At 72.0% G+C, this 226,886-nt stretch carries 197 protein-coding genes, 1 tRNA gene and 3 pseudogenes; 97 read left to right on the plus strand and 104 right to left on the minus strand.

The window, feature by feature from the left end; all coding sequences use genetic code 11:
• Positions 1-170 precede the first annotated feature (170 nt).
• On the minus strand, positions 171-488 hold the full coding sequence (locus tag AB0K28_RS13585; RefSeq protein ID WP_345399452.1) for a YtxH domain-containing protein: 318 nt from the start codon (positions 486-488) through the stop codon (positions 171-173).
• A 127-nt stretch (positions 489-615) separates the two neighbouring features.
• On the opposite strand from AB0K28_RS13585, the gene AB0K28_RS13590 reads away from it, so the two are divergent.
• The 4 genes from AB0K28_RS13590 (at position 616) to AB0K28_RS13605 (ending at position 3,475) form a co-directional block, all read left to right on the plus strand.
• Positions 616-690, plus strand: a tRNA-Asn gene (locus AB0K28_RS13590).
• Between the two features lie 163 nt (positions 691-853).
• Positions 854-1,267, plus strand: a complete 414-nt coding sequence (locus AB0K28_RS13595; protein ID WP_364368962.1) for a hypothetical protein — start codon at positions 854-856, stop codon at positions 1,265-1,267.
• A 236-nt stretch (positions 1,268-1,503) separates the two neighbouring features.
• Entirely contained in the window at positions 1,504-2,658 is a 1,155-nt protein-coding gene (locus AB0K28_RS13600; RefSeq protein ID WP_364368965.1) for a nitric oxide synthase oxygenase, read from the plus strand.
• A gap of 40 nt (positions 2,659-2,698) precedes the next feature.
• Positions 2,699-3,475: an enoyl-CoA hydratase-related protein gene (locus AB0K28_RS13605; protein WP_364368968.1), complete on the plus strand. Its 777-nt coding sequence runs from the start codon at positions 2,699-2,701 to the stop codon at positions 3,473-3,475.
• A 112-nt stretch (positions 3,476-3,587) separates the two neighbouring features.
• On the opposite strand, the gene galK is transcribed toward AB0K28_RS13605, so the two are convergent.
• Positions 3,588-4,703 (minus strand): galactokinase, encoded by a 1,116-nt coding sequence (galK, locus tag AB0K28_RS13610; RefSeq protein WP_345399465.1) that lies wholly within the window; start codon positions 4,701-4,703, stop codon positions 3,588-3,590.
• A gap of 43 nt (positions 4,704-4,746) precedes the next feature.
• Here galK and AB0K28_RS13615 point away from each other — a divergent pair, with 43 nt between their 5' ends.
• A complete protein-coding gene (locus AB0K28_RS13615) occupies positions 4,747-5,595 on the plus strand; it encodes a pyridoxal-phosphate dependent enzyme (RefSeq protein ID WP_364368971.1) in 849 nt (282 codons plus the stop codon).
• Here AB0K28_RS13615 and AB0K28_RS13620 read toward each other — a convergent pair.
• The 3 genes from AB0K28_RS13620 to AB0K28_RS13630 all read right to left on the minus strand — a co-directional run bounded on the left by AB0K28_RS13620 (position 5,520) and on the right by AB0K28_RS13630 (position 7,234).
• Positions 5,520-6,203 carry a DUF6766 family protein gene (locus AB0K28_RS13620; RefSeq protein WP_345399471.1) on the minus strand — a complete coding sequence of 228 codons (684 nt, stop codon included), beginning with the start codon at positions 6,201-6,203 and terminating at the stop codon, positions 5,520-5,522. The two genes, AB0K28_RS13615 and AB0K28_RS13620, sit on opposite strands and share 76 nt — an antisense overlap.
• 67 nt (positions 6,204-6,270) lie before the next feature.
• Entirely contained in the window at positions 6,271-6,648 is a 378-nt protein-coding gene (locus tag AB0K28_RS13625) for a hypothetical protein (RefSeq protein WP_364368974.1), read from the minus strand.
• 40 nt (positions 6,649-6,688) lie between these two features.
• A complete protein-coding gene (locus AB0K28_RS13630; protein WP_345409628.1) occupies positions 6,689-7,234 on the minus strand; it encodes a hypothetical protein in 546 nt (181 codons plus the stop codon).
• A 148-nt stretch (positions 7,235-7,382) separates the two neighbouring features.
• Between AB0K28_RS13630 and AB0K28_RS13635 the strand changes: the two genes are divergently transcribed.
• The 3 genes from AB0K28_RS13635 (at position 7,383) to AB0K28_RS13645 (ending at position 15,594) form a co-directional block, all read left to right on the plus strand.
• Positions 7,383-12,353 carry a tetratricopeptide repeat protein gene (locus AB0K28_RS13635; protein WP_364368977.1) on the plus strand — a complete coding sequence of 1,657 codons (4,971 nt, stop codon included), beginning with the start codon at positions 7,383-7,385 and terminating at the stop codon, positions 12,351-12,353.
• 63 nt (positions 12,354-12,416) lie between these two features.
• Positions 12,417-13,109 (plus strand): helix-turn-helix domain-containing protein, encoded by a 693-nt coding sequence (locus tag AB0K28_RS13640; RefSeq protein ID WP_345399483.1) that lies wholly within the window; start codon positions 12,417-12,419, stop codon positions 13,107-13,109.
• A 1-nt stretch (position 13,110) separates the two neighbouring features.
• Positions 13,111-15,594: a PEP/pyruvate-binding domain-containing protein gene (locus tag AB0K28_RS13645; RefSeq protein ID WP_364368980.1), complete on the plus strand. Its 2,484-nt coding sequence runs from the start codon at positions 13,111-13,113 to the stop codon at positions 15,592-15,594.
• A gap of 53 nt (positions 15,595-15,647) precedes the next feature.
• Here the strand turns inward: AB0K28_RS13645 and AB0K28_RS13650 are convergent, their stop codons facing one another.
• The gene (locus tag AB0K28_RS13650) at positions 15,648-16,463 is read right to left on the minus strand and encodes a hypothetical protein (protein WP_364368983.1); all 816 of its coding nucleotides are present in this window, start codon (positions 16,461-16,463) and stop codon (positions 15,648-15,650) included.
• 275 nt (positions 16,464-16,738) lie between these two features.
• Here AB0K28_RS13650 and AB0K28_RS13655 point away from each other — a divergent pair, with 275 nt between their 5' ends.
• Positions 16,739-19,051 (plus strand): hypothetical protein, encoded by a 2,313-nt coding sequence (locus AB0K28_RS13655; protein WP_364368986.1) that lies wholly within the window; start codon positions 16,739-16,741, stop codon positions 19,049-19,051.
• A gap of 9 nt (positions 19,052-19,060) precedes the next feature.
• Here the strand turns inward: AB0K28_RS13655 and AB0K28_RS13660 are convergent, their stop codons facing one another.
• The 6 genes from AB0K28_RS13660 to AB0K28_RS13685 form a co-directional block, all read right to left on the minus strand.
• Positions 19,061-19,783, minus strand: coding sequence for an SDR family oxidoreductase (locus AB0K28_RS13660; RefSeq protein WP_345399504.1), 723 nt, complete (start codon positions 19,781-19,783; stop codon positions 19,061-19,063).
• Positions 19,780-20,655 (minus strand): oxidoreductase, encoded by an 876-nt coding sequence (locus AB0K28_RS13665; RefSeq protein WP_345399507.1) that lies wholly within the window; start codon positions 20,653-20,655, stop codon positions 19,780-19,782. Before AB0K28_RS13665 ends, AB0K28_RS13660 begins: the two co-directional genes overlap by 4 nt.
• A 114-nt stretch (positions 20,656-20,769) precedes the next feature.
• Entirely contained in the window at positions 20,770-21,588 is an 819-nt protein-coding gene (locus AB0K28_RS13670) for a helix-turn-helix transcriptional regulator (protein ID WP_345399510.1), read from the minus strand.
• A gap of 213 nt (positions 21,589-21,801) precedes the next feature.
• Complete coding sequence (locus AB0K28_RS13675) at positions 21,802-26,241, minus strand: hypothetical protein (RefSeq protein ID WP_364368990.1); 4,440 nt, start codon at positions 26,239-26,241, stop codon at positions 21,802-21,804.
• A gap of 148 nt (positions 26,242-26,389) precedes the next feature.
• On the minus strand, positions 26,390-27,646 hold the full coding sequence (locus AB0K28_RS13680) for a C39 family peptidase (RefSeq protein WP_345399525.1): 1,257 nt from the start codon (positions 27,644-27,646) through the stop codon (positions 26,390-26,392).
• A gap of 81 nt (positions 27,647-27,727) precedes the next feature.
• Positions 27,728-28,288, minus strand: coding sequence for a hypothetical protein (locus AB0K28_RS13685; RefSeq protein ID WP_364369668.1), 561 nt, complete (start codon positions 28,286-28,288; stop codon positions 27,728-27,730).
• 222 nt (positions 28,289-28,510) lie between these two features.
• On the opposite strand from AB0K28_RS13685, the gene tnpA reads away from it, so the two are divergent.
• The 4 genes from tnpA (at position 28,511) to AB0K28_RS13705 (ending at position 32,443) form a co-directional block, all read left to right on the plus strand.
• Entirely contained in the window at positions 28,511-28,933 is a 423-nt protein-coding gene (tnpA, locus tag AB0K28_RS13690; protein WP_345399531.1) for an IS200/IS605 family transposase, read from the plus strand.
• On the plus strand, positions 28,926-30,110 hold the full coding sequence (locus tag AB0K28_RS13695; protein WP_364368995.1) for a transposase: 1,185 nt from the start codon (positions 28,926-28,928) through the stop codon (positions 30,108-30,110). The genes tnpA and AB0K28_RS13695 overlap by 8 nt, the downstream gene beginning before the upstream one ends.
• Before the next feature lie 261 nt (positions 30,111-30,371).
• A complete protein-coding gene (locus AB0K28_RS13700; RefSeq protein WP_364368997.1) occupies positions 30,372-31,019 on the plus strand; it encodes a nucleoside monophosphate kinase in 648 nt (215 codons plus the stop codon).
• Between the two features lie 122 nt (positions 31,020-31,141).
• Positions 31,142-32,443: a CARDB domain-containing protein gene (locus AB0K28_RS13705; RefSeq protein WP_364368999.1), complete on the plus strand. Its 1,302-nt coding sequence runs from the start codon at positions 31,142-31,144 to the stop codon at positions 32,441-32,443.
• A 17-nt stretch (positions 32,444-32,460) separates the two neighbouring features.
• Here the strand turns inward: AB0K28_RS13705 and AB0K28_RS13710 are convergent, their stop codons facing one another.
• Positions 32,461-32,925, minus strand: coding sequence for an Lrp/AsnC family transcriptional regulator (locus AB0K28_RS13710; protein WP_364369002.1), 465 nt, complete (start codon positions 32,923-32,925; stop codon positions 32,461-32,463).
• 155 nt (positions 32,926-33,080) lie between these two features.
• Between AB0K28_RS13710 and AB0K28_RS13715 the strand changes: the two genes are divergently transcribed.
• Both AB0K28_RS13715 and AB0K28_RS13720 read left to right on the plus strand, forming a co-directional pair.
• Positions 33,081-36,428, plus strand: a complete 3,348-nt coding sequence (locus AB0K28_RS13715; RefSeq protein ID WP_364369005.1) for an indolepyruvate ferredoxin oxidoreductase family protein — start codon at positions 33,081-33,083, stop codon at positions 36,426-36,428.
• 16 nt (positions 36,429-36,444) lie between these two features.
• Positions 36,445-37,584, plus strand: a complete 1,140-nt coding sequence (locus AB0K28_RS13720) for an acyl-CoA dehydrogenase family protein (protein ID WP_364369008.1) — start codon at positions 36,445-36,447, stop codon at positions 37,582-37,584.
• 660 nt (positions 37,585-38,244) lie between these two features.
• On the opposite strand, the gene AB0K28_RS13725 is transcribed toward AB0K28_RS13720, so the two are convergent.
• From AB0K28_RS13725 to AB0K28_RS13735, 3 genes are all read right to left on the minus strand, one after another.
• Positions 38,245-38,742: an HAD domain-containing protein gene (locus tag AB0K28_RS13725; RefSeq protein ID WP_364369011.1), complete on the minus strand. Its 498-nt coding sequence runs from the start codon at positions 38,740-38,742 to the stop codon at positions 38,245-38,247.
• Between the two features lie 205 nt (positions 38,743-38,947).
• The gene (locus AB0K28_RS13730; protein ID WP_364369014.1) at positions 38,948-39,571 is read right to left on the minus strand and encodes a hypothetical protein; all 624 of its coding nucleotides are present in this window, start codon (positions 39,569-39,571) and stop codon (positions 38,948-38,950) included.
• Positions 39,568-39,792 carry a hypothetical protein gene (locus AB0K28_RS13735; RefSeq protein WP_364369016.1) on the minus strand — a complete coding sequence of 75 codons (225 nt, stop codon included), beginning with the start codon at positions 39,790-39,792 and terminating at the stop codon, positions 39,568-39,570. The genes AB0K28_RS13730 and AB0K28_RS13735 overlap by 4 nt, the downstream gene beginning before the upstream one ends.
• Positions 39,793-40,256: 464 nt before the next feature.
• Here AB0K28_RS13735 and AB0K28_RS13740 point away from each other — a divergent pair, with 464 nt between their 5' ends.
• Entirely contained in the window at positions 40,257-41,393 is a 1,137-nt protein-coding gene (locus tag AB0K28_RS13740; protein WP_364369019.1) for an HIRAN domain-containing protein, read from the plus strand.
• A 121-nt stretch (positions 41,394-41,514) separates the two neighbouring features.
• Here the strand turns inward: AB0K28_RS13740 and AB0K28_RS13745 are convergent, their stop codons facing one another.
• Positions 41,515-42,852, minus strand: coding sequence for a hypothetical protein (locus tag AB0K28_RS13745; RefSeq protein ID WP_364369022.1), 1,338 nt, complete (start codon positions 42,850-42,852; stop codon positions 41,515-41,517).
• A 153-nt stretch (positions 42,853-43,005) separates the two neighbouring features.
• Here AB0K28_RS13745 and AB0K28_RS13750 point away from each other — a divergent pair, with 153 nt between their 5' ends.
• Positions 43,006-43,557, plus strand: a complete 552-nt coding sequence (locus AB0K28_RS13750) for an NADAR family protein (protein WP_364369025.1) — start codon at positions 43,006-43,008, stop codon at positions 43,555-43,557.
• Between the two features lie 178 nt (positions 43,558-43,735).
• Entirely contained in the window at positions 43,736-46,468 is a 2,733-nt protein-coding gene (locus AB0K28_RS13755; protein ID WP_364369028.1) for a CARDB domain-containing protein, read from the plus strand.
• Between the two features lie 50 nt (positions 46,469-46,518).
• Here the strand turns inward: AB0K28_RS13755 and AB0K28_RS13760 are convergent, their stop codons facing one another.
• The 7 genes from AB0K28_RS13760 to AB0K28_RS13790 form a co-directional block, all read right to left on the minus strand.
• Positions 46,519-47,427, minus strand: a complete 909-nt coding sequence (locus tag AB0K28_RS13760) for an alpha/beta hydrolase (protein WP_364369031.1) — start codon at positions 47,425-47,427, stop codon at positions 46,519-46,521.
• 91 nt (positions 47,428-47,518) lie between these two features.
• Positions 47,519-50,257 carry a LuxR C-terminal-related transcriptional regulator gene (locus AB0K28_RS13765; protein WP_364369034.1) on the minus strand — a complete coding sequence of 913 codons (2,739 nt, stop codon included), beginning with the start codon at positions 50,255-50,257 and terminating at the stop codon, positions 47,519-47,521.
• Positions 50,258-50,307: 50 nt separating this feature from the next.
• The gene (locus AB0K28_RS13770; RefSeq protein ID WP_364369037.1) at positions 50,308-51,282 is read right to left on the minus strand and encodes a branched-chain amino acid ABC transporter permease; all 975 of its coding nucleotides are present in this window, start codon (positions 51,280-51,282) and stop codon (positions 50,308-50,310) included.
• Positions 51,279-52,139 (minus strand): branched-chain amino acid ABC transporter permease, encoded by an 861-nt coding sequence (locus AB0K28_RS13775; protein WP_345399569.1) that lies wholly within the window; start codon positions 52,137-52,139, stop codon positions 51,279-51,281. Before AB0K28_RS13775 ends, AB0K28_RS13770 begins: the two co-directional genes overlap by 4 nt.
• The gene (locus AB0K28_RS13780; RefSeq protein WP_345399572.1) at positions 52,136-52,795 is read right to left on the minus strand and encodes an ABC transporter ATP-binding protein; all 660 of its coding nucleotides are present in this window, start codon (positions 52,793-52,795) and stop codon (positions 52,136-52,138) included. The genes AB0K28_RS13775 and AB0K28_RS13780 overlap by 4 nt, the downstream gene beginning before the upstream one ends.
• Complete coding sequence (locus AB0K28_RS13785; RefSeq protein ID WP_355420268.1) at positions 52,792-53,547, minus strand: ABC transporter ATP-binding protein; 756 nt, start codon at positions 53,545-53,547, stop codon at positions 52,792-52,794. Before AB0K28_RS13785 ends, AB0K28_RS13780 begins: the two co-directional genes overlap by 4 nt.
• Positions 53,548-53,549: 2 nt before the next feature.
• The gene (locus tag AB0K28_RS13790) at positions 53,550-54,749 is read right to left on the minus strand and encodes an ABC transporter substrate-binding protein (protein ID WP_364369041.1); all 1,200 of its coding nucleotides are present in this window, start codon (positions 54,747-54,749) and stop codon (positions 53,550-53,552) included.
• Between the two features lie 106 nt (positions 54,750-54,855).
• Here AB0K28_RS13790 and AB0K28_RS13795 point away from each other — a divergent pair, with 106 nt between their 5' ends.
• From AB0K28_RS13795 to AB0K28_RS13805, 3 genes are read left to right on the plus strand one after another with little or no spacing between them, the layout of a single operon-like run.
• The gene (locus AB0K28_RS13795) at positions 54,856-55,647 is read left to right on the plus strand and encodes a PaaX family transcriptional regulator C-terminal domain-containing protein (RefSeq protein ID WP_364369044.1); all 792 of its coding nucleotides are present in this window, start codon (positions 54,856-54,858) and stop codon (positions 55,645-55,647) included.
• Between the two features lie 51 nt (positions 55,648-55,698).
• On the plus strand, positions 55,699-57,171 hold the full coding sequence (locus AB0K28_RS13800; protein WP_364369047.1) for a long-chain fatty acid--CoA ligase: 1,473 nt from the start codon (positions 55,699-55,701) through the stop codon (positions 57,169-57,171).
• Positions 57,172-57,176: 5 nt separating this feature from the next.
• Positions 57,177-58,280, plus strand: a complete 1,104-nt coding sequence (locus AB0K28_RS13805; RefSeq protein ID WP_345399593.1) for a 5-methyltetrahydropteroyltriglutamate--homocysteine S-methyltransferase — start codon at positions 57,177-57,179, stop codon at positions 58,278-58,280.
• A gap of 37 nt (positions 58,281-58,317) precedes the next feature.
• Here AB0K28_RS13805 and AB0K28_RS13810 read toward each other — a convergent pair whose 3' ends face one another.
• A complete protein-coding gene (locus AB0K28_RS13810) occupies positions 58,318-59,565 on the minus strand; it encodes a Gfo/Idh/MocA family oxidoreductase (RefSeq protein WP_364369050.1) in 1,248 nt (415 codons plus the stop codon).
• A gap of 73 nt (positions 59,566-59,638) precedes the next feature.
• On the opposite strand from AB0K28_RS13810, the gene AB0K28_RS13815 reads away from it, so the two are divergent.
• The 4 genes from AB0K28_RS13815 (at position 59,639) to AB0K28_RS13830 (ending at position 63,867) form a co-directional block, all read left to right on the plus strand.
• Positions 59,639-60,778 carry an ROK family protein gene (locus tag AB0K28_RS13815; RefSeq protein ID WP_364369053.1) on the plus strand — a complete coding sequence of 380 codons (1,140 nt, stop codon included), beginning with the start codon at positions 59,639-59,641 and terminating at the stop codon, positions 60,776-60,778.
• Between the two features lie 72 nt (positions 60,779-60,850).
• Positions 60,851-62,104 carry a sugar ABC transporter substrate-binding protein gene (locus AB0K28_RS13820; protein WP_364369056.1) on the plus strand — a complete coding sequence of 418 codons (1,254 nt, stop codon included), beginning with the start codon at positions 60,851-60,853 and terminating at the stop codon, positions 62,102-62,104.
• Position 62,105: 1 nt separating this feature from the next.
• Positions 62,106-63,056: a sugar ABC transporter permease gene (locus tag AB0K28_RS13825; protein ID WP_364369059.1), complete on the plus strand. Its 951-nt coding sequence runs from the start codon at positions 62,106-62,108 to the stop codon at positions 63,054-63,056.
• Positions 63,049-63,867, plus strand: a complete 819-nt coding sequence (locus tag AB0K28_RS13830) for a carbohydrate ABC transporter permease (protein WP_345399611.1) — start codon at positions 63,049-63,051, stop codon at positions 63,865-63,867. The genes AB0K28_RS13825 and AB0K28_RS13830 overlap by 8 nt, the downstream gene beginning before the upstream one ends.
• A gap of 45 nt (positions 63,868-63,912) precedes the next feature.
• Here the strand turns inward: AB0K28_RS13830 and AB0K28_RS13835 are convergent, their stop codons facing one another.
• From AB0K28_RS13835 to AB0K28_RS13855, 5 genes are all read right to left on the minus strand, one after another.
• Positions 63,913-65,244 carry a glycoside hydrolase gene (locus AB0K28_RS13835; RefSeq protein WP_364369062.1) on the minus strand — a complete coding sequence of 444 codons (1,332 nt, stop codon included), beginning with the start codon at positions 65,242-65,244 and terminating at the stop codon, positions 63,913-63,915.
• Between the two features lie 206 nt (positions 65,245-65,450).
• On the minus strand, positions 65,451-66,329 hold the full coding sequence (locus AB0K28_RS13840; protein ID WP_364369065.1) for a hypothetical protein: 879 nt from the start codon (positions 66,327-66,329) through the stop codon (positions 65,451-65,453).
• 439 nt (positions 66,330-66,768) lie between these two features.
• Positions 66,769-67,326 (minus strand): GPP34 family phosphoprotein, encoded by a 558-nt coding sequence (locus AB0K28_RS13845; RefSeq protein WP_345399621.1) that lies wholly within the window; start codon positions 67,324-67,326, stop codon positions 66,769-66,771.
• 10 nt (positions 67,327-67,336) lie between these two features.
• Positions 67,337-68,722: an APC family permease gene (locus AB0K28_RS13850; RefSeq protein WP_364369068.1), complete on the minus strand. Its 1,386-nt coding sequence runs from the start codon at positions 68,720-68,722 to the stop codon at positions 67,337-67,339.
• 159 nt (positions 68,723-68,881) lie between these two features.
• Complete coding sequence (locus tag AB0K28_RS13855) at positions 68,882-70,336, minus strand: multicopper oxidase family protein (protein WP_364369071.1); 1,455 nt, start codon at positions 70,334-70,336, stop codon at positions 68,882-68,884.
• Between the two features lie 248 nt (positions 70,337-70,584).
• Here AB0K28_RS13855 and AB0K28_RS13860 point away from each other — a divergent pair, with 248 nt between their 5' ends.
• Genes AB0K28_RS13860 through AB0K28_RS13880 form a run of 5 tightly spaced genes read left to right on the plus strand, consistent with a single transcriptional unit; the run spans position 70,585 to position 75,928 of the window.
• Positions 70,585-71,586, plus strand: coding sequence for a LacI family DNA-binding transcriptional regulator (locus AB0K28_RS13860; RefSeq protein WP_345399636.1), 1,002 nt, complete (start codon positions 70,585-70,587; stop codon positions 71,584-71,586).
• 13 nt (positions 71,587-71,599) lie between these two features.
• Positions 71,600-72,877 carry a sugar ABC transporter substrate-binding protein gene (locus tag AB0K28_RS13865; RefSeq protein WP_364369074.1) on the plus strand — a complete coding sequence of 426 codons (1,278 nt, stop codon included), beginning with the start codon at positions 71,600-71,602 and terminating at the stop codon, positions 72,875-72,877.
• The gene (locus AB0K28_RS13870) at positions 72,874-73,746 is read left to right on the plus strand and encodes a sugar ABC transporter permease (protein WP_364369077.1); all 873 of its coding nucleotides are present in this window, start codon (positions 72,874-72,876) and stop codon (positions 73,744-73,746) included. Before AB0K28_RS13865 ends, AB0K28_RS13870 begins: the two co-directional genes overlap by 4 nt.
• Positions 73,746-74,555, plus strand: coding sequence for a carbohydrate ABC transporter permease (locus tag AB0K28_RS13875; protein WP_364369080.1), 810 nt, complete (start codon positions 73,746-73,748; stop codon positions 74,553-74,555). The genes AB0K28_RS13870 and AB0K28_RS13875 overlap by 1 nt, the downstream gene beginning before the upstream one ends.
• 11 nt (positions 74,556-74,566) lie before the next feature.
• Complete coding sequence (locus AB0K28_RS13880) at positions 74,567-75,928, plus strand: sulfatase-like hydrolase/transferase (protein WP_364369083.1); 1,362 nt, start codon at positions 74,567-74,569, stop codon at positions 75,926-75,928.
• Between the two features lie 238 nt (positions 75,929-76,166).
• Here the strand turns inward: AB0K28_RS13880 and AB0K28_RS13885 are convergent, their stop codons facing one another.
• A complete protein-coding gene (locus AB0K28_RS13885) occupies positions 76,167-77,747 on the minus strand; it encodes a M28 family metallopeptidase (RefSeq protein WP_345399648.1) in 1,581 nt (526 codons plus the stop codon).
• 146 nt (positions 77,748-77,893) lie between these two features.
• On the opposite strand from AB0K28_RS13885, the gene AB0K28_RS13890 reads away from it, so the two are divergent.
• Positions 77,894-78,739 carry an aldo/keto reductase gene (locus AB0K28_RS13890; protein WP_364369087.1) on the plus strand — a complete coding sequence of 282 codons (846 nt, stop codon included), beginning with the start codon at positions 77,894-77,896 and terminating at the stop codon, positions 78,737-78,739.
• Between the two features lie 53 nt (positions 78,740-78,792).
• On the opposite strand, the gene AB0K28_RS13895 is transcribed toward AB0K28_RS13890, so the two are convergent.
• The 3 genes from AB0K28_RS13895 to AB0K28_RS13905 all read right to left on the minus strand — a co-directional run bounded on the left by AB0K28_RS13895 (position 78,793) and on the right by AB0K28_RS13905 (position 83,074).
• Positions 78,793-80,766: a glycosyl hydrolase family 18 protein gene (locus tag AB0K28_RS13895; RefSeq protein ID WP_364369090.1), complete on the minus strand. Its 1,974-nt coding sequence runs from the start codon at positions 80,764-80,766 to the stop codon at positions 78,793-78,795.
• Between the two features lie 122 nt (positions 80,767-80,888).
• Positions 80,889-81,617, minus strand: coding sequence for an aspartate/glutamate racemase family protein (locus AB0K28_RS13900; protein WP_364369093.1), 729 nt, complete (start codon positions 81,615-81,617; stop codon positions 80,889-80,891).
• Complete coding sequence (locus AB0K28_RS13905) at positions 81,614-83,074, minus strand: NCS1 family nucleobase:cation symporter-1 (RefSeq protein WP_364369096.1); 1,461 nt, start codon at positions 83,072-83,074, stop codon at positions 81,614-81,616. The genes AB0K28_RS13900 and AB0K28_RS13905 overlap by 4 nt, the downstream gene beginning before the upstream one ends.
• A gap of 97 nt (positions 83,075-83,171) precedes the next feature.
• On the opposite strand from AB0K28_RS13905, the gene AB0K28_RS13910 reads away from it, so the two are divergent.
• The 4 genes from AB0K28_RS13910 (at position 83,172) to AB0K28_RS13925 (ending at position 86,325) form a co-directional block, all read left to right on the plus strand.
• Entirely contained in the window at positions 83,172-83,771 is a 600-nt protein-coding gene (locus AB0K28_RS13910; RefSeq protein WP_364369099.1) for an XRE family transcriptional regulator, read from the plus strand.
• A gap of 79 nt (positions 83,772-83,850) precedes the next feature.
• A complete protein-coding gene (locus tag AB0K28_RS13915) occupies positions 83,851-85,080 on the plus strand; it encodes a Tm-1-like ATP-binding domain-containing protein (RefSeq protein ID WP_345399666.1) in 1,230 nt (409 codons plus the stop codon).
• A complete protein-coding gene (locus tag AB0K28_RS13920; RefSeq protein WP_345399669.1) occupies positions 85,077-85,892 on the plus strand; it encodes a phosphoenolpyruvate hydrolase family protein in 816 nt (271 codons plus the stop codon). The genes AB0K28_RS13915 and AB0K28_RS13920 overlap by 4 nt, the downstream gene beginning before the upstream one ends.
• Before the next feature lie 19 nt (positions 85,893-85,911).
• Complete coding sequence (locus AB0K28_RS13925) at positions 85,912-86,325, plus strand: cupin domain-containing protein (RefSeq protein ID WP_345399672.1); 414 nt, start codon at positions 85,912-85,914, stop codon at positions 86,323-86,325.
• A 31-nt stretch (positions 86,326-86,356) separates the two neighbouring features.
• On the opposite strand, the gene AB0K28_RS13930 is transcribed toward AB0K28_RS13925, so the two are convergent.
• Both AB0K28_RS13930 and AB0K28_RS13935 read right to left on the minus strand, forming a co-directional pair.
• Positions 86,357-87,058, minus strand: a complete 702-nt coding sequence (locus AB0K28_RS13930; protein ID WP_364369103.1) for a 4-carboxy-4-hydroxy-2-oxoadipate aldolase/oxaloacetate decarboxylase — start codon at positions 87,056-87,058, stop codon at positions 86,357-86,359.
• Positions 87,055-87,786 carry a PIG-L deacetylase family protein gene (locus tag AB0K28_RS13935; protein WP_364369106.1) on the minus strand — a complete coding sequence of 244 codons (732 nt, stop codon included), beginning with the start codon at positions 87,784-87,786 and terminating at the stop codon, positions 87,055-87,057. The genes AB0K28_RS13930 and AB0K28_RS13935 overlap by 4 nt, the downstream gene beginning before the upstream one ends.
• 122 nt (positions 87,787-87,908) lie before the next feature.
• On the opposite strand from AB0K28_RS13935, the gene AB0K28_RS13940 reads away from it, so the two are divergent.
• A complete protein-coding gene (locus AB0K28_RS13940) occupies positions 87,909-88,721 on the plus strand; it encodes a DUF1932 domain-containing protein (RefSeq protein ID WP_364369109.1) in 813 nt (270 codons plus the stop codon).
• Here AB0K28_RS13940 and AB0K28_RS13945 read toward each other — a convergent pair.
• Positions 88,718-89,359, minus strand: a complete 642-nt coding sequence (locus tag AB0K28_RS13945) for a GntR family transcriptional regulator (protein ID WP_345399690.1) — start codon at positions 89,357-89,359, stop codon at positions 88,718-88,720. The two genes, AB0K28_RS13940 and AB0K28_RS13945, sit on opposite strands and share 4 nt — an antisense overlap.
• A 229-nt stretch (positions 89,360-89,588) precedes the next feature.
• Here AB0K28_RS13945 and AB0K28_RS13950 point away from each other — a divergent pair, with 229 nt between their 5' ends.
• Genes AB0K28_RS13950 through AB0K28_RS13970 form a run of 5 tightly spaced genes read left to right on the plus strand, consistent with a single transcriptional unit; the run spans position 89,589 to position 96,745 of the window.
• Positions 89,589-90,080, plus strand: a complete 492-nt coding sequence (locus tag AB0K28_RS13950) for a hypothetical protein (RefSeq protein ID WP_364369112.1) — start codon at positions 89,589-89,591, stop codon at positions 90,078-90,080.
• A 34-nt stretch (positions 90,081-90,114) separates the two neighbouring features.
• A complete protein-coding gene (locus AB0K28_RS13955; RefSeq protein WP_364369115.1) occupies positions 90,115-91,509 on the plus strand; it encodes a hypothetical protein in 1,395 nt (464 codons plus the stop codon).
• Entirely contained in the window at positions 91,506-92,846 is a 1,341-nt protein-coding gene (locus AB0K28_RS13960) for a VWA domain-containing protein (protein ID WP_345399699.1), read from the plus strand. Before AB0K28_RS13955 ends, AB0K28_RS13960 begins: the two co-directional genes overlap by 4 nt.
• Before the next feature lie 15 nt (positions 92,847-92,861).
• Positions 92,862-93,974 (plus strand): AAA family ATPase, encoded by a 1,113-nt coding sequence (locus AB0K28_RS13965; protein ID WP_345399702.1) that lies wholly within the window; start codon positions 92,862-92,864, stop codon positions 93,972-93,974.
• Positions 93,971-96,745: a DUF5682 family protein gene (locus AB0K28_RS13970; RefSeq protein WP_364369120.1), complete on the plus strand. Its 2,775-nt coding sequence runs from the start codon at positions 93,971-93,973 to the stop codon at positions 96,743-96,745. Before AB0K28_RS13965 ends, AB0K28_RS13970 begins: the two co-directional genes overlap by 4 nt.
• A 3-nt stretch (positions 96,746-96,748) precedes the next feature.
• On the opposite strand, the pseudogene AB0K28_RS13975 reads toward AB0K28_RS13970, so the two are convergent.
• From AB0K28_RS13975 to AB0K28_RS14000, 6 genes and pseudogenes are all read right to left on the minus strand, one after another.
• Positions 96,749-96,925 (minus strand): annotated as a pseudogene (locus tag AB0K28_RS13975) (alpha/beta hydrolase); the annotation flags it as partial.
• A 231-nt stretch (positions 96,926-97,156) separates the two neighbouring features.
• Positions 97,157-98,599 (minus strand): PepSY domain-containing protein, encoded by a 1,443-nt coding sequence (locus AB0K28_RS13980; RefSeq protein WP_364369123.1) that lies wholly within the window; start codon positions 98,597-98,599, stop codon positions 97,157-97,159.
• 453 nt (positions 98,600-99,052) lie between these two features.
• Positions 99,053-99,739, minus strand: coding sequence for a hypothetical protein (locus tag AB0K28_RS13985; RefSeq protein ID WP_364369126.1), 687 nt, complete (start codon positions 99,737-99,739; stop codon positions 99,053-99,055).
• A gap of 78 nt (positions 99,740-99,817) precedes the next feature.
• A complete protein-coding gene (locus AB0K28_RS13990; RefSeq protein WP_364369129.1) occupies positions 99,818-100,690 on the minus strand; it encodes a polysaccharide deacetylase family protein in 873 nt (290 codons plus the stop codon).
• A gap of 209 nt (positions 100,691-100,899) precedes the next feature.
• Complete coding sequence (locus AB0K28_RS13995; protein ID WP_345399721.1) at positions 100,900-102,417, minus strand: cytochrome b N-terminal domain-containing protein; 1,518 nt, start codon at positions 102,415-102,417, stop codon at positions 100,900-100,902.
• A gap of 93 nt (positions 102,418-102,510) precedes the next feature.
• Complete coding sequence (locus AB0K28_RS14000) at positions 102,511-103,158, minus strand: hypothetical protein (RefSeq protein ID WP_364369132.1); 648 nt, start codon at positions 103,156-103,158, stop codon at positions 102,511-102,513.
• A gap of 164 nt (positions 103,159-103,322) precedes the next feature.
• Here AB0K28_RS14000 and AB0K28_RS14005 point away from each other — a divergent pair, with 164 nt between their 5' ends.
• On the plus strand, positions 103,323-104,531 hold the full coding sequence (locus tag AB0K28_RS14005; RefSeq protein ID WP_364369135.1) for an Ig-like domain-containing protein: 1,209 nt from the start codon (positions 103,323-103,325) through the stop codon (positions 104,529-104,531).
• 232 nt (positions 104,532-104,763) lie between these two features.
• On the opposite strand, the gene AB0K28_RS14010 is transcribed toward AB0K28_RS14005, so the two are convergent.
• Together AB0K28_RS14010 and AB0K28_RS14015 are read right to left on the minus strand one after the other, a co-directional pair.
• Positions 104,764-105,447, minus strand: a complete 684-nt coding sequence (locus AB0K28_RS14010) for a response regulator transcription factor (RefSeq protein WP_345409635.1) — start codon at positions 105,445-105,447, stop codon at positions 104,764-104,766.
• Complete coding sequence (locus tag AB0K28_RS14015) at positions 105,444-106,616, minus strand: sensor histidine kinase (protein WP_364369138.1); 1,173 nt, start codon at positions 106,614-106,616, stop codon at positions 105,444-105,446. Before AB0K28_RS14015 ends, AB0K28_RS14010 begins: the two co-directional genes overlap by 4 nt.
• 152 nt (positions 106,617-106,768) lie before the next feature.
• Here AB0K28_RS14015 and AB0K28_RS14020 point away from each other — a divergent pair, with 152 nt between their 5' ends.
• From AB0K28_RS14020 to AB0K28_RS14030, 3 genes are all read left to right on the plus strand, one after another.
• On the plus strand, positions 106,769-107,215 hold the full coding sequence (locus tag AB0K28_RS14020) for a hypothetical protein (protein WP_345399733.1): 447 nt from the start codon (positions 106,769-106,771) through the stop codon (positions 107,213-107,215).
• The gene (locus AB0K28_RS14025) at positions 107,212-108,702 is read left to right on the plus strand and encodes a multicopper oxidase family protein (RefSeq protein ID WP_364369141.1); all 1,491 of its coding nucleotides are present in this window, start codon (positions 107,212-107,214) and stop codon (positions 108,700-108,702) included. Before AB0K28_RS14020 ends, AB0K28_RS14025 begins: the two co-directional genes overlap by 4 nt.
• A gap of 96 nt (positions 108,703-108,798) precedes the next feature.
• On the plus strand, positions 108,799-109,665 hold the full coding sequence (locus AB0K28_RS14030) for a fumarylacetoacetate hydrolase family protein (RefSeq protein WP_364369144.1): 867 nt from the start codon (positions 108,799-108,801) through the stop codon (positions 109,663-109,665).
• 9 nt (positions 109,666-109,674) lie between these two features.
• On the opposite strand, the gene AB0K28_RS14035 is transcribed toward AB0K28_RS14030, so the two are convergent.
• From AB0K28_RS14035 to AB0K28_RS14060, 6 genes are all read right to left on the minus strand, one after another.
• Entirely contained in the window at positions 109,675-109,968 is a 294-nt protein-coding gene (locus AB0K28_RS14035; protein WP_364369147.1) for a hypothetical protein, read from the minus strand.
• A gap of 6 nt (positions 109,969-109,974) precedes the next feature.
• Entirely contained in the window at positions 109,975-110,889 is a 915-nt protein-coding gene (locus AB0K28_RS14040) for a hypothetical protein (protein ID WP_364369150.1), read from the minus strand.
• A gap of 105 nt (positions 110,890-110,994) precedes the next feature.
• The gene (locus AB0K28_RS14045) at positions 110,995-112,488 is read right to left on the minus strand and encodes a sulfatase-like hydrolase/transferase (protein ID WP_364369153.1); all 1,494 of its coding nucleotides are present in this window, start codon (positions 112,486-112,488) and stop codon (positions 110,995-110,997) included.
• A complete protein-coding gene (locus tag AB0K28_RS14050; protein WP_364369156.1) occupies positions 112,485-113,453 on the minus strand; it encodes an aliphatic sulfonate ABC transporter substrate-binding protein in 969 nt (322 codons plus the stop codon). Before AB0K28_RS14050 ends, AB0K28_RS14045 begins: the two co-directional genes overlap by 4 nt.
• A gap of 32 nt (positions 113,454-113,485) precedes the next feature.
• Positions 113,486-114,256: an ABC transporter ATP-binding protein gene (locus AB0K28_RS14055; RefSeq protein WP_345399754.1), complete on the minus strand. Its 771-nt coding sequence runs from the start codon at positions 114,254-114,256 to the stop codon at positions 113,486-113,488.
• Entirely contained in the window at positions 114,253-115,062 is an 810-nt protein-coding gene (locus AB0K28_RS14060) for an ABC transporter permease (protein WP_364369159.1), read from the minus strand. Before AB0K28_RS14060 ends, AB0K28_RS14055 begins: the two co-directional genes overlap by 4 nt.
• A gap of 88 nt (positions 115,063-115,150) precedes the next feature.
• Here AB0K28_RS14060 and AB0K28_RS14065 point away from each other — a divergent pair.
• Positions 115,151-115,635 (plus strand): annotated as a pseudogene (locus AB0K28_RS14065) (RNA-guided endonuclease TnpB family protein); the annotation flags it as partial.
• On the opposite strand, the gene AB0K28_RS14070 reads toward AB0K28_RS14065, so the two are convergent.
• Together AB0K28_RS14070 and AB0K28_RS14075 are read right to left on the minus strand one after the other, a co-directional pair.
• Positions 115,627-116,889, minus strand: a complete 1,263-nt coding sequence (locus tag AB0K28_RS14070; protein WP_364369162.1) for an ROK family protein — start codon at positions 116,887-116,889, stop codon at positions 115,627-115,629. The pseudogene AB0K28_RS14065 and the gene AB0K28_RS14070 overlap by 9 nt on opposite strands.
• 237 nt (positions 116,890-117,126) lie before the next feature.
• Positions 117,127-117,456, minus strand: coding sequence for a putative quinol monooxygenase (locus AB0K28_RS14075; protein ID WP_345399760.1), 330 nt, complete (start codon positions 117,454-117,456; stop codon positions 117,127-117,129).
• Positions 117,457-117,576: 120 nt separating this feature from the next.
• Here AB0K28_RS14075 and AB0K28_RS14080 point away from each other — a divergent pair, with 120 nt between their 5' ends.
• The 4 genes from AB0K28_RS14080 (at position 117,577) to AB0K28_RS14095 (ending at position 122,153) form a co-directional block, all read left to right on the plus strand.
• Entirely contained in the window at positions 117,577-118,371 is a 795-nt protein-coding gene (locus AB0K28_RS14080; RefSeq protein WP_364369165.1) for an ABC transporter ATP-binding protein, read from the plus strand.
• Positions 118,364-118,519, plus strand: a complete 156-nt coding sequence (locus tag AB0K28_RS14085) for a hypothetical protein (protein WP_345399766.1) — start codon at positions 118,364-118,366, stop codon at positions 118,517-118,519. Before AB0K28_RS14080 ends, AB0K28_RS14085 begins: the two co-directional genes overlap by 8 nt.
• A complete protein-coding gene (locus AB0K28_RS14090; RefSeq protein WP_364369168.1) occupies positions 118,516-119,028 on the plus strand; it encodes an NAD(P)H-dependent oxidoreductase in 513 nt (170 codons plus the stop codon). Before AB0K28_RS14085 ends, AB0K28_RS14090 begins: the two co-directional genes overlap by 4 nt.
• 221 nt (positions 119,029-119,249) lie before the next feature.
• Complete coding sequence (locus AB0K28_RS14095; RefSeq protein ID WP_364369171.1) at positions 119,250-122,153, plus strand: M36 family metallopeptidase; 2,904 nt, start codon at positions 119,250-119,252, stop codon at positions 122,151-122,153.
• A 48-nt stretch (positions 122,154-122,201) separates the two neighbouring features.
• On the opposite strand, the gene AB0K28_RS14100 is transcribed toward AB0K28_RS14095, so the two are convergent.
• Together AB0K28_RS14100 and AB0K28_RS14105 are read right to left on the minus strand one after the other, a co-directional pair.
• Positions 122,202-122,600 (minus strand): hypothetical protein, encoded by a 399-nt coding sequence (locus tag AB0K28_RS14100; RefSeq protein ID WP_345399778.1) that lies wholly within the window; start codon positions 122,598-122,600, stop codon positions 122,202-122,204.
• 121 nt (positions 122,601-122,721) lie between these two features.
• On the minus strand, positions 122,722-123,981 hold the full coding sequence (locus AB0K28_RS14105) for a serine hydrolase domain-containing protein (RefSeq protein ID WP_364369174.1): 1,260 nt from the start codon (positions 123,979-123,981) through the stop codon (positions 122,722-122,724).
• 112 nt (positions 123,982-124,093) lie between these two features.
• Here AB0K28_RS14105 and AB0K28_RS14110 point away from each other — a divergent pair, with 112 nt between their 5' ends.
• From AB0K28_RS14110 to AB0K28_RS14155, 10 genes are all read left to right on the plus strand, one after another.
• A complete protein-coding gene (locus AB0K28_RS14110; RefSeq protein ID WP_364369177.1) occupies positions 124,094-125,113 on the plus strand; it encodes a LacI family DNA-binding transcriptional regulator in 1,020 nt (339 codons plus the stop codon).
• A 111-nt stretch (positions 125,114-125,224) separates the two neighbouring features.
• Positions 125,225-126,316, plus strand: a complete 1,092-nt coding sequence (locus AB0K28_RS14115) for a Gfo/Idh/MocA family oxidoreductase (RefSeq protein WP_364369180.1) — start codon at positions 125,225-125,227, stop codon at positions 126,314-126,316.
• Positions 126,313-127,215, plus strand: a complete 903-nt coding sequence (locus AB0K28_RS14120; RefSeq protein WP_364369183.1) for a PmoA family protein — start codon at positions 126,313-126,315, stop codon at positions 127,213-127,215. The genes AB0K28_RS14115 and AB0K28_RS14120 overlap by 4 nt, the downstream gene beginning before the upstream one ends.
• The gene (locus AB0K28_RS14125) at positions 127,212-127,931 is read left to right on the plus strand and encodes a cupin domain-containing protein (protein WP_364369186.1); all 720 of its coding nucleotides are present in this window, start codon (positions 127,212-127,214) and stop codon (positions 127,929-127,931) included. Before AB0K28_RS14120 ends, AB0K28_RS14125 begins: the two co-directional genes overlap by 4 nt.
• A 9-nt stretch (positions 127,932-127,940) precedes the next feature.
• Complete coding sequence (locus tag AB0K28_RS14130; protein WP_345399787.1) at positions 127,941-129,023, plus strand: LacI family DNA-binding transcriptional regulator; 1,083 nt, start codon at positions 127,941-127,943, stop codon at positions 129,021-129,023.
• Complete coding sequence (locus tag AB0K28_RS14135) at positions 129,005-129,733, plus strand: class I SAM-dependent methyltransferase (RefSeq protein WP_364369190.1); 729 nt, start codon at positions 129,005-129,007, stop codon at positions 129,731-129,733. Before AB0K28_RS14130 ends, AB0K28_RS14135 begins: the two co-directional genes overlap by 19 nt.
• 321 nt (positions 129,734-130,054) lie before the next feature.
• Positions 130,055-130,207 carry a hypothetical protein gene (locus AB0K28_RS14140; RefSeq protein ID WP_364369193.1) on the plus strand — a complete coding sequence of 51 codons (153 nt, stop codon included), beginning with the start codon at positions 130,055-130,057 and terminating at the stop codon, positions 130,205-130,207.
• 103 nt (positions 130,208-130,310) lie between these two features.
• The gene (locus tag AB0K28_RS14145) at positions 130,311-132,461 is read left to right on the plus strand and encodes a hypothetical protein (RefSeq protein WP_364369196.1); all 2,151 of its coding nucleotides are present in this window, start codon (positions 130,311-130,313) and stop codon (positions 132,459-132,461) included.
• Positions 132,458-133,579 carry a DUF58 domain-containing protein gene (locus AB0K28_RS14150; protein WP_364369199.1) on the plus strand — a complete coding sequence of 374 codons (1,122 nt, stop codon included), beginning with the start codon at positions 132,458-132,460 and terminating at the stop codon, positions 133,577-133,579. The genes AB0K28_RS14145 and AB0K28_RS14150 overlap by 4 nt, the downstream gene beginning before the upstream one ends.
• Positions 133,580-134,016: 437 nt before the next feature.
• Complete coding sequence (locus tag AB0K28_RS14155; protein WP_364369202.1) at positions 134,017-136,173, plus strand: transglutaminaseTgpA domain-containing protein; 2,157 nt, start codon at positions 134,017-134,019, stop codon at positions 136,171-136,173.
• Between the two features lie 100 nt (positions 136,174-136,273).
• Here AB0K28_RS14155 and AB0K28_RS14160 read toward each other — a convergent pair whose 3' ends face one another.
• The 3 genes from AB0K28_RS14160 to AB0K28_RS14170 are packed head-to-tail and all read right to left on the minus strand — an operon-like array spanning position 136,274 to position 140,122.
• Complete coding sequence (locus AB0K28_RS14160) at positions 136,274-138,259, minus strand: protein kinase (RefSeq protein ID WP_364369205.1); 1,986 nt, start codon at positions 138,257-138,259, stop codon at positions 136,274-136,276.
• Complete coding sequence (locus tag AB0K28_RS14165; RefSeq protein ID WP_364369208.1) at positions 138,256-139,488, minus strand: hypothetical protein; 1,233 nt, start codon at positions 139,486-139,488, stop codon at positions 138,256-138,258. The genes AB0K28_RS14160 and AB0K28_RS14165 overlap by 4 nt, the downstream gene beginning before the upstream one ends.
• Positions 139,489-139,498: 10 nt before the next feature.
• Entirely contained in the window at positions 139,499-140,122 is a 624-nt protein-coding gene (locus AB0K28_RS14170; protein ID WP_345399817.1) for a hypothetical protein, read from the minus strand.
• 133 nt (positions 140,123-140,255) lie between these two features.
• Between AB0K28_RS14170 and mycP the strand changes: the two genes are divergently transcribed.
• From mycP to AB0K28_RS14210, 8 genes are read left to right on the plus strand one after another with little or no spacing between them, the layout of a single operon-like run.
• Positions 140,256-141,578, plus strand: a complete 1,323-nt coding sequence (gene mycP, locus AB0K28_RS14175; protein WP_364369211.1) for a type VII secretion-associated serine protease mycosin — start codon at positions 140,256-140,258, stop codon at positions 141,576-141,578.
• Positions 141,535-141,876 (plus strand): WXG100 family type VII secretion target, encoded by a 342-nt coding sequence (locus tag AB0K28_RS14180; RefSeq protein ID WP_345399823.1) that lies wholly within the window; start codon positions 141,535-141,537, stop codon positions 141,874-141,876. The genes mycP and AB0K28_RS14180 overlap by 44 nt, the downstream gene beginning before the upstream one ends.
• An 11-nt stretch (positions 141,877-141,887) precedes the next feature.
• The gene (locus AB0K28_RS14185) at positions 141,888-142,178 is read left to right on the plus strand and encodes a WXG100 family type VII secretion target (protein WP_345399826.1); all 291 of its coding nucleotides are present in this window, start codon (positions 141,888-141,890) and stop codon (positions 142,176-142,178) included.
• 6 nt (positions 142,179-142,184) lie between these two features.
• A complete protein-coding gene (locus tag AB0K28_RS14190) occupies positions 142,185-142,526 on the plus strand; it encodes a hypothetical protein (protein WP_345399829.1) in 342 nt (113 codons plus the stop codon).
• 8 nt (positions 142,527-142,534) lie between these two features.
• Positions 142,535-143,920 (plus strand): hypothetical protein, encoded by a 1,386-nt coding sequence (locus AB0K28_RS14195; protein ID WP_364369215.1) that lies wholly within the window; start codon positions 142,535-142,537, stop codon positions 143,918-143,920.
• Between the two features lie 23 nt (positions 143,921-143,943).
• Positions 143,944-144,273, plus strand: a complete 330-nt coding sequence (locus AB0K28_RS14200; RefSeq protein WP_345399835.1) for a hypothetical protein — start codon at positions 143,944-143,946, stop codon at positions 144,271-144,273.
• Positions 144,270-145,082: a hypothetical protein gene (locus AB0K28_RS14205; RefSeq protein ID WP_364369218.1), complete on the plus strand. Its 813-nt coding sequence runs from the start codon at positions 144,270-144,272 to the stop codon at positions 145,080-145,082. The genes AB0K28_RS14200 and AB0K28_RS14205 overlap by 4 nt, the downstream gene beginning before the upstream one ends.
• The gene (locus AB0K28_RS14210; RefSeq protein ID WP_364369221.1) at positions 145,079-145,516 is read left to right on the plus strand and encodes a YbaB/EbfC family nucleoid-associated protein; all 438 of its coding nucleotides are present in this window, start codon (positions 145,079-145,081) and stop codon (positions 145,514-145,516) included. The genes AB0K28_RS14205 and AB0K28_RS14210 overlap by 4 nt, the downstream gene beginning before the upstream one ends.
• A gap of 86 nt (positions 145,517-145,602) precedes the next feature.
• Here AB0K28_RS14210 and eccCa read toward each other — a convergent pair whose 3' ends face one another.
• The gene (gene eccCa, locus AB0K28_RS14215) at positions 145,603-149,577 is read right to left on the minus strand and encodes a type VII secretion protein EccCa (protein ID WP_364369223.1); all 3,975 of its coding nucleotides are present in this window, start codon (positions 149,575-149,577) and stop codon (positions 145,603-145,605) included.
• Between the two features lie 103 nt (positions 149,578-149,680).
• On the opposite strand from eccCa, the gene eccD reads away from it, so the two are divergent.
• Positions 149,681-151,066: a type VII secretion integral membrane protein EccD gene (eccD, locus tag AB0K28_RS14220; protein ID WP_364369226.1), complete on the plus strand. Its 1,386-nt coding sequence runs from the start codon at positions 149,681-149,683 to the stop codon at positions 151,064-151,066.
• A 54-nt stretch (positions 151,067-151,120) separates the two neighbouring features.
• Here the strand turns inward: eccD and AB0K28_RS14225 are convergent, their stop codons facing one another.
• Positions 151,121-151,315: a hypothetical protein gene (locus tag AB0K28_RS14225; protein WP_364369229.1), complete on the minus strand. Its 195-nt coding sequence runs from the start codon at positions 151,313-151,315 to the stop codon at positions 151,121-151,123.
• A 138-nt stretch (positions 151,316-151,453) separates the two neighbouring features.
• On the opposite strand from AB0K28_RS14225, the gene eccB reads away from it, so the two are divergent.
• Positions 151,454-152,854, plus strand: coding sequence for a type VII secretion protein EccB (gene eccB / locus AB0K28_RS14230; RefSeq protein ID WP_364369232.1), 1,401 nt, complete (start codon positions 151,454-151,456; stop codon positions 152,852-152,854).
• A gap of 35 nt (positions 152,855-152,889) precedes the next feature.
• Here eccB and AB0K28_RS14235 read toward each other — a convergent pair whose 3' ends face one another.
• The 3 genes from AB0K28_RS14235 to AB0K28_RS14245 are packed head-to-tail and all read right to left on the minus strand — an operon-like array spanning position 152,890 to position 155,258.
• The gene (locus tag AB0K28_RS14235; protein WP_364369234.1) at positions 152,890-153,990 is read right to left on the minus strand and encodes a transglycosylase SLT domain-containing protein; all 1,101 of its coding nucleotides are present in this window, start codon (positions 153,988-153,990) and stop codon (positions 152,890-152,892) included.
• Positions 153,987-154,268: a hypothetical protein gene (locus tag AB0K28_RS14240; protein ID WP_364369237.1), complete on the minus strand. Its 282-nt coding sequence runs from the start codon at positions 154,266-154,268 to the stop codon at positions 153,987-153,989. Before AB0K28_RS14240 ends, AB0K28_RS14235 begins: the two co-directional genes overlap by 4 nt.
• 15 nt (positions 154,269-154,283) lie before the next feature.
• A complete protein-coding gene (locus AB0K28_RS14245; RefSeq protein ID WP_364369240.1) occupies positions 154,284-155,258 on the minus strand; it encodes a winged helix-turn-helix domain-containing protein in 975 nt (324 codons plus the stop codon).
• Between the two features lie 493 nt (positions 155,259-155,751).
• Between AB0K28_RS14245 and AB0K28_RS14250 the strand changes: the two genes are divergently transcribed.
• A complete protein-coding gene (locus AB0K28_RS14250; protein ID WP_355418876.1) occupies positions 155,752-155,940 on the plus strand; it encodes a hypothetical protein in 189 nt (62 codons plus the stop codon).
• An 89-nt stretch (positions 155,941-156,029) separates the two neighbouring features.
• Here the strand turns inward: AB0K28_RS14250 and AB0K28_RS14255 are convergent, their stop codons facing one another.
• From AB0K28_RS14255 to AB0K28_RS14270, 4 genes are all read right to left on the minus strand, one after another.
• On the minus strand, positions 156,030-156,338 hold the full coding sequence (locus AB0K28_RS14255) for a hypothetical protein (RefSeq protein WP_345399867.1): 309 nt from the start codon (positions 156,336-156,338) through the stop codon (positions 156,030-156,032).
• 184 nt (positions 156,339-156,522) lie between these two features.
• Positions 156,523-157,506: an endonuclease/exonuclease/phosphatase family protein gene (locus tag AB0K28_RS14260; protein ID WP_364369244.1), complete on the minus strand. Its 984-nt coding sequence runs from the start codon at positions 157,504-157,506 to the stop codon at positions 156,523-156,525.
• 7 nt (positions 157,507-157,513) lie between these two features.
• Positions 157,514-158,305, minus strand: a complete 792-nt coding sequence (locus AB0K28_RS14265; RefSeq protein ID WP_364369247.1) for an SAM-dependent methyltransferase — start codon at positions 158,303-158,305, stop codon at positions 157,514-157,516.
• 38 nt (positions 158,306-158,343) lie between these two features.
• Positions 158,344-159,069: a SpoIIE family protein phosphatase gene (locus AB0K28_RS14270; RefSeq protein WP_364369250.1), complete on the minus strand. Its 726-nt coding sequence runs from the start codon at positions 159,067-159,069 to the stop codon at positions 158,344-158,346.
• Positions 159,070-159,423: 354 nt separating this feature from the next.
• On the opposite strand from AB0K28_RS14270, the gene AB0K28_RS14275 reads away from it, so the two are divergent.
• The 3 genes from AB0K28_RS14275 to AB0K28_RS14285 are packed head-to-tail and all read left to right on the plus strand — an operon-like array spanning position 159,424 to position 162,361.
• On the plus strand, positions 159,424-160,578 hold the full coding sequence (locus tag AB0K28_RS14275) for an ATP-binding protein (RefSeq protein WP_345399875.1): 1,155 nt from the start codon (positions 159,424-159,426) through the stop codon (positions 160,576-160,578).
• Positions 160,575-161,693 (plus strand): hypothetical protein, encoded by a 1,119-nt coding sequence (locus AB0K28_RS14280; protein WP_345399878.1) that lies wholly within the window; start codon positions 160,575-160,577, stop codon positions 161,691-161,693. The genes AB0K28_RS14275 and AB0K28_RS14280 overlap by 4 nt, the downstream gene beginning before the upstream one ends.
• Positions 161,690-162,361 carry a response regulator gene (locus AB0K28_RS14285; RefSeq protein WP_345399881.1) on the plus strand — a complete coding sequence of 224 codons (672 nt, stop codon included), beginning with the start codon at positions 161,690-161,692 and terminating at the stop codon, positions 162,359-162,361. The genes AB0K28_RS14280 and AB0K28_RS14285 overlap by 4 nt, the downstream gene beginning before the upstream one ends.
• A 79-nt stretch (positions 162,362-162,440) precedes the next feature.
• On the opposite strand, the gene AB0K28_RS14290 is transcribed toward AB0K28_RS14285, so the two are convergent.
• On the minus strand, positions 162,441-163,028 hold the full coding sequence (locus AB0K28_RS14290; RefSeq protein WP_364369254.1) for a Uma2 family endonuclease: 588 nt from the start codon (positions 163,026-163,028) through the stop codon (positions 162,441-162,443).
• A 288-nt stretch (positions 163,029-163,316) separates the two neighbouring features.
• On the opposite strand from AB0K28_RS14290, the gene AB0K28_RS14295 reads away from it, so the two are divergent.
• The 3 genes from AB0K28_RS14295 (at position 163,317) to AB0K28_RS14305 (ending at position 165,522) form a co-directional block, all read left to right on the plus strand.
• Positions 163,317-163,982 (plus strand): lytic polysaccharide monooxygenase, encoded by a 666-nt coding sequence (locus AB0K28_RS14295; RefSeq protein WP_345399887.1) that lies wholly within the window; start codon positions 163,317-163,319, stop codon positions 163,980-163,982.
• Between the two features lie 206 nt (positions 163,983-164,188).
• Positions 164,189-164,461: a hypothetical protein gene (locus tag AB0K28_RS14300; RefSeq protein WP_345399890.1), complete on the plus strand. Its 273-nt coding sequence runs from the start codon at positions 164,189-164,191 to the stop codon at positions 164,459-164,461.
• Positions 164,458-165,522, plus strand: a complete 1,065-nt coding sequence (locus AB0K28_RS14305) for a C45 family peptidase (protein WP_364369258.1) — start codon at positions 164,458-164,460, stop codon at positions 165,520-165,522. Before AB0K28_RS14300 ends, AB0K28_RS14305 begins: the two co-directional genes overlap by 4 nt.
• 4 nt (positions 165,523-165,526) lie before the next feature.
• Here the strand turns inward: AB0K28_RS14305 and AB0K28_RS14310 are convergent, their stop codons facing one another.
• Positions 165,527-166,690: an acyl-CoA dehydrogenase family protein gene (locus AB0K28_RS14310; RefSeq protein ID WP_364369261.1), complete on the minus strand. Its 1,164-nt coding sequence runs from the start codon at positions 166,688-166,690 to the stop codon at positions 165,527-165,529.
• Between the two features lie 64 nt (positions 166,691-166,754).
• Between AB0K28_RS14310 and AB0K28_RS14315 the strand changes: the two genes are divergently transcribed.
• From AB0K28_RS14315 to AB0K28_RS14325, 3 genes are read left to right on the plus strand one after another with little or no spacing between them, the layout of a single operon-like run.
• Positions 166,755-167,018, plus strand: coding sequence for a hypothetical protein (locus tag AB0K28_RS14315; protein WP_364369264.1), 264 nt, complete (start codon positions 166,755-166,757; stop codon positions 167,016-167,018).
• Positions 167,015-168,136, plus strand: coding sequence for a CoA transferase (locus tag AB0K28_RS14320; protein ID WP_364369267.1), 1,122 nt, complete (start codon positions 167,015-167,017; stop codon positions 168,134-168,136). Before AB0K28_RS14315 ends, AB0K28_RS14320 begins: the two co-directional genes overlap by 4 nt.
• The gene (locus AB0K28_RS14325) at positions 168,133-168,795 is read left to right on the plus strand and encodes a GntR family transcriptional regulator (protein WP_364369270.1); all 663 of its coding nucleotides are present in this window, start codon (positions 168,133-168,135) and stop codon (positions 168,793-168,795) included. The genes AB0K28_RS14320 and AB0K28_RS14325 overlap by 4 nt, the downstream gene beginning before the upstream one ends.
• 41 nt (positions 168,796-168,836) lie before the next feature.
• Here the strand turns inward: AB0K28_RS14325 and AB0K28_RS14330 are convergent, their stop codons facing one another.
• The 5 genes from AB0K28_RS14330 to AB0K28_RS14350 form a co-directional block, all read right to left on the minus strand.
• Positions 168,837-169,442 (minus strand): hypothetical protein, encoded by a 606-nt coding sequence (locus tag AB0K28_RS14330; RefSeq protein ID WP_364369273.1) that lies wholly within the window; start codon positions 169,440-169,442, stop codon positions 168,837-168,839.
• 57 nt (positions 169,443-169,499) lie between these two features.
• Complete coding sequence (locus tag AB0K28_RS14335; protein ID WP_364369276.1) at positions 169,500-170,288, minus strand: alpha/beta fold hydrolase; 789 nt, start codon at positions 170,286-170,288, stop codon at positions 169,500-169,502.
• A gap of 86 nt (positions 170,289-170,374) precedes the next feature.
• A complete protein-coding gene (locus AB0K28_RS14340) occupies positions 170,375-171,580 on the minus strand; it encodes an amidohydrolase family protein (protein WP_364369279.1) in 1,206 nt (401 codons plus the stop codon).
• Positions 171,577-171,999, minus strand: a complete 423-nt coding sequence (locus tag AB0K28_RS14345) for a GAF domain-containing protein (protein WP_355418923.1) — start codon at positions 171,997-171,999, stop codon at positions 171,577-171,579. The genes AB0K28_RS14340 and AB0K28_RS14345 overlap by 4 nt, the downstream gene beginning before the upstream one ends.
• Positions 171,996-173,432, minus strand: a complete 1,437-nt coding sequence (locus AB0K28_RS14350) for an MFS transporter (RefSeq protein ID WP_364369282.1) — start codon at positions 173,430-173,432, stop codon at positions 171,996-171,998. Before AB0K28_RS14350 ends, AB0K28_RS14345 begins: the two co-directional genes overlap by 4 nt.
• Positions 173,433-173,601: 169 nt before the next feature.
• Between AB0K28_RS14350 and AB0K28_RS14355 the strand changes: the two genes are divergently transcribed.
• A complete protein-coding gene (locus AB0K28_RS14355; RefSeq protein ID WP_364369285.1) occupies positions 173,602-174,483 on the plus strand; it encodes a MurR/RpiR family transcriptional regulator in 882 nt (293 codons plus the stop codon).
• 12 nt (positions 174,484-174,495) lie between these two features.
• Here AB0K28_RS14355 and AB0K28_RS14360 read toward each other — a convergent pair whose 3' ends face one another.
• On the minus strand, positions 174,496-175,029 hold the full coding sequence (locus AB0K28_RS14360; protein ID WP_345399917.1) for a hypothetical protein: 534 nt from the start codon (positions 175,027-175,029) through the stop codon (positions 174,496-174,498).
• Between the two features lie 137 nt (positions 175,030-175,166).
• On the minus strand, positions 175,167-175,511 hold the full coding sequence (locus tag AB0K28_RS14365; RefSeq protein ID WP_364369288.1) for a helix-turn-helix domain-containing protein: 345 nt from the start codon (positions 175,509-175,511) through the stop codon (positions 175,167-175,169).
• A gap of 92 nt (positions 175,512-175,603) precedes the next feature.
• Between AB0K28_RS14365 and AB0K28_RS14370 the strand changes: the two genes are divergently transcribed.
• Positions 175,604-176,716 carry an FAD-dependent oxidoreductase gene (locus tag AB0K28_RS14370; protein WP_364369291.1) on the plus strand — a complete coding sequence of 371 codons (1,113 nt, stop codon included), beginning with the start codon at positions 175,604-175,606 and terminating at the stop codon, positions 176,714-176,716.
• A gap of 98 nt (positions 176,717-176,814) precedes the next feature.
• Here AB0K28_RS14370 and AB0K28_RS14375 read toward each other — a convergent pair whose 3' ends face one another.
• Entirely contained in the window at positions 176,815-177,465 is a 651-nt protein-coding gene (locus tag AB0K28_RS14375) for a response regulator transcription factor (RefSeq protein WP_364369294.1), read from the minus strand.
• Complete coding sequence (locus tag AB0K28_RS14380; RefSeq protein WP_345399929.1) at positions 177,462-178,484, minus strand: histidine kinase; 1,023 nt, start codon at positions 178,482-178,484, stop codon at positions 177,462-177,464. The genes AB0K28_RS14375 and AB0K28_RS14380 overlap by 4 nt, the downstream gene beginning before the upstream one ends.
• Positions 178,485-178,655: 171 nt before the next feature.
• On the opposite strand from AB0K28_RS14380, the gene AB0K28_RS14385 reads away from it, so the two are divergent.
• The 3 genes from AB0K28_RS14385 to AB0K28_RS14395 all read left to right on the plus strand — a co-directional run bounded on the left by AB0K28_RS14385 (position 178,656) and on the right by AB0K28_RS14395 (position 181,339).
• Complete coding sequence (locus AB0K28_RS14385; protein ID WP_364369298.1) at positions 178,656-179,111, plus strand: CBS domain-containing protein; 456 nt, start codon at positions 178,656-178,658, stop codon at positions 179,109-179,111.
• A 222-nt stretch (positions 179,112-179,333) separates the two neighbouring features.
• Positions 179,334-180,620, plus strand: coding sequence for an ArsB/NhaD family transporter (locus AB0K28_RS14390; protein ID WP_364369301.1), 1,287 nt, complete (start codon positions 179,334-179,336; stop codon positions 180,618-180,620).
• Between the two features lie 83 nt (positions 180,621-180,703).
• On the plus strand, positions 180,704-181,339 hold the full coding sequence (locus AB0K28_RS14395; protein ID WP_364369304.1) for a hypothetical protein: 636 nt from the start codon (positions 180,704-180,706) through the stop codon (positions 181,337-181,339).
• Positions 181,340-181,384: 45 nt separating this feature from the next.
• Here AB0K28_RS14395 and AB0K28_RS14400 read toward each other — a convergent pair whose 3' ends face one another.
• A complete protein-coding gene (locus AB0K28_RS14400; protein WP_364369307.1) occupies positions 181,385-185,185 on the minus strand; it encodes a serine/threonine-protein kinase in 3,801 nt (1,266 codons plus the stop codon).
• 42 nt (positions 185,186-185,227) lie between these two features.
• Complete coding sequence (locus tag AB0K28_RS14405) at positions 185,228-185,356, minus strand: hypothetical protein (RefSeq protein WP_364369310.1); 129 nt, start codon at positions 185,354-185,356, stop codon at positions 185,228-185,230.
• A gap of 198 nt (positions 185,357-185,554) precedes the next feature.
• Here AB0K28_RS14405 and AB0K28_RS14410 point away from each other — a divergent pair, with 198 nt between their 5' ends.
• Positions 185,555-187,450: a beta-L-arabinofuranosidase domain-containing protein gene (locus AB0K28_RS14410; protein WP_364369313.1), complete on the plus strand. Its 1,896-nt coding sequence runs from the start codon at positions 185,555-185,557 to the stop codon at positions 187,448-187,450.
• Between the two features lie 17 nt (positions 187,451-187,467).
• Here the strand turns inward: AB0K28_RS14410 and AB0K28_RS14415 are convergent, their stop codons facing one another.
• The 3 genes from AB0K28_RS14415 to AB0K28_RS14425 all read right to left on the minus strand — a co-directional run bounded on the left by AB0K28_RS14415 (position 187,468) and on the right by AB0K28_RS14425 (position 189,448).
• Entirely contained in the window at positions 187,468-187,749 is a 282-nt protein-coding gene (locus AB0K28_RS14415) for a hypothetical protein (protein WP_345399982.1), read from the minus strand.
• 225 nt (positions 187,750-187,974) lie between these two features.
• The gene (locus AB0K28_RS14420; protein WP_345399985.1) at positions 187,975-188,355 is read right to left on the minus strand and encodes a hypothetical protein; all 381 of its coding nucleotides are present in this window, start codon (positions 188,353-188,355) and stop codon (positions 187,975-187,977) included.
• A 73-nt stretch (positions 188,356-188,428) separates the two neighbouring features.
• Positions 188,429-189,448, minus strand: coding sequence for a sugar-binding transcriptional regulator (locus tag AB0K28_RS14425; protein WP_364369317.1), 1,020 nt, complete (start codon positions 189,446-189,448; stop codon positions 188,429-188,431).
• Positions 189,449-189,801: 353 nt separating this feature from the next.
• Between AB0K28_RS14425 and AB0K28_RS14430 the strand changes: the two genes are divergently transcribed.
• The 4 genes from AB0K28_RS14430 to AB0K28_RS14445 are packed head-to-tail and all read left to right on the plus strand — an operon-like array spanning position 189,802 to position 193,719.
• Complete coding sequence (locus tag AB0K28_RS14430) at positions 189,802-191,073, plus strand: sugar ABC transporter substrate-binding protein (RefSeq protein WP_364369320.1); 1,272 nt, start codon at positions 189,802-189,804, stop codon at positions 191,071-191,073.
• Complete coding sequence (locus AB0K28_RS14435; RefSeq protein WP_364369323.1) at positions 191,070-191,993, plus strand: sugar ABC transporter permease; 924 nt, start codon at positions 191,070-191,072, stop codon at positions 191,991-191,993. Before AB0K28_RS14430 ends, AB0K28_RS14435 begins: the two co-directional genes overlap by 4 nt.
• Before the next feature lie 7 nt (positions 191,994-192,000).
• On the plus strand, positions 192,001-192,828 hold the full coding sequence (locus AB0K28_RS14440) for a carbohydrate ABC transporter permease (RefSeq protein ID WP_364369326.1): 828 nt from the start codon (positions 192,001-192,003) through the stop codon (positions 192,826-192,828).
• Positions 192,829-192,846: 18 nt separating this feature from the next.
• Positions 192,847-193,719 carry a nucleoside hydrolase gene (locus AB0K28_RS14445; RefSeq protein WP_364369329.1) on the plus strand — a complete coding sequence of 291 codons (873 nt, stop codon included), beginning with the start codon at positions 192,847-192,849 and terminating at the stop codon, positions 193,717-193,719.
• A gap of 16 nt (positions 193,720-193,735) precedes the next feature.
• Here AB0K28_RS14445 and AB0K28_RS14450 read toward each other — a convergent pair whose 3' ends face one another.
• The 11 genes and pseudogenes from AB0K28_RS14450 to AB0K28_RS14500 all read right to left on the minus strand — a co-directional run bounded on the left by AB0K28_RS14450 (position 193,736) and on the right by AB0K28_RS14500 (position 207,334).
• Entirely contained in the window at positions 193,736-194,761 is a 1,026-nt protein-coding gene (locus AB0K28_RS14450) for a LacI family DNA-binding transcriptional regulator (RefSeq protein ID WP_364369332.1), read from the minus strand.
• Between the two features lie 80 nt (positions 194,762-194,841).
• Positions 194,842-196,299, minus strand: coding sequence for an ATP-binding protein (locus AB0K28_RS14455; RefSeq protein ID WP_364369335.1), 1,458 nt, complete (start codon positions 196,297-196,299; stop codon positions 194,842-194,844).
• Positions 196,300-196,338: 39 nt separating this feature from the next.
• A complete protein-coding gene (locus AB0K28_RS14460) occupies positions 196,339-198,708 on the minus strand; it encodes a glycosyl hydrolase (protein WP_364369338.1) in 2,370 nt (789 codons plus the stop codon).
• Positions 198,709-198,715: 7 nt separating this feature from the next.
• Positions 198,716-199,102, minus strand: a complete 387-nt coding sequence (locus AB0K28_RS14465; protein ID WP_364369675.1) for a hypothetical protein — start codon at positions 199,100-199,102, stop codon at positions 198,716-198,718.
• Positions 199,103-199,168: 66 nt separating this feature from the next.
• Positions 199,169-199,936, minus strand: a pseudogene (locus tag AB0K28_RS14470) (twin-arginine translocation signal domain-containing protein); the annotation flags it as partial.
• Positions 199,828-201,645 (minus strand): right-handed parallel beta-helix repeat-containing protein, encoded by a 1,818-nt coding sequence (locus AB0K28_RS14475; RefSeq protein WP_364369341.1) that lies wholly within the window; start codon positions 201,643-201,645, stop codon positions 199,828-199,830. The gene AB0K28_RS14475 and the pseudogene AB0K28_RS14470, both read right to left, overlap by 109 nt.
• Entirely contained in the window at positions 201,642-202,409 is a 768-nt protein-coding gene (locus AB0K28_RS14480; RefSeq protein WP_364369344.1) for a hypothetical protein, read from the minus strand. The genes AB0K28_RS14475 and AB0K28_RS14480 overlap by 4 nt, the downstream gene beginning before the upstream one ends.
• Before the next feature lie 8 nt (positions 202,410-202,417).
• Complete coding sequence (locus AB0K28_RS14485) at positions 202,418-204,325, minus strand: hypothetical protein (RefSeq protein WP_364369347.1); 1,908 nt, start codon at positions 204,323-204,325, stop codon at positions 202,418-202,420.
• Between the two features lie 2 nt (positions 204,326-204,327).
• The gene (locus AB0K28_RS14490) at positions 204,328-205,134 is read right to left on the minus strand and encodes a carbohydrate ABC transporter permease (RefSeq protein ID WP_364369349.1); all 807 of its coding nucleotides are present in this window, start codon (positions 205,132-205,134) and stop codon (positions 204,328-204,330) included.
• On the minus strand, positions 205,131-206,036 hold the full coding sequence (locus AB0K28_RS14495; protein ID WP_364369352.1) for a sugar ABC transporter permease: 906 nt from the start codon (positions 206,034-206,036) through the stop codon (positions 205,131-205,133). The genes AB0K28_RS14490 and AB0K28_RS14495 overlap by 4 nt, the downstream gene beginning before the upstream one ends.
• Before the next feature lie 26 nt (positions 206,037-206,062).
• Positions 206,063-207,334 carry an extracellular solute-binding protein gene (locus tag AB0K28_RS14500; protein WP_364369355.1) on the minus strand — a complete coding sequence of 424 codons (1,272 nt, stop codon included), beginning with the start codon at positions 207,332-207,334 and terminating at the stop codon, positions 206,063-206,065.
• Positions 207,335-207,495: 161 nt separating this feature from the next.
• Here AB0K28_RS14500 and AB0K28_RS14505 point away from each other — a divergent pair, with 161 nt between their 5' ends.
• Entirely contained in the window at positions 207,496-208,605 is a 1,110-nt protein-coding gene (locus AB0K28_RS14505) for an FCD domain-containing protein (RefSeq protein WP_364369358.1), read from the plus strand.
• Here the strand turns inward: AB0K28_RS14505 and AB0K28_RS14510 are convergent.
• Positions 208,581-210,995 (minus strand): glycoside hydrolase family 95 protein, encoded by a 2,415-nt coding sequence (locus AB0K28_RS14510; protein ID WP_364369361.1) that lies wholly within the window; start codon positions 210,993-210,995, stop codon positions 208,581-208,583. The genes AB0K28_RS14505 and AB0K28_RS14510 overlap by 25 nt on opposite strands.
• Positions 210,996-211,198: 203 nt before the next feature.
• On the opposite strand from AB0K28_RS14510, the gene AB0K28_RS14515 reads away from it, so the two are divergent.
• Positions 211,199-212,026 (plus strand): amidohydrolase family protein, encoded by an 828-nt coding sequence (locus AB0K28_RS14515; RefSeq protein ID WP_364369364.1) that lies wholly within the window; start codon positions 211,199-211,201, stop codon positions 212,024-212,026.
• On the opposite strand, the gene AB0K28_RS14520 is transcribed toward AB0K28_RS14515, so the two are convergent.
• The 6 genes from AB0K28_RS14520 to AB0K28_RS14545 are packed head-to-tail and all read right to left on the minus strand — an operon-like array spanning position 212,023 to position 217,476.
• Entirely contained in the window at positions 212,023-213,069 is a 1,047-nt protein-coding gene (locus AB0K28_RS14520) for an aldose 1-epimerase family protein (RefSeq protein WP_364369367.1), read from the minus strand. The two genes, AB0K28_RS14515 and AB0K28_RS14520, sit on opposite strands and share 4 nt — an antisense overlap.
• Positions 213,066-213,782: an SDR family oxidoreductase gene (locus AB0K28_RS14525; protein WP_364369370.1), complete on the minus strand. Its 717-nt coding sequence runs from the start codon at positions 213,780-213,782 to the stop codon at positions 213,066-213,068. The genes AB0K28_RS14520 and AB0K28_RS14525 overlap by 4 nt, the downstream gene beginning before the upstream one ends.
• Positions 213,767-214,801 (minus strand): hypothetical protein, encoded by a 1,035-nt coding sequence (locus AB0K28_RS14530; protein ID WP_345400027.1) that lies wholly within the window; start codon positions 214,799-214,801, stop codon positions 213,767-213,769. The genes AB0K28_RS14525 and AB0K28_RS14530 overlap by 16 nt, the downstream gene beginning before the upstream one ends.
• On the minus strand, positions 214,789-215,979 hold the full coding sequence (locus AB0K28_RS14535; RefSeq protein ID WP_364369374.1) for a CoA transferase: 1,191 nt from the start codon (positions 215,977-215,979) through the stop codon (positions 214,789-214,791). Before AB0K28_RS14535 ends, AB0K28_RS14530 begins: the two co-directional genes overlap by 13 nt.
• 1 nt (position 215,980) lies before the next feature.
• On the minus strand, positions 215,981-216,757 hold the full coding sequence (locus tag AB0K28_RS14540) for an enoyl-CoA hydratase/isomerase family protein (protein WP_364369376.1): 777 nt from the start codon (positions 216,755-216,757) through the stop codon (positions 215,981-215,983).
• Positions 216,758-216,759: 2 nt separating this feature from the next.
• Complete coding sequence (locus AB0K28_RS14545) at positions 216,760-217,476, minus strand: FadR/GntR family transcriptional regulator (protein ID WP_345400036.1); 717 nt, start codon at positions 217,474-217,476, stop codon at positions 216,760-216,762.
• A gap of 283 nt (positions 217,477-217,759) precedes the next feature.
• Between AB0K28_RS14545 and AB0K28_RS14550 the strand changes: the two genes are divergently transcribed.
• The 5 genes from AB0K28_RS14550 (at position 217,760) to AB0K28_RS14570 (ending at position 224,684) form a co-directional block, all read left to right on the plus strand.
• Positions 217,760-218,740: an aminoglycoside phosphotransferase family protein gene (locus AB0K28_RS14550; RefSeq protein WP_364369379.1), complete on the plus strand. Its 981-nt coding sequence runs from the start codon at positions 217,760-217,762 to the stop codon at positions 218,738-218,740.
• A gap of 354 nt (positions 218,741-219,094) precedes the next feature.
• Positions 219,095-220,072, plus strand: coding sequence for an ABC transporter permease (locus AB0K28_RS14555; RefSeq protein ID WP_345400045.1), 978 nt, complete (start codon positions 219,095-219,097; stop codon positions 220,070-220,072).
• A 3-nt stretch (positions 220,073-220,075) separates the two neighbouring features.
• Positions 220,076-220,918 (plus strand): ABC transporter permease, encoded by an 843-nt coding sequence (locus AB0K28_RS14560; protein ID WP_364369382.1) that lies wholly within the window; start codon positions 220,076-220,078, stop codon positions 220,916-220,918.
• Positions 220,915-222,981 carry an ABC transporter ATP-binding protein gene (locus tag AB0K28_RS14565; protein ID WP_345400051.1) on the plus strand — a complete coding sequence of 689 codons (2,067 nt, stop codon included), beginning with the start codon at positions 220,915-220,917 and terminating at the stop codon, positions 222,979-222,981. Before AB0K28_RS14560 ends, AB0K28_RS14565 begins: the two co-directional genes overlap by 4 nt.
• Positions 222,978-224,684: an ABC transporter family substrate-binding protein gene (locus tag AB0K28_RS14570; RefSeq protein WP_345400055.1), complete on the plus strand. Its 1,707-nt coding sequence runs from the start codon at positions 222,978-222,980 to the stop codon at positions 224,682-224,684. The genes AB0K28_RS14565 and AB0K28_RS14570 overlap by 4 nt, the downstream gene beginning before the upstream one ends.
• Positions 224,685-224,751: 67 nt before the next feature.
• Here AB0K28_RS14570 and AB0K28_RS14575 read toward each other — a convergent pair whose 3' ends face one another.
• The 3 genes from AB0K28_RS14575 to AB0K28_RS14585 all read right to left on the minus strand — a co-directional run bounded on the left by AB0K28_RS14575 (position 224,752) and on the right by AB0K28_RS14585 (position 226,728).
• The gene (locus tag AB0K28_RS14575; protein WP_355419055.1) at positions 224,752-225,147 is read right to left on the minus strand and encodes a peptidase inhibitor family I36 protein; all 396 of its coding nucleotides are present in this window, start codon (positions 225,145-225,147) and stop codon (positions 224,752-224,754) included.
• An 85-nt stretch (positions 225,148-225,232) separates the two neighbouring features.
• A complete protein-coding gene (locus AB0K28_RS14580) occupies positions 225,233-226,570 on the minus strand; it encodes a glycosyltransferase family 2 protein (protein ID WP_364369387.1) in 1,338 nt (445 codons plus the stop codon).
• A complete protein-coding gene (locus AB0K28_RS14585) occupies positions 226,567-226,728 on the minus strand; it encodes a hypothetical protein (RefSeq protein ID WP_345400064.1) in 162 nt (53 codons plus the stop codon). Before AB0K28_RS14585 ends, AB0K28_RS14580 begins: the two co-directional genes overlap by 4 nt.
• Positions 226,729-226,886: the final 158 nt, after the last annotated feature.

Raw genomic sequence — 226,886 nt, forward strand, 5'->3', positions numbered from 1 at the left:
TGGTCGTTGACTCATCTACCGGAGACCTCTTCTTTTGTCGATCTACGACACCTCAACGCGACCGTCACTCAGATCACTTCCGAAACGCGCCCTAGGGGTTCTCAGGGGTCCGCCGGTACAGGCATGGGCGAGCGGGGGTGTACGGCCTCACGCCCATGCCGTCCGTCTGGCTAGTACGGAATGCCGCTCTCCCGGGCCTTCTGCTCGACGCCCTCCTCGTCGGGCCAGCCGGTGCCCGAGTCGGGCTGATTGTCGTGCGAGCCGAGGAACGGGATCCGCTGCTGCAGCGTGTCACCCACCCTCGTCCTGGCCTTCCCGGCGACCTTCGACGCCTGCGCACCGACGATCCCGGCCACTTCCTGCACCCGGGGGTTGTCGGCGACGCGCTGCGCCGTCTGCTTGATCTGCTCGTAGCGCTCGCGGCCGGCCCGGCTGCCCAACACATAGCCGACCGCCAGACCAACAGCGAATGTCATCCGATAACGCATATTGCACCTCCGCTGTCACGGGCCTACCCCGCTCACGATGCGACACGCACTCCAGGAGTGCGCTAATCTATTCATGCGCACCGCGACGGGGCCCGAAAAGCCCCGACGAAGTGGGCAAACGGTTCGATCCCGCGTAGCTCAACGGCAGAGCAGCCGGCTGTTAACCGGCAGGTTATTGGTTCGAGTCCAATCGCGGGAGCCACAGTGCGGGCCCTCTCACCAGTAGGTGAGGGGGCCTTCGTCGTGTCTGGTGTCCGCTTGTGGTGGGCGGGTGCGCCTGAAGATCGGTTCTGGTGTCTTCAGCGGGGCTTCAGGTGTGGTGGGCGAGCCTCGGAGCGTCACAACGCCTCGGGGAGGGAGACCCCATGTTGACGCGACGTCTCGCGATCGTCGTCACCGCCGCCGCGCTCGGGCTCGGGGGGATGGCCACGTCGGCGCTGGCCGATGACGGGCCGGTCCGGGTGATCGGTGAGCGGGTCATGGACGGTGACCGCATCCTGCGCGGCGGGAAGCTGACGTGCTGGACGCGTGACGGCAGGAAGGTGCGGTTCTCTGACCGTGCCGTGGACGAGCTGGTCGAGGTCGGTGACGTCGGTCCCGTCCGGGTCGTCGAGCCGGTGCAGGCGGGTGGCGACGGCGAGGTGGTGGTCGTGCCGGAGGAGCGGCTGTCCATCGCCGTTCCGGCGCGAAAGCTGCCGAGGAAGGTCGTGGGGAAGCGGTGGCGGCAAACGGGGCTGATCCATCTCACCTGCGTGTGGGAGGGAATGCCGCGCCGGTGACGGCCCCTGGTCTGCGGAAGCTGCGTCTTATTTCACCTTATGTAGTGAGATGGTGACGGGATTTCGGGAAACGCGGGACAAGGTGTCCGGTGGGGCGGCAGGATGGCGGGGCCGGTCGGTACGGCCGGAGCCGCGGGCAGGAGTCGCGGAGGCGGGGAGAGGGCGCCTCCAGCAGGACGTGCCGCCGACCCGGAATCGGTGGGGCGATCCGATGACCGAGAAGTGCTGGTTGCCGCGTGTCTACCTGGATCAGGTCCCTTCGTCCCTTCGACGCGCCCGCCGTACGGACGGTGAACGGGTGCACCATCGACCTCCGCGAGGCGGAGCGCTTCATCAGGCTCTACCACGCCGAGCATCCCTCGGCCGGCGGTCTGCAGGCCAGGCTCCGTGACGTGGCCAGAGACGTGGCCCGTTACGGGACCTACACACACACGTACGAGGAGCTCGAGTTCGGCGCCCGGGTGGCCTGGCGCAACAGCAACCGCTGCATCGGCCGGCTGTACTGGCGCTCGCTCAAGGTGCGCGACCGCCGGGAGGTGAGCACGGCCGAGGGGTTGGCGCTGGAGTGCGTGGCGCACCTGCGCGCGGCCACCGGCTCCGGCGCGGGTGCGCAGGCCCCTGCGGGGAAGATCAGGCCGACCATCACCGTGTTGCCGCCTGACACGCCCGCGCTGCGCGGGCCGCGGATACTCAACGACCAGCTCATCCGGTACGCCGGTTACCGGACCAGGGACGGCGTCGTCGGTGACCCGGCGAACGTGGCGCTCACCGAGGCCGCGCAGGCGCTGGGCTGGCAGGGCAGGGGCGGCAAGTTCGACGTGCTGCCGCTGATCATCCATCCGGGCCGGGGCAGGCCGCTGCTGTGCAACCTGCCGGGTGACGCCGTGCTGGAGGTGCCGCTGACGCATCCCGAGTATCCGTGGTTCGAGGAGCTGGGGCTGCGCTGGCACGCCGTACCGGCCATCTCGAACATGTGCCTGGAGATCGGCGGCCTGTGCTACCCGTGTGCGCCGTTCAACGGCTGGTACATGGGCACCGAGATCGGCGCCCGCAACCTGGCCGACGCGGACAGGTACGACCTGCTCCCCGTGGTGGCCGGGCGGCTCGGCCTGGACACCTCCTCCGAGCGCTCGCTGTGGCGCGACCACGCCATGGTGGAGCTGAACGTGGCGGTGCTGCACTCGTTCGAGCGGGCGGGGGTGACCATGACCGATCATCACACCGAGTCGCGCCGCTTCCTCACCCACCTGGAACGGGAGGAGAAGGCGGGCCGGGTCTGCCCGGCGGACTGGTCGTGGATCGTGCCGCCGATGTCCGGCAGCGCCACCCCGGTCTTCCACCGCTATTACGACACCCGTGTCCTCACCCCCGCCTTCGTCCACCACGACTGAACCTTGCCTTCCGCGCCTAGAACATGGTTCTGTTGGGGGCATGGCGGAACTCGTGCTCTCCACGCTCGACGACCAGGGCGTGCTGACCCTCACCTTCAACCGGCCCGAGACGCTCAACGCGTGGACCGGCGCGCTGGGCCGGCGCTACTTCGACCTGCTGGCGGAGGCGGAGGCGAATCCCGGCGTGCGGGTGGTGGTGGTCACCGGCGCGGGCAAGGGGTTCTGCTCCGGCGCCGACTTCAAGACGCTGAGCGCCATCCAGAGCGGCGCGTACGACGAGGTGCCCGACCCGCGCCCGAACACGTACCCGACGACGGTCCGCAAGCCGATCATCGCGGCCGTCAACGGGGCCTGCGCGGGGCTCGGGATGGTACACGCGCTGGTGTGCGACCTGGTGTTCACCGCCGAGGAGGCGAAGTGGACGACGGCGTTCGCGCGCCGGGGGCTGGTCGCCGAGTACGGGCTGTCGTGGGTGCTGCCCCGGGTGATCGGGCAGCAGCGGGCGATGGACATCCTGCTGTCGGGGCGGGTGTTCACCGGCAAGGAGGCGTACGAGCTGGGGCTGGTCAACCGGGCGGTGCCGGGGGAGTCGCTGATGGAGGAGGTGCTGGCGTACGCGAGGGAGCTGGCGGTGCACAGCTCCCCGGCGTCGCTGGCGGTGATCAAGCGGCAGGTCTGGCACGACTGGGAGGCCACCCTCGACGACGCGGCCAAGACGGCCACGCACGAGATGATGGCCTCGTTCGGGCGGCCCGACTTCGCGGAGGGCGTCGCCAGTTTCCTGGAGCGCCGCCCCCCGAACTTCCCGCCGCTCTGAAAGCCGCCCTGAAAGCCGCCCTGAAAGCCGCCCTGAAAGCCGCTCCGAAAGCCGCCCCGAAAGCCGCCCTGAAAGCCGCTCCGAAAGCCGCCCCGAAAGCCGAGCTGAGCGGTCAGGCGATGCGGTGGGCGCCCTGGGCCGGGGTGGCCGGCAGGAAGCGCGGGGCCTGGTAGCCGCGCTCGGCGTAGGCGGCCGACACCGACTCCTGCACGCTCTCCAGCCGCTCGACCGGCACCAGCGCGATGGCCGAGCCGCCGAAGCCGCCGCCGGTCATCCGCGCCCCGCGCGCCCCGCCCTTGAGCGCGGCCTCGACGGCGACGTCTAGCTCGGGCGACGACACCTCGTACAGGTCCCTGAGCGACAGGTGCGAGGCGTTGAGCAGGGCGCCGATCTCCGTGACGGCGCCCGCCCGCAGCAGGCCGACGAGGGCCTCGACGCGGTGGTTCTCGGTGACGACGTGCTCGGTGCGCTTGCGCTCGTCGCCCTGCAGCTGAGCCAGCGCGCCGGCCAGGTCGGTGACGTCGCGCAGGGCGGGCACGCCGAGCTTGCGCGCCGCCGACTCGCACTCGGCGCGGCGCTTGGCGTATTCGCCGCCGGCGTGCTCGTGGTGCACCTGCGTGTCGATGATGAGCAGGCTCAGGCCGTGGGCGGCCAGGTCGAACGGGATGGAACGGGAGCCGAGCGAGCGGCAGTCGAGGAACAGGGCGTGCCCCTCCTCGCACAGGGCGGAGGCGGCCTGGTCCATGATGCCGCAGGGCATGCCGACGAAGTCGTTCTCGGCCTTCTGGCTGAGCAGGGCCAGCTCCATGGGCGTCATGCCGAGGCCGTGCACGTCGTTGAGCGCGGAGGCGACGGCCACCTCCAGGGCGGCGCTGGAGCTCAGCCCGGCGCCCTGCGGCACGTCGCCGTCGATGGCGATGTCGGCGCCGGCGACGCGGTCGCCGAGCATGGCGAGGACGCCGACGACGTAGCGGGTCCAGCCGCGCGACTCCTCGCGGGTCTCCATGACGACGGGCTCGCCGTCGGCGGACTGGAGGGACAGCAGGCGGACGACGCCGTCGGCGCGCGGGGTGAGCGCCGCCGTGAGGCCCCACGGCACGGCGAAGGGGAGCACGAAGCCGTCGTTGTAGTCGGTGTGCTCGCCGATCAGGTTGACGCGCCCCGGCGCACGCCAGACGGTCTGCGGGGACGCGCCGAAGGCGGCACGAAAAGCTTCAACAACGCGCATGATCCAACACTCCTCAACAAGGACCCGTCCGTAGACTAGCGCCATGGAGGAGTTCCTGGATCCAGCGCTCGGCCAGGTCCGGGTCTTCCTGCGGCACGACGACAACAAGCCGCGCAAGCTGAAGTACAACCTGGGGCACGCGCGGGTGCTGACGTTCGGGGGCGCGTACTCCAACCACATCAGGGCGGTGGCCGAGGCAGGGGCGCGCCACGGCATCGAGACGATCGGCGTCATCAGGGGCGAGGAGCACCTGCCGCTCAACCCCGTGCTGGCCCGCGCCGCCGCCTGCGGCATGACGCTGACGTACCTCGACCGCGCGGCCTACCGGCGCAAGGACACCGAGGAGGTGCTGGCGGGGCTGCGCGCGCGGTGGGGCGAGGACGTCGCGATCCTGCCCGAGGGCGGCAGCAACGCGGCGGCCGTACGCGGGTGCGCGGAGCTGCCGGGCGAGATCGAGGACGACTACGACGTCATCTGCTGCCCGGTCGGCACCGGCGGCACCCTGGCGGGCATCGCGGCCGGGCTGCCCGAGGGGCGGCGGGCGCTGGGCTTCGCGGTGCTCAAGGGCGCGGGGTTCCTGGAGGGCGAGGTGGCCAGGCTGCAGCGGGAGGCGTACGGGCGTGTCTCGGGCAACTGGTCGATCGACCTCGGCCACCACTTCGGCGGCTACGCCCGCACCACGCCCGAGCTGGAGGCGTTCGCCGCCCGCCACGGCTTCGAGCGGATCTACGTGGCCAAGATGATGTACGGCATCCTCGCCCTCGCCCGCCAGGGCGCCTTCGCCCCCGGCACCCGCGTCGTCGCGGTGATCACCGGTCAGCCCTCCACGCCGGTCGAGGTGTGCGGCGCGCCCACCGGCTTCGACTCGGGCGAGCCGCGCTGGCGCAGATAGATCGACAGCACCACCATCGACAGCACGGCCAGCAGCTCCGACTGCCAGTTCTGCAGGCTGCGGTCCCAGAACTCGCCCGAGGTGACGTACGAGCCGTACGAGACCGGGTCACGCAGGTCGCCCAGCCGCTCGGCGTTGTAGGCCGCCTGCCCGGCCACCGACTGCGCCAGCCACGACAGCAGGAAGATCAGCCCCATCACCAGCCCGAGCGAGTTGCTGAACAGCCACAGGCGCAGCCCTTTCGCCCTGGCCCAGCGCGGGGAGTCCGGATCCGCGTGACGGCCGACGCGCTGGTCCTCGTCGGATTCGGCGCCCGCCCTGTCCAGCTCCTTCGACTCGGGCGAGCCCTTCTGTACCAGCCACACGGTGAGCATGATGAACAGGAAGAACTGCAGGTACTCCGACTGCCAGTTCTCGGCCACGTCCACGGCGTAGGACGAGGAGGCCACGTACGACAGCAGCGACACCGGCTCGCCGCCCTGGGCCACCTGCTCGTCGTTGTAGTGGAACATGCCCGCCACCGCCTGCCCCGCCACCGCCAGCAGGAACAGCACGAGGAACGTCAGGGCCAGCGAGTTCTCCTTGATCCACTTCACAGTCTCGACCACCCCAGGACGAAGAACCAGGCCAGGCCGGCCACGATCAGCAGCAGGGTCAGCGTGAACATCGTGCGCATCAGCCGTCCACCTCACAGTCGTACGGCAGGTCGCCGGCCGGTTCGCAGCCCGCGGCCTTGACCCGCCAGCCGTCCGCGTAGCGGTGCAGGAAGAGCGTGTCGCCGCGCAGCCGTACCTGGGCCTCCTCGCCCCACACGCTCACCCCGGTGACGGCGCCGCCGGGGCCGAGCCGCAGCTCGCGCAGGGCGGTGGCGCAGCTCTGGCCGGGGTCGGGCAGCCTGTCCGCGGTCTGTCCGGCGAGCAGGGCGCACGCGGCCTCCTCCTGGTGGGCGGAGAGCGCGGCGTGGAACCGTTCGGCGGTACGCGCCGGGGCCGCCGTGTCCACGGCGCAGCCGGTCAGCCCGATGGCCAACGCCAGCACGATCACCATTCTCATGGCGTGCCGCTACCCACAGGAGGATCACGCATGCGGAGGGTCAGCTCAGCTGGTCGAGCACCGGGGCGACGAGGGCGTTGAGCTCGCGGGCCAGCACGGTCACCGCGCGGTGGGCGCGCCGCTCGACGTCGTCGTGCGGGCCCTCCGGCTCGGGCGGCAGGTCGTCGAGCGGCAGCGGCGCCTCGACCAGCAGGGACGCGCGCAGGAAGGGCACCCGGGCGAGGTCCTGCTGGCTGGGCTCGACGTACTGGCCGAAGGTCTCCTGCCAGTCCGTCCAGCCGCGGTCGCGCCACCAGGCGCGGGAGCGGCGCAGCTCGTCGGGCAGCGGGGAGACGATGCGGACGCGGGCGTAGAGTGTGCCGTCCCAGGTGTTGCGGTGGCAGGTGGCCTCGAGGACACGGCGGTCCCAGCGGACGTAGCCGGGCGTCAGGGACGGCGGCGTGGCCAGTTCCCACGCCGTGCAGGCGAACCGTACGGGCGCGATGTCCCCCCACTCGAAGCCGTCGAGGTTCTTCCGCACGTGTACGGCATAGCGCCCATCACGGTCTCTGTCGAACTCCTGATCGATCCAGAACGCTCTGCCCATGAGCACTACGCTACGGCGCTCCCCGCCCTCCTCGCGGGCGGACCTGAGATCTCGAATCGCCGTGTGACGCCGGTGACACATGTGTAGCTTTTTCACATTGTCCGATGACCTTGGAGTGAGTATGGCGTCAGAGCAGCTGGATGCGGCCATGAGCCACTGGAGAGCCGGAGATCTCGACCAGGCCGCCGTGCTGTTCAGGCAGATCGCGGCGACGGGGGATCCGGAGGCGTCCCATCTGCTGGCCGGTTTGCTGCAGGAGCAGGGGGATTTGGACGGCGCCGAGGCTGCGCACCGCTCGGTGATCCAGTCAGGGGACCCGGTGTTCGGGCAGCGTTCCGCGATGGCGATGGGGATGATGCTCGTCAACGCCAAGGAGTGGGCGGCGGCGCACCGCGTGCTGATGATCGCCTCCGACGGCGCCGACTTCGAGGTGGCGGCGCTCGCCGACACGGCCCTGGTGCTGGTGTGCACGCAGCTCGGCGACGCGCCGGGCGCGCAGGAGGCGCTGGAGCGGGCCCGCAGGTGTGACAGCCCCGCCGTGGCCGAGCTGGCCGCCCGGCTGGAACTGCCCGAGATCCCGGTCGCGCAGGCGCCGCCGCACGAGCTGTACGCCGCCGCCGAGGACGAGGACGACTATCGTGCCCTGCTGACCTGCGGCGACCCCGGGGTGGTGTCGCTGGCCGCGTTCCAGCTCTATCGGATCTACGCCGACGCGGGCGACTTCGACCAGGCCCGCGCCGTGTGCGAGCACGCCATCGCCGTCGGCCACCCCGACCACCTCGCCATGGCGCACAACCTGCTCGGCGCGGTGCTGGTCGACCTCGGCGAGTACGCCGAATCGGCCGCCGCCTACCGCGTCGCCGCCGAGCACCCCGACCCCGACGTCCGGCTGCCCTCGCTCATCGAGCTGGCCAAGGTCACCGCGCAGCTCGGCGACGACAAGGAGACCAGGGCGATCTTCCAGCGGGTGATCGCCAGCGGCCACCGCGAGCACGCCATGCAGGCCCAGGCGTGCCTGGCCCAGCTGCACACCGAGGCGGGGGAGAGCGACGCCGCGCTGGCCGCGATCAGGACCGTGCTGGAGGCGGGCGACGGCGAGTGGTCCTCGGTCTGCGTCACGCTGCTCGGCATGCTGCTCGAACAGCAGCCCGAGGTGCACGACGAGGCCATGGAGCTGGCCCTGCTGGCGGCCGGGCACGCCGACCCCGACACCGCGTTCAAGGCCACGCTGCTGCTGGAGCACGACGCCAGGCGGCAGCCGCCCGCCGACCCGGTGACCGAGCAGGCGCTCAACGACGTCGACGACGGCCTCGCGCGGCTGCGCGACGGCGACCTCGCCGGGGCCCGGCTGCTGCTGCGCAGGGCCGCCGACTCCGGCGTGCCCGTCCAGGCGCCGCGCGCCATGCTCGCGCTGGCCTGCGTCGAGCTGCGCGACGGCGACCCCGAGCAGGCCGACGAGCTGCTGACGTACGTGGCCGAGGGCGACGACGTGCCGCAGGGCTTCCAGGCGGCGGTGCTGCTCGAACTGCTGCGCGCGCCGGGTGACGAGCCGCATCCCGTGCTGGGCGCCCTGCTCGACCATCACTGGCTGGGCAGGGAGGAGGGCCTGCGCGCCTACCGGGCCGCCACCGAGCACCTCGACCCGGCCGTCGCGGCGCTCGGCACCGCCGTGTTCGCGCACGTGCTGGTCTCCAGCGGGTACGACGCCTCCGACGCGGCCGAGCTGTTCCTGTCGGCGGCCGGCGGCGGCGACCCGCTGGCGCTGTCGTACGCGGCCGTGCTCGGCAAGGAGGTGCTGAGCGACCGGCGGCAGGCCACCGAGCTGCTGGAACGTGCACTCGCCGAGGGGCATCCCGCGCTGGCCCCCTGGGTGGGCGCCACGCTCGGCGCGGTCGTGGCCGACGACGATCCCGGATCGGCGCGGGCGGCGTACGAGAAGGTGCTCGCGGGGCCGCACCGCGGGCTGCGCGTCGAGGCGGCGCTCGCGCTGACCGAGATCTACGAGCGGCAGGGCGACCTGCTCGCCGCCTGCCGGCTGCACGAGCGGATGGTCGCCGAGGGCACGCCAGAGCACGCAGTGCTGCCGCTGGCCGTCACCCGGCTCGGGCTGGACGACCTGGCGGGCGCGCGGGCCGCGCTGGAGCACGGGACCGACCCGCTCAGCGCGTTCGGGCGGCTGGTGCTCGACCGGGACTTCGACGCCGCGGCCCGCGCGATGCCCGAGGGCGAGGCGTGGTCCGTGGTGACCCGGCTGGCCATCAGGTGCGCGAACGCCTGGCAGCACGCCAGGGAGATCGATGCGGCCGACGGCGTCCTGGCGATGGTGGTCGAGTCGGGGCATCCGAAGCTGCGCCGCTACGCCGCCTGCCTGCTCGGCGCGCTGCGCGTCGACGCGCGTGACCCGCGCGGAGCGGTCATGGCGTACCTCGCGGCGCTGGGGGAGGACGACGAGCTCGACCGGCTGGGGCTGCGCGAGGCCGGGGAGCTGCTGCACGGCCTCGGGGAGCACGCCGACGCCGTGGAGGTGCTCTCCCGCCTGCCCGCCGACGACCGCGACGCGGCCCTCCTGCTCGGCCGGTCCCTCGTGGACCTCGGGCGGGTGCCCGAGGCCGTGGAACGGCTGACGGCGGCGTTCGGCGCGGACGGCCGCGTGCTGGTGGCCCAGCACCTGCACGAACGCGGCGACACCCGAGCCGCCCTCGCGACTCTGATCGGGGCGGGGGAGGAGCCCTCCCTGGTCACGGGAGCCTCCCAGGCTCTCGGCCAGGACGGAGAGCCCGGCACCTTCCCGGCCGCCGCTTCCGTAGCGGAGGGGCCGCGGGTGCCGGAGACGGCTGAGGCGGAGCGGTTGCTCGGGGTGCTGCTGGCCGGGACCGGGGAGCTGGAGGCGGCCAAGGCGGCCTTCGAGCGCGCGGCGGCGCTCGACCCGGACTCCGAGCCGGAGACCATGCTGGCCGCCGGGCGCAGCCTGCGGGCGGCGGGGGACGACGACGCGGCGCGGTTCGCGCTGGAGCGGGCCGCCGCCGACGAGGACGGCCTGGACGGCGCGACGGCCCGCCACCTGCTCGGCAGGGCCGCCCCCGACGAGCTGCCGTGGGTGCTGGACGCCGAGGGCGACCGGCCCGGAGCGGAGGCGGCGCTGGCCGAGCTGACCGGTTCGCGGCCGCTCGCGGCGCTGCTGCTCGCGCTGCGGGACGGCGACGTGGCGCGGGTGCCCGACCTGCTGGCCGCGTTCCCCGAGGGCGCCGAGCGCGACGAGGCCGTGACCCATGCCCTGGACGCGGCGGCGGAGCTGGACGACGACAAGGCGGAGGCGCTGCTGCGCGTGCTGGCCGCCGAGGGCGACCCCACGGCCGCGTTCGAGCTCGGCGCGCTGCTCGCCAGGAACGGCGACCACAGCCTGTCCGAGGTGTACCTGCTGCGGGCCACCGAGCACCCGGATACGGCGCCCGTCGCCTGGCACGACATCGCGGTCGTCCGTCACCACCGCGGCGACCTGGACGGCGCGGTCGAGGCCGCCATGGCCGGCCTGCCCGGCACCGGTCAGCTGGCCGCCGAGCTGCTCAGGGAGCGCGGCGAGCCGCGGCGGGCCCGCGAGGTGCTGGCCGAGGCGGCGGCGGGCGGCGACCTGGAGTCCCGCCGCAGGCTGCTCTCCACGCTGGTCCGGGACGAGGACTACGACGCCGTGGAGGCCGAGGCGAGCCTGGCGATGGCGAGCGGCGACCCGGAGACCGTGGGCATGGGCCACTGGGCGTTGGGCGCCTCGCTGGCGCTCAGGGGCCGCAGGGAGGAGGCCGCCGCCGTGTTGGTCCGGGGCGTCGAGGCCGCGCCGGACGGGCAGGCCGCCTCGATGCGGGTGAACCTGGCCGGCGTCCTTGAAGAGCTGGGCGACCGCGAAGGGGCCGAGCGCGAGCTGCGGATCGCCGCCGGCTCAGGTCACGAGGCGGCGGCAGGTAGGGCGGGGATGCGGCTGGGCGTGCTGGCGTACGAGGATGGCGACATCGACGCCGCCGCCCGCGCGTTCGCTCCGGTGCTCGGCACCCCCGTGGACGAGTTCGCCGAGGAGGCGCTGACCGGGCTCGCCCAGGAGGCGAGTGAGCGCGGCGAGCACGCCCTGGCCCTGCGGGTGCTCGCGCTGATGGGCGAGCGCGCCGCCGAGCCGGCCCGCGCGCTGGGCGGCCGGTGCGGCGACCCGGACGCGGTGCCCGGCTACTTCGCGCTGGCGGGGACGGGCCCGTACGCGGAGCTGGAGGCGGCCCAGCGGCTGGCCGAGCTGGGGGAGACGGGCCGGGCGCGGGAGACGTACGAGCGGCTGAGCAGGGACGAGGACCCCGACGTGCGGTTCCTCGCGGACGGCCGGCTGCTGGAGCTGCTGGACGCCGATGGCGACGCCGAGGCCGTCTACTCCCTGGCCGCGCGGCAGGCGGGCGACGCGGACAGCCCGGCGCGCGGCGTGTTCGGCGGGCTGCTCGGCATCCTGCAGGAGCAGCAGGGCGACATCGAGGCGTCGCTGCGCACGCTGGAGGACGCGGCGCGGGACGGCGATCTGACCGCGCTGACCCTGTACGCGCAGACGCTCGTGGAGTCGGGCCAGGTGGACGCGGGCCGGCAGGTCTACCTCCAGGTCATGGAGGCCGGTGACGCCGACCTGGCGGTCCGGGCGATGCTCGCGCTCGGGCAGACGTACCACGACGAGGACGCGCTGCGGGCACGCGCCTGGTACCGCAGGGCGGTCGAGGAGGGCCAGGGGCACAACAGCGCGCTGGGCGCCATGTTCCTGGGCGCGCTGGCCAAGCGCGAGCGCGACTATCCCGAGGCGCTGAACTGGTACCAGCGGGTGATCGACTCGGGCGATCCCGAGTCGGGGCTGGCCGCTGCGCACCTGGGCGAGCTGTGCTACTGGCTGGGCGACCGCGACGGCGCGCTCCGCTTCTACGAGCTGACGCTGGGGCTGAGCGAGCAGGACGAGCTGGTCGCCGAGGCCGCCTGCCGCATGGGCGAGATCCGGTTCGAGCGCGGCGACCTGGAGCTGGCCCGCCGCCTGCTGGTCAGGGTGGTCGAGACCGGCGACCCGTCGTTCGCTCCTGAGGCGGAGGCGCTGCTGAGCAAGCTCGCTTGAGAGTTGCCGACAATCAAATGACCGGATAGCCTCATTTGGTCAAACAAATGAGGTGATTTCGGCATGGCCAGGACAGGACGGCCACCGCAGGATCCCGCGCGCCGGCTCGAACGGGCGCACCGGATCCTCGACGCCGCCACGGAGCTGATCCTGCGGTGGGGCTACGACAAGACCACGATCGACGACGTCGCCCAGCGCGCCGGCGTCGCCAAAGGCACCATCTACCTGCACTGGAAGACCCGCGACGAGTTGTTCACCGCCCTGCTGCGGCGCGAGCGGGTGCGCCTGGTCGCCGAGGTGCGCGAGCGGGAGCCGGCCGCGCCGGGCGAGCTGTTCGGCCTGTTCGCGCTGGCGCTGCTGGGCCGGCCGCTGATGCGGGCCGTGCTCAGCGGCGACTCCGAGGTGCTCGGCAAGCTCACCCGCCGCAAGCACGACAGCGGGCCGCGGCTGCCGCCCGGCGGACCGCTCGACGCGTACGCGGAGGAGCTGGCCGAGATCGGCGCCATCGACGGCGACCCGCGTGAGCAGGTGGTCGTCATCACCTCGATCGTCTACGGTTTCCTGTTCCTGCCGGGCGTCAAGCCGCCGGACGAGCGGATCGCCGAACTGGTCACCACCGCCATCGAGCGGACGCTGAGCCCCGGCGGGCCACTGCCGCCCGGCGGCGAGCAGGCCGTCGCGCGCGCCACCCGCCGCTTTCTCGACGCCATGACCGAGGCCGCCCAGCAGAAGCTGGCGCTCTCCCTGGAGGTATGACGTGCGTGCCGTGCTCCCCCTCGACGACCCCGCCGCCGACCTCGCCACCGCCGGGGGCAAGGGCGCGTCCCTGGCCCGGCTGAGCAGGGCCGGGCTGCCCGTGCCGCGCGGGTTCCACATCACCACCGACGCCTACCGGGCCTTCGTCGCCGGGTTCCGCGACGAGATCCTCTCGGCCGGCGACCCGGACGCGATCCCCGCGCTGTTCGCCGCCCACGACGTGCCGGACGAGCTGGCCGGACAGATCCTGCGCGCCTACGCCGGCCTCGGCGACGACGTGCCCGTCGCCGTGCGCTCGTCCGCCACCGCCGAGGACCTGCCCGGCATGTCGTTCGCCGGCCAGCAGGACAGCTACCTCAACGTCAGGGGCCAGGACCTGCTCGACGCCGTACGGCGGTGCTGGGCCTCGTTATGGAACCCCCGCGCCATCGCCTACCGCGACCGGTACGGCGTGCCGCACGACGACGTGGCGCTGGCCGTGGTCGTCCAGGAGCTGGTGGACGCCGACGCGGCCGGCGTGCTGTTCACCGCCGACCCGGTCACCGGCGACCGCGAGGCGACCGTGATCAACGCCTCGTGGGGGCTGGGCGAGGCCGTCGTCGGCGGGCAGGTCACGCCCGACGTGATCACGGTGCGCGGCGGCCGGGTGGCGGAGTCGCGTACCGGTGACAAGAAGGTCATGACCGTGCGGACCGCCACCGGCACCGAGGAGCGCCCGGTGCCCGAGCCGCGGCGCGAGGCGCCCGTGCTCGACGACGCCGAGGCCGTGACGCTGGCCGGGCTCGGCGCCCGCATCCAGGCCCTGTACGGCGTCCCCATGGACGTCGAGTGGGCCAGGCGCGACGGCGCGTTCGCGATCGTCCAGGCCCGGCCCATCACCGGCCTCACCACGCCCCTGGAGGAGTGGAACGACAGCCTCAAGGGCGATCATCTGTGGACCGGCGGCAACCTGGGCGAGGCCATCCCCGACGTGATGACCCCCATCACCTGGTCGTACGTCCGGCTGTTCATCGCCGAGGCCATGTCGGCCAGCACCCTGCCCGGCTTCGACCTCGTCGGCAACATCGGCGGCCGGTTCTACATGAACCTCAGCGTCGTCCACGCCGTCGCCGCGGCCATCGGCGTGAAGAGCCTGCTCGGCGCGGTCGAGCAGGTCTTCGGCAAGCTGCCGCCCGGCCTGGAGGTGCCGCTGGTCGGCCTGTCACGGTGGCAGATCGTCAAGCGGGTGCTGCCGGTGGCCGTGGGTATCAGGCTCAGGGTCCGCCGCAACCTGCGGGGCATGCCCGCGTTCCTCGCCGCCTCGCCCGCGCGGTGCGAGGAACTGCGCGGCCGCGTCGCCGCCGCCGCGACCGCCGCCGAGCTGGCCGAGCTGTGGGAACGCGAGCTGCGCCCGCACGCGGTCACCGCCTTCCAGATGCTGGAGGCCGCCGGGCGGCAGGGCGGCGCCACCCTCGTCATGACCCGGCACCGCCTCTACAAGCTCGTGGGCGAGATCGACGCCGAGGCCATGCTGACCGGCGTCAACGCCGACGGCGAGCTGGCCAGCATGGGCCTGCTCACCGGCCTGTCCAGGCTGGCCGCGGGCGAGATCGGCAGGGACGAGTTCGCCCGCGCGTACGGGCATCGCGGCCCCCACGAGTTCGAGGTGTCCATCCCGCGGCCCGGCGAGGACCCCGCGTGGATCGACGCCCAGCTCGCCGGCGTGGGCGACCTGCGGGCCGGCACCGAGCAGCTCCTCGAACGCCAGCGCGCCGCCAGGGACGAGGCGTGGGCCCGCTTCGCCCGGCGCCACCCCCGCAAGGAGGCCGCGATGCGGGCGCGGGTGCGGCGGTGGAACGCCGTCGTCCGCGACCGGGAGGCCGCCCGGTCGGAGTCGGTCCGCGCGTTCTGGGTGCTGCGCGCCTTCGCCGTACGGGCGGGGGAGCTGACCGGCGCCGGCGACGACGCCTTCTTCCTCCACCTCGACGAGCTGCTGCGCCTCCTGCGCGGCGACCGGTCCGTCCTGGAGAAGGTGCCGGCCCGGCGGGCCACTTATGAGCGGTACGCCGCCCTGCCGCCCTACCCGGTGCTGATCGTCGGCGCCTTCGACCCCGTACGCTGGGCCGCCGACCCCGCCCGCCGCGCCGACCTCTACGACGCGCGCGGCCCCGCCGCCCCCGTGAGCGACACCGTCACCGGCTTCCCCGGCGCGCCCGGCGTGGTCGAGGGCGTCGCCCGCGTGCTCGCCGGCCCCGAGGACGGCGACCGGCTCAAGCCCGGCGAGATCCTCGTCACCACGCTCACCAACGTCGGCTGGACCCCGATGTTCCCCCGCGCCGCCGCCGTGGTCACCGACATGGGCGCGCCCCTGTCGCACGCCTCCATCGTGGCCCGCGAGCTCGGCATCCCCGCCGTCGTCGGCACCGGCAACGCGACCATGCGCCTGCGCGACGGCGACCGCATCAGGGTGGACGGCGAACGCGGCACCGTCGAGCTGCTGGAGTGAAAGTCCCCGTCAAGTCGCTCGCACCGGCGCCCGGAATCTGGTCCCTTGCCTGCTCATGTTCGTTCGTCGTGGTCCGTGGCGAGGACGGTGGCGGCGAGGTAGCCGGGGCCGTCCTTGACGACGTGGGCGAGCATGTCGTTCCTGAAGATCGGGTCGTTGGTGTTGAAGGTGTCCCTGGGCTGCTGGTGGCCGAGATAGGCGGGCGTGGCGAGCACCTGGCTGTTCAGTTTCTCGTCGAACATGATCTCCGTGCACAGGGCTCGCTGGTCCTCGACCATGACCATCACGTGGACGTGCACCGTGCGGCCCGGGTACCAGCCTGGCCAGATGGTGGTGAAGCGGACGATGCCGTCGCGGTCGGTGAGCTGGACGCCGCGCAGGTAGCGGCGCCGGTCGGACGGGGTGAGGTCGGTGAAGACCGTTCCCGGCCTGACCCGGACCTTGTCGCCGCCGGTCAGCACGTCTCGTGACTGCGTCTCCGCGCCGGAGTAGAGGCCGCCCGCGTCGCAGTGCCAGACCTCCACGGCGGCGCCGGGCAGGGGCCGGCAGGTGCCGCCGTCCTGGACCTTGAGCGCCAGCCGCAGCCGTACGCCCTGGCGGTCCTCGCGCAGGTCACTGCGGACGGAGCCGGTCTCGAAGTAGTACGGGCCCTGCTTGGTGCTGGGCGTCAGCCTGCACGTCTGCGCACTGGAGAGCAGCGCCTGAGCCTTGGCGTGCGTGTCGGAGTCGAACGCGGAGGCCGGGACGTCGGCCAGAGTGCCGGCGGCGCGGGGGTCGCCCGCGGTCAGGAGGCCGCCGAGGCCGAGCGAGCCGATGCCGGTGATGAGTCGTCGCCGGCTGACCCGCCGGTCCTGGTGATCGTGTGCCACGGGAAGTTCCTCAAGGTCAGGAGCTACTGTTCGGAATCTCTCACGACGCGGGGCGACTCGCCGGGCACGCCACGCGACCCGTTCCACCGCCTTTGACCTGCGCAAACGCACCGAACACCATCTCCGAGCAGCCACACGCAACCGAAACCCTCTTCGGCGTCGTGGAAGCCGCGGTACTGGACCGGCAGCGCGTGCGCGCCCTTGACGTCACCCCTGGCACGGGCGCACCATCTCCAGCATCGGAGTAGTTGCTTCCTTACTTTTGGTGACGGAGCGTGCCGTCATGGGGCAAGCTGCTGTCACACTCCCCGGCCGGATGGGTGGCGATCACGATGGCAGGCAAGTGGCAGGCGGGCAATCTCCCACCCGAGCTGACCAGCCTGGTCGGCCGCCGCGCCGAGCTCGGCCAGGTGCGTACGGCCTGCCGGCGATCCCGCCTGGTGACGCTGACCGGCGTCGGAGGCGTCGGGAAGTCACGCGTGGCGCTGCGCGCGGCGGCCGAGCTGCGGGCCGAGTTCGGCGGCGGCGCCTGGCTGGTCGACCTGTGCACGCTGCGCGACGGCGGCCTCGTGCCGCACGCGGTCGCCGGAGCGCTGCGGCTGTCCGACCAGACGGCGCGCCCCATGCCCGAGGTGCTGACCGAGCACCTGTCGGGGCGTGAGCTGCTGATCGTCCTCGACGGCTGCGAACATCTCGCGGGCCCCTGCGGCGAGGTCGTGGCCGCGCTGCTCGACGCCGTGCCGGGGCTGCACGTCCTCGCCACCAGCCGCCGCCCGCTGGAGGTCGCGGGCGAGACGCTGGTCGTGATCGAGCCGCTGGTCGTCCCGCCCGCCGGCACGACGGCGCCGGCGGGCGACGCGGTGACGCTGCTCGCCGAGCGGGCCGCCGAGACCGTTCCCGGCTTCGACCTGGGCAAGGAGAGCCAGGAGGCCGTCGTCCGGCTGTGCCGCAGGCTCGAAGGCATCCCGCTCGCGATCGAGCTGGCCGCCGCCCGGCTGCGCACCCTGCCCCTCGGCTACCTCGCCGACCGGCTCGACGATCGCTTCGCCGCGCTCGGCGCCGACCCCGCGGCCCCCGATGACCCGTCGTGGCACCAGGCGCTGCGCACCGCCGTCGGTTGGAGCCACGAGCTGTGCGAGCCCGCGGAGCGGCTGCTGTGGGCGCGGCTGTCGGTGTTCGCGGGTGACTTCGACGCCGAGGCCGCCCGCCAGGTCTGCGCCGACGAGCGGCTGCCGGAGAGCGACGTCGGGCTGCTGCTCGACGCCCTGGCCGAGGACTCCGTGCTGACCTGGCTGCCGACCGGCGCGGGCGAGCGTTACCGCATGCTCGACACGCTGCGCGAGTACGGCGCCCGCCGGCTGCGCGACCTCGGCGAGGAAGAGCGCTTCAAGCAGCGCCACCGCGAGCATTACCTGGCGCTGTCCATCAAGGGCGCCGCCGGCTGGCTCGGGGCCGGCCAGCTCTCCTGGTACGACCGCATGGTGGGCGAGCACGACAACCTCCGCGCCGCCCTTGACGTCGCGCTGTCCGCCGACGACGGCCGTCCCGCTCTTGAGCTGGCCGGCGTCCTGGCCTTCTTCTGGTACGGCTGCGGCCACGCCAAGGAGGGCCGCCACCACCTCCGCCAGGCCCTCGCGCGGGCCCGCCGCCCCGAACCCGCCCTCATCCAGGCGTTGTGGGCCGACGGCCTCCTGGCCGCCTCGCAGGGCGACGCGCAGAGCGCGGAAGAACGAGCCACGCAGATCGCCATGGTCGCCGGCGACCTCCACGCGACCATCCCTCCGGCCCCCGGCGACGTGCCCGCGGCTCCCGCTGAGGAGCCCGCGGCCCATGGCGATCTCTCCGCGGCGCACAGGCGTGCCGCTCCGGCCTCCGCAGGCGGGTTCACCGCCTATGAGCAGGTCGGGCACGTCGAGATCTACGCCGCCGTCTGCGCCAGGGCGCTGCGATCGGCGGTCGGGGTCATCCGAGGTGACCTCGCTCAGGTCCTGGCCGAGTCGGAGCCCGCCTACCAGGACCGGTGGAACGACGAGCCGCCCACCATCGCCGGCCTGCTGGCGCTGCTCTGCCGGGCTCACGCGCTGACCGTGGCCGGGCGGCTCGATGAGGCCGTCACCGTCCTCGACGACCTGCGTGCGCTGTGCGACGGGCGCGGCGAGCAGCTCATGCGCTCCCACGGTGACTTCCTGCGCGGGCAGGCCGAGCTGGGCGGCGGACGGTTGGCCGCCGCCGTCCGCTACGGGCAGGCCGCGTTACGGACCAAGCGGCGGCTGCACGACACGTTCGGCATCGGGCTGACCGTCGACCTGCTGGCGCTGGCGGCCGGCGCGGCCGGTCACTCCCTGCGCGCGGCCCGGCTGCTCGGGCTGGCCCAGCGGGTGTGGAGCAACCACGGGCAGGCGCAGGCCAGCGTGCCCGAGTGGGTGGCGGCGCGGAGGGCGTGCGAGGCGCAGGCCAGGGCCGTCCTCGGCGACAACGCCTACGCGGCGGCGTACCGGACCGGCTATGACAGCGACGTCGACGCGGGCATCGCCTACGCACTCGAACCGGAGGGCGAGGGCCTGCCCAACAGCGGCCCTCACCCCTGACCACAGGTCTCAGCGCTGGTGGGTCGGGCGGATGATCAGCTCGTTGACGTCCACGCCGGGCGGCTGGCCGATGGCGTACGCGATGGCGCCGGCGACCGAGTCCGGGGAGATGGTGTGGGCCCGGTAGGTGCGCATCTTCTCCCGCGCGCCCGGGTCGGTGATGGAGTCGGCCAGCTCGGACTCCACGACGCCGGGCGAGATCGTGGTGACGCGGATGGCGGGGTCCAGCTCCAGGCGCAGGCCCTCGGTGATGGCGCGGGCGGCGTACTTGGTCGCGCAGTAGACCGCGCCCGTCGGCACCACCTCGTACGCGCCGGTCGAGGCGATGGTGACGAAGTGGCCGGCGCCCTGCCGCTGGAAGTGGGGCAGCGCGGCGGCGATCCCGTGCAGCAGGCCGCGCACGTTCACGTCGATCATCCGGTCCCACTCGTCCACCAGCAGCGCATCCAGCCGGGACAGCGGCATCACGCCGGCGTTGTTGACGATCACGTCGAAGCGGCCGTACCGCTGGGCGACCTCGTCGGCGAAGGCGGTGACGTCCTGGCGGTCGGTGACGTCCAGCCGCCGCACGTCGGCAGTGCCGCCGTCCGCCTCGATGGCCTTCGCGACCTCGGCGAGCCGGTCCTCGCGGCGCGCGCCGAGCACCACGATGTGGCCGTCGGCGGCCAGGCGGCGCGCGGTGGCCTCGCCGATGCCGCTGCTCGCGCCGGTGATGAGAACGATCTTGCTCATGCTTCCTCCTTGGTGCCGGCCGGGTGGTCGGCCGGGTAGTCGGCGCTGAGCGTCAGCTCGCGCCAGGCGTCGAAACCGGCCTTGAGCGTGGTGAGCCGGGCGGTGGCGACGTCATAGGCGGCCTTGCCGAGCAGCAGCCGCAGCGGCGGCTCAGGCGACTCGACCGCCGTGATGATCGCCGCGGCGGCCCTGTCGGGGTCGCCCGGCTGGTGGCCGTAGGTGGCCAGGGTGGACGCGCGCCGGGCGCCGGCCGTGTCGTCGTAGTCGGCGATGCGGGTCTCGGACTGCCGCATCGAGGGCCCCGACCAGTTCGTACGGAACCCGCCCGGCTCCACGATCGTGACCTTGATGCCCAGCGGCCCCACCTCGGCCGCGAGCGACTCCGAGAGCCCCTCCACGGCGAACTTGGTGGCGTGGTAGTAGCCGGTCGCCCCGAACGCGGCCAGCCCGCCCAGCGACGAGATGTTCACGACGTGGCCGGTGCGCCGGGCGCGCATGCCGGGCAGGACGGCCTTGGTGACGTCGACCAGGCCGTGCACGTTCGTCTCGAACAATGCTCTGACCTGGTCGTCCTCGCCTTCCTCCAGGGCGGCGAGATAGCCGTACCCGGCGTTGTTGACCAGCACGTCGATGCCGCCGAACTCGGCCTCCGCCGCCTTCACCGCCCGCTCGACCTGGTGCCGGTCGGTGACGTCGAGGGGCAGGGCGAGGGCGCGGCCCGGGTGCGCGGCCACCAGGCCGGCCACCTGCTCGGGCGAGCGGGCGGTGACCACGGCGCGGTGACCGCGGTCGAGCACGGCGGCGGCGAGCGCCCGGCCGAGGCCGGTCGAACAGCCGGTGATGAACCAGACAGGGGTGTGATCGTTGCTCATGACAGGTGATGACTCCGATGATGTGTGATGTCCCGGTGGGCGTGCGTCATCGCATCGCGGGCATGCCGGGATGGCGCGACGGCGGTCGCGCCGATGCGTACGTGGATCAGACGGTCAGGCGGTGAGGCTGCCCAGCAGCGAGAGGCGTTCCTCCGACGGGCTGCCAGGATCGGCCTGGTAGACGACGAGCTGCTGGCCGGGCGCGCTGTTCACGGTCAGCGACTCGTAGTGCAGGATCAGCTCGCCGACCAGCGGATGGTGGAAGCGTTTGGTCTCGTGGGTCTTCTGGCGGATGTCGTGGCGGGCCCACAGCTCGCGGAACGCGGCGCTCTTCAGCGACAGCTCACCGACCAGCTCGACCAGCTCGGGGTCGTCGTAGTCGGTGCCGATGGACGAGCGCAGCCCGCCCACGGTGTTGGCCGCCACCCGGTCCCAGTCGGGGTAGAACGTGCGCGCGTCGGGGTCGAGGAACACCAGCCGCATCAGGTCGTCGCTGTAGGTGTGCCCCGCGAACAGCGCCTCGCCGAGCGTGTTGGCGGCCAGCACGGTCATGCGGCGACCCAGCACCACGGCGGGCGTGTGCGGCCAGGCCGCCATCATGCGCAGCAGGGCGTCGCTCACCCGCTCGGGGCCCTGGGACGATCGGCGGCTCTCGATGGCGGGGTGGGCCAGCCGGTGCAGGTGGGCCGCAGCGTCGTCCTCCAGCTCCAGCGCCCTGGCCAGGGCGTCCACCACCTGAGCGGACGGGTGCCGCTCGCGGCCCTGTTCGAGGCGGACGTAGTAGTCGGTGCTGACCCCGGCCAGCCGCGCCACCTCCTCGCGGCGCAGCCCCGCCACCCGCCGGCGCGCGCCGACCGGCATGCCGAGGTCTTCGGGTTGGAGCAGCTCGCGGCGGGCCCGCAGGAACTGCCCGAGCAGGTTCTCCGTGTCCATGCCCTCCAGGCTAGGCCAGGAACCCGCTGTTCAGGGGCCCTGAGGGTGGGCGGGAAACTCCCACCCTCAAGAGCCTCCTCAGCGCCGGCCCGCGCAACGTCGGGGAGCGCGGCAATCTGGACGGTCGCCGAGAAGCCTCACCTCGTCGATGAGATGCAGTGAGACCGTGCTTCTGCCGCGATATTGCTGCAACAAGCGGTTGCGGCCGGTTTCCTAGGGACAGGGCGGGGTGAAGGGGAGGCCGGGAAGGTGGCGGGCCCATTCCTCGCGGGTGATCGACGTGCCGGCCGACTCGCAGACGCGGGCGCTCGCCTGCTCGGCGTTCAGCCCCAAGAGCTGCACGGCGCTGCCCGACGTGCCGGCCAGCACGGTGCCGTCAGGCCCCGGCACGGCGTCCAGCACCGGGCGCTGCCCCGCGAACACCGCCCACAGCGCGGGGCCGGCCGGATCGACGACGTCCCACACGCGCACGGTCCTGTCGTCGGAGGCCGTGACGAGCCTGCGGTCGTCGGCGGCGAACGCCACCGCCGCCACGTCGCCGTCGTGGCCGGTCAGCTCCGCCAGGCGGCGGGGGGAGGCGGGGTCGGAGACGTCCCAGAGCCGGGCCGTGCCGTCGGACGACGCCGTGGCCAGCGTCTCGCCGTCGTGGCTGAACCGCACACCGAGCACCTGGCCGGCGTGCGCGGTGAACGTGGCGGCCGCTTTGGGGCGGGCCGGCTTGGAGACGTCCCAGAGCCGTACGGACGAGGTGCCGGAGCCGGTCGCCACCAGCTTGCCGTCAGGGCGGAACGCGGCGGCCCGCAGCCGGGCGTCGGCGGGCCCGAGGTAGGCGAGGCGCACGGGCGCGGCCGGCGCGGCGACGTTCCACAGCGCGGCCCGGCCGTCGGTGGCGATGGTCAGCACCGTACGCTCGTCGGCGCCGTACGCGGCCGAGCGGATGCCCCCGGTGATCGCGCCGAGCAGTTCGGGCGTGGCGGGCGAGGAGACGTCCCAGAGGCGGGCGGTGCCGTCGCGCGAGGCCGTGACCAGGCGGCTGTCGTCGGGGCTGAACGCGGCCGTCAGCACCGGCTCGGTGTGGCCGGACAGCGTGGACTGCGGGGTGACGGCGGCCGGGTCGGAGACGTCCCACAGCATGACGGTCTCGTCGTCGGAGGCGGTGGCCAGCGTGGTGCCACCCTTGGAGATCGCCACGGCGTTCACCTCGTCGGTGTGCCGGGCGAGCCTGGCGCGGGGGGCGAGGCGGGCGGCGTCGGAGACGTTCCACAACCGGGCGACGCCGTCGGCCGAGGACGTCGCCAGCCGCCCGCCGTCGGGGCTGAACGCCACGCCCGTCACCGCGTCGGGTGAGCCCGCCAGGGTCGCCGCGAGCTCGGGCGCGGCCGGGTCCGCCACGCTCCACAGCCGGACATCGGCGTCGGCCGACGCGGCGGCCAGCAGGGCGCCGTCGGGGGCGAACGCGACGTCGTGCACCGCCGCGCCGCTTCCCTTCACGGCGCCGGCCAGCTCAGCGCCGGCGACGTCCCACAGCTCGACCGTGCCGTCAGCCGTGCCCGCCGCCAGGTTCCTGCCGTCGGGGGAGAAGACGACGCCGCGCACGCCGTCGTGCTGCGAGGTCAGCGTCGCCAGCGTGGCTGGGGCGGCGGGGGTGCGTACGTCGAGGATGGTGATCGTGCCACCGGCCGTCGCCAGCGCGGCCAGGCGGCCGTCGGGGCTGAAGACCGTCTCGGTGAAGTCGGCGTCCTGCCGGACGACCGACAGCGCCTTGGGCTTCTCCGTGTCGGCCGTGCTCCACAGCCGTGTCGTGCCGTCGGGCGAGGCGGTGGCGAGGACGTCGCCCTCCGGCGTGAACGCCACCGAGCCGACCGGCTCCTTGTGGCCCTTCAGCGTGGCCAGCGGGCGCGGGCGCGCGGTGTCGGAGACGTCCCACAGCTTGGCCGTGCCGTCGGCCGACCCCGTGGCCAGCACCTTCCCGTCGGCGGTGAACGCGACCGCGCGCACCCCGCCCGTGTGCCCCTGCACCACGCCCAGCGGCTTGGGCCGCAGCGGGTCGGCGACGTTCCACAACCGGGCGGTGGCGTCGCCCGACGCCGTCACGGTCACCCGGCCGTCGGGACGGTAGGCCACCCGCTCGACGGGGGCGGTGTGGCCGATCAGCCGCGCGCCGATCGGGCGGGAGAGCGAGCCCAGCAGCGCGCCGCGCGCCTCGGGCGTGGGGGACAGGCGGTAGGCCGCCAGCGCGAGCTGGGCGCCGAGCGAGGTGTCGCCCGTGCCGCTCGCCGCCGCCGCGACCTCCCGCGACAGCGCCTCGTCGCGCACCCTGGACGCCTCCGCCGCCCGCGCGTCGGCCCTGCCGCCCTGCACCACCGCGACGACGCCGCCCGCCGCCCCTGCCAGCACCAGCGCGCTGAGCACGGCGATGGCGCCACGCGCGACCAGCTTCCTGCGCTCCTGGCGCCGCCGCGACGCCACGAGGAACTCCCGCTCCTCCGCACTCACCTCCACCGCCGCCGGCACCCCCGCCGCGGCCCACCGCGCGACCCCCCGCCCCACCGGCTCGCCTTCCCGCAGGTCGCTGCGGGCGGTGACGGTCTCCGCGGTGGTGAGGCGGTCGTCGGTGTAGAGGTGGGAGGGGTTTCTGCCGTCCTCGCGCCACAGGGCGGCGTCCTCGGCCAGCCGGGCGCGTACGAGCAGGCTCGCCCGCCGCGACTCCGCCCAGCTCGCCAGCCGGGGCCAGCCCCGCACCAGCGCCTCGTGCACCAGCCGCGCCTCGTCGCGCTCGACGACGACCAGCCGCGCCCTGACCAGCTCGGCCAGCACCTGCCCAGGCACCGACTCGGGCCCCTGGCTCAGCTCGGCCACCGGCACCCGGCAGGGCACCGCGCCCGCCCGCTCGTCCACCCGCACCAGCCGCTCCAGCAGCGCCCGCGCCACCGGCTCCGACTCGGCGCCGAGCCGCCGCAGCGTCTCCTCGCCGCTCATCGCGATCGCCCGCGCCACCCCGCCGGCCGCGCGGTAGCCCTCCATGGTGAGCACCCCGCCGGTACGCCGCCGCCACGTCGCCAGCAACGCGTGCGACAGCCGCGGCAACTGGTCGTCGGAGACCCCGCGCAGGTCCTCCAGGATCAGCTCGGTCAGCCCCGGCTCGACGGCGAGCCCGGCCCGCGCGGCCGGCTCCTCGACGGCCCTGCGCACCCCGGCGGGCGACATCAGCGGCACGATCTCCGGCCGCCGCATCGACCCGAGCAGCCCGGGGTAGGCGGCGCAGCGCGCGAAGAAGTCACCGCGTACGGCGATCACCACCGCCGCCGATGCCGACAGCTCGGCCAGCGCCGCCACGAACCGCCGCCGCGCCGTCTCGTCCCCGCAGGCGGTGAACACCTCCTCGAACTGGTCCACCACCACCAGCGTCGGCCCGGGCAGCCCGCGCCGGGCCGCGCCGGGGTCGGACTCGATGATCGCCCGCAGGCGTACGGGATCGGCCCCGCCGAGCACGGCCAGCTCACCGGCCAGCGCCGCCGTCGGCTCCGCGCCGGGGGTCAGCACCACGCACCGGCCCACCTCGTCCTTGAGCGCGGGCAGCAGCCCGGCCCGCAGCAGCGACGTCTTCCCGCAGCCCGACGGCCCGGTGACGAGCAGCGGCCCGCCGGTCTCGAACGCCTGCCCCCCGAGCACCATCGGCGGCCGCGCCGCCCTGAGCGCCTGCCGGACCCGCGCGGCCAGCGACCGCGTCGCGTCCTCGCGCCCGGCGAACACCCCCGCCTGCTCCGGCCCGTACGCCACCAGCCCCCGGTAGGGGCTGCCGGGGTCGCCCGGCGCGCCCACCGGCCGCTGCCGCACCCGGGGCGCCGCGTGGGCCGGGTTCGCGGCCAGCGGCGGCAGCTCACGCAGCTCGCCCGCCTCCCGCCGGGGGCGCGGGAACCCGGCGGCGGGCAGTGAGCGGGCCAGGCGGTGGTGGGCGTGGTCGAGCGTGAACGCGGCCGGCCCCTCGGGGTCGCCCTCGTGCAGCAGCCGCAGCAGCCCGCCGCTGAGCGCGGTGTGCCGGACGCCGGGCAGCGCCCACGAGTTGGGATCGCGGCTCGACGACGCCAGCACGTAGGCGCCGGGCCAGGCCAGCGGCTGATCCATCGCCTTGGCGGGCACCGGCCGCCCGCCGCCGCTGAAGCAGCAGTCGAGCACCACCACGGCCGGCTCGGCTCGCGACCCGGCGAGGATGCGCCGCACCAGCGCGTACGGCAGCGCCTGATAGCCCGCGGTGCCCTCGAAGAGGTCGACGGTCGCCCCGGTGGCGAGATAGAGCTCGTCACCTGGCCCGAACAGGGCATGCCCCACGAAGTGGAACATCAGCACGCTCGTCGCCTCGCGCGCCGCCCGCTCCAGCGCCTCGCCCAGGTCTCCGGGCGTGGGCGGGTCGAGCAGCACGTCGAGCCGGTCGGGCGCCAGGTGCGCCCGCTCGACCAGGCAGCGGGCGACGTCGGTGAGGGTGGCGGCCACGGCGGGCGCCTGCGGCAGCCGGGACGCGGGCCGATGCGTGCCCGTGCCGGCCAGCAGCACCCGGGCCCCCGGGTCGGCCAGCAGCAACGGTGGACCGTTCCAACTGGAGTCGGGCACGAGCCGCGTCTTCTCGATCGTGGCTGCTGATTCGTCCTCGGTCATCCGGCGTTCCACCGCGCAAAGGCTCGTCGGGTTCGGCGTTCGTAGGATGCCAATGTACGCACGTCCGGGGCGGCCGTCGAGGGGCACGAACGGCCGCTCAGCCGCCGCTATCGCCGCATATTCGGGCAGATCATGACGGCATTCGGGGTCACCAGTTGGCGGGCAGCCCGGGGGTCGTCGCGGGCAGCCGGCGGCCCTGCGGATGGATCACGTACGCGACGCCGCCGCTGCTCGAACTCCGCAGCCACACGTTCTCGAACGCGGCCCGCGGGTAGACCCGCCGCACGGCCGCGTTGCTCGGCGAGGCCGGGTCGTTGGCGATCACGTCGCCGGTCTCGGTGAAGCCGACGACGACCATGAGGTGGCCGTCGGTGCCGTAACCCGCGCCCGGCAGCTCCTCCTTCTTGAACGACTGCGAGGTGACCACCGGAATGCCGGCGCCGATCAGCAGCTCCAGCTCCGTCAGCGAGCGCAGCCGGGTGATGAACCCGTCGAGGCCGTAGCGGCCCGCGTAGGCGGTGTTGAACGGCCAGTTGCCGGTGCCGTTGTAGGCGTGGTCGAAGGTGAAGCGGGCGGCGTGGTCGACCTCGGGGTTCGGGTCGGAGTCCTTGACCCAGGCGGTGTCCTGCGCGCTCGGCCAGGTGTCCCAGTAGCCCATGACCATCGTGGTCGAGGTCGGGCTGCACCACGCCTCGCCGCCGCCGTTCCACTCGGGGTAGTGGCCCTGGTGGATGTTCTGGGAACGGCGCGGCACGGCCAGCTCCTTGCCCCAGGCGCCGCCGCCTGGACTGACCGGCACGCTCGCGCGGCGCGGCACGTTGGAGCTCATCACGCCGGACGTCCGCACCCGCGGCGTCACCGAGGAGCCGGGCCGCCGGTAGAGGGTCAGCCGGAGCTGGTAGGCGCTGAGCGGCTTGCCGGCCGCCGCGACCAGCGTGTCCACCGCCACCTTCCCGTCGGCGTCGGACTGGCCGGACACCGAGGTGCGCAGCACGTCGCCCTCCGCGTACGACCAGCGGCCCAGGGAGTACCACCGGGTCAGCCCCTCGGCGTTCCTGCCCCTGGCCTCGACCTGCAGCCAGCTCCCCGGCGGCACGTCGGCCGTCCACGACGCGATCAGCTCGGTCGCGGGGAAGCCGATGACCTGCTCGGGCCCGGTCCAGCGGGCGTACTCCCACGTCTTCGTGCCCAGCGCGTCGGTGTGGGAGACGGTGCCCGCCGCCTCCTCGAACGCCAGCCCGCCCCCCGCCGTCGTGCCCGCCGTCGTGCCCTCGGCGGTGCCGGTGGTGAAGTCGGCCCGCTGGAACACCACGTCGGGGACCGCCGCGGCCGGTTTCGCCCCGGCCGGGGCGGCACAGGTCGTGACCAGGGCGAGAGTGGACAGGAACACGGTCAGCGCACGCATGGACCCCACCTTGCCGTGAAGGCGCTCGGTGGGGCCGACAGTATGCGCAGCGGGTGTGCCGAGCATCGGCAGATCTACGTATCAGGCGAGAGTCTGGGTCAATTCGTTCCGGTCCGCGGTGCACACCAGGCGGCCGCGGGCGCCGTTCACGATCGGCATGTACGGCGGCACGTGCCCGCACTCGACCCCGGCCACGATCGGCACGCCGAGCCCGCCCAGTGCGTCCAGCACGGCCTCCTCCTGGCTCAGCGAGGGCAGGCCGGGCGCCGAGGTGCGGCCCACGACGACGGCGTTCGCGCCGGTGAAGAAGCCGGCCAGGCGCATGCCGTGCAGGTGGCGGCAGATCTCGCCCGCGTCGTGCTCGCACGCCTCGACGTAGACCAGCAGCCCCTCGTCGCCGGCCGCCGCCGCGAAGGCGGGCACGTCGGCGTAGGGGGTGCCGGCGACGTCGGCGAGCGTCTCGATGCAGCCGCCGATCAGCCGGCCGGTCACGTCGAGGTCGCCGTCGCCGTCGAGCCGCCGCCACCGTCCTGGGGTGTCCAGCGTGAACGTGTCCACCTCGGGAGTCTCGATGTAGTCGTCGCGGCCGTGCGCGCGGTGGCGGCCGGGCGGGAGCTGGGTGAACGTCGTGCCAGGCGTCATCGTCACGATGTCGAGCCAGGTCAGCAGGCCCTCGGGGGCACCGTAGGGGGTCCATCAGACTCTCCCGAGAGGACCGTTGCCTTTAGGTGACGGGGGAATCGGGAGCGGGAGGGCCGTCAAGGCCTGGGCGTGGAGTGACCTGCCTGGTCTTGACATGAGAGTTCTCCGTTTCGCCGCGCATGAGCTGGACAGCGTTGTTATAACGATCGTGTGATTCGGCAGGTGCGCACTTCTCCGGGAGCCGGGTACGACCTCGGATACCGCGTGGTGTGGTGCCCGACGTACCGCTGCCCGGCCTTCGGCGGCCGGGTGAAGGACCGCTTCAAGGAGTTGATCCGCGCCGAGGCCGGCGAGCACGGCTGGGAGGTCGTGGCGCTTGGAGTGATGCCCGACCAGGTGCGCCTGTTCGTCAAGCCCGGCCCGAAGCACTCGCCGTCGTCCGTGGCGTTGTATGTGGCCGGCCAGTTCAAAAGCTTCGCCTTCCACCACCTGCGTGCCGAGTCCGGCCATTTGCGTTCCCGGTTGCCCACGCTGTGGTCGCGGTCCTGCTGCGTGGCCACGGTCGGCGTGGTGCCGGTTGGGACGGTGCGGCGCTCCATCGAGACGCGGTACGAGCGGCCGTCCACGGGCGGTGGCGGTGCGTAGGTCGTTCACGTTCCTGCTGCGCCCCACCAGCAAGCAGGCCGCCGCGCTGGTGGCGTGCCTGGAGGATCACCGCACGCTGTACAACGCCGCGCTGGAGCACCGCCGCACCGCGTACGCCAAGGCGGGGGTGAGCGTCCGGTACGGGGACCAGTCGGCCGAGTTGAAGCACATCCGCGCCGACGACGCGGGCGGGCAGGGCCGGTGGTCGTTCTCCTCTCAGCAGGCCACGCTGCGGCGGCTGGACAAGGCGTTCCGCGCGTTCTTCGACCGCGTCAAGGCCGGGCGTACGCCGGGCTTCCCCCGGTTCAAGGGGCGGGGCCGGTTCGACAGCGTGGAATGGCCGAAAGACGGTGACGGCTGCCGGTGGGACTCCCAGCCCGAGCACCCCACCGCGACCTACGTCCGGCTGCAGGGCATCGGGCACGTCCGCGTCCACCAGCACCGCCCGATCCGGGGCCGGGTCAAGACGATCAGCGCCAAGCGGGAAGGCTCGCGCTGGTATGTGGTCCTGTCGTGCGACGACGTGCCCGCCGAGCCGCTGCCCGCCACAGGCGCGACGGCCGGCATCGACATGGGCGTCGCCTCCCTGGTCACCACCAGCGACGGCGCGCACGTGGCCAACCCGCGCCATCTGGCCGCGACCGCTGATCGTCTCGCGGACGCTCAGCGGGACCTGGCCCGCAAGGAGCGGGGCTCCAAGCGCCGCCGCAAGGCCGTCGCACGGGTGGCCGCCCTGCACGGCAAGGTCCGCCGCCAGCGCCTGGACCACGCGCACAAGGCCGCGCTCGTGCTGGTCCGCGGCTACGACGTGATCGTGTACGAGGACCTGCGGATCACGAACATGTCCCGCTCGGCGTCCGGCACGATCGAGGCTCCCGGCCGCAACGTCGCGCAGAAGACGGGCCTCAACCGGAGCATCCTGGACGCGGGCTGGGGGGTGTTCCTGACGGTCCTCGCGTGCAAGGCTGAAAGCGCCGGTCGAGAGCTGATCGCGGTGAACCCTGCCGGCACCTCCCGTACGTGTGCCCGTTGTGGGCATTGTGCGAAGGAGAACCGCGTCACCCAGGCCGCGTTCGCCTGTACGGCGTGCGGGCATGCCGCGCACGCCGACGTGAACGCGGCGATCAACATCCTCAGGGCAGGGCTTGCCCTTCGCCAGGCTGCGGAAGCGGCTTAGCGAGAAGCCGCTCCCTTCACGGAGCGGAGGAGTCACGAGGTTGTTGCCGTGGACCGTGGCGACGCCGGTGAGCAGGGTCAGCGGGGTGAAGATCGTGGACACGTCCGAGCCAGGTCGGCTCGGCGGCGCGCAGCGCGTCCCAGTCGAGCAGCGGCAGCAGGTCGATCGCGGTCTGGCCGCCGCGCCGGTTCGTACCCCTTTTCGCGCATGATCCCCGGTGGGAAGGTGACGAGACCTACGACAGGACGGGAGCGGCTCCATATGCGGAAATATGTGATCATGGGCGTGCAGGGCAGTGGAAAGGGCACCCAGAGCGCGATGCTCGCCGCCGACCTCGACCTCGTCCACATCAGCGTCGGTGACATCTTCCGCTGGCACGTCAAGCACCACACCAAGCTCGGCGCCCAGGTACGCCGCCTCGTCGCGGCCGGCGAGCTGGTCGGCGACGACCTCGTGGCGGACGTCGTCAAGGACCGCCTCGAACTCCACGACTGGAACTACGGCTTCATCGTCGACGGCTTCCCGCGCAACCGGCGCCAGGCCGAGTTCTTCCTGGAGAGCTACGACCTCGACGGCGTCATCCACCTCGACCTGCCCGACGACGAGGTGCGCAGGCGAGTGCTGGCCCGGCGGCTGTGCGCGCGGTGCGGCATGGACTACAACCTCATCGCCCACCGGCCCGAGGAGGAGGGGCGCTGCGACGTGTGCGGCGGCGAGCTGGTGACCAGGGCCGACGACACCCCCGACGCGCTGGCCCGGCGGCTCGCCGACTACCACGACAAGACCGGGCCGGTGCTGGAGCTGTTCCGCCGCAAGGAGTACGTGCTGACCATCGACGCGCGCGCCGACAAGCTCGCCGTCCAGCGGACCATCCGCGTCCGCTTCAATCTGCCGCCCTACCAGGGCTGACCCGTGAGGCAAAGAGTCGGTCACGGCGGCTCATGATTGCGGTCGAACCGCCCCCGGGACCCGGCTCCCCGGGAGGAGGATCACCAGCGGGTCGAGACAGGCACGTCACGCGGGGGTAGGACATGGGCAGGCCCGGATTCGCGGCGATCATCGCGCTCGCCGCGCTGGGCACCGCCGCCTGGGCGGCGACCACCCCACCCGCACCCGGCGGCGCCGCGCGAGATCCGGGCTTCGGGCCCGCGCCGGGCAGCGCCGCCAAGAGCGCGATGGGGCCGTCCTGGCTCGTGGGGGCGCCGACGTACAGGCCGGAAAGGGAACCGGGCGGCCGGTGGGGCGGGCCGGAAGGGGAGCTGAGCGGCCGGCGGGATGGGCCGGCGGCGCCCAGGCCGAGCGGGACGGGGACGCCGCGCGTCCCCGCGAACCTGCACGTCACCCAGGACCTCGCCCCTGACCCGGTGATCATCGGCGGCGAGGCCGTCTACGTCATGACCGTCACGAACGCCGGCGTGACGGACGCCGGTGGCGTCATCGCCACCGCCGTGCTCGACCGCCACCTCACCCCCGGCCGTCTCCCGGACGCCTGCTCGCTCACCGGACGCACGGTCACCTGCGGCACGGCGCTCCCGGCAGGCGGCAGCGTCGCGTTCGAGCTGCCGGTCGGCACCGATCCCGCCCTCCAGGACGGCACCAGCCTGGTCAACCGCGCCCACGTCACCGCACCCGACGCGCTCGCCGGCGAGGACGAGCTGACGACGCGGGCGCGGGCGGTCGCCGAGGTCGAGGTACGCCAGGAGGGCACCCCGCAGGAGGTGGGCCACGGCGAGCGGATCCCTTACCGGCTGACGGTGACCAACCACGGCCCCTCACGGGCGGCGAACGTCTCCCTGCACAACCCGGCCGACGGCGACCGAGCGACGATCGCGGAGCGCCCGGCCGAGTGTCCGGCCAGCGGCTCCGCGTCCACCTGCCCGCTCGGCCCGCTCGCGCCGGGGGAGAGCAGGACGTACGCGTTCAGCCTGACCCCGCACGTGGCGGGCCCGCTGACGATCTGCGCGTCCGTCACCACCGGCGGCGGCGAGGAGAACACCGAGGACAACCACGCCTGCGCCGACACGGTCGTGGCGGCGGCGGAACCGGCACAGGAGAGCATCGAGGAGCCGGAGGAGACCCCCGAGCCGGCCCCCAGCGCCTCCCCGGACAAGGAACGCAAGAGCACCGGGCACGAGCCGGACGAGCCCCGCCGCGAGCGCGACCCCGAGCCCCCGGCCGCCGCCGGGGACGTGCCGCCGCCCGCGCACCACAGCAGTGAGACCCTGCCGCTGACCGGCGCGTCGATGTGGATGCTCGGCCTCGGCGTGGCGGTGCTGCTCGCGATCGGCCTGCTCGTCCGCTTCTTCTCCCACCAGGACAGGCGAACCCCCTGACCTGCACCTGCCCCGCCTCAGTCCACGACGTCGCGGGTCCACGACCCGAGCACGAGCAGGGTCTTGGTGCCCGTGACGTTCCCCGCCCTGCGCAGCCGGTCGATGACCTGCTGGAGGTGGCCGAGGTCGCGCACCCGTACGTGGATCAGCGCGTCCGGATCGCCCGCGATCGTGAACACGGCCTGCACCTCGGGCACGTCGGTGGCGGTGCGGATGATCTCGGCGACCGGGGTGGTGCCGGGATAGCGCAGCTCGGTGAAGGCCTCGATGCCCCAGCCGAGCTTGGCGTAGTCGATCTGCACGGCGAAGCCGGTGATCACGCCCAGCTCCTTGAGCCGGTCCACCCGCCGCTTGACCGCCGCCACCGACAGCCCGATACGCTCGGCCATCTCGGAGAACGTCCTGCGCCCGTCCTCGCGCAGCAGTCGCAGCACCTGGTGATCGATGTCGTCCACCTCAGGCACGGAGTACGCCCCCTTCATGCGCAAAGAACGTCGGCTGGCACGTCCATGAACTCATATCGTTTGCGTCTTCGGCCCGGTTTCTCGTCTAATACTTGCGCATATCATGCCCTGGTTGCTGTGCTGGGAAGCACGGCGCCCACGAGGCGAGCACGTAAGAAAGCCAGGAGGTTCGCATGAGCGTGAGCGAGACTCCCGCCCCCGTGTCGCTCGACGACAAGTACACGGCGCAGGACGGCCGCGTGCTCATCTCGGGCATCCAGGCCCTGGTCCGCTTGACGCTGGAGCAGCGCCGCCTGGACGACGAGCGCGGGCTGGACACCCGGGCGTTCGTCAGCGGCTACCCGGGTTCGCCGCTGGCGGGCGTGGACCTGGAGATGGGCAGGGCGGCGACGTTCCTGGAGCCCGCCGGCGTGGTGGTCAAACCGGGGCTGAACGAGGAGCTGGCCGCCACGGCGGTGGCCGGCACGCAGCTGCTCGACCAGGTGCCGGGCCGTTGCCACGAGGGCGTGACGGGCTTCTGGTACGGCAAGAACCCCGGCCTCGACCGGGCCGCCGACGCCCTCAGGCACGCCAACGTGGCGGGCACGGCCCCGCTGGGCGGCGCGGTGGCCTGGATCGGCGACGACCCCGGCTGCAAGTCGTCCACGCTGCCCAGCTCGTGCGAGCCGATGTGCCAGAGCCTGTCGATGCCGCTGCTGGCGCCGGGCTCGGTGGCCGAGATCATCGAGTTCGGGCTGCACGCGGTGGCCTTGTCGCGGGCGACGGGCCTATGGGTGGGCCTGAAGATCGTCGCTGACATCGCCGACGCCTCCGCCACCGTCGACCTGGGCCCGCTGCGCGCCGGCATCCCCGAGCCAGGGCGCGCCTCCCGGGGGCCCGCGCCCATCCTGCTCGGCCCCGCCGCGCTCGACGCCGAGCACGACATGCTCACCCGCCGCCTCGACCTGGCCCGCGCCTACGCCCGCGAGCACGGGCTCAACCGGGTGACGGCCGGCGCCGGCAACACCATGCTGGGGGTGCTCGCGTCCGGCGCCACGTACGCGGTGGTCGAACGCGCCCTCGCCGACCTCGGCCTCGACGAGGCCGCGATGGACGCGCACGGCCTGCGGCTGATCAGGATCGCGATGCCGTTCCCGCTCGACCCCGCCGAGCTGGCCGAGCTGACCTCCGGCCTCGGCCGGGTGCTGGTGGTCGAGGACAAGGTGCCGTTCCTGGAGGGCCACCTGAAGCAGGCCCTGTACGGCGGCGCGCACGTCCCCGAGATCGCCGGCCGCGACCTGCTCACCGCCAGGGGCACGCTGGGCGCCGACGACGTGGCCAAGGCGATCGCCACCTGCCTCGGCATCGAGCCGCCGCGCCGCGAGCGCCGCCGTGGGCTGCTGCCGGTGGTGGCGGCGCGCACGCCGTACTTCTGCTCGGGCTGCCCGCACAACATCTCCACCCGCACCGCCGACGGCACGCTGGTCGGCGTGGGCATCGGCTGCCACGCGATGATCGCGCTCGACGGTCACGGGCGCGGCACCCAGGTCGGCATCACGCAGATGGGCGGCGAGGGCGCGCAGTGGATCGGGCTGTCGCCGTTCACCGACGACTCGCACTTCGTCCAGAACCTCGGCGACGGCACCTACCACCACTCCGGGTCGCTGGCCATCAGGGCGGCGGTGGCGGCGGGGGTGCCGATGACGTACAAGCTGCTCTACAACGACGCCGTCGCCATGACCGGCGGGCAGCGGCCCGAGGGGCGGCTGGACGTGCCCGCGCTGACGCGGGAGCTGGCCCTTGAGGGTGTGCGGCGGGTGGTGATCACCACGCCGGAGCCCGAGACGTACCGGGGGGTGGAGCTCGCGCCGATCGCCTCCGTACGGCACCGCGACGACCTGCCCGAGGTCGAGAAGGAGCTGGCCGCGATCGGCGGGGTGACCGTGCTCATCCACGACGACCGCTGCGCCGCCGAGGAACGGCGCCTGCGCAAGCGCGGCAAACTCCCCACGCCCGCTCAGAAGGTGCACATCAACGAGCGCGTCTGCGAGGGCTGCGGCGACTGCGGCGACGTCTCCACGTGCCTGTCCGTGCAGCCGGTCGAGACCGAGTACGGCCGCAAGACCCGCATCCACCAGGCTTCCTGCAACACCGACCTGAGCTGCCTCAAGGGCGACTGCCCTTCGTTCCTGCTGGTCGAGCCGGGTACCAAGGAGCAGAGGAAGGCGCCCGCGCCGCCCGTCACCCCACCCGAGCCGGTCATTTCCCACGCCGACGAGACGCTCATCAGGATGCCCGGCATCGGCGGCACCGGCGTGGTCACCGTCTCGCAGATCCTGCAGATGGCCGCCCACCTCGACGGGCTGCACGCCACCGGCCTTGAGCAGACCGGGCTCGCGCAGAAGGGCGGGCCCGTGGTCAGCGACGTGCGCATCGGCAAGCGGCCCCCGGCCGGGCACGTCCGCGCCTCGCGGGGCAGCGCCGACGTGCTCATCGGGTTCGACGTGCTGGGGGCTGCGGCCGACGCCACGCTGTCCGTGGCGGCGCCCGGGCGTACCGTCGCCGTGCTGAACACCTCCGTCGTGCCCACCGCCGCCATGGTGACCGGCCGCGTCCCCGTCCCCGGCCACGCCGACGCGGTCGCCCGCGTCGCCTCCGCCACCCGCGCCCAGCACTGCGTGGACGCGCACGCGCTGTCGGAGGAGCTGTTCGGCGACCACATGCCGGCCAACCTGCTGCTGCTCGGCGCCGCCTACCAGCACGGCTGCCTGCCCGTCGGCGCCGACGCGATCGAGCGGGCCATCACGCTCAACCGGGCCTCCGTCGAGCAGAACCTGGCCGCGTTCCGGTGGGGGCGGGCCGTCGCGCACGACCCCGACGCCGTGCGCAGGGCCGTGCTGCCCGCGCCTCCCGAGCCGCCGACGTTCGAGGAGGTCGTGGCCGACCGCGTCGCCGACCTCACCGGCTACCAGAACGCCACCTACGCCCGTACGTACGCCGACGACGTCCGCGGCGTCGCCGCCCGCGCTCTGGAGCGGGCCGGCGAGGAGGCCGGCGCCGCCATCGCCCTCGCCTACGCGCGCGGCCTGCACAAACTGATGGCCTACAAGGACGAGTACGAGGTCGCCCGCCTCCACCTCGACCCCGCCGAGCAGGCGCGGCGCGAGCGCGAGTTCGGCACCGGCGCGAAGGTGACGGTGCTGCTGCACCCGCCGGTCCTCCGCGCGATGGGCATGAAGCGCAAGATCAAGGTGGGCCGCTCCGCCGGCGTGCTCTTCCGCGGCCTGCGCGCCGCGAAGGTGCTGCGGGGGACCGCGTTCGACGTGTTCGGCAGGGCCGAGGTGCGCCGGGTCGAGCGGGCGCTGGTCGCCGAGTACCGCGAGCTCGTCCGCACCGCGCTCGACCGCCTCACCCCCGCCAACGCCGCCGTCGTCGAGGAACTCGCGGGCCTGCCCGACCTGATCCGCGGGTACGAGGACATCAAGCTCGCCCGGGTCGCCGAGTTCCGCGAACGCGCGCAGAAAGCGTTGGAGAACCTCTGAATCCTCAGGAGTCATCGTGACCGTCGAACGCCTGCTGCCGGACCAGGACGCCAGAGACCTCATCGAGCTGACCCGCGACATCGCCGACAAGGAGCTGGCTCGCCGGGTCGACGAGCACGAACGCTCCGAGACCTACCCCGAGGGCCTGTTCGCCACCTTGGGCGCGGCCGGGCTCCTCGGCCTGCCCTACCCGGAGGAGTACGGCGGGGGCGGGCAGCCGTACGAGGTGTATCTGCAGGTCATCGAGGAGCTGGCGATGCGCTGGGCGGCCGTCGCCGTCGCCACCAGCGTGCACACGCTGGCCTGCTACACCGTCTTCACCCACGGCACCCCCGAGCAGCGCGACCGGTGGCTGCCCCGCATGCTGGCCGGCGAGCTCATCGGCGGCTACAGCCTGTCCGAGCCGCAGGCCGGCTCCGACGCCGGGGCGCTGACCTGCCGCGCCGAACGCGTCGCCGACAGCTACCGCGTCACCGGCAACAAGGCGTGGATCACGCACGGGGGCATCGCCGACTTCTACGCCCTCTTCGCCCGTACGGGGTCCGGCTCGCGCGGCGTCTCCTGCTTCCTCGCTCCCGGCTCCGCCGACGGCCTCACCTTCGGCCGCCCGGAGGAGAAAATGGGGCTGCACGCCGTACCGACGACCAGCGCCCACTGGGACGGGGTGCTCGTCGACGCCGACCGCCTCATCGGCGAGGAGGGCCAGGGCCTCCAGATCGCCTTCAGCGCCCTCGACTCCGGCCGCCTGGGCATCGCCGCCTGCGCCACGGGCCTCGCCCAGGCCGCCCTGGACGAGGCGGTGGCCTACGCCAAGGAACGCCAGACCTTCGGCAAACGCATCATCGACCACCAGGGCCTCGGCTTCCTGCTGGCCGACATGGCCGCCGCCGTCGACACCGCCCGCGCCATGTACCTGGACGCCGCCCGCCGCCGCGACGCCGGCATGCCCTACGGCCGCCACGCCTCCATCGCCAAACTCGTCGCCACGGACGCCGCCATGAAGGTCACCACGGACGCCGTCCAGGTGTTCGGGGGGTACGGGTATACGCGGGAGTATCGGGTGGAGAGGTACATGCGCGAGGCGAAGATCATGCAGATCTTCGAAGGCACCAACCAGATCCAGAGATTGGTGATCAGCCGCGACCTGGCCAAGTAGCCTATGACATGCGGAAACCCCGCTTCCCGGTGCTGGAAGCGGAGCTCTTTGTTCGCGGGTTGAGCCCTAGATGATCACTGTTCCGTCCCTGTTCCGTGAGAGACCCTCGCGCGGACGGAATAGGCGGTCGTCGATAGCCTCGCGGGCGCGGTCGTGGAGCCGGGCATCATGTGGGCGTAGACGTGGAAGGTGAATCCGGGGTCTGCGCGGCCGAGGTACTCGGCAAGTTCCCGTACCCCGTACCGAGACGCCGCTGGCCAGCATGACGCTCGCGTAGTAATGGCGGAGCTGGTGCAGCCCCTTCTTGGGGAGGTGGTGTAGCCCTTCCGCTGGCGTGGGTCTTTGCCCGGTGGCGGGATTACGCCCGCTTTGGCGAGTGCGGCTTCCAGACGATCTCGCTGTAGGTCCTGGACCTGATGTGACAGTCGTCGGTCCAGCGGAAGAGCAAGTTGTGCGTACGCGGCTTGCCATCAAGATCAAGGCCAATTGGTCTGGCTGAGGCCGTGACGATCGCTCACTTCGGTACTCACCATTGACGGCTTGGGCGATCGCTGCCGCGGACCGACTCCGTCGGTCCTTGCCACCGGTTCGAGGGGTGAGGTCAGTTGTACCACCTCGTGGCCATAGAGCAATTGTCAAATCCTGTGGATCTTCGGCGGATCAGACTGCTCGTAGCCAGTGATCGAGGGCTATGAAGTCATCGTCGGTGAGGCCCTGGGGCGAGGGGATGTGATGGAGGAGGGCTCGGCCGGGATGGTGTGCGGACACCCAGGCCCGATCGGCATCGGTGATCTCATCGTCGACCCAGGCGAATGGACGCTGGTTGGCCCATGCCACCAGGGTTCTGGTCTTCCAGCAGAGCCCGAACCACTGGTCCTCGCGTTCGTCCGCGTCGGAGGGCTCGGGCCAATTCACGACTGGTAGCCGTGGCAACCCGATCCAGGGCGCGATCTCGGCGTTCGCCTGGTCTTCCCAGGTCGTGGCCCAGACCAGGTCACAGGGCAGCGCCGCCAGCCGAAGCCCCACCTGCGGGTCGAGCCGCGCCAGGTGGGCGGTCTGCCCGCTGCCTGATGACTGGCGCTGCGAGCCATCACCGAACGGCAAAAGCGGACCGTCAACATCAAGGAAGAGCAGAGGGCGTTCCTGGTGGTCGGTCATGCCGCGGTGACGTGTTCGCGTTCGACCAGGACGCCGCGCTTGCGAATCTTCGAAGGCACTAACCAGACCAGAGGTCGGTGATCAGCCGCTCGCTGGCCAAATAGCCGCTGACCTGAGAAATTCCTGGCCTTATGGGCACGGTCGTAGGAGCCGGACATCATGTGGGTGGAGACGCGTAGGGCGAATTTGGGGACGACGTGGCCGATCAGGCGTCTGTCAGCCGTCGCCGTTTGCCGTGCCGCAGCTGCTCACCGAGTGCTCTCAGCCTGTTCAGCTCGCGGTCCGTGGAATCGCCTGCGGCCGCTTCGAGCAGGTAGGACTTGAACAGCGCTTCCGTGTCGCGCGTCATGCAGAGATGATCGAGCATTTCCTTGGGAAGTGCCGCAGAACGTGTACCGGCATCGTCCGCAGAAGCGGCCGTCCCCTTCTCCGCCTCGTTCAGCAACTTCCCGACTGCTTGGTGCGACATGCCCAACAGGAATCCGATGTCGCGGTGAACGTAACCTCGTCGCGCCAGGTCGGCCACCGTTGCTTGCGTCGCTTCGGCGGCCTTCTGCCTGACCACGGTCGCCGCGAGGCGGGTGACCAGCGTGGCCTCCAGTTCTGCAGCCACTTCGTCGTCGGCCACGGTCAGGTCGAAGTCGGCGTTCATCTCATGAACGTCCACGTCCAGCATGGTGACCACCAAGTCACGCGCCATCTCCTCGGCTTGTTCCAAACGCTTCACCTGAGTGTGGTAGGTGCGCTTGAGGCCAGGTCCGGAGACGGTCAAAGCCCACCAGCCATCACTCCTACTGGCGGTGATGGTGTAGGTGTCGTGCTTACTCACTGCTCCTCCTGCTCCTTCGCAACCTCAGCAAGGATTACCTCCCAGTTCTCCAAAATCCCTTTCGCTGTGCGTTCGTTGACCTCCGAGTGGCGCGGCACAGGCATCGCCTCCGAGCCGGCATGCCACTTCGTGTGGCTCCCGCCTTCGGTCGAACGAACGGATACGCCATACTCCCTGGCCAGCCTGCGCATCCGCCGCTCTAGATCCCGCTTCCTCATCATCAGTGTAGGCTACCGAGGTTTCACACCTCTAGGCAACTAAAGTTGCAGATCTGGGCGCTCCTTGCTCGCAAGGCGCGCTGTTAGGTTGGACGCGGACTTCGAAGCGGATGTCTCCGCGGCCCGAGAGGTGATCGACGACCAGGTGAGGAGCATGCAAGAGCCGTGATCACCGTGGACGCCTCGGCCGCTTTCGACGATGTGCTGGCGCACAGATGGTTCCTAGCTGAGGGGCGACGGCAAGGCCACAATGCGACACTTTCTGCCAGCAATCAGCACCTGCCCGAGGTGACTCCTCACTCTGATCGCAGCGGTGTTCGGTGTCTCCGCGGCTCGCAATATGGATGCCAGGTGTAGCGAAGCGTCATCGGCGGCGATAAACCGGTATGGGGCTACTGAGTCGGCTGCTTCGAAAAACGTCCCCTCAATACGAGACGCCGCCGCGCCTTCAAGCATCCACCGACCAATTGGTCTGGTTGCCTGGCACGACCGAGGTTCAGGTCGCCGGGGAGACATTCCACCAGGCCGCCATCACGGCCGCGCAATTCGGCACTCGACCGGATGGCGGGCTGATTGCCGTTCTCGTGCCCGAGGCGCCTGTCCTTCCAGGCTCCAACGCCGTGGCCGTTTACGTTCAGGGTGGACACGTCGGCTACCTGCCCAGCGAAGTCGCGGCAAGGGTGGGGCCCAGGATTCGGGCATTCGGCTCCAGCCAGGGGGGCCGGTTCATCTCATGCCCGGCGCGAATTCACCTGCATTCCGTCGGGCCGCAGGTCGTACTGATGCTCGACACGACTCCGCTTGGTCTGCCTGCGGAAGCCTTCGAAACCGTACCCGAGCTTGCCGCCACTCTCATCGGCCTGCTTGCCAAGCTCCGTGAACCCGCACCGCAACTGACCGGCGTGCACGTCGAGGCACGACGTAAGCTCGGCGCTTGGCGCAGTGCCGAGAGCAGCCTGCGATCCATCATCGGTCAGTTCGCCGCAGCCGGCGACCCGACGATCGCTGAAGCGTGCTCGTTGCTTGCCCAGACTCTCCGTTATCAGCCTGGCCACCGCGACGAGACCCTCACCGCTTATGTGGATGCCCTCTACTACCGTCGGCTCGACGCTGACCTGTGGCGTGACCTCCTCGACTATGCCTCGTCTGCGCCTCACATACCGATGCTGACCGAACTCTTCGCGATCAGCCCGTCGCCTGTACGTCCTGCCTTGCTTCCGTTGCTGGTCTCCATCTCCGATGGACGAGGCCGTATGGGCAATCTCGATCCGGCCAAGGGGCCACGACTTCGGGCGGCTCTCCTGGAGATCGCCGAGGATCAGGACGATCGGATGAGCATCGCCTACCTGTGCGCCGATGCCGGGCATCGCGCCGAGAAGGCCGGTGACCTTCCTGGAGCCGTCATGGCATGGCGCGCGGCGGTCGCCGCCGGCAGCACCGATGCGAAAACCGCCGACCGGCTCACAACGTGGCTCGTCAAGCAGGGCGAGTACGCAGAGGCAGCGCACGTTCTCAGGCAGGCGCTTACACGTCCCCCCGCCGGGGTCACCCTTCGACAGCGCCTCGAGAAACGACTCGCTCGCTGCGGGAAGGCGCCCGACTAAGAATCGAAAGGGGCGCGAGGTGGGTGGCATCGTCAACGCGGCCGTGCTGGGACCGCCACGACATCACAGGCGTGACCTGGCGCGATGGTCATCGTCATAAGGCAGTCCAGCCTTACTGTCATCACTGATCTCGATTGCTGAATCGAGTCCCATCGAGATCTACCGGCGTGGCGTCGGACCAGATTTTCTCTGCTTCGGTAACGAAATGTTCGAACCAGTCGCCGTCGCCTGGGCGGAGTATCTGCTTGGGCTCCCCTCGCGCTCGGTAGCTGAAGTATTCGAGGAAGAGGGATGAGGCATCGGTACGCTCGCCCGTGGACGTATCGACTCCCACGATTCCCATGGCGATCGGATGTTCCGACAGGCGAACGGATATATCTCCGCCTGTAGCGCGTTTCAATTCTTGAAGCAGTCGGAGCGTATGCCATATGCGTTCTTTCACGCTCGTGACCGACCTCTCCGCGTAGTACCGATCTGCCGCGAGCTTGGTGGCTGGAGAATCCGGATCCACAAGTACTACCCGTACGCTGGTTCCGGAGCTGAGCCATTCTTCGAAATTGGCATAGTTGCTGTTCATCAGGGTGTTTCGTGTCACGCCGGTGATGAGCAGTTCACGGCCGGCTGCCATGGCCTGTTCCAGGTGGTTTCCGTATGCGGTCATGAGTCCAGGTCGAGGAAGTCGTGATATGGCCTCGACCTTGGAAAGTGGCCAAGGGGTGCCTTCCTCCCACATGCGACGGGCCTCTGCCGCATAGTGCGCGTACCAGAAACCGTTTTGGGGAGTGAGCTTGAATATTGGTGCTGCTTCTCCCGGAGGACGGTGCTCATAGTGTTGCACATAGAGAACCGCGTTCGCGGTTCCGGCGTCGATCGCGTTGACGCCGATCTTCGGCAGGAACGAGGCCACGCGCACTTCCAAGAGCCCCTGGGTGCCGCCCCCTAGCGACAACAACTCGTCCAGCGAGCGTTCGACGGTCTCCGCAAGATGGTCAGCGTCTTCTGGAATCGACCCGTCCTGGCTGGCGACCTGCATCAACGCCGCATCTGTAGGGTCGAGCAGGAGGATCTGAACCCGTGCACCCCTTGTCAGGGAGCGGTGCAATGGCACCCTCATCGTCGGCAAGGTTCTCGACATCGTGTTGCCTATGAAGAGCCACGTGTCCACAGCTGCTCTGCTCTGATGCAATTCGGCCGGAAAGGCCGTCATGAAAAAGTCGGTCAGGTCCATTCGTTGGGAAAGTGCGACTTCTGCGATGTGACGACGTGAACGGATCTGAGAGAGTGCGAGGAAGGCGAGAAGAGCCAGGATGACGGAAGCCAGGGTCTTGGTGTCATCGATGACGTTCAAGGAGCCCATGACCGTGAAGATGAGGGCCGTCGCTGCGAGGATGTAGAGATCTAGATTATCGTCGACTATGAGTTTTGCCATCGCTCGTTTTACGCGCCCGGGCGTTGTCACACCATGATGTTACTCTCTGGTGCCGTTCATGCAACGAGTTGTTTGGTGTGACCGACCGTCGAGGTGGATCGTCTCGGTCGGCTCCGCGCCAGAGCGGCGGTGCCGCGGATAAGTGGCTGGCGGGCGGTGCCTGGCTTCTGGGAGGGTACGGGCATGGAGAGCGTGCGGGATGTATCTGGGCTGGTTGATGCTGTTCAGCGGGGGGAGCGGGTCAAGTATCTGATGTTCTGGGGGCATCGGGCGGCGTGGGGTGGTGGGGTTGGGTGTTTGTCTCAGTGGTGGCCGGCCACGTTTGTGGTGGAGGGCGTTTCTTATCCGTCTGCCGAGCATTTCATGATGGCGGGCAAGGCGCGGCTGTTCGGGGATGAGGAGACGGCGGCGGCGATCGTGGCGGCTTCGCATCCCAAGCAGGCCAAGGATCTGGGGCGGCGGGTGCGGGGGTTCGATGAGGAGACGTGGGTGGCGGCTCGGTTCGAGCTAGTGGTGCAGGGGAATCTGGCGAAGTTCGGGCAGAACGCCGATCTACGGGAGTACCTCCTGACGACGGGGGAACGGGTGCTCGTGGAGGCCAGTCCTGTTGATCGGGTTTGGGGGATCGGGCTGGCGGCTGATGATGAGCGGGCTGAGCGGCCGGAGGCTTGGCGGGGGCTCAATCTGCTGGGGTTCGCGCTGATGGAGGTTCGGGAGAGGTTGCGGCGGCTCTGAGGGGTGGCGGGGTGTAGCCGTCTGAGTACGTCCTACTCATGTCGCGCGAAGGCCCCGGCCGTACGGTCGCGACGTGTGCACCTCAGTCTTACGAGCAACCTTTGCCCTCATCATGACCGTCGCGGGCCTCGCCCTCGTCGGTTCCCCCGCCCATGCGGCGGACACCCAGCCGCTTAACGTGCGGATCCTTCTCGTGAACTGCGCGGCCCCCTGCGACGAGCAGGGGCTGGAAGCGCTCGGCGAGAGTACGCCGGACTTCTACGCGAAGATCACGTTCGCCGGCTTCCCCACCCACACCACCCCCAGAGCTCCTGATGACCAGACGCAGATCGCCCCGCACTGGACGCATTCCGAGCAGATCCCCACGACGGTGGTCGAGCAGGAGATCTCAGTGCAGATCTGGGATCAGGACACCACCTCGGACGACGACCTGGCCGACACCTCGCCGGTGGCGGGGCAGGCCGACACGCGGTTCAAGGTGAACATGATCCACGGCACGGTCTCCGGTGACCTGACCAGCAGTGCGGGGTGCGTGGCAGGGAACGGGGAGCCGGGCGGCGGGATCTTCGGGCCGGACCCGAAGCCGTCCGTGCAGGTCTGCCTCGAGGTGACGCCGCACGCGGCGGCCGACTCCGACGGGGACGGGTTCACCGATTACGCGGAGCACCGGGGCCTCGACTTCGACGACGACAACGTCGTGGACCTGACCCTGCCCGGTGTGGACCCGGAGCGCCGTGACGTGTACGTCGAGATCGACTGGATGAAGGACAGGAAGCCGCAGAGCGGCGTGCTGTCGAGGATCGAGCAGGTCTTCTCCAACGCCCCGGTCACCAATGAGCAGACCGGAGCGACGGGCGTGGCGTTGCACCTGCTCGCGGACGAGGAGGTGCCGTACGCCGAGCAGATCGACTTCAGCGACGTCCGGCAGCCGGGAGCGTACGACGACTTCGACGACGTCAAGTCCGGCTCTCCCGGCTCCTGTGGCCCGGATGACGACGGCCATTTCGGCACGGAGGCCGACCGGGAGAGCGCTCTGTGCGAGGAGATCGTGCAGTTCAAGCGCCGCCACTTCCGGTACGGGGTCTTCATCAACGGCCTGACCGGCAGCGGCACCACGTCGGGCCGGGCGGAGCTGCACGACCGTGGCGGCGACGACTTCGTGGTGTCCCTGGGCCGCTGGACGGACGACATGTTCAAGGCGGGCGGCGGCCGCGTCGCCGTCGAGCAGGGGACGTTGCTGCACGAGCTGGGCCACACCTTGGGTCTCGGTCACGGCGGCCGCTACACCAACGGCGTGGTCGACTCGATCAACTGCAAGCCCAACTACCAGAGCGTGATGAACTACGCCTGGCAGACGCAGAACCTCGACTCCGGCCGCCCCCTCGACTACCAGCGCTTCGGCAAGCAGACGCTGCTGGAGAACGACCTCGACGAGACGCAGGAGCCGGGGCTGGCGGGCGCGCGCAAGCCGGTGATCCACGGCAACGACGGCGAGGTGGCCAGGTCCGACCCGGACGAGAAGATCGACTGGGACGGCGACGGCACGTTCACGACCGGCGCAGTCGCCGACATCAACCACATTCCGGACTTCGAGGAGGGCTGCACCAGCGACGACGCCAGCGAGCGGCTGGTCAGCAATCCCGACTGGAGCCAGCTGGTCTACGGCTTCACCGGCAGCCCGTACTGGGCCGACGGCAACCATGGCCCCGTCGTGCCCGAGCTGACCGGCGACGCCGTGCTCAAGGTGACGGCGGTCGACCTGACCGCGGGCATGACCGTCGACAAGGCGGAGGCCGCGGGTGGGGACACGGTGACCGCGACCGTGACGATCGGGAACAAGGGGGCGAGCGCGTCCTCCGACACGTCGGTGACGTTCACCCCGCCCACCGGAGAGCCCGTCACCCGCCCGCTGGACGACCTGGCGCCGGAGCGTACGGCGACCGAGACGTTCACGTACGAGATCCCCTGTACGGCCGCCGACGGCAGCGCGCTCACCAGCACCGCCGAGGTGACGGGCGAGAACGCCGACGGCCTGCCCGAGCCGGAGTCGACGCTGGCCGACAACAAGGCCACGGCCGTCACCACGGTCAGCGCGCCGGTCATGGCGGTGACCGCCACGGCGACGGCGTCGGTGCGCGCGGGCGAGGCGATCACGTACGCGATCGGGCATCGCAACACCGGCCACGCGCCCGCGACGGGGGCGGAGCTGACGTACGTGCTGCCCGCCGACGTCTATTACAGCGAGGCGCTGGACGCGGGCGCGGGCCCGCGTCCTAAGGAGGTCACGAGGAACGACGACGGCACGACGACGCTCACCTGGCCGCTCGGCACGGTCGCGACGGGCGCGTCCGGGAAGATCACCTTCACCGCGCGGCCCGGCCTGCTGTTCGAGGCGGGCGCCACGGTGACGGGACGGGCGGGCCTCGCGTACGGCGGCGCCAACGACTGCACGTTCGGCCCCGCCACGGCCACCGCGCAGACGGCGATCACCGAGGCCGCGCCCGGCAGGCACCCGCTGCTGTCCACGCTGTGGGCGCTGCGCACCGACCTGCGTACGGACGAGGTGCGGGCCCGCGTCCAGGCCACCGACACCCGCTTCGACGGGAACGGCGAGGGCGCGCTGTCGCAGAAGGAGACGTCGGACGCGCTGCTCCTGCCCCTGCTCCAGCCCAAGGAGCTGCGGGCCGAGCTGCTGGCCACCACGCTCAACCTGGCCACCCGCCAGATCAACGCCGGCACGCACGTCCACACGGCGACCATCACCAAGCTCAAGCTCAGGACCGTCGGCGACGCCGTGAGGCACGCGCGGAAGGTCCTGGCCGAGCCGCCGGCCGTGGGCAACCTCGTCGCCTACACGGACGCGACGCTGGTGCTCGTCCAGATCAACTCCGGAGTGGCGGAACGGTACTGATAAAAGCGGATGGCGGCCGCACGGGTGCGGCCGCCATCCTCATGGAAAGGTCAGGAGCTCGGGCAGGTGTGGCGGTACTCCTCGATCGCCAGCCCGCTGGGCGGCGGGCAGAGGAACTGGTCGTAGCGGGTGTCGTCGTCGACGAACCGCTTCAGCCAGGCCACCATCGACTTGGCCATCGTGGTGTTGGTGGTCTGCGGGAAGAAGTGGCTGGCGTTGTTCAGCTCCAGGTACGCCTTCTCCGACGACGCCGGGATGCTCTCGTAGAACGGCTCCGAGTGGCTGCGTACGGGGGCGATGCTGTCGTTCTCACCACCGATGATCATCGTCGGGACGCGCACGCCCGACCACGACTTCTGCAGGTTCCACGGCGCGATCGGCACCGCCGCCTGCAACGAGGACCGGCTGCTCGCCGCCTCCAGCGAGCCGCCGCCGCCCATCGAGTGGCCCGCCACGGCCAGCCGCGAGGAGTCGATGCGGCTGCGTACGGTCAGCGAACTGTCCTCGACCAGGTAGTCGAGGGCGGCGAGGAGCTGGCGGCCCCGGCTGGACGGCTGGTCGTAGAGGGTGTTGGTCTCGATGCCGATCACCACGAAGCCGTGCGAGGCGATGCGCGGGCCCAGCCACGACAGGCTGGACCAGCGGGCGGTGTAGCCGGGCGAGATGGCGATCGCGCCGAACGTGCCCTGGCTGGTGTCGAGCGGATAGTAGATCGTGCCGCCGCCGAAGCCGCTCACCAGCGACGAGACGCTGGTCTGCCCGGTCGAGAACGGGCCTCTGGAGGCTTCGAGCAAGGCGTCGGTCGGGGCGGGACCGCGCTCGTACGGGCTCGCCGCCTGGGCGGGGGAGGCGGCCGCGAGGGCGCCGGCGATCAGTGAGACGGTGAGGGCGAGTGTGGTGAACGTTCGCGCGCCGAATCGGGGGGCTAAGAGCTGCACGTCGTCATACTCCCTGCTCATCGGGGGGGGTGCTTCAGGTGGTGACAGCTGTCTTTCGCCATTGTTCGGAGCGGGGGTCAACCGTGCATCGGTGAAATCACCGGTCCTGCGATCAGGACATGAGCCTTACCAGTTCGACGCGGGAGCGGACGCCGAGCCGGCTGAAGATGTTGCGCAGGTGGTGCTCGACCGTACGCCGGCTGAGGAACAGCTGCTCGGCCACCTCTTTGTTGGTGGCGCCCTCGGCCACCATGCGGGCGATGCGCAGCTGCTGCGGGGTGAGCTGGCTCGTGGCCGCCGCCGGGGCAGGGCCGACCGGTTCGCCCGATGCGCGCAGCTCCGTCCGCGCCTGCTCGGTCCACAGGCGGGCCCCGTACCGTTCGAACGTCTCCAGCGCCGCGTGCAGGTGCGTCCTGGCCGCGCCGGGACGGCGGTCGCGGCGCAGCGCGCTGCCGTACAGCAGCCGCGTCCGCGCCGCCTCGAACTCGTGGCCGCCCTGCCCGTGCAGGTCCAGCGCCTCCCTGAACAGCTCGTCCGCCTCGCGCGGCGCCGCCAGCAGCGCGCGGCAGCGGGCGACGAGCGCCCGCAGGTCAGGGCTGCGCGTGCTGCCCACCCAGCCCTCCAGCACCTTCAGCGCCGCCTCGGCGCCCTCATGATCTCCGGTACGCGCGCACGCCTCGATCAGGTGCGGCGTCGCCATCACCCTGATCACCACATGCCGGCTGGTACGCCGCTCCGCCCGCAACCGCCCCGCCGCGTCCGCGGGCCGCCCTGCCGCCAGGTCGAGGCAGGCCAGCGCCCACGTGCCGATCGCGCCCGCGATGCCCAGGTCGTGCGCGCCGGCCAGGTCGATGGCCGCGTCCGCGCGGATCCTGCACGTCTCCTGATCGCCCTCCACCGCCGCCGTCATCGCCAGCCAGGCCAGGTGCTGGGCGGCCGTGTTGCGCTGGCCCGACTCCCTGGCCAGGTGGAGGCCGCGCGCCGCGGTGTCGGCGACCGAGGTGTAGCGGCCCGACCACACCTCCGGGTAGATCGCGTACTCCAGGAGCTGCGGCACCGCCGAGGCCGCCCCGCGCGCGCCGGCCGCCTCCAGCGCGCGGGCCGACAGGCGGTGGGCGGTGGCGTCCTCGCCCAGCAGCATGCTCGCCACGCCCGCCCACGCCAGCACGGACGGGTCGTCCACTGTGCCAGCCGGTGTTCCGGCCAGCTCCACCACCCGGCGCAGCGGGGCCGCCGCCTCCCGGTGCGCGCCGCTGAACGTCGCCGCCATCCCCTCCAGGTACTCGAACATCAGCTGCGCCGGCACCTGCTCGTCCGGGCGGCGCAGGGCGGCGGCCTGCCTGGCGATCGCGATGAACGCCCGGTTGTCGCCCGCCCGGTAGCTGGCGTCCGCCGCACGTACGAGGGCTCTGACGCCCAGCATGCGGTGGCTCTCCAGCAGCCAGGTCGCGGCGGCCAGCAGCTCCTCCCTGGCACTGCCCGTCTCGCCGCCGAGCAGCTCCAGGCTGCCGCGCAGCAGGCGTACGTGGGCGCGCACCTCGTTCGGGGCCCTCGCCAGGTCGTGCAGGCGGGCCAGGAGGGCGCGGGCCACCTGGGGGCGGCCCGCGATCCAGGCGTGCCTGGCCGCCGCGGCCAGCCGTTCGGCCTTCTCGGGGCGGTGCCCGCCGGTCAGCTCGGCCGCCCGCTCCAGCGCCAGGTACGGCTCGGGGTGGCCGCCCGGCGTACGGTCCTTGAGCGCCGCCGTGGCCAGGTCGTCGGCCAGCCGGTCCGGGCCGGCGTCCATGGCCCATGCGCGGTGCCAGGCGCTCTTGAGCTCCGTGCCTGCTCCGGCGAGGAGGCGGTGCGCGCTGCGGCGGCTGAGGAGGGTGGCGCCGTGGTAGGCGACGCCGCGCAGAGCCGGGTCGTGGAAGGCGTACCGGTCGCCGGCGGCGTACAGGAGGCCCGCCCGTTCGGCCGGCTCCAGCGCGGTGAGCGCGCAGCAGGGGCGGGCCGCCGCGATCAGCGTGGGCACGTCGATCTCGGGGTCGGCGGCGATCAGCACCAGCAGCCGCCGGGTCTCCTCCGGCAGCGCGGCCAGCCGGGCCGCGTGCTCCCGCCACAACCGGCCGTCCCTGGGCAGCGTCTCGGGCGGGGCGGCGACGCCGGCGAGCTGCTCGCGGGTGAGCGACCCGATCAGCTCGGTCAGCGCCAGCGGGTTGCCCCGGGCGACCTGGTCGAGCGCCGCCAGCAACTCCTCGCTGACCTCGCCGGGCGCGAGATCGGCGGCGAGCTCCCGTACGGCCGCCCGCTCCAGCCCGCCCAGCACCCGCACCGGCAACCCGGCCGCCCAGCCCTCCTCCGCACGCGCGCTGAACACCACCGCCACCCGCTCGCCCCCCACCCGCCTGCCCGCGAACGCCAGCACCTCGCGACTGGCGTCATCAAGCAGGTGAACGTCATCCACGCAGACGAGCACCGGCCGCTCACCGGCGGCCTCCGCCAGCAACGCGAGCACGGCCGCCGGCAACGCCAGCCCGCTCTCGGCGTTCCCGGGCGCGAGGACGGGAGCCAGCGCGCGAACCTGCGCGGCCGGTAATCGGGCTGCGGCTCCGGCGACGGGCCGCAGCACCTGGTGCAACCCGGCGTACGGCAACCGCGTCTCGGCCTCGACCCCCGACCCCCGGAGCACCAGGAAGGCGTCCCCGGCCAAGTGAGCGGCCAGGTCGAGCAACGTGCTCCTCCCCATGCCGGCCGCACCGGCCAGCACCAGCGCCCCACCACCCCCTTGGCGAGCGCCGTCGAGCAGCCGCCGCAGCGCCCGCTCCTCCGCACCACGACCACGCACCACCGGAACCCGCGCGACAGGGGACACGTCGTCCAGTGTTACGCGCAGATGTCAACCGGGAAAGGCCACAATCCCGATCACCGGGCGCGGCGCTCGCGGGGGCGCTTTCTGGAGAGGCGGTCGGTGAGGGTGGGGAGGAGGCCCTGGGGAAGGAAGAGGACGACCACGATGAGGACGAGGGCGTACACCGCGTACGACAGCACGCTCGGCGCGTACGACGGCATCCACGGCAGGGTGGCGAGGCTGTCGAGGCCCTGGACCAGCAGGGTGATGGCGGTGGCGCCCACCACGGCGCCCCACAGGGTGCCGAGGCCGCCGACCACGGCCATGACGATGTACTGGATGGAGATCAGCACGGGGAAGGAGCCGGGGGCGACGTAGCCGGCGTAGAAGCAGTAGATGCCGCCGGCCAGGCCGGCGAAGGCGGCCGACAGGGCGAAGACGACGAGCTTGTAGCGTCCGACGGGGATGCCGGACGAGGCGGCGGCGGTCTCGCTGGTGGCCAGGGCGCGCAGGGCGCGACCGGGGCGTGAGGTGCTCACGTTGTGGGTGACCAGCAGGACGAGGGCGAGGCCGCCCCAGGTGAGGTACGCGTACGCGGCGGCGCTCTCGGCCTGGAAGGAGCCGATGGAGAACTGCGGGATGGCCTGCAGCCCGATGTCGCCGCCGGTGAACTCGAGCTGCCCGGCCAGCGACAGCAGGATGAGCTGCATGGCGAGGGTGGCGAAGGCGAGGTGGTGGCCGCGCAGCCGCAGCAGGGGAGTGCCGATGACGAGGGCGGACAGGGCGGCGACGACGGGCGCGGCGATCAGGCCGGCGACCGGGGGCACGCCGCCGAGTGCGAGCAGCGCGGCGGTGTAGGCGCCGATGGCGTAGAAGGCGCCCTGGCCGAGCGAGACCTGCCCGGCGTACCCCATGAGCAGCGAGACCCCGACGGTGACGATGGCGGCGAGGCCGAGCAGGATGTAGACGGCGAGCGCGCTGTCGTCGAGCACGGCGGGCAGCGCGAGCGTGACGGCGGCGGCGAGGAGCCCGGCGGCGAGCCTGATCATACGGACTCCTGGGAGAGCGTGGTACGGCGGCTCGCCTGCACGATCATGACCACGATCATCAGCCCCAGCGCGACTTCGAGCTGGTGTGAGCCGTAGCCGTAGCCGGCGGCCATGGTCTCGGCGACGCCCAGCAGCAGCGCGCCGGCCAGCGCGATGACGGGCCTGGTGAGCGCGCCGAAGACGGCGGCGGCGAAGCCGTTGACGATGAGGGTGACGTCGGTGTCGAACGAGATCGGCCGCAGCGGCGTCACCAGCACTCCTGCGATGCCGCCGAGCAGCCCGCCGAGCGCGAACGCCAGCAGCCCCATCTTCCTGACGTCGATGCCGACGACGCGGGCGGCGTACGGGTTGGAGGCGCACGCGGTCAGCGCCTTGCCCAGGTAGGTGCGCCCGAAGAAGAGGGCGAGCAGCACGAACGTGACCGCGGTGACCCCGATGACCAGCAGGTACTGGGTCTGGATGCGCGCACCGAGTATCTCCACGGAGCCGGCCAGCCCGGGCGCGGAGCGCGGCTGGTCGCCCCACAGCACGATCTCCACCGCGTACGCCAGCACGCCCACCCCGAGCGTGACGATCAGCGACGACAGCGGCGTGGTGCCGGGCCTGCCGATGGCGGCAAGGCCGGTGAGCAGCCCGGCCAGCGCGGCGGCGAGCACGGCGGCCACCTCGCTCACGCCGTGCGGGAACCCGAGGCCGAGCAGCGACGACGTGCACAGTCCCGCGACGACGGCGAAGGTGCCCTGGGCGAAGTTCACCACGCCGGTGACGCGGTGGATGGTGACCAGCCCACTCGCGATGAGCGCGATGGTGCAGCCGACGGCCAGGCCGTTCAGCAGGTACGTGAGGAACGCGCTCATGTGATCGCCCCGCCCAGGTAGGCGCTGGCCACCCGCGGGTCGTCGGCCAGCTCGTCGCACGGGCCCTCGGTCACCAGCCGCCCGGACTCCAGCACGTACGCCCGCGAGCACAGGTCGAACGCCAGCCGCGCGTTCTGCTCGATGAGCAGCACGGTCAGCCCGTGGGAGCGGTTCAGCTCGGCGAGGTGGGCGGCGAGGTCGGCGGTGACGTTGGGGGCGAGCCCGAGCGACAGTTCGTCCACCACGAGCGCGTCGGGCTCGGACATCAGCGCCCGCCCGAAGGCGACCATCTGCTGCTCGCCGCCGGACAGCACCCCGGCCCGCCGCCCGGCCAGCTCGGCCAGGCGGGGCAGCAGGTCGTAGACGAGGGCGGGGTCGCGCCGGCCTGAGCGCCAGCCGCCGAGCACCAGGTTGTCGGCCACGGACAGGTCGGGGAAGAGCTGGCGGCCCTCGGGGATGAGCGCGAGCCGGCCGCCGATCCGCACGCTGCCCGAGGCGGGCCGCAGCAGCCCGGCGAGGGTGTTGGCGAGCGTGGACTTGCCGGCGCCGTTGGGACCGAGCAGGGCGACCATCTCGCCCTTGGCGGCGGTGAGCGTGAGGTGTTCCAGCGCGGTCGCGGTGCCGTAGGAGACCACCAGGTCCTGGACGTCGATCATGACGCCTGCCCGAGGTAGGCGGCGAGCACCAGCGGGTCGGCCCTGACCTCGGCGGGCGGGCCGTCGGCGATGACCTGGCCGAGGTCGAGGACCACGACCCGGTCCACCAGCCGGGTCACGAACGCCACGTCGTGCTCGATGAGCAGGATCGTCAGCCCGTCGGCGCGCAGTTCCTCCACGAGCGTGGCGAGCCGCTCGCGCTCCTCGCCGCGCAGGCCGGAGGCGGGCTCGTCGAGCAGCAGCAACCGGGGCCGCGCGCACAGGGCGCGGGCGAGCTGGAGCGCCCGCTGCTGGCCGATGGGCAGCCGGTCGGCGGGCCGGTCGGCCCACTCGGCCAGCCCGACGCGCTCCAGCGCGCGGTCGGCGGCCTCGCCGATCTCGCGCTCGTCGTGCCGGTGCCGCGGCAGCCGCAGCGCGGCGGAGACGAACCCGGCGTCGGTACGCCCGTGCGCGCCGACCATGACGTTCTCCCTGACCGTCATGCCGCGGAAGACGCGGGCCGCCTGGAAGACGATCGACATGCCGAGCCTGGCCCGGCGGTGCGGCGGCAGCCGGTCCACCCGGCGGCCGAGGAAGGAGATCTGGCCGTGGTCGACCGCGAGGTGCCCGGTGATGAGGTTGAACAGGGTGGACTTGCCCGCTCCGTTCGGGCCGATGACGCCGCAGACCTCGCCGTCCGCGACGTTCAGCGACACGTCGCGGACGGCGTAGACGCCGCCGAAGGAGCGGGAGACGCCGGTGACCTCCAGCACGCCTACCCCAGCGCCGAGACGGTCTTGGTGAGCTGCTCCTTGGCCCACTCGGTCGGGACGAACTTGCCGTCCTTGACCGTGTTGACGGAGATGTACTCGGGGGACAGGCCGGAGTGGTCGGTGGCGGAGTACTGGAAGCGGCCGTTCGGCGTGATGAGGTCCATCGTCTCCAGCGCCTGCTGGATCTTGGCCTTGTCGGTGCTGTTCGCCTTCCTGATCGCCTCGAACAGCAGCAGCGAGGCGCTGTAGCCGTCCTGCGCGAACTGCGGCGGCGGGTAGCCGTGCTTCTCCGCGTACGGCTTGGCCATCTGCTCGATGACCTGCTTCTGCTTGCCGTCGGGCAGGTGCTCGCCCACGACGCCGATCGCGCTCTGCACGGTCATGCCCTCGGCGGCGGCGCCCATCGGCTCCAGCCACAGCTTGCTGGCCTGCGAGGCGGTCAGGAACAGCGGGGTCTTCAGGCCGGAGGCGACGTACTGCTTGGCCGCGGTCACGCCGGGCGCGCCGGAGCCCCAGAACACCAGGGCCTCGGCCTGCGACTCGCGCACGTGGGTGAACATGGGGCTGAAGTCGGAGGTCGTGGTCTCGTACGGCTCGTCCACGGCGATCGTCACGCCGTACTTGGGCGCCAGCTCCACCATCGCCTCGTGGCCGGAGACCGAGTACGCGCTCTTGGAGTCCCAGCCGACCGCGATGGTCTTGATGCCCTCGGCCTGGATGTACTGCAGGAAACGTTCGGCGTACATGCTGGACAGGGCGGGGGTGACGAAGATGTGCTTCTTGATCGGCTCGACCTGCTCCTGCGCGGGGGCCAGCGACAGGTACGGCATCTTGTCGCGCTCCGCCAGCGGCTCGATGGCCAGCGCCGAGTTGGAGAACACCGGCCCGATCAGCGCGTCGATCTCGCCCTTGATCTGGTTGTAGGCCACGATGCCCTGGTCGGGGGCGGTCTTGTCGTCCCTGGTGACCAGCTCGACCTTGCGGCCGAGCAGCCCGCCCTGGGCGTTGACCTGCTCGACGGCCAGCTCGACCGCCTTCTTGTCCTCGCTGCCGAGCGGCGTGTAGTTGCCGGTGAGCGAGACGATCAGGCCGACCTTGATCGGGTCCTGACCGCCCGATCCGCCGCCTCCGCCGTCACCACTGCCCCCGCAAGCGGTGAGCGTGAGTAGGAGACAAGCCAGCGACGGTAGAAGCCTGCGCATCAGGACCTCCAGGACCGGGCGATGTGGAGCCGACAGTAGGCAGGTACATTACGGCTGTCAACAGATTGCCGAATATCGGGAGACACCCGCAATGAGGCCTCAATCGGTGATTCTGACCTTCCTCGGCGATTACGTATACGGCCATGGGATCTGCGTCTCCTCGGGAAGCTTCATCGAGGCGTTCGGCAAGGTCGGCATCTCGGAGGAGGCGACCCGCTCGACGCTGACCAGGATGGTCGGGCGCGGCCTGCTGCGCCGCCAGCGGTCGGGCCGGCGCATGTACTTCGGGCTCACCCCCACCAGCACCGAGGTGCTCAAGGACGGCGAGCGGCGCATCTGGCACAGCGGCGTGGTCAACGACAGCGGCGCCGACCAGTGGACGCTCATCGGCTTCTCGCTGCCCGAGTCGTGGCAGCGCCAGCGGCACGAGCTGCGCTCGCGGCTGGTCTGGGCGGGCTTCGGGCCGCTGCAGAACGGCCTGTGGATCGCGCCGGGCGAGGTGGACGCCGCCGGCGTCATCGAGGACCTGGACGCCAACGTCAAGGTGTTCGCCGCCGAGCCCCGGCAGCCGACCGACATGCAGGCCCTCGTCCGCGACGCCTACGACCTCGAAGGGCTCGGCGAGCGCTACCGGGAGTTCCTGCGCCGCTGGGATCAGGCCGACCCCGCGCCCGACGCCCCCGATGACCTCGCCCGCTCCCTCATGCTGCTGACCGGCTGGCTGCAGATCATCAGGACCGATCCGCGGCTGCCGCTGCGCTACCTGCCGCACGACTGGCCGGCCGAGAAGGCGCAGCGCGTCTGCCACTCGCTGCACGAGCGGTTCAGGCCGCAGGCGGCGCGGATCGTGGCCGATCTTCTGGACACCGTCCAGGATGAAAGTTGGGCAGAACGGTGACAGCGGTCGCAGAGTGGCCTAACTTGAGGGCTTGAGCGTCAAGGAGTGCCGATGCGGAATCAGGGGATTGGCTCGTGGCCGGCGCGCAGGGCACGCATGACGCCCGACAGGGTGGCGGTGTCGTACCGCGGGCGCGAGCACACCTATCGTGAGCTGCTCGAACGCGTCCACCGGCTGGCCTCCGTGCTCGGCGTGCGGCGCGGCGACCGGGTCGCCTTCCTGGGCGCCAACCAGCCCGCGATGGTGGAGACGTTCTTCGCCGCCGGCCTGCTCGGAGCCGTGTTCGTGCCGCTCAACACCCGGCTGGCCGAGCCCGAGCTGCGCTTCATCCTCGACGACGCCGAGGCCGCCGTGCTGGTGCTGGGCGAGGAGCGCGACGGCGCCGGGCTGCCCGGCCGGCACGTGGGCGGCGCCGCGTACGAGGAGCTGGTCGCGTCCGGCTCGCCCGAGCCGATCGACGAGCCGGTGAGTCAGGACGACGTCTGCCTGATCATGTACACCTCGGGCACCACGGGACGCCCCAAGGGCGCCATGCTCACCCACGCCAACCTCACCTGGAACGCCGTCAACCTGCTCGTGGACGTGCCGCTGGCGCACGACGAGGTGGTGCTGATCAGCGCGCCCATGTTCCACATCGCGGCGCTGGCGCAGACGCTCATCCCGTGCGTGCTCAAGGGCGGCAGGGCGGTGCTGGAGCCGTCGTTCGACGTGGAGCGCACGTACGACCTCATCGAGCATGAGCGGGTCACGGTGATGTTCGGGGTGCCGTCGATGTTCGGCTTCCTCACCCGCTCGCCGCGCTGGCCCACCGCCGACCTGTCGAGCCTGCGGCACCTGCTGTGCGGCGGCGCGCCGGTGCCGGAGCCGCTGATCAGGACGTACCAGGAGCGTGGGCTGACGTTTCTGCAGGGATACGGCATGACGGAGACCGCGCCAGGGGCGCTCTTCCTCGGCGCCGAGCACTCCGTGGACAAGGCGGGCAGCGCCGGCGTGCCGTGCTTCTTCTCCGACGTCCGGCTGGTCGCCCCCGACGGCTCGCCCGCCGCACCGGGACAGCCGGGCGAGCTGTACGTCCAGGGCCCCAACGTGATGAGCGGCTACTGGCGGCGGCCGGAGGAGACCGCGAAGGTGCTGTCGGAGGACGGCTGGTTCCGCTCCGGCGACGTCGGCGTGGCCGACGAGGACGGCTACGTGCGCATCTCCGACCGCATCAACGACGTGATCATCTCCGGCGGCGAGAACATCTACCCGGCCGAGGTCGAGAGCGCCCTGTACGAGCATCCCGCCGTCGCCGAGTGCGCCGTGATCGGGGTGGCGGACGAGCGGTGGGGCGAGGTCGGCAAGGCCCTGGTCGTGCCCCGTACCGGGATCACGACGAGCCCCGACGACCTGCTCAAGCACCTGGACGGCCGCCTCGCCCGCTACAAGATCCCAAAATATCTGGAATTCGTGGCTGACCTGCCCAAGAACGCGGCGGGCAAGCTCCTGAAGGCCCCGCTGAGAAAGCTCTACGGAGGAGGATGATCCATATGCGTACCTCACCGCCCTTCCGCGCCGACCATGTCGGCAGCCTGTTGCGTCCACAGGAACTGCTGCGCGCCCGCGAGACCCTTAAAGGTGACGAACTGCGCGCCGCCGAGGACGCGGCCATCAGGGAGGTGGTGCGCAAACAACGTGACGCCGGCCTGCAGAGCGCCACCGACGGCGAGTTCCGCCGGGCCTCCTGGCACATGGACTTCATCTATCAGCTCGGCGGCATCGGCCAGGCCGCCGACGAGCAGATCACCGTGCGCTTCCACAACGAGCAGGGCGACATCGAGTTCACCCCCGCCGCGCTGCGCGTGCACGACCGGATCAAGCTCGACACGCCGATCTTCGCCGACGACTTCGGGTTCCTGCGCGACACCGTCGGCGAGGGCGTCACGCCCAAGCTGACCATCCCGTCGCCCAGCATGGTCCACTACCGGGGCGGGCCCGCCGCCATCGACCCCGAGGTCTATCCCGACGTCGAGGAGTTCTGGCGCGACCTCAGCGCCGCCTACGCCGAGCAGGTGCGCAGGATCGGCGCGCTCGGCTGCACCTACCTGCAGTTCGACGACACCAGCCTGGCCTATCTCAACGACCCCGCCCAGCGCGCCGAGCTGGCCGGGCGCGGCGACGACGCCGAGCACATGCACCTGCGCTACATCAAGCAGATCAACGCCGCGCTCGCCGCCAAGCCGGCCGGCATGACCATCACCACCCACATGTGCCGGGGCAACTTCCGCTCCTCCTGGGCGGCGTCCGGCGGCTACGACTTCGTGGCCGAGGCGCTGTTCAACGAGCTCAATGTGGACGGCTTCTTCATGGAGTTCGACGACGAGCGCTCCGGCGGCTTCGAGCCGCTGCGGTTCGTGCCGCCCGGCAAGATGGTGGTGCTCGGGCTGGTCACGACCAAGCGCGGCGAGCTGGAGTCGAAGGACACGCTGAAGCGGCGCATCGACGAGGCCGCCAAGTTCGTCGATCTCGACCAGCTCTGCCTGTCGCCGCAGTGCGGCTTCTCCTCCACCGTCGAGGGCAACGAGCTGACCGAGGAGCAGCAGTTCGCCAAGCTGCGGCTCATCGTGGAGACCGCCCAGGAGGTCTGGGGCTGACGTTCTGGGCTCCCCCTCGGACGCGAGGGGGAGCCGGTCAGAGCGTGACGACCGTGCCGGTGAGCCTGGCCTGCTCGGCGGCCCAGACCACGCGGTGCGTCATCAGGCTCTCGGCCGCGTCGGTGTGCAGCGGCGACGGGTCGCCCGACGCCACGGCGGCGAGGAAGGCGTCGGTGAGCCCCTCGTCGCCGCCCCCGTGCCCGTCGGCCGCCGAGGGCCCGACGGTCTCGTCCAGGCTCAGGGTCTCCTCCGTGCCGGTGCGGAAGTCGACCACGCGCAGGGTGGCGCCGTCGCCGTCCATGTAGCCGTGGGTGCCGAACAGGCGGGTGCGGCGGTGCTCCATCGGGGTGAACGCGCTCATGGTGAACGAGCAGGTGCCGCCGTCGTCGAACTCCATCAGCACCTCCTGGTGGTCCACGACGTCGTTGTCGCAGGCGTAGACGCAGCGTCCGTAGGGGCCGGTGCGCAGCGCGTCCAGCACGTCCTCCTCGGTACGGCCCGGCGTGACGGCGCCGAGCGGCCAGAACTCGCTGTCGGGGTCGCCGAGGCAGTCCAGGTAGAGGCGCTTGGCCGAGTACGGGCAGGTGGGCTCGATCGGGCAGTCCAGACACCGGTCGGCGGCGCCCTCCGGCCGGTCCTCTGCGCGGAAGTGCGACAGCGAGCCGAACGACGACACCCGGGCCGGCGGCCGGCCGAACAGGTGCACCAGCCAGTCCACGTCGTGGCAGGCCTTGGCGAGCAGCATGGGCGCCGAGGTGTCCTGGCGCCGCCAGTGTCCGCGCACGAACGAGTGCGCCTGGTGCCACCAGCCCACCGGCTCCAGGTGCTGCACGCTGATGAGCCGCCCGATGCGCCCCTCGTCCAGCAGCCGCTTCACCAGCCCGGTGTAGGGGGTGTAGCGCAGCACGTGGCAGACGGCCAGCATGACGCCGTTGCGCTCGGCCGCCTCGGCGATCATGGCGGCCTCACGCTCCGTGGTGGCCATCGGCTTCTCCAGGAGAATGTGGTAACCGAGGTCCGCCAGCGTCACGGCAGGGTCGGTGTGCATCCTGTCCTGGGTGGCGATCACCGCCGCGTCGGCCACCCGCCCGGCCGCCGCCAGCTCCTTCCAGCCCGGCAGCGCCAGCTCTGGAACGATCCCGAACTCCGCCGCGAACGCCGCCCTGCGCCCCGGATCCGGCTCGGCCACCGCCACCACGCGCCCGGCGCCCGTGGCGTGCGCGCGGCGCGCGTAGGTCAGCCCTCGCAGGCCGCCGCCGACGACGGCTAGAGTCACCTCAGTCATGGAACCTTCCCCGACTAAATATCATGGAGACCATCATTATTCGGTCTGGGAAAGCTGACAGCAAGGGGGGCGGATGGCCGCGGAGATGAGCGGCGGTGACCTGTCACGGCTCCGGCAGCTCAACGCGCTGGCCGTGATCAAGGCGTTGCAGGGCCAGGACTCGCTCACCCTCACCGAGGTCGCCAAACGCACGGGGCTGTCGCGGGCCTCGACCGAGGACGTCGTGCGCGAGCTGCTGCAGAAGGGCTGGGTGACCGAGGCGGGCGCCACCGCCGGCGGGGTCGGCCGCCCGGCCAGGCGCTACCGGTTCAGGGCCGAGGCGGGCCGGGTGCTCGGCGTCGACATCGGCGGCCACAAGATCCGCGCCGTGGTCGCCGACCTCGACGGCACCGTGCTGCAGAGCGCCAGGGTGCCCGTCACGCCGGAGATGGGGCGGCTCGAACGCCTGGAGGCCGTGGACAGGGCCGTGACGGAGTGCCTGGAGGGCGCCGGGCTGACCGGCGGCGAGATCTGGGCCTCGGGCGTCGGCACGACGGGCCTGGTGGACGGCGCCGGGCGGGTGCTGCTGTCGGAGGCGCTGCCCGAGTGGACCGGCGTCGACCTGGCCGCCCACGTACGCCGCCTGGCCCCCGCCCCCGTGCTGGTGGAGAACGACAGCAAGCTCGCCGCCCTGGCCGAGTGCTGGCGCGGCGTGGCCCGCTATGCCAAGGACATGGTGTTCCTGCTGGCCGGCCTGCGCACCGGCGCCGGGCTGGTGATCGACGGCAAGCTGCACAGGGGCTTCGCCAACGCCTCCGGCGAGATCGGCGCCCTGCCGGTGCTCGGCTGGATCAGGGCCCAGGAGCACCTGAGCGCCGCCAATGGTGAGGCGGGCGGGGAGGCGGGCGACGTCTTCGCGGCGGCCCGCCACGGCGACAAGGCGGCGCTGGCCGCGGTCCGCCGCTACGTCAAGGACCTGGCGCTGGGCGCGTCCGCGCTGGTCCTTACCCTTGACCCGCAGATGGTGGTGGTCGGCGGCGGGTTCTCGCGCTCCGCGGACGTGCTGATCGAGCCGCTGAGGCGGGAGCTCGACCGCTGGTGCATCCGCACGCCCGAGGTGCGCATGTCGGCGCTGGGCGACGAGGCGGTGGTGCTCGGCGCCGTACGTCTCGCGCTCGACGACGTGGAGGACCGGGTGCTCGACGGCAGGAGCCCGCTCGTGAGCCATCTGTAACACGGCTTGCTCTTGAAAACAATTTCACTGGACTCCATGATTACTCCCACGTTCTAGGAGAGGACATGGGAGATGTGGAAGTCGGCACGGAGCGGTGCGGCCCTCCTCTGCGCGGCACTGCTCGCCTCCGCGTGCGGCGGCGGTGAGCAGGCCGGCGCGGGCGCGCAGTCGCAGGACAAGGTGACCCTCTCGTACGGCGTCTGGGACGCCACCCAGCAGGAGGTCATGAACGAACTGGCCGCGGAGTTCACCAAGACGCACCCGGACATCGCGGTCAACGTCCAGCTCACCCCCTGGGCCGACTACTGGACGAAGATGAAGGCCGCCGTCAGCGGCGGCGCCGCGCCCGACGTCTTCTGGATGAACGGCCCCAACTTCCAGCTCTACGCCTCCAACGGCGTCATCGCGCCCATCGAGGAGCAGGTCGACACCTCCGTCTACCCCAAGCCCCTGGTGGACCTCTACACCTACGAGGGCAAGCTGTACGGCCTGCCCAAGGACATGGACACCGTGGGCGTCTGGTACAACAAGACGCTCTTCGACGCCGCCAAGGTGAAGTATCCGGCCGACGACTGGACCTGGGACGACTTCAAGCAGGCCGCCGCCAAGCTGACCGACCCCGCCAAGGGCGTCTACGCGATCGGCGCCCAGCTCACCAGCTTCCAGGAGTACCAGTACCCGACGATCTACCAGGCCGGCGGCCACGTGATCTCCCCCGACGGCAAGAAGTCGGGCTACGACGACCCGAAGACGATCGCCGGCCTGAAGTTCTGGACCGACCTCATCGCCGCCAAGCAGTCGCCCGACCTCAAGACCATGACCGACACGGGCCCGCTGCAGCTCTTCGAGGCCGGCAAGCTCGCGATGTACTGGGGCGGGTCGTGGAACGTGGCCGAGTTCAGCAAGAACGAGTACACCAAGGACAAGGTGGACGTCGCCCCGCTGCCCAAGGGCGAGCAGCAGGCCACGATCATCCACGGCGTCGCCAACGTGGTGTCGGCCAAGACCGAGCACCCCGAGCAGGCGTGGGAGTTCGTCAAGTTCCTCGGCTCCCAGCAGGCCGCCGACCTCCTCGGCAAGAAGGGCCCGATCCCGGCCTACAACGGCACCCAGGGCGACTGGGTCTCGGCGCACCCCGAGTGGAAGCTCCAGTCGTTCCTCGACGCGGTCTCCTACGCGGTGCCGTACCCCGTCTCCAAGAACACCGCCGCCTGGCAGGAGGCCGAGCTGACCCACCTGACCAAGGCGTGGACCGGCGAGGTGCCGATCGACCAGGCCGCGAGAGAGCTGGCTGCGGCGATGAACGACCTGCTGGCCAAGGAGTGACGTGACCACCACCGCCGAAACCCGGCGGCCCGCGCGGGCGGCACACGCGGCGAAGCGGCGCGGGCTCCGCGCCGAGGCCCTGTGGGGGTACGCGTTCATCGCCCCCACCGGGCTCGGCCTGGCGATCTTCTACCTGTGGCCCGTGCTGCAGACCGCCTACTTCTCCTTCACGGAGTGGGGCGCGTTCGGCGGGCACACGTGGACGGGGCTGGACAACTACACCCGCCTCTTCGCCGACCCCCAGGTGGGGCAGGCGGTGCTCAACACGCTCACGTACACCGTGCTCGGGCTGCTCGGGATCCCGCTCGCGATCGTGTTCGCCGCCCTGCTCAACCGGCCGGGCCTGCGCGGGGTCGCCCTCTATCGCACGGCGTTCTTCCTGCCCGTGGTGACCATGCCGGTCGCGGTCGCGATGCTCTGGCGCTGGCTCTACAACGGCGACTACGGCCTGGTGAACCAGGTGCTGGCGCTGGTCGGCATCGACGGGCCCAACTGGATCGCCGACCCCGCGACCGCGCTCTACGCGCTGGTCGTCGTGGGCGTGTGGAGCAGCGTCGGCTACAACCTCATCATCTTCCTGGCCGGCATGCAGGGCATCCCCAAGGAGCTGTACGAGGCCGCCTCGCTCGACGGCGCCGGCCCCGTGCGGCAGTTCTTCACGATCACCCTGCCGATGCTGTCGCCGACCGCGTTCTTCATCTCCATCGTGTCGGTGATCGGCTCGCTCCAGCTCTTCGACCTGGTCTTCGTCATGACCGGGTCGGGGCAGGCGGCGCGGGCCAACCCGGCGTACTCCCGGCTGCAGACCGTCGTCCAGCTCTTCTACGAGCGGGCCTTCGTCACCAACGACCGCGGCTACGCCGCCGCCATCGTGATCGCGCTGCTGGTGCTCATCGCGGCGCTGACGATCCTGCAGTTCAGGCTCCAGCGGAAGTGGGTGCACTATGTCTGAGCGGCGCCGCCCGCTGGGCCTGCACGCGGTGCTCATCGCCTCCTCGCTGGCGATGGTCGCGCCGTTCGTGTGGCAGGTCATCACCTCGCTCAAGACCCTGAGCAGCGCCACCGCCGTGCCGCCGACGTTCCTGCCCGAGGGCCGCTGGGACAACTACGCCAAGGTGTTCGACCTGCTGCCGTTCGGCGAGCAGTTCCTCAACACCGCCGTCATGGCGGCGGGGCGGGTCGCGGGCCAGGTGCTGTTCTGCTCGATGGCCGCCTACGCCTTCGCCCGGCTGCGCTTCCCCGGCAGGAACGTGCTGTTCGGGGTGTTCCTGTCGGTGCTCATGGTGCCGCCGCAGCTGTTCGTCATCCCGCAGTACCAGATCATGTCCTCGCTCGGCTGGCTGAACAGCCTCCAGGCGATCATCGTGCCGGGGCTGTTCAGCGCGTTCGGGGTGTTCCTGCTGCGGCAGTTCTTCCTCGCGCTGCCGCGCGAGATCGAGGAGGCGGCGCGGCTCGACGGCGCGGGGCCCGTCCGCATCTACTGGTCGGTCATGCTGCCGCTGGCCCGGCCAGGTCTTGTGGCGCTGGGCATCCTCACCCTGCTGTGGGCGTGGAACGACCTGTTCTGGCCGCTCGTCGTCAACACCGACCCCGAGAAGATGACGCTCTCCGCCGGGCTCGCGTCGTTGCAGGGGCAGTACCAGACCGACTACCCCGTCCTCATGGCCGGCTCGCTGCTCGCCTCGCTGCCGGTGATCGCGGTGTTCGTCTTCCTGCAACGCCAGTTCATCCAGGGCATCGCGCACACGGGCAGCAAGGGCTGACCGCCCGCCCGCTGGGGTCCCCGGCGGGCGGGCGGCCTGCGCTGGTCAGCGGAGGACGATCGTGGTGAGGGCGCGCGGCGCGAGCGTCACCGCGTTCCCGTGCACGCTCACCGGGGTCATCGAGCGGGCCTCGTCCGTGACGTACGCGGCCGCCCGGCCCCGCACGCCCTTCCACGCGATCGGCGCGGTGCCCGTGTTGAGCGCGACGACCACCCGCGAGCCGTCGCGGTTGCGGAACGCTGAAACTTTCAGCGCCGGATCGGCCGCCCCGGCCTCCAGCCGGACCGCGCCGGGCCGGATGAACCGGCTGTAACCGGCCAGCGCCCACAGCCGCTTCGACACGTGGTACTCGCCGGCCGCGTCGTCGAGCTGCAGCAGCGCCCTGGTCGCGCCGCGCGAGCCGCCCAGCCAGTAGACGTACGCGCTGACGCCGCCCAGCGTGAGCGCGTCGTGCACGGCCTGGGCGATCGTGATGCCGTCATAGCCGCTGCCGTCGTCCCACGCCTCGTTCCAGGTGTCACCGTTGGGGTTCCATTCCGACATCCACGTCTTCCTGGACGTCGGCAGCGGGCCGTCCACCGGGCTGGCGTAGGTGTGGCCTGTGTGCGTCTTCACCCAGCGCCGCGCCTCGGGGTCGGCCTCGATGGCCGCCGTGTACGCCTTCGCCTCCCGCCAGCCGAACGAGTCGCAGCAGACCACGTTCGTGCCCCTGGCGATCGGCCCCAGCACCTTGACGAACGCGGCGGCCTGCTCGGGGGTGAAGCGCATGGACGCGTACGAGGCCGTGTAGTCGGGCTCGTTCGTGAAGCCCAGGTCGGTGATCCTGATGCCCTCCTTGGCGTAGAACTTCGTGTAGGCCACCAGGTACTTCGCGTACGCGCGCTGCCACTCGGGCAGCAGCGTGCCGCCGTTCTTGTCGTCGCCGTTGTCCTTCATGTAGCCAGGGGCGCTCCAGGCGTCGGCGAAGAACCGCTCGACGCCGTACCGCTGGGCCTCCTTGGCCACCCAGACCTGGCTGTTGTCGTCGCCGTCCCACACGTAGTCCGGCTTGGCGTCCGGGCCGCCGGGGTCCTCGGGCTGGATCGAGACCATGTGGTCGTACGGGCTGCCGGCGGGGGAGGAGCCGATGCCGAGCCGCAGGATGCTGAGGCCCGCACCCTTGCTCCGGTGGAACCACAGGTCGAGCACCTCGCGCTGCTGGGCCGGCGAGAGGGCTTTGAGCAGCTCGTTGCGGCGGAACGCCTGGGAGATGCCGAAGCCGTCGATCTCCTGGTGCCGGACGCGTTCGTTCAGGGAGATCGCCGGTTGCGGAGCCGGGTGGCCGGGGTGGACGGCGGGGAGGCCGAGCAGGCCGATCGCGATGATCCCTCTTAACATGGCGCCTCCGAAAATTTCGGAATCGTGACGATACATTTCGTCGATCGCCGAGAAACGTAAGCGTTCATGGCGGGCTCGTCAACCATGTGTCAACCCGCGCGCAAAAGTACGGCGGCCCCGGGGTCTCGCCGAGGGCCGCCGTGGCGCTCATCCACGAACCGGAATTCGCCTGTGGAACGATTCTGGTAAGACGAAAAGACCGGTGATCAGATCTGGCGCGCTTTCCACACGGTCAGGCCGTACTTTTCCGCCACCGGCCGCCACGTCCGCACGAATCGCGTCTTCGCCTCGTGAGCCGCCTTCGACCAGTCCAGGCCGCGCCGGTAATCGGGGTGGTCCCTGCCCACCCCGGGGCAGCCGTCCGCCGCCAGCTTCCTGGCCCACCTCAGGAACGCCAGATCGGCCTGGTACGAGGCGTCCAGCGCGGTCACCAGGGCGTCCCGCAACTGCGCCCCGTCCGGCAGCGCCGACACCGTCAGCCTCCTGGCGGCGGTGAGCTGCCTGCGGCGGGCGTTCGTGATGTCCTTGATCTTGTCCAGGCCGGCGCGCTCGCACAGGACGGCTTCGTCGATGGCCTCGGTGAGGTCGGAGCGGGAGGAGTTGCTGCTGGACAGCAGCTTCTCCAGCTCCTGAGCCTGCCGCCCGGCCTCCTTGCCCGACCCGGCCTGCTCTTCTGCCTGCTCTTCAACAGGTTCTTCGGCCTGCTCATCGGTCTCGTCGGTCTCGTCGTCCGTCTGGGCGCCGGCGTCCGCGGCGGCGTCGCCGGTCGCCAAGGCGGGGTCGGCGTCGTCGGCGGGGGTGCTCTCCCAGACGGGCGGGGGGACGTCGGCCTGGTTCGTGCCGGCGGGGCCGCCGGAGCCCGCCGCCGCGCCGCCCGTGTCGGTGCGCCCTACGACGAGCCACCCGGTCAGGGCGAGGACGAGCAGGGCCGCCACCGCGCCGACCAGCACGGGCGCGCGCCGCCACGCCGGGGGCTCGGCGGGTAACCGCTCGGGCTCCCAGTCCAGGTACGGCGAGGGCGCTGGCCGGTCATCGGGCGCCACCTGCGGGGCCCGGCAGCGGGGGCATGGGGAGAGGGAGCCCACGTGCGCTCCGCAACGCCCGCACGGGCGGCCCGACCCTGATCCGTACGCCACAGCACCCTCCCGGCAGTATCGCGAGAAAACGGGACAAAAAGGGGTGTGCTTGATTTGTCGGTGGTTCCGGCATTTCGTACTACGGACGAGAGACTATTTGATAACAACCCTCTTTCGCAGCATTCGCCGCCCACAAGATCTGCCGTCCTCGAGAAAGGCCGACACCGCACCGCCCGCCATTTTCGACAGCGATTTCCGTTATCGCGTGAAGTGGAGGGTACGGCCGTCCGTGACGTGCGGCGGGTGCAAGGGCGCGCCCGGGGGAGCGGGGTCGGGGCTGATGACGAAGCTGCCGCGAAACAGGGTGTAGGTCATGTGCCCCCTCCGAGCGGATGACCGGCCCCCGAACCGTCGCCTGCGGAGCGTAACTCGCATAAGGGGCACGCCGCTAGCGGTAGACGGCGACGGCGGCCTCCGCGACCAGCGTGTCCACGATCTCCACCAGCTCGCCCACGGGCGATGCGGCGGAGGCGGCGATCTCGCGCAGCCTGGCGACCAGCCGGGCGGCCGGCTGGTCGAGGTAGAGCTCGCCCTCCAGGCGGAGCACCGCGACCAGCCCGCACAGCCCGGCGCAGCGCGCGTCCGGCGTCTTCCAGCCCTCGACCGCCGAGCGCACCCCGGAGGACGCGCGGACGACGGAGGCGATGTCGGCCAGCTCGTACCGCGTGTACGGCAGCATGCCGAGCCGCCGCCCGGTCACCCGTACGAGCACCCCGGAGCCCAGCAGCTCCTCCCTGGTGCGGTCGTAGATCCCGCCGGCCGCGGCCCCCTTGATGAGCGCGACGGGGCCGGGATTGAGCAGCGGCTTGACGGGCCCGGTGAGCAGCCGGTCGAGCAGCGCGGCGCCGGCCAGCCCGAGCGCGAGCGACGCCGGATGGACGTACGGTTTGCCGGTCTTGTCGTGGGCGATGAGATAGAGGTCCTGGTGCAGCGGCAGCCGGTCCATGCAAGTCTCCTCAGCGGCGGTCGGATCCGGCGGGCATGCCGCGCAGCGTGGGGCGGCGGCCGAGCGCGTACAGGGTGATGAGCGCCAGCGCGCCGAGGCCGAGCCAGACCAGGCCGAGGAGCTGGGCCAGGAGGTTCGCGTTGATCACGACGAAGACCAGGATGCCCGCGCCGATCAGCGGCGAGATCAGGTGGGCCCAGAGCCGGTCGGAGCCGGAGCGCAGCGCGTGGTGCACGATGACCGACACGTGCAGGACGATGAACGCGACCATGGCGCCCATGTTGATCAGGCTGCTGAGCAGGGCGACCCCGTCGGCCCGGGTGGCCGCCCAGATGCCGACGCCGATCGACAGCAGGCAGCTCAGCAGGATCGCGTTGGACGGCACCGAGTGCCGTACCGAGACCTTGGCGAGGAACGAGGGGAGCTGACGGTCGCGGGCCATCGCGTACAGCAGCCGCGAGACCGACACCTGGGCGACCATGGTGTTGACCAGGCCCCAGGACAGCGCGGTGGCGGCGGTGGTGACGTGCCTGAGCCACTCGCCGCCCGCGACGGCGGCGGCGTCGTAGAAGGCGGTGTCGCTGGGCTGGTCGAGCAGCCCGGCCGGGTCGGGCACGAGCAGCGCGGCCACCCAGACCTGCGTGATGAACAGCACGCCCGCCAGCAGCAGCGCGACCCGCATGGCCCGGCCGACCTGGGCGGAGCCGCCGGTCGACTCCTCCACCAGCATGGAGATGCCGTCGAAGCCGAGGAAGGACAGCACGGCCACCGACACCGCGGCGAACATCACCGGCCAGGCGAAGGTCTCGGCGTTGAACAGCGGCGTGAGGCTGAACCCGCGGCCCGCGCCCCGCAGCAGCGCCCAGACGCCGACGAGCAGGAACAGGGCGAGCACGGCCAGCTCGATCGCGATGAGCACGCGGGTGAGCCGGACCGTTATCCTGATGCCGCGCAGGTTGATCGCCGTGTTGACGGCGACGAAGCCGATCAGCCAGGCCCAGACGGGGACGCCGGGCACGCTGTCGTTCATGGCGATCGAGGCCACCAGGTAGAGCAGGCAGGGCAGCAGGATGTAGTCCAGCAGGATCATCCAGCCGGTCATGAACCCGACGGGGGGAGCGATGCCGCGCCCGGCGTAGTTGTAGACCGAGCCGGACAGCGGGAACGCCTTCACCATCTGCGCGTACGAGGCGGCGGTGAACAGCAGCGCGATCATCCCGACGAGGTACGCCAGGACCGGCATACCACCGGATTCCGAATAAACATTCCCGAAAATCGCGAAAGGTGCGATCGGTACCATGTATGCCAAACCGTAGAAAATGAGGTCGGCGAGGCCGACCGTACGGTGTAACTCCTGGCGGTAGCCGAACTGCTCGATGTTCTGTTGTGCGCGCACGACAGGCGTCTCCAGTCGTCCTGCGAGGGGCTGGGGTCCGACTGGTGATCCTTTCGCAGCGCGGGTGCGCGTCGCAAGAGTGCGTGGAGTGAATCACGTTAATAGTGAAATGTCGCGCCTGTAGCACATTACTTGCGCGTAACCCCGACAAATGCCGCCTTAATGGCTCATGTGGCGATTTCGGGGCGGAGCCTGGCCGTACCCGAGGACGCCCATCATTCCCTGCTCCTGGTGGTAGAGATTGTGGCAGTGGAACATCCACTCGCCCGGGTTGTCGCACTCCACGTCCACGCTCAGCCGCTCGCGCGGCTTGATGTTCACCGTGTCCTTGCGCACCCCGCGCCGCTCGCCCGCCCGCAGCTGGAAGGTGTGGCCGTGCAGGTGCATCGGATGCCACATGGGCGACTGGTTGTCCATGACGATCCTGATCGTCTCGCCCTTCTCCACCCGCACCCGCAGCGGGTCGGCGGCCAGCCGGTCGTTGAGCGTCCACTCGTTGCCCGACGGCCGCATGCCGAGCGTCACCGTGACGGTCCTGCCCGGGCGGGGCAGCGCGTCGGCCCTGCGCGGCCGCAGGTCGGCGTAGGCGAGCAGGCGCCGCTCCAGCTCCGGCACCTTGACGTCGCGCGGCGGCCGGCGCGCGCCCGGCGTCGTCCTGACGATCGCGAACGCCCGCGCCTGCTTCCCCTCAGCCAGCGCGACCAGCGGGAACGCGCCCGCGCCCAGCCGGGTGACGAAGTCGTAGCGCTCGCCCATGCCGATGAGGAACGTGTCCACGGTGGCGGGCGCGCACGGGAACCCGTCGGTGTGGGTGATCGTCATGCGGTGGCCGCCGAGCGCCACCCGGTACGCCGTGTCGGCCGCCGCGTTGATCACCCGGAACCGCACCGTCCGCCCAGGCCGGCTGGCGAACACCTCGGGCGCCTCCGCCATCCGGCCGTTGACCAGGTGGTACGGATGCCGCACCTCGCCGGTGACCCCGCCGAGCAGGTCGCTGCGCAGCGTGTCGTCGTGCTCGGTGCTGGCGTTGAGCCGCCTCAGCGCGTCGTCGGGCGTGCCGTCGATCCCGTCCAGCCAGTCGTCGAGCAGGACCACGAACTCCTCGTCGTAGCCGAGCGGCTCGCGCGGGTCGGCCACCACGAGCGGGCCGTACAGGCCGCGGTCGTTCTGCATGCCGACGTGCGAGTGGTAGAAGTACGTGCCGGGGTCGGGCACCCGGAAGACGTAGTCGAAGGTGCGGCCCGGCTTCGTGGGCGCCTGGGTGTAGCCGGGGGCGCCGTCCATCCTCGGGTCGATCCTGATGCCGTGCCAGTGCACGGTGGTCTCGGCGGGCAGGTCGTTGACGAGCCTGGCGCGCACCATGCCGCCCGCCGTCGCGCGGATGATCGGCCCCGGCACCGTGCCGCCGTACGTCCAGGTCGCGACCTTGCGCCCGCCCAGCGAGACGGTCGCGGGCCTGGCCCGCAACACCGTGCCGCGCGCCGGCCCCCTAGGACGGCTTCGCCGGTCGGCCGTGGCGACCTCGGTCAGCGCACTCGTCGCGACGGCGAACGTACCGGTGAACAGCAGCCGGCGGGAAAGACCCCCGCCGGTACCCCATGCCGAACCATTCACTACAGATCCCCCCATCCACCTCGCAAGGTAACGGAGAGTGATCGCGAAAGCCCGTACGCCACGCTGATCGGGAGCCCCTGGCCGCGTGCCCCCTTGTCGGAGCGGCACCCTCGACCTATCGTGTTAATCGATTCACATCGGCCGAGCGCCGTACGGCGACCATCACCCCACCTCCGACCTGCTCGCCCAGATCCGCCGCCACCAATTACCCCATAATCCCATAGGGAATGCTAGGTTATTCGACTAACATGAGACCCACAGCGCGACAAGTGGCCGAGCTGGCGAACGTGTCAGTGGCGACCGTCTCCTACGTGCTCAGCGGCCGCGACCGACCCGTGGCCGCCGAGACCAGGCAGCGGGTGCTCGACGCCGCAAGGCAGCTCGGCTACACCCCCAACCAGGCCGCGAGGAGCCTGCGCAGGCGCCGCACCCAGCGCGTCTGCCTGGTGCTGAGCACGTTCGGCGGCGTTCCCACCGACGAACGGCTGGCCACCGACCTGCACGAGATGGCCGACGCGCGCGGCTACTCCGTGGTCACGCTCGCCGTCTACTCCGAGGCGAGGGCGAAGGCCGCGATCGAGATGCTGCGCGGTGGCATCGCCGACGGCGCCCTGATCAACGTGGTCGGCGACCACCTCGCCCACGACCTGCTCGCCGGGCTGGCCGCCACCGGGCTGCCGATGGTGGTGCTGAGCAACGAGAGCGGGCTCGAAGGCTGCGACGTCGTCCGCACCCCGGAGACCGAGGCCAGCGCCGAGGCCGTCGAGCACCTGCTGGCCACCGGCCGGCGGCGCATCGCGTTCATGGGGCAGCGGCACGAGCTCTACCGCGACCGGCCGGCCGGGCGGCTGCTCGGCTACCTCACCGCCCTCGACCGGCACGGCGTCACCGACCGCGTCGTCACCGGGGGCGCCGACGACCGCGTGGCGGCGTACCAGACGGCGACCGAGCTGCTCGGCTCGCCCGACCGGCCCGACGCGATCTTCGCCGCCGCCGACCGGGCGGCGATCAGCGCCATCGCAGCCGCCAGGGACCTCGGGCTGAGCGTGCCGGGCGACGTCGCGATCGTCGGGGTCGGCAACATCGACGAGGGTCTCATCACCAATCCGCAGCTCAGCACCGTCGGCCCGCTGCGCCACGACTACACCGACGTCGTACGCCTGCTCTTCGACCGCCTCCAGGCCGATGAGCCGCCGCCCGCCCGCGAGATCGTCCGGTCGTGGACCTTCGTGCGGCGGGGCTCGTCCTAGAAGGGAAACCCCGATGCCCGCCCACCCCTCACGCCGTGACCTGATCCGGCTCCTCGGCGTGGCCGCCACCGCCGCAGCAGGCGTGCCGGCCCTGTCGTCGTGCGCGGGAGCGCCGGCCCCGCAGAGCGCCGCCCCCGGCACCTTCACCGTCTATTGGAACGCCGGCCACGACTACCAGGCCTACCGCAAGGTGATCGCCGAGTTCGAGCAGGCCCACAAGGTCACCGTCAACCTGCAGAAATATCAGTGGCCCGACCTGCGCACCAGGCTGCTCGCCGACTTCGCCTCCGGCACCGTGCCCGACCTGGTGGAGGAGCCCGGCGGGTGGGTGCAGGAGTTCGCGCTGTCCGGCAACGCCCGCTCGCTGCAGGACTTCGTCGACCGCGACGGCGCCGCCATGGGCTTCCCCGCCGACTGGCAGCCGGTGACCGTCGAGCGCAACTCCTACCAGGGCAAGGTGTACGGCGTGCAGCTGCACCTGACCTGCAACACCCTGCTCCACAACAAGGGCATGCTCAGCGACGCCGGCGTCGAGGTGCCCACCACCTGGGAGGAGTTCCTCGCCGCCGCGAAGAAGCTGACCAAGGACGGCGTGTACGGCGTCGCGCTCAACCAGGACTACACCTACATGTGGCCCTGGATGACGCAGGCCGGCGTCACCCCGTACGACCCGGAGACCGGCAAGGTCATGACCCCGCTCGCCGACGCGATCGAGGCCCTGCAGTTCCAGGCCGACCTCATCCACAAGCACAAGGTCGCGCCCGTGCCCGTCGCGAGCACCGACTACTCCGGCCCGCAGAAGCTGTTCTCCGCCGGGCGCGCCGCGATGATCCTCACCGGCCCCTGGGACCTCGACCCGATCAGGAGGACCAGCCCCGACATCGACCTCGGCGTGGCGCCGCCGCTGGAGCACAAGGTGCGGGCCACGCAGGCCGCCGGGGTGAGCATGTTCGTGCCGGCCAAGGCGAGCAGGCCCGAGCTGTCGTGGGACTTCATCAAACGCGTCACCGCCCTGGAGGTCGAGCAGGCCGCCACCAAGGAGACCGGCATGCTCATGCCCCGCGTGTCCTGGGCGAAGCTGCCCGAGGTGCAGGCCGACCCGGCGACCAAGGTGTTCGCCGACGCGCTGCCGCAGGCCGAGGACTCCTCCCAGGCGGTGCGGCTGACCGGGCAGTTCGGCAAGTGGGAGGAGCAGCTGAAGGTCATGTACCAGCAGGTGCTCATCCAGAACCGGCCCGCCGCCGACGTGCTGACGGAGTTCGCGAAGACGGCGGAGGGTTACCTGAAGTGAGGCCGCGCACGCTCTCCGGCCGGTACGCGAGGACCGCCTACCTCTTCCTGCTGCCGGCCATCCTGTTCTTCGCGGCCCTGTTCTACCTGCCGATCGGCAACGTGGTCGCCACCGGCTTCCGCACCGGGCCGATGGCCGACCAGTGGGCCGGGCTCGGCAACTACAGCCAGGCCCTGGCCGACCCCGCCGTGCGCCACTCGTTCCTCGTCACGGTGGTCTTCGCGGTGCTGGTCGTGGCCGGCTCCATCGTGCTCGGGCTGGCCCTCGCGCTGGCCATCGACCAGCCGCTCAAGGGCCGGGTGGCCTTCCGGGTGCTGCTGCTGGTGCCGTACCTGACGTCGGTGGCGATCGTCGGGCTGCTGTGGCGCAACATCCTCGACCCCGACCTGGGCGTGCTCAACCGGGTGCTGCTCGCGGCCGGGCTGCCCGGCCAGCAGTGGCTCAACACCGCGCCGCTGCTCACCATCGCCGCCGTCACCCTGTGGCAGAGCGTCGGCTACACGATGGTGCTGTTCCTCGCCGGGCTGCAGGGCATCCCCGAGACCTACCACGAGGCCGCCAAGATCGACGGGGCGGACGCCTGGCGCCGGTTCTGGCGCATCACGCTGCCGCTGCTGGCCCCGACCACGCTGTTCGTCTCGGTGATGGCGGTGATCTCGGGGCTGCAGGCGTTCGGGCAGGCGTACATCATCACCGGCGGCGGGCCGGGCGACGCCACCGACCTGTCGGTCTTCCACATCTTCAACGTCGCCTTCCGCACCAGGGACTTCGGCTACTCCTCCGCGCAGTCGGTGCTGCTGCTGCTCGTGATCGTGGCCTTCACCGTGATCCAGCTCAGGGCCGGGCGGCGGGGGGAGGTGACGTACTGATGAGCCGCAAGGTGCTGCTCTACACCGTGCTCACGCTGGCGAGCATGGTGACGGTGCTGCCGCTGCTCTACATGGTCTCGCTGTCGCTGCAGACCGAGGCGGAGACGCTGGCGGCGAGCGCCGTGCTCTGGCCGGAGACGCCGCAGTGGGGCAACTACGCCGAGCTGTTCGCCCGCGCGCCGTTCGGCGACTTCATCGTCAACAGCCTCGTCGTGGCCGGCGCGATCACGCTGTCGCACCTGCTGTTCGACCCGCTCGTCGGCTACGTGTTCGCCAAGTTCCGCTTCCCGCTGCGCAACACGCTGTTCGTGGCGCTGCTGGCCACGCTCATGGTTCCGTTCTTCGTGCGGATGATCCCGCTGTACGTGCTCATGGCCAACCTCGGGTGGCTGAACACGTACCAGGGGCTCATCACCCCGTTCCTCATGGACGCGTTCGGGATCTTCCTGATGCGGCAGTTCATCCAGCCCATCCCGGACGACCTCATCAGCGCGGCCCGCATCGACGGGGCCTCCGAGCTGCGCATCTACCGCAGCGTCATCCTGCCGCAGACCAGACCCGCGCTGGCCGTGCTCGCGCTGTTCACGTTCGTCTTCCAGTGGAACGAGTTCCTCTGGCCGCTGGTCGCCACCAGCACGCCCGAGATGCGCACCATCCCGGTCGGGCTCACCCTGTTCAACCAGGAGTACTTCACGCTGTGGCACCTCACGGCGGCCGGCTCGGTGATCCTCTTCGTGCCCACCGCCGTCCTGTTCGTCCTCACCCAGAGATATTTCGTGCGGGGCATCGCCCTCACCGGCCTTCGATAGGAGTCTCCCTTTTGCGCCCGAACGTGATCGTCGTCTTCACCGACCAGCAGCGGTGGGACACCGTCGGCCCGCTCACCCCCAACCTCGACCGCATGGCCAGGCACGGCACGCAGGCCACGGTCGCGCTCACGCCGCAGCCGGTGTGCGCGCCGGCCCGCGCGGCGCTGCAGACGGGCCGCTACGCGACCACGACCGGCGTGCACCGCAACGGCCGCGTCCTGCCGCCCGAAGAGCGCACGCTCGCGCACCACTTCGGCGCGGCCGGCTACGCCACCGGCTACATCGGCAAGTGGCACCTGGCCGGCTCAGAGCCGGTGCCCGAGCACCAGCGCGGCGGCTACCAGAGCTGGCTGGCCGCCAACGCGCTCGAGCACACCTCCGACGCCTACCGCACGATCGTCTACGACGAGGCGAACGAGCCCGTCATGCTGCCCGGCTACCGCTCCGACGCGCTCGTGGACGCGGCCGTGCGGTTCGTGGCCGACCACGCCGGCGAGCCGTTCTACCTGTTCCTGTCGCTCCTTGAGCCGCACCACCAGAACGAGGTGGACAACTACCCCGCGCCCGACGGCTACGAGGAGCGCTATCAGGGCACCTGGATGCCGCCCGACCTCGCCGCGCTCGGCGGCACCGCGCACCAGCACATGGGCGGCTATCTCGGCCAGGTCAAGCGCCTCGACGAGGGGCTCGGGCGGCTGCTCGACGCGCTGCGCAGCATGGACCTGCTGGACGACACGATCCTGGCGTACACCTCCGACCACGGCAACCACTTCAAGACCCGCAACGGCGAGTACAAGCGGTCCTGCCACGACGCGTCGCTGCGGGTGCCGCTGGCGCTGCGGGGGCCCGGCTTCGACGGCGGCGGCGCCATCGCGCGGCCCGTCAGCACGCTCGACCTGCCGCCCACCCTGCTGGAGGCGGCCGGGCTGCCGGTGCCCGACGCGATGCAGGGGCGCTCGTTCCTGCCGCTGCTGCGCGACCCCCGGGCCGACTGGCCCGGCGAGGTGTTCTTCCAGGTGAGCGAGTCCGAGGTGGGGCGCGGGATCAGGACGTCGCGGTGGAAGTACTACGCCGTCGCCGAAGGCGCCGACCCCTGGGACGACCCCGCCGCCGCCCGCTACCGGGAGCAGGCCCTGTACGACGTGGTCAACGATCCGTACGAGCTGGTCAACCTGGCCGGCCACCCCTCGCATGAGGCGGTCGCTGCCGAACTGCGCGAACGCCTGATCCGCCGCATCGTCGCGGCCGGGGAGGCCGAGCCGGTCGTGGAGCCCGCCGAGCGGGTGCCCGGCCGCACCCAGGCGATGCCCGACCCGGCGGTCCGCTCAACGGCTCCGAAGCCGGCCCGCTTCGGCCACCAGCCCCGCCCTTAGCGGAGGGTGCAGCGTCCCGGGCCCCGCGGCGTGCTCGCCCAAGCCGAGGTCCTTTCGAGGGGAGGGGTTCGCCACAGGCTGTCCGCGGGGTCTCCCGGGCGACGGCCTGTTGGCTGGGGGCGGGCCTGGTAGGCGGGTCTGGTCGGTGGGTCTTTCCGGCCGGGCAGGCGTGCTCCCCTCCCGGCAGGTGGGCGCCTCCCCACCCCCTTCCTTCGAGGGTGGAGAGGCGCCTGTGGGGTCAGGCCGCCGCGTCGGCGGGCTGGTGGGTGTGCTTCTCGGCGGTGCGGGCCGCACTCGCCGGGGCGGGCGGTGCGGTGCCTATCGTGCCGATGTCGAACGCGTACGTGCCCGCCAGCGTGGCGATGGCGTCGGAGTTCACGTCCAGGGCCTTGTCGTTGATGTTCTTGATCGTGTCGCAGACGCTGTGGTAGCACGGGTCGAGCGGGAGGCCGGCGGTGCCGCCGAAGATGGCCGCCTCCTCCTCGGTCTTGAGCTCCTCGGCCCCGGTGAACAGGCCGCCCGACGCGATGCCGACCGCGATGAACGGCCCGTAGTCGGAGCGCCCGGTGAACGCCGTGGCCGTGAACGGCAGCCGCCGCCCGGCGAAGAACTTCTCGAAGTCCTCCTCGATCTTGTCGGATCCGGGAGGCCCGGCGGTGCCGAACGCGTCGCCGTCACCGTCGTAGATGCCGAACGTGTAGTTGGGCGAGCCGATCATGTCGAAGTTGAGGTACAGCTTGATCCTGGCCCGCTCCTCCTCGCTCAGCGAGGCCACGTAGTGCTCGGAGCCGAGCAGCCCGAACTCCTCGGCGCCCCAGAAGGCGAAGCGCAGCTGGTTCTTGGGCTTGAGCTTGGCCGCCTGCAGCGCCACCTCCAGGACGCCCGCGCTGCCGGAGCCGTTGTCGTTGATGCCCGGCCCTTCCTGCACGCCGTCGAGGTGCGCGCCGAGCATGACGACCTTGTTCGGGTCGCCCTTCCTGCTCTGCGCGATCACGTTGTAGGTGGTCCTGGTCTCGACGATCGGGTCCCAGTTCATGGTGACCGTGGTGCCGGCCGCGGCCAGCTCCTCGCCGACCGAGAAGCTGGTGAAGAACGAGGGGATCGTCACGCCGGGCCCGCCGAGCACCGGGTTGAGGTCCACCTCCGTACGCCCCTCCTGGCCCTCGTTGAAGACGATGGCCCCGATCGCCCCGGCGGCCATCGCGTTGTCCACCTTCACCCGGAAGTTGCAGGTGCCGCGCTGCATGAGCGCGATGTTGCCGGCGGTGAACCCGGCGAAGTCCTCCGGCTCGCACCCCGAGGTCGAGCTGTTCTCGGGCCCTGGCGGCAGCGTCAGGTCGACGGCCTGGACCGTGCCGGTGACCGACCCGGCGGGCGAGTCGCCCATCGCCACGTAGTCGCTGAAGAACCCGTACTGGTACGTCTTGGGCGTCCCACTGGTGGTCTGCAGCACCGGCGGGGTGACGTAGCCGTCGAAGACGAACTCGAAGGGCTGGATCGTCACCTGGTAGCCGGCCTTGCGCAGCTTGCCCGCCACGTAGTCGCGGGAGGCGTCGAAGCCGCGCGTACCGGAGACGCGGGTGCCGTTGTTGGCGTCGGCGATGGCCTGGAACGCCTTGAGGTGCTTCTTGACGTTCTTGCCCGAGACGGCCTTGACGAGCTTCTCGACTTCCTTCTTGTGCGGGTCCTTGGGCCCGTGCCCGTGCCCGTGCCCGTGCCCGCCTTGGGCGGCGGCGGTTCCGGTGAAGGCGAGGGGTGACAAGGCCACGGCCACGGCGGTGATGGCGCCGAGCATGCCTTTACGTAAGCGGTAAGACATGGTGCTCCTCGTACGTGGAGGGGTGAACCGGGTCATTTTGCGCACGTGTTCCGAAACGTATTCATCGGGCGGGTGATAGGGAAGATTTGTCCGCGTATCCGTTGCATCACGGACTTGGAACGTCGCATCCGAGACGAGGAACTGTCATGTCCATATCGCTCCCATCCACCGGCTCCATCACCATCGGCGGCAAGACCGTGCACCGCCTGGGCTTCGGCGCCATGAGCCTGACCGGCCCAGGAGTCTGGGGACCGCCGTCCGACAGGGACGCGGCCGTCAAGGTTTTGCGCCGTGTCGTCGAGCTGGGGGTGAACCTCATCGACACGGCCGACTCCTACGGCCCGTACGTCAGCGAGGAGATCATCCGCGAGGCGCTGCACCCGTACCCCGAGGACCTGCTGATCGCCACCAAGGCCGGTTTCGTGCGCACCGGGCCCGGCCAGTGGCACGCCGTGGGCCGCCCCGAGTACCTCCGCCAGGAGGTCGAGATGAGCCTGCGCCGGCTCGGCCAGGACCGGCTCGACCTGCTCCAGCTGCACCGCATCGACCCGAAGGTGCCGCTTGAGGACCAGATCGGCGAGCTGAAGGCGCTTCAGGACGAGGGCAAGATCGCCGCCATCGGCCTGTCGGAGGTGAGCGTCGAGGAGCTGGAGCAGGCGCGGCGCATCGCCGGCATCGTTTCCGTCCAGAACCGCTACAACCTCACCAACCGCTTCTCCGAGTCCGTGCTCGACCACTGCACCGAGCAGGGCATCGTGTTCATCCCCTACAGCCCCATCGCCAAGGGCGCGCTGGCCGCGCCCGGCGGGCCCGTCGAGCACGTCGCCAAGCTGCTCGGCGCGACGCCCGCGCAGGTCAGCCTGGCCTGGCTGCTGGCCCGCTCGCCGGTGGTCGCGCCGATCCCCGGCACGTCGTCGATCGCCCACCTGGAGGAGAACCTGGGCGCCTCCACGGTGACGCTGACCGCCGAGCAGGTCGCCGAGCTGAGCTGAGACGCGAGGGAGCCGGCCCTCCACACCCGCGTGGAGAGCCGGCTCGCCGACGGTCAGCCCAGGCCGTTCTTCATGGCCGTGAGCAGCTCGGCGTTGGTCGTGTCGCCGCTGAGCTCCCAGAAGAACGCGCCGCCGAGGCCCTGATCCTTCGAGTAGTTCATCTTGCCGCCGATGGTGGCCGGCGTGTCGTAGCTCCACCACTGGTTGCCGCAGTACGCGTACGCCGTGCCCGCGACCGTCCCGGTGGCCGGGCAGCGGGTCTTGAGCACCTTGTAGTCCTCGATGCCCTGCTCGTACGTGCCCGGCGCGGGCCCGGTGGCGGTGCCGCCCGGCGCCGACTGCGTGACCCCGGCCCAGCCGCGCCCGTAGAAGCCGATGCCGAGCAGCAGCTTGCTGGCCGGCACGCCCTTGCTCTTCAGCTTCTGGATGGCCGCGTCGGAGTGGAAGCCCGCCGTCGGGATGCCCGGGTAGGACGTGAGCGGCGAGTGCGGGGCCGTCGGGCCCTGCGCCGCGAAGGCGCCGAAGTAGTCGTAGGTCATGACGTTGTACCAGTCGAGGTACTGCGCGGCGCCGGCGTAGTCGGCCGCGTCGATCTTGCCGCCGTTGGTGCCGTCGGCCGTGATCGCGGCGGTGACCAGGTAGTTCTGGCCGAAGCGGTTGCGCAGCGCCTGCATGAGGTTCCTGAACGCGGCGGGGCCGCTGCTGTCACAGGTCAGGCCGCAGGCGTTCGGGTACTCCCAGTCGATGTCGATGCCGTCGAAGACGTCGGCCCAGCGCGGGTCCTCGACCAGGCGGTAGCAGGACTCGGCGAACGCGGCCGGGTTCTGCGCGGCCTGCGCGAAGCCGCCGGACCAGGTCCAGCCGCCGAAGGAGAACAGCACCTTGATGTGCGGGTGCTTCTGCTTCAGCTTGCGCAGCTGGTTGAAGCTGCCGCGCAGCGCACCCGGGTCCCAGGTGTCGGCGACGCCGTCCACGCTCTCGTTGGCCTGGTAGAAGCGGTCGTAGTCGGCGTGGCTGTCGCCGATCGCGCACTGGCCGTTCGTCACGTTGCCGAAGGCGTAGTTGATGTGCGTCAGCTTGGCCGCCGAGCCGCTGGTGTCGATGTTCTTGACGTGGTAGTTGCGGGTGTAGACGCCCCACTGCACGAAGTAGCCGAGGACCTTCTTGCCCCCGCCTCCGCCGCCGCCCGTGGTCGTCGCCGTGACGCTGTTGCTGGTGCCTGAGCGGTTTCCTGCGGCGTCGCGGGCGCGGACGGTGTAGCTGTAGGAGGTGTTGGCGTTCAGTCCGGTGTCGGTGTACGTCGTGCCGGTCACGGTGGCGACCAGGGTGCCGCCGCGATAGACCTCGTAGCCGGTCACGGCGACGTTGTCGGTCGAGGCGTTCCAGGCCAGCGTGACGGAGCCGCCGGTGACGCCGGTCGAGCGCAGGTTGCCCGGCACGCTCGGCGCGCTCGTGTCACCGCCCCCGCCGCCCGAGGTGGTGGCCGTGAGGCTGTTGCTGGTGCCTGAGCGGTTTCCTGCGGCGTCGCGGGCGCGGACGGTGTAGCTGTAGGAGGTGTTCGCGCTGAGGCCGGTGTCGGTGTGGCTGGTGCCGGTGACGGTGGCGACGAGGGTGCCGCCGCGGTAGATCTCGTAGCCGGTGACGGCGACGTTGTCGGTGGAGGCGTTCCAGGCGAGGGTGACGCTCGTGTTCGTCACGCCGGTCGAGCGCAGGTTGCCGGGGACGCTCGGCGCGCTGGTGTCTCCGCCGCCGCCCGAGACGACCTTCCACAGGGCGGGCACGTTCGGCGGCTCCCAGCCGGGCTGGGAGGTGTGGCTCTGGACGCACTCGTACTGCACGCCGTTGTACGTCACGCGCGTGCCGGCCGTGTACGCCGTCCACGCCGCCCAGTCGGCCTGCAGGGCCTGTAAGGAGGACTGCGCGGCGGCGGCGGTGGCCGTGCCGGGCGCGGCGACGAGGGTGGTCAGCGGCAGCGCCAGGGCCGCCAGACCGGCGAGGACCTTGCTCAGGGTGGGGTTCTTCATCATGCTCCGACATCCGGTCGAGGGTGAACGGGGGGTGGGATGCCTGATCAAACTATTAGGAAAGTTTCCTTTTAGTTATGAGCCGACAGTAACCCCAACCCGAGCAGGCGGTCAAGACGTCCGGTCTAGATCGTGAAATCGCGCAGCAGGCCCGTGTAGCGCTTGGGGAGCGGGCGGGCGTACTCGCCGCGCGTGCTCGTCCGCAGCCCCAGCGCCACCAGCGACTCGGCGAACCGCGTGGCCGCCGCCACCCCGTCGATCACCGGCACGCCGGTCGCCCGCGTCACCTCGGCGCAGAAGTCCGCCATGCCCGCGCAGCCCAGCACGATCACGTCGCTGCCGTCCCGCTCGGCCACCGACGCGCACAGCTCGGTCACCGCCGCCCGGGCCGGCGGCTTCTCCAGGTCCAGCACGGGGATCTCGCAGGCGTGCACGCCCCGGCAGGCGGCGGCGAAGCCGTACCGGTGGGCCAGCTCCCACGCCCTGCCGGTGGTCCTGGCCAGCGTGGTCACCACGCTGAAGGTCCTGCCGACCATCGTGGCGGCGTGCATCGCGGCCTCCGCGATGCCCAGCACGGGGCCCGCCGCCAGCTCGCGCGCCGCGTCCAGGCCAGGGTCGCCGAAACAGGCGATCACGTACGCGTCCACGCCGGCCCGCTCGCCCGCCGCGATCTCGGCCAGCAGCCCCGGCACCGCCAGCGCCTCGTCGTAGTGGCTCTCGATCGACTCCGGCCCCATGGCCGGGCTCACCGCCGTCACCTCGGTCGACGACGACACCACCGCCCTGGCGCACCGGCCGATGGACTCGGTCATCTCCAGGGCGGTGTTCGGGTTGATCACCCGGATATGGGTCATGCCGGCATGATCCGGGGTACGCGCCGCTCCAGCAGCACCATCGCCACGAACCCGATCCCGCAGCCGATGACCCAGCTGAAGTCGGCCAGCCAGGCCAGCTCGACGACCGTGATCCACTTGGGCACCAGCACCGAGGCGATGGCCGGCACGCCCGCCGCCACCGTGGCCCAGACCGCGTTGGGGTTGTAGCCCTTGCTGAACCAGTAGCGCCCGCCCGGGTCCATCGTGAACATCTCGTCCACCGAGACCCGCTGCCGCGCGCACACGTAGTAGCCCGCGATCAGGATGCCGAACAGCGGCCCGATCAGTGCCCCCAGCAGGCCCAGCGTGTAGTGGATGGCGTCGGGGTTGCCGTACCAGTTCCACGGGGTGAGCAGCACCGAGCCGACAGCCGCGATCATCCCGCCGGTACGCCAGCTGATGCGCTGCGGGCTGACGTTGGAGAAGTCGAAGGCCGGGGAGATGAAGTTCGCCACGATGTTGATGCCCACGGTAGCGATCACGAACGTCAGGCCGCCCAGCAGGATCGCGAACGGCGTGTCGATGCGCTGCACGGTGTGGATCGGGTCGGTGATCAGCTCACCGAACACCGGCACCGTGGCCGACGCCGTGATGACCGTCAGCAGGGAGAAGAACAGGAAGTTGATCGGCAGGCCGAGGAAGTTGCCGCGCTTGACCGCGTCGAACGAGCGGCCGTAGCGGGAGAAGTCGCCGAAGTTCAGCATCGGCCCGGAGAAGTACGACACCACCAGCGCGATCGCGCTCAGCATCACCGGGATCGACTCGGCGAAGCCCAGGCTCTCGCCCTGCGACAGGTCCAGGCTGATGTTCTCCCAGCCGGCCCTGCTCACCAGATAGCCGGCCAGGACCAGCATGACCACGTAGACGGCGGGCCCCGCCCAGTCCACGAAGCGGCGGATGGCGTCCATGCCGCGCCAGAACACCGCCGCCTGCGCCACCCACAGGATGGCGTAGCAGATGTAGCCGAGCACGGACAGGCCGAGGAAGGTCGGCTCGTTGAGCGCGGCCGTGGCGGGCCAGAACTTCAGGAAGATGATGATGAGCGACTGCGAGGCGAGGTACGTCTGCACGCCGTACCAGGCGATGGCGATCGAGCCACGCACGATGGCCGGGATGTTCGCGCCCAGCACGCCGAAGACCACCCGGTTGATCACCGGGTACGGCACCCCGGTGACCTGGCTCGGCTTGGCGACCAGGTTGCAGAAGACGTTGACGATGACGATGCCGGCCAGCAGCGCGAACAGCACCTGCCAGCTCGCCAGGCCCAGCGCGAACAGGCTGCCCGCGGTGACGTAGCCGCCGACACTGTGCACGTCGGACATCCAGAAGGCGAAGATGTTGTACGACGACCAGGTCTGCTTGCGCAGCGGGGCCAGGTCCTCATTGGTGAGCCGGGGGTCGTGGGGAGGTGCTTGGGCGACGGTCGGCTGTGTCATGTGCGGCATCCTTGGGGGGTAGGGTCGCCGGACGGTGTTAAGCCATCACTTAACACCCTGCGTGCGGCGGCCCCGATTTCGCAAGTGTTAAAGACGTGTGACGGAGGTCATGGAGGACCTGGAGGCGATCGGCGGCGAGCGGCTCGGGCGGCGGCTGCGCGAGCTGCGCACGGAATCGGGCAAGTCGCTGCGGACGGTGGCGAAGGAGCTCGGCATCTCGCCCAGCGCCGTGTCCCAGATCGAGCGCGGCACCATGCGGCCGTCGGTGAGCCGGTTGATCGCGTACGTGACGGCCATCGGGGCGCCGCTGGCGGCGGTCTTCGACCCGCCCGAGCCTCGGGAGGACGCCGTTCCCGGGCTCGCGGTGGGGCGGGCCGGTGAGGTGGCGCCGATCCGGCTGGGCGGTGGGGTGACGTTCCGCCGGTTGTCGCCGGGGCCCACCCCCGACGTCGAGTTCTTCGAGTCCACGTACCCGCCGCACGCGGTCTCCACCGCGCACGGCCGCTTCCTGCGCCACGAGGGGTACGAGGTCGGCACGGTGACGGCCGGGGAGCTGACGATCGAGTTCGAGTCGGAGACCGTCACGCTGGCGCAGGGCGACTCCATCACGTTCCCGTGCAGCAGGCCGCACATCATCGGCAACCGCTCGGCCACCGTCACCGCCGTCGCGACCTGGCTGATCGTGCACGGCCGCTGACCGGCAGGCGTGAGTCACGGCGCGGCTGGGGAGGCTGTCCGATGGCAGCGAACCCGTCGTTCCCCCTGAGGAGGGTCGGATGGCCGTACTACTGCTGGGCACGCTCGACACCAAGGGCGCGGAGTACGCCCATGTCCGCGACCTCGTCACGGCCGCGGGACAGGAGGTCGTCCTGCTCGACGCAGGCGTCATGGGCGGCGGGACGCTCGCGCCCGACATCCCGGCGGCCGAGGTGGCCGAGGCGGGCGGGGCGAGCCTGGAGGAGCTCAGGAGCGCCGGCGACCGTGGCGCGGCCCTGAGCGCGATGGCCGCCGGAGCCGCGCGCGTCGCCCGCGCGCTGTACGAGCGCGGCGGGCTGAGCGGCGTGCTGGCGCTGGGCGGCAGCGGCGGCTCCTCGATCGCGGCGGCCGCCATGGCGGCGCTGCCCGTGGGCCTGCCCAAGCTGCTCGTCTCGACCATGGCGTCCGGCGACGTGTCGGCGTACGTGGGACAGAGCGACGTGACGCTCATGTACAGCGTCGTCGACGTGGCCGGGGTCAACTCGATCTCCCGGCAGATCCTCGGCAACGCCGCCGCCGCGATCGCCGCCATGGCCGCCGCGTACGACGCCCGCGCCGGTGCCCCGCCCGGCGAGGACCGGCCGCTGGTGGCGGCCACGATGTTCGGTGTCACCACGCCCGCCGTCGACGCCGCCCGCGCCCGCCTCGAGGAGCTGGGCTACGAGGTGATCGTCTTCCACGCCACCGGCTCGGGCGGCCGGGCCATGGAGGCGCTCACCGCGAGCGGCTACTTCGCCGGCGTGCTCGACCTCACCACCACCGAACTCGCGGACGACCTGGTCGGCGGCGTGCTCTCGGCGGGCCCCGACCGGCTGACCGCCGCGGGAGCCGCCGGGGTGCCGCAGGTCGTCAGCCTGGGCGCGCTCGACATGGTCAACTTCGGGCCGATGGACACCGTGCCCGCCCGCTTCCGCGAACGGAACCTGCTCGTGCACAACCCGACCGTGACGCTCATGCGCACCACCCCCGAGGAGAACGCCGAGCTGGGCCGGCGCATCGGCGCCAAGCTGGCCGCCGCCACCGGGCCCGTCGTGCTGTTCGTGCCGCGCGGCGGCGTCTCGGCCGTGGACGTGCCGGGCGGCCCGTTCCACGACCCGGCCGCCGACGCCGCCTGCTTCGACGCCGTGCTGGACGCCGTGGCGGGCACCGGCGTACAGGTGGTGGAGAGCGCCGACGACATCAATCGGCCGGCGTTCGCGGTGGCCGCCGCGGACCGGCTGCACGAGCTCATCCAGAAGGGAACGGCATGAAGCGTGACGAGGCGCTCGGCAGGTTGCGGGCCGAGCGGAAGGCGGGGCGGCTGATCATCGGAGCCGGCGCGGGCACCGGCCTGTCGGCCAAGGCGGCCGAGGCCGGCGGCGTCGATCTGATCATCATCTACAACTCGGGCCGGTTCAGGATGGCCGGGCGCGGCTCGCTCGCGGGGCTGCTGCCGTACGGGGACGCCAACGCGATCGTGGTCGAGATGGCCGGCGAGGTGCTGCCGGTCGTCAAGGACACCCCCGTGCTGGCCGGGGTGTGCGGCACCGACCCGTTCCGGCTCATGCCGCAGTTCCTCGACCAGCTCAGCGCGATGGGCTTCACCGGCGTCCAGAACTTCCCCACCGTCGGCCTCATCGACGGCGTCTTCCGGGCGAACCTGGAGGAGACCGGCATGGGGTTCGACCTGGAGATCGAGATGATCCGGCTGGCCGCCGAGCGCGGCCTGCTCACCGCCCCCTACGTCTTCACCGCCGAGCAGGCCACCGCCATGGCCGAGGCGGGCGCCGACATCCTGGTGCCGCACATGGGCCTGACCACCAAGGGCAGCATCGGCGCCAGGACCGCGCTCAGCCTGGAGGAGTCGGCCGTACGCGTGCAGGAGATGCACGACGCCGCCGTGGCGGTCAACCCCGACGTCATCGTGCTGTGCCACGGCGGACCGATCGCCGAGCCGGACGACGTCCGCTTCATCCAGGAACGCACCACCGGCGTGGCCGGCTTCTTCGGCGCCTCCTCGATGGAACGCCTGCCCGCCGAGCGCGCCATCGCCGACCAGCTCCGGGCCTTCAAGGCCCTCTGACGACCGAGGGAGTCCCTCCATGCACCGCAGGCCAGAAGACGTCCCGACCATGCTCTTCGACTGGGGCTCGATCAAGTGGCACGTCACCCCGGCCACCGTGCCGGGCGCGTCGTCCACGTTCGGCGAGGTGGTGATCAACCCCGACCGGGGGCACGACCGCCACCTGCACCCCGCCTCCGACGAGGTGCTCTACATCATCGAGGGGGAGGGGCGGCAGACGGTCGGCGACGGGCCCGAGTTCGCGGTGAAGGCGGGCGACGCCGTCTACATCCCCATGGGGACGCTGCACTCGACGTTCAACACCGGGTGGCGGCCGCTGCGGATCATCGCGACGTACACGCCTGGCGGGGAGGAGGAGGCGCTGCGCGAGCTGCCCGGCTTCGTCGAGCTGCCGCCGGGCGAGCATCCGAGCTGGGCGGTCAAGCTGGGGTGACCCGCACCGCAGGCCCTGCTCCGAGCCGTCGCTACCGGTCGCGCTCGTACTCGTCGGCCGTGACGTACGTGATGCCCAGCTCGGGCAGGCGGGCGCGCAGGCCGTAGCGGTCGAGGCCCAGCTCGCCCTTCTCGAACGCCTCGCGCGTCGCCGCCTCCTTGGCGGCCCGCGCGGCGGCGGCCTCGATGCCGCGCTCCAGGTCGGCGCGCGGGCACACCAGCACGCCGTCGTCGTCGGCGATCACCGCGTCACCCGGCCTGACGAGCTGCCCGCCGATCGTGACCGGCACGTTCACCGCGCCAGGCGTCGCCTTCACCGTGCCCTGCGCGCTGACGGCGGAGCTCCACGCCGGGAAGCCCATGGCCCGCAGCTCGGCCACGTCGCGCACGCCCGCGTCGATCACCACGCCGCGCACCCCCCTATGCCGCAGCGCGGTCGCGAACAGCTCGCCGAACATGCCGTCCGTGCACGGCGACGTCGTGGTGACCACCAGCAGGTCGCCCTCCTGGCACTGCTCCACCGCCACGTGGATCATCAGGTTGTCGCCCGGCCAGCACACCGCCGTGACCGCGTTGCCGCCCGCCCGCGCTCCCGGCCAGGCGGGGCGCAGACCGGGGCCGAGGTAGCCGGTGCGGCCGAGCGCCTCGTGCACGGTCGCGACGCCGTACGCGGCCAGCGCGTCGACCCTGTCGACCGGCGAGCGCGGGATGCCGGTGACGACCACGTTCCTCATGCGAGCACGTCCGTCACCTGCGGGTACAGCCGCATGTACGCCTCGCCCATCGTCGCGTGCGGCAGCCCCAGGTTGGGGCCGGCGTTGCGCTTGAGCTGCACGCCCCTGCGCTTGGCGAGGTCGGTGTAGTAGTCCCACATGTGCTGCTGGGCCGGCAGGCACTCCATCGCCTTGCGCTTCTTGTCGAACACCGGCGTGATGTCGAGCAGCACGTCCGGCTTGAAGTCGCACTGCTCGGGCTGGTGCGGCTCGAAGAAGAACACCGGCGGCGCGCCCAGCGGCTCGCCCGGCGCGTCGTAGCCGGCGGCCTGGGCGAGCACGCGCGCCTGCAACGCCATGCGCGCCGCGGCCGGGTGGTCGCCGTTGTACGGGTCGGCCGGCGGGTGGGTCAGGACGACGTCGGGCTCGAGGTCGCGGTAGACGCGTACCAGCCGGTCCACCAGCTCGCGGCTCTCCAGCAGGGGGTAGTCGCCGGCGTCGAGGAACTCGATCTCGGCGCCCAGGGCGGCGGCGGCGTTCTGCGCCTCCTCGCGGCGGATCGCCTTGATCTCCTGCAGCGAGTGGCCGGCCCGCCACGCCTTGGCGGACTCGCCGCGCTCACCGAAACTGAGGCAGACCACCTTGGCGCGCTCGCCGCGGCTGGTGGCGAGCGCGATGGCACCGGCCGCCCGCCAGACGAAGTCGCCCGCGTGGGCGCAGATCACCAGAAGGGTACGGGGTGTGGTCACCCGCCGACGCTAAGAGCCCCTGTAACGATTGTCAACACTTATCGAACGAGAACGGCATCAAACGCCGCTTCCACCCTATGAGGCGATGTTCTTCAACAATATTGTCAACATAAGGAGGCTCTATGAACGGACTCAAGGTGGCGGTGCTCGGCTGCGGCGAGGTCGGCCGCATCCTCGCCACCGGCCTCGCCGACAAGACCCACCTCCGCGCCTACGACCCGGCGTACCCAGCGGAACCAGGCAGGGTGGAGCTTGCCGGGGGTAATGCGGAGGCCGTGCGCGGCGCTGATGTCGTCATCGCGGTCACCACGGGGGCCGATGCTCTCGCCGCCGGTGCCGAGTCGCTTCCGCACCTCGCGCCCGGCACGCTCTATGCCGACCTCTCCACCGCAGCCCCCGAGGACAAGCGCCGCCTGGCCGACCTCCTCAGGCCCGCGGGGGCGGAGTTCGTGGACGGGGCGATCATGGCGCCGATCCCGCTGCGCGGCCTCGCGACCCCGATCCTGGCGGCCGGCGACCACGCGGACCGCTTCGCCGCCTTCGCCACCGCCCACGGCATGAACGTCACCCCCATCGGCGGCGCACCGGGCGACGCCGCGGCGCGCAAACTGCTCCGCAGCGTCCTGGTGAAGGGCCTGAGCGCGCTGGTCATCGAGTCACAGCGAGCGGCCGATGCGGCAGGACTGGGGGAGTGGTTCTGGCACCACCTCGTGGAGACGGTCACGGACGCGGACGAGCGGTTCGTCGTACGGCTCCTGCGCGGCGCCGCCCAGCACGGCACCCGCCGCGTCCACGAGATGGAAGCCGCCACCCGCATGCTCGCCTCTTTGGGCGTCCCCCACACGATGACGCTCGCCACCACGACCACCCTCGCCGCAACCGAACGCACCGGCCCCCCACCCCTCCCGGGAGCAGACCGGCCCACCGCTGGTTAGTCGGGGGTGGCTTCCAGGGACTTGGTGACACTGCGGAGGTGTTGTTGCATGGCCGTCTGGGCTGCTTCCGGGTCGCGGGCGACGATGGCGGCCACGATCAGCTCGTGTTGCGGCAACGAGACGGCGGCACGGCCTGGCTGGCGGGCCAGGCGGAATTTGTGGCGGACCACCTGGGCGCCCAGGCGTTCGATGATGGCCGCCGACGTGCGGTGGCCGGCGATCTCGCGGACCTTGGCGTGGAGGGCGGCGTTGAGCTCGGAGTAGCGGTCGAGGTCGTTGGAGTCGACGGCGGCGCGCATCTCGGCCACCAGCCGCCGCAGTTCCCCGGCCTGCTCCGACGTCACCCGCTCCGCCGCCTTGGCCGCCGACAGCCCTTCGAGCACCATCCGCACCTCGGTGATCTCGATGGCCTCGGCCTTCGAGACGGCCCGCACCCTGGCGCCCTTGTTGCGCAGGATCTCCACCAGGCCCTCTCCGGCCAGCTCCTTGAAGCTCTCGCGCACGGCGGCGCGCGGCGCGCCGAACTGCTCGCACACGTCGGCCTCGACCAGCCGCTGGTTGGGCACGAAGCCGCCGTCGAGTATGGCGGCCCTGAGCCGGTCGGTCAGCGTCTCCCCGCGCGGGGGCTCTGGGGTCACGCGATCCTCCGGGCGTCCGTAAGAAACTTGTTCGACAATATTATGAACAATCCCCGGAGTACCGTGGCCACCGACCCCCGGCGGCGCTCCCACCTGCGAGCTTGATCGTTTGACCGTGTTCTGTCGGTGACCTCCGGTAAGTTCCTCGATCAATTGATCAGCCGGCCGCACAGGTCCAGGCATTCCCGCCTGCGCTCGTGAGCCGGCCGGGGTGGGAGGTTACGACATCGTGGACGCGGACGAAACCGCGTGGGAGCAACGCAGCGTGCTACGGGTGGTCCCGCCCGTGCAGCCGCGCAAGCTGGCCAAGGTGCCCTTCGTCGAGCTGGCCGACGGCCGCCTCCAGGGCGTCGTGTCGAGCGGATCCGACATCGAGCGGGTCTACGTCTCGTCGATCACCGCCGGCACCCTCGCGCTGAGCTGCAGCACCAACAACAACCGGCCGTGCGGCGCGCTGCACGGTTACGCGTGCAAGCACATCAAGATGCTGGCCGACGAGGCGGTCGTCCAATACGGGCTCGACCGGGTGGCCCGCTACCTGCGCATCGAGGTGCCCGAGGGCGACTCGCTCATGGCCCACGTCAACGGGCCGGTCGAGCGGACACCGGCGGCCGTGGTGTTCAGCCGGTTCCTGCGCCACCTGGCCTACCTCGAGGTGCCCGACAGCACCGACCCGCTGGTGGAGCTGCACTGGTTCCCCGCGACGGGGGCGGTGGGCTGATGCCGATCGATGACACGGACAGGGCGGTGTGGTGATGCTGGACGTACAGCTCGGTGAGCTGCTCGACGCGGCCCCCGAGGGCGTGGACGCGGCGCTCGGCCTGGTCGACGGCTTCGACGCGGCCCTCACGTACGGCTTCGCGCGCCTCGGCGACGAGCGCGCCGAGGCGCTGACCGCCTTCGCGGGCGCGCTGGCCGGCACCCCCGTCGGCGACCGGCTGGGCGAGGCCGTGGCGAAGGTGGCGGCGGGCTCGGTGGCCGACGAGCATCTGGCGGCGCTGGCCGGCGGCCGGGCAGCGCTGCTCGGCGCGGCCCACGACGCGCTGCTCGCCCGCCTCGACGCGGCCCTGGGCCGCACCCGCGACACCGGCGACACCGGCGACACGGCGGGAGCGCACGCCGAGGTGGCCGACAACCTGCTGGCCGGCTGCCGTGGGTGGCTGCGCGAGCTGGCCATCGCCGGCTGGCGCGGGGTCGATCACGGCCTCGTCTCCTCCGCCGACCAGACGATCGAGGCGCTGCTCGCTGAGCCGGCGCTGCGCGGCCTCGCGGTGCTGCTCGACGGGCTGGCCACGGAGCTGCGCGCGTCGTCGCCGGTCGCCACGATGGAGCGGCTGCCCGCGCGCCGGTGGGCCGACCTGTGGACCCGCGCGACGCTGCTGGCGCAGCGCGGCCCGTGGCCGGGCGAGGCTGATGAGGTGTCGGGGCGGCTGCTGATCCTGGGCGCCGACGTCCACGAGCACGCCACCGCCGTACGCGTGCAGGTGCACGCCGTCCTGGAGCCCTCGGGCGGCGGGCCGGCCAGGCTCATCCGTACGAGCGTGGCCGCCGCCAAGGTCGACACCATCGTCGGCCCGACCGTGTGGCGGCTGTTCGGCGGCCATCCCACCCTGCTGGCCGCGCTGGCCGGCCACCGGAGCCTCGACGTCACCGGCATGCCGCTGCTGCCCGGCGGCGACCTGATCTGGCACGACGACCGGGCGAGCGCGGGCGACGAGGCCGATCCGCTCGCGGTGGCCAGGCTCCAGCTCGGGGTGGCGACGGCGCCCGCGGTGCCGCCGCTCGACCGGCATCCCGTACGCATCGGCGAGCCCGTCTTCGTCGAGGGCTACAAGACCGACGGCCGCGCGCTCACGCTGGGCGGCCACACGATCGCGTTCGACCTCGACCGGCTGCCCTCGTGCGGCCCGCTCACCCCCGCGCTGCTCAAGGCGTCCACCGCCTGCGTCGGGCTGCTGCACTGGGACGCCGGCCGCTGGACGCTGCAGCCGCTGGGCGTGCAGGCCACGGTGAAGAAGCAGCCGGTCGCGGCGCACACCGGCGACTGGGCGCAGGGCCCCACCGACCCCAAGGTGGTCAAGGCCGAGGCCAAGGCCGGCGACGTGGTCGCGGTGCTGCGCGAACGAGCGGGACGGTTGCTGCGCAAATGACCGATCCCACCGACCTCACCCCCGACACGCCGGCGGTCGACGACGGCTCACAGAGCGCCGATCAGACGCGGCGGCAGGTGCTCTACTGGCGGTTGCTGTCGCGGCTGTTCAGCCCTGACGAGGAGCCCGCGCTCGAGACGGCCAGCGTCGGCATCGTCGGCGACCTCGGCCTGCCGCCGGCGCTGCTCGACCCGGGCGTCTCGGTCGACAACCTGGTGCAGCGATTCCCCGACCTGGCCGCCGAGTTCCAGGACCTCATGGCCGAGAAGGAGCACGGCGACGGCGACGAGGTGCGCCGGGCCGCGCTGGTGTCGAAGCTGCTGCTCAACGTCTTCGCCACGGGCTCGGGCAACGTCACCGCGACGCAGCTGGAGAGCTGGAAGTCCGACGCCGGCTGGTTCGAGAAGGGCATGGGCTGCGAGCCGGGCGGCCTGCGCCACCGCGTCGGCGACGAAGAGCTGGCCAAGGTGCTCGCCGGCATCGAGGGCGACCTGGTCAGGCGCATGCACCTGCGCGAGGTGCTGGCCGACCCCGCGCTGGCCAGGCAGCTCACGCCCAGCATGTCGCTCATCGAGCAGCTGCTGCACGACAAGTCCAACCTGTCGGGCGTCGCGCTGGCCAACGCCAAGGCGCTGATCCGCAGGTTCGTGGACGAGGTGGCGCAGGTGCTGCGCACCCAGGTCGAGAAGTCCAGCGTGGGCACCATCGACCGGTCGGTGCCGCCGAAGCGGGTCTTCCGCAACCTCGACGTCGAGCGCACGATCTGGAAGAACCTCACCAACTGGAACGAGGAAGACCAGCGCCTCTACGTCGACCGCCTCTACTACAAGCAGACCGCCAGGCGCACCACCCCGGCCCGCATGATCGTGGTGGTCGACCAGTCGGGCTCGATGGTCGACGCGATGGTCAACTGCACCATCCTCGCCTCCATCTTCGCCGGGCTGCCGAAGGTCGACGTACACCTGGTCGCCTACGACACCAGGGCGCTCGACCTGACCCCGTGGGTGCACGACCCGTTCGAGGTGCTGCTGCGCACCACGCTCGGCGGCGGCACCGACGGCACGGTCGCGATGGCGCTGGCCAGGCCGAAGATCACCGATCCGCGCAACACCGTGATGGTGTGGATCTCCGACTTCTACGACAACCGTTCCCTGATCAACGACTTCGAGGCGATCCACCGGTCGGGGGTCAAGTTCATCCCCGTCGGCTCGGTCAACAGCTCAGGCCACGCGAGCGTCGACCCGTGGTATCGCCAGAAGCTCAAGGCCATGGGCACCCCCGTGCTCTCCGGCCACATCCGCAAGCTCGTGTCCGAGCTCAAGAACTTCCTCACCTAGGAGACCCCGACAACCATGAGTGACATGCTGCGCGCACCCGCAGAGGTCAAGTACGCCGAAGAGCTCGACTACCTCGAGTCCATCGACACCGCGCCGAAGCCGTTCTCGTGGCGGCTCAGCCCCCGCATGATCCGGATCTTCATCCTGGGCTCCGAGCGGGCCGACGGCATCGACAGGGAGATCCCGCAGAAGTGGTTCGGCGACCGCAGCTTCGTCGAACGCAGCGTCGTGACCCTGGCCTCCGACCGCGGCCTGCTGCTGATCGGCGACCCCGGCACCGGCAAGAGCTGGCTGGCCGAGCTGCTGTCGGCGGCGATCTGCCGTAACTCCACGCTGGTCGTGCAGGGCACCGCGGGCACCACGGAAGACCACATCAAATACTCGTGGAACGTCTCCATGGTCATCGCCAAGGGGCAGTCCCGCCAGTCGATGATCCCCTCGCCGATCATGACGGCGATGGAGCGCGGCGTGATCGGCCGGTTCGAGGAGCTGACCCGCTCGACGAGCGACGTCCAGGACGCGCTCATCTCGATCCTGTCGGAGAAGTACGTCTCCATCCCCGAGCTCGACGACGACAACATCGTCTTCGCCCAGCCCGGCTTCTCCATCATCGCCACCGCCAACAGCCGTGACCGCGGGGTCAACGACCTGTCGTCGGCGCTCAAGCGGCGCTTCAACTTCGTGCGCATCCCGGTGGTGACGAACAAGAAGAGCGAGGCGGAGATCGTCCGCTTCCGTACCGAAGAGCTGCTGCGCCGGCACCAGATCGAGCTGGACCTGCCGCCCACGCTGCTCGACATCCTGCTGCAGAGCTTCGCCGACCTGCGCTCGGCGGCGGCCTCGGCCACCAGCGACGACGACAAGCTGGAGTCGGCGCTGTCGACGGCCGAGCAGATCGGCGTGCTGGAGGACGCGATCCTGCACAGCCACTTCTTCGGCGACCGGACGCTGCGCGCGCAGACGCTGGCGAGCTCGCTGGTCGGGTCGCTGGCCCGGCGCAGCCCCGAGGACCTGGCGATACTCAACAAGTACTGGCACGGCGTGGTCGAGCCGCGCAGCAAGAAGGACGGCGGCGAGTGGCCGGAGTTCCTCGAGGGCGGCCGCGAGGCCATCTCCACGCTCTCATGAGCGATCAGCCCATGACCGGCCGGCAGGGCACCTTCGGTTCGCTCCGCGAGCAGCTCCTCGACGCCGCAGAGACGTTCGCCGGCGGCCCCGTCGAGGTCTCCGGCATCCTGTCCGGCCTGGTGGACGACGTCGATCGGGCGCTGCGCGAGGAGCTGGAGATCTTCCCGGTCTGCCACCACTCGCCGGCCTCGGCGCTGGCGATGGTGCGCAGGCTGCGCGAGAAGCAGCCGAAGGTCATCTATCTGGAGCTGTGCGAGGACCTGCAGCCGCTGCTCACCGAGCTGCGCAACTGCCGGCTGCCGGTGGCGGTGCAGGCGTTCGCGACCGACCTCGACGGGTTCCCGAAGACGTGGGCGCCGCTCAGCGTGGTGGCGCCCATCACCGAGGCGTCCGCCGAATACCAGGCCATCGCCTACGCGCTCGACACCCCCGGCGTCGAGCTGGTGCTGGTCGACCGCTCCACCGACCACGTCTTCCAGTGGGCGCCAGGCGAGGAGCCCAGGCCGAAGGCCGAGGAGGGCGCGGGCCTGCACGGCGACGCGGTCGGCGTGGAGATCGGCGACCTGCGGCCGCGCTTCGCCGAGCTGGAGGAGCACCTGCTGCACCACGGCAAGGTGCGCCACTGGTCGGAGTGGTGGGACCAATACGTCGAGCAGCCCCTGTCCGGCGCGGACTACGACACCTACCGCCAGGTCATGGTGCTGGTCGGCAGCCTGTTCCGTCGGCTGCGCCCCGAGGGCGACGCCCGCCTGACCGTGGACGAGGACCGCGAGCGCCACATGTGGACCAGGATGCGCGAGCACCTGGCCGCCTCCGGCGCCGACCCGGCCGACTGCCTCTACGTCTGCGGCGCCTTCCACGCCGCGAGCCGGGTCGAGGAGTTCGGGCTGCGATCCACGGCCACGTTCGAGATCAGCCCCCGCACCGGCACGAAATGGCTGTACGGGCTCATCCCGTCCAGCCACTCGGCCATCGAGGCCCAGTTCGGGCTGGCGCCTGGCTCGGTGTCGATCGCGGCGGCGACCTGGACCAAGGCGCTGACGCGGAGCAAGCTGACCCCGTTCCAGCTCGCCGGGCAGAAGGGCGCGCGCAGGCGCCAGGTCAAGCTGCCGCCGCCCGCGCCGCAGGGCGAGGTGGCCGACAAGCTGACCGGGTTCCTGTCCAGGCCGCCGGCGCTCGACCCGCTCGACGAGGCCGAGCTGCTCGGCTGGTCGGTCGACATCGTCCGGCTGGCCCGCCGCAACGGCTACCTCGCCAGCACCGCCGACGCGATCGCGGTCTACGAGACCTCGATCCTGCTGGCCGGCATGCGCAACCGCGCCAGGCCGACGCCGTACGACTTCCAGGACGCCGCCGTCACCTGCATCGAGAAGGACGTCGTGCCGGGCCGGCGCGACGTGCGGCGGCTCTGCGAGATCCTGCTCGGCGGCGACAAGCTCGGCGAGGTCGGCTACGACGCGCTGCCGCCGCTGGCCAGAGACGTCTACGACCGGCTCGCGCCGCTCGGGCTCGACCTGGAGAAGCGGACGATCCAGCGGGCGCTGCTCGACCTCAACGCGGAGCCCGAGCTGCGGCCCTGCTCCGATCTGCTGTGGATGCTGCGCTACCTGCTGCCGTCCGACGCGGTGCGGCCCATCATGGGGGAGCGGCGCCTCGGCGAGCGTTCGATCCAGGAGAGCTGGGACCTCGCGTTCGGCAAGCACCAGCGCTCGATCATCGAGCTCGGCTACGAGGGCGTCACCGTCGAGCAGGTGGTGGAGCAGCGGCTGCGGCGCTCGGTCTGGGACCAGAAGGCCACCGCCGCCGTCGCGCTCGCGGCCGTCGAGGACGCCATCCTGTTCCTCGGCAGCCGCCGCTTCGCCGACGAGCTGGGGGCGCGGGCGGTGGAGCTGCTCGCGTCCGAGCGGACCGTGGACGACGCGCCCGACGTGCTGCGCCGCATCCGGCGGCTGCTCGCCCACTACCGCGCCACCGAGCCCGAGCTGCCCGCGTGGTGCGAGGCGTTCGTGACGGCCGGCTACGCCCACTACTGCACGCTGCTGCCCACGGCGTTCGTCGACGACGACACCGGCGTGCGGCAGGTGGGGGCCATGCTGGGCTTCCTGTTCGGCATGGAGAGCCTGGCGCTCTCGCTCGGCTGCGAGCGGGCCCAGCTGGAGCTCGCCGTGCAGCAGTCGCACCCCGGGTCGCCGGCCAAGGTGGCGCTGCTGTGGGCCGCCCAGCACCAGCTCGGCCTGCTGCCGTTGGCCGCGCTGCGGTCGCGGTGTGACGAGCTGCTGGCCAACCCGCTGGTGATCCCGTCGTTCCCGCAGTACATCATCGGGTTCGTCCAGGCTCTTGAGCCGGTGCCGGCGTTGTCGGGGTTCGTGGTGGAGGTGATCTCCAAGGCGTTCGGGCGGCTGCCGGACAACGTCCTGCTGCCGTGGCTGCCGAAGCTCATCACCGCTCTGCGCGCCGGTGCCGCCGAGCTGGTGCCGCTGCTGGTCCGCGAGGCGGGGCGCACGTTCCCCGGCTCGCTGACGGCGGTCGACTCCTGGGTGCCGCCGTGGACCGCCCGCCCCAAGCCGGCCGTGACCGCCGCTCCGGTGGCGGCCGGGCCGGTGGCCGAGCTGCTGCGGGCCCATCCCGCGGCCTGCGACGCCGTGGCCGGGGTGCTGGGCTGCTCGGGCGAGTGGGCCGCGCCCGGCGAGCCCGCCGGTGACCCGCGCGTGGCGGCCCTGCTCGCCGCGCACCCGGAGCCCGCGCTGGCGGTGGCCGGGCTGCTGGGCTGACGATCAGGAGGCGGGGCGGCAGGTGGTGCCGGGCGGGGGCAGGCGCAGGTCCGTCAGGTACGCGTTCGCGTGCGCGATCGTGCACGCGAACGCGTACCCCGTCAGGTAGAGCCCGTGCCCGGGGCCGTCGAAGCGGACGGTCACCGAGCCGGGCACCCGCCTTACGAGGTCGGCCGTGTCCGCGTAGTAGGTCCACGTGCCCGCGCCGAGGAACGCCGCCGTACGAGGTGGCGAGGAAGCTCAGCCGTTCCTCGCCGAGCGCCGCCCGCATCGCCTCGATGTCGCGCGCCTGGCCACCTTCAGCGTGATCGCCCGGCCGCGCGGGGCGTCCCGGTCCAGCGGCACCCCGACGGACGAACACCGCAGATCGCTCGGCCGCCCCTCGCCGTCGCAGGGTCCCCAGCACTACCGTCAGCCGAAGAGGCGGGCGAGGGGCTTGATCCGGCGCAGGACCAGCCAGTCGATGAGCAGGACCGCCGCCATCGTGATCCCCGCCAGCGGGAACAGCAGCCCGAGCACCGCCATCACGGCGATCAGCCGGTACGCCGTCCTGCGGTCGGTGGGCCGGGCCGGTGCGCCCAAGCGGCCACGGGGGCGGCGCTTCCACCACATCCAGGCGCCGGTGACGATCAGCGTGACGAGGGTCAGGCAGGCGCCCAGCATGAGCAGCAGGTTGGCCGTCCCGTAGCGGCGGCCCTCGTGCAGGGCGACCCCCTGTTCGACGGCCTTGGCGATGACGCCGTACTCGTTCCAGCCGTACGACACCAGGACCCGCCCGCTGTACTGGTCCACGTGCAGCGTCTGCGCGTCGGACGGGTCGCGGCGCGGGTCCGTCACCACCGTGTAGACGCCCTTCGGGCCGTCCGGCAGCAGGATCTTCAGGTCGCACTCGTCCGGCGGGCACGACCTGATCGCGGGCCGCGCCGCCGCCAGGGCGTCCTCGAGGGGCAGGGCGCCGTCCCGCAGCACGCCGTGCGTGGTGCCGTGGCCGGCGTGCCCGTCCTCGGACGGCGGGACGGGCAGCCGTTCCGCCGCCCACGGGACCTTGGCGTCCGGGTTGGCGGACAGGTCGCCCGAGGTGTGCGGGTAGTCCTCGGCGCTGGGGTACGTGGAGCCCGTACGGTCCTGCAGCCGTTGCAGGCCGTCACCCCACACGCCCGACCACGGCAGCCCGGACAGGACGAGGAACGCGACCACCGCGCCCCCGCCGGCCCCCGCCCACGTGTGAACCCTGCGCAGCCCGCCCCGGCCCTTCCTGGGTCTGCGCGGGCCTGGCTTCCTGCGGCGGGTGCTCCACCACAGGTACGTGCCGGTCGCGACCAGGATCAGCGACCAGCAGGCGGCGGTCTCCACGACCCGGTCGCCGACGGTGCCGGCCATCAGCTCGCCGTGGATCGTACGGACGACGCGCATGAACGTCCTGCCGTCGTCCACCTCGCCCAGCACCGCCGCCGTGGCCGGATGCACGTAGACGGAGACGCCCTCGGCGAAGGGGCCCGTCTCGGTGCCCTGGAGGATGACGCGGGTGCTCCGGTCGGGTGACATGGGCGGGATGACGGACATGACCGGCGCACCGGGATGCGCCCGCTGAGCCGCCGCGATCTGCTCCGACAGCGGCCGGGCCCGGGTGACGGGCTCGCTGAGCGTGCGCACGTCCTGATATCGCCATTCCTCGAACGGCTCCTTGAACAGATAGATCGACCCGGTGACGGCCAGGACGAGCAGTACGGGCGCAACGAAGATCCCGGCGTAGAAGTGCCACCGCCAGACGGCCCGGTAGCGCTGCGACGCGACCGGCCGCGCCGGCTCGGGCCCTTCTCGGGCCGGTGTGGGACGAGTCTCGATCGATGTCATGGGGGCTCCCTTCCGGGGGCGCTTTCGTGGGGTACGGCGACGGCACGCCAGGGCGCGAGGCGGCCACAGCGTGGAGGCCGGGTGACGATCGGCCTGGTGCGCGGGGCGAGCAGGGCACCGGCGAGATGCGGGGAGGCAGGGTCACCTGCGGTCATGGGTGTCCGTGGCGCCTTGCGATCGCCATGGCCTCAAGGTGCTGCGCACCGCGATGGGGTCGCAGGTCACGCGGCGCGGCGGACGGCGGCACCGCGAGTCGGCGCCGTTCACAGGTGGTGTGGTGAGCGCGCGACGCGGTGCGCGTGTGGGCAAGGCCGCCGGGCGACGCGGTGGGCGCTCGGCGTGTGGGGCGATGCGGTGGGCGCGCGGTGTGCGGGGCGATGCCGTGAGCGTCCGGCGTAGGGCGCGCCGAGTGCGGAAACGGTGCCGGCGACCGGCGGTGCGGGAGCGCGGTGCTCAGGAAGCTCGCGTCACGACAACGCGGTCAGGGCGGGGTGGTCCTCGGCGGCACAGCGTCCAGATCAGAGCCTGGGGTGTGAGGGGGCCGAGGGGAGCTGCGGCGAGGAGGGCCGGGCGGCGGGTGGGGGCCGGGGGTGCGGGGTCCCAGGTGGTCAGGAGGGCCCAGAGGTCGCGGAGAGAGGTGGCCAGGAGGTGGAGGATCGTGGCCAGGGTCGTCTCGCCCCGGTCCAGCCACCACGCCGACAGCACCGCCACCACCACGTGGGCCAGCAGCATCCCGACGCTCGCGCTGAGGCCGCCCCCGTGGTGGGCGCCGAGCGCGGAGGCGTCCGTGGCGTGCGCGGCATGGAGGGCTGGTGGGGTGGTGGTGAGGAGATCTTGTACGGCGTGGGGGGTGGTGGTGAAGAGCTGGTGCATGCCGTACTGGGCGGCGAAGGAGGCGGCCAGCAAGGTGCGGCGGGAGCGGCGGCGGGTGAGGAGGAAGGCCCCCGCGCCGGTGATCACCGTGGCGGCCGGCACCGTGCCGAATCCCGCTACCGGACCTCCGGCCAGGACGTGCATGGCGAGGGCGGTGAGCACGCAGACGACCGCGAACACCGTCGTACGCAGCCCGCGCAGGCCGGTCCCCCCGGCCTGCGCGGTGTCCCCGCTGCCGATGCCGCATCCTCTCTCGTCGGGGTTCATGCGCGATCACCGCTCACATGACGAGATACGGCGGCCGCCCGGCCCCGGTTCAGCCGGATGCGACGAACTCTCGCGTCGTCAGGTCAGCCCGGCGCTGTAGACGGTTCTGGGCGGGTGCCCGTTGAAGAGACGGGTGACGGTGACGAAGCGGTAGCCGCGCTTGGACAGGGCCTTCAGGATGCGGGGCATCGCCCGCACCGTCGACGGGTGGATGTCGTGGAAGAGGATGACGCTCCCCGGGCGTACGGACCTGACGGCCTTGCGGGCCACCTTGGCGCTGTCGCGGTGCCGCCAGTCCAGGGTGTCCACGCTCCACAACACCATCGGCCGCCCGGTCAGCCGGCTCACCGCCGCGTTGACCGCCCCGTACGGCGGCCGGACGAGCCTGGGCACCACCCCGATGGCCGCCTTCACCACCCGGTCCGTACGCGCGAGCTGCGCCCGCACCCCGGCGGCCGGCAGCTTCGTCAGGTCGGGGTGCGACCAGGTGTGGCTGCCGATTTCGTGCCCCGCCGCGTACGTCCTGCGCACGATCCCCGGGTTCGCCGCCACGTTCTGCCCGACGACGAAGAACGTCGCCTTGGCCCGGTACGCGGCCAGGTGCCGCAGCAGCGCGTCCGTGTACGCCCCCGGCCCGTCGTCGAAGGTAAGCGCCACGCATTTCGCCCGCCGGCAGTCCACCGGCCTGGCCCTGGCCGCCACCTTCACCACTTTCACCACCCTCACCGCCGAGGCGGGTAAACCGGCCACGCGGGACGCCGCGGCAGTGCCGGCGGAAAGGCCGGACGTGATGGTGCCGGATGCCGGGACCGCGGATGCGGGCGACGCCGTGCCGGGATCGACGTTCCTGTCCGTGGTGCAGGCCGTCGTCAGCAGCGTCGTCAGTAGAGTCGTCAGTAGAGCGGTCAAGGTGAGTGCCCCCGCCGTCCCCCGTAGCGCGCCGATCTTCATGCCGTATCCCCCTAAGCGCACCGCCCCCGGTGCGTCCCCCATGAGCGCGGGACCGTTCCAAAGGTTGGACTCCCGCCGTCCGCTCATGGTTCGCGCGAAGGCCGTCCCCGCCGTCACCGTTCCTTGAGCCGCCGGAAAAACCGCCCCGGAAAAACCGCCCCGGAAAAACCGCCCCGGAGAGGCCGCCCCGGAGAGGCCGGGGCGGCGGGTCAGTTGAGCCAGGAGCGTTGGAGTGCGCGGCGGACGCGTTCACCGGCCGGCGGTGGCACGTCGCCGCCGGCCGGTGGGGCGGGTGGTAGCGCGGGTGGGGAGCCGGGTTCCAGGACGGCCTGCTCCTCCTCGGTCACCGGGCGCTCGATCTCGGTGAAGCCGCCGTCGGGCCCGCGTACGATCACCCCGGTCTCCACCCCGTGCGCGAGCGTGTGCCGGTCGCGTAGCTGCAGGCCCAGGCAGATCCGGTGGGTGACGACGTACCCCAGCACGGGCCCGGCGACGATGGCGACGCGGAAGATCCAGGTGGTCGCGTTGAGCGAGATGTGGAAGGTCGAGGCGATCAGGTCGTTGCCGCCGGCCAGCCACAGCACGCCGTAGTAGACGATGCCCGCGACCCCGAGCGCCGTCCGCACGGGCACGTCGCGCGGCCGGTCGAGCAGGTGGTGCACGGCACGGTCACGGGTGACCCACCGCTCGGCGAACGGATAGAGCGCGAGCGCGGTGAACAGCAGGCCGGGCGCGCCGAGCGCCGGGATCAGCACGCTCATCGTCACCGTGGAGCCGAAGACGGTGAACTCCCACGGCGGCATGATCCGCAGCGCGCCCTCCAGGAAGCCCATGTACCAGTCGGGCTGGGAGCCGGCGCTGACCGTGCTGGGCAGGTAAGGACCGTACAGCCAGATGGGGTTGATCTGGAACATCGTGGCGAGCAGCGTGATCACCCCGGTCACCCACAGGAAGAACACCGTCGTCTTCGCCAGGAACGCGGGGAAGAACGGCGCGCCGCGCACCTGATCGTTGCGCAGCCCCTTGGCGCGGAACTGGGTGTGCGTCTGCCGCCACGTCAGCACCACCGCGTGCAGCGGGAGCAGCACGAGCAGCAGCGCGGGGATCAGCAGCACGTGCAGGCTGAAGAGGCGGGCGATGATGTCCTCGCCGGGGAACTCCCCGCCGAACAGGAACATCGCCAGGTACGTCCCCACCAGCGGCACCGAGATGATCACCCCGTGCAGGATGCGCAGCCCGGCACCGGACAGCAGGTCGTCCGGCAGCGAGTAGCCGAACAGCCCGTTGATCAGCACCAGGGCGAACAGCGTGACGCCGATCAGCCAGTTGAGGTCGCGCGGCTTGCGGAAGGCGCCGGTGAAGAAGTTGCGCAGCAGGTGGATGACGATGGCGCCGAGGAAGATGAGTGTGGCCCAGTGGTGCATCTGCCGCATCAGCAGGCCGCCGCGCACCTCGAAGGTGATCTCCAGCGACGACGCGTACGCCTCGCTCATCGTGACGCCGTGCAGCGGCACGTAGCTGCCGTCGTAGACGACCTCCTGCATGGACGGCTTGAAGAAGAACGTCAGGAAGACGCCGGTGAGCAGGATGACCACGAAGGCGTATAACGCGATCTCGCCCAGCAGGAACGTCCAGTGGTCGGGGAAGACCTTCCGCATCGCCTTCTTCAGAAACCCGGCCCCGCCGAGCCGGTCGTCCAGCGCCCCGGCCAGTGAGCTGCCCTTCATCGCCACTCCGCATGCGTCTTGTCCGGATCCTTATGGACAAGACGGAGTAGGGGCCGCGAATGTGACACTCACCGGCCGGCGAATGTCGTTCTCTCAGGCGAAGCGTTCGACGGTGACGGGGATGAGGCCCTGCTCGCGCACCGCCTGGCGGTGGTGGTGCAGCAGCGCGCCGAGTGCGGTCACCGGGCCAGAGCCGAGCCGTGCGGTGACGTCCACGCACCAGGCGATGCCCGCGCCGATTCGGCGCAGCTCCCAGGTGAAGCCGTGGCCGCCCGCGTCGGCCGAGGCGGCGCCGATCACGCGCGGGTCGCCGGTCGGCTCGAGCCTCAGCGCCGTGCGCGCGTTCTCCAGGCCGTCGGCGCCCAGCTCGCCGGCGAACAGGATGCGGTAACGGCGCGCTCTGGAGCCGCCGAGGTTGAGCGGGGCGGTGGTGGGCAGCGTGCGGCGCTCCTGGAAGAGCGTGCGCAGCCCGGCCTCCTCCGGCAGCACGCCGCCGCCCATGCGGGCGAAGGCGTCGTACGCCTCCTGCCTGCTGACCGGCGTCACCCGGCCGCGCAGCGCGCGGTCGGCGCGGATGGCGCGGCTCAGCTCGGCGGAGGAGGACCAGGCCCCGTTCTCCGGCCTCCACTCGGCGCCGTCGATTCCGGCCGCCGTGTAGTCCTCACACAGGACGAACTCCTCCACCAGGAGCCCTGCGGGCGTGCGATCGCCCGCGGTCGAGGAGATCAGGTAGTAATCCACCGGCCCATGATTGTGCCCGGCGGATCGTCAGATCAAGATCATTCACTCGCGCCGCGCGTGCCGTGGCCGCATGTCCGAGCTCAATCCGGGCAGGAGTCCGCCTGATCTCCGTAAACGGTCTAATGTGAATAATTGCCTTATGTCAGGCACGGGAGGCATCGACGATGCGGAACGGCCGGACCGCGACCCTCGCCCCATCACTCACCGCCGCCGCCATGGCAGCGCTGCTCACCGTCGCAGGCTGTACGTCGTCCGGCGGCGGCCCCGGCCCTCAGAGCGGCCCTCAGAGCGGACCCCAGCAGCAGGGCCCCGTGGCCAAGCTGGCGATCACCCCCGCCGACGGCACCAAGAAGGTCGCCCCCGACACCGGCATCGCGGTCAAGGTGAGCGCCGGCAAGGTCACGAAGGTGGCCGTGGCCGACGCCAAGGGCCGCGCCGTCAAGGGCGCCATGGGTGACGACGGCACGTGGCGGCCGGCCTGGCCGCTGCGGCCCTCGACCACGTACACGGTCAGCGCCCAGGCCACCGGCACCGACGGCAAGCAGGTCAGCGGCACCTCGACGTTCACCACGCTCAAGCCGAAACGGGTGCTGGAGAGCGGCATGGCGCCGCTCGACGGCGAGAAGGTCGGCGTGGGCATGCCCGTGCAGCTCCTGCTCTCGCAGCCGATCACCTCGCAGAAGGCCAGGGCGGCGATCGAGCGGTCGCTGGTCGTGCGCATGTCCAAGCCGGTCGAGGGCGCGTGGAGCTGGGTGAGCGACCGCGAGGTGCAGTTCAGGCCGCGGGAGTACTGGCCGGCCGGGCAGAAGGTGACCGTCGTCGCGCACCTCGCCGGGCTGCGCGCCGGCTCCGGGCTGTGGGGCACCAAGGACCGCAGCCTGACGTTCACCGTCGGGCCCGAGCACATCACCAAGGTCAGCGCCAAGGCCCACAAGGCGGTCGTCCGCGAGAACGGGAAGGTCGTCAAGACCATTCCGGTCAGCCTCGGGCGGCCGGGCGACGACAGTTATTCCGGCGTCATGATCGCGCAGGAGAAGGCGGCCGACATCGTCATGGACTCCGCCACGATCGGCGAGCCCGGCGAATATCGCATCAAGACCAAGTGGAACGTGCGCATGACGTACAGCGGCACTTTCTTCCACGCCGCCCCCTGGTCCACCGGCGCGCAGGGCAGCTCGAACGTCAGCCACGGCTGCGTGAACGCCAGCCCCGCCAACGCCCGCTGGTTCTACGACTTCACCCAGCGCGGCGACATCATCGAGGTGACGGGCACGTCCAGGAAACTCCAGTTCGGCAACGGGCCGACGCCGTGGGCCAAGTCGTGGGAAGACTGGCTGGCGGGCAGCGCGCTCGGCAAGCCGGTGAACGGATAGGCCGAGGCTTTCAGTACGCGGTTTCCGTACGCGTTTCAGTAAAGGACACAATCAGGAATCCTTTGTCGGCCTATACCGCTTTCGCGCAGAGCGGCGAATTACCATGAGGGCACAAGCAGGAACGCCGTCCCGTTCACGGGAGCTGGTATCGGGTGCCTGAAGACGGAACCGGCCGGGGGCTGATCCGGCTCCCGACCCTCGCGCTGTGGCTGCTCGTCTGGCTGCTCAACTGCTACGAGTTCCTGGTGACGTTCTGATCTCCTGGGACCACCAGGCCCGACTCGTACGCGAAGACGACCAGCTGGGCCCGGTCGCGGACGCCCAGCTTGACCATCGACCTGCTCACGTGGGTCTTCGCGGTGGCGCCGCTGATCACCAGGTGCTCGGCGATCTCCTCGTTCGACAGGCCCCTGCCGACCAGGGCGACGATCTCGCGTTCGCGGACGGTCAGCCGGTCGAGCTCCGGCCCTGAGGCCGCCGGGCGGGGCGGGGTGCTGACGTACTCCTCGATCAGGCGGCGGGTCACCGACGGCGACAGCAGCGCCTCGCCCTTCGCCGCCACCCGCACCGACTGCAGCAGGTCGCCGGGCTCGATGTCCTTCAGCAGGAAGCCGGTGGCGCCAGCTCTGAGGGCGGCGAAGACGTACTCGTCGAGGGCGTAGTTGGTGAGGATCACCACGCGGACGTCGTTCAGCTCGGGGCTCGCGCCGATCCTGCGGGTGGCCTGGATGCCGTCCATCAGCGGCATGCGGACGTCGAACAGCGCGACGTCCGGGCGCAGCCGCTCGGCCAGCTCCACCGCCTGCGCGCCGTCGCCCGCCTCGCCGACCACGGTGATGTCGTCGGTGAGCTCCAGCAGTGCCTTGAAGCCGGCCCTGATCAGCGGCTGGTCGTCGGCCAGCAGCACCCGGATCACGACCGCCCCCCGGCCCCCGTCGGCAGTTCGGCGCGTACCGTGAAGCCGCCGTGCTCGCCCGGGCCCGCCGTCAGCGAGCCGCCGACGGCGACCGCGCGCTCCCGCATCCCGATCAACCCCATTCCAGGCCCGGCCACGCCGGGCTCGCCGTCGTTCTCCACCCGCAGCACGATCGCCGAGGGAGCGTACTGGAGGCTCACCGTGACCGCCGCGGACGCGCCCGCGTGCCGCAGCACGTTGGTCAGCGCCTCCTGGGCGATCCGGTACGCGGCCCGATCGACCTCAGGCGCCGCCGTGTACGGGACGCCCGACACGGTGTGCCTCACCCGCAGCCCTGCACCCTCGGCCCTGGCGACCAGGCGCGGCAGCCCGGACAGCCCCGCCTCCACCCCCTCGGGACTACGCAGCACGCCGAGGGTGGCACGCAGCTCGTTCATCGCCTCGTGCCCCGACTCCTTGATCGCCAGCAGCGCCTCCCTGACCCGCTCGGGACGGCGTTCCAGCAGCTCAAGCGCCAGCGCGGTCTGGACGTTGACCACGGAGATGCTGTGCGTGAGCGAGTCGTGCAGCTCCTGCGCGATCCACAGCCGCTCCTCGCTCGCCTGCCGCAGCGCCGCCTCCTCCCGCGTGCGCTCGGCCTCCAGCGCCCGCTGCTCCACGGCCTCGGCCCGCTGCTCCATCGCCTCGGCGCGCTGCTCCACCGCCCGCAGGTACGCCCTGCCGCTCCTGGTCACCTCGCCCACCAGCACCATGGCCATCAGCCAGCCGCTCAGCAGCGCCATCCAGCTGCCCGGCGGCGGATCCTCGGGCGCGAGCGCCATGAGGCCGTACATCGTCACGGCCAGCACCGCCGCCAGCCAGATCGCCGCCTTGCGGTGGCCGAGCACGGCGAGGGTGTAGATCGAGGCCAGCGCGGGCGCGGTGGCGAACACGCCGGGGTAGTGGGCGGCGTAGTAGGCGACCGCGCAGGCCGCCGCGACGATGCCGGCCGCCAGCGGGGCGGTGCGCCGGAAGGCCAGCGACAGCGCCGCGACCGTGATCAGCGCCAGGCCCGCCGGGTCGAGCGGGCGTTCCTGGGGACCCGACCACGACAGGTTCGCGTACGTGCCCGCCGTGATCGCCGCCAGCGCGCCCGCCGCGACCAGCGCGTCCTTCCCGCGGGTGTCCATGCACCCAAGGTAGGGGAGCGGCGCCGGCGGGGCGTCAGCCCGCGGGCGTACGTTTCCGGCGCCGGGCGGCTCGCGTACGCCCCCGGGAGTACGGGCCAGAGCCCCCCGTCGCGGGATGTGACCGCGATGGCGTTCGGTGGAGCATTCCTGGCATGACCTCCTCCGACCCCGGCTCCTCCGACCCCGGCTCCTCCGACCCCGGCTCCTCCGAGGCCGTTCCGCGTCCGCCCGGCTGGATCGTCTGGTCGTTGCGCGTGACGGCCACCGGGCACCTGACCGGGGTGCTCGTGCAGGCGGCGCTCGCCGGGCTGTTCGTCACCGGCGACGTCGATCTGCTGGCCTGGCACCGCGACAACGCCGGCTACACCCACGCGCTGCTCTACGCGCAGGTGGTGACCGCCGTGCTGCTGTGGCGGCCGGGGCGCGGCCCAGGATGGCCGGCGCTGGCCGGGCTGGGGCTCGTGGTGCTGGAGACGGCGCAGGTCGGGCTGGGGCAGGCGCGGATCATCGCGGGGCACTTCCCGCTCGGCATGGCCGTTTTCGGGCTGTCCGCCGTCTTCACCGCGTGGACGTGGCGCACGCTGCGCGGTGCCGCATGAGGCTCTCCAGGCGGGCGTTCGTGGGGATGCTGGGCGGGGCCGGGCTGGGCATCGCGGGCTGCGGGGCCGAGGTGGCGGGGCAGTTGCTGCGGAGCAGGGCGCGGCTGCCGGAGCCTTTCACGGCGCCGCTGCCGATCCCGGACGTGGCCAGGCCGGTCGGCCCCGGCCGGTACGAGGTGACGCAGCGGGTGGCGGCGGCCGAGATCCTGCCGGGGCTGCGGACCGAGGTGTGGGGGTACGGCGGCACCTTCCCGGGGCCCACGTTCGAGCTGCGGCGCGGGGAACCAGTCACGGTCGCGGTGCGCAACGAGCTGCCCGTGCCCACCTCCACCCACCTGCACGGCGGCGTCACCCCGCCGGGCTCCGACGGCTACCCGACCGACCTCGTCGTGCCCGCCGGCGCCCCGCCGCACCCCGCTCACCCAGGGGAGGTGCACCACCCGCTGGTCAAGGAGTACCGCTATCCGGTGGGCCAGCGGGCCGCCACGCTCTGGTACCACGACCACCGGATGGACTTCACCGCCCCGCAGGTGTGGCGCGGGCTGGCCGGGATGGCGCTGGTCCGCGACGAGGAGGAGGACGCGCTGCCGCTGCCGCGCGGCGAGCGGGAGCTGCCGCTGATGATCTGCGACCGGGCCTTCGAGGAGGACGGCTCGTTCCGCTACCCGCGGGCCCACCGGAGCGGGCACGGTGAGCACGGCGGCCGGGGGAGGCTGGACGGCGACTACATGGAGGGCGTCGAAGGGGACGTGATCCTGGTGAACGGCGCTCCCTGGCCGGTCGCCGAGGTGACCGCCACCCGCTACCGGCTGCGCCTGCTCAACGCGTCCAACGCGCGCAGATACCTGCTCAGGCTGGCCCCCGGCGGCCGGTTCACGCAGATCGGCAGCGACTCGGGGCTGCTCGCCGCGCCGGTGACGCACGACGCGATCCCGATCTCTCCAGGCGAGCGGTACGACGTCGTCGTCGACTTCTCCGGCTACCCCGTCGGCACCGCCGTCACCCTGGTCAACGCCCTGGCCGACGGGCCGGCCGGGAACGTCATGGGCTTCGTCGTCACCCGGCGGGCGCCGGACGACAGCGCCGTGCCCGCCGTCCTGTCCCGCCCGCCTGGACGGCCGCGTCCCGTGGCCACCCGCCGCTTCGACTTCCGCGCGACGGACGGCGCCTGGACGATCAACGGTCATCGCTACCGGCCCGGCGTGCCGCTGGCCCGTCCCCGCGTGGGCACCGCCGAGGTGTGGCGGCTGACCGGTGACTTCCGTCATCCCGTGCACGTGCACCTGGCCCACTTCCAGGTGCTGGCCAGGAACGGCCGCCCGCCCGCCGCCACGGACGCGGGCTGGAAGGACACCGTGGACGTGGGGCCGTACGAGGTCGTGGACGTGCTGGCCCGCTTCGACGGGCACCGCGGCACGTACATGCTGCACTGCCACAACCTCGAACACGAGGACATGGCGATGATGGCCGACTTCGAGGTGATATGAGCAGATGCCCCCTCCCGATCGACCCGTCGAACTATTAAGTTGATCCCATAGGCGACCATTCATCGGATGACTCGGTTGACGGAGCTAGGAGCAGGCATGCAGATCGTACGGTTCACCAGCCCACTGACCAGCGCCGCCGCAGTAGGAATCGACGACGGCGAGCAGGTGGTGGAGCTGGCCGGAATCACCACCGTCGGTGAGCTGCTCCGACTTTCCTCCGATGAACTCAAGGAGCGGTGCGCGTCCGCCGACGGCCCCCGCCACCCCTCGGGCTCCGTCGCCCTGCTCCCGCCCGTGGACGGGCGCATGGAGGTGTGGGCCGCGGGCGTCACCTACCGGCGCTCCCGCGAGGCCAGGGTGCTGGAGAGCGAGCGCGCCGCCGACGTGTACGAGCTGGTCTACGACGCCGAGCGGCCCGAGCTGTTCTTCAAGTCGGTGGCGTGGAAGGTGTCGGGCGACGGCGGCCGCATCTCCGTCCGCGAGGACTCCGGGATCGACGTGCCGGAGCCCGAGCTGGGTCTCGTGCTGAACGCGGGCGGCGAGATCGTCGGCTACACGGTCGTCGACGACGTCAGCTCCCGCACCATCGAGGGGGTCAACCCGCTCTACCTGCCGCAGGCCAAGATCTACCTCGGCGCCTGCGCGGTCGGCCCCGGCATCAGGCCCGCGTGGGAGGTGGCGGACCCGTACACGCTGGACATCACGCTCACCATCGCCAGGGGCGGCGAGACCGTCTGGGACGGCAAGGCCAGCACCTCCCAGCTCAACCGGCGGCTCGACGACCTGGCCGGTTACCTCTACCGCGCCGACGCCTTCCCCGACGGCGCCGTGCTGGCGACCGGCACGTGCCTGGTGCCCGACCTGCCGTTCACGCTCCAGGACGGCGACACCGTCACGATCGGCATCTCCGAGATCGGCACGCTCACCACCAGCGTGGTGCGCGGCCTGGACGCGATGCGTTAGCCCCTGGGCTCAGGGGTCGGCGACGATGGCCGCGGCGGCGGCGCGCAGGCTCGCCGCGCGGCGGCGCAGGTTGTCGGCGGTGGCCAGGCAGGAGTCCTCCAGGTCGGCCACCTCGCGCCTGACCTTGACCACCTGCGTCAGGTACCGCTGCGCGGCCGGCCCCGTCCAGTACGACTCGCAGTCGCCAGGCCGCGCCGGGATGCCGTCGAACGCGCCCGCGAGCCCCCTGGCGTACCGCATGAACGCGGCGGCCAGCGACTCCTTGTCGGCAGCCTCGCGGAGGAGCTGGTGCTTCGTCGCCATCGCGGGTCAGCCGCCCTCGGCGGCGGTCCTGCCGCCCGGGGTGCCGATGACGGTGGCCCAGGCGCGCTCGCGCAGCCCGTCGGCCCCGACCCCGGGCTTGAGCGCCTCGTGCAACGCGGTCGCGAGCGCCTGGGCGGCGGCCGGGTCGGCGGTGGCGGCGCTCAGCAGGGCGCGCGCCTCGCGGGGATGCTCGGCCAGCAGCTGCTGGAAGGCCAGCGGGTTGCCCGCGTACGGCCGGAGCAGGTCGCCGGGGCTCCAGCCGGTGTCCTGCGGGCGGTTCAGCAGCGTGGTCGCGACCCGGTTGAGCACCGTGCCCGACTGCTCGGCGCCCGTGACCAGGGCCGTCAGCGCCTCGGCCGGGGCGGTCGCCACCAGCTCGTGCCAGGCGTCGCCGAGCCGCCCGGTGCGCTCGGCACTCGCGTACGCCTGCGCCAGCGGCCCGCCGTGCCCTTCGAGCAGCCGGGTGAACGTCTCGATGCCGAGCGTGGAAAGCAGCGCCGTCGCGTACGCGGGGTCGCGGACCTCGCCCTCGACGGCCGCGACCGCCGCCGCCACGTCCCCACCCTCCCGCTCACCCTCCCGCTCGGCGGCCAGGATGGCGTGGGCCGCGCTCTCCGCGGCCAGCCGTGCCTCGTGCTCGGCCGTGAAAGGGAAGGTCGCGGACAGCATGCCGCGCTCCCGCACCGGTACGAGCTGCTCGATCGTGTCGATGCGCCACCGCAGGTCCTGCTGGGAGTCGTGGAACAACACCCAGGCGCGGTGCAGGGCCGTGGTGCCCTGGCGGCCGGCCCAGTCCTGCTCCGCCTCGGCGATCGCCGTCTCGAGACCCGGCCGGGTCGCGCTGACATAAGCCTTGCCCGCCTCCATACGGCGGATCAGTTCGTGCGCGCCACGGGGGTCGATCCCCACGAACTCCGCCATGAACTCTCCCCATCGGTGCGGTAGTGCCAAGGCGGGAGTCAAGCACACGAACCGGGCCGGGCGACACGCGTTTGCCAGAACGGGAATCGGTCCGGCCGATGCCGGTCAGGCGGGGGAGTCCTCCTTCTCGCCCTCCTTCTCGCCCTCCTTCTCGAAGGAGCTGAGCGTGGGGTCGTAGTCGAGGGCGCCGATGTCGTACATCGGGGTCATCCAGTGGTAGAAGTTGTCGCCCCGCTCGCGCAGCAGGTCGTACAGCCGGCGCATCAGCCGGCGGCGCACGGGGGCCAGCTCGTGGTGGGTGTAGCGGTTGCTCAGCTCGTGCGGGTCGGCGTGCAGGTCGTACAGCTCGTTGACCGACTCGGGGTTGACGATCAGCTTGTAGCGGTCGTCGCGGATCATCCGTTGCGGATACGGGAAGTGGTGGCCGTGGAACTCGGCCAGCAGCTCGCCGGGCCACTCCGGGTGCTCGCCGCGGACGAGCGGGAGCAGGCTGCGGCTGTCCACGGCCGGCCCGGTGTCGCAGCCGGCCAGGTCGAGGATGGTCGCCGTGCAGTCGGTCAGCGTGACGAACTCGTCCCTGACCTGCGGCTGCTGCCCGGGGACGCGGATGATGCCGGGGATGCGGTAGATGTCCTCGTACATGGCCGGGCCCTTGTCGTGCAGGCGGTGGGCGCCGGTGAACTCGCCGTGGTCGGCGGTGAAGAAGACGGACGTGCTGTCGCTCAGCCCCAGCTCGTCCATGCGGTCGAGGATGCGGCCGATCTGCTCGTCGATCAGCGTCACGTAACCCCAGTAGACGGCGATCAGCTTGCGGGTGACCTCGATCGGGATCGTGTCGAACGTCCAGTGCGCGCTGTAGTTGCGCTGCACCGGCGGCTTGCCCTCGAACGTCTCGGCGATCGACGGCGGCAGCTCCACCAGGCTCGGGTCGTACATGTCGAAGTACTCGTCGGGCAGCAGGTACGGCAGGTGCGGCCCGAAGAAGTGGGTGGCGAGGAAGAACGGCCGGCCGTCGGCGGCGTAGCGCTCCATGTGCTCGATCGCCCTGGTCGCCAGGTAGTGCTCGAACGTGGCCTCCACCGGCTGGTGCAGCCGCGCGGCCAGCAGGTTGCCCTGGTTGCCGTTCGGCGTCGTCCCTCGGACGAGGTCCGAGATCCGGTACGGCGGCAGCCCGCGCTCCTCCAGGTAGGCGAGGTAGTCGGGATGGTCGACCGGGTTGTGCCAGCCGGGCAGGTCGGGGCCGTCGAAGCCGTAGGAGGCGGCGTTGCGGCTGGTGCCGCCGTGCCACTTGCCGATGAGCCCGAGCTGGTAGCCGCGCTCCTTGAGCGCCTCGGGGAAGGTGAAGGCGTCCTCCCGCAGGTCCTCCAGGTAACCGACGTTGCGCTCGTAGTTCGCCAGCAGCCGGTGACGGAACGGGGCCTGCCCGGTGAGCAGGCTGGCCCGCGCCGGCGTGCAGATGGCCGTCGGCGTGTAGAACCGGTCGAACCGGGTGCCGCTCGCGGCCAGCCTGTCGAGGTTGGGCGTGGCGACGTGCGGGTTGCCGTAGCAGCCCAGGGTGTCGACGCGGTGCTGGTCGGTCATCAGGAACAGCAGGTTCACTTGGTGAAGGCCTTCGTGTAGAGATCGCCGGTGTAGTACGTGGAGGGGTCGGGCCTGGACTTGAGCTGGCCGGTGCCGACGAAGAAGTCGCCGAGGCTGTTCAGCCACTTGGCCACCGTGCCGTCCTTGGTCTTGTTCACCAGGTCCTCGGTGGTCATCGTCTGGACGTTCGCCGCGTCCGCCTTGACCTTGGCCGGGTCGAGCTTGAGCAGCGCGGCGGACTCGGTGATGGCCTCCTCTGGGTGTGCGGCCCGCCAGTCGTTGGCCTCCTGCAGCACCTTGATCACCTTGTTGGTGAGCGCCTCGTCCACCTCCGTGCCGCCGACGAACGCGGTCGGGAACGAGCTGTCCGGCCACTCCTTCGTACTGGCGATCTCCACCATGTCCGGCACCTGCTGCTTGATGTTGTCGATCAGCGGATACCAGATGCCGGCCCCGTCGATCTGCCCGGAGGCGAACGCCGACACCACCGTGGCCGGGTCCATCGGCACCTTCTCGATGTCCTTGACCGACATGCCGGCCTTCTGCAGCGCCAGGTTGAGCACCATGTCGCCGGACGTGCCCTCCGGCACGCCGACCTTCTTGCCCTTGAGGTCCTGGATCGTCTTGATGCCGGGCCGGCCGATCACGCGGTCGGCGTACGCCAGCGTGTTGATCGCGACGACCTTGGCCTTGCCCGTGGCGGGCAGCCACATCGCGCCGGGGCCGATGTAGCCGAAGTCGAGGTCGCCCGCGCCGAGCGCCTGGATCTGCAGCGGCCCGTTCGTGAACACCTTGATCTCGGGGGTGAGCCCCTGCTTGTCCCACAGGCCCTGCTTCTCGGCGATGGCGAGCAGGCTGGCGCCGTTGTAGTCGCTGATGTAGCCGAACCTGACGGTGGAGCCGTCGTCGGAGCAGGCGGTCACGGAGAGTGCCAGCAGGCTCACCGCCGAGGCGGCCGTCAGGGCGCGGCGAAGGGAACGCATGGCCATCGGGTCCTTCTTTCTGTACGGGAAACTCAGGCGGCGGACGCCTGGTGGTAGACGGCGTGCCAGACTTCGTTGCGGATCCGCCCGAACTCGGGCGAGAGCCGCATCTCCTCGGTCCTCGGGTACGGCAGGTCGACGTCGATGATCTGCTGGATGCGGCCGGGCCGCGCGGCCATGACGATGACCCGCCTGGCCAGGTAGACGGCCTCGTCCACGTCGTGGGTGATGAACATGACCGTGCGCTGCTCCCTGCTCCACGTGGCGAGGAGCTGGTCCTGCAGCTGCACCCTGGTCAGCGCGTCGAGCGCGCCGAACGGCTCGTCCATGAGCAGGACCTGCGGGTCCACCGCGTACGCGCGGGCGATCGCGCAGCGCTGCCGCATGCCGCCCGACAGCGCCTTCGGCAGCGCGTCGGCGAAGTCGGACAGGCCCACCAGCTCGATCGCCTGCTCGGCCCGCCGCCTGCGCTCGTCGGCCGGCAGCCCCTTGAGCTTCAGCCCGAACTCGACGTTCCTGCGCACGGTCAGCCACGGGAACAGCGCGTACTGCTGGAAGATCACCCCGCGCTCGGGTCCTGGACCGTCGACCGGCCGGCCGTCCACCAGCACCTCGCCGCCGGTCGGCTCGACCAGCCCGGCCGCCATGCTCATCAGCGTGCTCTTGCCGCACCCCGAAGGGCCGACGACGGTGACGAACTCGCGGTCGGCGATGTCCAGCGACACGTGGTCGAGCGCGGTGAAGGTGCCGTCCTTCATCGGGTACGTCTTGACGACGTCCCTGAACGAGATCTTGTTGTTCATCGGCGCTCCTGCCAGTTGGTGAGGCGGCGTTCGGCCAGCAGCAGCAGGCGGTCCATCAGCAGGCCGAGCACGCCGATGGTGATCAGGCCCACGAAGATCGTGGACAGGTCGTAGTAGAGCTGGGCCTGCTGCATCCGGAAGCCCAGGCCCTCCTGCGCGGCGATCAGCTCGGCCGCGACCAGCGTGCCCCAGGCCGCGCCCAGCCCCACCCGCATCCCGACCAGGATGAACGGCGTCGAGGCCGGCACCACGACCCGCAGGAAGATCGTCCGGTCGGACGCGCCGAGCACCCGGGCGGCGTTGATCAGCGTCTTGTCCACGTCCACGACGCCCTGGAACGTGGAGACCACGCTCGACAGGAACGCCGCCAGGAAGATGACGAAGATCTTCGGCCGCTCGTCGATGCCCATGAGCACGATGGCCAGCGGGATGATCGCCAGCGGCGGGATCGTCCTGAAGAACTGCACGTACGGCTCCAGCAGGCCGCGCGCGGTGGCGTACCAGCCCATGAGGAAGCCGACGGGGATCGCCAGCAGCGTGCCGAGCAGGAAGCCGATCAGGACGCGGCGCAGGCTGGCCAGGGCGTCGGTCACCAGCGTGCCGTCGCCGATCAGCTCGGCCGCGCGGCCGGCCACCTCCAGCGGGTTCGGCAGCCCCTGCACGCCTATGGTGGCCAGCGCCGTCCAGACGAGCAGGCCGACGACGACGGCGACGAGGTTGAGTACGAGGGCGCGCCGCGAGCGCCTGGGCCCGCGCCGCACGGCCGGAGCCGCCTGCGCCTTGCCCGTCGCGGTGAGCTGAGTCATCAGATACCTCCGTGGAGACCCCTCGCCTTCAGGCGGGGAGGAATCGGACTCCTGGGGAGCAGGACAGGGGCGGCCGGTTCGCCGATCGAGAAGAGATCACCTGCACAAGGTCACGACACGGCTTGTTCACGAAAACCAAGTGATCGCCGTGGAAGACCTGACCGTCCGCACCATGGTCCAGAACCGGAGTCTGGCCCGCGCCGTCTCCGACGCCTCGTGGCGGGAGTTCCGCTCCATGCTGGAGTACAAGGCGCAGTGGTACGGGCGGAGCGTGGTGGCGGTCGACCGCTGGTTCCCCTCCTCCAAGCTGTGCTCGCAGTGCGGGGCCCTGCGGGAGAAGATGCCGCTGAACGTCCGGGAGTGGACTTGTGCCTGCGGCGCGGTCCATGATCGGGACGTCAACGCGGCCAGGAACGTGCTCGCCGCCGGGCCGGCGGAGAGCTGAAACGCCTGTGGAGCGGGTGTAAGACCTCAACGAGAGTCCTCTCGGACGGGCGACCGGCTGTGAAACAGGAACCCTCACGGGCGACCGTGGGAACCCCCCTCGTTCACCAAGGGGGGATGTCAAGGTGATGTGAGGTCCTCAGCGAGATCCGGGCCTGCCGGATAGCGGGACAGCAAGGGGGATTCGTGCAGCACCAGGGCGATGCCGCCGAGCGCGCCCGCGACCTCGCCGAGCGTCGCCCTGCGCAGGCTCACCCGGTGCCGCGAGACCGGCATGACGTGGTCGTGCAGCGTGCGCTCGATCGGCTCGACCAGCGCCTGGCCGGTCTCGACCAGCTCGCCGCCGACCACGATGACGCTGGGGCCGATCGCGTTGCAGACGGCGGCCAGCACCTCGCCGATCCTGCCGCCCACCCGCTCCAGCACGTCCAGCGCGCTCGGCTCGCCCGCCCTGACCGCCTTGACCAGCTCCGGCACGTCGGCGGCCCTTCCGCCGGTGGCTCGGTAGGCGTCCAGCACGGCCCTTATGGAGGCGACGGTCTCCAGGCAGCCGGTGCCGCCGCAGTCGCAGCGCGCGCCGCCCGGCTCGACCGTGATGTGGCCGAACTCGCCCGACAGCCCGTACGCGCCTCTGTGCAACGACCCGCCGACCACCAGCCCGCCGCCGACACCGTGGGACAGCCGCAGATAGAGCACGTCCTGCCCGCCTGCCGCCGCCCCCCAGATCGCCTCGCCGAGCGCGGCCAGCCTGGTGTTGTTGTCGAGCATCACCGGCACGCCGAACCGCTCCCGCAGCAGCACCTGCACGGGGTGGGGCGGGGTTTCGCCGGATTCCGGCCCGGGTCCTTCGCCTTCGCGGCCCTTGGTTCGTTCCTCACTCAGGCCCTCAGCTGGAAGGCCTTCGACCTGGGCGCCGACGACGCCGACGCCGATCGCGTCTAGCGCGCCCAGCCGCAGCGCGCCCGAGCCGGTGCCGGTGAGGGAGCCGATGAGCCGTTCGGCCAGCTCGACCCGCTGCTCCCACGGCAGGTCGGCGTCGTGCGGCTCGCTGGCCGAGCCGACGATCTCGTGCGCCAGGTTGACGGCCGCGACGTGCAGGCCGCGCCGGGCGAAGTCGATGCCGATGGCCTGGCCGGCGTCGGGGTTGAGGGTCAGCGTCTCGGCCGGTCTGCCCCGGCCGCGCGGGGTCTCCTGCGGGGACGCGGTGACCACGGCGCCGCTCGCCACCAGCTCGGCGAGGATGTCGTAGAGGGTCGTCCTGGACAGGCCGCAACGCTTGCCCAGCTCGCCCCGGCTCAGGGGGCCGTGCTTGCGCAACAGGCCGAGCACGAGCTCTTCGTGCCCGCGCCGGAGTTGCGAAAGGGGGCCACGGGGTGGTGCCATGCGGAGAGTCTGCCGAGGTCCATGGTTTTTCGTCAATAACCCGGAAAAAAACGCGCCCGCGCCGCGATGTGCACTGTGACCTGCGATGACGCGCCTGTAAGGGGTTCCGGCACGCTCGTAACGTTCGCGTAACGGCCGCCGTGAGGCGTCACGCTCGCTCGGCTGCGATGCGGTCCGCCGCCACGCGCCCTGGTGCCGTGGCCCCGGGCCGCCGTGTGGGCGGCCCGGGGAGGTGGGTCAGGCGTTCTTGACGGCCATTTCCCCCAGTTCGGACCAGTCGTCCTGGGCGATGGTGGTGTTGACGATGCGCGGCGTCTCCGCCAGGTGCGGCGGGAGGGTCTGCTGGGCCTGCTTGAAGTGGTCGGACTGGACGTGGGCGGCGCCCGCCTCGTCGTCTCTGAAGGCCTCCACCAGTACGTACTCGTTCGGATCGTCGAGGCTGCGCGACCAGTCGAACCACAGGCAGCCGGGCTCGGCGCGGGTGGCGGCGGTGAAGTCGCGGGTGATGGCCGGCCAGTCGTCGGCGTGCTCGGGCAGGACGCGGAACTTCGCGGTGATGAAGATCATCGAAACCCCTCGATGTGAATCGTCAGGCGGCGTTACGGCACGACGATATCGAGGGAGCATTGTCTTCATCTCATGTAGGAAATGTTGACTTTGCGGGCGGTGCCTCGTAGCTTCGTACGCATGAGTCAGGCCCCGCATCTCACCCTCAGGAACGTGACGCTGGAGGCCGGCGATCCCGCCGCCCCCGTCACGGTGCTGTCGGGCGTCGACCTCGACGTGCCGGGAGGCGAGCTGCTCACGATCGTCGGCCCGAGCGGATGCGGCAAGTCCAGCGTGTTCGCGCTGGTCGCCGGGCTCGTCCGGCCGACCCGCGGGCAGGTGCTCATCGGCGGCGCGCCCGTCACGGGGCCGGCGCTGGAGCGGGGCGTGGTCGTGCAGCAGCACGCGTTGTTCCCGTGGCGCAGCGCGCGGGCCAACGTGGCGTTCGGGCTGGAGGCCGGCGCGGCGCCCAGGCCGGAGCGCGACCGGCGGACACGCGAGCTGCTCGCGCTCGTGGGGCTGGACGGGGTCGCCGGCAAGTATCCATACGAGCTGTCGCCCGCCGACCGGCAGCTCGTCGCGCTCGCCCGCAGCCTCGCCTTCGACCCGGGCGTGCTGCTGCTGGACGAGCCGTTCGCCGGGCTGGACGCGCCGAGCAGGGCCAGGCTGGGCGACGAGCTCGTCCGCGTCTGGCGGGAGACCGGCAAGACCGTGCTGTTCATCACCCATGACCTCGGCGTGGCCGTCCGGCTGGGGCGGCGGGTCGCGGTGATGACGGCGGCGCCCGGCCGGATCAAGGAGATCGTCGACGTGGGCCCGCCGGGAGTCCTCCCGCCGGGCCGGCCGGCGGCGCGGAGCCGGCGGCGCGTATGGAGCCTGCTGCGCGGCGAGGTCGCGGCGGCCAGGGAACGAAGGGTGGCGGCCGCGCATGGCTGACACGGCACGGCTGGACGGGCTGAACGGGCTGGAGGGCGACGTCCACTGGTACGACCTGCCCGACGACGAGGCTGAGGAGGACTGGGTGAGTGAACGACGGGTGCCCGGCGGCCGGCTCCGGGTGATCGCCGCGGTGGTGGGCCGATGAGCGTCGTCGCCCTGGTGGGCAACCCGCGCTCCGGGTCAAGGACGCTGACCGTGGCCGCCGAGGCCGCCAAGGCCGTCGGGCAGCGGCTCGACCGGCTGGGGGCGGCGGACTCGTACGAGGTGATCGACCTGTCGGCGCTCGGCCCGCACCTGCTCAGCCCCGGCGTCTCCACCGGCGTGGAGGTCGCGCTCGAACTGGTCGCCGAGGCGAGCGTGCTGGTCGTGGCCGGCCCCACCTACAAGGGCACCTACACCGGGCTGCTCAAGGCGTTCCTGGACCGGCTGCCGCCGCAGGCGCTGGCCGGCAAGGCGGCGCTGCCGCTGCTGGTCATGGGCGACGCCCGGCACGCGCTCGCGGTCGAGGTGCACCTGCGGCCGCTGCTGGTGGAGCTGGGCGCGACCGTCCCCACGCCGGGCCTCGCCGTCGTCGAGGCGGACCTGCCCCGGCTGGACGAGGTGCTCACCACCTGGTCGGAACGCGTCGCCCCGCAGATCAACGCCACCCTCTGACCGCCCACTTGACGGCCCCGCTTGACGGCCCCGCTTGACGGCCCCGCTTGACGGCGTCGTCCGGCCCGTTCCGGTGGCACGTGGGCTGCTGGGGCGGGCGTTATCTGCCGCTTATACGCTGATATTTGCGCCTTTACAAGATCTTGTCAGCTTAGTTGGCCGGTGATTTCCTCTTGCGAGATGCGCGACGCTGCGCATCCTCAGGCACGCAGGAGGGAAACGTGTCGACCAGGTCCTGGTTACGCAGCTCACTCGTCGTCGTCGCGATGACCGCGGCGACCCTTCCCCTCACCGGAGCGGCACGGGGCGAACCCGCCGCGCAGGCTCCGGAGATCCACGACTTCCAGGCGGAGCTCCACGGCGAACCCGATGTGGACAACCGCCAGGGTCAGGTGCCGCCCCCGGCGTCGGCGGAGCGGCGCGTCGCGGGGTCCGCCGCCGAGGTCCGCTGGAACGCTCTCGGCACCCCCGCCACCATCACCGGCGCGCAGCCCCTGGCGGAAGGGCTCGGCGGCGACCCGGAGAAGGCGGCGCGCGACTACCTCAAGGCCAACGAGCAGCTCTTCGGCCTGTCCGCCGCCTCGATCGACGCGCTGGAGACGGTCGCGGTCAACCCCATCGAGCCCGGCCACGCGGTGCTGCTGCGCCAGCGCTTCGGCGATTTGCCCGCCGGGGTGGACGGGCTGGTCGCGATCGGCGTGACGGACGGCCAGGTCAGGCACGTCACGTCGTCGCTGTCGCGCGAGACGGGCACGCCGCCGGCCGCCGCGATCACCGCGCAGCGGGCCATGGAGATCGCGGCCGAGGACGGCGGCATCGACCTCGCCACGGCCGTCACCAAGCAGGCCACGGAGGTGGCGGTGCCGGCGCCCGGCGGGGTGCACAGCGCGTACCAGGTGGTGCTGATCGGCGGCGCGCAGGGCGCGGAGGCGGCGTACACGACGCACGTGGACGCGGTCACCGGCGCGATCCTGACCCGCGAGAACCTGGTCGACCACCACGCCGACCCGGGAAACCCCGAGTGGTCGGTCTTCCCGTCGAACCCGCGCGACGACTACTCCTCCAAGGACACCCGCCAGAAGTGGTGCGCCGCGCCAGGACCCGGCTGTGACCGGGTGATCGGCGGCGACCCGGCGGCCGGCAAGCCGTGGGACGTCGACCACCTCACGAACGAGCCCACGAACACCAGCGTCGGCAACGCGGCCAGGACGTACGAGAACCGCGCCAGCGGCGACCCGTTCTCCGTCGGCACCCGTACCAACGTGCTCACCCCGGCCAGGGACTACCGCTACCCGTGGAAGAACACCTGGCACAGGGCCAAGTGCGACCCGGCCGTGTTCGACCAGCCGGGCGAGGCCGACCTCGAAGCGGCCATCTCCAACCTGCACGTCGCGCACAACCGCATGCACGACTGGTCCTACCGGCTCGGCTTCACCGAGACGGCCTGGAACATGCAGGCGGACAACGGCGGTCGCGGCGGGCTCGGCGGCGACCCCGAGCAGGGCAACGCGCAGGCGGGCGCGCGGGTGCTGTCCGTACGGGACAACGCCAACCAGATCACCGGCCCCGACGGGGTGGCGCCGATCACCAACATGTACCTGTGGCAGCCGATCGCCGGGTCGTTCTACTCGCCGTGCGTGGACGGCGACTACGACATGTCGGTCATCGCCCACGAGTACACGCACGCCATCTCCGGCCGCATGATCGCCGGCCCGAACTCCGGCTGGAGCGGCGCCCAGGCCGGAGCCATGAACGAGAGCACGTCCGACCTGTTCTCCATGGAGTACCTCAACGAGTACGGCTTCCGCCCCGCCGGCCGCACCCCGTACGTCACGGGCGGCTACGTGACCGGCGACAAGGAACGCGGCATCCGCAACTACGACATGTCGAAGTCGCCGCTCAACTACAGCGACGTGGCGTACGACATCGTCGGCGCGCAGGTGCACGCGGACGGGGAGATCTGGTCGGCGACGCAGTTCGACGTGCGGGCGGCCTTCGTCAAGCGGTACGGCGCGGGCACGGCCAAGCAGCAGCAGGCGTGCGCCGACGGTAAGACGCCGGTCGAGAAGTGCCCGGGCAACCGGCGCTGGGCGCAGCTGTCGTTCGACGCGCTGCTGCTGATGGCCTCGGGCGCGGTCAGCTACGTCGACCACCGTGACGCGCTGCTCGCGGCCGACGCGATCCGGTTCGGCGGCAGGAACCAGGACATCATGTGGCGCGCGTTCGCCGAGCACGGCCTGGGCGAGGGCGCGTCCAGCCGCGGCGCGGGCGACGCCGACCCGACGCCGAGCTTCGTCGACCCGAGGGGCAAGAACGGCTCGCTGAAGCTCAAGCCGCTCGGCGAGGCGAAGGGCGCGGCGCTGCGGCTGTACGTGGGCGACTACGAGGCCCGCGCGGTGCCGGTGGCCGACACCGACCCGGCGACCGAGCTCGGCGACACGGTCACGATGACGCCCGGCGTGTACGACTTCGTCGTCGCGGGCCCCGGCTTCGGTCACCGGCGGCTGACGTACGCGGTCGTGCCCGGCGTCGAGCTGCCGCTCCCGCTGGCCCTGCCGCGCAACCACGCGTCGGCGGCGAGCGGCGCGACGGCCACGGGCGACGGCGTCAACCAGGACAAGCTCATCGACGAGACCGAGGCCACGAACTGGGCCTCGCTCACCGGCGCGCCGGCCGGCAGGTCGGTGGTGGTGGACCTGGCGGGCGACAAGCCGGTCAAGATCAGCCGGGTGCAGGTCAGCGCCATGCTGCGGCCGAACGTCGGCGACCCGGCCGACCCCGGCGCGCAGAACCGCTTCTCCAGCCTGCGCTCCTTCGAGGTGCTGGCGTGCGGCAGGGACTGCGCCGACCCGGCGAGCTTCAAGAAGATCTACACCAGCTCGAAGAGCGCCTTCGACGCCTCGCTGCCGCGCCCGCGCGGCGCCGACATGCTGATCAAGTCGTTCGACGTGCGCGACACCAGCGCGACGCACCTCATGTTGCGCGCCCTCACCACCCAGTGCACCGGCAACCCGCTGTACGCCGGTGAGCAGGACAACGACCCGAACTCCGCGACGGACTGCGCCACGGCCAGCCCGCAGCGGGACCAGGTCAGGGCGGCCGAGCTGCAGGCGTTCTCGCACTGACAGGAAAAGGCCCGCGGTCCCGGCTTCGGGACCGCGGGCCTCGATCTCCTAGTAGATGCGGTACTTCTTGCCGCAGTTGTCGAACTTCCCGGCCCAGCAGGTGAAGGTGTAGACCTTCTTGATGCCCCGGCCGCTCCACGTGCCGACGACCTTGCCGTCCCACGCCTTGTTGAACTTGGTCCAGTGGCCGTTCTGGTAGACCTCGAACCAGACCCAGCCCTTCTTGCCGCCGCGCTTGTCCACGCCGTACCACTTCGTGTAGACCTTGCCGTGCGACTTCCAGGTCTTGCCGAACGTGTACGCCTTGTGGTCGCTGGAGAAGAACTTGCCCCAGGACGTCCCGGTCGAGTGCGCGGTCTGAGTGGCGGCCTGGGCCGGAGCGCTCATCGCGAGGCCGGTGACGGCCATCGAACCGGCGAGAGCGGCGATCGCAAAGGTCTTACGCATTTCGGGTTCCTCCCCCTGGTCGGTGCTGCCGGGGTGCTTCCGGCAAGAGGGACATTACGGAGGACGCACCGCAACAACTGCGCAGGAATCCACACAACGAACGTGATCGGCGTCACACCCCTCAGCGCTTCACCCGCACCCCATCCGCGGCGAACGGGACGTACCCCTGCTTGGCCGTCCTGGCCTGCACGTCCCCGCACGCGCCGAGCACCACGAACCGCGCGCTGGCGTAGTCGATGTCGTGCGGGACGACCTGGCCGTTCTCGTCGATGGTCTGGTACTTCGTCCTGTTGACGCCCATCGAGATCTGGCGCTCGCCGTCCTCGCTGGTCGCCGACTCCGTCGCCATGCCGAACACGCTGCCGCTGTGCCCCCAGAACCGGCCGCACGGCAGGTCGTAGGCGTAGATGCCGAGCCCGTAGTCGAGCAGCCCGCCGGCCACGACCGGCACCGTCTTCTTCATCTCCGCCAGCTCGGCCGGGCCGATCAGCTCGCCGCGCAGCAGCGCGCGGTAGAAGCGGTTGAGGTCGTCCATCGTGGACGTCAGCGCGCCCGCCGTGGTGACCCACGACATGTCGTACACGCTGTAGTCGCGCGGCGGATCGATGAGGCCGAGCATCGACTCGTACGCCTTCGAGTGCGGGCCGGGGATGTGCGGGGTGCGCGGGAACGCCGTGTGCCGCAGGCCCGCCTCGCGGATCACGTGACGGGTGATGTAGTCCTCGGCCTTGGTGCCCGTCACCTTCTCCAGCAGCAGACCGGCCAGCACGTAGTTGGTGTTGGAGTAGACGCCGGGGGTGGCGCCCGGCTCGCCCGTCGGCGGGGCGTCGAGGCCGAACTTCGCCGTCTGCAGCCGGGTCAGCTTCCGGAAGCGGTGGTCGTCGAGGCTCTGCGTCGAGTTCTCGTACAGGGAGGGGAACGCCGGGCCGACCAGGTCGGCGATGTGGCTGGTGTGGTTGAGCAGCATCCGTACGGTGATCTTCTGGCCGCGCTCGCCCGGCACGACGTCCGGCAGGTAGCGGCCGATCGGGGCGTCCAGCTCGATCGTGCCGCGGGCGACCTGCTGCAGCACGGCCACCGCCGTGAACGTCTTGGTGATGCTGCCCACCCGGTGCACCATGTCCGGCTTGACCGGGCGGTTCGTCCGCACGTCGGCCACCCCCGAGGCGCCCCGCCAGCTCTTCGCCCCGTCGCGTACCTCGCCGTACAGGCCGTACATGCCCGCCTCGTGCACGGCGTCGAGCGCCTCGCGCAGCGCCCGCCGGTCGAGCCCCTCGCCCGTGGCGGCCTGCGCCGGGCTCGCGGCGAACAGCACACCGAGCGTCGCCGCCACGGCGGCGGCGCGGCGTCCGGTCTTCTTGGCAAACTGTCGCTTCGTCATGCCGCCAGCATGATCGATTACGCCCCGTCCCGGGCAGATGCCGCTGTCACGACCTCCATATGACAGCCGTCATAGGGGTACGCTGCAATCCCCCACGAGAGGACGAGAGCGGATGCCCCACGCGGCGCGGCCCACGGTCACGCTGCGCGACGTGGCCGCCGCCGCCGGGGTGTCGGTCGCCACCGCCTCCCGCGTGCTCGCAGGCAGCGCCAGGAAGGTCGCCCCCGAGTACGCGGCCCGCGTCCTCGCCGCCGCCGCCGACCTGCGCTACACCGCCGACGCCGCCGCCAGGGCCATGCGCACGGCGAGCGACTCCATCGCGCTCGTGGCCGACGATCTGACCACGCCGTCGATGGGCATGGTGGTGGCCGCGATGGAGCGGGAGGCCAGCACGGCGGGGGCGTTCGTCACGGTGTCCGCCACGATGGGGGACGCCGCGCGGCAGGCGGAGACCGTGCGCGTGCTGCGGTCGCTGCGGCCCCGTGCGCTCGTCGTCACCTCCAACCGGTTCCTCGCGGGGGCGTCCGGCGACCGGCTGGCCGAGGAGCTGCGGTCGTACGAGCGGGACGGCGGCCGGGCCGTCATCTTCGGCGACACCGACTTGCCCTTCGACACGATCGGCTTCGACAACCACGGCTGCGGGCGGCTCGTGGGGGCGTACGCGGCCGGGCTCGGGCACCGGCGGGTGGCGATCCTCGCCGGGTCGCCCGGCCTGCGCAACCTCGCCGACCGTACGGCGGGATGTGTCGCCGGGCTGACCGCCGGCGGCGTCCGCGACATCCTCGTCCTGCCGTGCCAGGTCAGCCGGGACGGCGGCTACGCGGCGGCCCGCGACCTGGTCGCCCGTGGCCTGGACGGGCGGCAGGCCGTGCTGGCGGTCAACGACACCATCGCCATCGGCGCCCTGTCCGGCTTCCGGGCCGCCGGCGTGGACGTCCCCGGGGAGGTGTGCGTGACGGGCGTGGACGACATCCCCCTGGCCCGCGACGTCACCCCGCCCTTGACGACGGTCGCCCTCCCGCTCGCCGAGGCGGGCGCCCAGGCCATCCGCTACGCCCTGACCCCTTCGGACACGGCTAGGCACCTCCGCATGACGGGTCACCTGATCCCTCGCCACTCCACCCGTTCGTGAGGTCCTGTTCAGGTATGGGTGCTCTTGACGCTCATGTGACAGGCGGGGCAGACTGCGGAATACGTTTTCCCACGCGGCGCCGCGCGACCTGACCATCGGACGAAGGAACCCATGTCTCGACAGCAGTACCGGGCCGCGATCATCGGCACCGGAGGGATCGCCCATGCCCACGCCAGGGCCGTGCAGAGCTCCGGAGGACGGGCGGAGCTGGTCGCCGTGGCCGACGTGGACGCAGGCCGGGCCCGCGAGTTCGCCGACAAGTACGGAATCCCCCACGCCTACGCCGGCGCCGACGAGCTGCTGCGCGAGCAGGAGCTGGACGTCGCCCACCTGTGCACCCCGCCCCAGCTGCACGCCCCCATCGCGCTGGCCTGCCTGGAAGCAGGAGTCACGGCCCTGGTGGAGAAGCCGCCGACCCTCTCGCTGGCCGAGTTCGACGCGCTGATCGAGGCGGAGCAGCGTACCGGCGCCCGCGTCGCGACCGTCCTGCAGCACCGCTTCGGCGCCGGAGCGGCCCGGCTGCGCCGCCTGGCCGGGACGGGCGAGCTGGGCCGCCCGCTCGTGGCCACCTGCCTGACCCAGTGGTACCGGGGCGAGGACTACTACGCGGTCCCGTGGCGCGGCACCTGGGAGTCCGAGGGCGGCGGCCCCACCATGGGGCACGGCATCCACCAGTTCGACCTGCTGCTGTCGGTGCTCGGCCCGTGGACCGAGGTCACCGCCATGGCCGCCCGCCAGGCACGTCCCGTCGAGACCGAGGACGTGTCGATGGCGCTGGTGAGGTTCGAGAGCGGCGCCATGGCCACCGTCGTCAACTCGGTGCTGTCGCCGCGCGAGACGTCCGTGCTGCGCTTCGACTACGAGCGCGCCACGATCGAGGTCGAGCACCTCTACGGCTACACCGACGACGACTGGACGGTCACCCCGGCCCCCGCCCACGAGGACGTCAAGTCGCTGTGGGGCGCCGACCGCACCGAGGGATCGAGCGGGCACACCGGCTGGTTCGCGGCCGTGCTCGACGCGCTCGACCAGGGCGAGCAGCCGCCGGTGAGCACCAAGGAAGCCCGCCGCACGATGGAGTTCATCGCCGCGCTCTACGCCTCCGCCTTCACCGGCGAGCGCGTACGGGCCGGGCAGATCACCGCGGACAGCCCGTTCGCCCGCCGCATGGACGGCACCGGCGCCCCCTGGAGGAACCAGTGACTCTGCAGGCCACTCACACCGTCGGAAAGTCGGTCACGGTCGCCGCGGGCGACGCCGAGCTGTTCACCTACGTCTACCGCCCCGACACGCCGGTGCTGGAGTCGCCCAAGCCGTACCTCCACCCGATCCGCACCCTCGGCGGCGCGCTCGTGTCGCTCTACCGGCCGCACGACCACGTGTGGCACAAGGGCATCGCCTGGTCGCTGCCGCACGTCGGCGAGCACAACTTCTGGGGCGGGCCGACGTTCACCGACGGCCGTTACCGCCAGCTCGACAACAACGGCAGCGCCGTCCACCGCGAGATGACGAACCTCACCGCCGACGGCGGCCGGGTCGCGATCGGGCACGCGCTCGACTGGACGTCCCAGGCCGGCGCGCCCGTCATCGAGGAGCGGCGCGCGCTCGGCGCGTCCGTCGTGGACGACGGCGCGTGGGCGCTGGTCTTCGAGACCGTCATGACGAACGTGTCGGGCGCCACCCTCGACTTCGGCTCCCCGACCACCAAGGGCCGCGAGAACGCCGGCTACGGCGGCCTGTTCTGGCGCGGGCCCCGCTCGTTCACCGGCGGCCTCATCCAGTCGCCCGCCGGGGCGGGCGGCGACGAACTGCGCGGCATGCGCGCCGAGTGGTTCGGCTTCCGCGGCCGGCACGACGAGACCGGCGAGCACTCCACGATCGTCATGGTCGACGACACCGCCAACCCGCAGCACCCGCCGCAGTGGTTCGCCCGCACCGAGATGTTCGCGTGCCTGTGCCCCGCGCCGTTCTTCAGCGAGGAGGTGCCGCTGCCCGACGGGCAGAGCCTGAGCTTCCGGTACGCGGTCGTCATCGCCGACGGTGACCGGGGCGAGGACGGCACGGCCAAGCTCGCCGAGCTGGGGAGGGAGGCGCTGCGATGACCGCCGTTCCCGGGGCGTTCCCCGGCGGCACGTCCGTCAGCCGGCTGTCGGTCTACTCGGGCAACGCCTGCGCCGACGGCCTGGAGGGCGGCACGCCGCACCTGCACACGGCCTCGACGGAGGCGTACGTGGTGATCGGCGGGCAGGGCGCCCTCCAGACGCTCGACGCCGGCGGGCTGCGCGAGACCGAGCTGCTGCCCGGCACCACCGTGTGGTTCACGCCCGGCACCATCCACCGCGCCGTCAACAGGGGCGGGCTCGAGGTGGTGGTCGTCATGTCCAACGCGGGGCTGCCCGAGGCGGGGGACGCGGTCATGACGTTCCCGCCGGACGTCGTCGCCGACCCCGCCCGCTACCGCGCCGCCGCCACCCTCCCCTCCGCCGATGTGGAGGAAGCGGTGCGGCGGCGCAGGGAGCTGGCCGTCGAAGGCTTCTCGCGGCTCGTGGACGGCGGGCCGGGCGCGCTGCGCGCCTTCTACGACAGCGCGGTCGCGCTCGTACGTGACCGGGTGGGGGAGTGGCGGGGCATCTGGGAGCGTACGGTCGCCGAGGAGACCCGCCGCACCTCCGCCGTGCTCGACGCCCTCGAACGCGGCGACGGCGGCCACCTGCTGGACGCGGCGCTCATGGAGTCGCCCACCGAGGAGCGCTGGGGCATGTGCGGCCACCTCCGCGCCCACGACGTCACCAACCCCATCCTCCACACCCCGACCTGACCAGGGACGATGACCGGCACGGGCGGACCGCCTGACGGGGCGCGGGGAGCAGGCGGGCCGGCGACCCTGCACGATGTCGCGCGGGAGGCGGGCGTGTCCGTGGCCACCGCCTCCCGGGCGCTCAACGGCAGCGCCCGCCACGTCAGGGCGGAGAACGTCGCCCGCGTGCGCGCCGCCGCCGACCGGCTCGGCTACCGGCCGCACCTGTCGGCCCAGGCCATCGCGAAGGGCTCGACCGGGACCGTCGCGCTGGTGGTGCGCGACGTGGCCGACCCGTACTTCTCCGCCATCGCCGCGGGCGTGGCCGCCGAGGCCGAGGCCGCGGGGCTGATCCTCACGATGGCGGTGGCCGGCGGCTCACCGGAACGCGAGCTGCAGATCGTCAGGACGCTCAGGGGCCGCCGCCCGCGCGTCGTCATCGTGACCGGCAGCCGCATCGACGGGGCGGGCACCAGGGACGCGCTGGTGGAGGAGCTGGAGGCGTACCGGACGGCGGGCGGCGGGGTCGTCATGATCAGCCAGCGCGACCTGCCGTACCCGACCGTGACCATCGACAACGGGGGCGGCGCGGCGGACCTCGCCCGCGCCCTGCTCGGCGCCGGCTACCGCCGCTTCGCCGTCCTGCACGCCCCCGCCGCGCTGCGCACCTCCCGCGAGCGGCACGAGGGCTTCCTGGCCGGGCTGGCGGGCTCAGGCGTGCCCGAGCCGCTCGCCGTCGAGACCGGCTTCACCAGGGACGGCGGCTACGCGGCGGCACGACGGCTGGCCGAGCGGGCGGGGGACGTGGACGCGGTGTTCGCGGTCAACGACGTGATGGCGATCGGCGCGATGACCGGGCTGCGCGACGCCGGGCTGCGGCCGGGGACGGACATCGGGGTGGCCGGCTTCGACGACATCGCACCCGCCGTGGACGTCGTCCCCGCCCTGACCTCGGTCGCGGTCCCGCTCCGCGAGGCAGGCGCCGCCGCCGTCCGCCTCGCCCTGTCGAACGACGCCACCCCTCCCAGCCTCACCACGACCGTCATCCTCCGCGCCAGCACCCCACCCCGACGGCGTCCGGCAGAATCGCGCCCATGGGCTACGACGAGCTGATCGACGAGGCACTGACCACCGACTTCGAAGGCTGGGACTTCAGCGCGCTGAAAGGCCGGATCACGTACGAGGGCACCTTGCCCTGGGACTACGAGCAACTCGTCCGCGACCGCCTCCCCACCACGAAGGCCCTGCTCGACCTGGGCACCGGCGGCGGCGAACTGCTCGCCTCCCTGGCCCCGCTCCCGCACGGAACCGCCGCGACCGAGCGCCACGCCCCCAACCTCCCGGTCGCGAGGAGAAGGCTGGCACCCCTGGGCGTAGAGGTCACGGACACCACGGCGACCTTCCCTGACGCCTCGTTCGACCTGATCACCAGCCGCCACGAGGCGTACGACCCGCACGAGATCCGCCGCCTCCTGACCCCGGGCGGCACCTTCCTCACCCAGCAGGTGGCCGGCCGCGACCTGGAGGAGCTCAACACAGCACTGAAAGCCCCACCTCACGACAACGCCACCTGGAGCCTGCCCGAAGCGACGAACGGCCTGCGGGACGCGGGCCTGGACGTCATCTGGAGCGCCGAAGCCACCTCCACCACCACGTTCCACGACATAGGCGCCCTCGTCCTGTTCCTCCGCATGGTCCCGTGGCAGATCCCCGCCTTCGACGTCCAGACGTACGCCCCGCACCTCCGCACCCTCCACGAGTCCCGAGCCCCCCTGAAAGCCACCGCCCACCGCTTCGCCCTCCTCGCTAGCACCGGCCCATAAGATCGGCACCATCCACTGATGCGGGCCGGGGAGGGAGGGCGCGGTGGCTGCGGTGACCCGGCCGAAGGTCTGCCGACTCTCGCTGAGCGAACTGGTGGACCTCGCGCGGCGCGGCCGGATCCGGATCCCCGCCTCCCCGGCTTCCCGCCAGGGCGGAGCAGGTCGTCGAGACCGGGCGTGACCACCGGATCCCCCTGTACGTCGTGACGGGCCAGGACGACCGCCCCGTCCGGGAGATCTACGCCCGGATCAACACCCCGGGGACGAGGCCATCACGTCCGGCGACTTCCGCAGCCTCGCGCGGCGGGCGGGGCTCGACGGGTGGCGGGCGTCGTACGGGACACCGTGATCGCGCCGGCCGAGTCGTGGTCGCAGACCAAGGCAGAGGCGGACGTTCCCGCGTTCGTGGCCTCCCACATCGAGGGGCGGCTGCGGACGCTGCCCCTCGTGGCTGAGACGCGGCAGGGTTCCTGAGCCGGACGTTTCCACATTCTTTGAAGGGAGGTCGGCGGCCCCGGGGCGTGGCCTAGTGTGTCCGCGGATACGTATGCGGACGAAGCTCGCGGGATGTGAATCGGTGGCCGTTCGGTGGGGGAGCGCGGCGGGGCGGCGGGCGGCGGGGATCGTCGCGGCCGTGCTGGCAGCCGCGCTGGTGGGAGTGGGCCTGTTCCTGGGCACGGGCGTCTCGAGCGCCCGCCCGAAGCTGGCCGACGTGGGCGCCTGGCTGGCCAGCGCGCTCAACGGTGAGGTGGTGCACGCCAACGGCCTGTCCGGGCAGCTGGACGGCCGGGTGGACCTGGCCTCCGCCGAGGGGCAGGCGCTGAAGGTCGTGCAGGACGGCGACAACGTGCTGGTCATGGACGAGTCCACCGGCCAGGTCAGCCGCATCGACCCCACCCAGCTCGAAGTGGCGCAGACGGGCAAGCTGGGCGCGGGCGGCATGCAGATCGTGATGGGCGCCGGCAAGGCGTACGGGATCGACCCGCGCGGCGGCACCGTGCAGCAGCTCGACCCGCTGACCGTGGACACCGTCGGCGCCCCGATCACGCTGCAGCCGCCGCTCGGGCAGGCCGGGCTGGACAAGAACGGCACACTGTGGGTGCCCGTGCCAGAAGAGGGCACGCTCGTGCAGATCAACGGCGCCCAGCAGGGCAAGGCGGTGACGGTCGGAGAGCCGGGCGACCCGCTCACGCTGACGATCGCGAACGGCGTCCCGCTGGTCACCAACTCCGCCGCCGCCACCGCCATGGTGATCGGCGGCACCGGCACCCGGCTGCAGGTCAGCCTGCCCAGCACGGTCACCGGCGCGGGCAGCGCCGGCCTGCTGGTGCCCGCCGTCGCCGAGAGCCAGGTGGTGCCGATCCTCGCGCCGAAGCAGGGCGCGCTCGTCCTCGTGGACACCGCCACCGGCGCCCTCACCACCGTCGCCGTCAAGGGCGGCAAGCTGGGCGCGCCGCAGGCGCTCGGGCGGCGCGTCTACATCGCCGACGAGAGCGCGGGCAAGCTCATCGTGTACGACACGGTGGCCAAGCGGTTCGAGGCCGACAAGGTCGTGACGGGCAAGGCGGGGCCGCTTGAGGTGTTCGTCAAGGACGGGCTGCTCTGGGTGAACGACCAGTTCAGCGAGGCCGCCCTGGTCATCGAGGAGGACGGCAGGGGACACCGGGTCGGCAAGTACGACGAGGCGCTCGGCCAGAAGGACAGCCCGACGCCGCTGCCGATCCCGACGTACACGCCGACCGTGGTGCAGCCGACGACCGTGACCAGGCCGACCGCCACCACGACGGTGCCGGCGAAGACGAAGACGGCCGTGCCGACGGTGACGGTCACCGCGACCCCCACGCCCACCCCCACTCCCACTCCCACGAAGACTCCCACCCCGACCCCGACCCCGACCCCGACGCCGACCGTCACCCCCGACCCGCCCGGCGCGGTCACCGCGAACTCCGGCCCCGGCTGGATGGAGGTCGTCTTCACGCCGTCGGCCAAGGGCGACGTGACGGGGTACACGCTCAAGGGCGCCCCCGGCGGCGCCGACGTCACGCCGTCGAAGGTGCGGCCGGACGGGCCGTTCCAGTTCCGGGTGACGGGCGGGCGGTGCGACCAGGAGTACTCGTTCCGCGTCGTCGCCGAGTACGCCGGCGGCGAGGTGGAGTCGGCCCCGTCCATCCCGGTACGTCCCTGCGTCGCCCCCGGCAAGCCCGCGTCGTTCACCGCCAAGGGCAAGAACCACGGGGCCGACCTCACCTGGGCGGCTCCCGACAACGCGGCGGACGGCGTCACGTACACGCTGGAAGGCCCCGGTCAGCACCCCGCCCAGCCCGAGGGCACGAGCGCCGAGGTGACCGGGCTCAAGAACGGCCAGTCCTACACCTGGACGCTGCGCGCCAGGAACGAGGCGGGCGAGAGCCAGGAACGCGCCGAGGCCACCGCCGAGCTGCGCCCGCCGTCCGCGCAGTTCAAGAACGCCAACAACAACGACACCAACACGCTCATCCGCTCGGCGCCCGGCGGCGGCGAGGCGGGCAAGATCCCCAAGGGGGAGTACATCACGCTCACCGTGCTCTGCCAGCAGAAGGGCCCGGCCTACACCGACCAGTACACGGGCCAGAGCAGCGACGTCTGGAACAAGATCGAATCGCCCCGGGGCAACGGCTGGCTCAACGACGTGCTCGTCGACACCCCGAAGGGGGGCTTCCCGGCCGCCCCGCTCTGGGAGTGCGAATGATCACTCGCGCGGGGTGGGGGCTGGCCGTGGCGTCCGTGCTGGTCTATGCGGCCGGGGCGTCGCTCGGCTACTCCCAGGCGGCGGTGCTGGCCGTGGCCGGGCTGGCCGCCGTCGGCGCCGGCGCGCTGTGGACGCTCAGAGGCGCCCGGCTGGAGGTGCGGCGCGAGGTGACGCCGGTCAAGGTGGCGCGCGGTGAGCCGGCCGTGGCCGTCCTGCACGTGCGCAACGCCGGGCGGTGGCGGCACTCCGGGCTGGTGGCGCGCGACACGTGCCGCGAGACCACGGTGACGGTCGAGGTGCCGTCGGTGGGCAGGCGGGCGGCGCGGACGGTGTCGTACCGGCTGCCCACCCGCCGGCGCGGGCGCACACCGGTGGGGCCGCTGCTGCTCGACCGGGCCGACCCGTTCGGGCTGGCGCGGCGCTCCATCGCGTACGGGCGGGCCGACCTGCTGCTCGTCCGGCCCCGCACCGTGCCGCTCGGGCCGCTGCGCTCCGGGCGGCAACGGCACCTCGACGGGCTCGCCTCCCGCTCCGCGCCGTCCGGCGCGAGCAGCTTCAACGGCCTGCGCGAGTACGTCGTCGGCGACGACCTGCGGCACGTCCACTGGCGCTCGACCGCCAGGACCGGCGTGCTCATGGTCAAGGAGCTGACCGACGTCAACCTGCCGGACACCGTGGTCGTCCTCGACACCCGGAGCTCGTCGTACGAGGGGGACGACGAGTTCGAGCTGGCCGTGGACGTCGCGGCGTCGGCGGCCTGCGCCGTCACCCGGGACCGGTTCCCCGTGCGGGTGCTCACCGGGGAGGGCGAGCTGGTGCACGCCAAGGGCGGTCCTGGCGAGGACGAGGAGGTCCTGGACCGGCTCGCGCTCGTCGAACGCTCGGACCGGGCCGAACCGCCGCTGCACGCGCTCCGCCACGCGGGGGCGGGCGGAGCGCTGGTGCTGATCAGCGGCGGCTATGGGGCCCTGGCCGACGCGGCAGCCGTCCGCCGCCGCTTCGGCCAGGCCCTGTTCGTTCACGTCGGCCCACCAGAGGCCGGCGCGCCACGGGCCGCGGGGGTCACCGTCATCGAAGCGACGGACTTGGACGAACTGGCGGCAGCATGGCCACGCTGACCCCCCACGGCACACCCCCAAGCGACCCACCCCACAACGCCTCAACCCCCGGCCACCCCGCCGCCCCGCCCCCCGCACGAGCGCCGGGCCAGGCCACCGGGCCCGCGACCACCGGGCCCGCGACCACCCACAGTGGGGCGGCGGCCGGGCAAGATCCCGGCCTCTTGGCCGGTCACGGCGGCGTGGCGCCGGGTCACTCTGCCGGCCCGGCTGTGGGCCACTCTGCTGGGTCGGCTCTGGGCCACCCGGGTGGTCCGAGGGTTGGCCACCCCGCCGGCTCGGGTCCCGAGCCCGCCTCCGGCCTCACCCCCACCCCTGCTCAAGGGACCCCCACCCCTGCTCAAGGGACCCCCACCCCTGCTCAAGGGACGCGGCGCGTCGGGGGGCGTGCGCACGGTCGGGGTGGTGCGGCATCCCAGGCCGTTGACAGTTCTCGGGTGCTGGCGCGGGATCAGCAGCAGGAGCCGTTGGGGCGGCGGGTGGCCGCCGTGGTCGTGGCCGGGTTGCTGGTGGCGTGTGCGGGGTTGGCGTTCGACGGGGTGTTCGCCTTGGAGGCGTTGCTGCCCGTCGTCGGGTTGGCCGTCGCAGGGCCTTGTGTGCTGGCGCTCGCGTTGTCGGGCCGGCTGCCGTTGTGGGGGACGGTGCCGGTCGGCGTGCTGGGGTGGCTGACGGTGGTGTCGGCCACGGTGTTCAGGGAGCAGGCGTGGCTCGGGTTCCTCCCCGGCCCCGGAGCCGTAAGGGCGGCGCTGCTGGGCGTGCGCGACGCGGGCGGGTGGCTGTTGACCACCATCCTGCCCGCCGCCCCGGGCAGCCCCGCGATCGTGCTGGTCAGCTTCCTGGTCTGGACGGCGACCACCGTGGCGGCCGAGCTGGCGCTGCGCCGCCGTACCCCGATGCTGCCCGCCGTGGCGGCGCTGCCGGTGTTCGGGGCGGCCGTCGTGCTCGGGGTGGCGGGGGGCGGGACGGTGCTGCCTTACGCGGCCGCGTTCGCCGGGCTCGTGCTGCTGCTCGGGCTGGTCAGGACCGGCAGGTCGCCGCTCGCGGTGGCGGCCGGGGTGCCGCTGCTGGCCGGGCTGGTGGCAGCCGCGGCAGTCGTCGCGCCGGTGCTGCCCCTCGCCGGGAGGCCCTTCGACGTACGGACCCTCGTCGAGCAGCCCCCACCCCAGCCGATCAAAGGCGTGAGCGCCCTCGACCAGGTGTCGGCCTGGCTGCAGAATCCGCGGCGCGAGCTGTTCACGGTCCGCACCACGTCCGAGGCGAACCTGCGCCTGGCTGTCCTCGACCGGTTCGACGGCGTGAACTGGACGTCCAGCGCCGGTTTCCTCCCCACCGGCGGACGCGTCCCCGGCGCGGACGACGCCGCGCGCGACACCGTGGAGCAGCGGTTCACCGTGCAGAAGCTGCCGGGGCCCTGGCTGCCCGCCGCCGACCGGCCACTCGCGGCGACCGGTACGGGCCTCGTGGTCGACCCCGGCACCGGCATGCTGGCCAGCACGCGGGCGCGGGAGGGGCTGACGTACCAGGTGACATCAGGAGTCCGGACATATCCGGCGGCGGAGCTGCGACAGGCGTCACCCGCCGACGACCCCGAACAGCGGCGGCTGCCCGACGGCCCCGACGGCCGCACCCCGCCCCAGCGCGCCCGCCTCGGCGAGATCGCCCGCCGCGCCACCGCCGGCGCCCGCAGCCCGAGCCAGCAGGCCGCCAAACTGGCCGCCTACCTGCGCAAACTCGCCGTGAATGACGTCAACGCGCCACCCGGGCACGGCTACCGCAGCATCGAGTTCTTCCTGACCGAGTCGAAGCGGGGGACGACCGAGCAGTTCGCGGCGTCGTTCGCGCTGCTGGGGCGGGCGATCGGGCTGCCGACCAGGATCGTCGTCGGGTTCCGTCCGGGGAAGGAGCGGGGCGGCGTCCGGCAGGTGCGCGGCGGGGACGTGCTGGCGTGGGCCGAGGTCGAGTTCGACGGCATCGGGTGGGTGCCGTTCTATCCGACGCCGTCCCGTACGCGCTCCGGCGAGGGCGGGGACGTCGCCGAGGGCGCGCCCAAGCAGGCGAAGGAGATCGAGCAGGCCATCAACGAGGACGCCACCCCGCCCAAGCCCACCAAGACCCCCACCAAGCGCCCCACCCCACCTTCGACCTCCGACAAGGACGCCTCGATCGGACCGTGGGTGTGGGCTACGGTGGCCGGCGGCTTGGCGGCGGCCTATGTGCTCGCCGCCGCCCTCGTCCCTCTGGTACGCCGGACGCGCCGCCGCCGCGCCGTCGCACCGGCCGCCCGCGTCATCGGAGCCTGGCAGCAGACCCTGACCCGCCTCCGCACCGCCGGCCTCCCCGTCACGTCGGGGACGCTGACGGCGGGCGAGGTGGCCTCCCTGGCCGAACGCTCCCTGGACCCCGCCGCCCGCGCGCCCCTCACGTCCCTCGTCGCCCTCGCCAATGCGGCCACCTTCGGCGACACCCCCGTGAACGCGGACGACGCCGACCTCGCCTGGCAGCACCACACGACGGTGGACACCCTGGTCAGGCAGAGGGTGAGCCTCCTGCGCCGGGCCGCCGGCCGGCTGTCACCCCTGTCACTGATCGGCTGAGGCCGGCCCCGGCGGCCGGGCCGGTCGGTTGGAGGCGGCGACCAGGCTCCGCCAGCGGGGTCGGCGGCCTGGCCGGGGCTCGTCGGCGTGACGGGTGGGGTCAGCCGGTCGGTGGGGTGACCAGGGGAAGCACGATCGGGGGCTGGACGTCGTCTTCCGCGCCGGTCTCCGCGGCGCCTCTGACGCACAGCGCCGACGACCAGGCCACCGATGACGGCCGGCCGAGCGCGACCACCGCGCCGACCTTGAAGCAGTAGCCGGTGCCCGGGTCGAGCTTCCCCACCGTGTACGTGGTACTGCCGGCCGGGGCCGACATCAGGCGATCGTCGGGGGCCTGCTGGACGATCACCGGGTACTCGGTCTTGCGTGCCGTCTTCCAGGACAGCGTCACCGTGGTGCCGTTGTCGGCGACCAGCTTGAGGCTCTTGGGGCGGTAGGCGGTGAGGGTGGCAGGGTCGGGGGTGCTGAGCGTGGCCGGTGGTGAGGTGGCGGGGCCGGCCGTGCTCTGCTCGGGGGCCGGCGACGGCTCGGGCTGCGAACGGTCACCGGTGGCCTGCGCGTCAGGCTGAAAGGGCTGAGGCCGCCCGTCCTGGACCTGCCCGTTCTCAGGGTTGTTCTGCGTGTCACCCTCGCCAGGCTGTCCGTCCTGCACCCCCGTGTCCGGGGGCTGGGTGGCGGCCGCCTGGTGGTCGGCGGTCAGCGTGACGCCCTGGTCACCGCTCATCGCCAGCGCCACACTGCCCGCGCCGGCCAGCACGGCCAGCACTGACACGCCCGCCACGACCAGCGGCATCCGCCCCCGCCGCCCGCCTTCCGCGGTGGCCGGCGCCTGGGCAGCCGGCGCCTGGGCGGACGAGCCGGGCTCGGGCGGCGGCGGCAGGAACGGCTGAGGCCCCGCCGGCGGCCTGACCCGAGACCGCTCGGAGTCCACGGTCCACACCAGCTCCCTGGGCCCCGACAGCTCCTGGTTGCCCGGTGATCCGCACGCGGGCAGGCGCGGGGTGCCGACACGCTGGTCGGCGGCAGAGCCGGCGGGGGCGGCCTGCTGGGGGTCGCGGCCGGTCGTGGCGCCCTTCCCGGCGGCGGGAGTGCCGGTGGTGTGAGGTCGCGGAGGGCCGCCGGCGAAACGGTGGGCGGTGGTGGCAAGGGTGGTGGCTGTGGGGCGGGTGGTGGGGTCCTTGGAGAGGGCTTGCGTGAGGAGGGTGGCCAGGGCCTCAGGGACTGTGGGAGGTAGGGGTGGGGGTGGTTCGGTCAGGACGGCCAGGGTGAATCTGGCGGTGTTGGTGGCGCCTTCCAGGGGGAAGGCGGGGTGGCCGGTCAGGAGTTCGTAGGTGGTTGAGGCCAGGGAGTAGATGTCGGAGGCGGCTACCGGCGGGCGGCCCTCCAACTCCTCGGGGGAGGCGTGGACGGACGGTGGGGTGCCGTCGGGGAGTTCGGCGATCGACATCAGGGCTGACATCGCGAAGCCGGTCAGCATCACGCCGTTCGGGGTCATGACCACGTTCGAGGGCGTGACGCGTCCGTGTACGCCGCCCGCCGCATGAGTCGCCGCGACGGCGCGCGCCACCGCGGCCAGCAGGCCGGCGACCTGCTCCACCGGCATGGGACGGTCGCGGTCCGGGCGTTCGGCGAGGGTGAGGCCGTCGTGGGGAGGCGTCACCAGGTACGGCCGCCCATCTCCCGTCGCACCCACCTCCAGGACGGGGATCACCCCGTCGTGCGCGGCCAGCTCGTCAGGGAAGGCGAACCCGCGGATGATCCGCTTGAGCGCCCGCTTGTCCACGCGGTGGCAGGCCAGCGTCTTGACCAGGACGTCCGCCATGGTGGCCACCGAGCGCGCCCGATACACGGTCCAGGGGCCGTCCTCGCCGGCAGGCCCGACCAGGTGGTAACCGCGAACCCGTTCGGCGGATCTGAACAAGTGCGGGCCGCGGGCCTGGTGGACGGCTCCGGGCGTGTGCGGGCCGCGCGCCTGTTGGGCGGGTGCGGGCGGCTGGAGGTCACCGGCTTGTCGGGCGGGTCCAGGTGGGTGGGTGTCGTGGACCTGTCCGGGGTGGCCGGGGGGCCGGTCGGTGGGTGGGGTCATGTGATCAGGGGCGGGCCGCCCAGGTCATCGCTGTCGAACGGGTCGTGCTCGGTGAGCGGCATCTTCATGCGTTCCCGCTCGCGTTCCTGCCCGGCACCCCCGGCGCCGCCCATCGGCGGGATCATGCCCATCGGCCCGCCCGGCATGCCGCCCGCGCCCGGCGCGCCAGGACCCCCCGGCGTGCCGCCGAGCTGGGTGGCGGCGGCGCTGCCGGGGAGCATCGAGGGGCCTGCGCCGGTGGGCATCCCGGGGACGATCGACTGGGTGGTCGGCACCTGAGGGTTGGGATAGCTGGACAGGTGCGTGGCCGGGTTCCGCAGGTCGGGCTGGTGGAGCGACGGGTTCTCCAGGGACGGGTTCCGCAGTGACGGGTCCTGCAGGGAGGGGTTCTGGAGTGAGGGGTTCTGGAGTGAGGGGTTCTGCAGCGACGGGTTCTGCAGGGACGGGTTCTGGAGTGAGGGGTCCTGCAGTGAGGGGTCCTGCGCCGACGGGTCCGGGGCGGAGGGGTCGCGCAGGGACGGGTCCTGGAGGGACGGGTCGTCGAGGCGCGGCAGGTCCGGGCCGCCGGACCCGGGCAGTCCTGGGCCGTCGAAGCCGGGAGTCGAGCCGAGGTTTCCGTACGGGTTCGCCGTCAGCCCACTCGGCAGCCCCAGCCGCGGGTCGAACGACGGGTCGGTGAGCGAGGTCTGCGGCGCCGTGGTCCGCTGCTCCACGTGGTCGTCGATGGAGTGGTAGACGGCCTGGATGAAGCGGTTGAGCTGCTGGAGGTGGTGCCGGGCGAGCGCGTGGGCGTTGGTGTCGGTGCCCACGGCGTCGCCCAGTGAGTCGTCGAGGTCCACGCTGCCCGTCCTGGGCACGTTGTGGTGGAACCAGGGCAGCACCTCGGCCCCGTACCAGACGAGGGGCTGACCCACGGACCTGGCGGCGAAGCTGAGGCGGGCGAGGTCGCGCTGGAGCTCCCCGATCGTGCCGAAGATGCCCTCGAGCGACTCCCCGCCCAGCGTCTGGGCGATGCGCGCGGCCTCGGTGTGCAGCAGCTCCACCGACGTGGCGCACATCTCGGCGATCTCGGTGTACCGGCGTCCCGCCTCGGCCACCTTCTCCGGCTTGGTGGACTGGATGAGGTCGGAGATGCCGTCGCTGCTCTCGGCGTCGCCGCCCAGCGGCTGGGTGCCGTCGATCTGCGGCTCCCGGCTGTCCTTCAGCGTTCCGACCCAGTAGTCGGTCATCGGACCTCCGTCACTTCCTGACGCCGCCCGCGATGGACCGGTCGGCGTTCTTCGCGGTCTTGACGGTCTCGTCGAGTGCCTGCACCACGGCCTCGTACACCTGCGTGACGCGGGTGATGACCTGGTCGAGGGTGGTCTGTGCCTGGTCGGTGGTGTGTTTGAGGTCGGTGGCGGCCTGCCAGGTGCCGAGGTCCTGTTCGCTGAGTTTGGCCCGCAGGAGGCGGACCTTGAGGCTCTCGCCGGCCGCGCCCTGGAGGCGTTCGAGGTCCTGGCGCAGCCGCTCGACCGGCGACGACGGCAGCGGTCTGCCGGACGCGGGGTCCTCGTACTCGCCGATCTTGACGAACATCGTCCTGCTCGTCGTCCCAGGGTCCACGCGGTTGGCCGCGAGCAGCTCGTCGAGCTGCGCCTGCGTCGGGGCGGGCGGCGGCTCCGGCGGGTAGTCGCCGTTGCGGTGGTCGTGGATGTGGTCGGCGTAGGCGTCCTCGACGCCGCGCGCCTCTATGTGCTCCTCGTGGGAGGAGATGGCGTCCTCATGGCCGACGGTCCTCGTCGGCCGCTGCAGCCGCGACAGCCCGATGCCCGGCCTGGGGTCGCCGTGCGCGTCGCCACCCTCGGCGGCAGGTACCGTCATGCTCACTCTCCGCGGGCCGTAGCGCTGGACATGCCAGCACATGCCTACCTGTCGTTCCGCCGGGCGCAGCGCCATTTCAAGATATTTCTAAGAGAGCGGCGGAGGCCGGAAATGTCGGCGAGACTCCGTTTTTGTGCCTTTCCTTTGGTACGGCGCCGCCCTCCTCCTGGCGCTGACCCCCGCCCCGGTGACTCCGACGCCGACGACCGACACGGCCCGTACGGTCACCTGTGACCCCGAGCCCGGCGTCGCCGAGGTCACCGGCACGCCCTGGCCGCAGGAACGCCTGCGGTTCACCCAGGTGTGGCGGCTCACCAGAGGAGAAGGCGTGCGGGTCGCGGTCGTGGACAGCGGCGTGGACGCCACCCACCCGCAGCTCAGAGGCGTGGTCACCGGCCAGGTGGACCTCACGGGAACGGACGCGCGCGACTGCGTCGGTCACGGCACCGCCGTCGCCGGCATCATCGCCGGCCAGGACCTCACCGGGCGTGGCGTCCCGATCATGGGCGTGGCCCCGGCCGCGCGGATCCTGTCGATCAAACAGACCGAGGGCCGGTCGGGAGACGTGTCGCGGCTCGCGGCCGGCATCCGGCGGGCCGCCGACCTGGGCGCCGACGTGATCAACGTGTCCGTGCAGGCCCACGACGCGCCCGAGCTGAAGGCGGCGGTGGCGTACGCGCAGGAGAAGGACGCGGTGATCGTGGCCGCCGCCGGCAACGTCGAGCAGGACGGCGGCGCGGCCGCGCCGGCGTACCCGGCCGAGTATCCGGGCGTGATCGCGGTCGGCGCGGCGGCGCCCGACGGCGAGAAGCCGGGCTTCTCCAACGGCGCCACCCGCATCTCCGTCACCGCGCCGGGCGCCGGGATCACCAGCGCGTGGACGGGCGGCGGCTACCGTACGGGGCTCGACGGCACCAGCTTCGCCGCCCCCTTCGTCTCCGGCGTCGCCGCCCTGGTCAGAGCCCGGCACCCGGACCTCGACCACTGGCAGGTCAAGCGCCGCCTGGAGCAGACCGCCGAGGGCGGAGGCGCGGCGGGGACCGGCGCCGGACTGGTCAACCCGCTGCAGGCGGTCACCTCGGTGCTGCCCGCGGCCACCATGAGCGCCGCCGGCGCGCCACCCGTCGTGCTGGCCAGGGCGCCCGTCCCGGACGAGCGGACGCGGGCGATCGCCGTCGGCATCACCGCGGGGGCGGCCGGGGTGACGGCGCTGGTGGTGTTCGCGGCGCTCATGCTGCCCAGGGCCAGACGCCGGCGCCAGGCCGGCGCCAGGGCGGCGCCAGGGCGGCGCCAGGGCGGCGCCAGGGCGGCGCCAGGGCGGCGCCAGGACATTTACAGGAAAGTTGAAATCGTAGCCTCGCCCGCCGGGGCCGCCTACGTTGATGCGGGAAAAGCCCGCCGGAAGGAGCAGCGTGGTCAATCAACCGACGACTTATACCGAGGGCAGCCAGCATAGTGCCGCAGAACGCGCACAGCTCGCCGTCGCCAACATCGAGCAGATCTACAACCGGCTCACGCAGATCCCCGAGACGCTCGGGAGCGCCTGGCAGGGCGAGGCGGCCACCGTTTACCGGCAGGTGCTCACGGAGTGGACCCCGCAGTTCAGAAAGGTCATCGACGCGCTCAACACGATCGGCGAGAACCTGAAGGCCACCGGCATCCAGTACAACGACGCCAACACCCAGGCGAGCGACGTCGCGGTGAAACTCCGGGCCGCGCTCGCCGGCGGTGAATACTCCGGGCCCGTCTCCTGAAAGGAGCCGATATGAATGACATCATCGTCGCCAATTTCGACGAGATGGAAGAGATCGCGGCCGAGCTGGGCCGCGCGTACACCAATCTCGTCGGCGAACTGACGGACCTGGAGGCCGATTTCAAGGTGCTGGAGACCTGGGACGGCGCCGCGAAGGGGGTCTACCTCGAGGCCAAGCGCCAGTGGAACGAGGCCGTCGTCACCATGGGCGACACCATGCAGCGCTTCGGGCCGTCGCTCCAGGAGGCCACCGGCATCATGCGCGAGGCCGAGCACGTCAACATCCGCCGCTGGACCACCTGACCTCGGGTGAACGAGCCGCTCATCGACCCGGCCGCCGCCGGGGACCAGGTCACCTGCCGGCCCGACGCGCTCCTCGACGTGGCAGGCAAGCTGCAGCGGGAGCTGCTGCCGCGCCTGGAGGCGGCGCGGTTCCAGGTGCCCGACCTCACCCCGGGCGCCGCCGGGACGTGGGACGTCGCCCAGGGGTACGCGGGCACCGTGCGCAGCGCCCGCGAGGCCACGGGGGAGTCGCTGCAGTTCGTGCTGGAGCAGGTCCAGCGGGTCATCGGCGACCTGGCCGACACCGCGGCCACCCTGCGCGACGCCGACCAGCGGGCCGCGGGCATGGCGGGACGTACGGACAGATAGAGGAACGCGTGCCGGAACCGAAACCGATCAAGACCGGCTGCCTCCAGGGCGGCGACCCGCAGGGGTATGGCGGCCGTGACGCGATCAGGACGTTGATCATGTCCACCAGGCCAGAGGAGTTCGGGCCGGTCGCGGCGGCGTACCGGCAGACGGCCGAACTGCTCACCACCACGATCACCACGCTCGGCGACGGCGCGGCCCGCCTGGTGGCCGACGGGAACTGGGGCGGGGAGTCGGCCCGCGCCATGCTCACCCGGATGAACCGGCTCCAGACCTACCTCCAGGCGCTGCGGGACCGGCTGGAGGACGTCCCGCCCTCGCTGGAGGGCGTCGCCAAGGAGCTGACCACGGCCAAGGAACGTTTCGAGCAGGCCACCAAGCCGCAGACCCACTACGCGATGGGCTCGGGCTCGACCGACCCCGCCCATCCCACCAACGACCCCGACGGCGCGGCGCGGGCGTTCATCGCCCGGCTCAACACCGCCTTCCACACCGGGCACTCGGCCCTGCCCGACCGCCTGCCGTGGGACGCGGAGCTGGCCTCGCCCGCACCGTACCTGCCGCCGCCCGGCGAACCGGGCACGACCCCGGCACGGCCCGGCACGTCGCTGTCCGGCACGCTGGACCCCACGGCCGGCACACCGGGCACCACGGCCGGCACCGCGCCGGGGACGCCGACGTCACCCGGGACCGCGCCGGGGACTGCGACCTCGCCCGGCACCGCGCCGGGGACTGCGACCTCGCCCGGCTCCACGACGGGACCCGGAGGAACGGCCCTGCCAGGGACCGTCCCGCAGCCCGGCACCGCCGGCTTCACGGGCACCGGCCTGGCGAGCACCACCCCCCACCCCAGCGCTACCGGCTCCCCAGGCAGCCCCGGCTCATCGGCCATGACCGGTTCGTCGGGGTTGACGGGTACATCCGGCTTGACGGGCATGCCAGGCGCGATGGGCGCCACGGCGCAGCCGGGCACGACGGAGCGCGGCCGCCCCACAGACCTCGTCCACCCCACAGACGCGGGCCGCTCGACAGACTCCGGGTTCTCGACAGACCCCGGGTTCTCGACAGACTCCGGCAGACCGGGAGACCCCGGCCCCGTCCCGTACGGCCGGGACACCGCCACCGCCCAGGGCCCCTCCGTGCGGCCGGGCAGTGTCCCGGTGGTGGGAGGGCCGGCGGCGGCGACGGGTCCGCCGGGCGGCCTCGGCGGTGAGCCCGGCGCGGCCGGGATGGCCGGGATGGCCGGGATGGCCGGGGCGGGCGGCGTGCCGTTCATGCCGATGGCCGCGGGAGCGGCGGCGGACCGCCAGGGCACCCGCCGCCCCGGCGCCGGCCCCGCCGACGACGACTTCTTCCGCCCGTCCGTGGACACCCCACCACCGGTGGTGAGCTGATGACTATGAGAGGGACACCGGGCATGGATGCCGACGCCGTCGCCGTGGTGGCGGACTCCGTCAGGGATATGGGCCGCGACCTGGCCGACACGCCCATGCGGGATCTGGAGGAGATGACCAGGGCCGTCGCCCGGGTACGGCTCTCCTCCGGCGCGTACGGCGCCTTCGGCATGCTGGGCGGCGCCCTGGGACGCTCGTTCGACGAGGTCAACGAGGCCGCGCAGCGGTACCTGCTGGCCAAGCGCGACCAGGTCGCCGAGCTGCACGACCGGGCGTACGACACCGCCAACGGCTACGTGGACGGCAACGCCGCCTCCGCCTCCGTCGCCGCGACCATGGGGGCGCCGCGATGATGGAGCAGCCGCAGTCCGTCATCGAGGGCTCGGCCATGGCGGCGACCGGCTCCCTGCTGCTCGGCTTCCGCCGCGCCCATTACGCGATGCTGATCCTGCCCCTCATGTACGGCGACACCGCCGAGCAGCGGCGGGCCGCCGAGGGCTACGAGACGCTCTCGGCCGGCCTGCGCCGCCACCCGGAGGTCGTGGACACCGCGACCAAGGGCGTCACCTGGACCGCCGCCAGCGCCGAGCTGGCCATGGGCGCCGTGGCGGACTACGCGTCCGACGCCGAGGAGAAGGCCGCGCTGCCTGCGGCGTCCGCCCGCACGCTCAACGTCACCGCCGACGTGTACGACGCCGCGGGCAAGGCCGTCCTCCTCACCGGCGCGAGCATCCTCACGGCCGGCGTGATGCACAAGGTCGCCCAGCTCAACCCGTTCACCAGGGTCGCCTCGGAGGTGGCTGCCACGCAGTTCGGCATCAGGGCCGACCGGCAGGCCGGGGCGATCGCGTCCCGGGTGCGGCAGTTCGTGGCGGGCGGGCAGGGCGTGCTCGGCAAGGTGGCGGGGCGGCTCGCCCAGGTCTCGCCGGGCAAGCTGGCGCTCGGCGGGGGAGCGGCGGCGGCAGGCGGCGGGATGCTGGGCCAGCAGGCGGTGGCCGACCGCTTCAGCGCCACGAAGCTGCAACAGACCCCGCCGGGGCAGGCGCCGCCCGGCCTGGCGCCGCCCGGCCTGGCGCCGCAGGGCTCGACACCGCAGGGCCTGTCACCGTTCGACGCCCAGCTGCCCACGACCCGCAACCCGAGCACGGAGACGGAGACATGACGGCTAGGTCCGACGAAGGCGCCCTGGACCGGCTGATCGCCCGTTCCCAGCACCCCGCCGACGGGCTGGACGACCTCTACCAGCAGGTCCTGGCCGCCAAGGGCACCGCGAGCGACCCCGACGGCCTGGTCAGGGTCGAGTGCTCTGCGGAGGGCGTGACCGGCCTGGACATCGACCCCAGGGCCATGCGGTGGGGCTCGCAGCGCCTGTCGGAGACGATCCTCGGCCTGATCGCCGAGGCGCTCGCCGACCTGCAGACCCGCTCGGCGGAGCTGCTGCGCGACGCGGTGGGCGACGTGGTGGGCGACGGCCCGCTGGACCTGTCCGCCCAGGACAACCCGGCCGACCTCCGGATGCGCGAGGCACGCGAGGCGTACGAGTCCGCGATGGACCAGGCGATGGCCGAGCTGTCCCGGATAGAACGCGACCTGTAGAAAGCAACGCGCAAGGGGGCATGAAGGGCGGCCGACGGACGGCCGACGGACGGCCGACGGGGGCAGCCGGCAGGGCGGGCGGAGACTCAGGACGGCAGGTAGGCGGTCTGGATGAGTTTCTCGCCCGCGCGCCGATCCACGTGAACACCTCGCCCAACAGGCAGCACACGAGGCCGGACGTTCCCGAACAGCTGGCCTTCGTCGCGCGGCCCCGACAGCAGCACGGCGGGCGTGTTCATCTCCTTGAGCCGCCGCACCACGGGATCCAGCATCGCCCGCCCCGCCCCGCCCATCGCGCGCGCCAGCACGAGGTGCAGGCCGATGTCGCGAGCCTGAGGGAGCAGCTCGCCGAGCACGGACAGGGGGTTGGCGGAGGTGGCGACGAGGTCGTAGTCGTCCACGATGACGTACAGGTCCTGCCCGGTCCACCAGCTCCGGGTGCGGAGCTGCTCGGAGGTGAGGTCGGGCGGCGGCAGCCGGTCCTGGAGCACCTCCTGCACGCCCTTGAGCAGGGTCGCGGCGGCGGTGCTCGAAGCGGCGTACCCGATGCGGTGCTCGGTGTCGGTGGCGTCGAGCAGCGTACGGCGGTAGTCGATGACGATGAAGCGGGCCTGCAGCGGCGTGCGCGCGGCGGCGATGCCGCGCGCGATCACCTTCAGCAGGTTGCTCTTGCCGCTCTCGGTGTCGCCGAACACCACGAAGTGCGGGTCGGTGTCGAAGTCCAGCAGGACGGGCGCGAGCGCGGCCTCGTCGATGCCGACCGGCACGCGGGTGCCGTCGCCGGGCGGCACGGGCAGCGTGTGGGCGGGCAGCAGGGCGGGCAGCAACCGTACGGGCGGCGCCCCCTGCTCGGGCCAGGCCGCGGTGGCCGCCTCGACCAGGGCGGACACGCCGTCGGCGAGGTCGTCCACGGTGCTGCGGCCGTCGATGCGCGGCAGCGCGGCGAGGAAGTGCAGCGCCTCGCGGGTGAGGCCGCGGCCCGGGGCGCGTTCCGGCACGTTGGCGGCGGCCCGCCGGTCGATCTCGGAGTCGAAGGCGTCGCCGAGCCGCAGTTCGAGCCGGGTGCCGAGCAGGTCGCGCACGCCGGCGCGGAACTCCAGCCACCGGTTCGCGGTGCCGACGACGTGCACGCCGAAGCCGAGCCCGCGCGTGACGAGGTCGCCGAGGTCGGGTTCGAGCTGCTCGTACTCCTGGCGCAGCGTCGCCCAGCCGTCCACGACGAGGAACACGTCACCCCAGCCGTCGCCCTCGTACGCGCCTGAGGCGACCATGCGCCGGTAGGTGGCCATGGAGTCGATGCCCCGCTCCACGAACAGCCGCTCGCGCCGCTCCAGCACGCCCCGCACCTCGGCGACGGTCCTGCGGACCGCGTCGGCGTCCAGCCGGGTGGCCACGCCGCCGACGTGCGGCAGCCCGGCCAGTGCCGACAGGGTGCCGCCGCCGAAGTCCAGGCAGTAGAACTGCACCTCCCGAGGCGTGTGGGTGAGCGCGAGCGAGGCGATGAGCGTGCGCAGCAGCGTGCTCTTGCCGGTCTGCGGCGCCCCGACGATCGCGACGTTGCCCGCCGCGCCGGAAAGATCCAGCCAGTACGGATCCCGCCGCTGGTCGAACGGGCTGTCCACGATCCCCGCGACGGCGTGCAGCCGCCCGGGGCGCTCCTGCGCGGTCCCCGCGGCGGTGAGCCCGTGGCGGGGCGTGGCCTCGATGCGGGGCAGCAGCCGGTCGAGCGAGGCGGGCTCCTTCAGCGGCGGCAGCCAGATCCGGTGCGCCGCGGGCCCCTTGCCGGCCAGCCGGGAGACCACGATGTCGAGCAGGCTGTCCTGCTTGCCCTTGTCCTCGACGACCGGCGGCGTGTCGGCCACGGGCGGCAGCGGCACGCGTTCTGGGCCGTACCAGACGATCTTCCCCCGATGGCCTGAGCGGGCCGCCGTGGCAGGGCTCTGCGCCGCCACCTGGTAGGGCCCCGACACGTACGCCGCCTTGAACCGCGTCATCCCGGTCGTCTCGAACATCAGGTACGCGTTGCCAGGCTCCGGCGGCAGCGAGTACGCGTCCGCCACCCCCAGCACGGCCCGGCTCTCGGCGGCGGAGAAGGTGCGCAGCCCGATCCGGTACGACAGGTGCGTGTCCAGCCCGCGCAGCCGCCCCGCCTCCAGCCGCTGGGAGGCCAGCAGCAGGTGCACCCCGAGCGAACGGCCGAGCCGCCCGATCATCACGAACAGCTCGACGAACTCGGGCTTGGCCGACAGCAGCTCGCTGAACTCGTCGAGCACGATGAACAGCGTCGGCAGCGGGCTCAGCCGCGCGCCCTGCTCGCGGGCCTGCTCGTAGTCGCGCAGCGAGGCGAAGTTCCCGGCCGCGCGCAGCAGCTCCTGGCGGCGTACCAGCTCGCCGTGCAGCGCGTCGTGCATGCGGTCGACCAGCGGCAGCTCGTCCTCCAGGTTGGTGATGACGGCGGAGACGTGCGGCAGCGTGTCGAGCCCGAGGAAGGTGGCGCCGCCCTTGAAGTCGACCAGCACGAAGTTCAGCGTCTCGGACGAGTGGGTGATCGCCAGCGCGAGGACGAGCGTGCGCAGCAGCTCCGACTTGCCCGAGCCGGTCGCGCCGACCACGAGCCCGTGCGGGCCCATGCCGCCCTGCGCGGCCTCCTTGATGTCCAGCTCGACGGGCCTGCCGTCGGCGCCGAGCCCGATCGGCACCCGCAGCCGGTTGCGCACCGGGCGCGGCTGCCAGGTGACGGCGGTGGACAGGCGGCGGGCGTCGCCGAGCCGGAGCAGGTCGGTGAGCGTGGTGTTCGTGGCGAACACGTCACGCTCCTCCTCGGCCCCGCCGGTGCCGGTCCGCATCGGCGCGAGCTGCCTGGCCAGCGCGGCGAACGCGGGCGGCGCCAGCCGGTCGGGCCGGCCCAGCGGCGTTCTGACCTCCTTGCCCAGCTCGTCCTCCGCGACCCTGACCACCTCGTCGGCGGTGACCTCCAGGCGCAGCGTGAGCTGGGCGGGCGCCTGCGGCACCCCGCCGCCCAGGTCGATCACGGTGACGCCCTCGATGACGTCGAGGCCGAGCTGGCTGCCCGACGGCACCGTCCCGCCGTCCACCACGACCACGTGGTACGGCACCGCGTCCGCCGACATGCCCTTGCTGAAGCGCGGCCGGTCCTTCAGCTCGAACCCCAGCAGGTCGTCCAGCTCGCCCAGGTCGCCCGCCACCAGCCGCACCGGCCCCGCGCCGTCCTCCTCGGCCGGGTGCAGGGCGTGCGGCAGCCACTTGACCGGCTCCCACTCGCCGGCCCGCTCGCGGCCCGCGCACACCGAGATCCGCAGGTCGTCGGGCGCGTGCAGGGCCGCGGCCTGGGCCAGCGCGGCGCGTACGAGGTCGCGGGCGGCCACCGGATCCCCCGACACCACGATCCTGGCGAACGAGTGCAGCGCCAGCGCCACCGGCAGCCCCGGCACGGTCGCGTGCGTGCGGACGAACCGGCGCAGCGCCCCCGCCGTCAGCGGGTCGAGGTCCTCGACGGGACGGGTCTCCGGCGGGATGAGCGGCAGCGCCAGCCGCTGCGCCGAGGTGGCGATCCTGACCTGCGCGAAGTCGTCGTCGCGGGGCCTGCGCTCCCAGAGCCTGCTGGTCATCACCAGCGACCACAGCGCGGCCGGGTCGGGGTGGCTCCAGGTCATGGCGCGCCGCTGCTGCGCGGCGGCCGTACGGACGCGCTTCCTGACCTGCTCCAGGTAGCGGTAGTAGTCGCGGCGCAGGCCGTTGAGCTGGTTGCGGCGCTCGCCGGCGTTGCGCATGATCTGGCCGACGCTCATGCCGATCATGGAGACCGCGAACAGGCCGCCGGAGACCAGCATGATCGGGTTGCTCGCCGACCCGCCGGTGAACATCAGCGCCATCGCGCCCGCCCCGGCGATCATCGGCAGGTACGTCAGCAGCTGCGTCAGCCCGCCGCCCGTGACCGTCTCGGGGATCTCCGGCGGCGGCTCCAGGAGCACCTCGCCCCCCGGCGGCTCCGGCGGCCTGCGCCGCTCGGGCCTGCGTACCACGATCAGGCTCCCGCTCACCGGTCCCATGAAAGCCCCTGACGTAGGGATATGCCGGATATTTCAAAATTCCTAGACGTGTCACGGGCGCCGCCGGAGAAGTCCGCTCCCTACACTCGTCCGGGTGAGCGCCACCGGAACCGACCTGTGCCGGGTCACCGTCGTGACCCCGCGCGGCTTCCTGGACCTCGGCCTGCCGCCGGACATCCCGCTCGGCAACCTGCTGCCGACCGTGCTGCGCATCGCCGGCGACGGGCTGGCCGAGGCGGGCCTCGCGCACGGCGGCTGGGCGCTGCAGCGGCTCGGCGGGCCGCCGTTCGACCCCGGCGTCACCCTCGCGGAGCTGCAGGTCCACGACGGCGAGCTGCTGCACCTGCGCCCGCGCGGCCACGAACTTCCCGAGCCCGTCTTCGACGACGTGGCCGACGCCGTCGCCACCGGCGTCATCGAGCGCACCGGGCGCTGGCAGCCCGCCGTCACCAGGACCTACGGCCTGCGCGCCGCCGCCTGCCTGCTCGCGCTCGGCGCCGCCGCGCCGCCGCTCGCGGGGCCGCCGTGGCCGCCCGCCGCCCTGGTCGCGGGCGTCGTCGCGGTGCTGCTGCTGGTGGTGGCCGTGGCGTTGTCCCGCGCGCTGGGCGACGACCGCTCAGGGGCCGTCATCGGGTACGCCGCGCTGCCCTACGGCTTCGTCGCCGGCCTGGTCGCGCCCGGCTCGGGCCCGTCCGTGCTGCAGCCGGACAACCTGCTGGCCGCCTGCGGAGTGACGCTCATGCTGGCCACCGCCACCGGGTTCGCGGTGGCGCAGGCGCTGCCCGGCTTCCTCGGCATCGCCGCCGCCGCGCTCTGCGGGCTGCTCGGCTGCGGGGCCGTCATGGCGTTCGGACTGCCCGCGGCGGGGGTGGCGGCGGTGCTGGCCGCGCTCGCCGTGGGGCTCACCACGGTCATCCCCTCGCTGTCGTTCCGGCTGGCCGGCATGCCGCTGCCCGCGCTGCCCACCACGGCGGAGGAGCTGCGGCGGGAGAGCGGCGACCTCGACGGTGCGCTCGTCATCGACAAGACCGTGGTCGCCGACCGCTTCTGCGCCGGCCTGCTCGGCACGGTCGCGCTGGTCGTGCTCGGCGCGCAGGCGCTGCTGGTGCTGGAGGGCACCTGGGCGGCGCTGGTGATGAGCGGCGCGCTGTCGCTGTCGCTGCTCATGCGGGCCCGCGTCTTCGAGGGACGCGGCCAGCGGGCCTGGCTGCTCTCGGCGACCCTGGCCGGCGTCGCACTGCCCGCCGCAGGAGCCGTGCTGACCGCCGGTGACGCCCTGCTGCTCTACGGGATCGTCCCCGGCCTGGTGGTACTGGCGCTGGGGGTGACCGGCACGGCGCTGTGGCTGGCCACCGCGCGGCCGTCCCCGTTCTGGGGCCGGGTGGGCGACATCTTCGACATCCTGCTGATGATCGCCCTCATCCCGCTCGCGCTGGCCGTCATGGACCTGTACGAGACCATCCGCGGCCTGGTCAGCTGACCCCCGCCGAACGATCAGAGGAGCGTCTGGAACATGTACCGGCAGTGCGCGCTCCTAGTCCGGGTGCGGCGCCCGGACACCGGGAAGCAGTTCGAGCCGCAGGTCGTCACCCGGGGTGAGGACGAAGGTGCGGCTCTCCCCGTTCCGCACCTGCTCCTTGGTCACGCTGATCGTGAGCAGCATGGTGATCAGGCTGATGACGTCGACGGGGCGCGGTCCGGGGCCGCTCCCTTCCACCGGTTCCGGCATGCGCGACCGTCACGGGCCGGAGGTCTCGGGCGGCGGTTCGGGCGCCGGACAACCATGAGTATGCGAACCACCACAGCACGTTCGTGCGGCACTGTTCACCTGGTAATCGGCCGATTCAAGCTGCTGTGGGGGGCGTAGGTGCACAGCCAGCGTGACCTTTACCAGGCGTATCGCCTCACCGTGCAGCGCATCGGCCTGGCGCTGCTGCGCGCCCAGCCCAATCAGCCGGAGTGGCCGCTGCGCCGCCAGACCATCGGGTTCCTCGCCGGGATCATGGTGGCGGTGCTGCTCTGCGTCGGCTTCGCCGTGTACGGGCTGCTGCGGCCCGGGGGCACCAAGTCCCTGGAGGAGCCCGGCACGCTGATCATCGAGCGCGAGACCGGCGCCCGCTACGTCTACAGCCACGACCAGCGCCGCCTCGTCCCCGTCGCCAACTACGCCTCCGCCCGGCTCGTCCTGGCGTCCGGGCAGGTCAAGGAGCGGGTCGTGGCGCGCGAGGCGCTCACCGCGTACGAGCGGGGCGTGCCCATCGGCATCCCCGGCGCGCCCGACTCGCTGCCCGACCCCGCGCACCTGGCCCGCGGCCCCTGGTCGGCCTGCGTGCAGGAGCGGGCCGAGCCGACCGGGCGCAAGCCGTACGTGACGCTCGTCGCCGGGCGTGACGTCGGCGGCACGCCGGTCGCCGAGGGGAGCGCGCTGCTGGTGGACGTCGGCGGGCAGCGGTGGGCCGTCTGGCGCGGCACCCGCATGCGCGTGCCCGCCGGCATCGCCCGCGGGCTCACCGCCGCCGACCCCGCGCCCGTCCCGGTGGCCTGGCTGAACGCGCTGCCCGAAGGTCCCGACCTGGCCGCCCCGGCGATCAGCGGGCGTGGCCGGCCGGTCACCGGGCCCGGCGGTGAGGCCGCCGCCGTGGGGCAGGTGTTCCGGGCGGGTGCCGTCGCGGGCGGCCAGGCCCGCTGGTACGTCCAGCTCGGCGACGGCCTCGCCCCCATCACCCAGGCCCAGGCGGCGCTGCTGCTCAGCGACCCGGCCAGCAGGGCCGCGTACGGGGGCGGCGCGGTCAGGGAGATCCCCGTGGACGCCGCCACCGCCAACGCCGCGCCCCGCTCCCGCACCGCCCTGCCCGCCGACGGGCTGCCCGCCGCGATGCCGGAGATGACGGCGTACGACCCCGCCCGCCCGCTCTGCGTGGTCTACGCAGAGACGGCCAACGGCTCCACCCGCGTCCGCCTCACCACCGGCGCCCGGCTCCCCGCGCCGCGCGGCGACGCCACCGACCTCGTCCGCCTCCCGCCAGGCCGCGCCGTGCTGGCCGGCGTGCTGCCCGGCGACGGCCAGCTCGGGGCCGTGCGCTCCTACTACCTGATCACCCAGGAGGGCCGCCGCTACGCCGTGCCGGGCAAGGAGGCGCTGAGCAAGCTCGGTTACACCACCACGCAGGCCACCCCGGTGCCCCTGAACCTGCTCCAGCTCATCCCGGAGGGCCCGGTCCTGGACCCGGCCCGCGCCGCCAGACCGGCCCTCGAAGAGCCCCGGTAGCCACCGCGGCTCGCCGCCCCCAACGGCCTGGTGGGTCAGTAACCGAGGTAGCCGGTGCCGGTCTTCATGCCGACGACGCCGGGGACGTTCGAGACCGAGCCGTAGCGGGCGATGGCGTAGCGGACGCCGGCGATGATGTTGTCCACCGGGTGGTAGATGTCGTCGTGGCCGGGCAGCTTGTAGCTTTTGAACGTCGGGTCGATCGTCTGCATGAGCCCCTTCGACGGGGTGCCCTTGGCGGCGTTGGAGTCCCAGTTGTTGATGGCGTGGGGGTTCCCGCCCGACTCGTGCTTGATGATCATGTAGATGTCGTTCGGATGCATCTTGTCGGCCGGGTAGCCGTGCGCCTTGAGGATCTCGATGGCCTGGTTGATCCAGCCGGCCACCTGTTCCGGGGGCGCGGGCCCGCCGCCGGGCGGTGGCGGGCCGCTGGGGCCGTAGCCGCCGAAGCCGCCCGTGGTGCCGCCGTGCCCGGCTGCGCCGGTGCCGTGTCCGGCGAGCGAGGTGCCGCCGCCATCGCCGCGCGATGCCGGTGACCAGCCGAGCGGCTGCCCGGCGCGGGGCGCGAACGGCTGGGCGTCCGGCTCCGGCACGGTCGCGGCAACGTCGGGGATCCCCGCGGCGGCGGTGGTGATCTTGCCCGCCAGGCTCGACAGCGTGGAGCCGGTCTCGGTGACCAGCCGCTGCAGGATGCCGCGGGCCTCGTTCAGCGCGGGGGCGGCGCTCTGCGTCAGCTGCTCCTCCGTGGGCGGCGGGGTGGCGGCGCGCAGCTCCCGTACGGCGGAGGCGTACCCCTGGCACACCTCCAGCGCCTGCGACTCGGCCGCGCGCAGCGTCTCGGCGGCCGCGTCCAGGTGACCGGCGGCCTCCTCCAGCGCCTGCGCCACCCGGCCACCGGCGCCCGTCAGCGTGCCCATATACCCGGCGAACGCCTCCGCGCTGCCGCCCTGCCAGGCCGTCCGCACGTCACCGGCGGCGGTGACCAAGGCACCGGTGTGCTGCCGCGCCGTACTCGCCGCCGCCCGCCACGCACCGGCCGCCGCGGAAACAGCCCCCGGATCTCCGATGAGCCGCTCCGCCAGCCCGGCCAGCTCAGCCCCGCCCGGCACCGACCTGACCTCGTCGAGCACGCTCACCTTCTGACCGCCTGGGCGTCGGCGGCGGTGTAGGTGCGGTCGACGGCGTCCAGGGTGCGGTCCACCGCCTCCAGGCGGCTGCCCAGCGTCCTGCTCGCCTGCTCGGCCGCGCCGCGCAGGCCGGCGGTCGCCGTCGCGAGCGCCTCCGAGCCGGAGACGGCGCCGAAGGCCGCCGCCCCGGGGACGGCCGCGCCGATCAGGCCGGAGAAGGCCCCCGAGGCCGACTTCGCCGCCGCGCCGCAGCCCTCCAGCGCCTCGCGGTGGAACGTGAGCGCCATCGGCTCCCTCCTTCCTCAGCGCCGGAACAGCTCCAGCAGCTCCTCGGCCCGGTGGGTGCGGGCGATCCACACCTCGCGCCCCCGGCGCTCTCTCGTGATCAGCCGTCCGGCGCGCAGCCGGTCGCAGTGGTACGTCAGCCCGCTGGGCGCGATCTTCATGTCGGTCGCCAGCATGGACATGGTCATTGGCTGGTCCAGCGCGCAGAGCAGGTCGGCGCGGACCGGCCCGACCAGCGCGGACAGCTCGTCTACCGCGGGCGCGACGGGCCGCCGCCACAGCGAGTCCGCCCCGGGCACCGGGTAGGCGATCCAGATGGCGTCGGGGTCGTCCAGGCCGATGATGAGCGCGTCCCGTCCGGCCAGCATCGGCACCAGCACGATCCGCCGGTCGCCCAGCTCGTACGTGCCGCCGCCCACGTCGGAGACGACCAGCCCGCGCTCGCCGTACACCATGCGGTCACTGATCGCGCCGAGCAGCAGTTCGGGGCCGCCGCGCACGGTCGTCACGCCGACCCGCTCGACCTCCCTGTCCAGCAGCGGGCGGGCCCGCTTCCACAGGGGTTCCGTGGCGTTCCAGACGTCGGCCAGGGCGCTGGCGTACCCGCGCAGCCAGTGGGCCGGCCGGTCGGCCGCCGCGCGCCAGTGCGGGGGCGGCGCGCCGGGCCCGTACGTGCGCTCCAGGTCCTTGACCAGGGCGTCGGGCGGCAGGTCCTGCAGGGCGGTGATCTGGGCCTGCACGGAGACGTCGCCGCCGGCGGGGGAGCGCGGCACCAGGCTGTCGGGCGCGAGCGTGGTCCCGGGAGCGGACAGGGGACGTACGGCCTCGTGACCGAGCGGGCCGACCCGCGCGCCGACCGCCCGCCGCCAGAGCTCGGGCAGGCCGCGGCGGCGGCCGGCGAGCGCGTCGGCGAGCATGGCGAGCGCGGTGAGGTTGGTCGAGATCGAGATGGAGAGCTGCGGTGCGGAGCCGATGATCAGCTCGCTCTGCACATTGGTCCTTGTTACTTGGGCCCCCACAGGTAGGAACTGTAGACAGGGAAGACATCGCCGGAGGAATGCTTCAACGAAGCTCGAAACATCAATAAAGCGGGCGATTCACGGGACTAAGTGCCGCTCGTTTCGGCGGCGTCCGGCCGGTGGTCAAATGATCTTCATCGGGTGCTCTCTCGCAAAGGCGGCTTATTCGCTGCGCGAAACTACGCCCCCTCGCTAACTCCTGCCTTAAAAGTGGCTTACAACCCGCGTTGTGGCATACGTCCCATAGCTGCGGGCGCCTCCCCGCACTCCCAGACGCACCGGCGGAACGCGTTTCTTGCACCGAGACCAAAAGACCGACCACCGCGTGATGCCTTTTTCCACCGCCACCCGGCAGGCTGGTGGCAGCGGGCCCCGCCGGGATGGCAGGCTTCCGGCAACCGCCCCGGTCCTCCTGCGAACGGGCGGCCGGGGCGGAGCCCGCATCGCACCGAGAGGAGTGCTGCAGATGACACAAGACGCCGGCCGCGTCGCGGCGAAGCGCATCAACGACCACGTGGAGGTCATCCACGTGGATCACCCGGACGTGGTCCTGGAAGTACCTCGCCGCGACTGGGAGGCGTTCACCGCGGCCGTCAAGTCGGGGGCGTACGACCTCGACGTGCTCCCCCGAGTGGCCGAGGAGAGCGCGGCCTGACCTTCCGCAGCACGACGGCGCCCGCTCCCACAAGGGGGGAGCGGGCGCTCCGCTTTCAGTGGCGCCCGGCTTTCAGCGGTGCCCGGATTTCAGTGGCGACCGGTCCAGTGCGCCTGCGCGCGCTCCCAGACCGCCGCGCCGAGCGCCCGGCCGAGCGCCCGGCCCTCGACGTCGCCCGCCCTGAAGTGGATGCCGCCGTACCGGCGCGACAGGCCGGCCTCCTCCGCGGCGGCGCTGAACGTACTCCAGCGCAGCGTCACGTCACTGGCGGGCGTCACCCCCGGCTCCACCAGCGACGCCCCGGCGGCGACGACCGCCCGCCCGCCGAACGCGTCACTCCCGGCGAACCGCTTGAGCGCCTCGGCCGCCGCCGCGCTGAACGTGCTGTGCCCCGGCACGTACTCGCCGAACGGCGGCGTCGGGAACGCTGCGTCGAGACGGAACGGGCAAGGGTCGTCGAGCGGGCATGGGCCATCGCCTGCTGAGCGTTGCGTCGGACCCCCTGTGCATCAGGAGACGATCCCATGTTCGAACAGGAATTCGAGCCATCCTCGGGGTGACATCGCCCTGCCCCGGAACGGCTCAGGGCAGCTGCAGCTCGGCGAACACGCCGCGATGGTCGGTCCCGGGAACGTCCAGCACCTCGAAGTCGCGCACCGCCACGCGCCGGTCCGCCACCACGTGGTCGATGGCGATGATCGGCGGCATCGGGCGGAAGTTCGGCCACGTGGGCGTGAGCCCCTGGCCGAGCTGGTCGGCGGCGTCTACGTACCCCCTTGCCAGCAGTTCGCGGAAGGGGCGGTGGTCCAGGCCGGCGTTGAAGTCGCCGGCCAGCACCCGCACCACCGACGGCGAGGGGCCGGGCAGGGCGCGCAGGGACGCCTTCCACTCCAGCTCCTTGCGACCCAGCGGCGGGTTGGGGTGCACGGAGACGACCTCCACGCGGCTGCCGCCGGGCAGCGTCAGGGCGGCGGCCGGCATGTTGTGGCCGATCGGGGTGAACAGGCCGGTCAGCTCCGTGACCGGATGCCGGGCGTAGATGCCGCTGCCACTCACGTCGGCCTCCGCCTGCAGCACCCGGTACGGCATGAGCCCGCGCAGCCCGGCCGCGTCGAGCCGGTCCGCCTCGGCGTGGGTCAGCTCGGGGGCGCTGAAGACGTCCGCGTCGTAGCGGCGGACGGCGTCCACCACGGCGGCGGCGTCCGCCCGGCCGAACAGGTTGATCGACAGCACCCGCAGCGTCGCGCCCTTGGCGGGCGGCTGCTCGGCGGCCACCGTACGCGGCGCCACCAGCGCGATCATCGTCACGCACGCCAGCGCGGCCACGAGCGCCGCCCACCTGTTGCGGCGCAGCAGCGCCACGGCCGCGGTCAGCGCCGCCAGCACCACGCCGTACGGGGTGACGGTCATGAGCTGCGCCTCGAACGAGCCGCGCTCCCACCCGAAGGTGCGGACGAGCGCCCACAACGCCAGCAGCACGGCCGCCGTCCACGTCATCCACCTGCGGCGCCGCCGCACCGGCAGCTCGTCGGCCGCGGGCTGCTCGGCGGTGACCGTCGTACTCACGTCGTCGTCAGCGCTTGCGGCCGACCCCGGCGTACATCCAGGCCGGTTCGTCGGGGAAGAGCGGCGTCTCGCGCCACTTCGACACCGCCACCAGCCCGGGCTCCAGCAGGTCGAACCCGTCGAAGTAGCGGGAGATCCGCTCGCCGGTGCGCGGCGTCCTGTGCATGGCCTGCGAGCTCGTGGCGGCCACGTAGTCGTCGGCCGTCCGCTTGTCGATCAGGTCGAGCGTCAGGTGGCTCAGCACCAGGTAGCTGCCCGCCGGCAGCGCCTGCGCGTACGCCTTGACCAGGCCCTCGGGGTCGTCGGCGTCGGAGATGTGCATGAGGATCGCCACCATGACGAGCGCGATCGGCTGGGTGAAGTCGAGCGTGGCCAGCGTGTCGGGGTGCTCCAGGATCGTGCGCGGCTCGCGGACGTCGGCCTCCAGGTAGGCCGTGCGGCCCTCGGGCGTGCTGGTCAGCAGCGCCCTGGCGTGCGCCATCACGATGGGGTCGTTGTCGACGTAGACCACCCGCGACTCGGGCGCCTCCGCCTGCGCGACCTCGTGCGTGTTGCCCTGGCTGGGGATGCCCGTGCCGAGGTCGAGGAACTGCCGGACGCCGAGCCGGCTGAGGTGGCGCACGGCCCGGCCGAGGAAGGCCCGGTTGTTCCTGGCGCTCTCGCGGATGCCCGGCACCGCGGCCATCGTCTGCTCGGCCACCCGGCGATCGGCCTCGAAGTTGTCCTTGCCGCCGAGCCAGTAGTCGTAGACCCGGGCGGAGTGAGGGATGTTCGGGTTGATGCCGTGCGGTGCGCTCACATGGACGATCTTACGGGCATACCCGGCCTTCCCGGCGTTCAGGCCGTCACGAACTCCGCGATGATCACCGTGGCGTCGTCCTTGGGCTCCTGGGCGGCCATCTCGTCGTAGATGCGGTCCAGACAGGACGCCGGCGACGCGCCCGCCGCGAACAGCACCTTCAGCCGCTCCGCCCCCAGCGCGTCGAGCGCCCCCTCGCTCGCGATCGCCACCCGGTCGCCCGGCCGCAGCGCCACCGTGCCCACCTGCGGGCCGAACGGGCCAGGCAGGCCGGCCCGGCACTCGCCGTACGCGGGGGTGGTCAGCAGGCGCGCCTGCCCGCCCTTCGGGCAGTGCCAGATCGTGCCGCCGCCGGCGTGCAGGAACCGCAGCCGCGGCGTCTCCGTACGGTCGAGCACCACCAGGTCCAGGGCGCTGGCCAGGCCGTCGCCCGACGCCCGCACCGCGCGATGGGCGGCCTGCGCGCACTCGTCCAGGTCCTCCTCGCACACGCCGCCGTGCTGCGGCCGGGCCGCCACCACCGTGCCGAGGGTCAGCGCGGCCGCCGCGTGCGCCCCGCCGCCCGCGCCGCGGGCCGCGGCGATCATCCGCTCCTGCACGACGTACGCGTCGGACGGGCTCGCCTGCCCGCCCTCGTACGTGCCGCCCACCGCCACCAGCCGCGACCGCGACACCGGCATCCCCGCCGGCCAGTTGCCCTGCCTGCCCCTGACCGTCATCACCGAGAGGCAGCCCAGCAGGAACGTGATCACGAAAACCGTCATGAGGTCCCTCCCCCTGCCGCGATCACCGCGGCACACCGGTCCAGTGAACGCTCTTTACGCGCGCGGCAACTGACGGCCGATCGACCGTCATGTCGTGACGTCCGGGCGGGGACAGATTTCGAGGTGAGGGCCGACACCACGCAGGACACCGCGGCCACCCCGGTGACGAGGATGACACACACATGCCAGCCATCACGCGCGACCCCACCGCGTACCCGGCGACCCCGCCGGGAGCGGGCGGGATCTTGACAAGGCCGGAAACCCTGGTGACAACAGGATTTGACGCCTTATGGAGCATCATGCCCTGCGTTATCGTGAGTCCCGTCTTGTGCCCATCTCGCGTGCGGACGGCTCATGGCTCACTCCGGCTCCACGAGATACGACTCGGCCACCAGGCAGCTGGAGAAGGCGGTCGCCCGCACGGCCTCCGGCGCGCGCAGCGCGGTCGGGGTGGTGGCGGTGGTCGCCGCGCTGTTCGGCGCCGTACCTCCGGTCTCGCTCGGCTGGCTCGTGCCGATGCTGCTCGTCCACCTGGCCTGGACCGCGCTGCACCTGCGGGTCTTCCTGCGCGCGCTGCCGCTGCCGCACTGGCTGGTGGCCGGTGATGTGGCCGCCACCGTCGCGCTCTGCCTGGCCCAGGTCCACCTGGTGCCGCCCGAGGCGCTCAACACCGGGTCGAGCTTCGTCTCGGGGCTGGTCACGATGACCATCGTCCTGGCCGGCGCCCAGTGGCGTCCCCGTCTGGCCGTGCCCGCCGGGCTCGCGGTGGCCGTGTCCTTCGCGGCCGGCGTTCGCATCGCCTCACCCACGCACGACGTGACAGGCCCCTTCGGGGTCAACATCGTGCAGCTGCTCGCCATCGTGCTGCTGATGGCGCTGCTGCGCCGCTCGGCCGTCTCCGCCGACGCCTTCCTGCGGCAGAGCGCCCAGGCCGAGATCGCCCTCATCGTCGAACGCCTGCGCCGCGAGGACGAGCTGCGCCAGGTCAGCAGCATCCACGAGACCGCGCTGCACACGCTCACCATGGTCGGGCTCGGCACGTACGACAGGCCGTCCGCCACCCTGCGCGCCCAGGCCGGCACCGACCTCACCGCGCTGGAGAAGCTGCGCGACCAGCCGACCGCGGACTCCGCGCCCATCGCGCTCGACGCCCTGCTCGACGAGGTCGCCGGGCGCGCCGACGGCCTCCAGGTACGCCGCGACCTCACCCCCGAGACCGTCCCCGGCGAGGTCGCCGAGCGCTTCGCCCGCGCCGTCACCGAGGCGCTCGCCAACGTCGCGCTGCACGCCGGCGTCCGCGAGGCCGAGCTGGTCTGCGGCCGGCGCGACGGCACGATCAGGGTCGAGGTGGCCGACCACGGGCGCGGCTTCGACCAGCACCGCCTGCCGCCCGACCGGTTCGGCGTCCGCGGCTCCATCCTCGACACCATGCGCTCCCTGCCGAACGGCGGCGCCGCCATCACCTCCGGCGTCCGCGGCACCCGCGTCAGCCTGTGGTGGCGGCCATGACCGAGGAGATCGAGCAGGTAGCCCAGCGCTACGCCCGCTACACCGCGCTCGGCGCGGTCGTCATCGCCGCCGTCTGGCACCTCGGCTACGACCTCACGGTCACCCTCACCGGCTGGAGCTCCTTCCGCTGGCCGATCGTCGTGCTCGTCGCCTGGGTCGTCTACTCCGTGATCCTGGTGATCGGCGCGCTCGCCCTGGCGCGCACCTCCAGCGGCCCCGCGCGCATCCGCGAGCTCGCCGCCGCCGCGCTCGCCGTGGACGTCGCCGTCATCCTCGCCTGCCGCCCCGGCGAGCTGCTCGGCATCAGCGACTGGGGCTGGGGCTCGGTCGGCTGGCTCGCCGTCATCCTGAGCTGGAACCGGCCCCGCTGGAAGGCCGAGATGATCGCCTTCCTGAGCGCCAACGCCGGCATCATGCTCCTCGCCATGGCCCTCTCCGGCTCGCTCGACCGCGTCTCCATCGCCAAATACCTCGTCGTCATCGCCGGCGGCGTCACCATGCAGCTCGGCTACATGGCCGGCTGCCACATGCTGCGCACCCGCGCCGAGGAGACCGTGCTGCTGGCCCGCAGGCTCGCCGCCGACGACGCCTGGCGCGAGTCCGCCCAGCGCATCCACGCCGACCGGCTGCGCCGCTACGAGGCCATCCGCGACGTCGCCGATACCCTGCTCCACCAGCTCGCCGACGGCGCCGACCCCGGCGACCCGCGCGTCCGCGAGGACTGCACCGCCGGCGCCGCCCGGCTGCGCCGCCTCATCACCGAACGCGAGGACGTGCCCGACGAGCTGGTGTCCGTGCTGCGCGAGCGCATCGACGCCGCCGAGCGCCGCCAGGTCCTCGTCACCGCGCCGCCCTTCGGCGAACGGCTGCCCGAGCTGCCGGACGGCGTCCGCGAGGACCTGCTCAGGGCGCCCGTCCGCGCGCTCGACGGCGCCAGGTCGCGGGCCAGGGTGACCGTGTCGGCCATGTCCACGATGGTCAGCGTCGCCGTCGTCGCCGACAACGAGGACCTGCCCGTCAGCCCCAGCCCCGTACGCGAGGCCAGCGGGGTCGTCGTCAGCTACCAGCGGCAGGGAGGTGAGGTGTGGGTCAACAGCATCTGGGAGGGCCCGTGACCGTCGCGCTGGTGGAGGACCACCAAGTGGTGGTGGACGGCGTACGGTCGTGGTTCGGCCCGCCCGGCCCCGTTACGCTCGTCGCCCAGGGGCCCACCATCGAGTCGGTCCGCGGCGTCGCCGCCGACGTGCTGCTGCTCGACCTCAACCTCAACGGCACGATGGTCATGGACCGCATCGCCGGGTTATGCGCGGACGGGCAGCGCGTCATCGTCTTCTCCGAGCACGAGGAGCCGGAGATCGTCCGGGCCGCGCTCGACGCCGGCGCCTCGGCCTTCATCGGCAAGGGGCGCGCCACCCGCGAGTCGTGCCTGGAGACCATCATGGAGGTCGCCGCCGACCGGCCCAGCGTCACGCCTCCCATGGCCCAGGCCATCGCCACCGACGAGGGCCCGCACCGTCCGCAGCTGTCCGACAAGGAGCGGATGGCGCTGCTCTACTGGTTCCAGTCGATGTCGAAGGCGTCGGTGGCGGCCCGCATGGGGATCAAGGAACGTACGGTGCGGCAGTACATCGACCGCGCCCGCGTCAAGTACGCCGCCGCCGGCCGCCCCGCACCCACCAAGGAGAAACTCCTCATCTGCGCCATCCAGGACGGCCTGGTCCAGCCGGACGAGGTCACCGTCTACACCTCCCTGGCCGCGAAGACCTCACGGGAAGAGGGATGAGCCCCCTGGACCCCGGCAACTCCCGGCAGGAGGGGGCCGGCAGACCCGGGGTCCAGGCACATCTCCTGTGTCGGGGGCTTCAGCGGTGCTCGGCGCTGAGCACGACGGGATCGAAGGCGAGCGGAAAGGGCGCCGTCAGGTGAGCGACCGTGCCTGCCTTGTGAATGGCGGGCTCGCCATAACCGTCGCCGTCGAGCCGGTAGGTGTAGAGAGCAGGTCCTTCGTCGGGCTCGATGCGCCAGTAGTGAGGGATGCCTGCCCGGGCATACGCGAAGGGTTTGATGCTTTGATCATGGGTGGTGGTGCTCGGACTGCCCACCTCCACAGCGAGGAGCAGGTGGCGGGGCGCGAACATCAACTCCACATTGCTAGCCGCTTCCGCGCGGACCACGACCAGGTCGGGGATGTAGAAGTTGCTGTCGGTCACCCGCAGATTGACAGTTGCCAGTGGCTCCAGCCCGGGCGGTGCCGCATCATCGAGCAACCGCTGCAGGCGGTAGATGATGCGCTGGTGCAGGGGTGTAGGGGCTGGACTCACCAGTAGGCTCCCGTTAAGAAGCTCGTAGCGGTTCCCATCGTCAGGGAAGCCGAGCAGGTCGTCGACAGTGAACGGCGGCTTGCCGGGGAGAACGGTTCGCTCCGTCCCGGCCGGCTCGATCGTTGCCATTGCGGTCACCCACTCAGTATCGAGATTCTCGCCCTCGGCCACATGCTACTTACCCGTATTTCATCACTCTTAGTTTTGGTGCCGTTACAGCTCGCCCTCTTGAAAGTTTCAAGTCTCTGAGCAATATCGGGAAAGCCCTTTCCGCAGCTCAACCCCCGACGCGGGACCTCTCTCGGCGGAGCTGACAGCGGGCATCACTTGGCCGTACCTCGGCCGTCAGATAGCGTCCCTCCACCAGGAGCGCTCCTCATCACCGGCAACCCCCCGACCGGAACACGGAGACCGCACATGCCCCAAGCACCGCACCGCCGCAGGGCGCCGCGCGCCCTGGTCCTGCTCTTCTCCATCGCGATGATCCTGCTCGTGCCGCTGACCGGCACCGCATCGGCGCACGGTTCCGTCGTCGACCCGGCCTCCCGCAACTACGGCTGCTGGCTGCGCTGGGGCAGCGACCACCTGAACCCCGCCATGGCGCAGGAAGACCCCATGTGCTGGCAGGCGTGGCAGGACAACGCCAACGCCATGTGGAACTGGAACGGGCTCTACCGTGACAACGTCGGCGGCAACCACCAGGCGGCCGTGCCCAGCGGCCAGCTCTGCAGCGGCGGCCGGGCCGAGGGCGGCCGCTACCGCTCGATGGACACCCCGGGCGCGTGGAAGACGACGAGCCTCGGCAGCACGTTCGACATCCGCCTGTATGACCAGGCCTACCACGGCGCCGACTACATCAGGGTCTACATCACCAGGCAGGGCTACGACGCCACGACCACGCCGCTCGGCTGGAACCACCTGGAGCTGGTCAGGGAGACCCCCAGGTACGCCCCAGCCAACGAGTACATGATCACCGGCCTGAACAAGGGGTCGCGGACCGGCCGCCACGTCGTCTACACGATCTGGAAGGCCTCCCACCAGGACCAGACGTACTACATCTGCAGCGACGTCACCTTCAGCTGAGAGGGCCCGGAGAGCTCCCGGCCGAGGGGACGTCACGCAGGCACGTCCTCCGTCGCGGTCGTGGTCCGGCATCCCACGACCTGACGCCCGGCCGGCCTGGGAAGGCCCTCGCCGCCTCCTCGCAAGGGGAGGCGGCGAGGGCCCTCTGTCGTATCAGGGCTGTCGTATGAGGGGCGGATCGCGCCGACGCCGTCCGCAAGCCGGGCGTGTCCGTGGCGGGTGAGGCCGAGGCGCTACGGGCGGGTGGCGGCGCTGACGTCTCGCCCACCGTGTACGGCGAGCCGTCCTGGGAGCCGGCGCCCGCCTCGCGGGAGAGGTTCCGCGCGCTGCTGCCCGGGGTAGTGGCCTTCCGCGTGCACGTACGGTCGGTACTGGCCATGTTCAAGCTGAGCCGGGACATCGACGCCGAACGGTACGAGCGCGTCCGCGCCGACTTCGCCGCCGACAATCCGCGGCTCGCCGATTTGATGGACAAATGATGACTTTTCCTACTTTCACGTCCAGCCAGACCGAGCCCAGGCTCCGCGGCAAGGAACTCGGCACCCACCTGCGCAAGCACATCGTCAAGAACTACGCCGGCTACACCGACCTGTTCGCCGTGGCCGGCGCCACCCCCGCGCAGGTGCGCGGGTGGGGCGAGCGGGCACTCGACCGCAGCGCCGGCTGGGCCCCGAACCTGGCGGAGGAGATGGCCGGGATCGCCGCGGGCGCCGGGTTGGAGCCGTGGCAGGTCGCCGTCGTCAACGCGCGCACGGAGATCCTGGCCGCCATCGACGCGATCGGCCACGGCGAGTGCTCGACCTCGGTGGTGCTGCCCGAGAGCGGCCCGCCGCGTACGGTGCAGACCTGGGACTGGCACGACCACCTGCGCGACGCGCCCATCCTGTGGGAGCTGGAGCCGCGCCCAGGGCACGTCGTGCGCACGTTCACCGAGGCGGGGGCGCTGGCCAAGATCGGGATCGGCACCGCAGGGCTGGGCGTGCACTTCAACATCCTGCGCCACGAGTCCGACACCGCCGACCTCGGCGTGCCCGTGCACCTGATCGCCCGCCGCATCCTCGACGAGGCGGCCTCCGTCGAGGAGGCGGCCGGGATCGCCCGCTCGGCCCGGGTGTCGGCCTCGACCGTGATCACGGTGGTGACGGAGTCGGACGCGGGATCCATCGAGATCTCCCCGGCCGGCGTGGCCGTCATCCCGCCGGGGCCCGACGGCGTCCTGCTGCACTGCAATCACTTCCTGGACGCGGACCTCGCGGCGGGGGAGCGGCACGCCACCCAGCGGCCCGGCACCTTCGACCGGTTCCGCCACCTGAGCGACCACGTCGAGGGGCTGAGGCAAGAGGATCAGAACGCGCGGGCGCTCGCCATGCTCAGCCACGCCCCCGGCGCGCCCGTCTGCGCGCACCCCGACCTCACCCAGCCGCTCAACCAGCGGTGGGAGACGCTCGCCACGATCGGGCTCGACCTGCCCGCCGGGCGGCTGCGGGTGCACCAGGGCGGGCCCTGCCAGGTCACCGAGGCGACCTGGCAGACGTTCTGAGCCCTTACGTGAAGGCGGCGATGCCGGTCAGCGCCTTGCCGATGACCAGCTGGTGGACCTCGGAGGTGCCCTCGTAGGTCAGCACCGACTCCAGGTTCACCGCGTGCCTGATCACCGGGTATTCGAGGGTGACGCCGTTCGCGCCGAGCAGCGTGCGGCACTTCCTGGCGATCTCCAGGGCCTCGCGCACGTTGTTCAGCTTGCCGGTGCTCACCTGCTCGGGGGTGAGCGTCCCGGCCTCCTTCAGCCGGCCGAGGTGCACCGCGAGGAGCAGCCCCTTGCCCAGCTCAAGCGCCATATCGGCGAGCTTCTCCTGGGTCAGCTGGTACGACGCCAGCGGCCTGGCGAACACCTCGCGGTCGGCCACGTACGACAGCGTCGTCTCCAGGCAGTCGAGCGCCGCCCCCATCGCCCCGAACACGATGCCGAACCTGGCCTCGTTCAGGCAGCCGAGCGGCCCGGACAGGCCGCGCGCGCCGGGCAGCATCGCGTCGGCGGGCAGGCGCACGCCGTCGAGCACCAGCTCGCTGGTCACGCTCGCGCGCAGTGAGATCTTGTGCTTGATCTCGTTGACCGTGAAGCCGGGCGTGCCGGCCGGCACCAGGAAGCCGCGCACGCCCTCGTCCGTGCGGGCCCAGACCACCGCCACGTCGGCGACCGAGCCGTTGGTGATCCACATCTTGGTGCCGTTCAGCACCCAGTCGCCGCCCTCGCGCTTGGCCGTGGTGCGCATGCCTCCCGGGTCGGAGCCGAAGTCGGGCTCGGTCAGGCCGAAGCAGCCGATGCGCTCTCCGGCCGCCATCGCGGGCAGCCACTCCTGCTTCTGCTCCTCGCTGCCGTACTTCCAGACGGCGTACATGGCGAGCGAGCCCTGCACGGAGACCAGGCTGCGCAGGCCGGAGTCGGCGGCCTCCAGCTCCAGGCAGGCGAGGCCGTACGCGACCGCGCCCATGCCGGCGCAGCCGTACCCGTCGAGGTGCATGCCGAGCACGCCGAGCGAGCCGAGCGTGCGGGCCAGCTCGCGGGCGGGCAGCTCGCCGGCCTCGAACCAGCCCGCGACGTGCGGCCGGATCTCCCGGTCGCACACGCGCCTGACCGTGCTCCTGATCTCGCGCTCCTCCTCGGTCAGCAGGGTGTCCAGGGAGAACAGGGCGGTGGGTGGGATCATGGCCTCTCCGTATTTTGGATCCAATATTGAAAATCCAATATGGCATGGTTAGGGTGCGTTGACCATGGACGTTCTGCATCTCATCGCCGGCCGCCGGGTCGAGGGGGACGGCGCCGAGTTCGCCGGCACCGACCCCGCACGGCCCTCCGAGGTGGTGGCGCGCGGGCGCTTCGCCTCCGTGCCCGAGGTGGATCGGGCGGTCGCCGCCGCCCGCGACCTCGGCACCGCGCTGCGCGACGTGGACCGGCTGGAGGTGGGCGTGCAGGGCCGCGCCGCCAGGGACTTCTCCCCCCGTACCGTCACCGTCCACCTCGGGGCGCCGGCATGAGCGGGGCGCTGTCCGGCCTGCTGATCGCCGACTTCAGCCGGGTGCTGGCCGGTCCCTACGCCACCATGCTGCTGGCCGACCTGGGCGCCGAGGTGATCAAGGTCGAGCGGCCCGGCGCCGGTGACGACACGCGGGCCTGGGGACCGCCGTACGCCGCCGGCGAGGCCACGTACTTCCTGGGCGTCAACCGCAACAAGCGCTCGATCGCCCTCGACCTCAAGGCCGGCGCCGAGGTCGCGAAGGCGCTCGCCGCGCGGGCCGACGTGCTGGTGGAGAACTTCAAGCCGGGCACCATGGACCGGCTCGGGCTCGGCTACGAGACGCTACGCGAGCTGAACCCGGGGCTGGTCTACTGCTCGATCACCGGCTTCGGCTCCGGCGCCGGAGCCGGCCTGCCCGGCTACGACCTCATCGCGCAGGCCGTCGGCGGGCTCATGAGCGTCACCGGCGAGCCGGAAGGCCCCGGCACCAAGGCGGGCGTGGCGCTGGTGGACGTGATCACCGGCCTGCACGCCGGCCTCGGCATCCTCGCCGCGCTCCGCCACCGCGACAGGACCGGCGAGGGGCAGCGCATCGAGGTGTCGCTGCTGTCGTCCCTGCTGTCGGCGCTCACGAACCACGCCTCCGCGTACGCCGCCGCCGGGGTCGTGCCGCGCGCCATGGGCAACCGGCATCCGAGCATCGTGCCGTACGAGGTGTTCCAGGCCGCCGACCGCCCGATCGTCATCGCGGCGGGCAACGACCGCCAGTTCCGCGCCCTGTGCGCCGCCCTGGACCGGCCCGGTCTCGCCGGCGACCCGCGCTACGCCACCAACGCCGGCCGTGTCGCCGCCCGCGAGCCGCTCGTCGCCGCTCTGAACGCGGCGCTCGCCGAGCGGACGGCCGACGAGTGGTTCGGCCGGCTGACCGAGGCAGGCGTGCCGTGCGGCCCGATCAACGACCTGGCCGCCGCCTTCTCCCTCGCCGCGGATCTCGGCCTCGGCCCGGCCGTGGACCTCGACGGCGTGGGCCAGGTCGCGAACCCGCTGCGGCTCAGCGCCACCCCGCCCGCCTATCGCCGCAGGCCGCCGGAGCTCGGGCAGGACGAGGCGTGGGTTCGTGAGATATTGGGGCGGTGAGTCCCGATCAGGCACGACGCAGGCCGCCCACGGCCCAGCAGTTCGTGCTGGGCGAGCTGCGGCGGGCCATCACCACCGGCAGGCTGCGCCCCGGCGCCCCCATCCGGCAGGACGCGCTCGCCGAGGAGCTCCAGGTCAGCAGGGTCCCGCTGCGCGAGGCGCTGAAGACGCTGCAGGGCGAGGGGCTGGTCACCTACGAGGCCCACCGGGGCTACTTCGTCGAGACGCTCTCCCTCGACGACCTGCGCGAGGTCTACCGGATCAGGGAGCTGCTGGAGGAGGAGGCCGTGCGCCGGGCGGTCGCCCGGCTCACCGACGCCGACCTCGCCCGGCTGGAGGCCGCGCAGGACGACGTCGAACGGGCCGCCGCCGCGGGCGACGTGCCGGCCATGGCCGCCGCCAACCGGGTGTTCCACATGACGTTGTTCGACTGCGCCGGGATGCCGCGGCTGGCCCGGCTGATCCGTACGCTGTGGGACTCGACCGACGCCTACCGGTCGATGTACTACGGCGAGGCGGGTAACCGCGAGCGCGTGATCAAGGAGCACCGCGCCACCCTCGACGCGCTGCGCCGCCGCTCCGCCGACGACGCCGTGGCCACCCTCGACGTGCACCGCGGCCACGCGGTGGCCGCGCTCGCCCCCCTGCTTAGCACCTGACCCCCAGTAAGAGCAGGGTAGGAGCAGGGGTAAGGGCAGGGTCAGCGCAGGGCCACCGACGACAGTGGCCGGCCGTTGTGGTCGAGCAGCAGCGCCTCCATGCCTTCGCGGGCGGGCCACCAGGCCAGCGCCTGCAGCCCGTGCTCGGGCACCACGACGTCGCGCGCGTCGATCCGCACGCTGCCGACCTCGGCCGACAGGCGCAGGATGCCGTACGCCGCCCACCGGAACGGCCGCCGCAGCCAGGGCACCCGGCTGGCGTTGAACCGGGAGCCGCGACCGGCGGGCGCGTGCCCGTGCAGCACGTCGGCCGCGGGGCGGGGGCGCAGCACCTCCTCGTCGCCCGGGTCGGCCGGGGTGGTGCTGCCGGTGCGCAGCTGCCAGCGGCCCCTGCGCGGCGACAGCAGCCACACGTCCAGCCAGAACAGGCCGACGCCGTCGAGCCTGGCGAAGGCCGCCGCGGCCAGCCGGGCGCCGACGTGCAGGGAGAGCGGGGTGAAGCGGTGGCGGCCCCCGAGTGTCTCCGGCAGCTCCTTGGGCAGCCCGTGCGCGATGAGCCTGCGGCTCTCGGTGTCGGGCGTGTATCCCAGGTAATCGGCGCGGTCGACGGGGGTCATCGCGGCCACGGCCAGACGTAAGGCGGTCACCAGCGGATCGTACGGCGGCGTGCGGGGCCTGACGATGCCGCCGGGGATACATCCGCTCTAGCCCGGCCGGCTCGCCAGATCGAGCACGGCGTTGATCAGGGCGGGGCCGTTCAGCATCTCCAGGTCGTTGTGGCCGGCCCCGTCCATCTCCACGACCGTGGCGCCGGCGGCCTCGGCGACCGTGCGGCTCAGGCGGGCGGGGACGATCGTGTCGGCGGTGCCGTACACGACGACGACCGGTGCGCGGACCCGGCGGATCTGCTCGGCGACGGGGAAGCGGTCTCGCAGGAGGGGGCGTACCGGGAGGAAGGGGTAGTTGACCTGGCCGGCCGCCGCCAGGTCGGTGAACGGCGAGCGCAGCAGCAGCCCGTGCGGCGGGCGCTCTATGGCGAGGCGGGTCGCGACCGCCGCGCCCAGGCTCTCGCCGAAGTACACCACCCGGCGTCCGCCCAGCCAGTCGCGGGCCGCCAGCGCGTCGCGGAGCAGGCCCTCCTCGTCCGGGGTGCCGGGGTTGCCGCCGTAGCCGCGGTAGTCCATGAGCAGCACCCCGAGACCGTGCGCCGCCAGCGCGCTCGCCAGCGGCGCCCGGTGCAGCCTGTTGCCCGCGTTGCCGCCCATCACCAGAACGGTCACGTCACGCCGGCCCGGCACGTGCCAGGCGGCGAGTTCGAGCCCGTCCCGGGTGGTGAACGTGACGTCACGCGCCCCCGGCACGACCGTCCCGGCCGGCGGCGGGGCGGCGCGGTCGGGCAGGTAGATCAGCCGCCGCTGGAACACCCACAGCAGCGCGAGGAGCAGGACCGCCACCGCGGCGACGACCAGGGCGGCACGCAGGAGCGTCGTCACGCCCCTCACGGTACGCACCCGCCCGTCGGCCCGCACCCCCACGACGCGCGGCCGGACGTCTCGGACCGGTCGCGGGCGCTCAGTGGCTAGACGACCGTGCCCGACTGGATGACGTGGCGGATGTGCTTCGGGTCGGCCAGCACGCCGATGTCCTCCAGCGGGTCGCCGTCGAGCACCACCAGGTCGGCGTGCGCGCCCACCGCGAGCGTGCCGAGCTCGCCGGTCAGCCCGACCAGCTCCGCCGCCCCCGTGGTGGCCGCGCGCAGCACGTCGAGGGGCGACTGCACCTCGGCCCGGAGCCGGAACTCCTGGTTCTGGTGCCGGTGCATGCCGCCGAGCAGGTCCGTCCCGTACGCCATCCGCACACCTCCCCGCGCGGCCCGATCGAGCGCGACGATGCCCGCCTCGAGCACCTCGTCCACCTTGCGCCAGCTGCTCGCCGGCAGCCCGAAGTCGCGCCCCTCCTCCTTCAGCGCCCAGTACGTCACCAGCGTCGGCACGAGGAAGGCGTCGTGCCGCAGGAACAGCTCCACGCTGGAGTCGTCGATGAGGTTGCCGTGCTCGATGGAGCGCACCCCGGCCTCAAGGGCCCGGTTGACGGCACGGGCGGTGTAGGCGTGGGCGGCGACGTACCGGTTGGCGGCCTCGGCCTCCTCGACGGCGGCGCGCAGCTCGTCCATGGAGTACTGGGTCGAGTCGATGCGGTCGGTGGGGGAGGCGACGCCGCCCGAGGCCATCACCTTGATGTGGTGGGCGCCCTTGCGCAGCTCGTCGCGGGCGGCGGCACGCACGGCGTCCACCCCGTCGGCCACCCGCCCGACGCCGGCGCAGCACGGGTGGTCGTCGGTGAGGTGCTCGCCCCGGCCCCGGAAGTCGGCGTGGCCGCCGGTCTGGCTCAGCCCTTTGCCGCAGAACAGCAGCCGAGGCCCCCGGATGAGCCCCTCTGCCTGCGCGTCGGCCAGGCCGAAGTCGGCGCCGGACGCGTCGCGCACGGTGGTGAAGCCGCGGCTCAGCATGTCGCCCATGATGCGGGCGGTGTGCGCGGTGACGTACGACGGGGGCATCGAGCGCAGCGAGCCGAGATCCGCGCTGGAGGCGGTGACGTGCACGTGCGCGTCGATCAGGCCGGGCACGACCCGCGCGCCGGCCACGTCGATCACCCGCGTGCCGTCGGGCGCGCCGAGCCCGCGCCCGGTCTCGGCGATCCGGCCGTCGGCGCAGCGCAGGTCGGCCTCGGCGTACTCGCCGGTCCCGACGTCGAGCAGCAGCGCGTTGCGCAGCAGCAGGCTCATGCGGCACCGCCGAACGTGAACTCCTTGGCGATCGCCTGGGCGGCGGCCACCGATGCGTCGTCGTAGGCGCCCTCGGCGTCGAGGATGTTGAGCACGCCGGCGACCTCGCCGTCCCGGCCGAGCACGGGCACGTTGATGATCGAGCCGCAGCCGAGGCTCTCGATCAGCTCGTGGTCGGCGAAGATCTCCCGTACGGCGGCCTTGTCGCGGCCGAAGTACGGCTCGCGCCCCTCGATGCAGGTGCTCAGCCACTGCTGGGCCACCTCGACGGTCTTCTCGCCGCCCACGGGGTACTCGGCCGGGTGGCTGCTGTGCACGCGGCGCAGGGCCCGGCGTTCCGGCACCCAGGCGAGGACGGTGAACAGCCGCACGCCCACCTCCTCGCGGACCCGCCGCTCCAGCTCGTCCAGGTCGTTCACTTGGTCGCCTCCTCTGTGGTCGATCCGGTGGTGGTCGATCCGGTGGTGGTCGATCCGGTGGTGGTGGATCCGGTGGTGGTGGATTCGGTCAGCTCTTCCAGCGATCGGCCCGCGGTGGCCAGGCCGAACACCATCACGCAGATCACGCCGGCCGCCAGCACCGCCGTGGTCAGCCCGAACACGCCGGCGAAGCCGAGGCTCGCGGCCGACCAGCCGATGATCGCCGGGGCCATGATGCTGCCGACCCGGCCGAACGCGCTGGACAGGCCGGTGCCGGTCGCGCGGATCCAGGTCGGGAAGACCTCAGGGGTGTAGGAGTAGACGCCGGCGTACGTGCCGTTCAGGAAGAACGACAGCACCGCGCCCGCGAGCGTGATCGTGACGGGCGAGTCCATCTGCGACAGCCAGAACGCGCTGACCGCCGAGCCCGCGAGGTAGATGGCGATGGTGTTCTTGCGGTCGAGCCGCTCCGACAGCCAGGCCGCGGAGAAGTAGCCGGGGATCTGCGCCAGGTAGATGATGATCGAGAACTCGAAGCTCTTGGTGACGGTGATGCCGCGCTGCACGAGCAGCGTGGGGATCCAGGAGAAGAACCCGTAGTACGAGAACGTGATCACGAACCAGATCAGCCAGATGACCGCCGTGCGCCTGGCCATGGCCCTGCTCCACAGGAAGCGCAGGGCGCTGAGCAGGTTCACCTTGGGGGTCTCCGCGGCCGGCGCGGTCGCGGCCTCGGGCACCGGCGGGAGCGGCGCTCCGGTGGCGCGTTCGACGCGGCGCTCCAGGTCGGCGACCACCTGCTCAGCCTCGCCCGTACGGCCCTGCTGGAGCAGGTATCTCGGCGACTCGGGCAGCGAGCGGCGCCACCACAGCAGCATGAGGATGGGCAGCGCGGTGACGACTTGCGCGATCCGCCAGCCCTCGTCGAACGTCGGCACCACGAACCGGCCGATCAGCGCCGCCGCCACGAAGCCGAACGAGAAGAACCCGGACAGCGCCCCGACGAACCAGCCGCGCCGCTTGGCCGGCACGAACTCCGACAGGAACGGCGCGATGATCGCGCTCTCGGCGCCGGCGCCGGCGCCGGCCAGCACGCGGGCGCCCAGGAAGATCTCATAGTTGGGGGCGAACGCGGCGATCACCGAGAAGACGGCGTAGAAGGCGAGCGCGTACATCATGACCTTCTTGCGCCCGATCCGGTCGCCCAGCAGCCCGGCCGCCGTCGCGCCGAACAGGAACCCGAACGGCGTCGCCGACCCGATGATGCCGAGCTGGCCGTTCGACAGGCCCCAGGCTTCCTGGGCGCTCGGCAGCAGGAACGCGACGACGGCGGAGTCCATGCCGTCGAAGGTGTAGCCGAGGCCGCCGATCAGGAGGAGGAGGTAGTGGGGACGGCTCAGCGGGAGCCGGTCCAGACGGGCCAACAAGGTCATCGAACACACCTTTCCCCAGGTCTTGGCCCTGCAGGTCGAATGCGAAGCAACATATAGTGCGTTTCGCTAAAATTGCAATATTCTTTGCAAGTCTGGCCCCGCTGGAGCACGTACCATGTCTCCCGCCGGATGCCCGAGAAGGGCCTCAAGGAGCCGGGCGAGGAGAGGGATGACGGGCACCGACAGCTTCGAGGAATGGCTGCGCGACCGGCTGCCGGCGCGCGGGCTGCGCGGCAAGTCGGCCGCCCTGCTCGAAGTGCTGCTCTCCCAGCCGCGCCGGGCCTCGTTCGGGTCGGCGCAGGAGCTGGCCCAGCTCGCCGGGGTCAACGTGGCGACCGTCACCCGTACGGCGCAGGCCCTCGGCTTCGCCGGCTGGCCCGCGCTCCAGCAGGAGTTGCGCGCCCGCTACCTGTCCTCGCTCAGCGCCGGCCAGGTCGCCGCCGAGCACCGCGGCAGCGGCTCGCCCAGCGCCCGTTCGCTGCGCCGCGACCTCGACAGCCTGGCATTGCTCAACCGCCGCCTCGACGAGCGCGTGCTGGTGACCATCGCCGAGGCCGTGGCGGCGGCCCGGCGTACGGTGATCGTCGCCGACGGCAGTTACGCCGCCGTCGGCATCGCCCTCGCCCACAACGCCCGCCTGGCCGGCTACCCGGTCACCGCCGTCACCGGGGGAGACGCGGAGCTCGCCAACACCATGGCTGCCAGCGCCGCGGGCGACGTCCTGATCGCGATCAGCTTCTGGCGCCTGTACGAGAGCACCGTCCTCGCCGCCAACGAGGCCCGGGCGCGCGGCGTCCGCGTCTTCGCCGTCACCGACGCCGCCAGCCCCGCCCTGGCCGGGGCCGCAGAGGAGGTCGTCATGGTGCCGGCGGAGGGCGAGGCGTTCTTCCCTTCGCTGACGGCCGGCATCGCCGTCGCCCAGGCCCTGGTCACCCAGCTCGCCGCCGTGGACCCGACGCGTACGGGGGCCTCCATCGAGGCGGCGGAGGCCATGTGGGCGAAGTTCTCCCTCCTCCACCGCCGCCCCAGCACCCCCTCGGGGGACCGCTGACCTACGGGCGGGTCACAACCAGCTGGCCCGCACGCTGGTGGCCACCTCGGCACCTTCGGGCACGGGCGCGGACCGGGTGACGTCGAGCAGCCGCGCCACCGTCTCCACGATCTCCGGCGCCCGATCGCGCAGCCCCACCACATCGGCCTCCGACACCGTGTCCCGAGGCTCGCCGGCCTTGTCCAGCACGTCTTCGAGGTCCGACAGCCGCAGCAGCAGCCACTTCAGCGGCTCCTGCGACAGCCCTTTGTCGAACACCCGCTGCCCCGGCTCCCAGCCGTCCACGCCGGGATGGTGATGCGTGCGATCGAAGCTGCCCGGCTTCCCCGAGACCGACTCCAGCAGGTCCACCCGCCAGATCGGCCGGTCGACGGTGATCGGCCGGGCCGAGTAGATCGACCCCTTCAGCTCACCCGTCTCCAGCCGGCGCAGCTCGAGCCGCACGCCGCGCTCGGCCCCCTCCTGCCCCTTCATGGGGTGGGGATCGACGAAGAAGATGTCGCTGACGGCCACGCCGATGCGATCGAAGCCGAAGAGGTAGAGCACGGAAGACCACGTCCTTCGCCGGGTGTGTGGGGCACCGCCTGCTCCTTCAACGTAACACCCCATACCGGGCGATCAAGGGCGGTTGGTAACGCGATGGGCGATTCGCTGGACGACCTTAGGAGTCCGCCCGCACGTGGTCAGCGGGGCGGCAGGTGCTCGTGGGCCCACTGGGAGATCTGCTCCAGGGCCGGCATGAGCGCCTGACCGGCCTCGGTCAGCTCGTACGACACCGCGACCGGCGGGCCCTCGTCGACCTTGCGGACGATCAGCCCTTCTTTGGTCAGCGCGGACAGCCGGTCGGACAGCACGGAGTCGCTGACTCCTTCGATGGCCCGCGACAGCTCGCGGAACCCGGCGGGCCCCATGCGCAGGCTCGCCAGCACGACGCCGACCCAGCGCTTGCCGAGCAGGGTGAACGCGCGGGTCAGCGCCTCGTCGCGGCGCATGCAGGCTGCCACGGTGTGGGGTGTCGGTGCCGGCATGCCTCCAAACTAGCAGAAAAACTGCCACTTTGATTTTCGTAGTAAGTATGTATAACGTAGCCGCCTCTCGATACCTAGCCAGGAGATGCGTGATGAGTGAGAACCCCACGGGCACCCGCCCGTCCGTCGTGGTGCTCGGTGGCGGCTACGGCGGCCACAAGGTGGCCAAGCTGCTCGACGACGTCGCCGACGTGACGCTCGTGGATCCGTCCGACGCCTTCGTGCACAACCTGGCCGCCTGGCGGGCGCTGGTGGAGCCCGAGTGGCTCGACCGGATCTTCCTGCCCTACCGGCGGCTGCTGGAGCACGGCCGGTTCCTGCGTGACAGCGCGGTGGCCGTGGACGGCCGCCGCGTGACGCTGGCGTCGGGGACCACGCTGGAACCCGACTACGTGGTGCTGGCCACAGGGTCGGCGTACGCGTTCCCCGCCAAGATCGACACCCCGGACGCGGACGCCGCCAAGGCCCAGGTGCGCGCCGCGCACGACGCGCTCAGGGAGGCGGGACGGGTGCTGCTCGTCGGCGCCGGGCCCGTGGGCCTCGAACTGGCGGGGGAGATCAAGGCGGCCTTCCCCGGCAAGCACGTCACGCTGGCCGACGTGTCCGACGACATCCTGCCCGGCCCGTTCGAGCCGTCGCTGCGGGACGAGCTGCGCCGCCAGCTCGCCGAGATCGGCGTCGAGCTCAAGCTCGGCAGCGCGCTGCGGGAGCTGCCGGCCGCCGAGCCCGCCACCGTGGCGCCCATCGCGATCGCCACCGAGTCGGGGGACAAGCTGGTCGCCGACATGTGGTTCCGCTGCTTCGGGGTGCGGCTGCGGACCGGTTACCTGCGCGGCGAGCTGGCCGGCGCGCTCGACGAGCGCGGCTACGTCCAGGTGGACGAGCTGCTGCGGGTGCGCGGGCAGGAGCGGGTGTTCGCGATCGGCGACATCGCCGACGCCGACCGCGACATGGCCGGGCTCGCGGCGCGGCAGGGCGAGCTGCTGGCCGCCAACCTGCGCGCGATCATCACCGGCGAGGGCGAGCCGGTCCCGTACGAGCGGCAGCCGGCGGTCATCGTCGTCCCCCTCGGCCCGGAGGGCGGCGCGGGCCAGCTGCCCGGCCAGGGCGTCGTCGGCGCGGACGCCGCCGCCGAGATCAAGGGCCGCGACATGCTCGCCACCTACGCGAGCGCCGCCTTCGACGTCCCGGACAAGACCGCCTGACCCGCTTCGGGCCCGGAGCGCGGCCCGCCCGGCAGCCGCCCGGCAGCCGCCCGTCAGCCGCCCGGCAGGGGTCCGGCAGGCCCGCGCGGGACCGCCGGTCAGGGTTCGACGAGGCCGGCGCGGATGGCGTAGCGGGTGAGTTCGAGGCGGTCGCGCATGCCGAGCTTCTGCAGGATGTTCGCCCGGTGCCGATCGACCGTCTTCACGCTGATGACCAGCGTCTCCGCGATCTCCTTGGCGGAGTTGCCCTCCGCGATCAGCTTGACGATCTCCTCCTCCCGCGGCGTCAGGATGCTCTCGGGAATGCGCTCGCCCTCCCGGTCGCGCTGCAGGTAGTCGCGGATGAGCGCGGTGATCGCCCCCGGGTAGAGGAACGGCTCGCCCCGCATGGTGGCCCGGCACGCCTCCAGCAGGTCCTGGTCGGCGACCGACTTGAGCACGTAGCCGGACGCCCCGACCTTGAGCGACTCGAAGAAGTACTGCTCGTTGTCGTACATCGACAGGATCAGGATGCGGATGCCGGGCGCCCGGCGGGAGATCTCCCTGGCCGCCTGCAGCCCGGTCATGCGGGGCATCGCGATGTCGAGGATGGCGAGGTCCACCTCGGTCTCGTCGGCCGCCGCCACCGCCTCGGCGCCGTCGGCGGCCTCGGCGACCACCTCGAGGTCGGGCTCGGCGTCGAGGATCAGGCGCAGCCCCCGCCGTACGAGGGCGTGGTCGTCGGCCAGCAGGATCCGGGTCTTGTTCACGAGGTTGCGCTCCGATTCGCGGGATCCGGGATGTCCAGGCGCACGCACGTGCCCACGCCTGGCGGGGAGTCGACGCTCAGCCGGGCGCCGATCAGCAGGGCGCGTTCGCGCATGCCGCGGATCCCGGCGCCGTCCTGGCGCGCGCCGCCCTGCCCGTCGTCGGCGATCCGCAGCACGAGCCGGCCGTCCTCGGCCTGCAGCGACACCTCGGCGTGCTCGGCGTGGGCGTGCCTGGCGATGTTGGTCAGGCTCTCCTGCGCGATCCGGTACAGCACCAGCTCGACGTCGGAGCCGAGCGGCGGCAGGTCGGGCTGGACGGAGCGCAGCACCTTCACGCCGCTCATCTGCGACACGTCCGCGGCGAGGGCGTTGAGCGCGCTGTGCAGACCGAGGTCCTCCAGGACGCCGGGCCGCAGCCGGCGGGCGACCTGGCGGACCTCGTCGAGGCTCGCGCGGACGATCTCCTGCACGCCGTGCAGCTCCTCCCGCAGATCGTCGGGCGCGCGGTCCACCACCCGCTTCAGCCCGAGCAGCACCACGGTCAGGCTCTGGCCGATCTCGTCGTGCAGCTCGCGGGCGATGCGCCGCCGCTCGCCCTCCTGCGCCGCGAGGGCGTGGCCGCTGCTCGCGCTGCGCTCGGCCTCCAGCCGGTCGAGCATCGAGTTGAACGTCCCGATCAGGTGCGTCAGGTCGCTGTTGCCTCCGTCGGACAGGCGGTCACCGGTGCGCAGCAGGTCGACCCGCTGCATGAGGGCCGTCAGCGCGTCGAGCGGCGCCAGGCTGCGGCGCAGCAGCAGCGCGTTCGCCCCCAGCATCACGGCCAGCCCGATCAGCAGCACCGGCACCTCGGCCAGCACGATCGGTGCGGAAATGGTGGCGGGGGAGAACGCCAGCACCAGCGTGCCTATCGTGAAGACCAGCCCGTTGATCAGCACCAGCCGCCGGAACAGCGCCTGAGCCGGAGTGCGCGGCAGGTGCACCGCCCGCTGCGCCGCCCCGCCGGCCACGCGGTCGTCCATGGTTATCAGCCTCTTCGTCCGAGGGCGTCGTTGTCCATCCGGGCTGACTCTCATCCCGTGCCCACGCCTACATGTTGTATCCCCACGGAGATGGGTGACGGACCCGATGGTTCGCGACCCCTCTCTGCCGCGAGACTTGAGCAGAGCCGGATTGGAGAGATAGCGGATGCCATGCATGCCAGCGACATCGCCGTAAGTTTGCCGACCGTCACCGCCGACGACCCCGTCACCAAGGCGGTCCGCCTCATGGCCCTGGGCCGCATGCCCGGCCTGATCGTGGTGGACGGACAGGGGCGGCCCGCCAGCGTCCTGCCGGGGACGCAGGTGCTACGGCTGGCGGTGCCAGGCGCGTACCAGGAGGACCCGGCGCTGTGCCGGACGATCGACGAGGCCCACGCCGACGTGTTCTGGGGGGAACTGGGCGAGCGGACGGTCGGTGACTGCCTGCCCCGGCACCCGGTCACCCCGGCGACCGTCCGCATGGAGGCGACGCTGCTGGAGGTGGCCGCGCTGATGGCGCGGCTGCGCAGCCCGATCGTCGCCGTCGTCGGCCGCGACGGCGTGCTCGCCGGAGCCATCACCCTCGAACGGCTGCTCACCAGTCTGGCCCTGGCCCCCGACGACTGACAGAACCAGGCCCGCCGGGCGTGTGCCGCGCGGCCACGCCCCGACCTTTCGGGCGCGGGCCGCCGGCACCGCCGCGGCGGCTTCACTATCGCGAAAGGTCATCGCCGTGTTCGCCCTTCACTTTGCGCTGCCGTCATGCCCCGGACGTCTGCTGTGTCGTCACGTGCCCGTTGAACGCGGGCTCTCCGCCGACGGGCAGGCCGGCCCGCCGGGGCGGAACGGATGAGCGCGATACTCGCACTGGCCATCTTCATCGTGGCGTTCTTCTTCATCGCCACGGAGAAGGCCAACAAGGTCAAAGTCGTACTCATCGCCGCGGGTCTGATGGCCGTACTCGGCCTGATCCCCGGCGCCGAGGTGTTCTTCTCCGAGCACGAGGGCATCGACTGGAACGTCATCTTCCTGCTGCTCGGGATGATGATCATCGTCGGCATCATCAAGCAGACGGGCGTCTTCGATTACCTGGCCATCTGGGCGGCCAAACGCTCGAAAGGGCGGCCGTACCGGCTGATGGTGATGCTCATGGGCATCACCGCCGTCGCCTCGCCGTTCCTCGACAACGTCACCACCATCATGCTGGTGGCGCCGGTCACGATCGTGGTGTGCAACCGGCTGCGGATCGCGGCGCAGCCGTACCTGATCGCCGAGGTGCTGGCGTCCAACATCGGCGGCGCGGCCACGCTCATCGGCGACCCGCCCAACATCATCATCGGCAGCCGTGCGGGGCTGACGTTCAACGACTTCCTCGTGCACATGGCGCCGATCGTGGTGGTCATCTTCGCGGTGTTCGTGCTGTTCACGCGGGTGCTGTTCCGTAAGGCGTTCCAGTACAACGCCGAGCACGTCGCCGAGGTGATGGCGCTGCAGGAGCGGCGGGCGATCACCGACATGCGGCTGCTGGTGCGCTGCCTGATCGTGCTGGCCGCGGTGGTGACGGGGTTCGGGCTGCACGCGGTGGTGCACGTCGATCCGTCGATCGTGGCGCTCGTCGGCGCCGGCGTGATGCTGCTGGTCTCCCGCGCGAACGTCGACGAGGTGCTGCGCGAGGTCGAGTGGCCGACGCTGGTGTTCTTCGCCGGGCTCTTCGTCATGGTGGCGGGGCTCGTGCACACCGGCGTGATCGCGGCCATCGGCACCTGGGCGCTGGACGCCCTGGGCGACAACTACCTGGTCGCCGCGACGGCGCTGCTGTTCGGCTCCAGTGCGCTGGGCGCGTTCTTCGACAACATCCCGTACGTCGCCACGACCGCCCCCATCGTCGAAGGCGTCGTCGACGCCGCGGCCGACCCGCAGGCCGGTCAGGCGCTGTGGTGGGCCTTCGCGCTCGGCGCCGACTTCGGCGGCAACGGCACCGCGGTCGCGGCCAGCCCCAACGTGGTCGCTCTCGGCATCGCCGCGCGCAACGGCCACAAGATCACCTTCTGGCAGTTCACCCGGTACGGCATCGTCGTCACCGTGCTGAGCACCGTGCTGGCCTGGCTGTACGTCTGGCTGCGCTACTTCACCTGACCCGGCGCCCCTGGTGTCCTCAGGGATGAATCAGGGGCGATCACCGATGATCCGGCCGGGCGGCAGCGGGCATTGTGGCCCTTATGAACCCCGCAAGCCGCCTGGCCCAGATCTCCTTCACCGCCGGCCCCGCCGCCCTGCTCGCCGGCTGGTTCCTCCTGCGTCCCGTTCACGGCGACATGCAGCCGGGGCTGTGGTGGACGGCGGCACACCTCGCCTGGTTCGGCGGCTTCCTGATGTTCGGGCTGATGACGCTGGCCATGCGGGGTCTCGCCCAGCCGGTCTCCGGCGGCCGCCGGGTCGTGGTCGAGGCGGCGACCGGGGTCGCGCTGTTCGGCGTGGCGGCCAACCTGACGCAGCTCGTCATCGACCTGCACGCCGGGTTCGTCGCGTCCGACGGGGCCGGGCTGCGGGCGCTGCTGACGCAGGCGCGCGGCTATCCGGGGATCGAGCTGGTCGTCTACACGCCGGGGGCGCAGCTGTTCTTCGGCGCGGTGCTCGCGCTGGCGGCCGTGCTCGCGGTGCTGCGCCGCGTCACCCCGGTCAGCGCCGCCGTCACCGCCGGCGGGGTGGTCCTGCTGGGCGCCGCCACCCTCCAGGAGGGCAAGGCGACGGCGCTGGCCGCCGTCGGCATGGCGGTCATGTGGCTCGGGACGCTGCTCCTGGGCCGGGGGCCGTCCGGCGACGGTCTCCCCGCCGCCACCCCGACCCGGGTCTGACGCGCGGGTCTGCGGGCGGCGGGCGGACCGGTTCGTACGCGCGGGTCAGCGGGCGGGGAGCGGGCAGACCGGTTCGTACGCGCGCTCCGGCAGGTGGCGGTGCCACTCGGCGGCCGTCAGGGTGCGGCCGGCCCGGATGCAGACGGTCTCGGTCAGGGCCTCGACCGTGGTCGGCAGGCGGGTCAGGCGGCCGCCTCTGCCGACGGCCAGCACCTCGGCCGAGCCGGCGGTGAAGGCGACCGAGCGGGCGCTGCCGGTGAGCCCGACCGGCGGGCCGATCCGCCGCCCCTGGCGGACGTCCCACAGACTGAGCGTGTTGTCCTGGGAGGCGTAGGCGAACAGCCGCCCGTCCGGCGAGAGCGCCGCGTCCCATGGCGCGCCCTCCACCCGCATCCAGCCGCCCATCTGCGCGCCCGTCGCGGTGTCCCAGACGCCGACCTTGCCGGCGAAGTTCACCGCCACCAGGTCGAGGCCGGTGCCGAACCACACGCCGTCGGCCCGCGCGGGCAGCGGCAGCCGGGCGCCGAACGGCGTGTCCGTCTCCAGGTCCACCAGCCGCCGACGGACCGTGTCGAGGCCGACGAGCCGGCCGTCGGCGGTGGCCGTCCAGCCGAGCAGCCGCTCCGGCCTGGGCACCTGCTTCAGCCGCCGCCCGCCCGGGAGCCCCCACAGCGTGAACGTCCGCTCGCCGGCCGTCCACAGGCCCTTCGAGGTGGGCAGGACCGTCTTCGACTCGCTCTCGGCGGCGAATCTCGGGGTGAGCGCGGCCAGCTCCCGCCAGGAGGCGACGTCGCGGACCGTGACATGGTCGCCGCGCCGGACGGCCAGCAGCCGGTTGTCGGGGCTGAACGCCAGTTCGCTGTCGTAGTCGTCGAAGGCGCCGGTCTCGCGGCGGCGGCCGTTGAGGGTGATCGCGGTGCTGCCGAGCGCGTGCATGGCGACCGTACGGCCGTCGCCGCTCAGCCGTACGGTGTCCATCGGCTCGTCGGACGGCGGGGCGGGCACGAGCGTCACCACGGTGTCGTCGCTGAGGTAGCGCAGGCCGTCGGGGCCGAACGCGGCGGCCGTCACCGGGTCGCGCGGGCGGCGCTCCAGCAGCAGCGGCTCGTCGGCGCCCGGCCGCCACACCGTGATCTTCGCGCCGATGCCGGCGACCAGCTCGCCGTCCTGGCTGAACACGGGGACCGCGTGGTCCTCCCAGCCGTGCAGGACGGCCAGCTCCTCGCGGGTGCGGGTGTCGTACACGGTAAGGCCGTCGTCGTCGCTGATCGCCAGCCGGGCGCCGTCGGGGCTGAAGGCGGCGGCACTGTCACAGTCCGCGCAGACACCGGGGAAGCCGGGCCGGCGCTTCCCGGACGGCAGCAGGTACAGATCGGGGCCGGAGACCGCGTACCGACCGCGAGGATGCACGGCCGGCCGCCGCAACCCGGGCAGCGGCGTGGTCTTCCCGGTACGCCAGTCATGGACCTGCGTCGTCTGCCCGACCGTGACGAGCAGCCGGCCCTCACCGAACGCCAGCGACACGTCCGCGTCGGCGGGCGCGGGTATCCGCTGCCCCAGGGGCTGCCCGGAGCCCACCTCCCAAAGCCCGACCCCGGTGTCATCGACCACGGCCAGCACCTTCCCGTCCCGGCTGACCGCCACCTCCCGCAACCGTCCCTCGCCGGTTCCGGCTCCGGAGTCAGGTGAGGTGGGGCGGGTGGCCGCCGTGGAGGTTCTGGCGGTCCTCCCGGCTCCGGCTCCGGCGGTGTTCCTGGCCTTGACGGTGCTTCCTGCGGCCGCCGGGTTGCCGGCTCCGGCCGCGCCTCCCCGATCGGTGCCACCTGTGGTGGCGGGCGCGGTGACAGGGCCGGCGACAGGGCCCGTGACAGAGCCGGTGACCGGGCCGGTGAAGCCGGCTGTGCGGTGGCCGGTGGCGATGTCCCAGATCGTCGCGCCGCCCGGCGTGACGCTGACCAGGGAGCGGCCGTCGCCGGTCAGGGTGCGGACGGCGTCGGGGCCCGTGGCGGGGTCGCGGAAGGAGCCGGCGGCCGGGTCGGCTGCGGCGGCGAGGAGGCTTGATCTGGCTGCGGCAGTCGGTGAGAGCTTGCCGGATGCGGCGGCCAGCAGCATGCCGAGCACCGGGTCACGGCCCCGTGCGGCGTGGGAGGCGGCGGCGAGCCGGGCCGAGTCGGCGGCGTCCCGCTGGCCGGCCAGGGTGGCGCTCTGGCGCCAGGCCAGGCCGCCTGCTCCCAAGGCGAGGGCCAGCAGCGCCGCCAGGCCCACCGTGAGGAGTCTCGTGTGGCGCGAGCGCCGGCGGGTGAGGGTGGCGGAGGAGGCCAGGAAGTCGCGCTCCGCCGGGGTGAGCGTGAGATGCGTGCGGTCGGCGGCGACCCAGCGCAGCGCGTCGTCCAGGGTGCTGCCGTGGAACAGGTCGGCGTCCTTGCGGCCGTGCTCCTGCCAGCGGCCGGTCGCCACGGTGATGCGGCGGTGCACGGCCAGGCCGTCGCGGTCGGCCTCGATCCACTCGCGCAGCCGGGGCCAGGCGAGTGGGAGCGCGGGGCGCAGCAGGCGTACGGGGTCGCCGCCGGACACCAGATACGTGAACGCCCTCAGCACCCGCTCCATCCCGGCGGGCAGCTCTGACCTGCGGGGCTCGCGCAGCGCCAGCTCGCCCTCGTCGGTCACCGTCACCAGCCGCAGGAACAGCTCGGGCACGAGGAGCCGGTCCTCGGGCGGCAGCGCCGCGTAGGCGTCCTCGGCGATCGCCCCGAGCGCGGGATCGGCCTTGGCCGCGAAGGCCGCTCCCACCCGGCCCCCGCCCCCGGCCCCGAGCGCGAGCAGCTGCGCCGTGTCGATCGCCTCCGTGCCGGCCCCCCGCACGCGGCCTGTCGCAGCCGCCGTGCCGGCGCCGTCACGGGCACGACGCCCGGCGCCGGCGGTGCCGCTGGTGCGGCGGCCGATCCTGGTGGTGTCGCGGGTGTCGCGCCCGCCCGCGGCCACGGCTTGCGTGCGGTGGCCGGCGGTGTCGGGCGTGCCGGTGGTGGTCCTCACCAGGAGGTGGGGGGTGGGGTCGGTGCCGGTCAGGAGGGAGAGGAGGAGGTCGCGGGCGGTTGGGCGCAGGGCCGCGTCCTTGGCCAGGGCCGACTCCACCGGGCGGCGCAAGGAGGCCGGGAGGACCGACAGGTCGGGGTCGTGGGTGAGGACGCGGTGCATGATCGTGCCGAGCGAGTCGCCGGTGAACGGGTCCTCGCCGGTGGCGGCGTACAGGACGACGGCGCCCCAGGCGAACACGTCGGCGGCGGGGCCGGCCCGCTCGCCCGAGATGATCTCGGGCGCGAGGTAGCCGGGCGTGCCGGTCACGTCGCCGGTGGAGCTGAGCGTCATCTCCCGCGTACGGGCCACACCGAAGTCGATGACCCGCGGCCCGTCGGGCCCGAGCAGCACGTTGCCCGGCTTGAGGTCGCGGTGCACGACACCGGCGTCGTGCACCGCGGTGAGCGCCGTGGCGATCGCGGTGGCCAGGCGGTGCAGGTCGTCGCCGCCGAACGTACGCCCGGCATCCCGCAGGCTGGGCCCCTCGACGTACGCGCTGACGATGTACGGCCTGGGCCCGTCGAGGTCGGCGTCCAGCACCCGGGCGGTGCAGAACGGCGCGACCCGCTGCGCTGCGGCGGCCTCCTTGGCCAGCCGCTCGCGCAGCCGCGGCGCCCCGGCCGGGTCGCCGCGCAGCACCTTGACGGCGACCCGCGTGCCGTCCTGGTCATAGCCCTCGTAGACGACTCCCTGGCCGCCCTCGCCGAGCCGGCCGGCCAGCCAGTAGCCGCCGAGCCGCTGCGGGTCCCCGTCGATCAGTGGACTGCTCATGCCTGGTTGGACGGCGGTGGTGACGCAGAGGTTGGGTAAAGGTCACACCCTGTGTCCGTTGACCCGGACGTTACGCAGCTCGAACCCGGTCACGTCGGTCACCACGTCGGCCTCGGTCACGGTCCCGGGCGGCAGGCGGGTGATCTCGATGCCGCCGGCGCCGGGCAGCACCGGTCACGGCGTTCATCGCCAGCTCGGCCCGCTCTTCGAGCACGACCGTGTCGGGTATCTCAGCCATCGTTCCCTTTATGAATATTCACTGCCGCATGAAACCTGCCCTCCAGCCTCCGCCGCCTCTCCTGTGGCGTCAAGGTGAGCATATATATTCGTATCTAGTTGGATATATAAACCGTGAGGCAGGATGTCCGCATGAGCGATGATTCGGTGGTACGACCCCGCCCGGAAGCCGCCGTGACCCTGCGACCCGCGCCCGGCATGCGGATCGAAGGCGGCTTCTGGGCAGCACGGCAGCGGGTCAACCGCGAGGTCACCATTCCCCTGGGCGGCGTGCGCATCCGCGAATCCGGCGCCTTCGCCGACCTCGAACAGGTCGCACGTGGCGGCGGGCGGCATCACGGCAAGGTCTTCGCCGACTCCGACGTCTACAAGTGGCTCGAAGCCCTCGCCTGGGAGCGCGGCAGGGCCGAGTCGGCCGAACTGGCGGGCGCGTACGAGGAGGCGTCCGCGCTCGTCGCCGCCGCCCAGGCCCCCGACGGCTACCTGCACACCCACACCCAGCTCACCGGCCGCCCGCGCTACAGCGACATGGCCTCCAGCCACGAGCTCTACTGCGCGGGCCACCTCATGCAGGCCGCCGTCGCCGGCCGCCGCGCCATCGGCGACGAACGCCTGCTCGGCGTCGCCGCCCGGTTCGCCGACCACCTCGTCAAGGACCTGCCGCCCGACGCGCTCGACGGGCATCCGCAGATCGAGACCGCGCTGGCCGAGCTCTACCGCGAGACCGGCGTGCGCGCGTACCTCGATCTGGCCGCCCGCATGATCGACGGCAGGGGGCACGAGACGCTGCCGCTCAAGGGGCACCATGGGCCCGGCATCCGCCAGGACCGTGTCCCGCTGCGCGCCGCCACCACCGTCGAGGGGCACGCCGTGCGGGCGATGTACCTCGCCGCGGGCGCCGCCGACGTCGCCGCCGAGACCGGCGACCGCGCGCTGCTCGCCGCGCTCGCGACGCAGTGGCGCGACATGGTGGCGACCAAGACGTACCTGACCGGCGGGCTCGGCTCCGTCTGGTACGGCGAGCAGTTCGGCGGCCCCCACGAGCTGACCCCGGAGACCGCGTACTGCGAGACGTGCGCCGCCGTCGGCAGCGTCCAGTGGGCGTACCGGATGCTCCTCGCGACCGGCGAGTCCGCCTACGCCGACCTCATGGAACGCACCCTCTACAACGCCGTGCTCCCCGGCGTCTCGCTCTCCGGCGACCGCTTCTTCTACGTCAACGCGCTGCGCGTGCGCGCGGGCGCGAACCCCGACGACCGCCGCGCCGCCGCCCGCGGCCGCCAGGACTGGTACGGCACCGCCTGCTGCCCGCCCAACGTCATGCGCCTGCTGTCCTCCCTCGACCACTACCTCGCCACCCGCGACGACGGCGGCGTCCAGCTCCACCTGTACGCCCCTGGCACGCTCAGGGCCGGCGACGTGGTGCTGCGCGTCGAGACCGGCTACCCGTGGGACGGCCGGGTGGAGATCACCGTGGCCGAGGCCCCGGCCACCCCGTGGACGCTCGCCGCCCGCATCCCGTCGTGGGCCGACGGCGCCAGCGTGGACGGCCTGTCGGGCACCGGGCTCCCCGTGCGGCCCGGCTCGTACTACCGCGCCCGCCGCGTCTGGCGGCCGGGCGACCGCATCGTGCTCGACTTCGCCATCCGCCCCCGGCTGACCGCCGCCGTGCCCCGGCTCGACGTGGCCCGCGGCCAGGTCGCCGTGGAACGCGGGCCGCTCGTCTACTGCCTGGAGCAGGCCGACCACCCGGGCGCCGGCGTGGACGACCTGTGCCTGGAGGGCGGGCTGTCCGACGGGCTGTCCGATGGGGGCCCGATCGCCGGCCTGCCCGCCGAGGTGGTGCCGGTCCACGCGCGCGGCCGGGCCCACGTGCACAGGAAGGAGGACGGCGGCTACCCCTACCGCACCGCCGCCGCGCCTCTTGAGCCGGAGCACGTGGGCCCGGTCGACCTGACCTTCGTCCCGTACTACGCCTGGGCCAACCGCACCCCGGGCGCCATGACGATCTGGACGCCGATGCACTGACCACCGGGCGAGACCCTCTAGGGGGTCTCGCCCACGATCACTCCGGTCACCGACAGCCCTTCGACGTCGCTCACCACGTCCGCCCGCAGCACCCGCGCGAACGAGCTGTCCCTGATCGCGATGTCGCGCAGCGGCTGCTCGGGATAGCCGCGCAGCAGGTAGGCGCTGCGCGTCCTGTCGCTGCGCAGCCCCGACACCCGCACGTTGCGGATCGCCGCGCGGAACGCCTCCGTCCAGGTCTCACCGCTGCGGTACGCGGTCACGTCGAACCACCGGCCGGGGAACTCCGGCGGGCGCACCCGCTCGCGCAGCTCGTCGGCGTACCGCCAGGCGTCCGCCTCGCTCAGGAACTCGCTCAGGAACTCGGATCACTCGCCGCCGTAGCAGGACGTGATGCCGGGGTTGTAGATCCCGTTGTTGCGGTGGTCCACCAGCAGCGTCATGCCCTCTTCGAAGCTGAAGCGCGGGTTGCGGGCGTCCTGGTGGGTGAGCAGGTTGTGGTGGTACGTGATCGTGTCGCCGCCCTACAGGCAGCCCATGCCGTGCCGGCCCTTGTCGTGCACCGAGTTCGTCAGGCCCTCGGAGATGACGAACCACTGCACGGTCACGTTGGTGTTGCCGTAGACGGAGCAGCACTCGTCCACGCCCCAGCTGAACGAGCAGTGGTCGATGATGAGGTCGCGCACGCCCCGCGCGCCGAACGTGTCGATCGGGGTGCCCAGCTCGTCGCCGCCGCGGAAGCGCAGGTGGCGCAGGATGATGTTGCCGCCCTTGAGCTCGATGGTGCCGGCCACCCGGAACACGATCGTGCCGTCCGACCTGGCGACCGCCTCGCGCAGCGAGCCAGGCCCGTCGTCGTCCAGGGTGGTCACCTCGTACACCGCGCCGCCCCGGCCGCCGGTCACGTACCTGCCCGCGCCCTCCGCCCCCAGGAAAGGCAGGCACCTTCTTGGCGTCCGCCGTCGTGGGCGAGAGGTTTTATTCAGTCATGAATAGCTCCTCGGCGACACCGACGTCCGTGATGAGAGTGTTGACCCAGCCGCCCTTCAGCGCGGCCCTGATCGCGGCCGTCTTGCGGCGGCCGCCCGCGATCGCGATGCGGCGCGGCACCCGGCGCAGGTCGGCGGCCGGGATGCCGAGGATGCGCTCCTCCAGCGGCGAGTCGACCAGCCCACCTTCCGCGTCGAAGAAGCGCAGGCACACGTCGCCCACCGCGCCGAGCCCGCGCAGCGCCTCCAGCTCGTCCTCGGAGATCGCGTTGCCGCTCTCCTGCAGCAGCGGCGACGGGTTGAGGCTGCCGATGCCCACCAGCACCGTGGTCAGCCGAGACCACGCCTCGACCACCTGGCGCACCACGTCGTCGTCCGACAGCGCCTGCCGCGCCGCCGGCGAGCCCACCAGCCCCGGAGCGGGCAGGAAGACCGGCTCGGCGCCCGTCAGGTCGGCGAGGTGGGCGGCCAGCCGGGTCGCCTGCACCTGCGCGGAGCCCTTGCCGACGCCGCCGATGAGCTGCACGACCTCCTCCGCCACCCGCACGGGACGGCGCTGCATCGCCTCGACCGTGGCCAGCAGGCTCGCACTCCAGGAGGAGATGCCGAGGTGCTCGCCGCCGATCAGCGTGGCGTCGAGGTGGGTCGCCCCCGCCGAGCCCAGCGCGGCCACCACGTCGTGGTTCTCGCCCGCCGCGTCGACGACGATGATCTGCTCCACGCCGTATTTGCGCTCGAGGTCCTCCTCCAGCAGCGCGTGCACGCCGGACGGCACCACGACCACCGTGCGCACGATGCCGATCTCCGCCGCCTCCTTGAGCAGCCGCGACACCCGGGGCTGCGAGATGCGCAGCTGGGCGGCGATCTGCGGCTGGCGTACGCCGTGCTCGTGGTAGAGGCGGGCGACGCGGACGAGCAGCCGCATGCGCTCGGACTCCGCGCCGAGCCGCCGGCCGCCGAACCTCACCTCGCCCGCGCGGCCCTTGTCGAACCCACTGTCAGCTCCCACGATCGCTGGCCTCCGCTTCGGCTCCGCCGCTCCTGCTGGTCCGGTGGCGAGCCCGGGCCACTGCCGAGTGCCATTGTGCTAGCACGCGACGCCGTCCGCACGCCGTCCGCACGGGCGCGTGCCGCCGGCCGTGCAGCCGGTGCTCATCGGGCCTCCGCGAAGGCGCGGATCTTGGCGAAGAAGTCCTCGTGGATGAACGGCGTCGATGCTGTCGTAGGTAGACCGCCTGGCATCCAAGGTCAAGGGCTGTGAGGGCTTGTCCGTTCCCGCGCGCCCGTGGCACGATGGCGGCCAATCGTTCCGAGTGACACGTGTAGACTCGGTGAACGTCCTGGTCAGAAGGAGTAGCCCCGATGAAAGGACGCCTGATTGCCGCCTGCCTGCTGGCGGTGCTCACAGCAGGCTGCGGGCTGCGCGCGGGAGCCGACTCGGCCAACACCCTCCACTTCGTCGGCCCCGAGGACCCCAAGACCTTCCAGCCCGTCATCGACGGTTTCCAGGCCAAGCACCCCGGGGTCAAGGTCGACTACAGCCAGATCCCGTTCGACACCCTCAACAGCACCCTGCAGCAGCGGCTCGCGGCCGGCGACGACGGCATCGACGTCTACACCGTGGACCAGCCGCGCGTCTCCGCGCTGGCCGCGCGCGGCTTCCTCGCCGACCTCAGCGACTGGAAGGACCGCGTCAAGCAGGCCGCGCTGCCCGCGCAGTACGAGGTCAACGAGCACCGAGGCAAGCTCTGGTCCGTCCCCATCTGGACCTCCGACCAGTTCCTCTTCTACAACAAGACCCTGCTGAAGAAGGCCGGCGTCGAGCCGCCCTCCAGCGACCCGGCGAAACGCTGGACCTGGGAGCAGACGGCCGAGGCCGGCAGAAAGGCGCAGGAGCGCGGCGGCGCCCAGTGGGCGCTCATCCCCGAGCAGATCGAGCAGTACTACCAGCTCCAGAGCCTGCCCGAGTCGCTCGGCGGCGGCTCCGGCGTCACCGGCCCCGACATGCTCACCCCCGCCCTGACCACCGACGGCTGGATCAAGGCCATGACGTGGTACCGCGACCTGTTCGCCCAGGGGCTCGCGCCGCGCGGCGTCGGCTCGTTCCAGACCTCGCCGCTGTTCGCCGAAGGCAAGGTCGCCTTCCTCGCCGGCGGCCCGTGGAACGTCGGCACGCTCGCCGAGAACAAGGACGTCGACTGGGGCGTCGCCCCCTACCCCTACTTCGCCGGCGGCAAGCAGGTCACCCCCACCGGCTCCTGGTCCTGGGGCATCAACCCGGCCTCCAAGAAGCAGCGGCTCGCCCGCGCGTTCCTCGAGTACGCCGCACTCGACCCAGAAGGCAACCTGCTCACCACCAAGGCCACCACCGTCATCCCGGCCAACCGGGCCGCCTTCGAGCGCTACCTGCCCACCCTCGAGGCGCTCGGCGGCGACAACAGCGCGGGTGTCAGCACGATCATGACGTACGACGCCGACCACACCGCGGTCGCCCGCCCCAGGTCCGTCGGGTACATCCAGTTCGAGGACATCATGACCAAGACGTTCGCCGACATCCGCAACGGCGCCGACCCCAGAGCCCGGCTCACCCAGGCCACCCAGCAGGTCACCACGGCCTGGGACCGCCTGCGATGACCGGCCCCACCACGGGCCCCGCCGTCACGAGCCCCGCCGTCACCGGCACCCCGCGCAGGAGGGTCGGCCGTCCGGTGCTGGTGTCGCTGGCGTTCCTCGCGCCCGCCCTCGTCGCGCTCCTCGTGCTGCGCCTGCTGCCGGCCGGCATGGCCGTCGTCAGCAGCCTCTACCACACCAGCCTGCTCACCGGCCGCACCTCGTTCGTCGGCCTGGAGAACTACGCCGCGCTCTTCGCCGACCCGACGTTCTGGCAGAGCGTCCGCGTCACGCTGCTGTTCAGTGTCGTCGTCAACCCGCTGCAGATCGCCGCCGCGCTCGCCCTCGCCGTGCTGTTCACCCGGCGCTTCGGCGGCGTGCGCTTCCTGCGCGCCCTCGTCATCCTGCCGATCGCGGTGCCGCCCGCCGTCTCGGCCGCCGTGTGGAGCGTCGCGTACCGGCCGGACGGCCTGCTCAACTCCGTGCTCAGGGTGCTCGGCGTGCCGGAGCAGCCGTTCCTCACCTCACCGGGCCAGGCTTTGTGGTCGCTGATCGTGCTGCTGTCGTGGATCGGCGTCGGTTACTGGATGATGTTCCTCATCGCCGGCCTGCAGGACATCCCCGCCACCCTGTACGAGGCCGCCGCCATCGACGGCGCGTCGGCCTGGCACCGCTTCTGGCACGTCACGCTGCCGCTGCTGCGCAGGCCGCTGGCGTTCGTGCTGGTGGCCGACACGGTCTCCAACTTCCTCGTCTTCGCACCCGTACAGATGCTGACCAACGGCGGCCCGGAAGGCTCCACCAACCTCACCATGTACGACATCTTCACCCGCGCCTACACCGTGGGCGATCTCGGCCTCGCGCAGGCCGAGGTGATGCTGCTGGTGCTGCTCGTGCTGGCCGTGGTGGTCGTGCAGTTCCGCCTCCTGCGCGGAAAGGACTGACCCCCTCGTGCCCCGACTGTCCCGACGCCTCTACGCCCTGCTCGCCGCCGTCATCGGCGTGGCGTTCGCGCTGCCCCTGCTGTGGGCGCTGTCCAGCTCGCTGCGCGGCGGCTCCGAGATCTTCCAGCACATCTCCCGGCTGTCGTGGGAGACGCTGATCCCGTCCAGCCCCACCGTCGCCAACTACACAGCCCTCGCCTCCGGCGACTTCGGCGTGGCGATCGTCAACTCCCTCATCGTCGCGCTCGTCACCGTGGCGGGCGGCCTGCTGATCTCGGCCGCCGCCGCGTTCGGCCTGTCCGCGCTGCGCTTCAAGGGGCAGGGCGCGCTGTTCGCGATCGTCGTGCTGAGCTTCCTCATCCCGTTCGACGCCATCGCGATCCCGCTCGCCACGCTCTTCCGCGACCTCGACCTCACCAACACCTACGCCGGGCTCATCCTGCCGGGGCTCGGCCACGGCCTGGCCATCTTCCTGCTGCGGCAGTTCTTCCTCGCCATCCCCGGCGACCTCGTCGAGGCCGCCCGCATCGACGGGCTGGGGTGGTTCGGGGTGTTCGCCCGCATCTACCTGCCGCTCTCGCGGCCCGCCCTGGTGAGCGCCGGGCTGACGCTGTTCATCTTCCAGTGGCAGTCGTACGTCTGGCCGCTGCTCATCGGCACCGACGCCGCCCACCAGCTCGGCCCGATCGCGCTGGCCAACCTGCGCGGCCAGTTCACCATCGACTACGGCCAGCTCTTCGCCGGCTCCATCGTCCTGACCGTCATCCCGCTGCTGATCATCCTGCGGTTCCAGCGGCACTTCACGCAGTCCATCGCCACCACCGGGCTCAAGTAGCCCTCGAGAAAGGTCACCATGGCACCCTCGTCCAGGAGCGTCATCTTCGACACCGACATCGGCAGCGACGTGGACGACGCGCTCGCCCTCGCCGTGCTGCTCGGCTCGCCCGAGGTGGACCTGATCGGCTGCACCACCGTCTACGGCGACACGCTCCTGCGGGCCCGCCTCGCCAAGCGGCTGGCCGGCCTGGCCGGTCGCGCCCTGCCCGTGGTGGCCGGCGCCGCCGAGACACTGAGCGGGCGGCCCGTGTGGTGGGCGGGGCACGAAGGGCGGCTGTTCCCCGACCTCGGCACCGAGCAGGTGGACGAGGGGGACGCGGTGGCGTACCTCGTGGACCGGGTCACCGCCGCGCCCGGCCAGGTGGACGTCGTGGCGGTCGGCCCGCTCACCGACATCGCCCACGCCGTCACCGCGTCGCCCGCCTTCGCCCGCGACGTCCGCCACCTGTGGATCATGGGCGGCCGGTTCGACGGCCCCGAGCCCGAGCACAACTTCACGTGCGACGCCGAGGCCGCGGCCGTCGTCTTCGGCTCCGGCGCGCCCATCACCGTCACCGGCCTCGAGATCACCACGACCGTCCGCATGGACGCCGCCGACGTGGCCGCCATCGCCGGCGCCGGGCCGCTGGGGGAGGCGCTCAAGGCGGAGATCGAGCAGTGGTGGCGGTTCTGGAACGAGGAGTGGAACTGCCCGCACGACCCGATCACCGTCCTGACGATGCTGGTGCCCGACCTGTTCGGCTTCAGCCCGGAAGGCCACGTCACCATCGGCCCGGACGGCTCCAGCACCTTCACCCCGGGCAGCGGCCGCACCCGCGTCACCACCTCGGCCCCACCGGACCGCGTCGCCCAGGAAATCGTCCGGCGCATCGTGGCGGCGGCCACGTAGGCAGGACCCGGGTCGGTCAGCGGATGAGGTGCGGCTCGGGGCAGCCGCAGGAGCCGCGAGTCACCAGGCTCGCCGAGAAGATCTTGGTGACCGGCTCGGCGGCCTCCTCGATCGCGCCGACCAGGGTCTCGGTGGCGTGCCGTGCCATCTCGTCTATCGGCTGGCTGATCGTGGTCAGCCCCGGCACCGTGTACGCCGCCTCCCGCGCCCCGTCGAACCCGGCCACCGCGACGTCGTCCGGCACCCGCAGCCCGAGATCGGCCGCGGCCCGCATGGCCCCGATGGCCTGGTCGTCGGTGGACGCGAACAACGCCGTCGGCCGCTCGGGCCGGGACAGCAGCCGCAGCGCCGTGTCGTACCCGCCCTCCAGGCTCAGCTCCCCCTCGGCGACGAGCGCACCGAGATCGGCGTCCGGCTGGGCGCCGGCCTCGTGGAGGGCGCGGCGCCACCCGTCGGCCCGCAGCCCGACGGGAGTGACGTCGAGCGGCCCGGCGACGTACCCGATGCGGCGGTGGCCGTGCGCGATGAGATGCCGGGTGGCCTGGTAGCCGCCCTCCTCGTCGTCCACCGCGAGCCGGGAGAAATGCGCCGGCGCCTCATGGTCGATCGTCACCACGGGCACGCCCCGCAACTCGGCCGCCCGTTCGACCGAGACGGGCACCCGCATGAGCACGAGCCCATCGACCCGCCGCTCCATGAACCGCCGCACGTACCCCTCGGCCCGCTCCGGATCCTCGGCCGAGTTGCCCAGCAGCACGGAGTAACCCCGCTGCCAGGCCACCTCCTCGCAGGCCCGGGTGAACTGCCCGAAGAACGGACTCTTGCCCCCGGTGCTGTCGGACGCGATCAGCCCGATGGTCCACGTCCGCCGCGACCGCAACGACCTGGCCACCGCGTTGGGCCGGTATCCGAGCTGCTCGACCGCTGCCAGCACCCGCTTCCGCGCGGCCTCGGAGACGGGCTTGGGCCCGTTGTTGATCACGTACGAGACCACGGCCGGCGAAGTGCCCGCCAGGCGCGCCACATCATTGCGCGTCACCATGCGCGTCCCACCTCGGCTCTCACGCCCCCAGCTTACGATCCGAGCCCCTCACCTGGCCCGCGCCGAGAGGGGGACGAGCCTCAGGAGTAGAGGCGTTCGGGGGAGACCAGGAGGAGCTCACCGTCCTCCGCCGTGCGCAGATCGGGGGCGAACCCGGCGGCGCTGTAGCAGGCCAGCCGCGTCGATCGGGTGTCGTAGCCGCGCTCGGCCAGCAGGTCGCGGACCCGCCGGAGCCGTTCGACGTGGCCTTCGCACATGGTGTCGCCCCATTTCGCCTCGCCCAGTGAGAGGACCTTGCGTGGGCCGCCGTCCGGCTCGCCCAGCACCACGACGTCCACCTCGTGACTCGTACGGCGCCCGGGATCGTTGACGACACCGTGACCGACCTCCGCCGGTACGCCGTCGAAGGTGCCGGCGTCCGCGAAGTCCGCGGCCCAGGTGCGGCAGATCTCCTCGAAGTGCGGCCCTACGACCTGGCTCAGGAAACGGTCGCGGCTGCGCTGCCACACCTGGCGGGCCCTGCGGCGTTCGAGCTCCCGCCAGGCCGGGCGCATCACGGCGTGGTAGAAGGTGATCAACGGCTCGGTGATCCGGTAGAGCGGCCGTGCCGCCCTGACCATGTCGGGCGACTTCGCCAGCAGGCCGGCGTCCTCGAGGACGGCGAGCGGGTGGCTGATCTCGGTGGATTTGCGGCCGATGTAACCGGCGATGCCGCCGCGCGAGGAGTTGCCCTCGGCGACCGCGGCCAGGACCGAGTGATAGAGCGCCACGTCGTGCAGGTCGGGCTCTTCTGCCAGCAGGTAGCGGGCCTCGCGGAACAGCGGACGTGCGGGGCTGAGCACGGCCCGCCGCACCCAGTCGTCGAAGTCGTCCAGGGAGCGCGGCGCGTCGTCGCGGACGTATTCGCGGCGGTAGGCGGGGGTGCCGCCGACCACGGCATGAGTCAGCAGGGCCAGCCGCGGGTCGTCTATCTGCCAGAACTCGGCGGCCAGCCGGTAGTCCAGTGTCGGCACGACCAGCTCCAGGCCGGCCCTGCCGCGCAGCGGGGCGTTGCCGGCCAGCAGCCCGCCCATGAACGTGAGCGCCGAGCCGCACAGGATCAGCCGGATCGGCGACCCGCCCTTACGCCGGCGTACGTCCAGGGCGGCCTGGAGCACAGACGGCAGCTCGGGCGAGACCCTGACCAGGTAGGGGAACTCGTCGATGACCACCGGGAGGGGAGCGGGGGTCCGCAGGTCGAGGATCGCCTGGATCACCTCGCGCCAGGACGTGAAACGCAGGGGAGCGGGGCTGCCGAGCCGGGCGGCCAGCTGCTCGCCGATGAGGTGGAAGTGCTCGGCGGGCAGCGCCTCGGTGCCCTCGATGTAGATGCCGCCCGCCGCTTCGCACAGAGAGCCCAGCAGGAGGGTTTTTCCCTGACGCCGCCTGCCTGAGACCACGCCGAGGGTAGGGTGCGGGGACGCGTCGGCGATGAAGTCGGCCAGCTCAGCCCACTCCACCTCGCGATCGAAGATCTCGGCTGGCTTGGTGAAGGTCACGCTGACTAATGTAGAAGTCCACTTATTATAAGTCCACTTCTATATCCGTTCCTCGCCGTACGGCACCAGCCGGACCGGGCCCAGCAGGCCGTATGCCTGGGGGGTCAGGGAGCCGTAGACCGTGGGGTCGGCTTGGCGGAGGCGGTTGCCCAGAGGGGTGGCGACCTCCACCTCGATGGTGTTCCCCCCGCGTTCGAGGTGCGGGCCCACGTCGATGACCGGGTGGAGGAGGTCCACCGGGTCGAGAAGGTGGCCGTTGACGCGGACCCGGCAGGTGTCGGTGACCTCGCCCAGGTCCAGGTACGCGGGAACGTCCAGGTGCACCGTGGTCGTGTACGTGCCGACGCCTGAGACGTCCGCCAGGCCCGGGAGGTCGTGCCAAGGCGCCAGCCGGTCGAGGTCGAGCGTGTGGGTGTGGTCGCCGTCCGGGCGGCGGTCGCGGACCTTGAGGTGCCAGGCTCGCAGTTCGGTGGGCTGGGGGATCTCGTCGATGCGGGTGGTGATCGTGCGGCCTGTCGAGAGGGTCGTCGTGTGCCGGCCGGCTTTGGTCGTTCGGATCACCAGGTGGCCGTTGTCGTAGACCACCTGGTCGGCGGAGGTGTCCGTGGCGTGCGGGCGGGTGCCGGTGCGGTCGCCGAAGAGTCCCGGGCGGCCGATGGCGATCACGCGGGCCTGGCCGGGGTGCAGGGCGACGCGCAGGTGGATGCCGCCGGCGTCCTCGGTGTAGCGGGCGATGCGCTCGGCCCGGCCGGTCCACGGGTTCAACAGGTACGGGACGCCGTTCCCGTCCGTACGCGCCAGCGTGACCTCGTGGTCGATGGCGGTGACCGGGGGCTTGGCGTTCTCCTGATGCTTGCCGTTGCACAGGTAGTAGTAGTCCACCCGGCCGGCCACCCGGCGCATGGTGAGCAGCGTGGACGGGGTCGCGTACCGGACGTCGGGGCGCACCCCGAGGGTTTCGAGCGCGCCTGGCACCTCGTCGGCCGTGGTGACGCGGCGGACGGTGGGCTGGGCCAGGAGGTCGGCGACGAGGGCGCGCAGGCGTTCGTCGTCGCCTTCACGGGGGACGCCGGGCACCGACGCCGACTCCCAGGCGCCGAGCAGCACGATGGGCAGCCCGTCCCTGGCGTACGCGAGCAGCCGTTCGGCCACCCGCAGCGTCATCGTGCATTCGTTGCCCCCGAAGCGGTCGCCCTCCACGAACAGCGCCTTGTACGCGGGCCGCCCCAGCCGCCCGTCCCTGACGCGGGCGTCGGGCAGGTCGAGCAGCGGGCCGCTGACGAACTGGTGGGTCCAGCCGGCCGGTACGCCGTTCGCGGTGAACCACGTGGCGCCGATGCCGGTCTTGGTGTAGCCGGTCTGCCGGAACACCGCCACGTCCACCCGAGGCGTCCCTTGCCGCATGATCAGGTGGATTCGCGCGAAATATCGGGAAATGTCGGTGATGTGGTCCCAGGTGGGCTGGCGCGGGCCCCACGACTCCGCGTACCCCACCGAACCCCCGTACGGCGTGAACGCCGCGAACCCCGGCCACCGCGCGCCCGGCGCGCTCGCGTACGAGAAGCCGTGCAGCACCGTCTGGTTGAGCCCCGCCGCGTACCCGCCGCCCATCGTCAGCAGCAGCTTGCGCCACGTCGTCGTGTAGGCCCCGCCCTGGTACGCCCCCGCCTCGCAGGACAGCACCGCGCCCCCCGCCATGTCCCGGCCGCCGGCCAGGCAGCGGTAGTCGTCGAGGTTCTTGAAGCCGAGCGACTCGCCCTCGGGCACGTCGAGGATGGCCGCCGCCTCGATGGCGTCGGTCTGCAGCCCGTACGGCTGCGCCCGCAACCGCAGCCCCAGCGAGTGCGCCCAGTCGCGCAGCGCGGTGAAGTGGTGCTCGTTGAACAGCTCGGACACCGTGTCCCAGTAGTCCTTGCGGGCATGCCTGGTCAGCACCGGGTCGAACGCGAACACCGGGTCCTCGTCGGCCAGCACGACCACCGGCAGCACGTCCGTCAGCGGGTAGCCGCGCCGCCGCTCGAACTCCGCGGGCAGCTCCGGCGTCCACGGCAGGGCGTCGCTCTCGATCTCGATCGAGTCCTCGAACAGCGCCCCGCCCGATCGTTTCAGCAGCTTCCTGATGCTGGGGGTGAGCAGCCGCCGCTCCCAGAAGTCGATCACCGCCTGGGTGCCGGCGCGGCTGAAGTGGTCCACCACGTACGCCTCGGGCGCGGTGTGCGGGCCCGACTCGGGGCGCTGACCCGAGCCGCGCTGCCAGTAGGAGATGAGCAGCCAGTCGCCGTCGCCCGGGGCCGTCCAGGTGATCGTGTCGCCGTCCACCGGGACGGTCCGTACCGAAGCGGGGTCGAGGCCGGTCTCGTCGCGGGTCGAGTGGGCGGGGTCGATTTCGGCCGCTTGGACCAGCAGCAACGTACGCTCACTCCGCCCTTCGACGGCGGGCGGCGGTACCGGACCCCGGTACGTGCTCCCGTCCGCCACCTGCACCGAGCCGTGGGGCCAGCTCCTTGCAGGCGGCCTCGCTCTCGGGGGTGATGGTGGGGACGGCGGCCGGCCAGGAGGGGCCGATGGTCAGGTCGATCGTGACGCCCCGCCGGGCCGCCTGGTCCAGCGCCGCCTCGACGGCCGCGTTCCAGGCGGGCGTCCCCCAGCCGTGCTTCGCGGGATCGAGTACTGACTTATCCGAAATGCTGTGATGAACTGCCGCGATCTCCGCCCCACCGAACCCGGCATCGGCCAGCTGATCGACCTCCCGCCGAATCTCACTGGGCGTGACATGGGCATCCGGCCACCACCACCGCACCATCGGCCGCACCCCGGCCTCCGGCCGCTGAAACCACCCGGCTCCGGGCGCGGGGGCAGCGGTAGCAGGGGAAGGAAGGGGCTGCCCGGCCAGCGCAACGGAAGCCGTGGCCACCCCACCCAGCACAAGAAACCCCCGCCGCGTCACAGAAGCGGCAGGGGAGGGCGTGGAGGTGGGAGCAGCGCCGGCCACGGGGCGAGCGTCCGAGGCGGGTCCGGAGGTCGGGGGAGAGCCCGGCGAAGGGTGAGCGGCCGTAGCGGTTCCGGAGGTCGGAGGAGAGCTCGGCGAAGGGTGAGCGGCCGTAGCGGTTCCGGAGGTCGGAGGAGAGCTCGGCGAAGGGTGAGCGGCCGTAGCGGGTCCTGAGGCCGGATCGGGCGCTGGGGGAGTGGCGGAGGGGTGAGCAGGAGTGTGGCCGTGGGGGGTGGAATCGGACACGGGTCCTCCAGGAGACAAGGTCCTGCGGGGGTGGATGGGGCGCCGGGCCACTGGGCCCGACGCCCCGGCAAGGAGACCGACCGGAACACGACCGCCCGAGGCCGCCCGGCAGGACGCGACCAGGCCTGGCGGCTGGCCGGGCTTGCCGGTGGCACACGTTGCCGACCTGCGCCGCCTGGCGGGTCGATGAGCCCCGGGTTGGCCGACCGCCCTGACTCGTGCCAGACGGTCAGTCGGCCTGCGGCCGGTGTCCGGACGGTGCCGGGCACCGGCCTCAGCCGCTCGCCAGGTGGTCAGGAGGGGAGGGGGTAGGGGAAGGTGGTCGTGACGCCGATCTTGTCGTACTCCATCTTCGAGGGGTCGAAGTCGTCCTGCCAGTTGGCGTTCGTGACCTCGTTGCACTGGTACGACTGGTACTTGTCGTCGCTCACCTCGCCCACCTCGATGTTCGAGATGGAGAAGCCGCAGCCGCCGGCGTCCATGTGGACGCCGCGCGTCCCCGAGTCGGGCATCTGGCCGGCGGGGTCGTTGATGACGTCCCCGATGACCATCTGCGTGACGTGGTTGTCGATGGCGTGCGGTTCGGTGTTGTGCACGCCGTAGGTGTAGAAGGCGCCCATGTCGCCGCTGTCCAGGCCGGTCTCCTCCAGGCGGATGTAGGAGAAGCGGTTGCCCCTGGCGTAGTTGTCGGCGTTGGCGATCTCGGGGCGGACCTCCAGGCTGATGCCGTAGCGGGCGCTGTGCTTGACGACCACGTTGCTGACCTCGTTGTGGCCGGTGCTCATCAGCTCGATGCCGGAGGCGTCGCCGGGGACGAGTTCGCCGACGTGGTCGATGTAGGTGTTGCTGATGGTGTGGTGGCCGGAGATGTCACCTTCGCCGGGGTAGCCGCCTTCGACCTTGATGCCGTCGCCGCCGAGGTTGGCGAGCAGGCTGTCGGCGATCTTGACCCGTTCGTTCGCGAAGAGCAGGAAGATGCCGGTGAAGCCGGTGTCGGAGACGTGCAGCCTGGTCAGGCCGATGTCGCGGGTGTTCTCCAGGGTGATCATGCCGAACCGGTTGCGCGGCATCTCGATCTGCCGGTCGTAGATCGGGTACTTGTGCTCGTAGCCGGAGTCGCCGGAGGAGTTCCAGCCGTAGCGGTACCAGTTGACGAAGTCGGAGTACTGCAGGGCGAGCCCGTCGAAGGTGAGCCGCTCGACCCGCTTGCCGGGCGACGAGCCGGCCAGCGAGATGATCGTCTTCACGGTGGGCGCCATGACCTTGTCGATGGAGGTCTTCGGCCAGTAGTAGACCTCGCTGTTGGCGAAGTCGAAGTAGTACTCACCGGGCTGGTCGAGGAAGCGCAGCGTGTTCTGCACGAAGTAGCGGGAGCCGCTGCGGCTGTTGACCAGGGCGAAGCGGCTGTCGTGGTTGAGGGTGAAGAAGTTCTTGCGGAAGTCGGCGCCGCCGAGCGGCACGTGGTCGGTGAACCAGCTCCACGACCCGCCCGACCAGACCACCATCTGGGCGTTCTGGTCGAAGTCGGCGTCCCACTCCTGCGGGATGTCCTTGGGGTCGAAGAACAGCCAGTTGTGCACGGCCTGGTATTCGGCCTCGGGCGTCACCGAGAACAGGTAGGGCGACCAGAGGTCGTCGGCGGTCCTGTTGGGGTGGCGGGCGGTGGTGGCGCGGGCGCCGTCCTCGAAGAGCGTGTAGAAGGTCCGGTCGACCTTCGTCTTGTAGATGTCGTCCTTGTACTTCTCCCACCCGGTGACCGGCCGGGCGCCGACCAGGCGGGCCTTGCCGGGGCCGTCGGCGCTGCGGTAGGTGATGGTGTGGCCGTCGCGTCCCGAGTCGGCGTCGGTGAACTCGATGGTCTTGTCGACGACGTAGTCACCGGCCTTGACGTTGACCACGATGTCGCAGTTCTTCTGGTACTTCGGGTTCCTGAGCGCGTCGCGGGCCTGCTCGATGGTCTTCCACGGGTTTCCGGCGCTGCCGTCGCCGCGCTCGCTGCCGTCGGTGGCCACGTAGTAGTCGCACGTCCTGGCGGAGACGGCGGACGTGGTGGCCGGGGCGGTCAGGCCGCCCAGGAGTAACGCGACGGCGCCGATGGACCTGAGGATCACTGGCTCTCCTTAACCTCCCGCCACCGTTCGTACTCGGCGCGGGTCTCGGGGGTGAGGGGGTAGTAGTCGGACAGCGCGCCGCCCTCCTCGATGCGGGCCCTGCTGTAGCGCTCCCACTGCTCGTGGTCGGCGGCGGCCTGCAGCACCTGGCCGGCCCGGCGCAGCGGCACCACCACGGCGCCGTCGTCGTCGGCCACGCACAGGTCGCCGGGCAGCGCGAGCGCCCCGCCCACGGCCACCGGCACGTCGTACGCCCAGGGGAACAGCTCGGCCTGCGAGGCGTAGTGCGGGGTGGCGCCGGTGCACCAGATGGGCAGGCCGACGCCGCTGACGCGGGGCAGGTCCCTGATCCTGCCGTCCACGACGATGCCCGCGCCGCCCCGGCGCTTGAAGTAGCGGACCAGCATGTCGCCGAAGCAGCCGGTGTAGGCGCTCCCGTACGCCTGCACCACGAGCACGTCTCCCGGCCTGATGTCCTCGAGCACGTGCCACAGGGCCGTGTGCCGCTCGACGTACTCCTGCCCGAGCCCGGAGGCGATGTCCTCGCGCTGCGGCATGAACTGCAGCGTGCGGACCCGTCCGGCGATCTTCTGGCCTTGGGCGATGGGGCGCGGGCCTTCGATGAAGGTCCGCCGGATGCCCTGGGCGTGCAGCTTGGCGCAGGCGGTGGCCGAGCTGATCCGGGACAGCCCCGCGATGAGCGCGGGATCGGGGTCCGCGGGCAGCGACCCGCGAACGGGGAGATCCCAGATGGCCTCGTCCATGTGACTCCTCAGTAGTGCTGGTGTGACGGCGTGCGGACGCGCGCGGTCGTGTGCAGGTCGAGCCGGATGCGGCGGCCGGGCGGCAGCTCCACGAGCAGCCGCGGGCCGTGCACCGGCACGTCCTGCTCGCTCTCGTGGATGGGGGGCGCGGTGTAGGCGCGGGGGTCGCCCGGGTAGCCGTCACCGGCGAAGCCGGTGGTGGTGACGTGGTCGATGTCGTGCTCGCCGAACTGTCCTGCCTGCACCACGACGCGGCGGGTGCTGCGGAGGCCGAGGTTGACCAGCTCCAGCTCGGCGCCGTCCGCGCGGACCGCGCTGACCAGGGCGGCCACGTCGGGCGGCAGGCCGGGGCGGTGGCGGTCGGCGTCGAAGTAGGCCAGGCGGGCCGGCAGCAGGCCGCCGTTGTAGAGCACCTGCGGGGTGCCGGTGACGAGCTGCAGCAGCGCCTCGGTGAGCACGGGGTTGAGCCGCTGCCAGTGGTGCACGTGGATGGTGGCGAGGTCGGCGTCGTCGGCCTCGATGAGCGCCATGCGGCGCTGCACCTGGCCGAGCGCGGTGGTGAGCATCAGTTCGGGGTAGGCCGGGTTGGCGCCGCGCAGGTACTCCAGCCAGGGCGCCTCGTGCCCGGCCTCCTCCTTGTTGCGGAACGGCCGCACGGTCGTCCAGTCGTAGCCGGACGCGCGGCGCAGCCGCTCCAGCCGGTCGGCGTCCGCGCCGCCGGGCGAGCGGTGCCAGAGCCAGACGGGCAGGCCGAGCTGCGGCGGCTGGAAGTCGAACCAGCCGGAGTCGTCGTGCCGGTTGGGCACCAGCATGGTGGGCTTGCCGGCCTCGTCGCCCAGCTCGGCCAGCCAGCGGTCGCTGATGCTCATCTCGGTCTCGGTGACGGCGGCCTGGGTGGCGCGCTCGTACACCGCCTCCAAGGGGTCGCGGCCGATGGCGAGCGCGGCGTCGTCGCCGGTCAGCAGGTGGGCGTTGACGGCGGCGATCGCGGCGGCGGCGCCCACGCTGTAGAGGCCGTGCGGCCACTGCCAGCCGTAGTTGCCGCCGTACCAGCGGCCGTCATGCAGCTCGCCGACGATCCCGGACGGGCCCACGTTGTCGGGGATGATCCCGTCGTTGGCCTCGGCCCTGCGCTGCCAGGCGCCGATGTAGCGCAGCGCCCAGTCGCGGTAGCGGTCGTCGCCGTCGTACAGCCAGGCGTTGACGGCCAGGCTGGTCGCGGCGAGGTTGACGGCGACGTCACCGCGGCCGATGCGCTCGCTCATCGCGGCGCCCATGCGGGCGGCGTTGCACGGGTCGCCGAGGTCCTCCCAGCGGGTGATGCCGGGCAGGTCGCGCAGCGGCAGGCCGAACGGCCGCATGCTGACCAGGTCGGTGTGGTAGGAGGCCCACTCCCACTGCAGGCCGTAGCGGGGGCCGACGGCGCCGTTGTGCGGGGCGCGGATGATGTCGTGCTCGGCGTCGTAGTTGGCGGAGCCGGGCAGGTACAGCTCGGCGAAGCGGCGGGCCCGCTCGGCGAAGCGCTCGTCGCGCGGGTCGGCGGCGCAGATGCCGTAGAACAGCAGCATCGACTCGCCCTGGTGGAACCAGTCGTAGCCGCGCTCGTACTCCTCCACCAGGTAGCCCAGCTCGGTGAGCTGGGCGGTGACGCCCTCCCAGTGCTGCTTGACCGCGCCGAGCAGGTCGTCGGCGCCGCCGAGCTGGTAGAGGGTCGGCCAGTTGAAGAACGCCTCGTAGAAGTCGTCGGCCCCGTCGCGGTCGGCGGCCGGGCCGTGGTAGATCAGCCGCCCGTCGGGCCCGCAGTAGCGGCCGGCGAAGGCCCGCCAGGCCTCGTCGAGGGCGTCGAACAGCCGGCGTTCCAGCACCGCCCAGGCCGGGGGCGCGCCGAGCGGTACGGTCGCTCTGATCTCGCGCATGGTCACCCTTTCGTAGCTCCTGCCGTGAGGCCGCTGATGATGTGCCGTTGCATGAAGACGAAGAAGACGAGCAGGGGAGCGATGGCCAGCAGCAGCGTCGGGAAGACCACCGAGTAGTCGGTGGAGTACTGGCTGACCGCCGCGTAGACGCCGGTGGTGACGGTGTAGAGGCCGCTGCCGGGGCCGAGGATGATCTGCGGGTTCACGAAGTCGTTCCACACCGAGAAGGTGTTGAGGATGATCATCGTGGCGACCGCGGGCCGCATGAGCGGGAAGACGATCTGCCAGAACGTCCGCAGCCTGCCCGCTCCGTCCACCGCCGCCGCCTGGTCGAGCACGGCGGGGACGGTCGCGATGTAGCCGGCGTACAGGAAGATCGAGAACGGCAGCGTGAGCGTGGTCTCGAACAGCACGAACCCCCGGATGGTGCCCATCAGGCCCAGGGTCTTGAGCACGTACACGACGGGGATGACCAGCACCTGGCCGGGGATGAAGGTGCCGGCCAGGAAGAACAGCATGAGGACGCGGAAGCGGCGCTTGGGGCTGCGGGCGATCACGTACGCGGCGGGCGCGGCCAGCCCCACCGACAGCACGTTGACCGCCACCACGAACAGCAGCGTGATCGCGTAGCCCTTGGCCACGTTGAAATTCGGGTTGGTCAGCGCCCTGCCGAGCGGTTCGAGGGTCAGGCCACCCAGGCCGAACGGGTTGGCCAGGATGTCCTGCTGGCCCTTGAAGGCGTTGACGGTCAGCACGTACAGGGGGATGAGCATGAAGGCGGCGGCCGCCCAGAGGAACGTCTTTCTCATTGGTGCACCGCCAGCTCGCCGCGCCTGCGCAGCTTCGTCACCACGAACGCCAGCGCCGCCGTGACCACCATGAGGATCACCGACTGCGCCGAGCCGAAGCCGAGGCGGGCGTCGTGGAAGGAGTTCCAGAGGATGAGGTAGGCGACGGTCTGCGTCTGCCCGGCCGGGCCGCCCGCCGTCAGCGAGACGACCAGGTCGTACGTCTTCAGCAGCGTCACCAGCGACAGCACGACGTTCACCGTCACCGACGGCCCCAGCGCGGGCAGCGTGACGTTCCTGAACACCTGCCACCGCGTGGCCCCGTCGATGCGGGCCGCCTCGATCAGCGAGTGCGGCACCGCCTGCAGCCCGGCCAGGTAGAGCACCACGTTGACGCCGAACCCGGCCCATACCAGCACCGCGATCATGGTGACGGTGGCCCACGTGGGGTCGGACAGGAACGGCAGCACCTCGCCGCCCCACGTGGTGATGAGGTTGTTGACCGCGCCGGTGGTGCCGAGGATGGCCGACCAGAGGAAGCCGACCACGAGGGCGCTGAGCACGTGCGGGTAGAACAGCACGATCCGGAAGAACGTGTTGAGCCGGGAGGCGCCGTTCACCAGGAGGGCGAAGCCGAGGCCGCACAGGTTGAGCCCGGCGGTGCCGGCCGCGGCGACGAGCAGGGTGACCAGCGCCGCGCGGCGCAGCTCGGGGTCGTCGAGCAGGGTGACGTAGTTGGCGGCGCCGACGAAGGCGGGGTCGGCGCTGAAGCCGTCCCAGTCGGTCAGGCTCAGGTAGAGGGCCAGGCCGACCGGGACGATCAGCATGACCACGTAGAGCACGGTCGCCGGCGCCACCATCAGCGTGGTCGCCAGGCCCTCGGTGCGGCGCCTGGAGCGCTCGCCCACGGGGGGCCGTCGCACGGTCGGGGGTGCCTCCCGGGTGAGCGTCATGACTTGGAGGCCACCCAGCGGTCCACGCCCTCCGCGACCTCCTTGGGCGACTTGCCCACGTACAGGCCCTGGACCTCGGTGTTCCACGCGGCGTTGAAGCCCTTGGGCAGGGTGGCGTCGCCGTAGCCCTCACCCTGCGGCACGCCCTGCGGCGCCTGGTCGAGGATCTCCTGGACCTGCTTCTCCAGCGGGGTGAACTCGCGCTCGACGCCGGTGCGGAAGTTGCCGTCCTGGGCGAGCTGGCTCTTGACCGCCGCGGGGTCGGTGACGAGCCACTGGACGAGCTTGAGCGCGGCGTCCTTGTTGGGGGTGGACTTGAGGATCATGTACGGGGCCGCCAGGGTCGCGCCCTGTGGCCCCGGGTAGGTCTGACCCTTGTCGACGGGGGCGGGGAAGACGCCGACCTCGAAGTCCTTCTTCGCCTTGGCCTCGGTGGCGGTGAACCAGCTCCCCATGACGTACATGCCGGATTTGCCGGACAGGAAATTGGTCTCGGCGTCGGCGTACTTCATGCCGAGCGCGTTCTCGTCGACGTACCCCTTGTCGATCCAGGTGCGGTAGCGCTCCAGGTAGGGCAGCAGCGACTCGCCCGCCTTGATCGTGCCCGCCTTGACGTCCTGCTGCCAGGCAGGGTGCAGCTGCGCCCTGCTCGGGTTGGACAGCTGCAGCAGCTGCAGCCCGGTGAGGAAGTCGCCGCCGGTCTGCAGCGGCAGGTAGCCCGCGTCCTTGAGCCGGCCCATGGCGGCGTCGAACTCGTCGAACGTGGTCGGCGGCTCCTCGATGCCCGCCTTCTCGAACGCGGTCTTGTTGTAGAAGACCAGAGACTGGGCCTGCACGCCGACGCCGACGGTGTAGATCCTGCCGCCCAGCTTGGCCTGCTCGGCGAGCGGCGTGTCCTTGGCCCACGGCTGGTCGGTCAGGTCGAGGAGCTGCTGGGCCAGCGTCTCGTCGGCCATCAGCGTCTCGACCACGTCGGGTGCGTTGCCCGCGGCGAGCTGCTGCGGCAGCGTGTCGGCCACGCCCTTGCCGGTCGGCGCCTCGATCTTGACGTCGATGCCGGGGTTGGCCTGCTCGAACGGCTTGACCAGGCCCTCCCAGTACGTCTGGGTGAGGTTCGGGCTGATGTTCACCAGCATCCGGACGGTGACCTGGCCGTCCTCGTTCTGCCGCGCCTGGGAGTCGCCGGCGAAGCCGCCCCCGCCGCAGCCGGTCAGGACGAGCAGGCAGCCGAGGGCCGATAGGGCGAGGGACGGTCGGGGGGAACGCATCGCACCTCCAAAGGGGCGAGATCTGCGACGCCTTTTAATGGGTCGGTACTCGATTAGCGATTATTTAATACGTTGGTCACATGGGGTCGTCAAGGGGATATGTGACGCTACAAAAACGTTTCCAGCGGCTTACTGAGTCATAAGTACGTTAAAGTGAGCCCGTGAACGCACCCGATGACGACAAGCGGCTGGTGGTGGGCGACGAGGAGCTCGCCACGCTGCGAGAGTGGGCCGCGCGCGAGCCGGCCAAGGGCCAGGCGCTGCGCAGCCGCATCGTCCTGGCCTGTGCCGAGGGGCTGCCCCGCAAGGAGATCGCGAGCAGGCTCGGCGTGAGTCCCGCCACGGTCGCCAAGTGGCGGGCCCGCTTCGTCGAGCGCGGCATCGACGGGCTCGACGACGCGCCCAGGCCGGGCCGCCCGCGCAGCCCCGAGCGGCAGGAGGCCGAGCGGGTCATCGCCGCCGCGGCCGACGGCGCCGCCGTGCCGTCCACCAGGACGATGGCCGCCCAGCTCGGCCTCTCGCAGTCCACGGTGGCGCGCATCTGGCAGGAGCAGCAGATCGCGCCGCCCACCGCCCGCCTGCTGCCCAGAGAGCTGCTGTCCGACCGCGTCTACGCGCTGCTGCGCGGCTGGATCGTCTCGGGCGAGCTGACGGCCGGGCAGCGCCTGGTGGAAGCCGAGATCGCCCGCCGGGTCGGCACCAGCCAGGCACCGGCGCGTGAGGCGATCAAGCGGCTGGCGCACGAGGGCCTGGTCATCTCCTATCCGAACCGAGGCAGCTACGTCGCCGAGATCTCGGACGAGCAGGCCCGGGAGGTTCGCGACATCAGGGTGTTGCTGGAGGAGTATGCCGCACGAGGTGCGGCCGCCCGCATCCAGCCCGAGACGCTGCGCCAGCTCTCGGCCGACGTGCTGGCCATGCGCAAGGCGGCGCGCGACGGCGACATCGGCGCCTTCCGCGACGCCGACCTCGCCTTCCACCGCCGGGTCTGCGCGGCCTGCGGAAACTCCTTCCTGCTGCGGCTGTGGCGGACGATCGAGTCGAACCTGTGGAGCCTGCACGTCGTGGGCAACCCGCTCTACGACGGCGACTGGGGCGCGATGGCCGGTCACCACGACGACCTGGTCGCGGCGCTGGCCGCGGGCGACCCCGAGGAGGCCGCCCGCCTGTTCGCCGCCCACGCCCGCGGCGAGGCCTCCCGCACCCGCCCCAAGAACGCGGCAGGTGCGGGAGAGGCCGTGGTGGTTCAGGCGGACGGGGTGACCTCGTAGGTGGCGCCGCGGCGGGTGTCCAGCACGATCACGCCCGGCTCCGGCCGCTCGGCCTTGACCGGCCGGCCGTGCTCGGTGACCGTCACAGGGCCCGCCGTGCGCAGCGTCAGCCGCCGCCCGAGGTTCGACCTGATCCGGCCGCGCCGCAGCGCGCCGCCGGCCCACTCCACGTCCACCTCGAACCCGCCACGGGCCCGCAGCCCCCGGTAGGACCCGGCCGGCCAGGCGGCGGGCAGGGCGGGCAGCAGGTGCACCTGGCCGGCGTGGCTCTGCAGCAGCATCTCGGTGATGCCCGAGGTGCCGCCGAAGTTCCCGTCGATCTGGAACGGCGGGTGCAGGTCGAACATGTTGGGCGCGGTCCGCGCCGGCACCAGCAGGTTCGACAGCCGCTTGTACGCCTCGACGGAGTCCAGCAGCCGCGCCCAGAAGTTGATCTTCCAGGCCAGCGACCACCCGGCGCCCGCCTCGCCGCGCAGCTCCAGCGTCCGCCGCGCGGCCTGGGCCAGCTCCGGCGAGAGCCTGGGGTCGATCTGGTGCGCGGGGAACAGCCCCCACAGGTGGGAGATGTGCCGGCTGCGCGACAGCGCCGCGTCGCCCCGGTAGTCCTCCTGCCACTCCTGGATCTGCCCGAGGTGCCCGATCTGGTTGGGGACGAGCCGCCCGCGCGCCTCCGACGCCTTGGCCGCCAGCTCGGGCTCGGCCCCGAGCACCTCCGACGCCTCGGCGAAGGCCCCGAACAGCTCGCGCAGGATCTGCATGTCCATGGTCGGGCCCGCGCAGATGCTGACGTTCTCGTCGTCGTCCTCGTGGTGGCCGACCTCGGGGGAGTGCGACGGGTTCGTCACCAGGTAGCCGGACCTGGGGTCGGTCTGCAGCGTGTCGAGGAAGAACTCCACCGAGCCCCTGATCAGCGGGAAGTGCTCGCGCAGCCGCCGCTCGTCGCCGGTGTAGAGGTAGTGCTCCCACAGGGTCAGGCAGAGCCAGGCGCCGCCGGTCGGCCAGACGCCGTAGAAGGCGAAGTCCACCGGCGCGGTGCCGCGCCAGCCGTCGGTGTTGTGGTGCGCGACCCAGCCCTTGGCGCCGTACTGCGTCTTCGCGGTCTTCGTGCCCGTCTCCGACAGGTCCTTGATGAGGTCGAAGAGCGGGTCCATGCACTCGATGAGGTTGCCGGGCGCGGCCGGCCAGTAGTTCATCTCCAGGTTGATGTTGATCGTGTACTTCGACTCCCACGCGGGGGCCAGGGAGTCGTTCCAGACGCCCTGGAGGTTCGCCGCGTGGCCGGGGGAGCGGGAGGAGGAGATGAGCAGGTAGCGGCCGTACTGGAAGTAGAGCGCGGCGAGCTGCGGGTCGGTGTCGAGCTGCTGGCGGGCGATGCGCTCGTCGGTCGGCAGCGCGGCCGCGTCGGACGTGCCGAGGTCGATCGACACCCGGCCGAACAGCTCCTGGTAGTCGCGTACGTGCCTGCGCCGCAGCACCTCGTACGGCTGCCCGCTGGCCCGCTTGAGATACCGCCCGGCCACCTCGGCGGGGTCGCCGCCGACGTCCCGGTAGCTGCGGTAGCTGGAGCCCATGGAGATGAGTAGCGTGACCTCGTCGGCGCCCTCGACCGACAGCGTGCCGCCCTCGGTGCGCACGGTGCCGCGTTCGGCCTCCGCCTTGGCCAGGGCGCGGAAGCGCACCTCGCCCTTCAGGCCCTGGGTGTCGCCGCTGACGCCGTCGAGCGCGATCGTGTCGCTCCCGGCCGCCGAAGAGGTGACGTCCTGCGGGCTGGAGAAGGCGGCCTGGAACGTCACCGAGCCCGGCTGGTCGGCGCTCAGCCGGACCACGATGACCTGGTCGGGGTTGCCGGCGAAGACCTCCCGGGTGTGCCGCACGCCGTCGCGCACGAAGCTCACGGAGGTGACGGCGGTGGTCAGGTCCAGCTCGCGGCGGTAGTCGGTGAACTCCTCGGAGCCGGGGAAGGTCAGCGTCAGGTCGCCGAGCACCTGGTACGGCGCCTGCTCGCTGGGCTGCCCGAGGAACTTCTGGTCGGCCAGGTTCTGGGCCGCCTTCCACTTGTCCTCCCACACCCACTGCCGGATCTGGGGGAGCGCGCCCAGCGCCTCGGGGTTGTCGTAGGTGTGCGGGCCGCCGGCCCAGATGCTGTCCTCGTTGAGCTGGAGCCGTTCTGTGGCCACGCCGCCGAAGACCATCGCGCCCAGCCGGCCGCAGCCGACGGGCAGCGCCTCCAGCCACTCGGCGGCCGGGCGGGTGTACCAGAGGGTCAGGGCGTCGTCGCCGGCGGCGGCCCAGGCGGGGCCGGCCGTGACGCCGTTCACGAGCAGGGATCCGGCGGCGGCCGTCAGACCGGTCGCGAGCACGCCTCGGCGGGTGTAGCCGTCGTTCGTCACGGTTGCTCCTGTTCGGTGGGGTGGGGGATGGACGCTCGCCCGGGGGGCGACGAGCCGGCTGCCCGGGGTCAGTGCCGGGTGCGCACTGCCGTGAGCACGAGCCAAGGGCGAGAATCGCCCTATACATGGGATGTATCTTTACGTCACACTGTCGACATCTGTCCAGACCCGGCGTAATTTCGTTGAAACATCGGAGGAAAGCCGTGAGCCGTATCGACGCCCACCACCACGTCTGGGACCTGGCGACCCGCCCGCACACCTGGCTCGACCCGGAGCCGATGGCGCCGGTGCGGCGCACGTACACGCTGGACGACCTCGCCGGGCACGCCGCGGCGGCCGGCGTGACGCGCACGGTGCTCGTGCAGGTGCTGCCCGACCTCGACGAGACCCGCGAGTTCCTCGCGCTCGCAGCCGCGTCCGAGCTGGTCGCCGGCGTGGTCGGATGGATCGACCTCACCGCGCCGGGCGTCGCGGACACGCTGGCCGCGCTGCCGCCGGGGCTCGTGGGCGTGCGCCACGGCGTGCAGTCCGAGCCCGACCCGGCCTGGCTCGACCGGCCGGACGTGCGCCGCGGGCTGGCCGGCGTGGCCGCCGCCGGGCTCGCCTACGACCTGCTCACGCTGCCGCACCAGCTCCCTTCCGCGATCGGGACGGTGGCCGCGCTGCCCCAGCTGACGTTCGTGCTCGACCACCTGTCCAAGCCACCGATCGCGAGCGGCGAGCTGGAGCCGTGGCGCGGCCACATCAGGGAGCTGGCCGCGTACCCGAACGTCTTCTGCAAGCTCTCCGGCATGGTCACCGAGGCCGAACACACGTCCTGGCGGGTGTCCGACCTGCGGCCGTACGCCGAGACCGTGCTGGAGGCGTTCGGGCCCGAGCGGGTGATGTTCGGCTCCGACTGGCCGGTCTGCCTGCTCGCCGCCCGCTACGACCAGGTCGTGGCGGCCGCCGACGAGCTGTGCGCCGGCCTGTCGGAGGACGAGCGGGCCGCCGTCTTCGCCGGGACCGCCCGCCGCGCGTACCAGATCTAGGCGGCCTCCACCCTGAACGTCGTGTGGTAGCTGCGCGACTCCTGCGGGCCCAGCCAGATCATGCTGCCGTCCTGGCGGGCCGCGGCGTCGCCCGCCACGTGGTGGGTGGAGGGCTCGAGACCGACCGCGTAGTTGCCCGAGCGCAGGTTCAGCCACTCGAAGAAGTACGGGAACTCCGCCGCCCGCCACTCGACGGCCACCCGCATGCCGATCCGGTCGTTGACCACGGCCACCCGGTGCAGCCCGTCGGAGCGCGGCACCAGCGCGTGCTCGTACACCTGCTCCACGAACCCCGGCGCCGGCCCGGGGAAGACGACGTGGTCGGCCTTCTGCTCGGCGACGCTGTCGCTCCGCCACAGCGTCTCGCGGACGTCGGCCTCCAGCCTGGCGCCCTCGTCGAGCAGCGGCCAGCCCAGATTGATGTGGTACAGGTACATGTGCGGCGTCGGCTCGAACCCGGCGTTCGTCACTGTGTCGGTCAGCCGGATCTCGTCGCCGCCCAGGTCGGCCTCGATCCGGCGGACCAGCCGCAGGTTCTCGGCGAAGACCGCCGCCTGCCGCATCTCGCCCTCCGCCCACAGCACGCAGCGCTCGCCGTCCCACCGCTCGCCGTAGCCGGTCAGCCGCGCCGGCAGGTTCCCGGCCCGGCCGTGCAGCCCGTGCCGTACGGACGCGCGCGGCGGATACCGGTAGCCCTCGGCAGGCACGTCGCCGCCGAACAGCGTGTGGTCGAGCCCGGCCGTCACGATCAGCCCCGAGAACGAGCGCAGCCACGACAGCCCGTCCTCGTCGTTGTTCTCGTGCAGCCCGGGGTGCCGGAAGCCGGTGGGGGAGCGCCAGCCGAAGGCGCGCCCGGCGTGCTCGGCGTGCCCGATGTCCATGCACCGGTCCACCAGCACGTCGAACGCCAGCCCAGAGCCGGTGCGGAACTCCAGCGTCCTGATGCCGCGCTCGACGCCGTCGCCCAGCGTCACCAGCCGGACCCCGCCGGCCGCGCTCGGATCGCCCGTCAGCTCGGCCAGCCGGCCGCGGTTCGGCATCATGCCATCACCCACCCTCCGTTGACTTCGATGGTCTGGCCCGTGACGAAGGAGGCGTCGGGGCCGGTCAGGAACGACACCACGGCGGCCAGCTCGTCCGGCGTGCCGCGCCGCTGCAGCGCCTGCCGCTCCAGCACCATGCGGTTGTACGCCTCCAGGTCCTCGTGGATCTCCTCGGCCGCCGTCGGGAACGCGCCGGGCGAGACGCAGTTGACCCTGATCTCGCGCGGGCCCAGCTCGCGGGCCAGCGCCCGGGTGAGCGCCGCCGCCGCGCCCTTGGTCGAGACGTACGCGGCCAGGTCGGACCAGCCGCCGTGCATGGTGATCGAGGCGACGTTGACGATCGCGCCGCCGCCGAGATCGAGCATGTGCTTGGCGGCGTGCTGCGCGCACAGCCAGTAGGCGCGCTGGTTGACCGCCACCACCTCGTCGTACTCGGCGGGCGGCACCTCGAGGAACGGCCTGGCCGGGTAGACGGCGGCGTTGTTGACGAGAATGCCGACCGGGCCGAGCCGCTCGGCCGTCTCGGCGAACGCCGCCTCGATCGCGGCCGGGTCGCGCAGGTCGGTCTTCAGGGTGAGCGCGCCGGCCAGGCCGCCCGCGTCGACGTCGAGTGCCGCCACCCGGTGGCCGTCGGCGGTCAGGCGGCGCACGATCGCGCCGCCGAGCGCGCCGGCGGCTCCCGTGACGAGCGCCGTGGTCAAGTCGTCCTCCATTCCTCGTGCAGCTCCTTCAGCAGGCTCCTGGGCGGGGTCCCGGCCAGCAGCCCGTCGCGGACGATCGCGGACGAGCGCCGCTGCCGCTCGATGTAGCCGGGGAAGCGCGGCCTGATCCAGGCGGCCTCCAAGGTCGCGCGGGTGTCGCGGTAGAAGCCGTCGCCGTTCTCCCAGACGGAGTGCGCGGCCGGCTGCCCGCCGGTGGCCGGGAACAGCCCGGCCTGCACCGGCTCCGACGTCAGCCGCAGCAGGTGCGTCCGCACTGACTCGCGCTTGCCGGCGGCGCGGCGCGAGACCGCGAGGCCGGTGCCGCCCAGCACGCTGCCGGGCGGACCGCCGGGCCAGGCGGGCGCGTCGGAGAAGGCCAGCGGGTACGTGACGTAGCCGTACAGCAGGGGACACCAGTCGATCCGGCCCGCCGCGATCGCGTCCAGCACGCCGATCGGGTCGAGCAGCGACACCTCGCGGTCCGCGTGCGCCAGCAGCTCGGCCATCAGCTCCAGCGCCCGCTCGCCGGCCGCCTCGTCCAGGAAGTCGCCGCAGGTCAGCGCGCAGAACATGAGGAACGCGTGCGGCCCGCCGAGACACAGCGCCAACCGTGCGCCCCGCGCCCGCGCGGCCACCTCCGGCCAGGTGCCCGGCACCCGCAGGCCCTGCCGGGCGGCGGCCACCTGGGCCGCGGCGTCCAGCGGCAGCGCCCACTGGCGGCCGTCCAGCCGGTAGCTCTCCCATGACCGGCCCGCGAACCGCAGCCCGGCCAGCTCCTCAGGGGCGAACAGCTCCTCCATCGGCACCAGCGCGTCCACCGCCGCACCCAGCCCTGGATGGTCGATCACCAGCACGTCGTACGTCTCGGCCAGCGTCGCGATCGGCTCGGACTCGAACCCCTCCAGGGGCTGCCTGTCCCACCTGATCGGCTCGGGCACCCGCCCGTACGGGTGCTCGCCCGCCTGGTCGAGCCGGGTCAGCCGCTCCAGCGGCGCGTACCCGCGCGGATGGTCCCAGGTCAGTCCTCGCATGCCAGCACGCCCTCCGCCACCAGCTCGGCGGCGCGCTCGGCCGGGTAGCCGAGCTCCGCGAGCAGCTCCCTGGTGTGCTCGCCCACCAGCGGCGCGCCCCTGCGCACCTCCGGCGGGGCGGCGCTGAGGCCGTAGGGGAAGCCGGGCGTGGTGACCGTGCCCTCGGTGCGGTGCTCGTAGGTGACGAACGAGCCGTTGTGCTCGACCTGCGGGTCGGCGACCAGGTCGGCGTAGCCGTAGACCGGGCCGGCCCACAGGTCGTGGCGGGCGAAGATCTCCAGCCACTCTGCCGTCGTGCGCTCAGGCAGCCGGGACGCGACCAGCGCGGTGATCTCGTCGCGCCTGGTGTGGCCGTCGGCGTCGCCGTCCATCGCGGCCAGCTCCGGCAGGCCGAGCGCCACGGCCAGGCCGTCCAGCCGGGGCATGGCGAGCGCGACGTAGCCGTCCTTCGTGGCGAAGACGCCGTACGGGGCCCTGATGTAGGTGTGGCCGTGCGGCTCGCGGCCGCGCCGCTGCGGCACCTTGCCGACCGTGAAGATCGACAGCTCCTGCATCTGCACGGCGACCGCCGCGTCCAGCATGTTCACGCTCACCCGCTGGCCCTCGCCGGTCCGCTCGCGGTGCAGCAGCGCGGCCAGCGCGCCCTCGAAGGCGCTGTAGGCGGTGATGGCGTCGATCGCGTACGAGCCCGCGGGCGCCGGCGGGTCGCCCTGCCTGCCCGTGCTCAGCATGGCCCCGCTCATGGCCTGCAGCAGCAGGTCCTGGCCCGGCCGGGCGGCATAGGGCCCGGTCTCGCCGTAGCCGGACATGGAGACGTACACGATGGACGGGTTGAGCCCGCTGATCGTGCCGTGGTCCATGCCGAGCCGCTCGGCCACGCCCGGCCGGTAGTTCTGCAGGAACACGTCGGCCGTCGCGGCCAGCCGGTGCACGATCTCGCGGCCCGCCTCGGACTTGAGGTTCACCGCGAGGCTGCGCTTGTTGCGGTTGAGCGACAGGAACGAGGCGTTGACCTTGGTGCCGGTCGCGCCGCCCGCCGGGGCGTGACGCTGCCACTCGCCCGTGACCGGCTCCACCTTGACCACGTCGGCGCCGAGGTCGCCGAGCCGCATCGCGGCCAGCGGCCCCGCCATCGCGATGGACAGGTCGATCACCCGGTAGCCGTCGAGCACGCCCATGTCAGCGTCCCTCGAAGACGGGCTCGCGGCGGGCGGCGAACGCGGCCCTGCCCTCGGCGGCGTCGGCCGTGGCGAAGCAGACGGTCTGCAGGTCGCGCTCGTACCTGATGGCCTGGTCGAGCGGCATCGAGTAGGCGGCGCCCAGGTTGGCCTTGGCGGTCTGCGCGGCGATCGGCGGACGCCTGCCGATGGTGGCGGCCAGCTCCTCGGCCGCCGCCATCAGCTTGTCCTGCGGGCGCACCTCGGTGACCAGGCCCCACGACAGCGCGCGGGCGGCGTCGATCGGGTCGCCGGTCAGCAGCATCGTGGCCGCGTTGCTCGGGCCCACCGCGTGCGCCAGCAGCGCCGACTGGCCGCTGCCGCCGATCCAGCCCAGCTTGATCTCCGGCGCGGCGAACGTCGCCGTCTCGGACGCCAGCCGGATGTCGCAGGCCAGCGCCAGCTCCAGGCCGCCGCCGTAGGCGTAACCGTTGATCGCCGCGATGATCGGCTTGCGCAGCGCGCGGACGGCGTCGCCGTAGTCGCCGCGGTTGCGGAACTCCCACGGCGTCGTGTACTCGTCCAGCTCGCGGATGTCGCTGCCGACGCAGAACGAGCGCTCGCCCGCCCCCGTCAGGACGGCCACCCTGATCTGCGGGTCGGCGTCCACCCTGGTCAGGCAGGCGCGCAGCGCGGCGGCCATGTCGGGGGTGATGGCGTTGAGCTTGGCGGGTCTGTTGAGGGTGACGACGGCCACCGGGCCGTCGACGTCGAGGAGGACGTCCAAGGGGAGGCTCATTTCTAGCAGCAGAGACGTACGTGCTGTTCGGCGTCGGCGCGGGCCACCTCGACCACCGTGCGCATGGCCTCCTCGGCCTTGCGGTGGTGGCGGCGCCTGATGGCCTGGGCCACGCGCTCGTGGTTCGGCAGCGTTTCCTTGTTGTGCGCCACCGAGCGGGTGTGCACCTGGCGCACGGACCGCAGGGCGATGCTGATCATGTCGTAGAGGTAGAGCAGCAGGTCGTTGTCGGCGGCGGCGAACACCGCCTGGTGGAAGGCCAGGTCGGCCTCGATGAACGGCTCGGGGTCGTCGGCCGTGGCGTACAGCGCGGCCAGGGCTTCGTCGATGCGGCGCAGCGCCGCCGCGTCGGCCCGCTCGGCCGCCACCCTCGCGGCGCCGGGCTCCAGCGCGACCCGCAGGTCGGCCAGCACCCGGATGTCCTCCGGGCGCGGCTCGGGCTCGAAGCGCCAGCTCAGCACGTCGGCGTCGAGCAGGCTCCACGACTCGCGGGGCCGCACGATCGTGCCCGCGCTCCTCCTGGTCTCCAGCAGGCCCTTGCCGGCCAGCACCTTCACGCCCTCGCGCACCGCCGAGCGGCCCACGCCCAGCTCGCCGACCAGCTCCTCCTCGATGGGGATGGAGGTGCCCGGCGCGAGGTCGCCGTTGACGATGCGGGCGCCGAGCGCGCGTACGACCTGGACGTGCCGGGCCGCGTCACTGCGGGGATCAGTAGCCACGGACCCGCACGCTATCCCGAGTCCGGCCGAATTCCTAGACCCTTCATCAGATGAAGTTCGAGTTTCATCTGATGAAGTCTTCTACAGAGCCGCGGTCCGGTAGTAGCTTGCCGTGAGGCTGGTGGCTCGCCGCGAGTCTGGTAGCTCGACGTGAGGCGTTGGCCGGGGGTGACACCTCGGGGCAGGTGGTGGCGGCGTTGGGGGCGGATGACTTCTTTCTGCGGGCGGCCGCGGGTTCCGTTCCGGCCCTGGGCGGTGGTCGCGGGGCGGGATGATGGTCGGCATGCACTTCCAGCCGATCGAGCGCCCCGCCCAGGCGTTCCAGCAGCCCGTGACCCCCGCCCACCTCCAGGAGATCAGCCGCCGGGTGTTCGGCCGCGACGTCGTGGAGGCGGTCGAGCTGGGGCTCGGCATGTACAACACCACGTACAAGGTGACGATCGAGGGGCGGGACCGGCCGGTGGTGATGCGGTTCGCGCCGGAGCCCGCCCGTCAGGCCCGCTCCGAGCGGGAGCTGATGCGCAACGAGTACGCGACCGCCCCCTACCTCGCCCCGATCGCCCCGCTGATGCCCAGGATCATCGCCGCTGACTGGTCGCACGAGCTGATCGGCCGCGACTACCTCGTGCAGACGCTCCTGGACGGCGTGCCGGCCCCCGACGGCCTGCCCGGCTACCCCCGCCCCACCTGGACGAGCTTCTTCAGGAAGATGGGGGAGGTCACCAGAAAGGTCCACGACGTGCGCGGCCCGGCATTCGGCCCGGTGGCGGCGCCCGCGTACCGGACGTGGAGCGAGGCCGTGGCAGGCGCCCTGCGCGAGCTGGCGGCGGACGCGGAAGACGCCGGCCTGCACGCCGCCGACCTGCGTAAGGCCGCCGCGCTGGCGGAGGAGCGGCGTGACGTGCTCGACGAGATCACCGAGCCGCGCCTGCTCACCGGCGACCTGTGGACGGTCAACACCATGATCGCCGAAAAGGCGCCCGAGCCCACGCTGACGGGGGTGCTCGACTTCGACCGTACGTGGTGGGGCGACCCGGCCGCCGACTGGACGATCAGGATGGCGAACGCGAAGCAGGACGAGCGGCTGGCGTTCTGGGAGACGTACGGGAAGCAGGAGCGCACCCCCGCCGCGGCCTGGCGCTCGCTGATCTACGAGATCCGCCATCTCGGCGCCGTCCGGCTGGAGCGTCACCGTCACGGGGAGTCCGACGGCGTCGCGCAGTCCTACGACGACGTGGCCGCCGTGCTCGCGGAGATCGATTGAGGCTCACAGCGCCGCCTCTCCGAATATGATGTTGATCATCGATCGGGGCCGTCAATTGATGTCCGGATTCTGTGACACAAGCCCCTGCGAGAGGCGCTGGAACGACCATCTGATCAGCCGCATTTCCGCAGGTGACCCCCTGTTTTTCGGGTCTCGGAGCGGGCCGGGGCGATCTATTGCGAGTGACCTGACCGTTATATTTCACCATTCTGACTGTTATCGCTTTGCTTATATATTGCGCGGTGATCAGTCATCTTGGCGTCACGTGAATTTCGCGATGTGAGATGGGATTTCCGTTGAGGAGGCGTCGCTCCGCGAGGGGTGCGCGCCCTCGATCAACGCGAACGGAGAGTGATGGGCAAGTACCTGCTCCGCAGGTTGGCGATAAATGTGATCTTGGTCGCTATCGCGGCAAGCTTGGCGTACATGCTCGCGGCCACCACCATGAACCCGCGAGCGGCGTACGAGGGGCGGCAGCCCCCGGTTCCCGAGGCGACCATCGACGCCACACTTGATGCCTACAACCTGAACGACAAGACGCCCGTGCTCGAGCGCTACGCCACCTGGGCCTCGGGCGTCATCACCGGAGACTTCGGCAAGACCTGGAACGGCGGCTCGGTCAACGCCGAGATGGGCCGCCGGGTCATGGTCAGCCTCCGGCTCCTGCTCATCGGCACCCTGCTGGGGTTCGCGGTGGGCGTGGCGCTGGGTGCGATCTCCGCGGTCAAGCAGTACAAGCTCAGTGATCGGTTAATAGGGGTCAGTTCCTTCGTCATCATGGCGATCCCGGTGTTCGTGCTGGCCACGTTGCTGGCGATCGCGACGTACAACCTGAACAGAGGGCTCGGGTTCACGCTGATCGAGTACACCGGCGAGTACGACCCCCGGCTCTCCGGCTGGGACCAGTTCCTCAACCGGCTGAACCACCTCATCCTCCCGACGATCTCCCTCAGCCTCGGCTCCATCGCGTTCTACAGCCGGATCCAGCGCAACATGATGCTCGACGTGCTGAACCAGGACTTCGTCCGCACCGCGATGGCCAAGGGCCTGCGGCGCAGGACGGCGCTCATCAAGCACGCGCTGCGCACGGCGCTGATCCCGTCGGCGACGTACTTCGCGTTCGCGTTCGGGACGATGTTCACCGGCGCCACGTTCACGGAGAAGATCTTCGCCTGGCACGGCATGGGCGCCTGGCTGGTCGACTCGATCAACCAGAACGACGTGAACTCGGTGGCCGCGGTGACCTTCTTCGCCGCGGTGTGCGTGCTCGCGGCGTCGTTCCTGTCGGACCTGCTGGTGGCAGCCCTCGATCCACGGGTGCGGGTGAGCTAGAAGATGCGATCGAAAGTCGTCCTGAGGCGCCTGCTGCGCAACAAGCAGACCCGTTACGGGGTCATCGCGCTGATCCTGCTGGTGGCGCTGGCCTACGTCGGCCCCTTCATCGGCCCGTACGACTGGACCGACAAGGACTTCCTCGCCTTCCTGTCGCCGCCGGGCGCCGACCACTGGTGGGGCACCACCTCGATCGGCCAGGACATGTACGCGGTCACGCTGCGCGGCATGCAGAAGTCGATCGTCATCGGCCTGCTGGTGGCGCTGATCTCCACCGGCCTGGCCGCGCTGGTGGGCGCGTTCGCCGGCTACTTCGGCGGCTGGGTGGACAAGGCCCTCATGTGGGGCGTGGACCTGCTCCTCGTCCTGCCCAGCTTCCTCATCATCGCGATCGTCTCGCCGCAGCTGAAGGACGGCGCGTCCTGGCTGTGGTTCGTGGTGCTGCTGGCCGCGTTCTCCTGGATGATCACCTCACGGGTGGTGCGGAGCATGACGCTCTCGCTGCGCGAGCGCGAGTACGTCCTGGCCGCCGTCTACATGGGCATCCCGCGCTGGAAGATCATCATGCGGCACATCGTGCCCAACCTGTCGTCGCTGCTGATCATCGACGCGACGCTGAACGTCAGTGGCGCGATCATCGGCGAGGCGGCGCTGTCCTTCTTCGGCTTCGGCATCCAGCCGCCCGACGTCTCGCTCGGCACGTTGATCGCGGAGGGCTCGCGCAACGCCACCGGCTACCCGTGGCTGTTCGCCTTCCCCGCCGGCCTGCTGGTCGCGCTGGTGCTCAGCGTGAACATGATCGGCGACGGGCTGCGTGACGCACTCGACCCGGGGAGCAACTCGTGAGCATCTTGGAGGTCAAGGACCTCACCGTCACCTTCCCAGGCGGCATCGAGGCCGTGCGCGGAGTCAGCTACGAGGTCGAGCGCGGCGAAGTGCTCGGCATCGTGGGCGAGTCCGGCTCGGGCAAGTCCGTGACGTCGCTGGCCGTGATGGGCCTGCTGCCCAAGAACGCGGTGGTGGACGGCTCGGTCAAGCTGCATGGCCAAGAGCTGCTCGGCATGCAGGAAGACGAGCTGATCAAGGTACGCGGCAAGGCGATCAGCATGATCTTCCAGGATCCGCTGTCGGCCTTCACGCCCGTCTACACCATCGGCGACCAGATCGCCGAGGCCGTCCGCGTGCACCAGAAGGTGGGCAAGGACAAGGCGGCCAAGCGCGCCGTGGACCTGCTCGACCTGGTGGGCATCCCCAACCCGCGGCTGCGGGCCAAGGCGTTCCCGCACGAGTTCTCCGGCGGCATGCGCCAGCGCGCGATGATCGCCATGGCCATCGCCAACGACCCCGACCTGCTGATCTGCGACGAGCCGACCACCGCGCTCGACGTCACCATCCAGGCGCAGGTCCTGGAGGTGCTCAAGACCGCGCAGCAGGAGACCGGCGCCGGCATCGTGATGATCACCCACGACCTCGGCGTCATCGCCGGCATGGCCGACCGGGTGCTCGTCATGTACGCGGGCCGCCCGGTCGAGCAGGGGCCGGTGGACGACATCTACTACCGGCCGCGCATGCCGTACACGATGGGCCTGCTCGCCTCGATCCCCAGGGTCGACGGCGAGGAGGGGCCGCTGGTGCCGATCGACGGCAACCCGCCGTCGCCCGCCTCGCTGCCGCCCGGCTGCCCGTTCGCGCCGCGCTGCCCGATGAAGGTCGACATGTGCGACGAGGAGGAGCCGCCGCTGACCCCGTTCGGCGGGGGACGCCACGTGGCCTGCATCCGCGCGCACGAGATCGAGCACAAGGGCCTGACCGGGGCGGACGTGTTCCCCGTGCCCGTCATCCCGCCGAGCGACGTCGTCCGAGTGCCGCGCGCCGAGCGCGCGACCGTGCTGGAGCTCGACGGCATGAAGCGGCACTACCCGCTGATGAAGGGCGCCATCTTCAAGCGCCGCGTCGGCACCGTGTACGCGGTGGACGGCATCAGCTTCGACATCGCCGAAGGAGAGACGCTGGCCCTGGTCGGCGAGTCCGGCTGCGGCAAGACCACCACGCTGCAGCAGATCATGCAGCTGGAGCCGCCGCAGGACGGCCGCGTCGTCGTGCTCGGCAAGGACAGCGGCAAGCTGGACAAGGCGGCCCGCCGCGAGCTGCGGCGGGACCTGCAGATCGTCTTCCAGGACCCCATGGCGGCGCTCGACCCGCGCATGCCGATCGGCGACATCATCGCCGAGCCGCTGCGCGCGCACGGCAAGAAGGACGTCGCCGCCAAGGTCGCCGAGCTGCTGCAGCTCGTCGGTCTCGCGCCGGAGCACGCCGAGCGTTACCCGCAGCAGTTCTCCGGCGGCCAGCGGCAGCGCATCGGCATCGCCCGCGCGCTGGCCCTGGAGCCCAGGATGCTCGTCCTGGACGAGCCCGTCTCGGCCCTGGACGTGTCGATCCAGGCAGGCGTGATCAACCTGCTGGAGGAGCTGAAGAACAGGCTGGGCCTGTCCTACCTGTTCGTGGCGCACGACCTCGCCGTGGTACGGCACCTGGCGGATCGGGTGGCCGTCATGTACCTCGGCAGGATCGCCGAGATCGGCGCGGTGGAGAACGTCTACGACCGGCCCGCGCACCCCTACACGCAGGCCCTGCTGTCGGCGATCCCGCTGCCCGACCCCGAGATGGAACGCACCCGCAAGCGGATCCTGCTCGAAGGCGACCTGCCCAGCCCGGCGGACCCCCCGTCCGGATGCAGGTTCCGCACCCGTTGCCCCAAGTTCGCCCGGCTCAGCGAGGGCGAGCGGCAGCGGTGTGTGGACGAAGAGCCCTCGGTTGCCCGGCTGACGAGCGCCGATCACGGCGCCGCCTGCCACTACGCGGAGGAAGTCGAGGTCATCACGGCCTCGGACAATCAGGAGGAAGAGTGAAGGTTCATTACCGTGCGGCCGCTGGGCTGGCGGTCCTGGCCATGGCCGTGGCGGCTTGTGGTGGCGGCGGCTCCGAGACCAAGCAGCCGAGCGCCGAGCAGTCGCAGCAGGCTCAGCAGCAGATGTCGGAGACCCCGGCCATCAGCATCAACCCCGTTCCCTACGAGCAGGTGAAGGACGGCGGCACGCTCACCCTGCCCGTCGGCCAGTGGCCGAGCCAGTGGAACCCCTACCACGTGGACGGCAACCAGGCCGACACGACGGAGATGCGTGACACCTTCCTGCCGAGCGTGATGGTGGCGGACGAGGAGGCCAACTTCACGCCGAACCCCGACTACCTCACCGACGTGAAGGTGGACACGGCGTCCGGCAAGCAGGTCATCACCTACACCATCAACGAGAAGGCCACCTGGTCGGACGGCGAGCCGATCACGTGGAAGGACTTCGAGGCGGCCTGGAAGGCCAACAACGGCGAGAACAAGAAGTACAAGCCGGCCTCCACCGACGGTTACGACCGGATCGAGTCGGTCGCCAAGGGCGACTCGGACCGGGTCGTGGTCGTCACCTTCTCCAAGACGTACCCGGAGTGGCAGGGCCTGTTCTCGCCCCTCATGCCGGCCAAGCACATCGACTCGCCCGACGTGTTCGACAAGGACTACCTGCAGAAGGTTCCGGTCACCGCGGGCCCCTTCAAGATCGAGAGCATCGACGAGGGCACCAAGACGCTGACCGTCGTGCGTGACGACAAGTGGTGGGGCAAGAAGGCCAAGCTCGACAAGGTCATCTTCCGTACCATCGAGACGCCCGCCGCGCAGGTCAACGCCTTCGCCAACGGCGAACTCGACATGGTGGAGATCCCGCCGGGCAGCCCCGCCGACCTCAAGCGGGCCAAGGAAGTCCCGAACGTGGACATCCGCAAGGCGCTCAGCCCCAACTGGCGGCACATCACCGTCAACAACCAGAGCGAGTTCCTGAAGGACAAGTCGGTCCGCCAGGCCGTGGCCTACGCGATCAACCGTGACGTGATCACGCAGTCCGACCTGAAGGACATGGACTGGCCGCTGCAGACGCTCGGCAACCACGTCTTCATGAACAACCACAAGGGTTACGTCGACAACTCCGGCGACCTCGGCAAGTACAACGTCGAGAAGGCCAAGCAGCTGCTCGACGCGGCCGGCTGGAAGCAGGAGAGCGAGGGCGCGACCCGCAAGAAGGACGGCAAGGAGTTCGAGCTGTCCTTCGTGGTGCCCGCGGGCGTGCCGTACGCCAAGACCGAGGGTGAGCTGACCCAGGCGATGCTGGCCGAGGCCGGCATCAAGCTGTCGATCCGCGCGGTCCCCGATGACAAGTTCTTCACCGACTACATCATCAAGGGCGACTTCGACCTGGTGCCGTTCTCCTGGATCGGCACGCCGCTGCCGATCGGCTCGCTGCCGCAGATCTACAAGACCGGCTCCGAGAGCAACTTCCCGAAGTCCGAGAACCCCGAGCTGGACGCCGCCATCGAGGACGCCGTGGGCGAGATGGACCCGGCCAAGGCCATCGAGAAGGCCAACGCGGCCGACAAGATGATCTGGGACATGGTGCACACGATCCCGCTGTACCAGCGCCCCGACATCCAGGCCGCCAAGAAGACGCTCGCCAACCTGGGCGCCGAAGGCTACAAGACCTACGACTGGTCGATCGTCGGTTTCACCGGCTGACCCTCTCTCACCGGGCGACCCCCGGCCGGAGCTGCTCCGGCCGGGGGTCTTCCCGTGCCGGGGGCCGTCAGCCGTGGGAGTCGGCCGCGCCGCTCTTGACCGTGATGCCGCAGGACGGGCCGCCGGGCCCGTCGAAGCGCACGGAGTCGAAGAAGTCGCGGTAGGTGGAGAAGAAGTTGCCCTTGTCCCGGGCGAAGGTGACGGCGGCGCAGCCGTCGTAGTTCGCCTCGGAGAAGAGGTAGATCAGGCTGTCCGTACGGTTCCAGTCGGACTTGGCGCGGTCGGCCATGCCCAGCGCGGCCAGGTCGGGGGTGTCGGCGTTGATCTGGATGACGTCCCCGGTGCCGTCGAGGCCGGAGAACATGCAGTAGTAGCCCTCCTGGCACCGGTCGTAGCCCTCGGCGGCCTGAGCCGGCGTTCCGAGCGCCGCCACGACGGCGGCGGCGAGCGGTAATGCCAGCATCTGAAGCTTCTTGCCCACACTTCCTCCAAGGGTGAAACTTTCTTTCAGCTCGAACATACACGCCGCGATCTTGTCAGGAAAGGGATCATTTTCCGGCCGTCAGCCCGACCTCCACGCCGCCCCTGGTGCCCCAGCGGCCGACCCGGTGACACGTCAGCACCGCGTACGCCAGCAGCGGGCGCAGCACCACCAGCCGCCACAGCGCGGCGAGCGGGGCGAGCGCGAACGCCAGCAGCCGCGCCCCCGCGCTCTCGTCGCCGCGCCGCACCGTGAACAGCCGCAGCGCCATCACGTAGTTCATGGCCAGCCCCGCCTGTGCTCCGGCCGCCGCCACAGCGCCCCAATCGACTTGGCGGTCGGTCAGCAGCGCGACCGGGAGCGCCGCCATGAGCAGCAGGTGCAGGTGCTGCGCCACCGTGGTCCAGAAGACGACGCTCGTCAGCGGCAGGTACCGCAGCCACCACAGATGCCGTACGGCCGTGCCGCGCATCCACCGCACCTGCTGCCTGGCGTAATGACCGAACCGGGCCGGGGCCAGCGTGAACACCATCGCCGACGGCTGGTGCACGGTCCGCCCCGCCAGCAGGGCGTGGAAGGTGAGCAGCGAGTCGTCGTTCATCTGCATCGGCCGGCCGCGGAAGCGCTCGTTCTCGTACGCGCCCGCGCACCGGCGCACCACGCCCGCCCGGTAGAAGGCCAGCGCGCCCGAGTTCAGCGTCACCTTGCGCAGCACCGAGCCCGCGCTGCGCAGGCCGAGCGTGAACGGCAGGTAGAGCAGGCCCGTCAGCCGGCCGATCGGGCCCGCCGTCCGGTTCAGCACCAGCACCTGACCGGCCACCGACTGCACGCGCGGGTCCGCGAACGGGGCCAGGCCCTCCCTGACGGCATGCCGGTCGAGCACCGAGTCGCTGTCGAGGGTGACGAACACGTCGCCGTCGTCCTCGGCCAGCGCGTGCATCTGGGCGTGGCGCTTGCCCCGGTTCGGGGTGCGGTCCCAGGTCGTCTCGACGCCGCGGGCCGCCGCCGCCGACTCGAACGCGTGGCGGACGTCGTCGTACGGGACGTGCGAGCCGTCGTCCACCACCCGCACCCGCGTGACCGGCCGGCTCTGCGCCAGGACCGAGCGCAGGCAGGCGCGCAGCGCCTCAGGGTCCTCGTTGTAGACCGGCACCTGGACGGTCACCCGCAGCGCGTCCAGCCCGGCCCGCTCGCCCGGCGGCGCGGTGATCCGGCGCTCGCACCACGACAGCGGCAGCCACCACAGGAGCATCGCGGCGAGCAGCCAGGTGGCCGGGCCCGCGTCGTTCCCGGGCAGGGCCGCCGCCAGCCTGGCCACGCTCCAGACGGTGACGCCGGTGACGCCGGTGACGAGGAGCGCGAGGAGCCTGGGGTGGCCGGCGTACTCGGCGGACGGGTCCGTCATGGGCACAGGGGAGTGCGGTCGCGGCGGAAGCGGGCGCGTACCAGGAAGGCGGCGCCCAGCGCGATCGACGCGCAGAGCGCGACCAGCCAGGGGTGACCGCCGGCCAGCGCGGCCACCGCGACGCCGCCGCCGTAGCCGGCCAGGGATCCGTACGCCATCGAGGGCCTCCTGAGGTGGAAGTGACGGCGGACAGTGTCGCCTGAACCGGGGTCCCGCCGGCCTCGCCACCGGTCAAGAGGAGCTGAAAGTTTCACCGGCGTACGGCTTGTTTCCGCTGGTGCCCGCCGTCGCCGGAGTGGTGCGTCGAACGCGGCGG

It is taken from the genome of Nonomuraea sp. NPDC049504, from assembly GCF_040676845.1.
In the GTDB taxonomy this organism is placed as follows: Bacteria; Actinomycetota; Actinomycetes; order Streptosporangiales; family Streptosporangiaceae; genus Nonomuraea; species Nonomuraea salmonea.

Bases quoted from the DNA above. Each gene is read 5' to 3' on its own strand.
- AB0K28_RS14105 (WP_364369174.1), bottom strand. From the start codon at position 123,981: ATGACGAAGCGACAGTTTGCCAAGAAGACCGGACGCCGCGCCGCCGCC.
- AB0K28_RS14080 (WP_364369165.1), top strand. From the start codon at position 117,577: ATGAGTCAGGCCCCGCATCTCACCCTCAGGAACGTGACGCTGGAGGCC.
- AB0K28_RS13890 (WP_364369087.1), top strand. From the start codon at position 77,894: ATGTCCATATCGCTCCCATCCACCGGCTCCATCACCATCGGCGGCAAG.
- AB0K28_RS13680 (WP_345399525.1), bottom strand. From the start codon at position 27,646: ATGCGTGCGCTGACCGTGTTCCTGTCCACTCTCGCCCTGGTCACGACC.
- AB0K28_RS14035 (WP_364369147.1), bottom strand. From the start codon at position 109,968: ATGGCGACGAAGCACCAGCTCCTCCGCGAGGCTGCCGACAAGGAGTCG.
- AB0K28_RS13875 (WP_364369080.1), top strand. From the start codon at position 73,746: ATGAGCCGCAAGGTGCTGCTCTACACCGTGCTCACGCTGGCGAGCATG.
- AB0K28_RS13860 (WP_345399636.1), top strand. From the start codon at position 70,585: ATGAGACCCACAGCGCGACAAGTGGCCGAGCTGGCGAACGTGTCAGTG.
- AB0K28_RS14385 (WP_364369298.1), top strand. From the start codon at position 178,656: ATGCATGCCAGCGACATCGCCGTAAGTTTGCCGACCGTCACCGCCGAC.
- AB0K28_RS13810 (WP_364369050.1), bottom strand. From the start codon at position 59,565: ATGACTGAGGTGACTCTAGCCGTCGTCGGCGGCGGCCTGCGAGGGCTG.
- AB0K28_RS14090 (WP_364369168.1), top strand. From the start codon at position 118,516: ATGAGCGTCGTCGCCCTGGTGGGCAACCCGCGCTCCGGGTCAAGGACG.
- AB0K28_RS14520 (WP_364369367.1), bottom strand. From the start codon at position 213,069: ATGATGCCGAACCGCGGCCGGCTGGCCGAGCTGACGGGCGATCCGAGC.
- AB0K28_RS14340 (WP_364369279.1), bottom strand. From the start codon at position 171,580: ATGAGCCTGCTGCTGCGCAACGCGCTGCTGCTCGACGTCGGGACCGGC.
- AB0K28_RS14355 (WP_364369285.1), top strand. From the start codon at position 173,602: ATGACGGGCACCGACAGCTTCGAGGAATGGCTGCGCGACCGGCTGCCG.
- AB0K28_RS13605 (WP_364368968.1), top strand. From the start codon at position 2,699: ATGGCGGAACTCGTGCTCTCCACGCTCGACGACCAGGGCGTGCTGACC.
- AB0K28_RS13835 (WP_364369062.1), bottom strand. From the start codon at position 65,244: ATGTTAAGAGGGATCATCGCGATCGGCCTGCTCGGCCTCCCCGCCGTC.
- AB0K28_RS14240 (WP_364369237.1), bottom strand. From the start codon at position 154,268: ATGGCGCTCACGTTCCACCGCGAGGCGCTGGAGGGCTGCGGCGCGGCG.
- AB0K28_RS14160 (WP_364369205.1), bottom strand. From the start codon at position 138,259: ATGACCCCACCCACCGACCGGCCCCCCGGCCACCCCGGACAGGTCCAC.
- AB0K28_RS13805 (WP_345399593.1), top strand. From the start codon at position 57,177: ATGCGTACCTCACCGCCCTTCCGCGCCGACCATGTCGGCAGCCTGTTG.
- AB0K28_RS13640 (WP_345399483.1), top strand. From the start codon at position 12,417: ATGGCCAGGACAGGACGGCCACCGCAGGATCCCGCGCGCCGGCTCGAA.
- AB0K28_RS13990 (WP_364369129.1), bottom strand. From the start codon at position 100,690: ATGAAGATCGGCGCGCTACGGGGGACGGCGGGGGCACTCACCTTGACC.
- AB0K28_RS14575 (WP_355419055.1), bottom strand. From the start codon at position 225,147: ATGCTGGCATTACCGCTCGCCGCCGCCGTCGTGGCGGCGCTCGGAACG.
- AB0K28_RS14550 (WP_364369379.1), top strand. From the start codon at position 217,760: ATGCACTTCCAGCCGATCGAGCGCCCCGCCCAGGCGTTCCAGCAGCCC.
- AB0K28_RS13895 (WP_364369090.1), bottom strand. From the start codon at position 80,766: ATGATGAAGAACCCCACCCTGAGCAAGGTCCTCGCCGGTCTGGCGGCC.
- AB0K28_RS14370 (WP_364369291.1), top strand. From the start codon at position 175,604: ATGAGTGAGAACCCCACGGGCACCCGCCCGTCCGTCGTGGTGCTCGGT.
- AB0K28_RS14580 (WP_364369387.1), bottom strand. From the start codon at position 226,570: ATGACGGACCCGTCCGCCGAGTACGCCGGCCACCCCAGGCTCCTCGCG.
- AB0K28_RS13685 (WP_364369668.1), bottom strand. From the start codon at position 28,288: ATGACGCCTGGCACGACGTTCACCCAGCTCCCGCCCGGCCGCCACCGC.
- AB0K28_RS13995 (WP_345399721.1), bottom strand. From the start codon at position 102,417: ATGAAGGGCAGCTCACTGGCCGGGGCGCTGGACGACCGGCTCGGCGGG.
- AB0K28_RS13665 (WP_345399507.1), bottom strand. From the start codon at position 20,655: ATGAGCAACGATCACACCCCTGTCTGGTTCATCACCGGCTGTTCGACC.
- AB0K28_RS13585 (WP_345399452.1), bottom strand. From the start codon at position 488: ATGCGTTATCGGATGACATTCGCTGTTGGTCTGGCGGTCGGCTATGTG.
- AB0K28_RS14315 (WP_364369264.1), top strand. From the start codon at position 166,755: ATGGACGTTCTGCATCTCATCGCCGGCCGCCGGGTCGAGGGGGACGGC.
- AB0K28_RS14005 (WP_364369135.1), top strand. From the start codon at position 103,323: ATGCGGAACGGCCGGACCGCGACCCTCGCCCCATCACTCACCGCCGCC.
- AB0K28_RS14025 (WP_364369141.1), top strand. From the start codon at position 107,212: ATGAGGCTCTCCAGGCGGGCGTTCGTGGGGATGCTGGGCGGGGCCGGG.
- AB0K28_RS14435 (WP_364369323.1), top strand. From the start codon at position 191,070: ATGACCGGCCCCACCACGGGCCCCGCCGTCACGAGCCCCGCCGTCACC.
- AB0K28_RS14555 (WP_345400045.1), top strand. From the start codon at position 219,095: ATGGGCAAGTACCTGCTCCGCAGGTTGGCGATAAATGTGATCTTGGTC.
- AB0K28_RS14130 (WP_345399787.1), top strand. From the start codon at position 127,941: ATGACCGGCACGGGCGGACCGCCTGACGGGGCGCGGGGAGCAGGCGGG.
- AB0K28_RS13660 (WP_345399504.1), bottom strand. From the start codon at position 19,783: ATGAGCAAGATCGTTCTCATCACCGGCGCGAGCAGCGGCATCGGCGAG.
- AB0K28_RS13985 (WP_364369126.1), bottom strand. From the start codon at position 99,739: ATGAACCCCGACGAGAGAGGATGCGGCATCGGCAGCGGGGACACCGCG.
- AB0K28_RS14110 (WP_364369177.1), top strand. From the start codon at position 124,094: ATGCCCCACGCGGCGCGGCCCACGGTCACGCTGCGCGACGTGGCCGCC.
- AB0K28_RS14465 (WP_364369675.1), bottom strand. From the start codon at position 199,102: ATGGTGCGGTGGTGGTGGCCGGATGCCCATGTCACGCCCAGTGAGATT.
- AB0K28_RS14100 (WP_345399778.1), bottom strand. From the start codon at position 122,600: ATGCGTAAGACCTTTGCGATCGCCGCTCTCGCCGGTTCGATGGCCGTC.
- AB0K28_RS14210 (WP_364369221.1), top strand. From the start codon at position 145,079: ATGACGGCTAGGTCCGACGAAGGCGCCCTGGACCGGCTGATCGCCCGT.
- AB0K28_RS13900 (WP_364369093.1), bottom strand. From the start codon at position 81,617: ATGACCCATATCCGGGTGATCAACCCGAACACCGCCCTGGAGATGACC.
- AB0K28_RS14205 (WP_364369218.1), top strand. From the start codon at position 144,270: ATGATGGAGCAGCCGCAGTCCGTCATCGAGGGCTCGGCCATGGCGGCG.
- AB0K28_RS14020 (WP_345399733.1), top strand. From the start codon at position 106,769: ATGACCTCCTCCGACCCCGGCTCCTCCGACCCCGGCTCCTCCGACCCC.
- AB0K28_RS14320 (WP_364369267.1), top strand. From the start codon at position 167,015: ATGAGCGGGGCGCTGTCCGGCCTGCTGATCGCCGACTTCAGCCGGGTG.
- AB0K28_RS13920 (WP_345399669.1), top strand. From the start codon at position 85,077: ATGAAGCGTGACGAGGCGCTCGGCAGGTTGCGGGCCGAGCGGAAGGCG.
- AB0K28_RS14050 (WP_364369156.1), bottom strand. From the start codon at position 113,453: ATGCGTTCCCTTCGCCGCGCCCTGACGGCCGCCTCGGCGGTGAGCCTG.
- AB0K28_RS14400 (WP_364369307.1), bottom strand. From the start codon at position 185,185: ATGAGCAGTCCACTGATCGACGGGGACCCGCAGCGGCTCGGCGGCTAC.
- AB0K28_RS13830 (WP_345399611.1), top strand. From the start codon at position 63,049: ATGTCTGAGCGGCGCCGCCCGCTGGGCCTGCACGCGGTGCTCATCGCC.
- AB0K28_RS13940 (WP_364369109.1), top strand. From the start codon at position 87,909: ATGAACGGACTCAAGGTGGCGGTGCTCGGCTGCGGCGAGGTCGGCCGC.
- AB0K28_RS13710 (WP_364369002.1), bottom strand. From the start codon at position 32,925: ATGAAGGGGGCGTACTCCGTGCCTGAGGTGGACGACATCGATCACCAG.
- AB0K28_RS14535 (WP_364369374.1), bottom strand. From the start codon at position 215,979: ATGGGCGTGCTCGACGGCTACCGGGTGATCGACCTGTCCATCGCGATG.
- AB0K28_RS13775 (WP_345399569.1), bottom strand. From the start codon at position 52,139: ATGAGCGCGTTCCTCACGTACCTGCTGAACGGCCTGGCCGTCGGCTGC.
- AB0K28_RS14250 (WP_355418876.1), top strand. From the start codon at position 155,752: ATGACACAAGACGCCGGCCGCGTCGCGGCGAAGCGCATCAACGACCAC.
- AB0K28_RS13615 (WP_364368971.1), top strand. From the start codon at position 4,747: ATGGAGGAGTTCCTGGATCCAGCGCTCGGCCAGGTCCGGGTCTTCCTG.
- AB0K28_RS14450 (WP_364369332.1), bottom strand. From the start codon at position 194,761: ATGGTGACGCGCAATGATGTGGCGCGCCTGGCGGGCACTTCGCCGGCC.
- AB0K28_RS14275 (WP_345399875.1), top strand. From the start codon at position 159,424: ATGGCTCACTCCGGCTCCACGAGATACGACTCGGCCACCAGGCAGCTG.
- AB0K28_RS14305 (WP_364369258.1), top strand. From the start codon at position 164,458: ATGATGACTTTTCCTACTTTCACGTCCAGCCAGACCGAGCCCAGGCTC.
- AB0K28_RS13675 (WP_364368990.1), bottom strand. From the start codon at position 26,241: ATGACCGAGGACGAATCAGCAGCCACGATCGAGAAGACGCGGCTCGTG.
- AB0K28_RS13770 (WP_364369037.1), bottom strand. From the start codon at position 51,282: ATGATCAGGCTCGCCGCCGGGCTCCTCGCCGCCGCCGTCACGCTCGCG.
- AB0K28_RS13760 (WP_364369031.1), bottom strand. From the start codon at position 47,427: ATGAGCAGGGAGTATGACGACGTGCAGCTCTTAGCCCCCCGATTCGGC.
- AB0K28_RS13925 (WP_345399672.1), top strand. From the start codon at position 85,912: ATGCACCGCAGGCCAGAAGACGTCCCGACCATGCTCTTCGACTGGGGC.
- AB0K28_RS14170 (WP_345399817.1), bottom strand. From the start codon at position 140,122: ATGACGGTACCTGCCGCCGAGGGTGGCGACGCGCACGGCGACCCCAGG.
- AB0K28_RS14030 (WP_364369144.1), top strand. From the start codon at position 108,799: ATGCAGATCGTACGGTTCACCAGCCCACTGACCAGCGCCGCCGCAGTA.
- AB0K28_RS14490 (WP_364369349.1), bottom strand. From the start codon at position 205,134: ATGAGAAAGACGTTCCTCTGGGCGGCCGCCGCCTTCATGCTCATCCCC.
- AB0K28_RS14445 (WP_364369329.1), top strand. From the start codon at position 192,847: ATGGCACCCTCGTCCAGGAGCGTCATCTTCGACACCGACATCGGCAGC.
- AB0K28_RS13800 (WP_364369047.1), top strand. From the start codon at position 55,699: ATGCGGAATCAGGGGATTGGCTCGTGGCCGGCGCGCAGGGCACGCATG.
- AB0K28_RS13820 (WP_364369056.1), top strand. From the start codon at position 60,851: ATGTGGAAGTCGGCACGGAGCGGTGCGGCCCTCCTCTGCGCGGCACTG.
- AB0K28_RS13670 (WP_345399510.1), bottom strand. From the start codon at position 21,588: ATGGACACGGAGAACCTGCTCGGGCAGTTCCTGCGGGCCCGCCGCGAG.
- AB0K28_RS14410 (WP_364369313.1), top strand. From the start codon at position 185,555: ATGAGCGATGATTCGGTGGTACGACCCCGCCCGGAAGCCGCCGTGACC.
- AB0K28_RS14585 (WP_345400064.1), bottom strand. From the start codon at position 226,728: ATGGCGTACGGATCCCTGGCCGGCTACGGCGGCGGCGTCGCGGTGGCC.
- AB0K28_RS13970 (WP_364369120.1), top strand. From the start codon at position 93,971: ATGAGCGATCAGCCCATGACCGGCCGGCAGGGCACCTTCGGTTCGCTC.
- AB0K28_RS13725 (WP_364369011.1), bottom strand. From the start codon at position 38,742: ATGACCGACCACCAGGAACGCCCTCTGCTCTTCCTTGATGTTGACGGT.
- AB0K28_RS13780 (WP_345399572.1), bottom strand. From the start codon at position 52,795: ATGATCGACGTCCAGGACCTGGTGGTCTCCTACGGCACCGCGACCGCG.
- AB0K28_RS14015 (WP_364369138.1), bottom strand. From the start codon at position 106,616: ATGGACACCCGCGGGAAGGACGCGCTGGTCGCGGCGGGCGCGCTGGCG.
- AB0K28_RS13750 (WP_364369025.1), top strand. From the start codon at position 43,006: ATGGAGAGCGTGCGGGATGTATCTGGGCTGGTTGATGCTGTTCAGCGG.
- AB0K28_RS14075 (WP_345399760.1), bottom strand. From the start codon at position 117,456: ATGATCTTCATCACCGCGAAGTTCCGCGTCCTGCCCGAGCACGCCGAC.
- AB0K28_RS14540 (WP_364369376.1), bottom strand. From the start codon at position 216,757: ATGAGCCTCCCCTTGGACGTCCTCCTCGACGTCGACGGCCCGGTGGCC.
- AB0K28_RS14485 (WP_364369347.1), bottom strand. From the start codon at position 204,325: ATGCGCGAGATCAGAGCGACCGTACCGCTCGGCGCGCCCCCGGCCTGG.
- AB0K28_RS13885 (WP_345399648.1), bottom strand. From the start codon at position 77,747: ATGTCTTACCGCTTACGTAAAGGCATGCTCGGCGCCATCACCGCCGTG.
- AB0K28_RS14310 (WP_364369261.1), bottom strand. From the start codon at position 166,690: ATGATCCCACCCACCGCCCTGTTCTCCCTGGACACCCTGCTGACCGAG.
- AB0K28_RS14165 (WP_364369208.1), bottom strand. From the start codon at position 139,488: ATGACCGACTACTGGGTCGGAACGCTGAAGGACAGCCGGGAGCCGCAG.
- AB0K28_RS14295 (WP_345399887.1), top strand. From the start codon at position 163,317: ATGCCCCAAGCACCGCACCGCCGCAGGGCGCCGCGCGCCCTGGTCCTG.
- AB0K28_RS13700 (WP_364368997.1), top strand. From the start codon at position 30,372: ATGCGGAAATATGTGATCATGGGCGTGCAGGGCAGTGGAAAGGGCACC.
- AB0K28_RS14125 (WP_364369186.1), top strand. From the start codon at position 127,212: ATGACCGCCGTTCCCGGGGCGTTCCCCGGCGGCACGTCCGTCAGCCGG.
- AB0K28_RS13625 (WP_364368974.1), bottom strand. From the start codon at position 6,648: ATGAGAATGGTGATCGTGCTGGCGTTGGCCATCGGGCTGACCGGCTGC.
- AB0K28_RS14560 (WP_364369382.1), top strand. From the start codon at position 220,076: ATGCGATCGAAAGTCGTCCTGAGGCGCCTGCTGCGCAACAAGCAGACC.
- AB0K28_RS13930 (WP_364369103.1), bottom strand. From the start codon at position 87,058: ATGAGGAACGTGGTCGTCACCGGCATCCCGCGCTCGCCGGTCGACAGG.
- AB0K28_RS13865 (WP_364369074.1), top strand. From the start codon at position 71,600: ATGCCCGCCCACCCCTCACGCCGTGACCTGATCCGGCTCCTCGGCGTG.
- AB0K28_RS14395 (WP_364369304.1), top strand. From the start codon at position 180,704: ATGAACCCCGCAAGCCGCCTGGCCCAGATCTCCTTCACCGCCGGCCCC.
- AB0K28_RS14040 (WP_364369150.1), bottom strand. From the start codon at position 110,889: ATGGCGGAGTTCGTGGGGATCGACCCCCGTGGCGCGCACGAACTGATC.
- AB0K28_RS14085 (WP_345399766.1), top strand. From the start codon at position 118,364: ATGGCTGACACGGCACGGCTGGACGGGCTGAACGGGCTGGAGGGCGAC.
- AB0K28_RS13630 (WP_345409628.1), bottom strand. From the start codon at position 7,234: ATGGGCAGAGCGTTCTGGATCGATCAGGAGTTCGACAGAGACCGTGAT.
- AB0K28_RS13595 (WP_364368962.1), top strand. From the start codon at position 854: ATGTTGACGCGACGTCTCGCGATCGTCGTCACCGCCGCCGCGCTCGGG.
- AB0K28_RS13960 (WP_345399699.1), top strand. From the start codon at position 91,506: ATGACCGATCCCACCGACCTCACCCCCGACACGCCGGCGGTCGACGAC.
- AB0K28_RS14150 (WP_364369199.1), top strand. From the start codon at position 132,458: ATGATCACTCGCGCGGGGTGGGGGCTGGCCGTGGCGTCCGTGCTGGTC.
- AB0K28_RS14530 (WP_345400027.1), bottom strand. From the start codon at position 214,801: ATGCGAGGACTGACCTGGGACCATCCGCGCGGGTACGCGCCGCTGGAG.
- AB0K28_RS13735 (WP_364369016.1), bottom strand. From the start codon at position 39,792: ATGATGAGGAAGCGGGATCTAGAGCGGCGGATGCGCAGGCTGGCCAGG.
- AB0K28_RS14060 (WP_364369159.1), bottom strand. From the start codon at position 115,062: ATGACTCAGCTCACCGCGACGGGCAAGGCGCAGGCGGCTCCGGCCGTG.
- AB0K28_RS13845 (WP_345399621.1), bottom strand. From the start codon at position 67,326: ATGGACCGGCTGCCGCTGCACCAGGACCTCTATCTCATCGCCCACGAC.
- AB0K28_RS14055 (WP_345399754.1), bottom strand. From the start codon at position 114,256: ATGAACAACAAGATCTCGTTCAGGGACGTCGTCAAGACGTACCCGATG.
- galK (WP_345399465.1), bottom strand. From the start codon at position 4,703: ATGCGCGTTGTTGAAGCTTTTCGTGCCGCCTTCGGCGCGTCCCCGCAG.
- AB0K28_RS14380 (WP_345399929.1), bottom strand. From the start codon at position 178,484: ATGGACGACCGCGTGGCCGGCGGGGCGGCGCAGCGGGCGGTGCACCTG.
- AB0K28_RS14500 (WP_364369355.1), bottom strand. From the start codon at position 207,334: ATGCGTTCCCCCCGACCGTCCCTCGCCCTATCGGCCCTCGGCTGCCTG.
- AB0K28_RS14525 (WP_364369370.1), bottom strand. From the start codon at position 213,782: ATGGAGGACGACTTGACCACGGCGCTCGTCACGGGAGCCGCCGGCGCG.
- AB0K28_RS13815 (WP_364369053.1), top strand. From the start codon at position 59,639: ATGGCCGCGGAGATGAGCGGCGGTGACCTGTCACGGCTCCGGCAGCTC.
- AB0K28_RS14480 (WP_364369344.1), bottom strand. From the start codon at position 202,409: ATGGACGAGGCCATCTGGGATCTCCCCGTTCGCGGGTCGCTGCCCGCG.
- AB0K28_RS14200 (WP_345399835.1), top strand. From the start codon at position 143,944: ATGGATGCCGACGCCGTCGCCGTGGTGGCGGACTCCGTCAGGGATATG.
- AB0K28_RS14225 (WP_364369229.1), bottom strand. From the start codon at position 151,315: ATGCCGGAACCGGTGGAAGGGAGCGGCCCCGGACCGCGCCCCGTCGAC.
- AB0K28_RS14135 (WP_364369190.1), top strand. From the start codon at position 129,005: ATGGGCTACGACGAGCTGATCGACGAGGCACTGACCACCGACTTCGAA.
- AB0K28_RS13705 (WP_364368999.1), top strand. From the start codon at position 31,142: ATGGGCAGGCCCGGATTCGCGGCGATCATCGCGCTCGCCGCGCTGGGC.
- AB0K28_RS13905 (WP_364369096.1), bottom strand. From the start codon at position 83,074: ATGACACAGCCGACCGTCGCCCAAGCACCTCCCCACGACCCCCGGCTC.
- AB0K28_RS13790 (WP_364369041.1), bottom strand. From the start codon at position 54,749: ATGCGCAGGCTTCTACCGTCGCTGGCTTGTCTCCTACTCACGCTCACC.
- AB0K28_RS13635 (WP_364368977.1), top strand. From the start codon at position 7,383: ATGAGCCACTGGAGAGCCGGAGATCTCGACCAGGCCGCCGTGCTGTTC.
- AB0K28_RS14390 (WP_364369301.1), top strand. From the start codon at position 179,334: ATGAGCGCGATACTCGCACTGGCCATCTTCATCGTGGCGTTCTTCTTC.
- AB0K28_RS14350 (WP_364369282.1), bottom strand. From the start codon at position 173,432: ATGACCTTGTTGGCCCGTCTGGACCGGCTCCCGCTGAGCCGTCCCCAC.
- AB0K28_RS13715 (WP_364369005.1), top strand. From the start codon at position 33,081: ATGAGCGTGAGCGAGACTCCCGCCCCCGTGTCGCTCGACGACAAGTAC.
- AB0K28_RS13965 (WP_345399702.1), top strand. From the start codon at position 92,862: ATGAGTGACATGCTGCGCGCACCCGCAGAGGTCAAGTACGCCGAAGAG.
- AB0K28_RS14365 (WP_364369288.1), bottom strand. From the start codon at position 175,511: ATGCCGGCACCGACACCCCACACCGTGGCAGCCTGCATGCGCCGCGAC.
- AB0K28_RS14430 (WP_364369320.1), top strand. From the start codon at position 189,802: ATGAAAGGACGCCTGATTGCCGCCTGCCTGCTGGCGGTGCTCACAGCA.
- AB0K28_RS13955 (WP_364369115.1), top strand. From the start codon at position 90,115: ATGCTGGACGTACAGCTCGGTGAGCTGCTCGACGCGGCCCCCGAGGGC.
- AB0K28_RS13980 (WP_364369123.1), bottom strand. From the start codon at position 98,599: ATGACATCGATCGAGACTCGTCCCACACCGGCCCGAGAAGGGCCCGAG.
- AB0K28_RS13915 (WP_345399666.1), top strand. From the start codon at position 83,851: ATGGCCGTACTACTGCTGGGCACGCTCGACACCAAGGGCGCGGAGTAC.
- AB0K28_RS14290 (WP_364369254.1), bottom strand. From the start codon at position 163,028: ATGGCAACGATCGAGCCGGCCGGGACGGAGCGAACCGTTCTCCCCGGC.
- AB0K28_RS14115 (WP_364369180.1), top strand. From the start codon at position 125,225: ATGTCTCGACAGCAGTACCGGGCCGCGATCATCGGCACCGGAGGGATC.
- AB0K28_RS14185 (WP_345399826.1), top strand. From the start codon at position 141,888: ATGAATGACATCATCGTCGCCAATTTCGACGAGATGGAAGAGATCGCG.
- AB0K28_RS14270 (WP_364369250.1), bottom strand. From the start codon at position 159,069: ATGACGGTTTTCGTGATCACGTTCCTGCTGGGCTGCCTCTCGGTGATG.
- AB0K28_RS14070 (WP_364369162.1), bottom strand. From the start codon at position 116,889: ATGGCACCACCCCGTGGCCCCCTTTCGCAACTCCGGCGCGGGCACGAA.
- AB0K28_RS14280 (WP_345399878.1), top strand. From the start codon at position 160,575: ATGACCGAGGAGATCGAGCAGGTAGCCCAGCGCTACGCCCGCTACACC.